This is a genomic window from Bacillus sp. 22190 (assembly GCF_052045575.1).
Taxonomy (GTDB): Bacteria; Bacillota; Bacilli; order Bacillales; family Bacillaceae; genus Bacillus; species Bacillus altitudinis.
Genome location: NZ_JBQEPF010000006.1, coordinates 1 through 230,686, shown reverse-complemented (window position 1 = coordinate 230,686; position 230,686 = coordinate 1). Strand labels below are relative to the sequence as shown.

Genomic DNA, 230,686 nt, shown 5'->3' with positions numbered 1-230,686 from the left:
AAAGTGCCAGATGGATCGGTCCAGCGGTCGCAACCGTTGTGGTCTTATTTATGGCGTTTTTGATTTCTCCTCATTTATTTCAGCCGGCTGCTCAAGATATAAAGAAAGTGAAAATGGACTCGAGTGCTGAAAAAGGACAGGTGAATGCTACATTAGAGGCGGTAAAAAACACAAATGATCCTTCACATGTTGCTTATGCATCTGACAAAGAAAAGTATATGACGATTTCATACATAGATGAATCGACTTCTCAAGTTGTCCCAATCAGTATTCAAAAAGAAAATAAGCATGATGATGTGCAGGCGCTTCTTGATACATACGAAAAACTGGAGCTGCCTGAAATGACAAAACCTCTTCAAGCCTATATGGATATGGTGGATGTGAGTGAAAAAGGAGATACACTGATTTTTCAGCTGAAAAATGATTTGTCTCTTGATACGTTAAAAGAAGCCAACCGTTTTAAAGACATGGTCAAAGAAACGTTAAAATGGAGCCAATATAAACAAGTACAGGTCAAGTCTGTCAATGGCTCGCACCTTCAATTAGGGACGAATGGCCGTCTTGGTACCATTTCAATTAATAAACAAACAAAGCATGCTTACTACGTTTTAGAAAATAAGAGCGGGACATTTTTGGTGCCCTCAAAAGATGATTATCCTTCTTATAAAGATGCAGTAGAGGCGATGAAGCGGGCGAATGATGCAGGACTCGATCCACTCATTAAAGAAGAGCCTATTAAAAAAGTGACATCAAAAGGTAAACATGCAACCATCACGTTTGGAGCATCAGCACAATTAACGGACTCAATTGATCATATTTTACTTATTGAAGGACTGCTGCTCACAGCGAAAGATTTCGGTTTTACAGATGTCACGATACAAAATGCAGGAACAGATCAAGTAGGCCCATATGAATTAAAAGAACCGCTAGAGGTACCGGCACTGCCAAACCCAGTTGTTATCAAAGAACGCTAAAGGACGCAACTTATTGCGTTCTCAGCGTGTAGACAAACCCTCGCATTCTTTGTCAGTCCTGCGCTCCGGTACTCACGAATGTCAAATTCGCTCTGCTCCGGTGCTCGTCCTTCCTAGACTGCAAAGGTTTTCTATCACGCTGAAAAGAAGACAAAGGGCTAAAATCAAGTTCATTTTAGCCCTTTGTCAACAATCTGAGGACGCAACTTATTGCGTTCTTTTTTCATGTATAGAAAAGGGCTTCCTTGAGGTATACTAAGCTGTCATGAAAAGAACTTCAAAGAAGGGAAGTCACTGATGAAAAGGTATTGCTACATATGTGCTAGCTGTTTCTTGTTCTTGACCTTATCACCGTTTGCCCATGCAGAGAAAACAACCGAGTGGGTGGAACCAATCAAAGGTGAAGTCACTGATTTGTTTGGGACAAGAGGTGGTTCGCATAAGGGGTTAGACATTGCTGCACCAGAAGGAGAATCCATTTTTGCTGCTAGCGAAGGTGTGGTTACTCGTTCCTATGTATCTGCTACATATGGTGAAGTTGTATTTATTCGGCATCCAAATGGATATGAAACCGTCTATGCGCATTTAAATGCGCGTTTTGTAAAGAATGGTGACCATGTACAAACAGGGCAGCCGATCGGCATCATAGGCAACACAGGCGCCTCTAGGGGCACTCATTTGCATTTTGAGGTGCACAGGGGTAATTGGTCAGTTAGTAAAGAAGATGCAGTAGATCCGCTCACAATCATTGCAAGAGATCGTTTCCAAGAGCCAGCCCTTCATGTAGATGGATATGAGAAACATACATATGTCATACAACGAGGGGACACGCTCTGGTCCATTGCTAAAGCACATCAAATGACCGTTGATCAATTGAAGAAAATCAATGCACTGACAACGCATCTCATACGGACAGGTGAACGTTTAATCGTTTCAACAAAATAAACCTCATGCTTTTGCATGAGGTTTACCATTTTTTTATAGGTCAATCAGACGTACAGAAAGAATATCGCTCACTTTAGTTAACGTTTGGACAATTTCATCTTCAAGGTGCTTGTCAAAAGAAAGCATCATGATGGCTTCGCCGCCTTTTTCTTTACGGCCTACTTGCATTGTCGCAATGTTCACATCGTGGTCGCCTAAAATCTTTCCAACTTGACCGATCACACCAGGTGCGTCAGTATGCTGAATATAGACAAGGTGTCCATCTGGGTAAAAGTCAATATTGAAACCATTAATAGAAACGACACGTTCACCTAGATGCGGGATATACGTTGCTTTTAATGTAAAGGTGGAAAGGTCACCTTTGACTTCAATGGAAATGCTGTTCTCATAGCCAGATTCGCTTGAAGAAATTTTCTCGCTAAAGCTAATGCCACGTTCTTTTGCCACCATACCTGCATTGACTTCATTTACAGTCGAATCGACACGCTCTTTCAAAAAGCCAGAAAGCAGACTTTTTGTAATAAATGATGTTTCGAGTTTTGCGATAGATCCTTCATATGAAATGCTGACTTCTTTTACAGGTTCTCTCATCGATTGAGAAACAAGACGTCCAAGTTTTCCCGCAAATTGATGATAAGGCTGGATTTTTTTGAACTCGTCTTTTGTCATCGCTGGTAGATTAATAGATGACATAACCGGGAGTCCTTTTGCAAATTGAAGAACTTCTTCAGAGACTTGTGCCGCCACATTTAATTGTGCTTCTTTTGTAGATGCACCAAGATGCGGAGTGGCAATGACGTTTGGATGATCCACAAGTGGATTCTCAGTAGGTGGTTCTACTTCAAATACATCGAGTGCAGCCCCTGCGACATGACCATTTTCAAGTGCTTCAAGAAGGTCTCGTTCGTCAATGATGCCGCCGCGTGCACAGTTCACTAGACGAACACCTTTTTTCGTTTTTGCGATTGTTTCTTTATTGAGAAGTCCTCTAGTTTCTTTTGTTAAAGGTGTATGTACCGTAATAATATCTGATACTTTAAGCACTTCATCAAGTGATTTTGCATTAACACCAATTTTTTCGGCACGTTCTTTTGTGAGGAAAGGGTCAAATACGTTGACCGTCATGCCAAATGCTCTTGCACGCTGGGCGATTTCACTTCCAATTCTGCCTAAGCCAACAATCCCAAGAGATTTTCCGTAAAGCTCAGCACCGACATATGCGCCTCTGTTCCATTCTTTTGATTTCACAGAAATATTGGCTTGAGGAATATGACGCATGAGAGATGAGATCATCGCAAACGTATGCTCTGCCGTTGAAATCGTATTCCCATTTGGTGCATTGATGACAATCACACCGTGTTTTGTCGCTTCATCAATGTCAATGTTGTCGACTCCCACACCGGCACGGCCAACAATTTTTAATGAAGTCATTTTTTCATAAAGTTCTTTTGTCACTTTTGTGGCACTTCTGACAAGTAAGGCATCAAACGTGTGTAATTCATCTTCTGCTTCTGTTACATTTTTTTGAACAATTTCAACAAAATCTGATTCTAATAGTGGTAAAAGACCATCATTGCTCATCTTATCTGAGACTAATACTCGAAACATCGTAAGATTTCCTCCTAAAATAAACGTCATAAATATCTGATAATTTACCATATTCCTTTTCACTGTGTCAATCAAATTAAAGCAGTAAAGCGAAAAAGAAAACACGAACATTTTTTAGTGTCTTGATCAAGAATGGACACCTTTAAACAAAAGATAACCAATTTTTACGCATTTGTCATTATAAATTTTAGGTTTTTTACGATTTCTTAAAACTGATGAATTTGCTCAGGATTTTTATCTGTACAAATGCTCATATATCATATATAATGATGTCGAATTGAATAATGATCAATCTTCGGGGCAGGGTGTAATTCCCTACCGGCGGTGATGAGGCATAGTCTCTAAGCCCGCGAGCCTTTTTTGGCAGGATTCGGTGTGATTCCGAAGCCGACAGTATAGTCTGGATGGGAGAAGATGGAGGTTCGTAAACGTTGAAAACATGTCTGTTTATACGTTTATTTGTGTAGCCTAAATTTCCCGCTCCTGTGTATGTATTCAGAGCGGTTTTTTTGTGGCTAAAATTGAACAATCCTCTTTTCGAAAGATTTGATCGAAAAGGAGAGAGAATATTGAATCAAAGTAAAGTAAAACGTTTAGTTGTCATCAGCATGCTTAGCAGTATCGCATTTGTATTAATGTTATTGAATTTCCCTTTCCCTGGGCTTCCTGGGTATTTAAAAATTGATTTTAGTGACATTCCTGCGATTATTGCGATTTTAATTTATGGGCCAGGTGCTGGGATTGCTGTTGAAGCTTTAAAGAATCTACTGCACTACCTCATTCATGGTAGCATGTCCGGTGTTCCTGTGGATCAAGTAGCGAATTTTACAGCAGGTGTACTATTCATCTTACCGGTGGCTTTTATTTTTAAAAAGATTAAATCAGCAAGAGGGTTAGCGTGGTCCATGATTCTCGGAACATTACTGATGACAGTCATGATGAGCATCTTAAACTATTTCTTGTTCCTTCCTGCTTATACATGGTTTTTGAATGCACCCGTCCTGTCAGATCATGTGCTAAAGGCAACCATTACAGCAGGGATCTTGCCTTTTAACCTGATTAAAGGAATCATCATCACCATCGTCTTTAGTTTCATTTTTGTCAAAATGCGTCCATGGTTTGAAAATAAACGCCGACTTCAAAATAGTTAATATAAAAAAAGCCCCTTTTAAAGGGGCTTTTATCCTATTCATGCTTAAGTGGATCACCATCGAAAGTTTCGTCCGCAACTTTAATTGAGTCAGTTGGGCAACCTTCAAATGCATCAAGCATATCTTCTTCAAGTACTTCTGGAACTTCTACAGTCCCCTGATTGTCATCAAGCGTGACAAATGCAATGCCTTCATCATCATAATCATAAATGTCTGGAGCAGCTGCACCGCATGCGCCGCAAGCAATACATGTGTCTTTGTCTACAATTGTATATTTTGCCATGTTAAAAAAATACCTCCCAGATTGTTCGATGGAACAAATGGTTTAACCTTTTTAGTTTCACCGATAAAAAACCAATTTCCTCAAACCTTATTGTAATGATTTTAAATTCACATTTCAACTGTAAAGTGATTGAGAATGCTTATCACATAAGGGTTTGTTCATAACTTTCCCCCATTAATTGAGTTTAAACATTTCTTCTTCAATGAAATCTGTTAAAATAAAGGGAGAAAATATTCGAATTTTGTCAGGAAGACAGGTGCTTTGGTCAATGACGATTCATTACTTGGATGTCATGTTGATGGACAGCGTACATAAATTGAACGGCGAACGCTCCATTAGTGCTGTCTACCATCTTTTTAAAGGAAAAAAATCATCTCAAACGATACAGGATGCAAGTTTGTTTCAGCTCTCTAGCTACTTCGGCTGCTATCCAGCTTTTACGAGGGATCAGCTGAACCGCTCTGTAAAAAGGCTGCTAGAGCAGCACTTAATCAGCAGAAAGACAGAGGATACATTCATTGCCACAGATGAAGGAATAAGTATGCTAAGTCAGCGTTTTGCTGAAAAACCGATGCCAGTTTATTTTGATGGTGCCAAGTATCATGATAAAGCAAAGGTGTTATGGATGAGGCTGTCTTTACTTGTGCAGGTCCTTTCACATCATGCAGCGAGATCACAACACTATGTGCCGATTCAAAGAGATATATCGGTTCAAAACTGGACGAAATCCTTCTTCTCGCAATATCACCAGAAGAAAAAGCTTTCTGAAGATATCCATCATGAGCTTGAAACACTTCTGGCTCATTTAACTGATCAAGAGGCACTGCTTTTTGTTTATTCATTGACTTCCAATGAAAGAATCGGACGGACGTACCAGCAAATGGCGGAATGGATGAAAGAAGATGTATGGTATGTTTACTTGCTTTTTTGGAATGTGCTCCATTATTTTATTCAATGTGCGCAAAAAGGTGAGGCACCGATCATCCAGCGAATGATAGATGATCTTCAATTCAAACGTGTGCTGACCACCTCTACCCATAAAACGCTTGAGCTTGTACAAAAAGGGTTCAGTATTGATCAGATTGCTCATATTCGTTCATTAAAAAAAGCGACAATTGAAGATCATATTGTGGAGCTCTCGATACATGAGCCGAGCTTCTCGATCGAACCATATGTCAGCAGTGAAGCTCAAAAGGCGATACATGAGGTAGCCGGTCAGCTCCAAACCAACAAGATGAAGCTGATCAAAGAAAGTCTCGAGCATTCATTTACTTATTTTCAAATACGATTGGCATTGACAAGGATGGTGAAAGCAAGTGGATAAGCTTCATCAGACGCTGATGCGATACTTTGGTTATGATGCCTTCAAAACAGGTCAGGAGGACATTATTCGAAGTGTACTTCAACAAAAAGATACGGTTGCCATGCTTCCTACTGGTGGCGGGAAGTCACTTTGTTATCAAATTCCGGGCTATTTGACAGATGGGTTAGTGCTGATCATTTCACCTCTTTTATCACTCATGGAAGATCAAGTGGAACGCATGAAAATGCGCGGTGAAAAGCGAGTGGCTGCGCTTAACAGTACACTGTCTTTTCAAGAAAGAAGACATATTATTCGGCATTTGCCATCATATAAATTTTTATTTGTCGCACCTGAGGCGCTTATGTCAGAGGTATTGTTAGAGCAGCTCAAAGCGATGCATGTGGGTCTATTCGTTGTAGATGAAGCTCACTGTATATCGGAATGGGGACATGATTTCCGCCCGGAATACTCCAAGCTTGGGGAATGGAGGGAAGCGCTCGGCAATCCTGTCGCCTTAGCACTAACGGCAACTGCAACGAAACAAACCTTAAAAGATACTGTGCAAACATTGCGGCTAGAGCATCCAGAAGTTCATATTCATTCAGTCAACCGGCCGAATATTGCACTATTAAAAGAGGCACATGAAACGAAAGAAGCAAAAGAGAAACGAGCACTGGAGCTTGTGGAAACCCTTCAAGGGCCTGGGCTGATTTATTGTCCGACCCGGCAAATGACAGAAGATATTTCACGTTTGGTGAAACAAAAAACGAATCAACGTGTAGAGTTTTATCATGGTGGAATGGAGTCAGGAGACCGCATGCTGATCCAGCAGCAATTTATCAGTGGTCAAATTGATCTCATTTGCTGTACAAGTGCTTTTGGAATGGGAATTGATAAAGCAAATATACGCTTTGTGATTCATATGAGTCCGCCTCAGTCAATTGAAGCATTTATGCAGGAAATTGGAAGAGCTGGACGGGACGGGAAAAATAGTGTGAGCGTTCTTTTATATACAGAAGAGGATGCGGATATTCAAAGTCATTTGATTCAAGCAGAAGGTTTTGATGATCCAGAAATTGATTTTTTCTTAGCCCGATTATCACACATGCCGATAAATGATGAAAAGAAATTACGTGAACAATTGATGGAAGCAGGGCTTCAGGAGACGCGCGCGCGAATGCTCTCGCATTATTACACGATGTACCAAACTGAACAGCCCCGTTTGCTCATGAAGAAGCTGAAAGAAAAGCTGCAGGATAGACAAACAGAAAAGCTAAAAAAAGTGTGGCAGTTTAAAGAGCATATCACTGGCCATCGCTGCTTTAGGCAATCTTTGTTATCATACTTTGATGAGCAGCTTGATCTAACGGAGGACGCTTCCTTTGGGAACTGCTGTTCTTCATGCGGACTTGACCTGTCTGATTACGAAAAAAAAGATCAACCATTGGAGCTGAATGAAATGAAACACTGGAAGACCGAGCTGGATCGTCTATTTCATCTGACAAAAGAGGCGCAGCATTGATTGAACAACATCGCCGTATTATTGAAAAATTAACCGATCGACAAGTAGTAGAACAGTTGTATTTTACACAGCTGCTCATGCTGATTGTCTCTTTTTTACTAGGGATGTTTATGTTTGATCATTGGACTGATTTTACAGCCCTATGGCAGATCCGAGATATGCGTATCCTGACTTACGGAATTGGCGGCGCTTTGCTTGTGATTATTGTTGACGCTATTGTCATGAAGGTGTTTCCAGCTCATATGTACGATGATGGCGGATTAAATGAAAAAATGTTCAAAAACCGCAGCATCCCGCATATTGTTTGGTTAACGCTACTCATTGCCTTTTCAGAAGAAATTTTATTTCGCGGGATCGTTCAGCAGCAATTTGGACTGGAGATTGCAAGCATTGTGTTTGCACTTCTTCACTTTCGCTACTTGTCAAAAATACTCTTGTTTATCCTTGTGGTTTCTATTAGTATTTTTTTAGGACTTTTATACGAGTGGACAGGAAATTTATTCGTTCCTGTCATGACACACTTTGTCATTGACCTAGTCTTTGCATGTCAAATTCGTTTTAAATATTGGGGGAGGGATGAACATGGAAGAAATGTCGAGAATGAAGAGAAAAAAGCAGCAGCTGACAAACATCCATGATGATGTAGAGGAAAATCTTGAAGAAGAAAAAGTGCATCCTTCAGATGACTCTCACTTTCCTACACGAGAAGATTTTCATGAATATAAAAAGCAGCGAACCAAAAAGGTGCGTAATCCATTGTTTACGACACTGGCTATTATCTTTCCTATTATTGTCGTCACGGTTTTCTTCCTGTTGATTTATTACACATCAAAGGAAATTAACGATAACAACAATCAAGGTGTTTATATTGATAAAACATCGAGTGCTGACACAGATCCAGTCCCGTCAGCACTTGTTGAAACAAAAAATGATTCAAGCGCTGACAAAGCGGATGCGTCTGATGATGAGAAGAAAAAGAAAGATGCTGATAAAGAAAAGCAGCGTTCAAAAGAAAAAGCAGAGCAAAAGAAAAAAGAACAAGCCGCTAAAGAGAAGGCTGAGCGTGAAAAGGCCGAAGCTGCAAAAAAGCGTGAGCAGCAACAGCTCGCTCTTCAAAAACAGCAGGAAGAGAAAAAGCGAAAAGAAGCAGAAGAGAAGAAGAAGCAGGAAGAAAAACCTGTTCGTGTCGTGCAGCATACTGTTGGACCAGAGGAAAACTTGTATCGAATTTCCATGAAGTATTATCAAAACCGATCAGGGGAAGAGAAAATTCGAGCTTACAATCATTTAAAAGGAAATAGCGTGTACAGCGGACAAGTATTGAATATCCCATTAGAAAATTAATATTTGACATGAATGAATCGAAAAGCACATACATATGTAGAAAAAAGGGACAAGGGTGTATGTGATGACATTGCACGCAATCAGCCGCTATATGGATCAGCCGACACAGAAAATGATTGAAACATTGATCAAAAGGAAGCGCAAATACGAGGGGTTTGCAAAACAATGCAAAAGGTGGCAATGGACAGCCCTTTTATCACTTGCGATTCTTCTGTTTTATTTTGTGATAACAGCTAATAGCGGGGGCTCCCTGCAGCCGGAAGCGATGATTGCCACATTGCTTGGCCATGAGGTGTTTCTGTTTTGGATCATGGCTGAAGTGTTTGCTTTTTACGCATCGTATTATTATAAGAAAAAAGAAGAAAAGGCTGAGGATGAATATCATAAGCTCAGATGTGAAATTATACAGAAAAGCACAGATTTATGGCCTCAATCAAATCAATGGAAAGAGCGCGAGGCCGTTTTCCACTTCATGCAGACGCAATATGATATCAATCTCTATTATGAAAGTAAATAAATGAGCAAAAGACGTTTAAACAGTTGAAACGTCTTTTTTCATTCAAGCGTCTTATAAAAGAAAGCTGATACAAGGGAGTCATTCATAATGAAATATGCCATCGGATTTACTGCTGCCATAGCGGCTGTGACAACAGGTGTGTGTGTAACAGCGAAAATGGTGAAAACGGCAAAACAAAACAACATCAAAAAGCATTACTTTACAATAGAAGGACTTCAGTCAGATCGACCTGCAGTCATTTTCTTTATTTCTGATACCCATCGCCGTCTAATTAGTGATACTTTATTAGCGGAAGTAAAAGAGCAGCAGCCTGATGTCATTATGATCGGCGGGGACTTAGCTGAAAAGGGAGTCCCTTATGCTAGAGTTGAAGAAAATGTGAAACGTTTAGCAAGGATTGCCCCGGTGTATTTTGTGTGGGGGAATAACGACCATGAGCTGCATCAGCAAAAACTCAAAGACATCCTCCATACCTATCAGGTGACGACATTGCAAAATGAGACGGCTGTGTGGAATTTTGAAGGACAGCCCATTAAAATAGGCGGAATCGATGATATCCGGCTTGAAAAAGCAGATTATGAAGCGATACGGCCGGAGTTTGTCAAAGAAGACGTGAATATCCTTTTATCACACAACCCAGATGTGCATCATTTGATGAGTGAAGAAGAGGGAATTGATCTTGTTTTGAGCGGTCATACCCATGGGGGTCAAATTCGTATTGGGAAATTTGGTCCGTATGAAAAAGGAAGAACAGGCCAAGTCAAAGGTGCTTTCTTTCTGATTAGTAATGGTTACGGAACAACAAAGATTCCGATGCGTCTTGGAGCAGAACCAGAAACCCATCTGATCTATTTAATGCCGCTAAAAACGCGCTAAGTTGATGCCCCATCAATATTTTCCATAAAAGTCACCGTAAGCATAGCTTCATGCTTGTCTTCCGTCTTGACACAGTGTAAACTGAATACAAAATTAAGAACCTATGACTCATCATCTCATATACTACAGTATGATGTGTGTTAGAAGAGGCAGGAGGGAACGTTATGCGGCTAGAGCGTCTGAATTATAATAAAATCAAAATTTTTCTCACACTAGATGATCTGACAGACCGAGGTCTTACGAAAGAAGACCTTTGGAAAGATTCGTTCAAAGTTCATCAGCTGTTTAAAGACATGATGAACGAAGCGAATCAGGAGCTCGGTTTTGAAGCGAATGGACCGATTGCTGTTGAAGTATTTTCTCTTCAGGCGCAGGGGATGGTCGTCATTGTGACAAAGAGTCAGCAGGAAGATGCTGATGATGAGTTTGATGAAGATTACATTGAGATGCAAGTCAAGCTCGACGAGAGCAAGCATGTGCTCTATCAATTTGCCTCGTTTGAAGATGTGATTCAACTGTCCCATAGTTTAAGTCGTATTGGACTTTTAGGGGGTACAGTTTACCACTATGAAGGTCAATATTTTCTCAGCCTAGATGATTTCGAAGAACTGTCTGCAGATACAGTCATTTCTATTTTAGCGGAGTTCGGTTCTCCGACGACATTAACCATTCACCGGTTAAAAGAATACGGAAAAGTGATCATGCAGGAAGATGCAGTGAAAACGATTCAACTGTATTTTTAATCACTTTTTTCTATTATATTTAATACTGTTGTGATGAAACAACAGTATTTTTTTATATCCATTTTTATATTTATAAACGCTGATATTTTATTTTGATAAAAAACGCTTTTTACCTTTGCTTTACCAGTACGAAGGTGTATACTATTGCTTGAAAGGGAGCAGTAGATCATGAAAGATTTCTAGGGGGTTTATTTTAATGGCAGCCGATCAAAACGCCGCTCATAACGCAGAAGATAAGCTAGATGTTTTAAAGTCAACTCAAACCGTCATACATAAAGCGCTTGATAAATTGGGCTATCCGCAAGAAGTGTATGAATTGCTGAAGGAGCCAATTCGCCTATTAACGGTCAAAATTCCAGTACGTATGGATGATGGATCGGTGAAAATTTTCACTGGTTATCGTGCGCAGCATAATGATGCTGTCGGTCCAACAAAAGGCGGAATTCGATTCCACCCGAACGTTACTGAAAAAGAAGTAAAAGCGCTTTCAATTTGGATGAGTTTAAAATGTGGTATTGTGGATCTTCCTTATGGCGGAGGAAAAGGCGGTATTATCTGTGATCCAAGAGAAATGTCATTTAGGGAGCTTGAAAAACTAAGCCGCGGCTATGTTCGCGCAATTAGCCAAATCGTTGGACCAACAAAAGATGTTCCAGCACCAGATGTGTTTACAAACTCTCAAATCATGGCATGGATGATGGATGAGTATTCTAGAATTGATGAATTTAACTCGCCAGGATTTATTACAGGAAAACCAATTGTTCTTGGAGGCTCACATGGACGTGATACTGCAACGGCAAAAGGTGTAACGATCTGTATCAAAGAAGCGGCGAAGAAAAAAGGAATTGACATCAATGGGGCTCGTGTTGTCGTTCAGGGATTCGGAAATGCAGGAAGTTACTTGGCTAAATTTATGTATGATGCCGGAGCGAAAATCGTAGGAATTTCAGATGCTTACGGCGGTTTGTATGATGAAGATGGTCTCGATATTGACTACTTGCTTGACCGACGTGACAGCTTTGGAACCGTCACTAAATTATTTAATGATACAATTACAAACCAAGAGCTGCTTGAGCTAGATTGTGATATCTTAGTACCTGCAGCCATTGAAAATCAAATTACAGAAGATAATGCGGCGAACATTAAAGCCAAAATTGTCGTAGAAGCAGCAAATGGACCAACGACATTGGAAGGGACAAAAATTCTTTCAGATCGTGGTGTACTGCTTGTTCCGGACGTACTTGCAAGTGCGGGTGGAGTGACTGTTTCTTACTTTGAATGGGTTCAGAATAACCAAGGGTTCTACTGGACAGAAGAAGAAGTAGAAACTCGTTTAGAAGATATGATGGTGAAATCATTTAATAATATTTATGAAATGGCGCAAAACCGCCGTATTGATATGCGACTAGCAGCATATATGGTCGGTGTACGTAAAATGGCTGAAGCTTCTCGATTCAGAGGCTGGATTTAAGCGACTTATTTGCATCGCGCCTTAAAATCTCCTATCCTTAAATAGGAGATTTTTTTATGGAATCATGCAAAGAATCAAACAGCCCAGCAATTGTTATTGCAGTGAAACGACAGGAGTGGAACAAATGAAACAAGAAAAAGCGATCATAATAGGAGGAGGCCCGTGCGGTCTATCAGCTGCCATTGCATTCAAGCAAATTGGGATTGATGCACTTGTGATTGAAAAGGGCAATGTGGTCAACAGTATTTATCATTACCCTACACACCAAACCTTCTTCAGTACAAGTGAAAAGCTTGAGATCGGTGACGTCGCTTTTATCACTGAAAATCGGAAACCCGTTCGTATTCAGGCGCTTTCCTATTACCGAGAGGTGGTCAGACGAAAAAGCCTTCGTGTGAATGCTTTTGAAAAGGTAAACGCTGTGACGAAAAAAGATGGCCGTTTTACGGTAAATACATCAAAAGACGTCTATACATGTGACTATGTTGTGATTGCGACTGGGTACTATGATCATCCTAACTATATGAATGTAAAAGGGGAAGACCTTCCTCATGTGTATCATTATTTTAAAGAAGGACACCCCTACTTTGATAAAGATGTGACGGTGATCGGCGGGAAGAACTCTAGTGTTGATGCTGCCCTGGAACTTGTGAAATGCGGAAGCAGGGTGACGGTTTTATATAGAGGAACTGAATATTCATCCAGCATCAAACCTTGGATTTTACCAGAGTTTGAAGCGCTTGTTCGAAATGGCACCATTCGAATGGAGTTCGGTGCAGAGGTGAAAGAAATAACAGAACAGGATATTGTCTTTACAAACCAGCAGGGCCAAACGGATCGAGTGAAAAGTGATTATGTGTTTGCGATGACAGGTTATCATCCTGATCATTCATTTTTAGAAAAAATGGGTGTAACAATCGATCCAGAATCAGGCCGCCCAGCATTTGATGAACAAACAATGGAAACAAATGTAGAAGGTATTTTTATTGCAGGGGTCATTGCAGCTGGTAACAACGCCAACGAAATTTTCATTGAAAATGGAAGATTTCATGGCGGGTTAATTGCAGAAGAAATCAACAAAAGAATCAACGGGTAAAAAAAGAACTGGGTCCTTCTAAGGGATTCAGTTCTTTTTTATGTAAATTGGGATTATATAGAAGATTATTTTTGGGAAAATGGGCTCGAGTCATATAAAAAAGGGGTGATTCGTGGTACGATAATAAAGGATAATGTAGGGAAAGAGGTCTGATTATGATCGCAATCATTTCAGCAGGTTTAGCTCCCGGCATCGCACTTTTAAGTTATTTTTATTTGAAAGATCAATACGACAATGAGCCGGTTCATATGGTCATCAGATCTTTTATGCTAGGTGTCATACTTGTGTTTCCAACCATGTTTATTCAGTATGTCCTCCAAGAGGAAAATATCGCTACGAATCCTATCGTGATTTCATTTGTGACATCGGGTTTTTTAGAAGAATCATTAAAGTGGTTTATTTTAATGGTCAGTGTCTATGCGCACGTACAGTTTGATGAACACTATGACGGGATTGTCTATGGAACAAGTGTCTCGCTTGGATTTGCGACACTTGAAAATATTCTGTACTTAGTGGGTCATGGGGTAGAGTACGCGTTTACACGTGCCTTGCTGCCTGTATCAAGCCACGCTTTATTTGGTGTGGTGATGGGATTTTATATAGGTAAAGCTCGCTTCTCTGATAAAAAAGAGCAGCGAAAATGGCTGATTCTCTCTTTAATACTTCCTATCCTTTTTCATGGCTTATATGATTTCATTCTTCTTGGCATGAAAAATTGGGGATATATTATGTTGCCGTTCATGATTTTTTTATGGTGGTTTGGTCTGCGGAAAGCCAAAAAAGCCCGTGCGGTGAAGATGGTACAAATTTAAATTGGAAAACGTCCTATACGTCTTTAGGGCGTTTTTTGTCTTTTCCATCCAATTCCCTCCTGTGATGAATGTATAAAAATAGGGATCGGAAGAAACATATATTCAAACATCAAAAGTACAGGAGGATCAAATATGGACAAAGCTCGTTTTATGAAACAAATCGTCCTTATCTTCTCAATTGTTCTGCTCGCGTCTTCATTGATGACAGCTGAAAAAAGTGAAGCTTTCACAAATCAAGTGATTCAGCGGGGAGCTACAGGAGAAGATGTCGTCGAGCTCCAGGCAAGGCTCCAATACAATGGTTTTTACAATGGAAAAATAGACGGGGTGTATGGCTGGGGAACTTACTGGGCCGTGCGCAATTTTCAAAGCCAGTTTGGTGTAAAGAAAGTCGATGGACTCGTAGGGGAAAAAACAAAAAGCCTATTAGTTCAAAAGACGAAATACTATAAAGAGTTTGTGCAACAGCAGTTGCAAAAAGGGAATCAGTTTACGCACTACGGCGGGAAACCTCTTGATCAGCAAACAAAGGCTCCTGCGCAAAGAAACACGCAAAAAAAGACAGCACAAGGTGCAAAAGAGAATCAAAAAAGTCAAAGCGGAGGAAACAGCTCGTCTGGGAAGTCTGGAAACCAGTCAGGAAATGGTCAAGCAAATCAAACGCCGAAACAAACAGCAGCCAACATGCCAGGTGGTTTTTCAAGCAATGACATTCAGCTTCTTTCACAAGCTGTGTATAGTGAAGCGAGAGGTGAACCTTATGAAGGACAGGTAGCGATAGCAGCCGTCATCTTAAACCGTTTAAACAACCCGACTTTTCCAAATACGATTGCTGGTGTCATTTTTGAACCGCTTGCGTTTACTGCTGTAGCAGATGGACAATTTTATATGGCGCCAAATGAAACCGCTAAAAAGGCAGTATTTGATGCCATTAATGGCTGGGACCCATCTGAAAGCGCCGTTTATTACTTTAATCCTGATACAGCGACAAGCCCATGGATTTGGGGAAGACCACAAATTAAACGAATCGGGAAACATATTTTCTGTGAATAAAAAGAGGTGTAAATAAATGATCAGAGGAATATTGATTGCTATTTTAGGAATTGCTGTCATCTCAACAGGATACTGGGGCTATAAAGAGCATCAAGAAAAAGATGCAGTACTGCTTCATGCAGAGAACAACTATCAAAGAGCCTTCCATGATTTAACGTATCAAGTCGATCAGCTGCACGATAAACTTGGCGCAACACTTGCGATGAATAGCCAAACATCTATATCTCCAGCACTGGCAGATGTATGGAGAATGTCATCAGAAGCGCATAACAATGTCAGTCAGCTTCCGCTCACATTGATGCCTTTTAACAAAACAGAAGAGTTTCTAGCGAATGTCGGTGACTTTAGCTATAAATCGTCACTTAAATCTTTATCAGATGAACCATTAAACAAAGATACACACAAAACCATTACCACTTTATATGATCAAGCGGCAGATATTCAAAACGAACTTAGACAAGTGCAGCATCTCGTACTCAACAAAAATTTAAAATGGATGGATGTTGAAATGGCACTGGCTGATGGAGATCGAAAAAACGACAATACCATCATTGACGGATTAAAAACCGTTGAGAGAAATGCTGATGCGTTTGCAGATGTTGATCTTGGCCCTACAAATGTGTCAACTGAATCAGAAACACAAGGCTACAATCACTTAAAAGGGCAAAAGATTTCAAAAAAAGAAGCGATCCGTATCGCCCAGCAATTTGCGCCTGACCATAACAAAGATTTTAAGGTGAGAAAAAGTGGGAGTAAAACGAACCGTGATGTCTACAGCCTATCAATGTCTGACCCAGACAATCGGGCAAACTTTTATTTAGACTTGACTGAAAAAGGCGGCCATCCTGTTTATCTTCTTCAGAACCGTGAAGTGAACAAACAAAAAATCAGTTTAAATGATGCCTCAGAAAAAGCACTAAGTTTCTTAAAGAAGCATGGATTCGATACTGAATCATTTCATTTAGATGAGAGTGCGCAATTTGATAATATCGGCGTATTTACCTATGTCCCTTTACAGAATAACGTATTGCTTTATCCAGATAGCATTCGAATGAAAGTCGCTTTAGATGATGGAGAGGTTGTGGGATTCTCAGCGAAAGACTATTTAATGAATCACAGAAAACGTGACATAAAAGCACCAAAGATTTCTCAAAAAGAAGCTGAAAAGACCTTAAATAAACATGTGAAGATTGAGGATACACATGTAGCTCTTGTTCAAAATGATATGTCAGAGGAAGTTCTCTGCTATGAGTTTTTAGGAACCATTAAAAACGACACATACCGAATGTTTATTAATGCAGATACTGGAAAAGAAGAAAGAGTAGATAAGCTAAAAAATGCAGAACCTATATATAAAGACCTATAGAAAAGGAAGCGAGGAAAAGGCGAATAAGCCTTTTCCTTTTGTTTTATACATGGTTTAATATAAGAGAGGATACGATTTCACAGATGAAAAGAGTGATGAGGAATGTTACAAATAGGGGATGCAATCACAATTGAGTATGTCAATGAGAACAAAGAAGTGAAAACTGCAAAATCAAAAGTTTTGGAAAATAATAACGATGATATTTGCATTAATTATCCAGCTGATAAAGAAACGGGGCGCACGATCTATTTAAATCAAGAAACAGAAATCACCGTCTTCTTTTTCGATGAAAATCAAATTCCATACAAATGTACAAGCAAAATCATTGGGAAAAGAAAAGAAGATATCCCGATGATTGTCGTTTCTATTCCGCCAAAAGAAGAAATGATTCGGCTTCAGCGAAGAGAATATCTTCGAGTGGATACGATGGTGAAAGCGTCCATTACGCAAAATGGTGAAGAAACCTTCGACACATTTATTGTCAATATGAGTGCTGGCGGTGTAGCAATTGCTGTTCCAGAAGGTGTCTCACTAAAAGAATATGGCGAGGTCGTCACAGAGTTTGAACTTTCACTGAAAGAACCAGTGAAAATTAAAGCGATTGCAGAAATGAATCGCGTTTATCAAGATGAACAGACCGGGAAAACAAGAGCGATCATGGAATTTACTGAAATCACAAACGACCACCAGCAGCACATCATGAAGTACTGCTTCCAGCAGCAGCTTCTAACACGTGTGAAAAAAGTATAAGAATAAAGGTTGTCAAAAGCTTCCATACTAGAGAGAAAGAATCTAGCGTTGGAGGCTTTTTGTATGAAAACAATGGAAAGATGGCTATTCAAAGCAGTGCTCATTCAGCTCATTCTGCTTTTGGCGGTTCAGGTCACCCTTCACTTGACGAAAGGAGAACTATTTTTGTCAAAAGTCGTACAATACGAGGGTGTAAATAACATGAGCATTGAAGATTGGATTGAGACATTTAAGCAAAAGGATTGATAGAAAATTCCCCCGTTTGAGCGGTGATCGTGTTACAATTCATAAGGGAGATTCAATCAAGGAGAGGTATTATGAAAAAGAAATTATCTATCGCAATTGACGGTCCTGCTGCAGCAGGAAAAAGCACTGTGGCAAAAATTGTCGCAGCGAAAAAATCATATATTTATATCGATACAGGTGCGATGTACCGCGCAATTACACTTGCGGCACTCAATCAAGGCGTAGACCTTGAAGACGAACAGGCACTTGATGCGTTATTGAAAAACACAGTCATTGAACTTGTGTCAACTGACGAAGGTCAAAAAGTACATCTAGACACGATTGATGTCACAGAAGACATCAGAACAGACCGTGTGAGCAATCAAGTCTCTGTTGTTGCAAAGCATCGAGCTGTTAGGGAAGAAATGGTCCGCAGGCAGCAAGAGCTGGGGAACCGAGGCGGTGTCGTCATGGATGGAAGAGACATCGGCACGCATGTTCTTCCAGATGCAGAAGTGAAAATTTTCTTGCTTGCGTCAGTAGAGGAAAGAGCAAAACGCCGTTTTGAAGAAAATCAGAAAAAAGGCTACGATGTCAATTACGATCAACTGATCGAAGAAATTGCAAGACGTGACAAGCTTGATTCTGAGCGGGAGGTATCACCGCTGAAGAAAGCAGATGATGCCATTGAAATTGACACGACTGCCCTTTCTATTCAAGAGGTTGCAGGTAAAATTTTAGATGCAGCAGAGCGTGTAGAAAAACAGTAAGAAATTTTAGAAAACTTTTATAAGTTAGAGGTTTATCTCTTGACAAACAAGGTCTTTTATTAGAAGTTTATACTAATACTATTTTTATTGATCATTCAAGCAATTCTGTTGATTTGAATGTTTCTATAATACATATTCGGCTGGCAATCATCATGCTAAGGACACATATTCACCCAGTCGTTTTAACTAAGCTGTGTAGGTTTGGACCAAGGAGGTTATCGAAATGACAGAGGAAATGAATCAAATCGATGTTCAGGTACCAGAGGTTGGAGATGTAGTGAAAGGGATTGTTTCTAAAGTTGAGGACAAGCATGTCAATGTAGATATCGTCAATGTGAAACAACCTGGGATCATCCCAATCAGTGAATTATCAAGTCTTCACGTTGAAAAAGCATCAGATGTCGTGAAAGATGGCGACGAGTTAGAGCTTAAAGTAACAAAGGTCGAAGACGATGCTTTGATTTTATCGAAACGTGCTGTTGATGCAGACCGCGCTTGGGAAGACCTAGAGAAAAAGTTTGAAACAAAAGAAGTATTTGAAGCAGAAGTAAAAGACGTTGTCAAAGGTGGTCTAGTGGTCGACATTGGTGTTCGCGGATTTATTCCTGCGTCTCTTGTTGAGGCACACTATGTAGAAGACTTCACTGACTACAAAGGAAAAACACTCTCGCTTGTTGTGGTAGAGCTTGACCGCGAAAAAAACCGCGTGATTCTATCGCATCGTGCAGTCGTTGAGCAAGAACAATTAGACAAGAAGCAAGACTTCCTGCAAAAGCTTGCAGTAGGCAGTGTGATTGATGGAAAAGTGCAGCGCCTGACTGACTTTGGTGCATTTGTTGACATTGGCGGCATTGATGGATTAGTTCACATTTCTCAACTATCCCATGCGCATGTCGAAAAGCCATCTGACGTTGTTGAAGAAGGACAGGAAGTAAAAGTCAAAGTTCTTGCTGTTGACCGCGATAACGAACGTATCTCACTATCTATTAAAGAAACATTACCAGGACCTTGGAGCCAAATTGGTGAAAAGGTAAAACAAGGTGATGTTCTTGAAGGAACCGTTCAACGTCTTGTGAGCTTTGGTGCATTTGTTGAAATTCTGCCAGGTGTAGAAGGACTTGTGCATATTTCCCAAATTTCACACAAACATATTGGTACTCCTCAAGAAGTCCTTGAAGAAGGGCAGACTGTGAAAGTGAAAGTGCTTGATGTCAATGAAGATGAAGAGCGCATTTCACTTAGCATTCGTGAATTAGAAGAGAATCCTGAAAAACAAATTGAAGAGGATTACCGTCAATATCAGGCGAAAGAAGAAAATACAAGCGGATTCCAGCTTGGTGACCTGATTGGTGATAAACTCAATAAACTAAAATAATTTGGTGATCAAAATTGACGCGAGCAGAAAGAAAGAAACAGCATATTGAGCATGCTTTGTCGACTGGCCAGCATGCAGCAACAGGTTTACAAGATGTTTCCTTCGTTCACGCCAGTTTACCAGATCTTGCGACATCACAAATTGATACACATACGACAATTGGCGGACTGACTTTCGGTTCGCCAATTTTTATCAATGCAATGACTGGTGGAGGCGGAGAATCGACCTATGAGATTAATCGCTCTTTATCTATCGCAGCGAAGGAAACCAATATTCCAGTAGCAGTCGGATCACAAATGGCTGCACTGAAAGATGCAGACGAACGTCGTACGTATGAAGTGGTTCGAAAGGTGAATCCGGATGGACTCGTTTTTGCCAATTTAGGCAGTGAGGCGACAATTCAGCAAGCACGGGATGCCGTTGACATGCTGGAAGCAAACATGCTTCAAATTCACTTAAACGTGATTCAAGAGATCGTCATGCCTGAAGGAGATCGTGATTTCAGAGGTGCTGTTGAGCGGATCGCAGCCATCACTGAATCAATTGAGGTACCTGTTGTCGTCAAAGAAGTTGGATTTGGGATGAGTAAGGAAACAGCAAAGAAATTATTTGATGCTGGAGTTGCTGCTGTTGATGTAGGTGGATTTGGGGGAACGAATTTTTCTAAAATCGAGAACCTGCGCCGTCAAAAAGCACTTCGCTATTTTGACCAGTGGGGAATTCCAACTGCAGCGAGTCTGGCTGAAGTACATACAGCCTTTCCAGATCAAACCGTCCTAGCTTCTGGAGGCATTCAAGATGCACTTGATGTGACAAAATCAATTGCTCTTGGTGCGTCTGCCGTTGGATTAGCCGGCTTTTTCTTAAAATCCCTGACGAGTGGAGGAGAAAAGGGCCTCATCTCTGATATCATTGATCTACAAGATGATGTGAAGATGTTGATGACAGTACTTGGCATGAAAACAATTGAGGAGCTAAGGCAAGCTCCGATTGTGCTTACAGGGGAAACAAGTCATTGGCTGAAAGAAAGAGACGTGGACACTACGTACTATAGTTTAAGAAATAAGAAGACAAAGGACTAAATGAAATGTAGCCCTTTGTCTTCTTTTCAGCGTGAAAGAAAACTTTTTTGTCTATGAAAGACAGCTACTTTTTGCGGAGCGAATTTGACATTCGTGAGCACCAATGCGCAGGACTGACACTGAATGCGAGGGTTTGTCTGCACGCTGAGACATGTGGTAATCACATGTCTTTTTTTATTGATTTCTTTTGCGAGCGTCTTCCGGGCCTTCTAAAGTTGTTGCCCCTTTGTGATGAATGGATTGATCGCGATCAGATTCAACTCTTCTTGACGCCTTTAGGCGTTTTTCCTGTCTATCCTTACCCATCATACATCCCTCCTCAACTATTAGGGTGTCACCTCTTGTTTATTTCATGCAAATCCCGCACCTTCTCATACGTTTAAAAACTGGAGATTTTCCCATAATGTAATTGAGGTGATGAGGGTTGGAGGCATTGTACTATTATTGGTCAATATGGTTCGTTTGGATTATGGTGACATTTATCATGGAGAAAAGCACGTGGCGCAATGTGCTGGGCGTATGTGTTCTCATTCATATTATATGCAGTCATGTCATGGTTTCTATTTTAGACATTAAGATCAATGCAGGATTTTTGATGACCTTTTTATATGCTTGCATGTCATTCGTGATCTTTCGGCCTGCTCATCGAATCATGCGAATCATGCAATTAGGTTCCATGGTCAGTGCGTATGCCTTTTTTATGATTTTTGCATTATATGATCCAGTTTGGTTCACGATAATAAAGGTGGACTGGGTTGTATTTGCCTTGCTGATCTTGATGTGTTTAACATATGGGCATCGGTTAACAGAACGGATCACTTTATGGATGATGGCTATATGTCTGGGGGAAGCCCTTTATGCGCTTACGATTCATCGCCTCACATCTTCCATTGTCATAGGAGATCTCTCGTTTCTTTCCATGGCTGTTCAAGGAGCTGTCTTTCTATTAGGTGTAGGTCAGCTTGAAAAACTCTTGAACACCCGTTCATCTAGAAAACCAGTAAAAGGGGCTGCAAAATCAACATGACGGATTACACGTTTCCTGTGATTATTGGTGTCATCTTTGGGATGGCGGCTAGGGTTTATATGTTAAGAACTGATTATCGGCAATATCCCACATATATTCATGGACAAGTGATTCACATTGCGCTAGGTTTTATCGCATCAGGGCTTGGTGCTATTATTATGCCTGCGCTGATCCAGGAAGAATTCACTGCCATTACCTTTCTGACGCTTGCAGCCACGCAATTTCGTGATGTGCGTAATATGGAAAGAAATACATTGACCCAAATGGATTCGTATGAGCTTGTCTCACGAGGCAGTACATATATCGAAGGCATTGCGATCGCCTTTGAAAGTCGAAATTATATTGCCATTCTTACTGCCCTTATTACAACGACCGCCTGTATTTTCTTTTCGCTCGTCGTTGGGACCGTGGTCGGTATTCTTTGTTTTTTCATGGCAAAACTATTAATGTCAGGGAGCCAATTAAAGGATATCGTGAATATTCAAAAAGGGGAACTTCGCTTTGACGGCGCAGGACTTTACGTAAATGATATTTACATTATGAATATCGGGCTGCCTGAAAAGCAAAAATTGATTTTAGAGCATGGAATGGGGTTCATCTTGACTCCAAAGAATTTTAACTCGGCCACAACCATCGCAAACCTTGGGCAGCGACAAGCCATCTTATTTGATTTATCCAACGTGCTTGGTGTATACCGAGATTCTGGTGAACCATCGCTTTGTCCGCTCGCAAAACGTGATCTGAATAACGGCACACTTGGCGTATTCATTTTACCGCAATGGCAGCGTGAAGATTTGGCTGTCCGTGTATTAGAAGAGGTGCCTATTTTAGAAAATGCCATTAGAATGCCGACAGATTTCATTAAAAAGAAAGTGAGGTAATAGGGCATGGCGAACACCATTGAACAATTTATATTGGCTGTGGCGACAACAAATAAAGAGCGGGTCATTGGCGGAACAGCCGTTTTTTTCTGTGAAAATAAAGAAGAGCTCGACATGTATGCCATGAATTTAGAGGCCATTTTAGATGGAATTGCACACGGCATTGGAGAAGATCTTTATTTGATTGTCAAACATTTTTAAGTTATTCATTGTGGTCTGATTAAAAATTGATATAATATATAAGTTGAACCCTTCATGTTTGAAGGGTTTATTTCATAAAACTGAATGAAAATTATAAATCCCGGTTGAAACATGATGATGAACATATTGAATCGCGGCTGGATTGAAAGGAAGGGTACTATGGGTAAACCTGTCGTAGCCATTGTTGGAAGGCCCAACGTTGGAAAATCTACAATTTTTAATCGAATCGCAGGCGAAAGAATATCGATTGTAGAAGACACACCTGGTGTAACAAGAGATCGAATCTATAGCTCTGCTGAATGGTTAAATTATGACTTTAATTTAATAGATACTGGTGGAATTGATATTGGAGATGAGCCGTTTTTGGCGCAAATTCGCCATCAGGCTGAAATCGCAATGGATGAAGCGGATGTTATTATCTTTATGGTCAATGGAAGAGATGGCGTCACATCTGCGGATGAAGAAGTCGCAAAAATTTTATATCGCACGAAAAAACCTGTCGTACTTGCTGTCAATAAATTGGACAACCCTGAAATGAGAAGCGACGTGTATGACTTTTATGCACTTGGATTTGGTGAACCGTATCCGATTTCTGGAACGCACGGACTCGGTCTAGGTGATCTGCTTGATGCTGTCGCAGAGCATTTCAAAAACTTACCAGATACACAGTATGATGAAGAAGTGGTACAGTTCTGCTTAATCGGCCGCCCAAATGTAGGGAAATCCTCTTTGGTGAATGCGATGCTCGGTGAAGAACGTGTCATTGTCAGCAACATCGCTGGTACAACAAGAGATGCTGTAGATACAATGTTTACGTACAACCAACGTGACTTTGTCATTGTCGACACAGCAGGTATGAGAAAAAAAGGGAAAGTATATGAAACAACAGAGAAATACAGTGTACTCCGTGCGTTGAAAGCCATTGATCGATCGGATGTTGTCGCTGTTGTTCTTGATGGTGAAGAAGGCATTATTGAACAGGATAAACGTATTGCCGGCTACGCACACGAAGCGGGTAAAGCCGTTGTGATCATTGTGAACAAGTGGGATGCTGTTGAAAAAGACGAGCGTACAATGAAGGAATTTGAGCAAAACATTCGTGAGCATTTTCAATTCCTTGATTATGCACCTGTCTTATTCATGTCTGCTCTTACGAAAAAGAGAATTCACACGTTAATGCCAACAATTATTACCGCTAGTGAAAATCATGCGATGCGCGTTCAAACGAACATTCTAAACGATATTATCATGGATGCTGTAGCGATGAACCCAACGCCGACCCATAACGGACAGCGTCTGAAAATTTACTATGCAACACAAGTGGCGATCAAACCGCCGTCCTTTGTTGTGTTTGTAAATGATCCAGAACTTATGCACTTTTCTTATGAGCGTTTCCTAGAAAACCGAATTCGAGATGCATTTGGTTTTGAAGGAACACCAATTAAAATATTTGCGAGAGCGAGAAAATAAAAAGGGTGAGCAGGATGAAGAAAATTTCAGTACTTGGAGCAGGGAGCTGGGGAACAGCTCTTGCGCTTGTATTAGCTGATAATCATCATGATGTACACATGTGGGGACATAGACAAGAATTAATTGATCAAATCAATGAGAAACATGAAAATCATGATTACTTGCCTAATGTTGCATTGCCAGCGTCTATTCAAGCGACAACAGATATGAAACAGGCACTAGAAGGGACAGATGCGATTATTGTCGCTGTGCCAACAAAGGCCATTCGAGAAGTATTGAAACAGGCAAATGAGTTCATTACGTCAAAGGTGCCATTTGTTCATGTCAGTAAAGGAATTGAACCAGATACACTTCTTAGAATTTCTCAAATGATTGAACAAGAAGTCCCGGAAGCGAAAAGAGAAGCAGTTGTTGTCCTGTCAGGACCAAGCCATGCTGAAGAAGTTGGCTTGCGTCATCCGACAACTGTTACTGTCTCGTCAGAACATATTGAAGCAGCTCAATTTGTTCAAGATTTGTTCATGAACAATCATTTTAGAGTGTACACCAACCCTGATGTGATTGGGGTGGAAATTGGCGGGGCGCTGAAAAACATCATCGCTCTTGCGGCAGGGATCACAGACGGACTCGGATATGGCGATAATGCGAAAGCAGCGCTCATCACAAGGGGTCTTGCTGAAATCGCCCGCCTCGGCACAAAAATGGGAGGAAACCCTCTTACGTTTGCCGGATTAACAGGTGTTGGAGATTTGATTGTCACCTGTACAAGTGTTCATTCACGTAACTGGCGCTGCGGGAATTTACTTGGTAAAGGATATAAACTTGAAGAAGTACTTGAAAAAATGGGCATGGTGGTAGAAGGCGTCCGCACAACAAAAGGCGCATATCAGCTTGCTAAAGAATATAAGGTCAGCATGCCGATTACAGAAGCGCTTTACCACGTCCTATTTGAAGGGAAAAAGGTAGACGATGCTGTAGAGTCATTGATGGCACGTGTCAAAACACATGAAATGGAAGATCTTGTGAACATGTTTGAAAACCAAACAAAGTAATTGGAAGACTGAACTTAGGCGTGTAGAGGATGCAAGAAGGGGAAGACTTGCATAACATAACAATGAAGTTTGAATAGAGCTTTGCCTCTACAGAATGAGGAAAAATAGTCGACCTACTGACTGAAGCAGAGTCCCCCTCTTTGCTTCAGTTTTTTTATGCACTTTTTTCTGAATGATTGGAAAAACGATTGATATTTTAGTTAATTTTGGTTTAGAATGAAATATAAACGCTTACAATTCGTTTGTGTTAAAGGGGGACAGGCACGATGAGTTTTGCTTTAATCAAGATGTGGTTTGCGCTTGGTTCAATGGGGCTCATGTTTTTAGCCGTTGTAACCATTTATTTGAGTAGATTTAAGCTGAAGAGCCGCTTTCTGAAAATAACAGCCTCAACGGTCGCGTACAGCTTAATGCTCATATCAGGTGTCATTGTGTTTTTAGTTGTATTTAGCGGGCCGGTCAATGAATAAAGAAAAAGGAAGAATGTGATGATCAAAGCAAAAATCAGTGTCATGCTGTTAACACTTATTTTACTTACGGGGTGCCTCTATCCAGAGAATCGCAAAGCTGAAAACCGCGTGCCATATAAAGAGCAGCTGCAAAGTGTGCAGACAGCGATTGAAGACTTTCAAAAAGCGACAAATGGCCTTTTGCCCATTGAAACAAAAGAAGGCGACACACCGATTTATCAGAAGTATGTCATTGACTTTAAGCGTCTGTCACCAAGATATTTACACGATGTACCGTCGACATCTTTTGAAGGCGGGGGCGAATATATCTATGTCCTCACAGACGTCGAACAAAATCCAACGGTGAAACTGCTTGATGTCAAAATGACACAAACGATCAGTGAATTACGTCTGAGGATCAAAATATATCAAGATGAACATACATATCCGCCATATGGCAAAGTAGTATCCAAAGATTTATATACGTTAAATGAAAAAAAACTAGGGTTAAAAGCACCGCCTACAGTGACGAGCCCTGTCACGGGTGAATCACTTCCATTACTGATTTCCTCAAATGGCGAAATCTATGTTGACTATCGCAGTGATTTTGCCCAGATTTTGAAAAATACAAAACAAAAGCTGAAACCAGGTGAAAATATTCAAGATGTCTATTGGCAGGAAACCCCGTTTGTACCAGCGTTTTCTGTTCCATATACGATCAACAAAAAAGGTGAGCCGGCTTTTTTAGAAAAAAAGACGTCATAAACAAGAATGAACCTTTCTCCTCTGCATATAAATGAGGAGAAAGGTTTTTTTATGGCTAAACATACTCTCAAAACAAAAAAGGTGTCATATTCAAATAGGACAACGTCATACACATATATTGTCCTGACACCTTTCAAGCACCGTTTGATTGAAGTATAGAGTATTTTATTTGAAAACGAGGATAGCAAGTCCGGGAGGGGATCACTTGGAAAAAGTCGATATTTTCAAGGATATCGCTGAACGAACAGGAGGCGATATATATTTAGGAGTCGTTGGAGCTGTTCGTACAGGGAAATCTACGTTTATTAAAAAGTTTATGGAGCTCGTGGTGCTCCCGAATATCAATAATGAGGCAGACCGTGCAAGAGCACAGGATGAATTGCCGCAAAGCGCAGCAGGAAAAACCATTATGACCACAGAACCAAAATTTGTGCCAAATCAAGCGGCATCCATTCACGTGAGCGACGGCCTGGATGTCAACATTAGGCTTGTCGATTGTGTAGGCTACACCGTGCCTGGTGCACGCGGTTATGAAGATGAAAATGGTCCGAGAATGATTAATACGCCGTGGTATGAAGAACCAATCCCGTTTCATGAAGCAGCGGAAATTGGTACACGCAAGGTCATTCAAGAGCATTCAACCATTGGTGTTGTGATTACAACAGATGGATCAATTGGAGAAATCCCAAGACATGACTATATTGAATCAGAAGAACGTGTCATTGACGAACTCAAAGAAGTTGGAAAGCCGTTTATTATGGTAATCAACTCTGTGAGACCTTATCACCCTGAAACAGAAGCACTGCGGCAGGAACTTAGTCAAAAATATGATATTCCTGTACTCGCGATGAGTGTCGAAAGTATGAGAGAACAAGACGTTCTCAGTGTACTTCGTGAAGCATTATATGAATTCCCAGTGCTTGAGGTGAATGTGAACCTGCCAAGCTGGGTCATGGTACTAAAAGAAGATCATTGGCTAAGAGAGAGTTATCAGGATTCAGTGAAAGAAACCGTCAAGGATATTAAGAGATTAAGAGATGTTGACCGAGTGGTAGGTCAGTTCAGTGAATTCGATTTTATCGAAAGAGCAGGCTTAGCAGGCATTGAAATGGGTCAGGGGATCGCAGAAATTGATCTGTATGCGCCGGATGATCTATATGATCATATCCTAAAAGAAGTGGTTGGTGTGGAAATTAGGGGCAAAGATCACCTTCTTGAGCTCATGCAAGATTTTGCACATGCGAAAACGGAGTATGATCAAGTGTCTGACGCTTTAAAAATGGTGAAGCAGACTGGATACGGAATTGCGGCACCAGCTTTGTCAGATATGAGTTTAGATGAGCCGGAAATCATTAGGCAAGGATCAAGATTTGGCGTCAGATTAAAAGCAGTCGCGCCATCTATTCATATGATTAAGGTAGATGTAGAAAGTGAGTTTGCGCCGATTATCGGAACAGAAAAACAAAGTGAAGAGCTCGTCCGATACTTAATGCAAGATTTTGAAGATGATCCGCTTTCTATCTGGAATTCCGATATATTTGGACGCTCACTCAGCTCGCTTGTCAGAGAAGGCATTCAAGCAAAACTCTCGCTAATGCCGGAAAATGCAAGGTATAAACTAAAGGAAACGCTTGAACGAATTATTAACGAAGGATCAGGCGGTCTGATCGCGATTATTCTATAGGATGTGAGACCTCTCATTGATGGGGGTCTTTTTTTGCGTGCGGGTGAAGTCATAAAAAGACAATTGTATAAAGATTAGTCAGATTCAGGCTGAAATTAGGAATATTCGTTCGCAAAAGTGCCCTTAATCCTTGACGAATAAGGATTCTTCCCTTTAAAATGCTTGATATGGTATTTCATATGTGTTAATCTACTTACAGAAAATCTTCACTTTGTTGGACAAACATTCCTTCAAAGAGAAGTTTTCTAATGAAAAGCCATGTATGACGCTTTCTAGACGCTCTTTTTTTCAAAAAAAGTGTATAGAAAGAAGATGAATTGTGAAGAAATGATAACAATCTATTGAATGCATATTTTTGGGAGGAGGTGAAAGGCATGAACAAGACAGAACTTATTAACGCGGTTGCTGAAGCAAGCGAGTTATCTAAAAAAGACGCGACAAAAGCAGTTGATTCTGTTTTTGATACAATTTTAGATGCACTTAAAAATGGTGACAAAATCCAACTTATTGGTTTTGGTAACTTTGAAGTACGTGAGCGTTCAGCTCGTAAAGGACGTAACCCACAAACTGGTGCAGAGATCGAAATCCCTGCAAGCAAAGTACCTGCTTTCAAACCAGGTAAAGCACTTAAAGACGCGGTGGCAGGTAAATAATCGTTATGTGTAATGATCCTATTGAAGGAGTTATACATATACAGTTTCACACTGGTCTAGAAAAGCCCCTTTGATAAGGGGCTTTTCCTTTTGAATCAAATGGTTTGTTTAGAACGCTCTCCTTTGCTTTTAGGATCTGAAGTGTGCTAGAATCTGAATGAAATGTAATCGCCTTTGGAGGATATAATACATGAGTGAAATAAATAAAGAATTAATCGAACACGCGGTACGCGATATATTAAAAGCAATCGGAGAAGATCCAGATCGTGAAGGACTTCTTGATACCCCAAAACGAGTAGCAAAAATGTATGAAGAAGTGTTCTCGGGATTAAATGAAGATCCAAAAGAACATTTTAAAACCATTTTTGGTGAAGATCATGAAGAACTCGTTCTTGTCAAAGATATTGCTTTTCATTCAATGTGTGAACACCACCTTGTGCCATTCTATGGCAAAGCCCATGTCGCTTATATTCCGCGCGGCGGAAAAGTAACGGGACTCAGCAAGCTGGCAAGAGCAGTAGAGGCCGTGGCAAAGCGCCCGCAGCTTCAGGAACGCATTACATCAACGATTGCAGACAGTATGGTAGAAACCTTAAATCCACATGGTGTGATGATTGTCGTTGAAGCAGAGCATATGTGTATGACGATGCGCGGAGTGAAGAAGCCCGGCGCTAAAACAGTCACTTCAGCCGTACGCGGTACATTTGCAAATGATGCGGCAGCAAGAGCAGAAGTGCTTTCATTTATTAAAAACGACTAATCCATAGATGGAAGGTGAACAGATTGAGTGAAAATAAAGCATCTGATTTTGTGGTGATTAAAGCCATTGATAATGGTGTCAATGTGATCGGCTTAACTAGAGGTTCCGATACAAGATTTCACCATTCCGAAAAGCTCGATAAAGGTGAAGTCATTATCGCACAATTTACTGAGCACACATCAGCCATCAAAGTGCGGGGCGATGCTGTCATTCAAACAAGCTTCGGTGAAATTCAAAGCGAAGCAAAGAAATAACGCACGACTATGCACTTGATAGCATGAAAGTCAGGCCTGATATGGTATAATAAATCTCTATACAATGTAGAGAGCTACATATGAAACTGTAATTTTTGGGACAAGGGTGATATCTTTGCAAGACATCTACGGAATTTTATCTAATCTGAATATAAAATTAAACAAAAAGCTTTCTCATCCTTATTTGGCGAAGCATTTGCGTGCGCCGCTCATCGATGAAGATAAGCTCCTTCTTTTTCATGCAATGTTTGATGAAGCTCAAATCGATGCTGAGAAAAAAGAAAATTATATTTTAACGGCGATGCTTGTGCAAATTGCCCTTGATACCCATGACGAAGTCACAACTGCTGCAGCCATCAAACAAGACGAATTCAAAAATCGTCAGTTGACCATCCTAGCAGGAGACTATTTCAGCGGTCTCTATTACTCTCTTCTCTCTGACATGAAAGATATTTACATGATCCGCACTCTCGCCACGGCGATCAAAGAGATTAATGAACATAAAATTAGACTATATGATCGATCCATTCAAGATGCAGCCCACTTTTATAAAAGTGTTGCTACAGTGGAATCTGCGCTATTCCAAAGAATTTCTGAGCACTTTCAATTGACGCATTGGAATGAAATTGCAAGTCGCTTCCTTGTTTATAAACGTTTTATGAAACAAGCAGAAGACGACAAACATTTAAAACTTTTTTTGAACGATAGCTATACGGACGCCTATACATGTTTTGACAACTTTGAGAATGAAGGCTATGAAAAGGCCAAACGATCAATCAAGGAGCATCTAGTTTCATCTCCGATCGTTCAAAAAGAGCTATTAAATCGCTTGGATCATATGAAAAATGAACCTGCGTACCATCAGAAAGTGGAAGAAGGGTAAGTCATGCAGCAATCAAAAGAACAGCGAGTACACGGTGTATTTGAAAAAATTTATAAAAACTATGACCAAATGAACTCTGTCATTAGCTTTAAACAGCATAAAAAATGGCGCGATAAAACAATGAAGCTCATGAATGTTCAAAAAGGAGCCAAAGCACTAGATGTATGCTGCGGAACTGCCGATTGGACGATTGCGCTTGCAGACGCTGTTGGAGAAACAGGCGAGGTCAAAGGTCTTGACTTCAGTAAAAATATGCTGAGTGTTGGCGAAACGAAGGTGGAAACAGGCGGCTACAATCAAATTGAGCTGCTCCACGGCAATGCAATGGAGCTTCCTTTTGAGGACAACTCATTTGATTATGTCACAATCGGTTTTGGCCTTCGAAATGTCCCTGATTATTTAACAGTGCTAAAGGAAATGACACGAGTGGTAAAACCCGGTGGAATGGTTGTCTGCCTTGAAACATCACAGCCTGAGATGATTGGGTTTAAACAAGGGTATTATGTCTATTTCAAATACATCATGCCGCTCTTTGGCAAACTGTTTGCCAAAAGCTATCAGGAGTATTCATGGCTTCAAGAATCAGCCAAAACGTTCCCTGGCATGAAAGAACTGGCGTCTCTTTTTGAAGAGGCCGGTCTATCTGATGTCTCGTATCATCCATTTACAGGCGGTGTAGCAGCAACACATATCGGAAAGAAGCTTTGAATAAACGATATTTGGGTGAAAATAATGAAACTAAAAGCAATGATTTCTTTTCTAAATCATGATATCGATATAATTGAAAAAGAGCTTGAACAAACCGTTCGCTCTGATTATGCATTATTAAGTGAAGCCGGTCTTCATTTGCTGCAAGCGGGCGGAAAACGAATCCGCCCCGTTTTTGTTCTCCTTTCAGGCATGTTTGGTGACTATGATATTAATAAAATTAAATATGTAGCCGTAGCGCTTGAATTAATTCATATGGCATCACTTGTCCATGACGATGTCATTGATGATGCAGAACTGAGAAGAGGAAAACCGACGATTAAAGCAAAATGGGACAACAGAATTGCGATGTACACGGGGGATTACTTATTTGCAAGGTCACTCGAGTACATGACGAAAATCAATCACCCAATGGCACATGAAATTTTGTCAAAAATGGTCGTCGAGCTCTGTCTTGGGGAAATAGAACAAGTCAAAGATAAATACAACATGGACCAAAACCTTCGTACATATTTAAGAAGAATTAAGCGAAAAACAGCCTTGCTTATTGCAGGCAGCTGCCAATTAGGTGCGATTGCAGCTGGAACAGATGAAAAAACACATAAAGCCCTTTACTGGTTTGGGTACTATGTTGGTATGTCGTACCAAATCATTGATGATGTCCTTGATTTTACATCAACTGAAGAAGAATTAGGCAAGCCTGTTGGTGGGGACCTTTTACAAGGAAATGTCACTCTTCCTGTTTTATATGCGCTTCAGAACCCGACGTTAGAAGGTCAGTTGAAGCTGATCAATAGTGAAACGACGGAAAAGCAGCTGAAACCTGTGATTGAACATCTCAAACAAACAGATGCGATCGACCGTTCCATTCGAGTGAGTGAAATGTATTTGAAAAAAGCATTTGAACAGCTCGATCAACTTCCGCGTGGGCGGGCTAAATCTTCATTAGCGTCGATTGCAAAATATATTGGTAAACGAAAATTCTGATCAACGTTTCGTTGATTGGTTTTTTTGTGAAATTTTTTGTCAAAAATTGATTATTATAAAAAAAAATGATACGATCACTTTGTAACAATGTAAGCCTATACATACATAACGACGGGGTGGAAAACGTATATGGACAAAACATTTCTTATGGTCAAACCTGATGGTGTGGAAAGACAATTAATCGGTGAAATTGTGTCAAGATTCGAAAAAAAGGGGCTTCAGCTTGTTGGAGCAAAGCTCATGAGCATTCCAAAAGAAGTAGCAGAAACACATTACGGAGAGCATAAAGAAAAACCATTTTTCGGTGAATTGGTTGACTTTATTACGTCAGGACCTGTATTTGCGATGGTATGGCAAGGTGAACAAGTCGTAGACGTAACAAGGCAGATAATTGGAAAGACAAATCCGAAGGAAGCGCTTCCGGGAACAATAAGAGGCGACTATGGATTAACTGTTGGCAAAAACATTATCCATGGCTCAGACTCACCAGAAAGTGCCGAAAGAGAAATCAACCTGTTCTTCAAACAAGAAGAACTGACAAACTGGGATCAAACGATCTCAAGCTGGATTTATTAATGTTCAAGCCAAAGTGTTCATCAAACGATCACTTTGGCTTTTTTATATTGAGATTTCTATACGAATTTTCGCATGAGATGATACAAATTTATGATAAAAACAGCTATACTAGGACAAAGATAGATGAGACAGGAGAGGACATTGATGGATCAGTATCAAGTATTTGTTGGAAAATGGAAAAAACTAACTGGGGTAGATCTGAATTTATATAAAGAAGCACAAATGAAACGAAGATTAACATCTCTTTATGATAAAAAAGGATATAAAGATTTTGAGGCATTTGCGTCTGCTCTTGAAAAGGACAAAGCACTATTAGATGAAACGATGGATCGAATGACGATCAATGTGTCAGAATTTTACCGAAACTATCAGCGCTGGGAAGTACTTGATCAAAAAATCCTGCCGCTGCTTTCAAAAAACAGCGGCACCCTAAAAATATGGAGTGCAGCTTGCTCAACTGGAGAAGAGCCGTATACACTCTCAATGCTGCTATCAAGCCATCCGCTTGTGAAAGACTTCCAAATTATTGCAACGGATATTGATGATAAAGTCCTGCAATCCGCGCAAAAAGGAAGATATCATGAACGATCTTTGCAAGAGGTGCCAGATCAAATCAAGCAAAAATATTTCACCAAAGAAGATTCTTCATTTTACACGGTGAAGGATGAGATTCGAAAGCACATTCAATTTAAGAAACACAACCTTTTAGCGGATCCATATGAAAAACAGCTGGATCTCATCGTGTGCCGAAATGTTCTCATCTACTTTACAGAAGAGGCGAAAGAAGAAATTTACTTAAAAATGAGCAGCAGTTTAAAGCAAAACGGCGTATTATTTGTTGGTTCTACAGAACAAATTTTTCACCCAGAAAAGTTTGGACTAACCTCTGCTGATACTTTCTTTTATCAAAAGAAGGGGTAGTAGCTGACTTTTTAGTAGGAAGTGTGTTATTATAGTTTTACTTAAAAGCGTTAATGCGATGAAGGGAGAATAAGTCATGAGGTACTTAACAGCAGGTGAATCACATGGTCCACAACTGACCACAATTATTGAAGGAGTTCCAGCGGGACTTTACATAGAGCAGGATGACATCAATTATGAACTGGCTAGAAGACAAAAAGGTCATGGCCGCGGAAGAAGAATGCAGATTGAAAAAGACCAAGCGAAAGTGTTAAGTGGAGTCCGCCACGGGAAAACATTAGGTTCTCCTATTGCACTTGTTGTTGAAAATAATGATTGGAAGCACTGGACAAAGGTCATGGGTGCAGAGCCAATTACTGAAGAAGAAGAGAGTGAAATGAAGCGTCAAATCTCTCGTCCAAGACCAGGGCATGCGGATTTAAATGGTGCGATTAAATATGGTCACCGTGATATGAGAAACGTATTAGAGCGCTCATCAGCACGCGAGACAACGGTTCGTGTAGCAGCAGGTGCAGTAGCGAAACAAATTTTGGCTCACCTTGGAATCAAAGTGGCTGGTCACGTCCTTGAAATTGGTGGAGTAAAAGCTTCCCATACCACTTATGAATCTATTGAAGATTTGCAAAAAGTAACAGAAGAATCACCTGTTCGCTGCTATGACAGTGAAGCTGGTCAAAAAATGATGGATGCCATTGACGAAGCGAAGCAAAACGGCGATTCAATTGGTGGTATTGTCGAAGTCATCGTTGAAGGGATGCCAGTTGGAGTCGGCAGCTATGTGCACTATGACCGCAAACTGGATAGCAAGCTTGCAGGTGCAGTACTGAGTATCAACGCTTTTAAAGGTGTTGAATTTGGTATTGGCTTTGAGGCAGCTTCTAAAAATGGCAGTGAAGTTCATGATGAAATCATCTGGGATGAAGAAAAAGGCTATACGAGAAAAACAAACCGCTTAGGTGGTCTTGAAGGCGGAATGTCAACTGGCATGCCGATTGTCGTAAGAGGGGTTATGAAACCAATCCCAACCTTATACAAACCATTGCAAAGCGTGGATATTGAGACAAAAGAACCTTTCTCTGCAAGTATTGAGCGTTCTGACAGCTGTGCTGTTCCTGCCGCAAGTGTTGTGGCAGAAGCAGTCGTTGCATGGGAAATCGCCAATGCAGTGGTTGAGCAGTTTGGTCTTGATCAAATTGACCGCATTAAAGAAAATGTGGACAAAATGCGCCAGCTTCAGAGGGAGTTTTAATGAAAACACTGGAAGTGAAGACGTCTTCAGCTACTTATCCTGTATATATCGGTGATGGGATTAGACAAAATATCGTAGACTTGATTACTTCCACTGGGCGATCCTACACGAAGCTCTTTATCGTGACAGATTCAGCCGTCGATGCCCTTTATGGAGATGAAATGGTTCAATTACTGAAACAGAAATGGTCTGTACAAAAAATAGTGGTGCCAAACGGAGAACAATCAAAATCTTTTGCGCAGTTTGAGCAGATTCATACGAAAGCCATCCAATTTCAACTCGACCGCTCCTCATGCATCATTGCATTAGGAGGCGGGGTGATTGGAGACTTGGCTGGCTTTGCTGCTGCCACTTATATGAGAGGCATTGATTTTATTCAAGTACCGACCACGCTGCTTGCACATGATAGTGCAGTCGGCGGAAAAACCGGAATCAATCATCCGCTCGGCAAAAATTTAATTGGTGCGTTTCATCAACCGGCTGCTGTCATCTATGATACAAGTATGCTAGAGACACTCTCACCAATAGAGCTGAGATCAGGCTTTGCTGAGGTGATAAAACATGCACTGATTTCAAGTGAAGTCTTTTTATCAGAACTGATGTCCATTCGTTCGTTGACAGAATTATCAAAGGATGAACTGGCACATATGCTTTATCAAGGGATTCAAGTGAAAGCATCCATTGTTCAAGAAGATGAAAAAGAACAAGGTGTGCGGGCATACTTGAATTTAGGTCATACACTAGGGCATGCCATTGAAGCGGAGTATGGATACGGTGCGATCACGCATGGAGATGCCATTGCAATTGGCATGCAGTTTGCTTTATATGTCAGTGAAAAAGAGCAAGGACTCAGTCTAGATCGCGAGAAACTTAAAGTGTGGATGAAAGAACTAGGGTTCCCAGTACAAGTCACACAAACGATTTCAACCAAAACATTTGTCGATCGCATGATTGGTGATAAGAAGGCAAGAGGCGGGAGTGTTCAGTTTGTTTTGCTAAAACAAGTTGGAGACGTCACCCTGCAATCTTTCACAAAAGATGAGCTGTATCACTGGCTCGAAGAATGGAAACGGGAGGAGGGCTGTCTATGATGTTTCGCGGCATACGCGGGGCTACAACTGTGACAGAAGATACTGAAACAGAAGTGTTAACCAAAACGAAGCAGCTGCTAGAAGCGATCATTTCAAAAAACCAAGTAGATCCAGAGCGTGTCGTGCAGATCTTGATTTCAGCTACACAAGATATTCACTCTGTTTTTCCAGCAAAAGCACTCAGGCAGTTTGAAGGATGGACCTATGTGCCTGTCACTTGTATGCAAGAGCTTGACATTGATGGAGGTCTAAAGAAGTGTATTCGCGTTTTAATGACCGTTCAGACAGATGTCAAGCAGGAAGACATACAGCACGTATACTTGGAAGAGGCTGTCACGCTTCGGCCTGATTTACAGTTGACAAAAAACAAGGAATTATAATACGATATGAACAGCTGAAGTTTACACACAGGTGTGAACGGCATTGCAAGCTTAGAGAAGATGAGAATGAGACTAGGGTAGTTGAGATGAGTAGAGTTGAGCAGAGATACGATACTTCTATTTAATCATACTGCCTAAAAGAGCGAAGCCTCTTTTAGGCTTATTTCGTATACTCAAACAAATCCTCAAGATGTCCCCTCATTCTCCTTAATTCCATTTAAGGAGTGTGCTTATGAAATCCCAATCAAACCTTACCCAATTTTTAAGAGACAGCCAGTTTTACAAAACCATCCCGATTGTTGAAACCATTACAGTTGATACGCTCTCACCCATTCAAATTGTTGAGAAACTGAAACAGGATATTGTGTATTTGCTAGAAAGCAAAGACGAATCTTCTAGCTGGTCGAGATATTCCTTTATCGGATTACATCCTTTTTTAACATTACATGACGAGCAAGACCATTATATTGCTCGTGACGCTGCAGGAAAGTCAGTGATGCAAAAAGCGGAGCTGAAAGAGTTGCTTGACTGGATGAAAGAGCAATATCAAATCAAGACACCTGAAATTGAGATCCCATTTACTGGCGGAGCCGTAGGGTACTTAAGTTACGACCTCATTCCCAACATTGAGCCGTCTGTCAAGCCGCATCCGAATGCATCAACAACAGATAATTGCACATTATTTGTTTGCCAAACAATGATCGCATTTGATCATGAAACAAACCAAGTTCATTTTATTCAGTACACGCAGCTGAACGGTCATGAAACAGACGAAGAAAAAATTCTGGTTTATCGAGAAAATCAAAAGCAGCTTGAACTGATGGTACAGCAGCTTCATACAAAAATTGATATGAAAGAACTGATTATCTCAGGGAATATGAATGAACCCCCTTCGTTTGAACAGGTGACGTCTACCTATGAAAAAGCAAAATTTTTAAAGGATGTCGAAAAAATCAAGGAGTATATTCGAGCGGGTGATATCTTCCAGGGTGTACTTTCTCAGCGTTTTGACATTCCAGTGACAGTGAGCTCATTTGAATTATATCGTGTGCTTCGGATCGTCAATCCATCACCGTATATGTATTTTATGAAATTAAAAGATCGAGACTTAGTGGGAAGCTCGCCAGAACGATTAATCCATGCGAAAAACGGTCACTTAGAAATCCATCCAATTGCTGGTACAAGAAAACGAGGAATGACAAAAGAAGAAGATGATGCACTAGCAAGAGAGTTGCTCGATGATGAAAAAGAAAAAGCAGAACATTACATGCTAGTGGATCTGGCTCGAAATGATGTGGGGCGTGTGGCAGAGTATGGCAGTGTGTCTGTCCCAACTTTTACAAAAGTCGTGAACTTTTCGCACGTCATGCACATTATTTCTATTGTGACAGGGAAGCTGAAGCAGGATACACATCCAGTAGATGCACTTATGTCCGCTTTTCCAGCAGGCACATTGACAGGCGCCCCAAAAATTAGGGCGATGCAATTATTAAACGAAATGGAGCCTGAGCCAAGAGAGACGTATGGCGGCTGTATTGCCTATATTGGTTTCGACGGCAATATCGATTCCTGTATTACCATTCGCACAATGAGCGTCAAACATCAGACTGCTTCAATACAAGCAGGTGCCGGCATTGTCGCTGATTCCGTTCCAGAAAACGAATGGGAAGAGACATGTAATAAGGCAGGAGCACTTCTAAAAGCCATTCAGCTTGCTGAACATATTTTCTCAGAAAAGGAGAGTGTGCCAAATGAATCAACGACTATCAGCTCTTGTTAATGGAGGAAAACTATCAGAAGAAGAAGCGAATGGCCTGATGCATGATATGATGAGCGGCTCGTTAACAGATGCTGAAGTCGCTGCTAGTCTATCTATTTTAGCGCATCGAGGAGAAACCGCCGAAGAAATGACAGGCTTCGTGAAAGCCATGAGGCAGCATGCAGCACCAGTGGAAAGGTCACTTGATGTCGTTGATACGTGCGGGACAGGAGGCGACGGTTTATCAACATTTAATATATCAACAGCCGCTGCCATCGTTGCTTCGGCTGCTGGGGCGAAAATCGCCAAGCACGGAAATCGTTCCGTCTCCTCTAAAAGCGGGAGTGCTGACGTGCTAGAATGTCTTGGTATTCAAATTCAATCCACACCTGAAGAAACAAGACGGCAAATACAGCAGAAAAACATGGGCTTTTTATTTGCACCGCTCTATCATTCTTCTATGAAACAAGTAGCCGCCGTACGCAAGCAGCTCGGATTTCGGACGGTATTTAACTTATTAGGACCGCTTTGCCATCCGATGCAGGCCAAAAAGCAAATCATTGGTGTGTATGCAAAGGAAAAGGCAAAGCTCATGGCGAAAGCTCTTGCTCCTTTAGAGCCAGAACATGTCCTGTTTGTTTGCGGAGATGATGGGCTGGATGAATTAACCATTACAGCAAATTCATACATCATTGAACTCAAAAAAGGTGTCATGACAGAATATACGTTAAACCCAGAAGACTTCGGACTTGAAAAAGGGCATTTATCAGACATTCAGGTCCAATCACCAGAAGAAAGCGCCAAATTGATTCAGAATATATTGAATTATCAAGCGGGTGGAGCACCGCTTCATATTACAGCGCTTAATGCTGGGGCCGCATTATATGTGGCAGGAAAAGCAGAGAGTCTGATGGCAGGGACAATGAAAGCATTAGAAACGATCAAAAACGGATCAGCTAAAGAACAATTAGCCCGTCTAAAACAAAAAACGAAAGAGGAAGAGATCTATGCTTAATCAAATTATCGCCCGTAAAAAAGAACATGTGCAAACCTTGCAATTACCTGAGGAAGGACATTATGAAAGACGATCATTTAAAGAAGCCCTTATAAATCCTCACCGCTCGATAGGACTGATTGCTGAGGTGAAAAAAGCGTCTCCTTCCAGAGGAATCATTCAGCCTCATTTTGATCCTTTACAGACAGCGAAAGCATACGAAACATCAAATGCAGATTGTTTATCTGTCTTAACGGATGAACCGTTTTTCCAAGGGAAAAACGAATATTTGTCTCTTATTAAAGAACACATCACACGTCCTATTTTAAGAAAAGATTTCATTATTGACTCTATACAAGTAGAAGAATCGAAACGGATAGGGGCAGATGCCATTTTATTAATTGGAGAGGTGCTTGAGCCGCAAAAGCTGTATGAGCTCTATACAGAAGCGAAAGAAAAAGGAATGGATGTCCTCGTTGAAGTACATGCAGCACATACACTAGAAAAGATTTTACACCTATTCACTCCTGAGATCATCGGTGTGAACAACCGGAATCTCAATACGTTTACAACAACTGTTGAACAAACAAAAGAGATCGCGCCACTTGTTCCAAAAGACGTATTACTAGTAAGTGAAAGTGGCATAAAGACATTTGATGATCTGACCTTTGTGAAACAGCACGGAGCAAACGCCGTTCTTGTTGGTGAATCTTTAATGAGGGAACGATCACAGGAGAAAGCCGTTCAGGCATTGTTCGGAGAATGAAGAAAATTAAGCCTTACTTAAAATATTGCGGTGCTGTCTCACAAGAGGATGTCGCATGCATCTCGCAATCTCAAGCGGATGCCATCGGTTTTATTTTTGCGCCGAGTAAAAGACGAGTTGATCCAGATCAAGTGAAACACTGGCTGTCACAAGTAAAATGCAAAAAAGAGATAGTGGGGGTATTTGTGAATGAAAAAACACCAAAAGTGTGCGAGATCACAAACAACCTCCCCTTAGATATTGTGCAGCTTCATGGCGATGAGACGCCAGAAGTTGCAAATGACATTAAACAGCATACGAAGGCGCTCGTTTGGAAAGTGTTCCATCACGAGCCCGATGTAAACGACACACTTGAACATATGACGGCATTCGCTCCAAGTGTCGACGGTTTTCTCATTGATGCGAAAGTAAAAGGAATGAGAGGCGGTTCTGGAACAGCTTTTGCATGGGAGGCGGTGCCTTCATATGTTCAGCATGCAAAACAACTGGGAAAAACTTGCGCCATTGCTGGCGGGATCACGCCAGACACCATAATAGATCTGCTTGCTTTTGGTCCAGACGTCATAGACCTTTCAAGCGGTATAGAAGAAAACGGGAAGAAAAGCAGTACAAAGATGAAAGCGCTCGAAGAAAGGATGTTGAACCATGTACGCATATCCAAATGAGATTGGCAGATATGGAGAATTTGGAGGGAAATTCGTTCCTGAAACGCTCATGCAGCCACTAGAAGAGATCGAACAAGCTTTTCGTGAATTAAAAGAAGACCCTGCTTTTCAAAAGGAATATATATCGCTTTTGAAAAACTATTCAGGCAGACCAACCGCACTCACATATGCTGATCAATTATCGGCATATCTCGGCGGTGCTAAAATCTATTTAAAAAGAGAAGATTTAAACCATACAGGCGCTCATAAAATTAACAATGCGCTTGGGCAGGCACTGCTAGCGAAAAAAATGGGGAAATCAAATATTATCGCCGAAACAGGAGCAGGTCAGCACGGTGTAGCTGCTGCAACAGTGGCCGCAAAATTCGGTTTATCCTGCACTGTATTTATGGGAAAAGAAGATGTGGAAAGACAATCACTCAATGTGTTCCGAATGAAACTACTCGGCGCTGAAGTCATACCTGTTACTAGCGGGAACGGAACATTAAAGGATGCAACCAATGAAGCCATCCGCTATTGGGTCCAGCATTGCAGTGACCACTTTTATATGATTGGCTCAGTCGTTGGACCTCATCCGTATCCTCAAATCGTCAGTGAATTTCAGCGGATGATCGGAGATGAGGCAAAAGCACAGATACTTGAAAAGGAAGGGCAGCTTCCTCATAAAGTCGTTGCCTGTGTTGGCGGCGGAAGCAATGCGATAGGAATGTACCGGGCGTTCTTAGATGAAGAGGTCGATATCATTGGTGTAGAAGCTGCTGGGAAAGGAATCGACACTCCGCTTCATGCAGCAACCATCACGAAAGGGACAAAAGGTGTCATACATGGATCTTTGACATACTTGATCCAAGACGAATTTGGTCAAATTATTGAGCCTTATTCGATTTCAGCTGGATTAGACTATCCGGGGATTGGGCCAGAGCATGCGTATTTGCATGCGAGCGGTCGGGTTCAATATGTGAGTGCGACAGATCAAGAAGCACTAGATGCGTTAAAGCTGCTCACAGAAAAAGAAGGAATTCTGCCAGCGATCGAATCTGCACATGCTTTAGCAAAAGCGTTTGAGATGAGCCAGAACATGAGTGAAGACGACATTGTTCTTGTCTGCTTGTCAGGCAGAGGAGATAAGGACGTGCATACATTAATGAATGTGCTTGAAAGTGAGGGTGAAACAAAATGATCACATTTCAATTAGAGCAAGGTCAGAAATTATTTATTCCATTTATTACAGCGGGTGATCCATCAGAAGAGATCACCATTGATTTAGCCCTCGCACTTCAATCAGCAGGGGCACATGCGATTGAACTAGGTGTTCCGTATTCCGATCCGTTAGCGGACGGCCCCGTCATTCAAAGAGCTTCTAAAAGAGCACTTCATCATGGTATGAATATCGTAAAAGCGATAGAATTAGCAGGAAAGATGAAAAAAAACGGCGTAAAAATTCCTGTAATTCTATTTACGTATTATAATCCTGTGTTACAATTAGACACAGAATACTTTTTCGCTTTACTGCGCAAAAATCATATTTCGGGACTCTTAACACCCGACTTGCCTTTTGAAGAGAGCAGCGAGCTACAGAAGAACTGTCAAGCACACGACATTTCATATATATCACTCGTTGCACCAACAAGCAAGGAACGATTAGAAAAAATTGTAGAGCAGGCAGAAGGTTTTGTGTATTGTGTTTCATCTCTCGGCGTCACAGGTGTCAGACAATCTTTCGACGCATCGATTACAGATTTTATTCAACAAGTGAAACAGTTGAGTCAAATACCAGTTGCTGTAGGTTTTGGTATTTCAACAAGAGAACAAGTAGACTCAATGAATAAAATGAGTGATGGTGTCGTTGTCGGCAGTGCGCTTGTCAAAAAAATTGAAGAGCTTCAAGAACAATTAGTAGCAAGTGATACACGCCAAGAGGCTTTAAGAGAATTTGAAACATATGCAAAAACATTTAGTCCCCTCTATTCATTCAAATGAGGTGAAACATTTTGCAAATCAAAGATCAATTAAAACAGCTAAAACCGTATCAACCTGGGAAACCAATTGAAGAGGTCAAAAAAGAATATCAATTAGACAAAATTGTGAAATTGGCTTCAAATGAAAACCCTTTTGGATGTTCCACACATGCAAGAGAGGCTATACAAGCTGAACTTGAACATTTAGCGATTTATCCAGACGGATACAGCGCAAGTTTAAGAACGGAACTGGCTGAGTTTCTTCAAGTAAATGAAAAACAATTAATATTCGGGAATGGCTCAGATGAACTTGTGCAAATTATTGCTAGGGCATTCCTTGATCAACATACAAATACGGTGATCCCATCTCCGTCATTCCCGCAATACCGTCACAATGCAGTAATTGAGCATGCAGAGATTAGAGAAGTACCACTTCTAAATGGTGGAGCTCATGATCTAAAGGGAATGCTGGATGCGATGGATGACAACACAAAAGTCGTTTGGGTGTGTAACCCGAACAATCCGACAGGAAATCATTTGTCAGAATCTGAGCTAGTATCGTTCTTAGATCAAGTGCCTGCTCATGTGCTTGTCGTTCTAGATGAAGCATATTTTGAATATGTCCGCGCAGAAGACTTTCCGAACAGTTTATCTCTATTAAAAGCCTATCAAAATGTCATTGTATTGCGCACATTCTCTAAAGCATATGGACTTGCGGCACTTCGAGTAGGTTATGGGGTTGCTTCAGAGGAATTGATTACCGCCATTGAACCTGCGAGAGAGCCATTTAATACAAGTCGTATCGCTCAGGCAGCTGCACGTGCAGCCATTAAAGATCAAGACTTCATTCAATCGTGCAGACAAAAAAATGAAGCAGGTCTTAAACAATATCAAGAATTTGCAGACCGTTTTGGATTATTTATCTATCCATCTCAAACAAACTTTGTGCTGATTGATTTTAAAAGAGATGCAGATGAGCTGTTCAATGCACTTTTGAAAAAGGGCTATATCGTTCGATCTGGTCAAGCTCTCGGATTCCCAACTTCTTTACGTATTACTGTTGGAACAAAGGAGCAAAATGAAGAAATCCTAACTACACTTGCCGATTTATTACAAGGCATTCGTGCGTAGCATAACAATGAAGTCATATCCTGTTTATGGGATATGGCTTTCGTTGTAACTCATCCAATATACATATAAGCTAGAAACAGCTTGTTTAATTTTCGCGAAAAATCAGGTGATGAACATGAATGAAGCAAACGAAACCATATTAATCGCTGGGCTCGGTTTAATTGGTGGTTCTATTGCACTGTCGATTAAAAAAGAATTTCCACATAAAAAAATTGTAGGCTATGATGTCTCTAAAGAACAAATGATTGCTGCAACAAAACTAGGGATCATCGACGCGACTGCCGAGTCCTTTATGGAAGGCTTAAATGAAGCAGCAACGATTATTTTGGCAACGCCAGTACAACAAACCGTCAAAATGTTAAGTGATATTGCAGCATCTGGAATTGAAAGAGAGCTCACGATTACGGATGTAGGGAGCACAAAGCAAAAGGTCGTTCACTTTGCTGAAAAAACGTTGCCTGATCATTACCAATTTATTGGCGGGCATCCGATGGCAGGGTCTCATAAATCAGGTGTCATTGCAGCGAAAGACTTTTTATTTGAAAATGCATTCTACATTTTAACGCCAGCAAAGGTAACAAGTCGTCAGGCTGTTGACCGTTTGAAGGATCTGCTGAAGGGAACCAATGCTCATTTCATTGAAATGACACCCGAAGAACATGATGCTGTGACAAGTGTGATTAGTCACTTTCCACATATCGTCGCTGCCAGTCTTGTGCATCAAGCGCATCATTTTGAAGAAGAATTTCCTCTTGTAAAACGGTTTGCTGCTGGAGGCTTTCGAGATATTACCCGTATTGCATCAAGTAATCCTGCAATGTGGCGCGATATCCTTTTGCACAATAAAAACAAGATTTTAGACCGATTTCATGAATGGAAAAAAGAGATTGACCGCATTGAATCCTTTGTGCAACAAGAAGATGCTGAGGGGTTATTCTCTTATTTCCAAGAGGCCAAGGAATATCGCGACGGCCTGCCTCTGAGGAAAAAAGGAGCTATCCCTGCTTTTTATGATCTTTATGTCGATGTGCCGGATCATCCTGGTGTTATTTCGGAAATTACAGGATATCTAGCAAATGAAAACATCAGTATTACAAATATCCGTATTATTGAAACGCGAGAAGACATTAACGGGATTTTACGCATTAGTTTTCAAACAGATGACGATCGAAAGCGGGCAGAACTCTGTATAAAAAATAGAGCAAATTACGATACATTTTATGCTGATTGAGGTGAGGAAGATGAAAATTCATAAAAGTGCTCCTATGAATGGAGAAATTCATATTCCAGGAGATAAATCCATTTCTCATAGATCTGTGATGTTTGGCGCTATTGCTGACGGGACTACAGTAGTAAAAAACTTTCTTCCTGGCGCTGATTGTTTAAGCACGATTGATTGTTTTAGAAAAATGGGTGTCGACATCGAACAAAAAGGTACAGATGTTGTCATTCATGGTAAGGGACTAAAAGGACTTAAAGAGCCGAGTGATATTCTCGATGTCGGTAACTCTGGCACGACTATTCGTTTAATGATGGGAATCTTGGCTGGCTGTGAGTTCCACAGTACGCTGATCGGAGACGAAAGTATTGCCAAAAGACCGATGAAACGGGTAACAGGTCCGCTAAGACAATTAGGAGCCAAGATAGATGGCAGAGCAAGTGGCGAGTATACACCGCTTTCTATACGTGGGGGCAATTTAAAAGCTATCTCTTATGAGTCTCCGGTTGCAAGTGCGCAAATTAAATCGGCTGTCCTTTTAGCTGGACTGCAGGCAGAAGGAACAACGACGTTAACTGAACCGCATAAATCAAGAGACCATACCGAAAGAATGTTATCAATGTTTGGTGTCTCGCTACATGAAGATGCACAAAGTGTTTCAATTGAAGGTGGACAAACGTTAAAAGCAACAGATGTATTTGTCCCTGGAGATATTTCTTCAGCTGCATTTTTCTTAGTGGCTGGATCTATCGTTCCAAACAGCCGGATTGTATTGAGAAATGTCGGTTTGAACAAAACGAGAACTGGTATTATAGATGTGCTAAAACAAATGGGTGCAGACCTCGACATTCAAGAAGTGGATGCTAAAGGCGGAGAACCGTACGGTGATTTAACGATCTCTACCTCTTCATTAAAAGGGATCGACATTTCAGGTGATATGATCTCTAGACTGATCGACGAAATTCCTATTATTGCGCTCCTAGCTACTCAAGCAGAAGGAACAACGATCATTAAAGATGCCGCTGAATTAAAAGTGAAAGAAACCAATCGTATTGATACAGTCGTTTCAGAACTTAAAAAACTAGGTGCTCATATTGAAGCAACAGATGATGGAATGAAGATTCATGGTAAAACGAGCCTTAAAGGCGGCGCAGTCGTCTCAAGCTACGGAGATCATCGAATTGGTATGATGTTAGGAATTGCGGCATGTATAACAGAGCAAGCAATCGAGATTGAAGATACAGATGCAGTACGTGTATCTTACCCAAATTTCTTTGAACACATTGAATACTTAACGCAAACAGTCTGAGGATTTCCTCAGGCTTTTTCTTTCCTTTTGCATATTTGAAAGAACTATAGCATAGCTTGTCTCAAGGTGAAACCTTGAAAAAGAGCATTTTGCTGATTCAAAAACAATTTTTTAGTGTATTCGGTTTACAAATCGTCAGTTTAGTAAAGTATTGATTGAAAAAGAGTCTTCAAAACACAAAAATGGCTTCATGTTAAAAGAGCAACATATTTGCTGGATATGCAGCTGTCGATTATGATATGAAGTAACAACAGTTTAGGTTTTTGGAAACAGAAAGGAACGGTTTGATTTGAATAGTTCATTACAAGAAGCCATAAAATTAGTTGAGGCGGGTGAGACTGAAAAGGGACTCCAAACACTTGCTCAAGCAGAGAAGCATCTTCATGATGAAGAAAAAGCGCAGGCAGCTCAGTTATATTATGACTGGGGAGATATTGATAAAGCGCGGAATCTCATTAGTGATTTACATGATTTATATCCAGAAGAAACAGGATTAACCTGTTTTTATGCAGAGTTGTTAATAGACTCTGATGAAGAAGAGAAGGCAATAGCAGTTCTTGAAACGATTCCTGAAGATGACGATGCGTTTCCAGAGAGTTTATTGTTAATGGCAGATTTGTATCAAATGCAAGGACTATTTGAAGTCAGTGAACAAAAGCTTTTAAAAGCGAAAGAGTTACTACCTCATGAAGCCGTCATTGATTTTGCTTTAGGGGAATTGTATTTTTCTCAAGGTCTTTCAAAGAAAGCAGCCGACTATTTCTACAAAGTGGCCGATCAACAAAATGAAATTGGCGGTGTCAATGTATATCAGCGGCTCGCTGAATCATTAAGCACAGCTGGAGAATTTGAAGATGCCCTTGAATGGTATGAAAAGGCTGTAAAGGATCAAGTGGATCCAAATACACTTTTTGGCTACGGATTTACAGCGATGAGGGCTGGCAGAACGAAAACGGCTATTCAGCAGCTCTCTGAACTAAAAGATATTGATCCTTCGTATTCGTCACTTTATATGCCTTTAGCCAAAAGCTATGAGGAAGAAGGACTATATCATGAAGCTTTAGAGATAGTAAAAGAAGGAATTAAAGTGGATGAGTATAACAAAGAGTTATATTTATATGGGGCAAAGATTGATTTGAAAAATGGCCATTCGGAAGATGCGAAAAAATTGCTTCAAGAAGCACTTGCTCTTGATCCAGGATATATTGAAGCGGTTCAAACGCTGCTTGCGATCTATTTAAATGAAGAGCTGTTTGATGAAATTCTGGATGTGATTAAAGAGGTTAAAAGCTTTGGGGAAGAAGATCCAAAATGGAATTGGTATGCTGCTTCTGCTTCTGTCGGACGAGAAGAATACGATGAAGCCGCTGAGTATTTCAAACTTGCTCTGCCTGATTTTGATGAGGAACGTGACTTTTTATATGAATATGCTTCGTTCCTTTTAGAAGAAGGCAGACAAAAAGAAGCCTTGCCGTTATTACGAAAAGTTCTTCAGAAAGATGGCACCAATGAAGAAATTGAAGAAACGATTTTAAGAATTGAAGACGAAATTTCCTTATAGTTTGCAGGAATGAAGAACTGGTTTGTTGAATAATTCATGTATAGCAATTTAATTTACGATAGAGGAGGGAATAACATGCAGACCCCTGTTTCTGTCAATGAAAAGAAGGAATTTATCCGGTGGTTCTTAAACCATTATCAGTTAAAGCGAAGAGAGTGTGTTTGGATATTAAATTATTTAATGAGTCACGACTCTTTGATGGAAAAGGTTCATTTTGTAGAGCAAGCAGAATTTTGCCCAAGGGGAATTATTATGTCAACACACTGTGTGGATGAAGTTCCCTTTAGATTTTATAAAGAAAATATCATGACGACAGATGCAGAAAAATCATTTCATGATATTCGTTTGAATAAACAGCAAGATTTGTTTATTCAATTGAATTTCCGATCTGCATATCGTTCGCCGGAATATGCCGCTGTACTTGAAACAAATCCTCATATTCCTAAAGATCTATATGAAAATGAAAAAGATAAAGATCTTGCTGAGAAAGTGCTAGAGCATTCTATCGCTACTTTCCAAAAAGAACGGCTGATGAAAGAAATCGATGAAGCGCTTGACCGTCATGATCAAGAAACATTTAATAAGTTAGCAAAAGAATTAAGCCTATTATCATAAACCAAGCCAATAAGCCTTGCCCTATACAGGCAGGGCTTATGTGATGAAAGAGGGGAACTAGATGAAGTTTCAGGCGGAGGACGCGGATCTCTTTTTACAATCTAAAGATTACATTGATACCGCTATCATTCCATTAGTTGGGATAGATGCAAGCCATATCAAACAAACCGTGTCTTTAGGTGAGTTTACAATGCTTGTGGCAGAGGATCTTGAAAGGCAACTGAAAGGCAGAGTGTTTCTTTTTCCTCCACATACATATTTAGAAGTAAATCATCGTAAGCAAGAAGACATACTTGCAGTAAAACAATCATTGCAAGAACATTTTCAGCATGTTGTGTTTATCACATCTGATAACAAATGGAAAGAACAGCTAGAAGTGAGCGAATCGGCATTTATATTGCAGTCTGTTCCGCTTGAGCATTTAAAGGTCAATTTAAAGCAAAAAGTCATTCAAGACAGTGTAGAACAAATTTTGAACTTTTTGTTACAAAAATGGAACCCTTCATAAAAACCCTTACATTTGCATTGTACATAGCTTTTTAGGCTGTTGACCTTGTGAATAGATTGATATATTATGAGGGTGTCCTAGTTTTATGAAATTTTTTCTAATTCAGTTATAAAGTAGCTGACGACCTGAGGGGGGGAGAAAAAAATGAGCGAGAAGAGACATGGAGTGTCCAGGCGTCAATTTTTGAATTACACGTTGACCGGCGTGGGGGGATTTATGGCCGCTGGAATGCTCATGCCTATGGTTCGCTTTGCGCTTGACCCTGTGCTAAAAGGAACAGAGGATCAGGATATGGTTCAAGTTGTCAGTGTAGATGAACTGACAAAAGAACCGAAGCGCTTTGACTTTAAAATTGATCAAGTAGATGCATGGTATGAGTCAAAGGAATCTAGGTCTGCATGGGTGTACAAAGAAGGGGATGAAATTGTCGCTTTATCGCCAATCTGTAAACATTTGGGATGTACAGTGAACTGGAACAGTGATCCGAAAAATCCAAACAAATTTTTCTGCCCTTGCCATTATGGGCTGTACGACAAGGATGGTACAAACGTACCCGGAACTCCACCGCTTGCACCGCTTGATCATTATAAGCAGCAAGTGAAGGACGGATACCTCTATCTTGGAAAAGCTGTGCCGAAAGGGGAAGGGTAACGATGCTTAACAAGATTTACGATTGGGTAGATGAGCGGCTGGACATCACACCGATATGGAGAGACATTGCGGATCATGAAGTGCCTGAGCACGTCAATCCAGCACATCATTTCTCTGCTTTTGTGTATTGTTTTGGCGGTTTAACGTTTTTTGTGACGGTCATTCAAGTCCTTTCGGGCATGTTTTTAACGATGTATTATGTACCGGATATTAAAAATGCATGGGAATCTGTCTATTATTTGCAAAATGAAGTGGCATTTGGACAGATTGTAAGAGGGATGCACCACTGGGGTGCGAGTCTAGTCATTGTTATGATGTTTTTACATACGCTGAGGGTCTTTTTCCAAGGGGCGTATAAAAAGCCTAGAGAGCTAAACTGGATTGTCGGTGTGCTCATTTTCTTTGTGATGCTTGGACTTGGTTTTACAGGATATCTTTTACCGTGGGATATGAAGGCGCTATTTGCGACGAAGGTTGGTCTTCAAATTGCAGAGGCGACACCTTTCATTGGGAAAGAGATTAAAACGTTGCTTGCAGGTCATCCTGACATTGTAGGTGCACAAACGCTGACGAGATTTTTCGCTATCCATGTCTTTTTCTTGCCAGCGGCATTATTTGGGCTGATGGCTGCCCACTTTATTATGATTCGTAAGCAAGGAATTTCTGGACCGCTGTAAAATTTTGCGTTTGATGAATGTTCAATGAGGAGGGGATGACTTTGCATAGGGGAAAAGGGATGAAGTTTGTCGGAGATTCCAGAATACCGGCAGAAAGAAAACCTAACATACCTAAAGACTATTCCGAATATCCGGGAAAAACCGAAGCCTTTTGGCCGAACTTTCTTTTAAAGGAATGGCTTGTAGGTGCTGTTTTTTTAATTGGATTTCTTGTCCTAACTGTTGTTCATGCACCTCCGCTTGAGCGGATGGCTGATCCGACAGATACGGGCTATATTCCGCTGCCAGACTGGTATTTCCTATTTTTGTACCAGTTGTTAAAATATGAGTTTGCTGCAGGGAGCTATACGGTAGTTGGCGCAATGATTATGCCTGGAATTGCGTTTGGTGCTCTTTTACTCGCACCATTTCTTGATTCTGGTCCTGAACGCAGGCCATATCGAAGACCAATTGCAGTTGGGATGATGATTCTTGCAGTTGGTGCAGCAACCTATTTAACATGGGAATCTGTTGCTACTCATGACTGGGAAGCAGCTGCGAAGCAAGGTGAAATCAAGAAAGAAGCAGAGATTGATACCTCAGCTGAAGAGTATAAAATCTATCAAGAGCAGACATGTATCTCCTGTCACGGAGATAATATGCAAGGCGGGGCAGCTGGACCGTCACTTGTTGACAATGGTTTAGCACCAGAGGAAATTGCGAAAATCGCTGTAGAAGGTAAAGGCAACATGCCTAAGGGCATTTTTAAAGGCAGCGATGAAGAACTTGAAAAGCTCTCGAAATATTTATCTGAGGTCAAATCTAAATAATTCAGTTGTTTAAATGCAAGTACAAGGATATACTCAAAAGGAGAAAAAAGCTGGCGCTGTCAGCTTTTTTCTGATTTTAACAGATCGTGAGTGAAGAGAAATATGAGATGGATTCAATATTTGCTAGCCACACGCTACATGCTTGTGCTGGTGCTCATTGTCAACTTTCTTGGTACTGTGTACGGCTACTACTGGTATATCCCGCAGCTCGTTGAGACGCCGGCTATCTTTTTACCTTTTGTTCCAGACAGTCCGACGGCAAGCTTTTTCTTTTTATTTGTATTACTAGCCTTTCTAATGAAACGCCATGCTCCTTATTTTGAAGCACTGGCCCTTGTCACCTTGATCAAATATGGATTATGGGCTGTAGGGATGAATCTTTTCGTGCTCGTTTCTGTTGATGATTTTCCTTGGGAAGGATATATGCTAATTGGTTCGCACTTTGCGATGGCGGTACAGGCTGTGTTATTTGCGCCGTATTATCGTTTTCAAATGCGTCATTTGGTTGTAGCAGGCATATGGATTTTACATAATGATGTGATTGATTATGTATTTGGAATGATGCCGCGTTATTCTATGCTTTCTGCCTATTCAAATGAGATCGGCTACGTGACGTTTTGGTTAAGTATTGCCGTTCTTCTTGTTTCGTATTATCTTGTCATCTCGAAAAAATCGGTCAAGCTTGAACTCCCTTAACAATGTTGGTCTAACCTTGTCCTTTTCTTCATACGCTGTATGGAGAAAGGCTAGGAGGGACTTGCATGAAACGAAAGTCAATCGCGATGATTCTATTATTATTTCTTGTCTTGCATCCAGCTGCTGCAAAAGGTGAGGAAACAACAGCTGCTAAAGCGCTGCAAGAATTAACGGAACTATCAGATTCAATCTTTCAATTAACGAGACAAGCTAAATATGATGAGGCATTACAAGTTGCATTGTATGCTGAAAAGACATTTAAAGCTGAGAATTGGCGCGGAACTTTGACGAATACGCAGGTTCGGCAAATTACACTTGGCTATCAAGATATCATTAAAGGACTCCCGCAGGAAGACTTAAATGAGCGCGAAAAACTTCGGTATGCCTCTCAGTTTAGAATGCTTCTCGATGCGATACAATCAAATTCAGAACCTCTTTGGGGATCTCTCGAGAAGCCGATTATGGGGTCTTTTCCGACATTAAAGAAAGAAGTAAAAGATCCAGAATCGACGACGTTCTATGAAACTTGGAATGAGCTGGTTTCATTGTATGATATGATTTATCCGAGTTTAACCATTGATATCTCGCCTGAAAAGCTGCAAACGATTAAGCAGCACATGGAAGTAATTGAACAAGGTGAATTTTTAAAAGCATCGAGTGGGACAAAGCTTGAGCGTCTCACGAAACTCGAAGAGGATTTATCAAGTGTGTTTGCGAACGTTGATCAAGATGAAGCGGATCCATCGCTTTTATGGGTCATTTTAACAACAGGAAGTATGATTTTACTCACTTTAACGTATGTTGGGTTTAGGAAATACCGTGCTGAAAAAGAAAAAAAGCAAAAGAGACAAGCCGATTATCCAAAGTCATAAAAAAAGAAGCACCGTTATCGGGCTTCTTTTTTAATGGGGATTGAGCGGCTTTTTATGTTCATCTAATGTGAAGCCTTCACCAAGTACGTCATGCACGTCACTCACTGATACAAAGGCATGAGGATCGACGGAAGTTACGACGCTCTTGAGGTGGACAAGCTCATTTTTTGGAACGACGCAGTAAAGGACGTTGCGTTCCTGTTTCGTATAGGAGCCGACACCCTTTAAAATGGTCACTCCACGCTCCATTTCCTCTGTGATTTTCTTTTGAATGATGTCATCCTTTTCAGAAATAATCATCGCTCCTTTGGCAGCGTAAGCGCCTTCTTGCATGAAGTCGATGACTTTTGCAGCAACAAATACGGCAACAAGTGTATACATGGCTTCTTTGTAATTTAAATAGGTGAGAGAGATGGTAATGACGCACGCGTCGAAGATAAACATCGTTCTTCCCATTGCGACTTGATAATGTTTGTTGATCAATCTTGCAATAATGTCAACGCCGCCTGTTGTCCCGCCGAATTTAAAGATGATTCCGAGGCCTGTTCCGATAAACACACCTGCAAAAAGTGCGGCTAAGGCTAAATCGTGCTGAAGAGGCATATGTATTTGAAAGCGCTGGAAGATGGCTAGAAAGACAGAAAGACTGACGGTTCCGACAATTGTATATGTAAACATGGTTCTTCCAAGCATTTTCCAGCCGATAAAAAAGATCGGAATGTTTAACACAAGGTTTGAAATAGATGGATCAATGTGAAATAGAAAATATAAAAGCAGTGTGATACCTGTAAATCCGCCTTCCGCCAAGTTGTTCTGCATATTAAAATGAACAAGGCCGAAAGAAAAAATCGCAGATCCTATTAAAATAAATACGATATTTTTAAGACGAATTTCTTTTAGCAAAAGATCACTCCTTTTTTTGCTTAGACAGCGATAATATTATATGGTATGGAAGAGAAACAAGCAAACTGAGTTTTAAACATTTGTCAAATATTTATGATTTCGCTAACATGTAAGAGATGGATAGGAGGATGAGCTTCATGACGAATGAAAAAACGCTGCGTCACGTGCAGCAAGAAGTAGATGATTACATAGGACAATTTAAAGAAGGCTATTTCAGCCCGCTTGCCATGATGGCCCGTCTGACAGAAGAATTAGGTGAGCTGGCAAGAGAGGTTAACCATTACTATGGAGAAAAGCCGAAAAAAACAACTGAAACAGAAAAAAGCATGGAAGAAGAAATTGGCGATGTGCTGTTTGTGTTAACATGCCTTGCCAATTCACTCAATATATCACTTGAAGAAGCCCATGATCGTGTGATGCATAAATTCAATACAAGAGACAAAGATCGCTGGACGAAAAAAGAAGGGAAGTAGAGAAGATGACGAATCAAACCATCAAAGTCGTAATCGCTGGAGCAAGAGGAAGAATGGGGATAGAGGCTGTCAAGCTTGCAGAAGAAACAAGCCATTTTGAACTGGTAGCAGCACTTGATCACACACATGAGGGGAAAAAGCTATCTGATGTGCTTCATACAACATCTGATGCGCCCATTTATACGGATATTGACGTGTGTCTTTCAGAAACAGCACCGGATGTATTAATTGATTTGACGACCCCAGAAATCGGGAAAGTACATACAAAAAAAGCCCTTGAACATGGCGTACGTCCAGTTGTAGGCACAACAGGTTTTTCAGAAGACGACCTAAAAGAACTTCAGCAATTAACAGAAGAAAAAGGGATAGGCTGTATTATTGCGCCTAACTTTGCTGTTGGTGCTGTTTTAATGATGAAGTTTGCCAAAATGGCAGCAAATTATTTTCCTGATGTTGAAATCATTGAGCTTCATCATGATAAAAAATTGGACGCTCCGAGCGGTACAGGACTAAAAACAGCTGAAATGATCGCAGAAGTAAGAGAAAGCAAAAAGCAGGGGCACCCTGAAGAAAAAGAACTAATCGAAGGTGCACGAGGAGCAGATTATGATGGCATCCGCCTTCACAGCGTAAGACTTCCAGGCATGATTGCACATCAAGAAGTGCTGTTTGGAATGGACGGACAGACGCTCACGATCCGTCATGATTCTTATAACCGTGCATCCTTTATGTCAGGTGTGAAGCTTTCTGTTGAACAGGTGATGCATATTGATCAACTCGTTTATGGCTTAGAAAATATTATCGACTAATAAGGAGTGGATCCCTGATGAACATTGCTTTAATCGCTCACGATAAGAAAAAAAGTGACATGATTCAATTCGCCATTGCGTATCGAGATCTTTTGGCAGATCATACACTTTATGCAACAGGAACCACAGGTTTAAGAGTGAAAGAAGCGACTGGGCTTCCCGTTCATCGTTTCCAATCAGGACCACTTGGAGGGGATCAGCAGATTGGTGCCATGATTGCTGATAATGCAATGGATCTTGTGCTCTTTTTTAGAGACCCTCTCACTGCACAGCCGCATGAACCGGATGTATCTGCACTCATCCGGCTTTGCGATGTGTATGCCATCCCATTAGCAACCAATATGGGGACTGCCGAAATTTTAGTCAGGAATTTAAATAAAGGTACGTTTGATTTTCGAGATGTAGCAAAAAACGGAGGAACGCATGAAACCACTTGATATCCTTGCATTCGGTGCCCATAGTGATGATGTAGAGATCGGTATGGGTGGAACGATTGCAAAATACGTAAAAAAAGGGGCACGTGTTGGGATTTGTGACTTGACTCAGGCTGAATTATCTTCAAATGGAACGATTGACAGCCGAAAAGAAGAGGCCAGAGCAGCCGCTGCCATTTTAGGCGTCACGACTCGAATCCAGCTCACGCTGCCAGATAGAGGACTTTATCTGAATGACGAAGCGATAAAAGAAATTGCAGGTGTCATCCGAACATATAAACCAAAACTTATTTTTGCCCCGCACCACCAAGATCGACATCCTGATCATGGTCATGCGGGTTCACTTGTAGAAGAGGCCGCTTTTTCTGCAGGTATACATAAATTTGAAGATTCATACAAGCAGCCAGCGCATAAAATAAGCCAGATGTATTATTACATGATTAATGGCCACCATCGTCCAGATTTTGTGATCGATATCTCAGACGAGATGAACCAAAAAATTGATAGCTTACATGCGTATAAAAGCCAATTTGTCAAAACAGAGAGTTCAGTGGAGACACCGCTTGTAAATGGTTATATTGATTTTGTCAAAATGAGAGAGTCGATGTATGGAAGGGAAGTCAATAAACCTTTTGCAGAAGGGTTTCTGACAAAGAAGCCACTTTTGATGGACGATGACTTACTTGGGGGGTAATTATGAAAAAATTGAAGATCGGAATCACTTGTTATCCGAGTGTTGGCGGTTCGGGCATTATTGCCACAGAGCTTGGAAAACGTTTAGCTGAAAAAGGGCACGATGTTCATTTCATTACCTCAAGTATTCCGTTTAGACTCAATAAAGTGTATCCGAATATTTATTTTCATGAGGTGGATGTCAATCAATATGCTGTGTTTCAATATCCGCCTTATGACCTTGCACTGGCAAGTAAACTCGCAGAAGTGGCAAAACGAGAGAAGCTTGATATTATTCATGCGCATTATGCGGTCCCTCACGCCGTCTGTGCGTTCTTAGCTAAGCAAATGACTGGACAGTCTGTCAAAGTCGTCACCACGCTTCACGGGACGGATATTACGGTTTTAGGCTATGACCCATCTTTAAAGGAAGTCATCCGGTTTGCGATCGAATCATCTGACCGCGTAACGGCTGTATCACATTCATTAGCTGCGCAGACATACGATCTGATTAAACCGAATAAAAAAATTGATACGATCCATAATTTCGTCGATGAGCGCGTATATTTGCGTGAAGATCACGAAGTGCTGAAGACGCATTATGGTCTTCTGCAGGATGAGAAGGTCGTCATCCATGTATCAAATTTCCGTAAAGTGAAGCGGGTGCATGACGTGATCCATGTGTTTAAACAGATTTATGAACAGGTGAATGCAAAACTGCTACTGATTGGGGACGGACCTGAAAAATCGGTTGTTTGCGAGCTTGTGAAAAAGCTTGGATTAACGGACCGCGTGTTATTTTTAGGAAAGCAAGAGAAAGTGGAGGAGCTCTATTCGATTAGTGATTTGAAGCTGCTGCTTTCTGAGAAAGAGAGTTTTGGTCTTGTACTACTTGAAGCAATGGCATGCGGAGTACCTTGTATAGGAACAGACGTTGGAGGAATTCCAGAGGTGATTGCACATGGAGAGACAGGATTCCTTGTTCCGCTTGGTGATGTAGATGGAGCAGCAAAACATGCCATCACTATTCTGAAAGACAATGCGCTCCATCAGCAAATATCGATGGCAGCCCAGTCTAGTGTGGAAGCCAATTTCTCTTCTGACAAAATTGTGAGAGAGTATGAAGAGCTTTACTTAGAATTGATCGAAGGTGATGTTGAAGATGAATGAACCATTCACACATGCGATCCCTATTTTACATACACTGCACGAACATGGGTATCAAGCTTATTTTGTCGGCGGTGCGGTGAGAGATGTCCTTTTAGGCAGGGAAGTTGGGGATATCGATATTGCGACAGATGCCACACCTGATGTGGTGGAGTCTTTATTTGATAAAACAGTAGATGTCGGCAAAGAGCATGGCACTGTTATTGTTTTACTTGACGGGGTCAGCTATGAGGTCACTACGTTTCGGACTGAATCAGGATATGAAGACTTTCGCCGGCCTAAAGAAGTGGCGTTTATTTCATCACTAAAAGAAGATCTTTTAAGAAGAGATTTAACGATCAATGCAGTAGCCATGGATATTCATGGTGACATCATTGACCATGTAGGCGGCAAGCGGGATATTAAGCGAAGACGAATTCAAACGGTTGGAGATCCTGCGTGCCGCTTTCAAGAAGACGCGCTTCGGATGATGAGAGCGGTGCGGTTTTTAAGCCAGCTCGGGTTTGAGCTTTCTAAAGAGACGGAAGAAGCAATGAAAAAAGATAAACATCTGCTTGCCAACATCTCTGTTGAACGCAAAAAAATCGAAATGGAAAAACTTTTAAAAGGCCGCTACTGTGAGCAAGCCATCAAGGTGCTCATCTCCACCAAATTGTATGAAGAATTGCCCGGCCTCAAAAAGGATCAGCTGAATGAAACGTTCCAAGCTTTCCCGTATTATTTATTGGATGGGTTAGATGAGGTGTGGGGAGCCTTTATCCATTTACTTGGTCTAGATGAGGCGGAGGCGGTGTCCTTTTTAAAAGAATGGAAGTTATCAACGAAACTTTTAAAAGAAGCCGTTGCTATTAGCAAATATGTTGATTGTGACTGGGATGCGGAAAAAATGTTTGAAGCTGGTGAACATGTCCTGCTTTCTAGTATGAAAATCACGCAGCTCAAACATGAGCGTCGCATTTTCTTTGATGAGCTGGAGGCGGCGAAACGTTCATATGATGCGCTGCCGATTAAACAGCTTCAAGACCTTGCAGTGTCAGGAAAAGATTTGATGGCCTTTCGGCAAAAGCCAGCTGGTAAATGGATTGCAGAAGAGCTTGCTTCTGTGAAAAAAGCCGTTTTGCAAAACCAGCTTGAAAACCGAAAAGAAGCCATAGAGGAGTGGCTCATAGCGTGCGATCAGCGATTAGAAAACGATTAATTGAACTATTTACAGCATCTGAGCAAGATTTTGTCTCAAGCCAGCAAATATGTGATGAGCTTGGCTGCTCCCGAACGGCGGTATGGAAGCATATAGAGGATTTGCGAAAAGAGGGATATGAGGTCGAAGCGGTCAGAAGAAAAGGATACCGGCTGCTTCGTAAACCGGACAAAATTAGTGAAGACGAAATTCTGTTTGGTTTGGAAACAGAGCTGTTTGGCCGGCATATTTACTTTCAAGAAGAAGTCGCCTCAACTCAGCTCATTGCCCATGACTTCGTCAATAAAGGAGCCCCGCACGGCTCGCTTGTTGTCAGTGATCATCAGACAAACGGAAAAGGCCGCCTTCAAAGAACGTGGCATTCACCAAATGGGACAGGCATTTGGATGAGTTTGATTCTCCGGCCGGAAATACCGCTGCACAAAGCGCCGCAAATGACGCTTTTAGCATCTGTCGCGATCGCTGAAGCCATAGCGCAGCAAACGGGTCTCAGTCCATCAATCAAATGGCCAAACGATATTTTGCTAAACGGAAAAAAGGTCGTTGGTATTTTGACTGAATTAAAAGCAGAAGCTGACCAAGTTCACGCAGTCATTATTGGTCCAGGCATTAACGTGAATCAGACGGCTAATGATTTTCCTGAAGAATTAAAGGATGTTGCGACGAGTTTGCAAATGGAACTGGGTGAAAAGGTAGACAGAGCGGCATTGATTCAAACCATCATGTCCACCTTTGAAAAAAGGTATGATGAATATATGACTTATGGTTTTGCTCCGATCAAACAATTATGGGAATCGTATGCGATGACCATTGGAAAACGTATCATCGCACGCACCGTCAATGGACAATATGCTGGAACGGCGCTTGGGATTAACGATGAAGGCGTTCTCTTACTCGAAACGGAGGGCGGAATCCAAAACATCTACTCCGCTGACATTGAGATCAAGTCAACTTAAGTGGAACACCCGGCACATTTTTGATATACTTCGTGTGGGCAGTATCTGAAAAAGAACTGTACCTGTTAGGAAGAAAAATTCGATAAATTTCTGCCTTGATCCTAAGGGACTTGGACAGAGGGATGATTCGTCTGCACATGAGAGATAAAAGCGTGTGAGATCAGACAAGCCATCTCCTCTCCAGAATGAGGAGGAACAAATGAAGACAAAGTTAGATTTTTTCAAAATGAAAGAACAAAACGAACCTATCGTGATGCTGACAGCATACGACTATCCAGCTGCAAAGCAAGCGGAAAAAGCGGAAGTCGACATGATCTTAGTTGGTGACTCACTTGGGATGGTTGTCCTTGGACTTGATTCCACAGTGCAAGTGACGATGGATGATATGATTCATCACACAAAAGCAGTGAAAAGAGGCGCAAAAGACACATTTGTTGTGACGGATATGCCATTTATGTCTTATCATTATTCATTAGAAGAAACGATGAAAAATGCAGCACGCATTATGCAAGAAAGCGGTGCTGATGCATTAAAGCTTGAAGGTGGAGACGGAGTATTTGAATCCATTCAAGCACTTACAAGAGGCGGCATTCCTGTTGTAAGCCATTTAGGCCTCACCCCTCAATCAGTCGGTGTCCTTGGCGGCTATAAAGTGCAAGGAAAAGACAAAGAGAGTGCACAGAAATTGATTGAAGATAGTCTGAAATGTGAGGAAGCAGGTGCCATCGCCCTTGTGTTAGAGTGTGTACCTGGTGAACTGACAAAACGGATTACTGACATGCTAAAGATTCCTGTGATCGGAATTGGGGCAGGGGCTGAAGCAGATGGACAAGTTCTCGTTTACCATGATGTGGTAGGGTACGGCGTGTCTAGAACACCTAAATTTGTGAAACAATACGCGCAAATCGATGCTGTATTAGAAGAAGCGCTCATACAATATACAAAAGAAGTAAAAGCACGCACATTCCCAGAGGATGCTCATACCTTTCATATGAAAGAAGAAGTCCTTGATGGTTTATATGGGGGGATCAAGGAATGAAGGTTGTCTCCCATATTCATGAATTAAAAGAAATGATCAAGCAGCATCAAAAGAAGCAGCATTCCATTGGATTTGTCCCTACAATGGGTTTCCTTCATGAAGGACATCTTACGCTTGCAAAAGAAGCAAGAGATCAAAATGACATTGTGGTGATGAGCATCTTTGTTAATCCATTGCAATTTGGACCGAATGAAGACTTTGAATCCTATCCAAGAGATATGAAAAGAGACCAGCGTCTTGCCGAAGAAACGGGAGTAGATATATTATTTACACCTGATGTGAAGGAAATGTACAAAGATGAGCCATCGATTACGATGACTGTTCAAAAGCGTACAGACGTCTTATGCGGGAAGAAACGCCCAGGACACTTCGACGGCGTTGTCACGGTGCTGACAAAGCTGTTTCACCTTGTCGCACCAACCAATGTATACTTTGGTCTAAAGGATGCACAGCAAGTCGCTGTTATCGATGCGATGATCAAGGATTTCTTTTTTGATCTTCACCTTGTGTCTGTTCCTACTGTTCGAGAAGAAGACGGTTTAGCGAAAAGCTCAAGGAACGTGTATTTGTCTGAAACAGAAAGGCAAGAAGCACCTGCTTTATACCGGGCATTAAAAAAAGGACAGACAGCTGTAGAAAATGGTGAACATGATGTAAATCGTATTTATCAATTAGTGGAAGAGGAGATTCTTCAAACGAGTGGAGAAATCGATTATATTGACATTTACTCCTACCCAGAGCTTGAACCTCTTCAGCACTTAACGGGCCAAGTGATCATTGCCACTGCTGTGAAGTTCTCCCGGGCAAGACTGATAGATAATGTGATTTTCCATGTTCCTGAAAGCGGTGAAAAACATGTATAGAACTTTTATGACCTCGAAACTTCATAAAGCGACAGTGACTGAAGCAAACTTACACTATGTAGGCAGTATTACTATCGACGAAGATTTGCTTGATGCGGCAGGCATGATGGCAAATGAGAAAGTGCAAATTGTCAATAATCACAATGGTGCTAGACTTGAAACATATATCATCCCTGGAGAAAGAAAGAGCGGTGTCATTTGTTTAAATGGTGCGGCAGCAAGATTGGTTCAGCCAGGAGATGAAGTCATTATTATCGCTTATGGGATGTTGTCAGAGGAAGAAGCGAAATCGCACACACCTAAAGTTGTCGTGTTAAATAAACAAAATCAAATTGAACAAATGATTGGGCAAGAGCCTGCGAGAACGATTTTATAACGCACGCTCACATGGAAACAGAACAGTTTTATCATAAGGAAGCTGTTCTGTTTCAGCTATATTGCCCAGAGTGTGTTTCACTATGAGTGGAACGAGGAATTGAGGTGTCCATTTTATGACCGATCAAAGGTTTGTTGTCGTTGATATTGAAACCACCGGGAATTCACCAAAAAAAGGTGATAAAATCATTCAAATTGCTGCGGTGGTCATTGAAAATGGACAAATTGTCGAACGGTATTCAAAATATGTGAACCCAGGGAAAACGATTCCTGGATTTATTGAACAGCTGACAGGTATTAAGCAGCACATGGTTGATGACGCGGTGTTTTTTGAGGACATTGCCCAAGAGGTGTATGATCTCATACAGGGCGCTTATTTTGTTGCGCACAATGTTCATTTTGATTTGAACTTTTTAAACGATGAACTAAAAGCATGCGGGAAAAATGAGCTGGATGTGCTAGCGATTGATACGGTTGAAATTTCTAGAATTCTTTATCCTGAGCTTGAAGGTTATAAGTTAACTGAATTAAGCGAAGAGCTCATGCTTCCACATGACCACCCGCACAGGGCGGATAGTGATGCGGAAGTTACTGCCATGTTATTTTTAACCTTATTAGATCAATTAAGGAATACACCGCCAAATGTGTTAAAACAGCTTCGCAGGTTATCCTCTTATCTTCTAAGTGATATAGGACTTTTAATTAAGCAGCTTGAAACCAATCACACGAGTCAGGATGATTCGCTTGTAGAAGTAGGATCTTTTGCTGTGAAAGATGTGACCAATCCGATCACTGAATCGACATATGCAGTAGGCGCTGACGACGAGCAGCTGTTTGAGGAGATAAAAGAGAAACTCCCTCAAACATTAGAAGGCTATGAAGTAAGAGAAGGCCAGCTCACGATGATGAACAAAGTAAGAGATGCGTTCCATGAAAGAGCTTATGCGTTAATTGAAGCGGCGCCAGGAATCGGGAAAACACTCGCTTATCTTATACCAGCTGCTTTAGAAGCAAAGAAATCAGGAAAACCTGTCATTATCAGTACATATTCTATTTTACTACAGCAGCAAATGCTTCAGCGCGATGTTCCGCTACTCAAGCAATTGCTCCCATTTGAGCCAGCCGCCTGTGTGTTTAAAGGGCGGGCACATTATATTTGTTTAGATAAGTTTGAGCATGTGCTGCATGAGGAAGATGATAACTATGATGTTGTCTTAACAAAAGCGCAAATTTTAATGTGGCTCCTTGTCACTGAAACAGGTGATTTGTCTGAACTGAATTTACCGTCAGGAGCTGCAAATATAAAAGACCGTATCTCTTGTGTACACATGCCATTTACATCGAAAAAACGCCGTTTTAAAGAACATTGTTTTTATGAACGGGCTAAACGAAAGGCTCAAACCGCTGACTTAATTTTGACGAATCACCGTCTGCTTTTATCCCAAACGGAAGGAGCCTCTATCTTTCAGGATGCAGACGTCTATGTGATTGATGAGGCCCACCAATTTGAAAAAACAGCCAATGAAACGCTAGGTGACAGTGCGTCTTATATCCAGCTTCATGCGAAATTAACGCAGCTTGGCTCTTTGCATGGCGGGCTGCTTAAGAAATTGAAAAAGAGATTTCATGGGGCAGGTTTATCAACTGACACCTTTATTGAAATGGACGAGTATCTTCAGCAGCTGCAGATGGAAAGTGACGCATTTTTTAGTACCGTACATTCTTTTGTCAAAAGGACAAAACCAAAAGCGGACATCAATCGTCTCATTCATAGAGTCCGTCATCATTCAAAACATGCTCAGTGGGTCCGAATTAAAGAATCAGCGAGTAAGCTTTGTTCATTATTGATTGCTTGTGAGAAACTGTATGAGCAGCAAAAAAATGAGTTGCTTCACAAAAGTGATCAGTTCATAGAGCAGTTTGCATTTGAAGCAGAAGAATACGATCAAGTGATGTCATTTATGCAGACATTCTGCAGTACGCTGTACCGGTTTATCTTTGAACCAAACAATGATGAAACCGTTTGGATTGAGATTGATGCAAAGGGTGCCAAGAATGCTGTCTTTATGCACGCGCAACCGCTAGATACAGGGGAGTTGCTAGCTGATCGGTTCTTCATGAACAAAAAAAGCGTCGTCCTCACATCAGGGACGCTTACCATCAATCAACGCTTTGATTATTGCTTGGAACGATTTGGCCTGCAAGATTTTTACCCGCACCTTGTCCAAATTGATTCACCTTTTGAACTTGAAAAACAGCTTAAGGTCGTTGTACCGGCTGACATGCCGCCGATCACAAACCGTGATGAACGCGAATATGTGAAGCAAGCTGCAACATATATTAAGATCATGGAAAAGCAGGATCAAGCGAAAATATTGGTGTTATTTAATTCACATGAGATGTTAAAAGCAGTGTATGAAGAGCTGAAATCAGAAGGTATGCAATCGGCATTGTTTGCTCAAGGTTTGACAGGCGGGAGCCCTGTAAAATTGACAAAAATGTTCAAATTGGCGAAGCAAGCCATCTTGCTAGGAACAGGGAGTTTCTGGGAAGGTGTGGATTTTCCTGGCTCAGAGCTAACGACCGTCATTATGGCAAGGCTTCCTTTCCGACCGCCTGATTCACCGCTCATTGAAGCAAAATGCGAAGCGGCAAAAAAACAGGGGAAGAATCCGTTTAAAGCCGTCGCTCTCCCGGAAGCTGTGTTAACTTTTAAGCAAGGAGCCGGCCGCTTGCTGCGCTCGGAAAAAGACATCGGAACATTGCTGATTTTAGACCGCCGAGTGAAAACCGCTTCGTATGGAAAACTATTTTTAGAATCACTTCATCATGCGCCAGTTCACGAGATGTCCAAAGAGTCGCTTGAGGCGTATATAGAAAAGCTTAACAACGAAAAGCCGCTGTCATAAGCGGCCTTTCACTGGTGTGGGTTTGGAGTTAATTTATCGTAACGGCTTTTTATGTTCCGTTGTAAAAATAGTATCGGTTCTCACATTGAAAAGTATGACTAACAATATTTACGTACTGAGGAGGAATTAGAAGTGGAAAGTAAAATAGAGGTACTTTCAACTGTTCAAATTAAGCATTCAGAAGACCTATACAAAATCGTCGATTTGCTGAACAGAACGCTTAAAAGGGAAGATCTTATGTTTGGATTAGCATTAGATCAAGAAGATCAAAATCAAGCGATATTTACCATATATCGCACATAGGGGAAGCTTGACATGAAAAAAATAGTTTGGATTATTTCATCCGTTGCTGCGCTCGTTTTACTCATTGGCATCATTAGCTTTTCGTGGATTTATCAAATGGCCATGGGACAAAAAGAAGAAGGTCATGAGTCAGCGATTGAACGAGCAAAAAAGCAAGCATCATTAGCACAAGTAGAGCAAGTGGATACCTTTGTTGGGAAAGAAAAGCAATTTATTGTGGAAGGTAAAAACAAACAAAACGAAGCGATCTATGTGTGGGTACCTGCCAGCAAAAAAGAAAAAGTCATTGCTAAAAAAGCAAAAGAAGGCATTACTTCAAACCAAGCAGTACAAGCCGTTCAAAAGGAGAACACCATTTCTAAGCTGAAAAATGTTCAATTAGCAAGAGAAGGTGACGTCCTCCTTTGGGAAGTAACGTACTTAAATGAGAACAGCCAATATAGTTTCAGCTATGTTGATTTTACGACAGGACGAGTGGAAAAAAATTTAACACCGTAGTTTCTTCTGTCTTGCGTTGACCATGCTGATTTAGAACGGTTATAATAAAATGTATGAAAAAAGAATCACACCTATTTAACAAGGTGAGTTTCTTTCTGGCTTTGGAGGGAAATATGTTGAAAACAACTATTAATCAAGTGTTTAAACACGTCGATGAAGAAGTAACAATCGGCGCATGGATTGCCAATAAACGTTCAAGCGGGAAAATTGCATTCTTGCAGCTTCGCGACGGGACAGGCTTTATTCAAGGAGTCGTTGTAAAAGCAGAGGTGGAAGAGGAAGTCTTTAAGCTTGCGAAATCAGTGACACAAGAGACATCGGTCTATGTCACAGGACAAGTAACAAAAGACGAACGTTCACCACTTGGTTTTGAATTACAAGTGAAATCCATTGAAGTGATTCACGAAGCAACAGATTACCCAATTACACCAAAAGAACATGGAACAGAATTCTTAATGGATCACCGTCATTTATGGCTGCGTTCTAAAAAACAGCATGCCATTATGAAAATCCGTAATGAAATTATTCGTGCTACATATGAGTTTTTCCATCAAGAAGGTTTCGTGAAAGTGGATCCGCCAATCTTAACAGGAAGTGCTCCAGAAGGAACAACAGAGCTGTTTGCTACTAAATATTTTGATGAAGATGCATACCTTTCTCAAAGTGGACAGCTTTACATGGAAGCTGCTGCGATGGCACTCGGAAAAGTATTCTCATTTGGTCCAACATTTAGAGCAGAAAAATCGAAAACAAAACGTCATTTAATCGAGTTCTGGATGATCGAGCCTGAGATGGCATTTGTTGAATTCAATGAGAACCTTGAGTACCAAGAAAATTATGTGTCTCACGTTGTTCAAAGTGTACTTGAAAACTGTAAAGTAGAACTGCACACACTTGGCCGTGATACAGCAAAATTAGAAAACATCAAAGCACCATTCCCGCGCATCACATATGATGAAGCGATTAAATTCTTGCAGGATAAAGGATTTGATGACATTGAATGGGGAGATGACTTCGGTGCGCCGCATGAAACAGCGATCGCCGAAAGCTATGATAAACCAGTCTTTATCACTCATTACCCAACCTCATTAAAACCATTTTATATGCAGCCTGCACCAGACCGTGATGATGTCGTCCTTTGTGCAGATTTAATTGCGCCAGAAGGCTATGGAGAGATTATCGGTGGTTCTGAACGTGTTCATGATTTAGATCTGCTTGAAGCAAGACTAAAAGAACATGGGTTAGATCAAGAAACGTACAAATGGTACACAGAATTAAGACAGTATGGTTCTGTACCACATTCAGGTTTTGGTCTTGGACTTGAACGAACAGTTGCTTGGATTAGCGGAGCGCCGCATGTGCGTGAAACAATTCCATTCCCAAGATTATTAAACCGTTTATATCCTTAAGACGTGAAAGCCTCCAACATATGGAGGCTTTTTCAAACGTCTTAAGGACAGCACGTATGAGAAAACGTGATATACTGAAAGTGAAGAGGTGTATCCGATGAAAAGGCAGCAATTTATAGATATGCAGAAAATGGGTTCGACCAGTTTGCCTAATTTGCTGATTGCCCATTATGAGCAATTAGGACTGAATGAATCACAAATGATGGTCATGTTAAAGATTAAAATGAATGAAGAACAAGGCGTCTTTTTTCAGACATTTGAAGAGCTTTCACATGGTATGACCATTTCGGCCGAAGAATGTGCTTATATGGTGCAGTATTTGATTCAAAAAGGGTTTATTTCGATCCAGCCGTTTGAAGACAGGTCTGGTATTCAGCATGACCGGTACTCGGTAGAACCCTTATGGGGTGTGCTGTATGACTTTTTAGAAGCAAAACAGGCGAAAGACCTGCAAAAGAATCATGTGCAGGCTGAAAAATCTTTATATGCGCTATTTGAAGATGAGTTTGGCAGACCACTTTCTCCTCTTGAAGGGGAAACACTCTCGATCTGGATGGACCAAGACCATCATGATGCTGAGATGATTCGTCTTGCTCTAAGAGAAGCCGTTTTATCAGGAAAATTAAATTTTCGCTATATCGATCGAATATTGTTTGAGTGGAAAAAGAAAGGGCTGAAAACAGCGGAAGAAGCGAAAGAGCATAGCCAGCATTTCCGTTCGCAGCAAAAAGCCCCACCTTCAAAAGAAGAAACATCTTCATATAAAAGACAAGTTCCTTTTTATAATTGGCTGGAACAATAACCAATAAAGGAGAAGGCATGTTATCAAAAAAACAAATCAATGAATGTTTAGATATTATAGGAGATATGTTTCCAGAGGCTGAGTGTGAGCTTGTTCATTCCAATCCATTTGAACTAGTGATTGCTGTCGCACTCTCAGCGCAATGTACAGATGTTCTAGTGAACAAAGTGACCAAACATCTATTTCAAAAATATAAAACACCAGAAGACTATTTAAGTGTGCCGCTTGAAGAGTTGCAGCAGGATATTCGTTCGATCGGTCTTTATCGTAATAAGGCAAAAAACATTCAAAAATTAAGCCAAATGCTGATTGAAGATTATGGCGGTGAAGTGCCAAGAGATCGAGATGAGCTAATCAAGCTCCCAGGGGTTGGACGGAAAACAGCAAATGTCGTTGTGTCTGTCGCTTTTGGAATTCCCGCCATTGCAGTAGATACACATGTCGAGCGCGTAAGCAAACGACTTGGGATTTGCCGCTGGAAGGATTCTGTTCTTGAGGTAGAGCAAACCTTAATGAAGAAGGTGCCAAAAGAGGATTGGTCCGTGACCCATCATCGTCTCATCTTTTTCGGCAGATATCACTGTAAGGCGCAGCGGCCACAGTGTGAATCTTGTCCACTTCTTGATATGTGCAGAGAAGGGCAGAAGAGGCTGAAAAAAGGGCTGGTGAAGCTGGCATGAGCGGAGCAGCTGTTTTCACCTCATATGTCGAAAAGCTAAAAGAGAAAAAGGTAGAGATAAGCGGCGAAAAAAAGGATATATTAAGAATCAATCCACTCGCATTTGATCTATCTTCAGAACCTTTACTAGATGAGCAACCGTGGCAGAAAACGGAAGAATTTGTTCCTTTGATGTTTGATCTGTGGAATGAATTAAAAGACAACATGCTTCCTCGCTTTCAAACGAGAAAATCTCGGTGTGAAGAGGATGATATGCTGCAAGGCATTGTCAGTATGATTGCAATGTTTTACTGGATCAAAGGAGAGAAGCTTCAAACCGTTGATTGGGAGGAAATCAAACAACAGACGTTTCCAGTAGCCCCCATTAACTGGACAGAACGATTAGAGTTTATTTTACTTAAACCTACTCAATATCATTGCTTTATTCAATTGGACGAGTTATACACAGAGCTCAAAAAGCAGTATGGAAAATACGAAGCACTCAGAAAGTTAAAACAAAATCGTTAAAAAAGCACTTGCTACATAGGGCAAGTGCTTTTTTGTTATTCGTCTTCTTTGCGAGAAGTAGAATTTGACTGAGTATTTGAGCTTTGAGAATTGGCTTTCTCGTCGTCTTTCTTTTTATCTTTATTGGCATCGCTCTGTGAGTTGCTGTTTCCATTTGTACTGTCTGAGCCATCACTTGAACCACCATTGCCATTTTCGGTATTTCCGCCTTGATCTTGATCTTTTTTATCATCAGGCTTCTGCTCATCAGTGCCTTGGTTTTGATTATCATCTGTTTGATCTGTCTGTTCATCATCAGGTTGCTGTGGCTCTTCTTCTTTGTTCTCATCATCTGCTTTTTCTTCCTCTTCTTCGTCATCTTTAATGGTGAGGAAGGTAGAAGCAGCTTTACTTGTGACATCGTCTACAGTCGCTGTCACTTGGAATTTATAGGTGGATCCTGGCTTTACATCAGAGATGACGGCTTCTTTAGAAGAGCTGTTTTGAATGTCTTTATAGCCGCCATCATCGACCGCTTGCTTCACATTAAATGTTGCATCTGCATCGTCATCATAACCCCAAGTAAGTGTAATCGATTTTTTCTCTTCATCATACACCGCTTTTAAGTCAGATGGTTTGTCAGCTTCTTTCTTTTCATATGTGTCAGAAACTTTTGTTGGGACAGTTCCTTTGACGAAGTATTCCGTTGTCTTCTTATCACTTGGTGTGTTTGGTCCAGCTAACTTCGCTGGATCTGATCCTTTTTCAACCGTTGCTTCAACGACACTGTCTGGCTTTTCAAATGAGCCGCTTCCATCATCAATTTGAGAAATTAATTTCTGGAAAACAACTTTGGCAACACGTTGTTCATAATCCGTAAGCCACATTTTGCCGTCTGCATCTTTTGAGTTGCCGATTCCAGTCCACACAGCTGCTGTGTATTGCGGCGTGTAACCGACAAACCATGAATCTTTCGCACCGCCAGAAGGGATGTTGTATTTATTAATATCATCTTGTGTAAAGTTGGTTGTACCTGTTTTACCAGCTACTTGAACATTCGGTACTTGTGCGAGTGTACCTGTTCCAGATTGTACAGCAGTTTTCAGCATATCTGTGATCATAAATGCAGTGTAATCACTCATGGCTGCTTTAGAGTCTGGCGTTAAGTCAAGCTTCGTCCCGTCATTAAATTCAACAGACGTTACAGCATGCGGTTCATTATAGTATCCGTTGTTACCGAATGCACTAAATGCACCAGCCATTTTAAGAGAAGAGACACCTTCGTCAAATCCGCCGATTGAGTAAGACTCAGGAATGTCAGAAGGTAAGTCCAAACCTAAGTTATTGGCGAATTGAACAGCATTATCTGTACCAGCTTCTTGGAAAGCTTTTAAAGCAGGGATGTTTCGTGATTGTGCCAAAGCACTTCTCATCGACATTTTCCCTAAGTGTCTTCTGTCAAAGTTGTTAATTGGTGTACCGTTAGAGTACGTATAAGGCGCATCATCAATTTGCTGATATGTTGACCATTTTTTGTTTTCAATTACAGGGCCGTAATCTAAAATTGGTTTGATTGTAGATCCCGGCTGGCGTTTTGCATCAGTGGCATAGTTAAAGCCGCCGGCTGGTACATCACGACCACCGCCAATGGCACGAATTTCACCATTTTTTGTATCTAGCAGGGTGACTCCAGCTTGCATACCTTTCGTAAATCCGGCTGAATCCCCATTGATGATGTCATCCAGATGATCCTGTGCTTTTCGATCAAGAGAAGTATAGATTTTTAATCCATCTGTTGATACATCTACTTTGGCTTTTTTCTGTACTTCTTCCATGACTTCTTCAATATAAGCAGAGTACTTACTTGAGTTTTGACTCTTATATTTATCAGCTGAAACAACCGTTTTGCTGACAGGTGTTGCTTTTGCTTCCTCATACTCTTTTTCTGAAATATAGCCTTGTTTTTTCATTAGGCCTAAAACGATATTACGACGTTTTTCCGCTGCCTCTGGATGTTTCACTGGGTTATAGGCAGATGGACTTTGCGGCATACCTGCAAGTGTGGCAGCCTGTGCAACAGTTAGTTTATTTAAATCTGTCACTCCGAAAAATTGTTCAGCCGCTTTCCCAACACCATAAGCATAAGGAGAGAAGAAAATACGGTTTAAATACATTTCTAAAATTTCATCTTTAGAGTATTTTTGCTCAAGCTGAATCGAGAGCCACACTTCCTGTACTTTACGTTTTAACGTCTTTTGATTGTTAAGCAGGGAGTTCTTCACAACCTGCTGTGTAATCGTACTTCCACCTTCTGCTCCAAAACCGTCCTCGACGTTTGCGACAAGAGCACCGCCAATACGGATAGGATCAATCCCGTGGTGTTTATAAAAACGTGCATCTTCAGTTGCAATAAACGCATCTTTTACCACGTCGGGTATATCTTTAATCGAGACATACGTTCTTTTCTCCGCCCCGACTTCTGCAAAGACTTTTTTGTCTTTATCATAAAGTTTTGAAGAATACGGCGTTTTTAGCTTGCTATCATCAATAGAAGGAGCGCTTGATGCAAAAACGGCAAAAGTTGTGATTCCGGCTACTAAACAAAGAAGACCGATCACGAGTAAAGATAAAAATATTTTTTTAAATAGACCTGCTTTCTTTTTGCCTTTTTTGTTCTTTTGCTTCTTATTGTTTTCTTGACTTGCTTTACGTCGCTGTTCACGACTTGTAAATTGATCAGACATCACATCTCAACCTTTCGTGTTAAACCTTTTTCGAACGTAAATGTTGCTTGCTGTCATCCGAAAAATGAAGTGTCTCCACTACTTTAATATAATCAATTCTTGGCGAATATCCAAGTGTCATGAGGTGACCTGCTTCCATTAATTCATCTTTGCTAATGGATTTTCGGCCGTTTTGCTGCTGCCGCTCCCAAAAGAAGAAGAGGTCAGTAGCGGACAAATAATAAACGGAACCAAATGCGGATATAATAACAAAACAAATACCGCCTTGCTTTTCAACCTGTTTCATATGCTCAATTTGATGGTCGTGGAAATTTTTGAGTGGAAACGAGGTGGTGCTTTTGGTTTCCTTTGCTTCAAAATCGATATAACGCCCTTTGTATACCCCGTTGTAGTCTGTTGTGGAGGATTGTTTAAAATAGGCTTCTTTAATGACAGCAGCGCTTCTTTTTGGATAATCCACATTGACAATTTGAACAGGGGTAGGCTTTTTATGAATGACTGCGATCCCGTTGACCAAATAGTACTGGTTCGTTTCATTTAAGTCAGCTTCAAGCGTCATCCCGCGGTTACTATAAGATGATTCGCCGCTGATTCTTTTTTTTGTCCCAATTTGTTGAATGGGCTGATACGATTTTCCGTTAGGATACCGAATCATCAAGTTTCAGCCTCCTTTTAATGCATTTTGTATTGGAGAGATCACCATGTTGTCACAACAAGAGCACATGATTACCCAGCATATTTTACATGAAACGAAAGCGAAAAATAAGGACAACCTGACAAGGACAAATGCGTACAAGCGCTTTTATGACCGTCATCCAGAGATGAAATGGTCTCTGCTTGCTTCTTTTGTCTCCAGAAATGCTGGATGGTCGATGACAGATTTAAAAGGCGAGCTCTTCCATCCGGGTTTAACGGATCAGCAAGGGCATCTGTTCTTTACAGCATATGAAAGAGCGAATTGGCTGATCTTTTCAGATGCTTACCCGCAGCTTCTCTTGTATGAATGGTCAAAAAGGTGCCGTAAACCTTTATTTCATCTGCTGCCCCATTTCGGTGTGTCTCGTTTTATGAGCGCTGAGTGGGAACGATTTTGGCAAACGCGTGACACAGAGCGACTGCTGCATGCACTCATCATAAATGAACAATATACTATACAATCTCCTATTATACAAAATCCTCTCCTGAAAAAGAATGTTTTTCACTCGATTCAATATCTTTTCAGCGAGTGGGCACATTTTCAAACCGTCGTTTTTCCGACAGTAGACGGGCATTTGTATGGGTTAACCATACGAAAGTTTTCCCAAGTAAAAGAGCGCATTACGTTAGGGAAAAAACTAGCAAAACTATTGTTTCGAGCCGATTTGTTTTCGGATTTTTATCATTTTTTGCATACCGTGCCGCATACGGGATCTCGATTTGATTTTGAACCGTTTTTAGGGATTGCGCGAAGGTCAAGCCCTTTCCTCAGAACGGTGTATCCAGTCATGACACATTCATTAGACGATCAAAGGGAAGATTGGTTTCAAAAGAAATTGAGTCCATCCTTGTTTGAAGTAGAGCGCTTACCAAAACAAATTGAGCTGACCGACTGGTATTTTCATAAAAAAAGGCAGCTTCGTTTTCTTTTCTCATTAGAACACTATTTTTTGCATAAATAAAAAGCAGGGGGTACCTGCTTTTTTTACGTGGATGGACGGTTAGGGCCGCCGAGCTTTTTATCAAGCTGATCTGTACTGTTTTCTTTCCCTTTTGTTTTTTGCTCTTTTGGTGCTTGCTGCTTTTTCATGACATCTACCTCCTTTGTCCTTAGAATTTACACAATCGGACGCGATCATACAAAGAAGGACAAGCACGTGTCGAAATGGAAGAAATTGCGCTTATCTTCACTTAGATTGGCGATTTAGTTCTAGTTTTGTCATGTATGAAGGAGGGAGCAAAAGAAAAGAGAATGTAACGAGAGATGATAAAGGAGGAATCTGATGATGAGCGAATTTGTATCAAAAGAATCCATTATGCAGTTGTTAGAGGAAATTGAGCGAAAGATTGATGCGGTGGAAGAAGAACTGTCTTTAGCTGTCAAAAAAACAAAAAACGCTGCCGTAGAGGAGCAAGAACAAATCATTGACCGTCTTGAATCTGAAGTGAAGGAATGTGAATTGAAAATTCATGCAGCAGAGTATAAGCTGGCGGCAAGACCCGCATATCACGCCGGATAGCTTTTCTATTTGAGCAATAAGTAAACGTTTGATAGGATGGTTCATAGAGGTGAACACTTTGGATAATCAAACATTACTTAAACATACACAAGAGTTGATCACATGGATCGAAGAAGCATACGAGCAGTACCTAAAGGGAAAGGCAGAAGAGGAATACCCAGTTTATGATTTTTACAACGATATTCAACCGGCCGTTGTCAAATTTGATCAGCAAATGGAAGAGTGGCTTACTGCTGCTACCTCATTTATTCATCAGGCCAAACCTAGATACTTACATCAAGAACAGCTTGAAGCCGTCCAAGAAAATGGAAAAGAGGTTGTGCTGCAATCTTATTTTGGCAAACAGCATGCACCTCGTGTGAAAAATTTAGTTGAATCAGTGATTTATACACTGAACCTTTTAATAGAAGAAATCAACAAACGCAGCTGATGAAACAGCCTGCGTTTTTCTTATGGCTGCTGTAGGCACATCTTCTGCTACCTGAACATAATATATCATTGACTTCAATATGTTTTCAGAGCGAGAGGAGCGAGATACGTGTTCCCTTATTCAAACCAGCCATCTTATGAAATGAATCAATTTCAGCAACGGCCTTTTCCGTATCCAGATATGCAGCAGCCTCCGCAGCCTCCAGAATATTTCATGCCCCCATATCAAGGTGAAATGAACCAGCCGTCGTCTGCAGGCTATCAGCCGCCTTTTGGATATCAGGAAAACTTCCAGCCTTATCAGCCGCAGCCTGAAGCAATGAATCAGCCGCAAATGCAGCCGCCGGGCATGATGCCTATGCAGCAGCCTATGAATCCTTATCCTTTGCCAAGGCCGCAAAAACAGCAATCATCTCAATTTAAAAGTGTGCTGTCACAATTTAAAAAAACGAATGGGCAATACGATTTTAATAAAATGTTTGATACTGCTGGACAAATGATGAGTACAATGAATCAAGTGGGCTCATTGGCGAAAGGATTTACTAGTATTTTTAAAGCATAGCAAAACCCAATAGATATACATCTATTGGGTTGTTTGTTTTGGCGCAGTCACACGAAGTGATTGATCTTTCCAAACGCTCTTCATATTGGTTTCATCTATTTTTGCAGGCATTAAAATGGTTTTGGTAAAGCTCGAATAGGAGGAAGTCGTGTCTGTTTTGATTTTTTCCTGTACCGATAAGTGTAAATATTGCGCTTTCACTTCTAGTGCGATATCACCTTCGACAAAATGGTCTGGAAATCGAATCTCAATATATACATATTGATCATCTTCTGTCACATCGGTTGTAATGGATGCAAGTGAATGGCTCGTGGTCATCAGCGCCTCTGCACTATTTAAAATGTCATGAAATGGCGATGATGCAAAAAATTGTTCAATCGCTTCATATAGAATGTCTTCATTTGCTAACAACTCGTGTTTCTTTTCACTTTCATGTTTCATTTGAATCACCTCTCATCTACAGCCTATGCAAAAGGGGCTCAGGCGGTTATCAATTGATGAGAGGAAAAAATTATGATTAAATAGTGTTGAATGAAGCAAGGTGTATGGGCGTGAAGATTTATACGCTGAATAGATCTAGAAGCAAAGCTTGAAGGGAGCAAATGAACATTGCTGAAAAAATTATTCGGTTTCGGAAAAAACCAAGATGATGTAAAGGAAGAAGTCATTTATTCTCCAGTGGATGGAGAGTTAATGGATATGACCGATGTACCAGATCCCGTTTTTTCTCAAAAGATGATGGGAGACGGCGTAGCTGTAAAACCAAAAAACGGCACCATTGTGTCACCAGTAGATGGTGAAATTATTCAACTCTTCCATACAAAACATGCAATTGGGATTCGAACACTCTCGGGGCTTGAGCTTCTGATTCATATCGGACTTGAAACGGTTGGATTAAATGGTGAAGGCTTTGAAGCACACATAAAAGAAGGGGATAAAGTGAAAGCAGGTGATCCTCTCATTACGTGTGATTTAGCGCTGATTGAAGAAAAAGCGGCAAGCACAGTGACACCAATTGTCATCATGAATGGTGATTTAGTAGAACATCTTGACAAAGAACCTAAGGGCTCTGTAGAAAAGCAGACGTCCAAGCTTTTTACAGTGAAAATGAAATAATCCAAAAAACTACCCTGAGTTGATAGGGTAGTTTTTTGATTGAGGACATTAATCTTCCATTGGAACCCAGCCTTTACTTGCTTCCATGACAGTCCATAAACCCTCTGGAATCATGTACTTGTCTTTTTGACTGCGTTTAATGACGGTTTCAATCTCGTTTTCTCTGCCTTCTTTAATCTTTACTGCCCAATCGGGATCAACAATGACTTCTCTTGCAACAGCAATGAGTGGAATCCCTTGATTGTATGCATTCAGTGCATCCTCAGCTGTAATGACGCTGCCGACGCCGATGAGTGGAAGCGTGTCACCACAGCGCTCTTTTAATAATTCCATCCGCGTCTTACTTGTATCAGCACCACGTCTTGCTTTAGCGTCAATCTCCATTAAAGAAATATGCAAGTAATCAAGGTTTTTTGTCTTAAGTACGTCCACTAAAGTAAATGTTTCTGTCATGGTTAAACCAGGTGTTTCTGGTTCTTCAGGTGATAATCGATACCCAAAGATAAATGGTTTTGTTACATGCTCTTTGATTGCTTCTTTCACCGCATCTACAACTGCAATTGGAAATGCGAGACGTTTTTCTTCGCTTCCGCCCCATTGATCTGTACGCTGATTACTATGCGGTGAGTAGAATTGCTGTAATAAATATCCGTTCGCTCCATGGATTTCGATCCCATCAAATCCTGCTTGGATTGCGCGCCTTGCTGCTTCTTTAAATGAGTCGATGATGTGAGGAATTTCTTCTTCTGTCAAAGCTCTCGCAATTTGTTTTCCATCTTTAAATACATCACTTGGCGCAACGACATCACCGTTTGGGACTAAATGAGGGAGAGCCTGAGAGCCGCCATGATGAATTTGCATAATGGCTTTTGTTCCTTTCGCTTGAATCGCAGAAGCAAGCTTTTGAAGGCCAGGTATATCTTCATCCCTTGCAATAGAAGGCTGTCCTTCAAACGCCTTACCATCTGGCGTTACGTTTGCACATGCGGTGATGACCATGCCCATTTCGCTTGATCTAACGGTAATAAAATCAATTTCTTCCTTTGAGATCGTGCCATCTTCATGAGAACCGAAGTGTGTCATTGGTGCAACGACTAAACGGCCATCAATAGAGGCACCCCCTGGGAATGTAAAAGGTTCAAATAAAGGCTTAAATTCGTTTTTCAATCTGATCATCTTCTTCCTTGATAAAATCATTTCACTATAGAAGTGTAATAGATATTGTTACAACACATCAAAATATTTGCTCACAAGCGGTGCATCAAAAAATTGCCGCCTAGTCATGCAAACAAATATTCGGTACACTAGAATGAGAGGTGGATACCAGATGAAGAAGAAAACAATGAACGAACTCATAGAAGATTTAAAAAAAGACGAACAGGTCGAGCATTGGCATGAAATTGAAGCGAAGCCTGCACTGACTTCTCCAATTCCTGAAAGAGTCAATGACAGGCTCAAAGTGGCGCTTGAAAAAAGAGGTGTGAGCGAACTGTACATTCATCAAAAGGAAGCCTTTGAACGTGTGATGGATGGTGAGAATGTGGTGACTGTGACACCTACAGCTTCAGGTAAAACGCTTTGCTACAATCTGCCAGTTCTTCAGTCGATCGCAGAAGATCAGACAAGCCGCTCCCTCTATTTATTTCCAACAAAAGCACTTGCGCAAGATCAAAAAAGTGAATTAAACGAAATCATTCATGAGATGGATGTTCCAATTCACAGTGAAACCTATGACGGGGACACCTCCCCAGCGATTCGCCAGCGCGTCAGACAGGCAGGACATATTGTCATCACAAATCCAGATATGCTGCATTCAGCAATTTTGCCTCACCATACGAAATGGGTCAGTTTATTTGAGAACTTAAAGTATATTGTCATTGATGAACTTCATACATACCGAGGCGTGTTTGGCAGTCATGTCGCCAATGTCATTCGAAGACTAAAGCGAATTTGTGCATTTTATGGAAGTGACCCGACCTTTATTTGTACTTCAGCGACCATAGCGAATCCGAAAGAGCTTGCAGAGCAGCTGACCGGAAGCAAGGTGCATCTCATTGAACGAAACGGAGCACCTAGCGGTAAAAAGAATTTTGTCTTTTACAACCCGCCAGTCGTCAATAAGCCATTAAATATTAGACAAAGTGCGGCCACTGTTGTGAATCAGCTCGCTAAAACATTTTTAAAAGAAAAAATTCAAACGATTGTTTTTGCTAGAAGTAGGGTAAGAGTTGAAGTCATCCTAAGTCATATTCAAGAACTAGTGAAAAAAGAAATTGGTCCTAAATCGATCCGTGGTTATCGCGGGGGCTATTTGCCGAAAGAGCGGCGCATGATTGAAAAAGGCTTAAGGGAAGGAGACATTCTCGGTGTTGTCAGCACAAACGCACTAGAATTAGGAGTAGATATTGGACAGCTAAAAGTCTGTATCATGACCGGATATCCTGGCAGTGTAGCGAGTACGTGGCAGCAGGCTGGACGAGCTGGAAGGCGTCATGAGGAAGCACTCATTATCATGGTCGCAAGTTCATCGCCACTTGACCAATATATTGTCAGGCACCCTGAATACTTCTTTAACAGACCACCTGAATCGGCAAGAATCAATCCTGAGAACCTTATCATCCTAGTCGATCATCTAAAATGTGCGTCCTACGAGCTACCGTTTCGAGAAGATGAACAGTTTGGCAGTATGGAAGTAGAAGAAATCTTGCAATACTTACATGAAGAAGGGGTTCTTCATTTCAGCGGGAACCGTTATTATTGGTCAGATCAATCGTTCCCGGCTCATGGCATCAGTCTGAGATCTGCAAGTCAGGAAAATGTCGTCATTGTCGATCAATCCGATGTAGCGAACGTTCGAATTATTGGGGAGATGGATCGATTCAGTGCGATGACCTTACTTCATGATGAAGCGATTTATTTACATGAAGGGGTTCAGTATCAAGTGGAAAAGCTAGATTATGAGCATCTTAAGGCTTATGTGAAACAAGTCGATGTAGAATATTATACAGATGCGAATTTAGCGGTTCAGCTCAAGGTGCTTGAAATTGATCAGACAACAGAGAAGGAAGCGGTATCTGTTCACTACGGTGATGTGACCGTCAATGCAATGCCGACCATTTTCAAAAAAATTCGATTATCAACCGGTGAAAATATTGGTTCCGGCCCGATTCACTTACCTGAAGAAGAGATTCATACGAGTGCTGCTTGGTTTGAATTACATGAAGCAGAGCGGACATTTGAAGAAAAAACACTTGAACAGCTCTTGCTCGGTATTGCCAATGTTCTTCAGCATATTGTTCCGGCGTTTGTCATGTGTGACCGTTCAGACATTCATGTTATTTCTCAAATAAAGGCAGCCCATACGGGGAAACCGACCGTATTTTTATATGATCATTACCCAGGTGGAATCGGTTTAAGTAAAGAGGTGCAGGCTCGCTTTGATGAAATTGCCCGTGCAGCCACTCAGCTGATTGAGCGATGCAGCTGCGAGAACGGCTGTCCATCTTGTATTGGCATGGAAATGAAAGAGATCGATGGAAAAAGCAGTATCATTCAATTGATGGCAGGATTTTAAGGAAAGGGGGAAAAGACCTACTCATGTCATTAAAAGGAAAATTAAACAGAATGAAAAAACACCTGTCGCACAATCAGTCAGATGAAAAGCGTGGGGCAGTAAAAGAGGGACAAACGCCCACTGTGACGGCTGAAAACATTCCATTTCTAAAAGAGTGGGGGGAATTAGGTGCAGCTCCTTACTACTTTGAAGATTCTTTCTGCCTCATTCGGGAAGTGACCTATCCACTTGACCATCAGCATGGGCGATATTCATTTGCAGAACTGCCGGAGATGGTGAGTGCATGGAACAAAAGTGAGATTCAGCATTCTCTTTCTGCAAAAGGCTACAAGCCTCACGAGCTATTTTTCTTCGATACAGAAACAACAGGACTATCTGGCGGAACGGGAAATATGATTTTTCTGCTTGGGCATGCGAGAGTTTATTCAGATAAAGTGGTGGTAAAACAACATCTGCTCACGAATCCAGGAAATGAAGCGGCACTTTACAATAGCTTTCTTAGTGAGGTGGATGTTGAATCACTTGTGACATATAATGGAAAATCATTTGACTGGCCTCAAGTCAAAACGAGGCATACATTATTACGCGATCAAATACCTGCTCTACCTGAATTTGGTCATTTTGACCTTCTGCATGGGTCAAGGAGATTGTGGAAACATAAATATGAGCGTATGGCTCTTTCGGTTGTAGAAAAAGAGGAACTGCACGTCAATCGGGAGGGAGATACACCGGGGTTCCTCGCACCAATGATCTATTTTCACTTTTTAAAGGAACAAAACCCGAAACTGATTGAAGGAATTTTGACTCACAATGAACTTGATGTCTTATCGTTAATCAGTCTCTACATTCATTTGTCTAAAAAAATCTTATCCAAAGATGCGGTGAAGGAAGACGATGAGAAATATGCATTAGCTAAGTGGCATCTTGCTCACCGTGATGTGCAGGAAGCAACAAAGCACCTGCAAGAATTAGCGGGAGCAGCGTTTGAGCATGCGGATCAAGCAGCTTATGATCTATCATTACAGTACAAGCGATTAAAACAATGGGATGAAGCGGCATGCATATGGAGGCGTCTATTTGAATCAAGTGATGTTCATGTAAGATTAAAAGCGGGTGTAGAGCTAGCAAAGTATGAAGAACACCGTCAAAAGGATCCAAAAGCAGCCCTTTCCATTACCCAAACATTGTTATCACAATCGTCTTTAAGTGAACGAGACATTGTGGAACTTGACAAGCGAGAAAACCGGCTCTTAAGAAAAGCTGGGCAATGAAATTATTGCCTGGGAAAGCGCAAAAAATGACAACGTTCGGCTCTCGGCCGAAAATAAAAATTGTTTAGCACTTTTATTGTAGAAAAGTCACGAATCCTGTAAAATAACGTTAGATATTGAATGAGGAGCGTAGAGCATGTATAAGGGTCTTTTCTACTTGTTTTTTCTTGTTGTCATATTGGTCGCGTTTGTGTTTTCAAACTATAAAGATGTTTTTCTTGCAAACTTTTAAAATAGGTTAATGCATTAGTACATGTACACCTCTTGATTCATACATTGTTAATGTAAGAAAATCAAGGAGAGGGGAATGCTACATGTACCATCATCATCATTGCAATCCAAATGTTACACAGCCAATTGTACATCCAACGAATCACTGCTGTACGCATAGTGAGTCAACTACAATTGTGCCGCACATCCACCCGCAGCATGTAACAAATGTTCATCACCAAAATTTCCAACATGTTCACTACTTCCCGCATACGTTTTCTCAGGTGGACCCGGCAACACATCAACACTTTAACTGCGGTGGACCTTGCTGTAACAGATAAAGTGAAATGGGACTTTTATAAGTCCCTTTTTTTAAAAGCAGGTGAAAAAATGAAAATTATTGCTGTCACAGGGTACAAGCCATTTGAGCTTGGGATCTTCAAACAAGACGAGCCTGCACTTCAATACATAAAAGCGGAACTTCGGAAAAGGCTGACGGCACTCATTGAAGACGGGCTGGAATGGGTGCTCATTTCAGGTCAGTTAGGTGCAGAAATATGGACAGCTGAAGTGGTCTTTGAGCTTCAAGAGGAGTTTCCAGATTTAAAACTTGCTGTCATTACACCATTTTATGAACAGGAAGAGCGCTGGAATGAACAAAATAAAGAGCTGTATGAAGGCGTTCTTGCACAAGCTGATTTTGTAGAAAGTGTCACGCATAGACCGTATGAAAGTCCGGCACAATTTAAACAAAAGAACCGCTTTTTTATTGAAAAAACGGACGGCCTTCTCGTCTTATATGATCCCGAGCACGAAGGCTCGCCAAAATATATGATCAAAGAAGCTGAAACCTATACCGACTACCCAATAATGTATATCACAATGGATGATTTAAGAGCACAGGTTGAGGCGGAAGATCCGTTTTTTGACTAAAAGCAAGAGAAAATTTGACAACGTCACGTATTTCTGAAAAAATATACTATGAATTCACGATATGAGGTGAAAAAGATGCTTGCTGATAAAGTAAAGCTTTCTGCGAAAGAAATTTTAGAAAAAGAATTTAAAACAGGTGTCCGAGGGTATAAACAAGAAGAAGTCGATAAATTTCTAGATATGGTCATTAAAGACTATGAGACATTCCATCAAGAAATTGAAAAACTCCAACAAGAAAACCTTCACTTGTCAAAACAGCTTGAAGAAGCGGTTGAGCAAGGGAAAAGACAGCCTGCACAGTCCAATACAACAAACTTTGATATTTTAAAAAGACTATCTAATCTTGAGAAACACGTTTTCGGCAGCAAACTTTATGATTGAGTAATACCAAAAAAGCTTGTGTCAGATGACATTGTCGTTTATAATAACGCATGTTGATTAACGTTCGGGTAATCGCTGTAATGCTTTGACATTGCAGAGGAAAGTCCATGCTCGCACGGTGCTGAGATGCCCGTAGTGTTCGTGCCTGGCGAAAAAATAAGCCAGGGCAGCCTGGGAAAGGCTGACGGCAGGAAAAATGCCTACGTCCTTTTAGGATATGGCAAAGTATCCTTGAAAGTGCCACAGTGACGAAGTCTCACTAGAAATGGTGAGAGTGGAACGCGGTAAACCCCTCGAGCGAGAAACCCAAACTTGGTAGGGGAACTTTCTCAAAGGAACCAAACGGAGAGAAGGACAGAGAATTCTGTAGATAGATGATTACCACCTGAGTACGAGGCTTTTGCCGTTTGTAGTACGATGGAACAAAACATGGCTTACAGAACGTTATATCCGTTATCATAAACATGATGAAATCAAAGCTCTCCTATTTCTACATATGGAGAGCTTTTATCTTGATTAAGAAAAGAACGAGAAAACAGGTGATAAACAAATGAAAACCTATACACTCATCGCAACAGCGCCAATGGGAATTGAAGCGATTGTTGCAAAAGAAGTAAGAGACCTCGGGTATGAGTGCACTGTAGATAACGGAAAAGTTATTTTTCAAGGAGATGCGCTTGCCATCTGCCGTGCGAATCTATGGCTGCGTACAGCAGACCGAATCAAGGTCCAAGTTGCTGAATTTTCGGCTAGAACATTTGACGAGCTTTTTGAGCAGACAAAAGCCATTGACTGGGCTGCTTTTTTACCGAAAAATAGCACATTCCCTGTCATTGGTAAATCTGTTAAATCTCAGCTTGCCAGTGTGCCGGATTGTCAGCGCATCGTCAAAAAGGCTATCGCGCAAAAACTTAGATCGTCTTACAACATACAGTCTGAATGGCTAGAAGAGACAGGCCCTGAATACAAAATCGAGGTAGCGCTTTTAAAAGATAAAGTATTGCTGACGCTTGATACGTCTGGTGTGGGTCTTCATAAACGCGGATACCGTGCAGATCAAGGGGGCGCGCCGATTAAAGAAACCCTTGCAGCGGCGCTTGTCTTATTAACGAACTGGACACCTGACCGTCCGTTTGTCGATCCTTTTTGCGGATCAGGAACAATTGCTATTGAAGCAGCGATGATTGGACAAAACATTGCCCCTGGATTTAACCGTGAGTTCGCATCTGAATCATGGGAATGGATCGGTGAGGACGTTTGGAACAAAGCACGCCTTGAAGTAGAAGAAAAGGCGAATTATGATCAGCCGCTTCACATTATCGCGAGCGATATCGATCATCGTATGGTAGAGATTGCGAAACTGAACGCAGAAGAAGCTGGACTTAGTGAACTGATTCAATTTAAGCAAATGCAAGTGAAGGACTTTCAAACAAAAGAAGAGTATGGTGTAATTGTCGGAAATCCGCCTTACGGTGAACGTCTCAGCGATAAGCCAGCTGTGGAAAAAATGTATCAAGGCATGGGCGAAGCATTGAAAAACCTAGATACGTGGTCCATTTACATTTTAACGTCACATGAAAAATTCGAAGAGTGTTTCGGAAGAAAAGCGACGAAAAAGAGAAAACTGTTTAATGGATTTATTAAAACAGACTATTATCAATACTGGGGAAAACGCAGGCCTAGAAAGCAAACAACTGAATCGTAACAAAAATCCACACCACGAGAAGGTGTGGATTTTTTATGCTAAAAAGGTATAAGTCGTCACGGGACGGAATAAACTGAACTTGATTTTAAAAAAAGAGGTGTCTTCATGATTCATTATGATCAATTTCAGTTAATTCAAAAAGCACTCGCTTCAACAGCCCGAGAAATAGAAGGGATTGAAACAGGACAATCTGCTAAACTTACGGCAGCCATCGAGAACTTAGCAATGGCTCAAAACTACATAGACCATTCAGAGCACGCATTTTTAATGAAGGAAAGCTACCAACATCGCCTGCGCTCTTAAAAAAAGATTGTCATACCCCAGCATAAATGGTACTATTGAATGTCTGAATGATTCAAAAGTTGGGGGTTGAAGCAGGTGACAGCGTCTCGTTTGCCTTTTTCATTAACAAAAGAACATAATTTTTACGAAGAACTGGGCAACTGGATTGGTGATGTGTTTTATGACATTTTGCCAGAAAAGGGCTTTGATCTTCGAGATGAACAAATATTCATGGCTTTTCAGTTAGAAAGAGCCTTTAAAGAAAAAAGTGTGATGTTTGCCGAAGCTGGGGTAGGCACAGGCAAAACAATCGTTTATCTTTTATTTGCGGTCACATATGCAAGATATACAGGGAAACCTGCGATCATTGCATGTGCAGATGAAACGTTAATTGAACAGCTGGTCAAACAAGAAGGTGATATCTATAAAATTGCCAATCACCTTGATATTCAAATAGATGCGAGATTAAGTAAATCGCATGATCAATATTTGTGCTTAAAGAAACTAGAGAAAACGATGCAACGTGAAGATGATGAGAAGTGGCTCGACATTTATGAATCGCTTCCTTCATTTGTTCATGAATCTCATGGGATGCAGACATTTTATCCGTACGGTGATCGAAAAGAGTATCCAGAATTAACAAATGATGAGTGGTCAAGAATTGGTTATGACTCTTTTCAGGACTGCTTAACGTGCGACATGCGGCACCGCTGTGGCTTGAATTTATCAAGAGACCATTACCGAAAAGCCACAGACCTCATCATTTGCTCTCATGACTTTTACATGGAGCATGTATGGACAAAGGAGTCACGTAAACGTGAAGGACAGCTGCCGCTCCTTCCTGAGCATAGCTCTGTTGTATTTGACGAAGGACATCTTCTTGAATTTGCAGCACAAAAAGCGCTAACATACCGAGTGAAGCAATCAACACTAGAGACGTTTTTGGAACGTCTTTTGCAAAATGATATTCGTGAAGAGTTTGCAGAACTTGTTGAAGATGCACTTGCAACAAACGATCAGTTCTTTTACCTCTTAAAAACGAATGCCAAAGAAATCAAAGGATCACACCGTCTTGAAATTGGTCGTGTAGATGAGGTGAAGCGTTCAGCAAGTGAATTATGTGATTTGCTTGAGAAGATTGGAGAAGCGCTCGTATTTGAATCAGAGATGTACACAATTGATCAATATGAATTGTCTGTTGTGGAAGAGTACATTGAACAGATGGCGTATTCTCTGTCGCTTTATCAGAAAAATGCCATTAGCTGGCTGGAGAAGCAAGAATTAGATACAACCTTTGTCGTCATGCCAAAAACGGTAGCAGAAGTGCTTGGTGAAAAGGTATTTTCGCAAAAAATCCCTTATATTTTCTCATCTGCTACGTTGTCTGAAAACCAATCATTTGATTATTTAGCTGAAAGCCTTGGGATCAAAGATTACTTATCTATGAGTGTGGCTTCGCCGTATGATTATGAGGAGCAAATGCAAATGTATTTCCACGGAATTCAGCAGCCAATGACAGAGTCAGATGTAAAAGGTCAGCACGTGCTGGCTCAGGTAAAAGAAAATGGCGGTCGATCTCTTATTTTATTCCCTTCATTTGATGAACTGCATGTATTTAGAAAGCAGCTCGATGCATCAAATGAATCACTGCCTTTCCATGTGTATTTTGAAGGAGACGAGGAGATCAGTACCATTGTTCAAAAGTTCCAAGCGGATGAAACATCTGTGTTATGTTCCGTTCACTTGTGGGAAGGGCTGGATATTCCAGGACAGTCTCTAACAAATGTGGTCATTTGGGGACTTCCATATCCACCGCATGACCCAGTATTTGAAGCAAAACGGAATGAAGCGAAAGATGCATTTACTGAAGTGGACCTTCCATACATGCTGCTTCGTCTAAGGCAGGGCATTGGTAGACTGATTCGGACAAGCCAAGATGCTGGCAGCATTCATATTTACTTTGGCAGTCAGAAAGATATTGAGCTACAAAGTAAAATTGAATCCGTTCTTCCAGTAAAGCCAGTGATCTCTTAATGATAGAAAACCATTCAATAAGAGGAGGATACGATCAGCGTATCCTCCTTTTTCATTGACAAAAGAACATTTATTGAAGTAGCCTTGAAACGTACATACATATTTTATTGATTGGGGGAACGAACGCATGAGTCTTGAATCAAAAGAGAAAGCGTTTTATCAATTACTAGGAAAAATCGCCCATTATACAGAGGCGCTTCATTTACTTTATTGGGACTCTCGAACACAAGCGCCTAAAAAAAGTGCTGATTTCAGAGCAGAAACCATCGGTCAATTATCCAGCGATATCTTTAATATGAAGACTTCTGATGAAATGAGAGATCTTCTTGATGCATTAAATAAAGAGAAAGAAAAGCTGTCAAAAGACACGCAGAAGGCACTCGAATTATCGCAAAAAGAATATGATGAAAACAGTAAAATTCCAAAAGAAGAATTTAAAGAATACTCCATTCTACAATCAAAAGCAGAACATGTTTGGGTAGAAGCAAGGGAGAAATCAGATTTTTCACTCTTTGCACCCTATTTAAAACAGCTGATTGATTTTAACAAGCGTTTCATCCAGTACTGGGGCGTGAAAAAAACACCATATGATGTGCTGCTCAATAATTATGAGCCGGATATGACGGTTGAACAACTCGATCAAAAATTCGGTGCACTTCGAGACGCCATCGTTCCTCTCGTGAAAAAAATTGAAGCTTCACCAAATAAACCGGATACTTCGTTTTTATCGAAAAGCTTCCCGATCGACAAACAAAAAGAGCTGAGTCTCTTTTTCTTAAAAGAGTTAGGGTATGACTTTGACGCAGGACGACTTGATACAACGGTTCATCCATTTGCTGTGACATTAAGCAGAGGGGATGTACGTGTGACGACGCGTTATGATGAGCACGATTTTCGCATGGCGATCTTTGGCACCATTCACGAATGCGGCCATGCCATTTATGAACAAAATATTGATGAGGCACTGAGCGGAACGCTCTTATGTGACGGCACATCAATGGGTATTCATGAATCACAGTCTCTTTTCTTTGAGAACTTTATCGGCAGACATGAAGATTTCTGGAAAACGTATTATCAAAAGCTGCAAGAGGCATCTCCTGAACAATTTAAAGATGTCACTTTAGAAGAATTTGTGCATGCGGTGAATGAATCGAAGCCGACTTACATTCGAATTGAAGCAGATGAACTCACGTATCCGCTTCACATTATTATTCGCTATGAGATTGAAAAAGCCATTTTCAATGAAGATGTAGCCGTTGAAGATCTGCCGGCGTTATGGAATGAAAAATATAAAGCATATCTTGGCATTACGCCGCCTAACGATGCGCTTGGTATTTTGCAGGATGTTCACTGGTCTGATGGTAGTTTTGGTTATTTCCCTTCATATGCACTTGGTTATATGTATGCGGCGCAATTAAAGCAGCAAATGATCAAAGATTTACCGAATTTTGATGAACTGATTCAAAATGGGTCTTTTGCACCGATAAAAGAATGGCTAACTGAATATGTCCATCAGCATGGAAAACGGAAAAAGCCATCTGAAATCATTCAAGACGCAACTGGTGAAGAATTAAATGTTCAATACTTAATTGATTATTTAACAGATAAGTACACGAAACTATATTTATCATAAATGAAAGGCACCCTTTGATCAGAAGGGTGCTTCAGCGTGTAGACAAACCCTCGCATTCGTTGTCAGGGTCTGCGCGCCGGTGCTCACGAATGGTAAATTCGCTCTGCTCCGGTGCTCGTCCTTCCTAGACTGCAAAGGTTTTCTAACACGCTGAAAAGAAGACAAAGGGCTAAAATAAAGTTCATTTTAGCCCTTTGTCAACAATCTGAGGCACCCTTTAATCAAAAGGATGCTTTTTTGCTGGTTGAATATTCTAAAAACGAACGTTTAAAGCTTAATGATTGTTTAAGTTCGGTATTTTTCTAGAAAAGTGCTTTCCAAGCGTCTGAAATCTTGTTATAATTTGAACACTATAACACTCATATAATCGCGTGATAATGGCACGCAAGTTTCTACCGGACACCGATACCGTCCGACTATGAGTGAGCAAAATGAAACAGCTTTTGTATGAGCTGAAGATCCCGTGGATCGTTTTCGCATTGCTTGCTCCTTAATGGACAGCAATGCTTTTTTTATGCAAAAAAATGAAAGTTGCTAATATGCTGGGAGGAAGAATGATGGAATTGTTACGTCAAAAGATCGAGAACGAAGGAATCGTTCTGTCAAATCAAGTGCTAAAGGTAGATGCTTTTTTAAATCATCAAATTGACCCTGTGTTAATGCATGAGATCGGTCAAGAGTTTGCTAGATTATTTAAGCATGATGGAATTACTAAAATTATCACAATCGAATCTTCTGGTATTGCACCTGCTGTAATGGCTGGACTTGCCCTTCATGTGCCAGTTGTTTTTGCCCGAAAGCGGCAATCACTGACTTTAACGGATAACCTTTTGACAGCAAGTGTGTATTCTTTTACCAAAAAAGTAGAAAGTACGATCGCTGTCTCTAACACGCACCTTAGTGAGGATGATTGTGTGTTAATTATCGACGACTTTTTAGCAAATGGAGAAGCCGCTAAGGGACTAGCTGCAATCGCAAAGCAAGCGAAAGTAAAAGTAGCTGGTTTTGGAATTGTTATCGAGAAATCATTCCAGCCTGGAAGGAAAGAACTTGTGCAAATGGGCTATAGAGTCGAGTCACTCGCACGTATCGAATCGCTCGAGGAAGGAAAAGTCACGTTTGTACGCGAGGTACAATCATGAGTGCCGCTAAAAAAGCCAAAACCCTTTCGCTAGGGATACAGCATGTACTGGCGATGTATGCAGGTGCGGTTCTTGTTCCGCTCATTGTTGGAGATGCGCTTGGGCTCACGCCAGCCCAGCTGACGTACTTAATTTCGGCAGATATTTTCATGTGCGGTGCTGCCACACTGCTTCAAGTATGGAAAAACCGCTTTTTTGGCATCGGTTTGCCTGTTGTACTAGGCTGTACATTTACTGCGGTATCTCCTATGATTGCGATTGGCTCTAAATATGGAATTTCGTCTATATATGGAAGTATTATCGCCGCAGGGTGTATTGTCATTGCTCTTTCATTTTTCTTTGGGAAGCTTGTGAAATTTTTCCCGCCCGTTGTCACAGGTTCCGTCGTCACGATCATTGGAATTACCTTAATTCCGGTCGCCATGAACAATATGGCAGGTGGTGAAGGAAGTGCAGACTATGGTTCTTTTGAGAATCTTGGACTTGCTTTTCTTGTATTGTTTATCATTGTCCTTCTCTATCGATTTACAAAGGGATTCATGAAAGCCATTGCCATCTTAATCGGCATTCTACTTGGGACAGCAGTTGCTGCTTTCTTAGGGAAGGTGGAGACAGCAGAAGTGGCGAATGCACAAGTTTTCCGCATCATTGAGCCTTTTTACTTTGGGTTGCCTACTTTTGAATTTGCACCAATCATGACAATGACATTAGTTGCCATTGTGTCATTAGTCGAATCAACGGGTGTATACTTTGCGCTCGGAGATTTAACGAATCGTTCATTAAAAGAGAAGGATTTAGCAAAGGGATATCGTGCAGAGGGAATTGCCGTCTTATTAGGCGGTATCTTCAACGCTTTTCCATACACAGCCTACTCCCAAAACGTTGGATTGATCCAATTAACAGGTGTGAAGAAAAATCAGGTCATTGTGGTGACAGGTGTATTATTAATGGTATTTGGCCTTTTTCCTAAAATCGCGGCATTTACAACGATTATTCCAAAATCCGTTCTAGGCGGTGCAATGGTCGCCATGTTTGGGATGGTCATTGCGTACGGGATTAAAATGCTCTCACGCGTCGATTTTGCCAAACAGGAAAACTTACTCATTGTCGCATGCTCAGTTGGCATCGGGCTCGGAGTAACGGTTGTGCCGCAAATGTTTGAGCATTTGCCAGAATCGATTAAATTGTTAACAAGTAACGGAATTGTCGCCGGAAGCTTTACCGCTATTTTGCTTCATATTATTTATCACATGATTCCTTTTAAAAAAGAAACAGAGAAGGAGCTAATGGAAGAACCTAAGCAATCTGTTATGTAATCACTTCTCTTTGGAGAGCTGAAAGCCCGCATCCTTTGGATACGGGCTTATTGTGATTAGCGCTATTAATGTTGTACCGGCGGCATTGTTTCGTTAATGACTGCAAATGTATAGCCCCTTGCTTTTAGTTGTGTAATCAGGCTATCTAAATAGTTCGTGGTAGAGGGTTGATCATGCATTAAAATAACTTTTGGTTCCCATGGTTTATTTTTCTCAAACATTTGCAGTTGATTCAATACCTCTTGAACATATTGTGAGTTTTTATATCTCCAGTCAAGGCTATCAATCGTCCAATCCCAGTAAATAAAGCCATATTGGTTTAAGCGTACTTTTTGATCATATGTTAAATTTGGAACACTGCCATAAGGTGTTCTCACAAGACGGGTGTAAACGCCTGTAACAGAAGCAAGAATGCGCTGAGCTTCTCTCATTTCATTTGCGGGAGACTCACTGTTTTGATAAAAGCGGTTTATATCATGCGTCATGCCATGAAGCCCTAATTGATGTCCTTCTTGATAAAGTCTTTTCACAGCTGCTTGGTGAGCTTGGATTTGCGGTCCAAGCATGAAGAATGTCGCCTTCACTTGATGTGCTTTTAAGACATTTAACAGCTGATTTGATGTAGCAGAAGGGCCATCATCAAATGTTAAAAAGACCGTTTTATTCGTTGTCTGTTGGTTTGGATTGGTCTTAAATTGTTGATCCAATGTTCTTGTAGAATGATCTTTTGCTTTCAGGCTGATACTTGTGTCTCGGAAGTCACTGCTAGTAACAATTGTTGCTTGCCCATTTGTCGCCTGCAAATGGGGTTTAGACATATCCCAGATAAAAAAGAGAAACAGTGTAAGAAGCACTAAACCAATTATCTTCGAGAGAAATATCGTGTTGTAGGGTGTTTGTTTTTTGGACACCTTTTTCATGACAATCACTCCAGTCAATTAAATTTTGTGCCGAATCATGTAGTAGATTCTGTCTTTTTTCACTGTTTTTCATGGTGTTCATATTGATTAAGTATACAGGAAAAAACCCCCTTTTCATATAAAATCATCAAATAAATTAGCATTTTATGGTTATTTATTTGTGTTGATCAGAAAAAAAGGTGATCCATTCATGTTTAAATGAAAGGTGGGGTTTGTCTACGGTCAGCACTTTTCATTTGAGAGGTGTTTTTTTGCATAAAGCTATGTTAACTAACCCTATTAATAATCATTTTTGTTCTTTAGATATAAAACTAAGATGAGAGTGAATGGTTAAGAAGCGTATTGAATGACATCAACCAAGAAATAGATCTAAACGAATAGGATGATTGTTAAAATCTGTCTGCTCTCTCCATATGGGACTTATGATAAAGTTGGTTTATTAACATTCTCCAAATGGGTGTTAAAAGGTGGGATAAGTAAATGTTAGGATTACCAAGAGGGGAAGTTTTTTTAGTGCCTTGGTCTATGGAGTGGAAAAACGAATATGAAAAAGAAAAGCGCCAGATAATAGCTGATATTGGTCCATACACAATCAATGTACATCATATTGGAAGTACGGCAGTAAAAGGTTTAAGCGCTAAGCCAATTATTGATATTGCAATTGAAATAGAACATTTTTTTGATGGAGAAAAATGTGTAAAAGCGTTGGAAGGACTCGGTTACTCATATAAAGGAACAGACGTATTACCTGAAAGACACTACTTTAATAAAGGAGAACCACGAACACATCAAATCCATATGTACCAAAGACATAATAAGTATTTACTTGAACAGTTAAATTTCAGAGATTACTTGAGAAATAATGAGCAAGCTAGAAGTGAGTACCAACAGCTTAAACTTAAATTATCAAGATTACATGGAAATGACAAACACAAATACGCACATGAAAAAACTGCTTTTATTAAGTCAATCCTCGAAAAGATTTAGGTGAGGGTTTGCTCTTTAGATGTTCATAAGAGAGGTCATTCACAGAGGAACTCCCAATTAACGGAGTTCTTTTTTTTCATTAAATCACCATTATTTTTGAACATAAATTGCATAAAAAAAGCAGGTTCGCTTGGCTTGGAACGAACCTGTGAAGGAGGAAAACTACATCATGTTTTCACCTATATTATCCAATATTTATCAATTGTCGTCAAGACAAAAAGTTAGACGGAGGAAAATATTTTGACTGAATTGTGTCGTTTTGGCATGTATATCCTTTTTTTGATTGGGGATATTAACCGAAAAAAGAGGTGAAGCCGATGGCATACATTCTTTCAGTTGGAACAAGTCTGCCAAAACATCATGTGGATCAGCAAGCAGCTGCTCAATTTGCAAGATCTCAATTTAAACGATCGTTTAAAGATATTGATCGACTATTAAAAGCTTTTAATAATGGCGAAATAGAGAGCAGGCAGTTTGTCCAGCCTATTGATTGGTATCAAGAACATCACTCTTTTGAAGAGAAAAATAATCTCTATGTCGAAAAAGCATTGGCTCATGCGAAAGAAGCCGTTTTTCACTGTCTGCATGAAACAGCGTTCCTTACAAAGCCAGTTCCTTTTGATGAGATTGATGCTTTGTTTTTCATCTCCAGTACAGGGTTATCAACGCCAAGTCTTGATGCAAAGCTGATGAATGTTCTTCCATTTTCTCCTTATACGAAACGAGTGCCGATTTGGGGGTTAGGCTGCGGGGGCGGGGCGGCAGGCTTATCCCGAGCTTATGAATACATCAGGGCGTATCCAGAAGCGAAAGTGCTAGTTGTTGCCTGCGAGCTTTGCAGCCTCACTTTTCAGCCGCAAGATCAATCAAAAAGCAATTTAATTGGAACCTCGCTGTTCGGTGACGGGACTGCGGCCGTTCTTTTAACTGGAAAAAAGGCTGCCTCTAAGTATACGCGGCTAAAAACAGTACCTAAAGTGCTTGGTACGCAGTCAGTGACCATGAAAGATTCTGAGGATGTGATGGGATGGGATTTTACCGCCGACGGATTTCGGGTCATCTTCTCACGTGATATTCCGTCCATCATTTCTGGGTGGTTAAAAGAGCAAGTGGATCAATTTTTACATCAGCTAGGGTTTTCAACAGAGGATGTATCCGTTTTTCTTGCTCACCCTGGAGGAAAAAAAGTGATTGATGCCTATCTTGAAAGCCTATCTTTACAAGATCATCAGCTATTCTCTTCAAAAGAGGTTCTGAAACAGCATGGAAACATGTCCTCTGCCACCGTTTTATATGTTATGAAGCATTTTCTTGAACATCAGTCAATAGATGCAGGACAGGTGGGGCTTTGCGGAGCACTTGGTCCAGGCTTTTCGTCAGAATTATTGCTCATGAAATGGGAGGGGCTCTCGTGATGATTTTCTGGATAGTGATTGGCATTTTCATTTGTCAGCGCCTCATTGAAGTGCTTGTGGCGAAAAGAAATGAAAAGAAGGTGAAGGCGCTCGGAGCGATTGAATTTGGTGCAAGCCATTATCCTTATATGGTCGCTATGCATGCAGCTTTTTTCCTCTCGCTTATTGGAGAGACATGGCTGCTGCATCTTCAACCGTCTCGTTTTTTCCTATTGCTGCTTGTGTTCCTGCTTGCGACCCAGGTGATTCGGTACTGGGCACTATGTTCACTTGGGACGTATTGGAATACAAAAATCTTAGTCGTTCCAAATGCGATGATTGTGAAAAAGGGGCCGTATCGCTGGTTAAAGCATCCTAACTATGTGGTGGTGGCGATTGAACTGATGTTCATTCCGCTGCTATTTAACGCATTTATTACTGCCATTTTGTTTACGTGTTTAAATGGATGGATGATGATGATCAGAATACAAACAGAAGAAAAAGCACTGAATCAGTATTTATTAAATTAATATTGAAAATCATTATCAATTGTGCTACACTTTCATTAATGATAAACATTCTCAATCATGAAGGATGGACGGTGATCACATGACAATGATTTTCTTACTCGGTACGGTCTGTGTATACAGCTTATTGATTGGCTTCGTATTAAAAGGTGTTTCAAAAAAATCTGCTTCCTGATTGCAGTCCATTGTGACTGATCGGGCAGCAGATTTTTTTATTTCCTCAGATCAGAAGAAAAATCTCTTTATTTTGTGTAAAATGGTACACATACATAACTGACTTTTCTAAAAACAAAGGGGTTTATCGTCATGAAAGACTTGTCTATTCGAGATTCGCTCGTTCAAACTACAGGTGCTTTATATCAAAGCCTTCTGAAAAGGGATGATCACGAGCGCGCAGCCAAACTTGCATCTATTATGAAAAAGGAAGCTGAAGAAGAAGTGTATATCGCATTTACCGGCCACTATTCTGCTGGTAAGTCATCACTAGTGAATCATCTTCTTCATGATCACATCCTGCCCACAAGCCCAATTCCAACGAGTGCAAACTTGGTTGTTGTCAGGAAAGGGGTCAGTGAAGTTCAGCTCCATACGTCTGATGGACGTTTTGCAAAAATGAGCGGTTCTTATGATAAAGAAGCGGTGCAGCGTTTTTGTAAAGATGGGGAACAAATTGAGATGGTGGAAATTAGCGGTGATTATAGTGGACTTGAAGAAAAAGTGGCACTCATTGATACGCCGGGAATTGATTCAACGGATCATGCGCATTTTTTATCCGCTGCTTCGATTCTTCATCAAGCAGATGCTCTTTTTTATGTCGTTCATTATAACCATGTCCATTCTGAAGAAAACATTCGCTTCATTCGCTCGATTAAAGAGAAAGTGCCTAATCTTTATTTCATCGTCAATCAAGTGGATCGGCATGATGAACAAGAGACAACTTTTGAAGACTACAAAAAACAAGTCGTTGAGATGCTTTTAAAAGAAGGCATTGAAGAAGAACATCTATATTTTACTTCTGTGACGGATGAGGCACACCCAAAAAATGAAATGATCCGTTTAGTGAAGAAACTACAAGAATTACAAACCATGCCTAAAGCATCGCTTCGAGCCTATACAGAGCAGAAAATCGAACATGTTTTAAAAGAACATATAGACTCGTTAAAAGAAGAACTGCATGAAGAGGACCTTGATAAGCACCTTCAAGAAAAAAGGAATGAAGTGAAAGAACTAGAAGAGAAACGTCGATTTATTGAAAATGGTGCAAAGCAGGTAGAAGATGAAGTGTCTTCTGAAGTAGAGAACATCTTAAAAAATGCAAACCTCACGCCATTTAAGATGCGAGAGCTTGCAAGTGACTATATCGAATCGAAAGCACCTGGCTTTAAAGTGGGTTTACTATTTGCCAAAAATAAAACCGAGCAGGAAAAGGAAAAGCGGGCAAGTGATTTCTTAGCAGATGTAAAAAAGAGAATGAAAGCGGAAGTTGACTGGCACATTGCCGAGCTCCTTAAAAAAGAAATAAAACAGCATCAGCTTGGCGAAGCGTTATTAGACAAAGCCATGGCATTTGAGACACCTATTGAAGAATCCCTGCTTGAAAAGGTCATTCACCAAGGGGCAACTTTTTCTAACGAATACGTTCTTCAATATGCGAAAGATGCTGGTGAAGCATTGAAAAGACAGGCGAAACAGCAAGCGCTTCAATTGATTGAACAGATGATTGAAACCTTGAAAGACCAGCTCAAGAATGAACAGGAGAAGCAAGAGGAAAAATGGGAGCAAGCGAAACAAGAGCTTCAGAGCCTTGAGGGGTATAACGAAAAAAATGAACAAATAAGACAGGATATTCAGCATTTATGGGATATTTGGCAAAACGGAACGGATGAGCATATCCCAGGCGACTGGTTTTATGTGAAAAAGCAATGGATGCAGCACGACCAGCTGGAGAAGAATCACGCATCAATTCATGTTAAAGAGAGCGATCAAGCTGCTGAACAGACAGAGCGCGATCAATACCGTCAATCGCAGCATTTAACAACAGCACAATCAATTGCACAATTTAAAGAGCTTTCCCGCATTTTATCGCCTTTAGATATTCTAAAGTCTCAAAGAGATTCCTTTGAAAAACGAACAGAGCGGCTGCAGGCAAAAGAATTTACACTCGCTTTATTTGGCGCTTTTAGTTCTGGAAAATCTTCTTTTGCCAATGCGCTTGTTGGACGGAAGGTGTTACCCTCATCTCCTACGCCAACAACTGCAACAATTAACAAACTGACACGACCTACGGAAGATCATCCTCATGAAAGTGTTAAAGTGGTGTTTAAAACCAAGCAGGACATTCTAGAGGAACTCGATCAGATTCTTGGATTTTCGATCAAAACAGAAAAAGGAGATTCGTTTAAGGCAAAGCTGGAAAGAGTGCTGAAAAAACGGCAGCTCGAACAGGATCACCGAATCATTGTAGAACATTTTCTACAAGCCTATGCCAAGTTTCATGATGACATTGACAACCAAACCAATTTACATGTCACACTTCAAGAATTAAAGCCTTATGTAGCGGAAGAATCTGTTTCTTGTGTGGTGAAGGAAGTGACGGTGTATTTAAGTACACCTTTGACAGATAAAGGACTGACGATTGTCGATACACCAGGTGCAAGCAGTATGAATAAGCGTCATACAGAAATCGCCTTCCAGTATATGAAGGATGCAGACGCCCTTCTTTATTTAACGTATTATCAGCACTCTTTCTCAAAAGCTGATCGCTCATTTTTACGGAAGCTTGGACTCGTAAAAGATTCCTTTAGCATGGATAAAATGTTCTTTATCATCAATGCAGCTGATTTGGCTAAGGATCAAGCAGAGCTTGAAACCGTATTTGACTATGTACGAAGCGAGCTCACAAAAGAAGGCATCCGCAATCCAAACCTGCATCATGTGTCTAGTAAGGAAGAGATCGAAGGGAAAGAGCCGACATCTTATAATCAATATGCAACACTGAGAAAACAGCTCGACTATTTTATTGAGGAAGAATTAACGAAAGATGCCATTGAACTTTTGCATTTTGAAGCTAATACATTATGTACAACGGTCGATAGACTACGTGCGACCTTGCATCAATCAGAAGATGAGAAAGAAGCTGAAAAGAAAAACATCAAGACATCCTATGAAGCCATTCTCGAAAAAATGCAAGATGTGAAACGGTCTAAACTTGTGACTGAAAGCGTAAAAAAAGACGTGCATGAACAGCTCTATCATATTGTACAGCGGCTTTCATTATTTGCGAATGATCTGTTAAAGTCGGCCTTTTATCCTGGCATATCTCAAGGGAATTTTGGTCAGCAGTTAAAAAAGGCACTTGAGAAAGCGTTAAAGGAGTATGAATTTGAATTTGTGCAGGAGCTCAAGGCGCTTGATATCCGAATGGAATCGTTTATACACCATTATTTCCAAGAGGAGTGGGAAAAAGGGATGCAGGTTGCATGTGCGGAAGATCCTTACTTTTCTCTCAGCCTGTCAGCCCCTGAGGAGAAAAATGCTGAGCTAAAACAAATTGAAGTCGAAGCAGAGATTGCACCATTTGAGCCGCTTTTAAAGAAACAAAAATCAGCGAAAGCCTTCTTTGAACAAAATGAAAAGGCTACGTTTATTGAAGCCATTCGAGATATTCTACATCAAATGACAACACGTTGGGCAGATAACGAAAAAGAAGAGTTGCTGAGCAGATATGAACAGCTAGTGAAGACCTATACGGAAAGGTACGAACAAGATGCTCTCCAACAGCTCAATGAGCAAAAACAGACATTTATGACGAGCCTTACAACAGATGCTGAAAAACAGGCGATCATTGAACAAGTTTATGAACAAACAAATGAATGGAAGAACCAGTTGAAAACGATATGATTCATGATAGACTATATAAAAAAGAAAGCAGTTGATAGACGATGACGAGCGTACACGAAGAAATTTCTGCACATTCACAGAAACAACATGCCCACATCCAATCTTTTCTTGCACTTGAACAAAAAAGAGAGCAGGCGATTGAATCGGCTGTGAAAAAATGTGAACACAATGAACCATTTTCAACAGATGAGATCAATGCCATTACGTCTAAAATGAATGAGCTTGCCCGAGGCGGAATTGTTCCGCTTCGTAAACATGTCACGATTGAGATGGTGGAGGAATACACCCAGCGTAAACAGAAGTAAAGAGTAACTTTCTCATTTTTGGTCATCTTAACAAATGAACCAGAAAGGGGAATGATCATGGCAAAAAAGCAAAACGTAAAGCAGCAGGAGGAGCGCATGCCGAAGGAAAAAGACATGCCATCCTACGCAGAAGCGGAAACGAAAAAAATGCAATATGGTAAAAAGTAATCGGGCTGCCTCTTCTTTATCAAAAAGAAGAAGGCGCCTTTTTTATGTTCGTTTCGATGTTCTATGATAGAATAGGAGTATTGTTTATAAAAAGGGAGATTAGATGAATGAATAAACACGTCTTACTTGTAGATGGCATGGCACTTCTTTTTAGGTCGTTTTATGCGACGGCTGTCCATCGCAATTTTATGATAAATGATCATGGTGTGCCGACAAATGGAGTGAATGGTTATTTGAAGCATTTGTTAACAGCTGTCCAAACATTTGAGCCGACTCATATCGTTTGCTGCTGGGATATGGGAAGCCAGACATACCGGAACGAATTGTTTCAAGATTATAAAGCCAATCGAGGCGAGGCGCCTGTTGAGCTTATCCCGCAGTTTGATTTAGCAAAAGAGGCGACAGAAGAACTGGGGATCATGAACATTGGTGTGAAAGGTTTTGAAGCAGATGATTGTATTGGAACGCTTGCATCAATCTATCAAAACGAAGCACATGTGACTGTCTTAACAGGAGATAAAGATTTGCTGCAGATCTTGAATGAACAAGTGACCGTGGCTTTGATGCAAAAAGGCATAGGGAATTATAAGCATTATACAAAAGCCTTTTTTGAAGAGGAAATGGGCATATCTCCAAAGGCGCTGATTGATATGAAAGCGCTGATGGGTGATGCTAGCGATAATTACCCTGGTGTAAAAGGAATCGGCGAAAAAACAGCATTGAAATTTATTCAAACGTATGAAACGATTGATCGACTGTTAGAAAATGTTCATGCATTAACGGCAGCTCAGCAAAAGAAAATGCAAGCAGGTTTAGAAGATCTGAAGCTTTCTCGTATACTGGCAGAAATTAAATGTGATGTACCACTCAGCTGTCCGATTGACGAAACAAAAATAAAAATGGATCCAGAGCGGGCAGCGGCAATGCTTCGCTTGCATCAAATCAAAGGGATCGAACCAATGGTTAACCGCTTAAGTCAATTAGGAATCAGTTAAGGTTGTTCTTACGCAGAAAAGAAACAAAGGGCTACATGTATTAGCCCTTTGTGTTGCTTTTTTTCGCCTTATTTTCTAATTGCGATATTGGCTGTTTATCTTTTGTTTGCGCATCACCTTGAGGAGTCGTTCCGTTTGTGACACGGCCTCTGTTCTCTTTATCCAATTCGTATCACCTCACACATTAGCATAACCAAAAGAAAAGCGATTCATCCTTTTGAAAGGTGAATCGCTTTTCTAGCTAGCTGATCAGCCACTTGATTTTCCTTGCTCGGAATCCACTTAATGAAAAATAAATCAAATTCGCTTTGAAGCTGCAGCATTTCTTCGATGAAATGACGAAAAGATGGATTTTTAGCAAATCCTGCATTGGCTGCACGATCCACTACTTGTGAATCAGTGCGGAATGAAACGGTCCGTAATCCTTTTTCTACGCAAATTTTCATGCCTTCAATGAGCGCAGAAAACTCTGCTTCATGATTGCTCATGATGCCAAGAGGAATGGAGAAAGACTCAGCTTTTCCGTCATATTTCAAGAAAATGCCGATGCCAGATGGACCTGGGTTTCCGGCACTAGCACCGTCAATATATATTTCAGCTGGCAATTTATTTCCCCCTTTCATCAATCGGAACCATTTTTTTCGCCGCATAGGCATAAGGTGTGCCAATGGCAGCGACGATAAATTTAATCACATAAGTCGTGATGAAAATTTCGATCCATATATGGAATGGGTAGGTCCCAAGAAAGGCAATAGTTGTGAAAACGAGTGTATCAAGCAGTTGGCTAATCATTGTACTCCCCGCATTTCGCAGCCAGAGCGCACCATCTGAAGGAAATATCCGGCGAATAAACGAATATACATAAACATCTAACATTTGACTGATGATATAAGCAGCAAGGCTACCAAGAGCGACCCTTGGCATAAAGCCAAATATCGTTTCTAATGATGATTGGGAAATGTCAGATGGAGCGGGATGGAAAAGCAAAGCCTCCTGCATGACAACAGTTAATGTTAAAAGGGTGGCAAAGCCAATCCAGACAGCTTTTTTCGCTTCGGTTTGTCCATATTTTTCATTTAGGACGTCCGTTGCAAAGAACACACTGCCGTATAAAATGTTGCCAAGTGTTGCCGTTAAGCCAAATAATTCAACGGTTTTGACCACTTGTAAATTGGCAGCAACTGTTGCAAAACCAATCCATACGAAAAGCCCCATCTTGCCAAATCCTTTATAAAATAGAAGAACAATGATAAAATTAATGATCGCGAATAAGATCCAAATACCTTCATTAAACAAGTGACATGAACTTCCTTTCTAAATGTAAAATGTAACTTTTTGATTATAGCATAACGAACGTTTACCTTAAAAGTATGGGAAGGCGATGTGATCAATGAAACTAAGAGCGCACTATACAATGAAAGTGAAATCGATTGGGTCCATTGCTTTTTTCCAAGAAGATTGGATGGAGCTCAAAGAGGCCTTGCTTTTAGCAAAATATATAGACAAAAAAGAACCGCAGTCACTTCTATCATTTGAAGATGAAAAGGGTGCGATGTGGTCGACGAAAGAACTTGAAAAGCTAAACGAAGAACTTAGGCTTGAACCCGATCAGCTTCAGGTCTATTTTGATGCGAGTTTTCGCAAAGAAACAGGTGATGCTGGGCTTGGAATTGTCGTGTATTATCAGCTCGGACAGGATGCATACCGATTAAGGAAGAATCAGCCTTTTCAGAGCACCACGAACAATGAGGCAGAGTATGCGGCTTTATTTGAAGCGGTAAAAGCTTTAAAAGAACTGGGAGCCAGCAGAAACTCTGTAACGATTAGAGGAGATTCTCTTGTTGTGATGAATCAGCTCAAAGGGGAATGGCCTTGTTATGATGATATACATAACAAATGGCTCGACCGAATTGAGGCTGCGATCAAAGAGCTGAAGCTCACGCCAACATATGAAGTCATCGATCGTAAACAAAATGCAGAAGCAGATCAGCTTGCCAGACAGATACTTGCAGACGTCCCTATCGAAAGTAAGTTGAAATTAGAAGTAGACGGAGCTGAATAAAGTGGATAAAAAAACAGCAGTAAAAGAATTAACAGATCTTCAAGACACGTATTGTTCAGATTGTTTGATTAAGAAGCACTTTCGTAAAGAATTTGGTAAAAAATACGCGCACTCCTTTTGTATTCAGCAATGCACGGTAGGAGAGAAGATCAAACAATACGGGAATGAATTACTAAAAAAATAAGCGTACACTCCGGTTTTCCCCTAGATGTATCATACGCTCACGAAAAAAAACGAATAGAATGTGTAAAAAAAGAACATATTCTGAAAAATGAGCCGATATAACTATAGAAAGTTTTGGTTGAGTTACTTTTTGACTAAGTGACGGATAATAGAGGAAAAGGGGAAGGCCGGCATGGATAATAAGGATTTTGAAACGGTATTACATCGGACATTTCAAGAGGTGTACAGTGATCTAGAGCAACTGGTAGATGTTGCAAAGAAGGGAAGACCTTTTCTCGAAAAAGATATCTCTGAAATTGAACAAAGATTAAAGCAAAATATTTTAGCGATTGAAATTCAGCTGAAAATCAAATAAGAGAGGCATACGCCTCTCTTTATTTTGTCGTTTCATCATTGATTGAGTTGATTAGATTTTTGTTACGTTTGCAGCTTGAGGTCCACGATTACCTTCAACGATTTCAAAAGAAACTTCTTGTCCTTCTTCTAGAGATTTGTAACCGTCACCTTCGATAGCTGTGAAGTGAACGAATACGTCGTCTCCGCCTTCAACTTCAATGAAGCCGAAACCTTTTTCATTATTGAACCATTTTACTTTACCGTTTTGCATATTGCTTTTTCCTCCTAGTACTGTAGCACACCTTTTGGCATACTAAAAAAAATTTTTCATCACCTAACGACTTAAGAAGTTGTTAAATGATGGTTCCACTATACACCATCAAAAGTAAAGCGTCAAGCAGGCAAGCCAAATTTTGAGCAGAATGTTTGATTTTTTTGTTTTTTTAGTGAATGACATTTATCTATAAAACGTCCTAATCTCATGAAACCTAACGTATAACTTGTCCGTATATAGTAAAAATACAGAAAGAGGTGCGTCATGAATCGTTACACAATTGAGGAGTTTGTTCAGAATACGCAGCAAGAAGACAAAGGGGAAGGGGTCTTTGAACTTGAAACACCAAGATTGTTAGAAATTAATTTAACGGATACCATTTGGGCAAAAACAGGCTCCATGGTTTCATATCGCGGGAAAATAAAGTTTGAACGTGAAGGTGTGTTTGAACACGGTGTCTCAAAGATGTTCAAAAAAATGTTATCAGGAGAAGGAACTTCTTTGATGAAGGCCACAGGTGATGGGAAATTATATGTAGCAGACCAAGGGAAAAAAATCTCGATTCTTCGATTGGCTCAAGGGGAGTCTATTTTCGTTAATGGAAACGACTTGCTCGCATTTGAACCGTCTGTTCGGTGGGATATTAAATTAATGAAAAAGGTGTCTGGCATGCTTGCAGGCGGATTATTTAATGTCAAACTTGAAGGACCAGGTCTTGTGGCAATCACAAGTCATTACGAACCGCTGACGCTGATTGTTCAGCCAGGTGATTCTGTTTATACAGATCCGAATGCGACGGTCGCATGGTCAGGAGATTTGCAGACTGAATTTGTGACAGATGTATCGTTCAAAACGTTTATTGGCAGGGGAAGCGGAGAGTCCATTCAAATGAAGTTTAGCGGAAGTGGCTTTGTTGTCGTGCAGCCGTTTGAAGAAGTGTATACAACGAATGGGAATCAAGGTTAAAAGAAAAAAGGTGTCCGTCAATGACGGGCACCTTTTTATGATAATGCTTGAGCATACGATTTGTTGCTCATGATCAGATCTGATTGTTCGACGATATCTTCTAAAATGGTTTGAGAAGATTGTTTTAAGTGTAATTTTTTGATGTTTTGTTTCATGGATTCTAATTTTTCTTCGTCTTGTAGCAAGTTGGTGACAGATTCTAAAATGTCTTCGTGTCTGTTGATGACAATGGCAGCGCCGTAATCTTCAAAGAAAAGAGCATTTTCTTTTTCTTGTCCTGGAACAGGTTTGTAAAGAATAACTGGGACACCAATTGCTGTTGCTTCTGTTAATGTAATTCCGCCCGGTTTTGTAATCATACAGTCCGTTACTCTGAACAATTCATCAATTTGTTCCACATATCCAAGCGCCTTCAATTGATTTGGGTGTGCTTGTTCAAGTTCGCTAAGCGATTGCTTCAGCGCTGCATTCTTACCGCACACAACAACAATTTGTACTTCACTGTCAAGAAGTAGTGCTTCACACAGTTCCTTCACATTTTTTAGTACACCATGGGCACCCGCCATAATGAGAAGGACTTTTTTGTCTGATGATAATCCATATTTTTTATAGATGATCGATTTAGGCACGTCTACTTCAAATTGTGGTCTAATCGGAATGCCTGTTACCTTGACATCGCTTGGATGTGTGCCGATTTCTACTAGCTTTTGTTTCACATAATCGGTTGCAACATAGTATCGGTCAATGTTTTCATGTACCCAAATTTTATGAAGACAAAAGTCTGTCATCACATTAAATGTTGGAATGACTTTACCTGTTTTGTTTCGGTATTCAGGTACAACAATCATCGGGAATGTAATGATGATGATATCCGGATTGTGTAATTGAATTAATTCATCAAGACGCTTATTTCCCATCTTTAAATAAATGTTAAATTTGCGTTTATTGTAAATTTTATCTACACCGTAATAAAACAAGCGATAAAATTGTTTCCCAATGGAGAAGCTCTTTAAATATAAATATTGAGTCACTTCAGACACAATGGGATTTGATTCTTGATACAAATTAGAAACTATCACATGTTCAAACCCTTGGGATTTGCATTCATCATACAGTGTTTTTGCAACCTGCATATGTCCATTTCCATAATTTGCGGTCAAGATTAATATTTTTTTATTGGTATTCAAGAATATTCACCTCAAATGTAATCAACAACAACAAAACTTCGTACGAAAACTATAAATCTCATAGGTCTACATATACATAAAGATAACATATAAACAGCGAGAGCATATCATTCGTTACGAAAGAATTAAACTAATTTTAAAAAACAAACAGACTAAATTGATAATGGAAGACAGAGCCATTTGTATTTTAACACATTTTAAGCATTTATCATCAGACTACAGTTTATTTTATTCCCACACATATGGTGTTTCTTGATAAACATAGTAATTAAGCCAATTCATAAACAGCAAAGTAGCATGGGCTTTCCAGCGGTTCACTGGAACTAATGTGTCTCCATCTTCTATGAAATAGTGGACGGGTTTTTTGACTGTATCATGTTTCAACAAATCTCTTTCATATTCCTGCTTCAATGTATCTGTATCGTATTCAGGATGTCCAGTTAAAAATACTTGTTTATCATCATCTGAAACAATTAAACAAACACCAGCTTCCTCAGACGTGCTCAATACTTTTAGATTCGGCGTGTTTTTTAATTGTTCTGTATTAATATCTGTATGCCTAGAATGTGGGACATAGTATACTTCATCGAAACCTCTTACTAATCTTTCTTTTTTCTCTTTGACAAGATGCTCAAAGACACCGAATTTTTTCTCTGGAAGCTTGATTTTTTCAATGCCATAATGATGATACAGACCAGCCTGTGCCCCCCAGCATATATGGAGAGTAGACGTCACATTCGTTTTACTCCAGTCCAAAATGTCCTGCAGTTCTTTCCAATAGGAAACTTCTTCGAAAGCTAAATGCTCAATTGGTGCACCTGTAATGATCATGCCATCAAATTTTTTATGGCGAATCGAGTCAAAGGTCGTATAAAATTCATCTAGATGCTCTCTCGATGTATTCTTCGGTGTATGTGTACTTGGAATCAAAAATGTAAAATACACTTGCAACGGAGAATTTCCGAGCATTCTCAGCAGCTGCGTTTCAGTTTGTATTTTTTTTGGCATTAAGTTTAAGATCACGATATTCAAAGGACGGATATCTTGTTTGAATGCCCTTGTCTCATCCATGACGAAAATGTTTTCGCTCTCTAGTATTTGTTTTGCCGGCAGATGAACTGGTATGTTAATAGGCAACTCGCCACCCCCTGAACCAAAGCTAATTTCACTTCATTATAGGAACTTTCTGGCGATATTTCAATGTTTCAATTATGTTACAATGAAAAATAGAGCAAAAAAGAAAGCTGTTTCTGTCAAAAAAGGAGGCCATTAATCATGATTACAAAGCATTTATCAGATATTGACATTGCCCAAAAGGCAAAGCTGAGACCGATTCAAGACATCGCAGCAAAATTACAAATACATGACGAAGAATTAGAATGCTATGGTTTCACAAAAGCGAAAATATCTTTGACTATTTTTGACCGTTTAAAGGAACAAAAAGAAGGAAATGTGATTCTTGTGACTTCGATCAACCCAACGCCAGCAGGTGAGGGGAAGTCCACCGTAACAGTTGGCCTCGGTCAAGCCTTCGAGAAAATTGGGAAAAAAGCGATCATTGCCATGCGTGAACCTTCACTAGGTCCCACAATGGGTATTAAAGGCGGTGCAACTGGCGGCGGATATTCACAGGTGTTACCTATGGAAGAAATCAATCTTCATTTCACAGGGGATTTTCATGCGATTACATCTGCACATAACGCTTTATCTGCTTTTATTGATAATCATATCCATCACGGAAATGAGCTTGGAATCGACGCACGCCGAATTGTATGGAAACGAGTGTTAGATTTAAACGATCGTGCTCTAAGACAAGTGGTCGTAGGACTTGGCGGTCAATTAAATGGGTACCCTAGAGAAGATGGATTTGATATTACGGTTGCATCCGAAATGATGGCCATCCTCTGTTTAGCAGACGACTTAAACGATCTGAAAAAACGTCTTTCTTCTATTGTTGTTGCCTACAATCAAGTAGGTGAACCGGTCACAGTTGGAAATCTAGGATATGAAGGCGTATTAACCTTGCTTTTAAAAGATGCGCTGAAACCAAACCTTGTTCAAACGATTGAAGGAACTCCAGCCCTTGTTCATGGTGGTCCTTTTGCCAATATTGCACATGGATGCAATAGTTTAATTGCCACAAAAATGGCGGCAAAACTAGCAGATTACGTCGTAACAGAAGCGGGATTTGGTGCAGACCTCGGCGCGGAAAAATTTCTTCACATCAAAACAAGAGCCGGTGATTTTAAACCAGGCGCTGTTGTCATTGTAGCAACTGTCAGGGCGCTAAAAATGCATGGCGGAATGCAGAAAACAGAGCTCAAGGAAGCAAATGCACAGGCTGTATTAGAAGGTATACATAATTTAGAGAAGCATATTGAAACAGTGCAAGCCTTCGGTCTACCATATATCGTTGCAGTGAACCGTTTTATTACCGATACAAAAGAAGAAATTCAAGCAATAGAAAACTGGTGCGAAACGAATGGACATCCAGTCAAAGCGGTCAATGTATGGGAAGAAGGGGGAGCTGGCGGCGTAGCACTTGCCGAAGAGCTCACGACACTCATTGAAAAGAATGAAAACAGCTTTTCTTATTTATATGAGGAGCAAGATTCCATTGAAGAAAAGTTGTCAAAAGTCGCCAAAGTGGTTTATGGTGCAGACGGCGTCAACCTTACATCAAAAGCAAGAAAGCAGCTAGCTGCAATTGAGAAAAATGGCTGGGCCCATTTGCCGGTTTGTATGGCAAAAACGCAATATTCACTATCGGATGATCCGGCTTTAATCGGCAGACCAAAAGGCTTCACCGTTACGATTCGAGAGTTAAAACCATCTGTAGGAGCAGGTTTTATCGTTGCACTAACAGGAAGCATTCTGACCATGCCAGGTCTCCCTAAAAAACCTGCGGCACTTGAGATGGATTTATTAGAAGACGGCAGTGTGACTGGACTCTTTTAGCAGAAAGCATAAAAAGCGATTTTCTAAAAGAAGCATGTTACGATAGGAAAAAGTGAATCCTAGGAGGATATGAGATGTCAATTTATGATATTCAGGTCAAGACCATTAACGGTCAGGAAAAATCAATGGCAGATTACAAAGGGAAAGTACTGATCATCGTGAACACAGCGAGCAAATGTGGACTGACCCCTCAATTTAAACAATTACAAGAGTTATACGATCAATATCATGAAAAGGGCCTTGAAATTTTAGGATTTCCGTGCAATCAATTTATGAATCAAGAGCCAGAAGGGGAAGAAGCAATTCAAGAATTCTGTTCGTTAAACTATGGTGTGACCTTCCCGATGTTTGCAAAAGTAGATGTCAATGGTGACAATGCGCATCCGCTTTTCAAATACTTAACGAGTCATGCGAAAGGTGTGCTTGGTACAAAAACGGTGAAATGGAATTTTACAAAATTTATCGTTGACCAAAACGGAGAAGTGACTGAACGATTTTCTCCTAAAACACCACCGAAAGAATTAGAAAGCTCCATTATCGCTCTTTTGGAGAAATAAGCATGAATTTGAGTAAGCAGCAAGAACAATTGGAGGCAGCTGCCTCCTTTGTTTCAAAACAGCTAAAGAATGAACCGACTGGACACGATGAAGCTCATATCAATCGTGTGCGCCAGCTTGCCGTCCATATTGCACAACAGGAGGGCGGGTCGCTTTTTGTCATTGAAATGGCAGCGATTATCCATGATGTCATTGATGACAAGCTGTCTAGTGAATGGAAGCTTTCACCGCATGATCTCAAGCAGCAGCTCCTTTTGTGGGAAGTGGACACGCAAGATATTCGCTATATCATGGATATTATTACAACGATGTCTTTTCGTCACCGGCATATGCAGCATAAGCCAGTGACATTAGAAGGGGCCATTGTTCAAGATGCAGATCGGCTAGATGCGATAGGTGCAACTGGGATTGCAAGGGTGTTTACATATGCAGGTGCAAAAGGGGAGCCTCACTATACAGAGGGTGCTCACCAAGGCACAGTACTTTTGCATATGCAAGAAAAGCTGCTTCAATTAAAAAACTTGATGAACACACGTGCTGGAAAGCAGCTGGCTCATGAGCGGCATGAGTTTATGTGTCTATTTATTAAGACATGGAAAGAAGAATGCGGCCTTACAGATGAGTAGGGTCTTTATGTGTGTAAGGAGGATGTATAGATGAAAATAACTGCCATAGAACCAACGCCAAGCCCGAATACAATGAAAGTCATTTTGACAGAAGCGCTTGCAGGCGGTAAAAGCAATAACTACAAAAAAGATCAAAAAGACGAAGCGCCAGAGATGATCAAGCGCATTTTAACCATTGAAGGTGTAAAAGGTGTTTACCATGTAGCCGATTTCTTAGCGGTTGAGCGTAATGCGAAATTTGACTGGCAAGGTATTTTACAGCAAGTCAGAGAAGCCTTTGGACAAGAAACAGAAGGTCTTCAGGGAGAATCGCAGTCAGGTGATGACACATTTGGAGAAGTCAAAGTGTTTGTTCAAATGTTTAATGGGATTCCGATGCAGGTGAAGCTGACAGACGGTGAAAGAGAAGAACGATTTGGAATGCCTGAACGTTTCCAGGCAGCGATTTTAAAGCTAAGAAGCAGTTCTGATAATGTTGTATTTGAACGTGTGTGGAAAGAACATGGCGTACGTTTTGGAGAATTTGCTGATATCGGTCAAGAAGTCACAGAAGAGCTGCAAGCTGCATATGACGACGAGCGTTTATCCCGTTTAACAGAGGCAGTGAAGGAAGGTCAAGAGGCTGTAGATAAACAAGTGAACCGAAAAGCATATGATGTGACAGAAGAGATGCTGCGTGATGAAGATTGGAAGAAACGTTTTGCTCATTTAGAGCAAATGCAGCCAGAGAAAAAAGATATACCTGTTTTAATGAAAGCGATGGAGGACCCAAAAACATCGATTCGCAGACAAGCTGTTGTGAATGCTGGCATGATTGAAGATCCAGCCATTTTGCCTATTTTGTATAAAGGGCTTGAAGATAAAACAGTGACAGTTAGAAGAACTGCAGGAGATTGTATTTCGGATCTTGGTGATCCTAGTGCGATTGAAGCGATGATTCAAGCCTTAAAGGACCCAAGTAAGCTTGTCCGCTGGCGTGCGGCCATGTTCCTTTATGAAGAAGGTGACGAAACAGCACTAGAAGCTTTAAAAGAAGCGGAGCAGGACCCTGAATTTGAAGTCAGTCTTCAAGTGAAAATGGCCATCGAACGAATTGAGCACGGAGAAGAAGCAAAAGGCTCTGTGTGGAAGCAAATGACAGAAAGTAGAAAAAATGCATCAGAATCATAAGAAAGACAAGCAGGCTGCCAATAAAAGGCAGCTTGTTTTCTGAAAATGGATTTTTTATTGGCAGAAAAATTTTTTTAGAAAAATTATTTTGAATATTGTTGAAATATGAGAAAAAACTCTATATAGTAGTACCAATATAGAATATTGGAGGTCAGATTTTATGACACAATCCTTGCTGAGCACTTGCTTCAGCAGAGAAATCAGTCACTATCTATTATAGGTGGCTAAATAAACAGAAAATTTGTAAAATAAAATGAACTCAAAATCATACAGTCAACAAGACTAGTAGTATAGGAGGCTTTTTAAACAGATGGCAGAACTTCGCAGTAATATGATTAAACAAGGAATTGACAGAGCACCTCACCGAAGCTTACTAAGAGCAGCTGGGGTAAAAGATGAGGATTTTGGCAAACCGTTTATTGCCGTATGTAATTCCTATATTGATATTGTCCCAGGGCATGTCCATCTTCAGGAATTCGGAAAAATTGTGAAAGAAGCCATTCGTGAAGCTGGCGGTGTTCCATTTGAATTCAATACAATTGGGGTAGATGATGGTATTGCGATGGGGCATATTGGGATGAGATATTCATTGCCAAGCCGTGAAATCATTGCTGATTCAGTAGAGACGGTGGTGTCTGCACACTGGTTTGATGGCATGGTTTGTATTCCAAACTGTGATAAAATCACGCCAGGTATGATGATGGCTGCCATGCGTGTGAATATCCCAACTGTATTTGTCAGTGGTGGACCGATGGAAGCTGGGAGAACAAGTGATGGCAGAAAAATTTCTCTTTCTTCTGTCTTTGAAGGCGTAGGCGCATACCAATCAGGGAAAATTAATGAAGAGGAATTAAACGAATTAGAGCAATTTGGCTGTCCAACATGCGGATCTTGCTCTGGTATGTTTACAGCAAACTCAATGAACTGTTTAGCAGAGGCGCTAGGGATTGCTCTTCCTGGAAATGGAACCATTTTGGCGACTTCACCAGAACGAAGAGAATTTGCGAAGAAATCAGCAAAACAATTGATGGAGCTAATCAAAAAAGACATTAAACCACGTGATATTGTCACCGAAAAAGCGATTGATAACGCATTTGCTTTAGATATGGCACTTGGTGGTTCAACAAATACAGTTCTTCATACATTGGCGATTGCAAATGAAGCAGGCGTTGAATATTCACTTGAGCGTATCAATGAAGTCGCAGAACGAGTGCCGCATTTATCGAAACTTGCTCCAGCTTCAGATGTATATATTGAAGATTTACATGAAGCTGGCGGAGTGACTGCTGCACTAAATGAATTGTCCAAAAAAGAGGGGGCTCTTCATTTAGATACCATGACCGTCACAGCGAAAACGTTAGGCGAGAACATTGCAGGTCATGAGGTAAAAGATTATAACGTCATTTATCCAATTGACAAGCCATTTACTGAAAAGGGCGGCTTAGCCGTTTTATTTGGAAACCTTGCGCCAGATGGAGCAATCATTAAAACAGGCGGTGTACAAGACGGCATCACACGTCATGAAGGACCTGCGATCGTATTTGAATCCCAAGAAGAAGCACTTGAAGGAATCATTAATCGAAAAGTAGAAGCAGGACATGTTGTCATTATTCGTTATGAAGGACCTAAAGGCGGTCCAGGTATGCCTGAAATGCTTGCACCAACTTCACAAATTGTTGGAATGGGACTTGGTCCAAAGGTTGCTTTAATTACAGACGGACGATTCTCCGGTGCTTCTCGCGGATTGTCTATTGGACACGTTTCTCCAGAGGCAGCAGAAGGCGGCCCGCTTGCCTTTGTTGAAAATGGTGATCATGTCGTTGTTGATATCGAAAAACGCATTTTAAGTGTAGATGTCCCGGAAGAAGAATGGGAAAAAAGAAAAGCAAACTGGAAAGGCTTTGAGCCAAAAGTAAAAACAGGTTACCTTGCCAGATACTCAAAACTTGTGACATCAGCCAATACAGGCGGAATCATGAAAATTTAATGTGAAATTGATCATTTGAAAATTGGCTCTCTCTATAGTATCCTTTATTCACAACATAAGGATTATAGAGGGGGCTTTTTTATGTCAATGGCATATGAAGAATATATGCGTCAGCTCGTCGTACCAATGCGCCAAGAACTAACAAGTGCAGGGTTTCAAGAGTTGACGACTGAAGAAGAAGTAGAAAAAACGATGCAGAAAGCAGAAGGAACAACATTTGTTGTCGTCAATTCCGTATGCGGATGTGCTGCTGGTTTAGCACGCCCTGCTGCTACTCAAGCTGTCATGAAAGCAGAAAAAGCACCAGATCGAATGGTGACGGTCTTTGCTGGTCAGGACCGGGAAGCAACGGCTAAAATGAGAGAATACTTCACAGGTGAGGAGCCATCTTCTCCATCTATGGCACTTTTAAAAGAAAATGAACTTGTTCACTTTATCCCGCGTGACGAAATTGAAGGTCATGAAATGGAAGATATTATGAAGAACGTCTTATCTGCATTTGAAAAACATTGCTAATACAAATGTTGAAATGTCCTGTGATCCATCAGGGCATTTTTTCTTGATTATGATGGAGGAACGTCATGCTCATTACAACAAGCTTTAGAGCAAATGAACAAACAATTGAAACGGCAAAGGCCCTCGCAAAGGACTTGCATGGTGAGTATATCGAGCGGCGCAAACAATCTGTCAAACAGCTTGCGATCAAGCGGGGGGATGTACTCGTTGTTGGGAAAGAACGATTTGAATGGTATCAGCCAAATGGTGAAAAGTTCTTTTTCCATCCAAGCTCAGCGATGTTTAGGGTGAAGCGGGTTCTGCGAGGGGAAAAAGATCCATTAATAGAAGCAGCACAATTAAAGCCGGGCGATTCCTTTTTAGATTGTACGCTTGGCTTAGGATCTGATGCGATTACCGCAAGCTGCACTACAGGAACCAATGGAAAAGTGGCCGGTATTGAAAAAAATCCGATGACGGCATTGCTTGTTCGAGAAGGACTCATCACATGGGAAACGGGTGTGAGAGAGGCAGACGAAGCGATGAAACGGATATCTGTTATCAGCGGGGATAGTATTGAGCGGTTAAAGAAGCTCCCTGATCGATCCTATGATATCGTCTATTTTGATCCAATGTTCGAAGAAACCATACAAGAGTCTGCTAGTATGATGCCGCTTCGTCATGCAGCTGAGCATCATTTTGACCATGAAACCGCTGTGAAAGAAGCAATGAGAGTGGCTAGAAAAAGAGTGGTTTTAAAAGATCATTGGAAAAGCACACGATTTACCACTGATTCCTATCAATTTCAGGTGATGAAACGTAAAACCGCCCAATTCCATTACGGATATATCTCAATAGAAGAAGACAAATCAACAAAACTTTAATCACTCTTAACAATTAAAAAAGCCCTATTTCAGGGCTTTTAATCGGTGATCTCCATATAGACAAAATAAAATAACGTCAGCAAGGAAGCTGTGATGAAAAACCCTTCAAGCATATCCATTCCTCCCAAATTTTAGTCGTCGTTACTGTCATTGTAAACGTTTTATCATGAAAAAGAAAGTCTGAACTCAATGACCAAATTGAATGACTGAAAATTCATTATATGCTAGAATAGCAGTATGATAACTTATGGAAGGAATTAGATATCATGAAAATGTGGATGAGAAAACCGCTCGTTGCACTCTTTACGATTGCGACTTTTGGTTTAATCTCTCCTCCATCAGCTTTGATGACAGACAAGCCATCTGAACTTTCTTCATCTGATAAATCACCTTATACAGCAGTTTATGATACATCAGATGCTACGCGCAGCTGGGAATTATCGCAAGAAGACAACAAAGAGCGGGTAGACCCCTTTGAGCAATATAAGCAAGAGGTTCTATTAAGTGCAGAAAACCAATCCTTTCTCAAATTTGGTCGTAAAATCACACCTGTCATTGAGGACGAGTATAGAGAAGAGATTCAACCAAAAATTGAACAAGTGTTAACCGACTTTTTAACAAATTTCAAAGATGACGAAAAATTTCAAGATGTTGTTTTAACTGATCAGCCTTCAAGCGGAAATGGGGAAAAAATCTTCCACATTTATAATAGAAAGACTGGAGAAGATTTGCTTCGTTTTCATGTCAGGAGAGATCAGCCGCCTCACAGCGGATATTGGTTTAACTTTCACTACCATACAGCAGAAGATGGATTCCAGACGCATCATGAACTCGGTAATATTTACTGGGATAAAAACACCCCGCCGAGCTGGATGAGCCACTAGAAGGAGATGTCATGCCAATTGAAAAAGTATACAATGAACGAAATGGTTCGCATTACAAAACAGATGTTAAACGAGCGTGGAGTGAAAATAGAAGATATTGCACACATTGTGCTGAAACTCCAAGAGAAATACAACCCAAATCTTCCACTTAGTGTCTGCATTGAAAATGTTGAAAAAGTGCTGAATAAAAGGGAAATTGTCCACGCAGTTTTGACAGGACTTGCTCTTGATCAGCTGGCAGAAAAAAAGCTTTTGCCAGAACCTTTGCAGCATTTAGTTGAAACAGATGAACCGTTATATGGAATTGATGAGATTATTCCGCTTTCCATTGTCAATGTATATGGATCAATCGGTTTGACCAACTTCGGTTATCTAGACAAAGAGAAATTTGGTATTATTAGAGAATTAGATGAAGGTCGTCCTGGTGAAGTACACACTTTCCTTGATGACCTTGTCGCTGCGCTTGCCGCTGCAGCAGCAAGTCGCATAGCTCACTCTCACCAAGATATTAAGGACGAAGAGCAGGATCGAGTGAATCAAGCATAAAAAGAAAAACATGTCTGCTCATCTTGCAGACATGTTTTTTTGGTTTCAATTGGTTTCAACAAAAGCAGAAATAAGGTAAACTACAACAAGAACATAAATAAAGGATGAAAAAAATGAAACAATACAAAGAGTTATGCCGTCATGTATTACAGCACGGGGATGAAAAAGGTGACAGAACAGGAACAGGCACTATCAGCACGTTCGGTTACCAAATGAGATTTGATTTACAGGAAGGGTTTCCTTTATTAACAACAAAGAAATTACACCTGAAATCAATCATTCATGAGTTACTGTGGTTTTTAAAAGGTGATACAAATGTCAAATATCTTCAAGAAAATGGTGTCCGTATTTGGAATGAATGGGCAGATGAAAATGGAGAGCTAGGGCGTGTGTATGGTGCGCAGTGGAGATCATGGGCGAGTGGAGACGGAGAGACAGTAGATCAGATCAGCAAGCTGATCCATGATATTGAGAATCATCCTAATTCGAGAAGATTGATTGTCAGTGCGTGGAATCCAGGAGAAATTGATCAGATGGCGCTGCCTCCTTGTCATTGCTTGTTTCAATTTTACGTATCAAACGGTAAATTATCGTGCCAGCTCTATCAACGTTCGGCAGATATCTTTTTAGGTGTGCCTTTTAATATTGCTTCGTATGCACTTCTAACGATGATGATTGCCAAAGTGACAAACCTTGAGCCAGGAGAGTTTATTCATACGCTAGGAGATGCTCATATTTATCAAAATCATCTTCCGCAGGTCAAAATGCAGTTAGAGCGTGAGGAGCGCACACTTCCGCAGCTTCGCATCACTAGAGATGTCAAAAGTATTTTTGATTTTACGTTTGATGATTTTGTGCTCGAGAACTATGATCCACATCCGCATATTAAAGGAGAAGTCAGTGTATGATTTCCATGATAGTGGCGACAGGAAAAGACAGAGTCATTGGCAAAGATAATCAAATGCCTTGGCATTTACCCGCTGATTTAGCGTATTTTAAAAAAGTCACAAGTGGCCATACCATTGTCATGGGCAGAAAAACGTTTGAATCAATTGGACGAGCACTGCCTAACCGCCGGAATATCGTGTTAACCACAAGTTCTTCTTTTCAAGCTGAAGGATGCGAGGTAGTTCATTCAATCGATGATATTTTAAACATTGCGAAGACCGAGGAAGAATTATTGATCATTGGCGGGTCTAAGCTGTATGAGGAAATGATGCCATACGCAGATCGTCTATATATCACGCACATCCATCATTCATTTGAAGGCGACCGTTTCTTCCCTTATTACGATGAAGAGAATTGGACGATTGTATCACGTGAAAAAGGCCGTCGTGACGAAAAGAACCCCTACAATTATGAATTTGTCGTCTATGACAGAAAAGAAGGATAAGTGAGTAGGAGGAGTACGGTTGTTTCGTTATTGGTTTTTAACGATTTATGTTGTTGTATCCTTTTTTAAAAGTATAAGGCATTTGTATGATCATGAATTAACGGATCCACGCATTTCCTATACGAAACGAATGCATCTCATCCATGAGCATGCAAAAAGGTTTGCCAGAGGGTGTATTGATCAATCAGGATCGGTCATGACCATTCATCAGCAAAAAAGGCTGCCAGATGGCCCTGTTATTTATGTCACAGAAGCACATCATCCAGTGACGACGACATTGCTGATTGGTCACTTAGAGAAGCCATTTGCTTTTATGGCAAAACCGCATCTGTTTCGCTATCCCATCTTAAAACAATGGTTGAAGAAGATGGCGGTGATCAAGCAGAATCAATCTGATGAGGCGTTATTAGAAGAAGCAAGAGAAAGAGTTCTATCTGGCCAGAGTCTGTTGCTTTCTGAACAGTATCGTGTCATGGCAGAAACGCTTGCTGAAGAATGTAACTGCTCACTTGTTCCGGTTGAAACAAGCGGCACAGACCGTCTTTTAACAGGGAAGATCGTCAAAAGACTTCGTCCAGTTAATGTCGATATCCATATAAAAGCACCGGTCAAGATGAGTGATTACGCACAAAAGCGCGCATAGAAAAAACCAGCATCCGAATGTGGATGCTGGTTTTTTAATCATGCTGGGATGTTGACGCAATAAAATAGAATGCAGAAGAACATGGATGCACTTCCACCGAGAACAAAGCTGTGCCAAATCGCATGATGATAGGGAATTTTCCGCCAAATATAAAAGATCGTTCCGACTGAATACAAAATACCGCCTAATAGTAAGAGGCTGAATCCAGCTCCTGTTAATTGAATGTACAGAGGTTTAATTGCGATGATAATCATCCAGCCCATTAATAAATAAACAAGGGTGGATACAATGATAAACCGTTTGACGAAAAAGATTTTAAAAACGATACCGCCTGCAGCAAGTGCCCATACGATTGCAAGAAGAGTATAGCCAAGTGCGCCTTTTAATGGGCCAAGCAAAAATGGCGTATATGTACCAGCAATCAATACATAAATCGCAGAGTGGTCAAGGATTTCAAATACATCTTTTGTTTTTTTGTGCCGAATGCTATGAAGCAAAGTAGAGCTTAAATAAAGCAGCAGCATCGACGCGCCAAATATCGAAAAGCTAATAATGTCAGTGACAGTGCCGTATTGAACAGCGAATAAAACGAGAAAAACAATGGCGGGAATGGATAAAATGACGCCAATGCCATGTGTAATTGCGTTGGCAATTTCTTCTTTTACAGTAAACAATGGATGTCCTCCTTTATTGAACCGGTATATAACCATCAAGCGACTTCAGAAATGAGAGACCTTCAAGTGTAATCTTCGTTCCAGCTCTGCCTTTCCCTTTCGTCACATAGGCTTTTTTCTCAAGATCATCTAATCGACTCCTGACTTGCTGAGGGGTCAGCGGGATGTCGCCTTGTTTGCTTAACTCAGACAAGATACGTCTGCTGGCTGCTTCTCCTTTTTCATTTAGAGACTTAATGGCTTCGAGTAAGAAAACAAATTCTTGTTTCTCCATAAGCGTGAGCTGGTGTTCTTCTTTTTTTCCTTTACCAGCTGTTTGTTGAGGTAATAATACAAAAGGTGGCAAGTGATGCAAGAAAACCGTTTGCCCTTCGAGAATTGCAGCTGCATAATGAACGATATTTTTGAGCTCCTGGATATTCCCTTCAAACGAATATTGCTGTAAGACTTCCCACACACTTGAGTCGATGTCAGGCGTCATGTTCAGTTCCTGAAAGAAAGCAGCGGTTAAAATAGGAATATCTGTTTTTCGATCTTCTAAGGGCGGGAGAGGGATATGAAGCACATTGAGCCGATAAAACAGCTCAGGTAAAAAACTGGACGAAACGCTCATCGCCTCTAATGATAAAGACGAAGAAGCAATGATTTTTGTTGCAGGAGAATCTTCGAGAAAACGAATGACCTGATGCTGCATAGGAATACTAAATGCGCTGACTTCGTCTAAATAAATCACATGATTTGCCGCATGAGTAAATGCTTCCTTCAAAGTCTCTTCATCTACAATGGGGCAGTAGATATGTTTCATCGAAGCCTGCGCAGCAAATGAATGGGCCATTTCTTGTGCAAAGCGTGATTTGCCTGTTCCAATTTCTCCTGTGATCAACACAGGCTGATCGTTTTTCGTGAATTGTTTTGCCAAATGAATGGCGTGTTTTATATCTTGGTGTTCTCCATATATATTAGCAAACGGATGTGTGGTCATCGAGCGATTCCTTTCTTTTGGTTCTAATTGGTTTTATTATAACACCCAATTAGAACAAATGTATAGAAAAACGAAAAAGTTCATGAAATTTATCTCCGATCCATGATCTATTGGTTTATTTTTTGAATATTCATGTTATAATGACAAATTAAATAAGGTTAAAGAGAAAGGATCTTGTACATGAAACCGTTGCTCAAAGAAAACACGCTAATTCAAGTGAAAGACATCTTAAAAGCCCATCAAAATTTGAAGGATGTAGTGATTCATACACCACTTCAAAAAAATGAGCGACTTTCTGAACGATATGAATGTAATGTCTACTTAAAAAGAGAGGACCTGCAAGTTGTTCGTTCTTTTAAATTAAGAGGCGCTTTTAATAAAATGAGCCAGTTGCCAAAAGAAAAACTAGAAAACGGCATTGTTTGTGCCAGTGCAGGAAATCACGCACAAGGCGTTGCCTATTCTTGCAAATATTTAGGTATCCACGGGAAAATCTTTATGCCTGCTACCACACCAAGGCAAAAAGTATCTCAAGTGGAGCTTTTCGGAAAAGAATATGTTGACATTATCTTAACCGGAGATACCTTTGATGATTCGTATCATGAAGCAGTCAAATGCGGAGATAAGGAAAAGCGGGAATTTATCCATCCATTTGATGATTTAGATGTCATGGCAGGACAAGGAACAACTGCTGTAGAAATATTAAATGATATCGAAGTGGAGCCTCACTTTTTATTTGCAAGTGTTGGGGGCGGAGGTTTGTTATCTGGCGTTGGCACGTATATGAAAAATATCGCACCAGAAACAGAAATTATTGCAGTCGAGCCGCTTGGTGCCGCCTCACTTCATGCTTCCCACGAGAAAGGGGAGGTTGTCACACTTGATTCAATAGATAAGTTTGTAGATGGAGCAGCGGTTCAGCGGATTGGCGAAAAGACGTTTACGTCGCTTCAGTCTGTTGTCGATAAGATTAGTCTTGTACCAGAAGGAAAAGTATGTACAACCATTTTAGAGCTGTATAATCAATGTGCAATTGTAGCTGAGCCAGCGGGTGCGTTACCGATCGCGGCTTTAGATGCACATCGTGAGGAGATTAAAGGGAAAAATGTCGTTTGTATTGTCAGCGGAGGCAATAATGACATTGGCCGAATGCAAGAAATCAAGGAACGCTCCATGATTTATGAAGGACTCCAGCATTATTTCATCGTTAATTTTCCGCAAAGAGCAGGTGCTCTCAGGGAATTTTTAGATGAAGTGTTAGGGCCAAATGATGATATCTCACGCTTTGAATATACGAAAAAGAATAACCGAAGCAAAGGACCTGCGCTTGTTGGGATCGAATTGAAAGAAAGAGATGACTATGCAGCGCTGATTGACCGAATGAATAAAAAAGGCTTCCACTATGTTGAAGTGAATAAAGATCAAGATTTATTCCACCTATTTATTTAGGCTTAACAGATAATTGGAAAAGAGGATTGATCGTTTGTGCTGCTCAAAACAATATGTTTTAGACGGATGGATGGAGCTCAGATCAAGGTAACAGAAGTCCCTGTTTTAAAGGGAGATGAATCCTATGGTTTCATGCTCACCTTTAGACTTGAAGCTTTCTTGAAAAAAGTCTATGTATCTAAGGGAAAGAGGCATGTGTACTCTTTCAGGGAGGATGTGAAACGTAACGTCAAGTGGAGCACATATGAACAGATCTACCAAGAGCCTACACTAAAACACAATGCGTAAATTGGAATCTTTGCCAAAGAGAGTGAGCGGCCATTTTCAAATAGCGGCTACCCATCTTGGCAAGGATTTTTTACATGAAAAGAAGAAAATGTGACAATTTCAAAAACGTTCTGACAGTTGTTTTCAAGTATGCACGAAATAAGGTAATATCATATGTAAAGACTAAGACAGCAAGGATGAGACGATAGTGAAACAAATTAAAATTGTAACAGATTCAACTGTGGACCTTCCGCAAGAAAAAATCAATGATCTTTCCATTCATGTCATTCCGCTCAATATCTCCATTTCTGGGGTTGATTATATTGACCGAGTGAACATACAGCCAGATGAATTTATTGAAAAAATGGAGGCCGCTGAGGAACTGCCGAAAACGTCTCAACCTGCGATCGGTCAATTCGTCGAATTATATGAAAAACTGACGGCAGATGGAAGCGAAGTCATTAGTATCCATTTAACTGGTGGGATGAGTGGTACGGTTCAAACTGCTGAAAGCGCTTCTAAAATGGTAGACGGAAATATCACTGTCATCGATTCGAATTTTATTTCCTATGGTTTAGGGTTTCAAGTCACCAAAGCAGCAGAGCTTGCAAAAAAAGGGGCAAGCCGTGATGACATCCTCAAAGAAATGGACAAAATTCGTCTTAAAACAAAGCTATTTGTCACAATCGATACATTAGAAAATCTCGTGAAAGGTGGACGAATTGGAAGAGGAAAGGCGCTGATCGGTTCACTTCTTCATATTAAACCAATTGCCAGCTTAACAGACGGCATATACACACCAGAAGCGAATGTGAGAAGTTACTCCGCTCTTGTCCGCTATTTGACAAAACAGTATGTACAGGCGGTGAAAGGGAAAACCGTTCAGGCCATTGGGATTGCACATGCAGACGCATTAGAACTTGCAGAAAAGCTTAAAGCAGCACTGCTTGATCATACACCTGATGCACTAGTTGACATCGCTTATACAACACCGATTATTTCCTGTCATACTGGTAAGGGCGCTATAGGCTTTACTTTTTATACCGATTGATTGAAAAGGGGATGTAATGGTCATGTATACAAAAAGGGGAGCCTTATTTGGTGCGCTTACGATTATAAGCGTGCTTCTTTTAGTCTCATGTTCAAATGGACAAATCAAGGATGCATTAAATTATCAAATCCAGCCGTTTGAGTATCAAAACCAGGATGGTCAAAAGGTGTCGCTCGACGATTTAAAGGGGAAAGTCTGGGTGGCAGATTTTATTTTCACAAGCTGTGAAACGATTTGTCCGCCGATGACCGCACATATGACAGAGCTACAAAAACGGTTAAAAGAAGAAAAATTGGATGCGCACATCATTTCATTTAGCGTCGATCCAGAGGTGGATTCACCGAAAAAGCTAAAGGAATTTGCAAAAGCATATCCATTATCCTTTAAAAATTGGGATTTTCTCACTGGTTACTCGCAGTCAGCGATTGAAAAATTTGCAATGAAAAGCTTTAAGACGATTGTGAAAAAACCTGAAGACGAAGACCAAGTGATACATCAATCTCTGTTTTTCCTCGTTGATCAAGAAGGAAAAGTGATGAAAAACTATGATGGTGTTCAAAATACGCCATATGATGAAATCATCAAGGACATCAAAACACTGAATCGAAGCTAGCATAAGGATGTTCAAATGAGTGAAAACATGATACACTTTTTTAATCAGAAAAAGGAGGGACATCATCGTTTGAAGGCTCGTTTGATTTTGATTGTGATGTCTCTAGCTTTTGTTCTTTCTGCATGTTCCGCGCAAGAGGCTGGCATAAAGGATAAACTAGAAGACACACAAAACGTAAAAGAACATATTACAATTGCAGCGGTTGGAGATTCCTTAACAGAAGGAATCGGAGATCAAAATAAAAAAGGGTATGCCGGCATCACCCGTGACAAGATAGAAGCGGTGGACGGTGTACAGTCTGTTACATTAAAAAACTATGCCATTAAAGGCAGTAGAACGGTAGATTTATTAAAAAGATTAAAAGAAAAAAAAGTGCAGGATGGACTGAAAGACGCTGATTATATTTTCTTTACGATCGGCGGAAATGACTTAATGCATGTCGTCCGTCAAAATGTGCTCAACTTGACATTTGCTCCTTTTCAAAAAGAGCAAGGTCCTTTTGAAGAGCGTTTTAAGACCATTCTTGCTCAATTAAGAGAGCATAATGACCATGCAAAGATCATGTATGTCAGTATGTACAATCCTTTTAAATTCAGCTTGTCTGAGCTGAGAGATATTGATGAGGTCGTCAAAGACTGGAATGCTGCTGCCGAAAAAGAACTAAAAAAAGACGGCAATGCTGATATGATCGATGTAGCAGATTTATTTGAAGATGATCAAGATGAAAAATTACTGGCAGATGATGATTTCCACCCAAACCAAAAGGGGTACTCTCTTATGGCAAATCGTTTATTCTCAGAAGTGAAAAAAGAAGGACTGCCGAAGGAATAGGGTGAAAAGATGAAAAAATGGAAGAGTTTATTTTTTATTTTACTGTCAATTAATCTATTGATTGTTCTTGTATGCGGTATTTTTATGCTGCTGCCGAGCGATCAATCCGCTTCGAAAAAAGAAGTGAACAGCGAGTATGCTTTTAACATTTCTAGTTCAAAAGAGTCGCTTACCAGCTTTGTCAATGATTATTTGAAAAACCAAGGATCAAGCGATATGCCCGACTTTCATGTTGCGATTGACCAAGATGTGAAAGTAACAGGTGCAATCAAAGCTTTTTCTTCAACGATTAATGCAAATGTATCATTTACACCATCTGTTGAAGATAATGGGGATGTTCTGCTGAAAGTAGATGACTTTTCAATTGGACAATTAAGCATCCCAATCAGTTTTGTTTTAAGCTACATGGGTCAATTCTATGAACTGCCTGATTTCGTTCATGTGAAACCAGACCAAAAAACGGTGGAAGTGCGCCTTTCAGAAATGCCGCTGACGAATGATATGTATGTCAAAGCGAACAAAATTGATCTTGAGAATGATGAAATTGAATTCTCATATTATCATCCAAAGCAATAGAACGTGTAAGTCAGGAGTGAAACGATGAAGCGAGTCTATCAATATTTTAGTTTACTGTCGCTCTTATTTGCTGCATACTTTGGCATGACAGCTGCCTCTCATTTAAAAGCAGAAAATATCGACCAGTTTTACTTAAATATCGCCTATTGTGCATTATTTTTAGGTACCATGATTCTTGCTTTTGATTTTCAAAAACAAGAAAAAGCTGAAGATGTCTCGTAAATAGCCTTTTCCATTTGGAAAGGCTATTTATCTTATTTTCAGCGTGATTGAAAACCTTTGCATTCTAGGAAGGACGAGTACCGGCGCAGAGTGAATGTGACATTCGTGAGCACCAGCACGCAGGACTGACACCGAATGCGAGGGTTTGTCTACACGCTAAGAGCCTTTTCCATTTGGAAAGGCTCTTTTTACATTTGGTGAGACAAGACGACTTTTGCCATTAGCTCTGGCTCTCCGTTTGCAAATCCATGAAGTAAAATAAGATAGGCCCGCTTTGTTTGCAGGTGAACTTTCGGAATATCTAGCAGTACACTTTGAGTACCGGCAGCTTTTAATTCAAAGTGATACTTATTCGGAGAGAAGTGGTGGGTTTGGGTGCCGTTTACATATCCGAGCTCCTTTGATAACATGCCTTGATCTCGTTCATATATATCAATGAAAGGGAGGTCTGGTGACAGCTGGATAAACGTGAGTGCTGATAGCTCATCTTGCTTAATCAGCGAGTCTTGCTTTTCTGTGAGCAGCGCAAAGCCGGTACGAGCTCCTGTGATACATAGCGTGTAAGTCTCGTTTCCATTAATCATCATACGAGAAGAAAGAATTCTTTCTTTTGTAGCCAGCTTGAATACTTCTATCTCATAAACACCTTCATCCCATTCCATATAAGCAGACAGCTGACCGTATGGCAGCTTTTTTTGGATTTCATGCTGATTCACAAATACAGCAAGCTCACTTAAATCCGGTGCAGCGTGAAATAATCGAATAACAGCTTTGGAAATGGTGTTTCTCGGATGGTATGGGGGGGAGGTAGCTAATGGACGATATAGAAAGTGATTCATCTCGTAGAGCTGCTGCACGTCTTTATCCCTTCTTTCTCTGCAATGTGTTTTTTGTAGCGTATGCAAGAAAGGGACGATCTGTATAGGCAAAAGAAACATAGAAAAAAGCCTGACAAAAAGTGTCAGGCTCTCGTATTAAGAAGGAGATGAATATTGATGATATTCAGCCAGCTTAATGAACGTTTTTTCATCCTCAATTAATCCGCAAACGCCGCACTGGACTTTGATTTTCGGTCCTTGATAGTTCATGTGAAAAGGAGAAAGCTGATCTCCTTCATATGTTTCGACAATCGCTCCAGTTGCTGGATCAAGTTTCACAGGTTCTGAATGCTGCTCGATGAGATTAAAACGCGTTCTGTTGGTTTTGCAGTTCGGACAAAGATATGGACTTGTCATGGTTCATTCCACCTTTTTATCCGTAGCATGTCCTCCACGCTAAAATCTATGCTTAATCCTTTTGACTTTTATCCAGCTTTTTAAATAACTTGATCATCGTTTTCAGTTCTTCATCATCAAATGATTCAAATCGTTCCATGAAGTATTCTGTTTTCTTTTTCTCAAAATGCTCAGTAATTTCCTTACCCTTATCGGTTAAGTGGATTTTGATGATGCGTCGATCCTCTTTTGAACGGATACGAGTGATCCAGCCTTTTTCTACAAGCGTGTCGGTTACAGCTGTAATATGGCTTGCTGATACACCGAGAATTGAGGCGAATTCCGTTACTTTTTTTGCGCCTTGTTCACGCAGCAGATTTAAAATGAGAAATTCATTCCGAGATAATTCGTTTTCAAGCAAGCTGTTAATTTCATAACGTATTTGCTTAAATACGGTTCTCAGTAAAGTATCCATTTCATACATCATTTGTTTTCTTTGTTCCAATCATTAAACCCCCATTATATTTTAAGATACGACAGAATGCTTTCATTTGTTTTTAGGTATACAAGTCGTATCATTTTCATTATTTTTTATCATGTTATAATATGATGATACCATTTTTTAAATGAAGGGGGCACTAATATGTCTGAAAAACAAGAATTAGCCACATTTGCTGGAGGCTGTTTCTGGTGTATGGTTAAACCTTTTGATGAACAGCCAGGCATTATCAAAGTTGAATCAGGGTATACTGGCGGACATACAGTGAATCCAACCTATGAGGAAGTATGTACAAATACGACAGGCCATAGAGAAGCCGTTCAAATTACCTTTGATCCAGACGTTTTTCCGTATGAGAAGCTATTAGAACTATATTGGCAGCAAATAGACCCAACAGATGATGGAGGACAATTTGGTGATAGAGGAGAGTCCTACCGTACAGGGATTTATGTCCACAATGAAAAACAAAGGCAACTTGCAGAAACATCAAAAGAGCAGCTGAGCCAAAGTGGAATTTTCCAAAAGCCAATCGTGACAGAAATTTTAAAGGCTAGTCCTTTTTATCCTGCTGAGGAATATCATCAGCATTATTATAAAAAGAACAAAATGCACTACGAACGATACCATGTCGGTTCGGGCAGAGCAGGTTTTATTCAATCTCATTGGAGTGATAAATAATGGCTAACGAAAAAGAGCAGCGCATCAAAGAATTAAACCGAATGCAGTATGAAGTGACACAAAATAATGGCACTGAGCCGCCATTTCAAAATGAATTTTGGGATCATAAGGAAGAGGGCATTTATGTAGATATCATTTCAGGCAAACCATTGTTTTCTTCTTTAGATAAATTTGATGCCCATTGCGGCTGGCCAAGTTTTACAAAACCGATTGAAGATCAAGAGGTAGAAGAGAAAGTAGATACGAGCCATGGCATGGTACGGACAGAAGTTCGCAGCAAGACGGCCGACTCTCACCTTGGTCATGTATTCCCTGACGGCCCAGGGCCAAACGGTCTTCGGTATTGTATTAATTCTGCCGCTTTAAAGTTTATCCCGAAGGATGATCTTGAAAAAGAAGGCTATGGTCATTTGAAACACATCTTTCAATAATTGATTTAAAAATCGTCACATGGAAGTCAGCTGCTTCCGTGTGACGATTTTTTTATTTTTTATGGTGGGTATGATGTAATTGTTCAATGATGTGAAACAGTTTCTCTTTTGTAATGAGCGGTGCTTCGTTCGATGTGTAATGGGTCAAATGGACTTTTTGAAAATGAGGGTGAAGATGTGGTCTTGGTAAAATGGCGTAAAATTGTTCATGTTCAAACAGTGCATCTGCCTCGTGAGGGAATGTGAGCTCCTCGTGAAGTTTTTCTCCAGGTCTTTTGCCGACAACGAGAATATCAGGAGAAGGAACGTTGATCTGACCGGCATATTCATGAAATGCTTTCAATAGATCAGCCAGCTGTAATGACTCCATCTTGAGGATGAATGTTTCGCCGCCTTTCATCATGATAGCTGCTTCAAGCGTGAGAGATACAGCTTCTTCGATAGACATAAAAAAGCGTGTCATCTTAGGATCAGTTACAGTTAGAGGTTGTTCATTTAACAACTGTTGAAGCATGATGGGGATGACGGAACCCCTTGATCCAAGCACATTGCCAAACCGGACAGAGCAAAACCTCGTTTTCTGATTTGAAATACTTTCATTCGCTTGAAAAAACAATTTTTCCGAAATTAATTTTGTAGCTCCCATGGCATTTGTCGGAGAAACTGCTTTGTCAGTTGAAATGTTGACAACATGACTGACTTCATGTTCAAGTGCTGCTTCAATGACATGCTGTCCGCCGATGATGTTGGTTTGGACAGCTTCAAACGGATTATCTTCGCAGGTGGGTACTTGTTTGAGCGCCGCTGCATGGAAGATGATATCTACTCCTTTGACAAGCTGCCTGACGCGGCTTGCATCCCTCACATCTCCAAGTGCAAATACAACCTCTGGATGCGCCGCATATTCATTTTTCATCATGTATTGTTTACTGTCATCTTTACTGAAGACAATGACCTTTTTAGGAGAGCAGGCTGTTAATTTTTTCACAATCTGCCGGCCAATCGAACCCGTACCGCCTGTGACCAAGATGATTTTGTCACGAAAAAAGGTCTTCAAACTCGTTTCTATTTGTTTGGACATATCTAATCCCCCAACTCTCATTTCTCTACTTTGCATCATATGTGAAAGAGAGGAAGACGTTTGAGGAAAAGAACCACTTCATGCATAAATTAGGTGAACCAATTATAACCATCTGCTTGATGACTTAATAGAATATGTAGAGATAGAAGATTAAGTAGAATAACGAGGCACCTGAAGACTTCAGTACGGCGATCAGTTCAGCTCTCAGAATGTATTCACTGATGCTGAGCTGCGCGAGGGGAGAAGATCATACATGTATAGGGGAAATCGTATTTTAGCCATGATACCAGCTTTTAGCAGCAAGCAGGGGCATCATGCTGAACACATTCGCGTATTGGCGGAGCGGCCGCTAATCTATTGGACCATTCAGCCATTATTACAAATGATTGAATTAGATGAAGTCATCGTATCTTCAGAGGATGTGAATACTCAAATCATTTCGTCCCACTATGGAGCAAATGTGATTGAACTACCAAGCACACATGTGACAGAACAAACACCTTCTTTAGTAGCTGTGAAGCATGCGCTTGCTTATTTAGAACGAGAGGGAAAGACATTTGATATTGTTTTGTATTTGCATCCATCATCACCACTAAGGCAGACGGCAGATATTGAGAACTGCTTGCAGCTTCTAGTAGAGGGGGGATATGATTGTGCGGCTTCTTTTACAGAGGCATTAGAAAATCCAAATGAAACTTGGACACTTCATGACACCAATGAAGCCAGCCTGTATAAGGACAATCATTATTTTTTTGTACCAACTCAGGAGCACCCTTATACGTATGGGCGTTTAAATGGAGCTGTCTATGCGTTTCATGTTCCATATGCAAAAGAATGCATTCATTCCTTTTTAGAAGGTTCTGTTGGTGCATATATGATGGATCATGCGCAATCGCTTGTTGTGAAAAGTGAGGAGGATCGGAAAAAGGCAGAGAAGATTTTATTGGCTCGACAAGATGCAGAAGGAACGGCATAAGATGATGACAATTAGAAAAAGCGCCCGGTCATAGGGCGCTTTTGACTATTTCATAAAGTCTGTAAGGCAGCGTATCAAATGTGTTCCAGCGAACGACTTGCTCGTAATTGTTCTCTGCAACCGATTGTCTTTGTTGAGGATTTTTTACATAGTGCTCGACCTGCTTAATCAAATCGTTTTCGTGTGTGTAAAAAGCGAAGCTTGAAAATGCCTGTGACGGTTGTAGATCTGTCAACTGAAAGCCTCCGCTTGCAGCGATATCAAATGCTCTGTTGTTGAGACTCATATTTTGAACATTGGCTTTGTTTTGATTATAGGCAAATTGCGCGGGCCTGTGCGGATTCAGAACAATGGCTGATGTTTGATAGATGTCTGCCATCTGCTCGGGACTCAGCCAGTGGGTCATCAGTGAGAGATCACGATATCGTCTGCGTGATTTATTCAACACGCGATGCCACTCTTTTCCTGCTACGAGAATGCGCCATTTGTTTTGATGTAAGAGTGTATCGATAGCTTTGATGCGGTTTGGATAAGGGTAGCCAATGAGTGCAATGTCATAAATGCACGATTCATGTGGTGATTCTTTTTTCTGAAATACGTGTGTATTGGTTGGAATGGGAAAGTAGTGCGTGTGATTAGCGCCTAGTTGTTTGTAAAATGACAAAGCACCTTCGTCAATCGTTAAGATCAGCTGTGCATCACTTGCACATGCAGCTGACACATCTATATAAAAAGGGTCTTCTGTCATCCACAGTACAACGGGGATCTTTTCTTGTTTGAATTGATGAAGCAGTTCTGTTGGAATATGGTCACCGATCATCATGAAAACAAAATCCGGAGAAAATGTCCGGATTTTGTGCATATGAGCGGGTAGAGTTTCCCTTTCCACCTTGATGCATGAAAAGGGGGAATCAATGAAGCTATCTTCTATCCATTGATCGAACATCCGATAGATTCCACCGTAGCCAGAGCTGATATAAAGAAGCTTCATGATGGCCCTCTCACATTAAGATGTGAACGTAACACTTTCTACTTTATCTACATCTAATAGAGTCGTTGCAGAGCCTGTAGGTGTCACAGAGCTTTCTTGTGTGACGAAAACAACACCTGTTGAAGCATCGAATGATACGAATTGAACGGGTCCGATTAAGTCACCTGAGTCCATGACAATGCTAATGACTGTTCCAGGTGCAAGTCTTGCAAAAATCCATCTTGCTGGTTGAGATACGTCGAGTGTTGTAGCAGAATCTGAAGGTGATGCTTCAGCTGCTACCTCACTAAATAAATCGTTCAATTTTTCTTCCACTTGAACTCCTCCTTCTTCGAGATTAACTGTTAACGCATGACTAAGCGGTTTGAAAAACAGCTTTAATAGCTCTTTTTTTAATTCGGCACGCTTTTCGCTCATGTTTTCCCCATCCTTTCTTCATCCATTCAAACACACCACTATGTATATGCCGTTCTCTTTTTTTGGTATAAGCAGAATGCTCATTCCTTGTTCTTTTTTCATTTAATGACTTCACACATTTTTGAAAAATGTTTTCAAATGCTGATGCTAAATGAAGTGATCCTCATACTCTAGTAAAGATCAAACGAGAAGAAAGAGGGAATCTGAATGGAATTTGAACAACTATTAAATGGCTGGAACGAAGAATTACTAGAAACAGAAGGAATACTTGAAGTTGTGTTGATAATACTTCTTCTTCATCTTTTAGAGGAAAGTGAGGAAGGGAGTGCGTCAGAGATTAAAGAATTGCTGCGCCCGTGGCTTGAGCTCGGCATTCCGCTGCCGCGTGTTCATTTAGTCAATGGAGATGTGCTGCAAAACGTGGTTGTCGTACAATTGTTTGACTCAGTAGCAGTCTTTAAAAATGCGACAAATCAGCTAAGAGTAAGTGTTCCTTATGTGAACATTGTCAGCTGGGGGGCTTTTTAATCTATTTAAAAAAGGATAATGGTCATGAAAGTATCAGTGATATTAACAAGCTACAACAAACCTGATTTCATTGAACGTGTGCTAAAGAGTGTGGTAGAACAAACGTATCAGCATTGGGAGCTTTTGATCATGGATGATGGCTCTGAACAAGAAACGATCCAAAAGATGCAGCCTTATTTAGTGGATAAGCGCATTCAATTGTATTCTCATCAAATTCATCCTGCAAACCGGCTGAAGACTGTACGTTATGCAACGCTAATTAATGAAGCATTAACACGTATAACAGGTGAGCTGGTTTGTTATGTAACTGATGATACAGTCTACAGAAAAGATCGTTTAGAGAAAATGGTCGAGGTTTTTCAATCGAAGCCTCACATAGATATCGTCTATTCCTCGCAGCGTGTCGTGCATGTGAATCAGCATTTGGTGGAAACGGCGAGCTTCGTTCGAGAAGCAGATCAAGTGTTGGAGCATGCATCCTTTCAAGTCGACCATTGCTCTGTTATGCATAGAAGCCGGCTGCTTTCGCTTATTCATGAAAAATACGGACAATACTGGGCCGACGAACCAAAACATTGGCATCATGCTGACTCTGTGTTTTGGATGAGACTGAATCATTTTGCTGCGTTCTTTCCATTACAAGAAGTACTTGATACCACATATAAAACGCCACAATCATTCCATCATATGTTTGCGAGTATGCCCTACGATTTAATTGACGGAACTGTGATTGAAAGAGATGGCGCTTATTATCAAATCGCTCACGGATGTCTTCATCTAATTGACAAGCGCTGGGTGAATGAAAAGAACAGGCGTGCGATTCGTGTTCCTTCCTTATGTACGATGAAATATGAAATGAACGAGCCGCTGACAGTTCCGAATTATACAGTCGTCACTGCAGATAACGGAAGAACATTTTATTATATTGAACATCAGACAAAAAGAAGGTTTGCTTCAAGACGTGATGTGCAATATTTTCAGTTTCATCAAAAGGAGATTTACACGGTCACAAAACAGCAGCTGGAGACGTTTGAGGAAGGCAGCATCATTCAAGTATCTCCTATATTCAGCCCGCCAAATAGACGGCTGTTTAAATGGAAACAAGATGTCTATTTATTTGTGCATGATACCTTTTGCCGAATTGTCCCTGAGGTAGTGAAAATATTTGCGTTTTACCATCAGCCAATCAAACTACAACCTTCTCAATTTGCATTTTTTCAAGAAGGAAAGCCAATTGTGCCGCTGTATATGGAGTCTCTTCAGGAATTTGACTTGTCTCTTTATCAAACGTCAGGGCGAAAGCACTCCTCCTAAGAGGGGTGCTTTTTTTAGAATTGACGAAAAAAGCAGGAGATCGACAGGAAAAAGCGAAACGTGAAAAGGATAGGGGAACACGTTGAACATCATCAAGCCGCTGAAAATTGGGCAATACAGTGCCGAATTTTCGGCATAGAAAGTGAGGGGGAAATAGTGGGGAAGGTTGTCGAAAGAGCGGATTGGTTTGAATTAATTTTAGAAGCCATCGATGAAGCGATTCACGTTGTAGACGATCAAGGGGTCACCATCTTTTATAATCATAATGCAGCGAAGTTCGACTGTTTAGCGAAAGATGAGGTGATTGGCAAGTACATACTGGATGTGTATCCTTCATTAACTGAAAAGACAAGTACACTCATGCATGTACTTAGAACAGGAAAACCCATTTATCATTCGTTGCAAACCTATTTGAATAAAAATGGAGAAAAAATTGAGACCGTCAACACTACACTGCCCATTATGGAAGGCAGCAAGTTAATTGGGGCGGTAGAAGTAGCGAAGGATGTGTCGAAGCTGTCGGCGCTTTCGAATCGTTTAGATCAAAAAAAACGAACGGATGGTGCCGCGGAGACCACTCAAATGCTCGATTTTTCTTCATTTTTAACAAATGACCCACAATTAAAAGAGATGCTGGAGAAAGCGAAAAAAGCTGCTGCATATCCTTCATCGGTTATGGTCTTCGGGGAAACTGGGACAGGAAAAGAGGTACTCGTACAAGCGATTGTTCATGCATCTGATCGGAAAGATCAAGTCTTTATCCCGCAAAACTGTGCTGCTCTTCCAGAATCGCTGCTTGAAAGTCTTTTATTCGGGTCTGTCAAAGGAAGTTATACGGGCGCAATAGATCGCAAGGGGCTGTTTGAATTAGCAGATGGTGGTACGCTTTTTCTTGATGAGCTGCAAGCGATGCCGCTTACGCTTCAAACAAAATTACTGCGTGTGTTAGAGGATGGTGTTGTCCGCCGGATAGGTGATGCAAAGGCGGTTCAAGTAAATGTCAGAGTGATTACTGCCCTCAATATCGACCCATTTGAAGCCGTTAAAAAACAAATGTTAAGAGAAGACTTATTTTATAGACTGCATGTGTCATCATTTCATATCCCGCCGCTTCGCACAAGGAAGCATGATATCCAGCTGTTATCCAGCCACTTTATTCAAACGTATCATCAGCAATTTTCAAAAAACGTCAACCGCCTTTCTGAAGAAACTGTCCAAGTATTTATGGCCCATCAGTGGCCAGGGAATGTGAGAGAATTAAAACATACGATCGAGCATGCCGTCTTGATGATGCCAAAGGAAGCAGAAGAAATCACCCCAGCATATCTCCCTGTCCATTTGCGGACGCATCAGATAGAAAGTCATCCGCCAGAGTCCTCATTAAAAAGTCAAGTGACGTCATTTGAACAAACGCTGATTCAAGAAGCTTTAAGACAGCACGCAGGGAATATTAAGCAAACAGCAGCCGCTTTAAAGATTCCTCGACAAACATTGCAGTATAAACTAAAAAAATATACAGATGCCGAAAAGTAGGCACTTCAAACAGGTGAATGTGACGGAAAAGCTCCTTTTGTAAAGAATAGGGGCATTTTCCCATGTTGGCACATAACTTGCATAGTATAAAGTGAATGCTGATAGGGGGAATGGATATGAATCAAAAACTGTATCAACCTGCGCGACATTGGAAGGACATTGAACTTTGGAAGGACGTACCCGAGGAAAAGTGGAACGACTGGATTTGGCAGCTGACGCATACGGTCAAAACGCTAGAAGATTTAGAAAAAGTCGTGAACTTAACAGAAGAGGAAAAAGAAGGGGTGAAGATTTCCACGAAAACCATTCCACTCAACATAACACCCTACTATGCCTCACTGATGAATCCAGACGATCCAAGATGCCCAATTCGTATGCAGTCTGTACCGATTGCAGAGGAGCTTCATAAAACAAAATATGACCTCGAAGATCCGCTCCATGAAGATGAGGATTCACCTGTTCCGGGTTTAACGCACCGCTACCCAGATCGTGTGCTGTTTCTTGTCACAAATCAGTGCTCCATGTACTGCCGCTATTGCACGAGAAGGCGCTTTTCCGGTCAGATCGGGATGGGCGTGCCGAAAAAGCAATTAGATGCCGCCATTGGATATATTAGAGAAACCCCTGAAGTGCGGGATGTGTTAATTTCAGGCGGTGACGGGCTGTTAATTAATGATCAAGTGCTTGAATACATTTTGAAAAACTTACGAGACATTCCTCACGTTGAAATCATTCGAATTGGAACACGTGCACCGGTCGTGTTTCCGCAGCGAATTACAGATGAATTGTGTGAGATTTTAAAAAAATATCATCCTGTTTGGCTGAACACTCACTTTAATACAAGCATTGAAATCACAAAAGAAGCAAAAGAAGCGTGTGAGCGACTTGTCAATGCTGGCGTCCCTGTTGGTAATCAGGCGGTGATCCTAGCAGGAATTAACGACAGTGTGCCAATTATGAAGAAGCTGATGCATGATCTCGTCATGATTCGCGTCAGACCTTATTATATTTATCAATGTGATTTATCTGAGGGGATCGGCCACTTTAGAACACCGGTTTCAAAAGGCCTTGAAATCATAGAAGGCTTAAGAGGACATACGAGTGGTTATGCCGTGCCAAGCTTTGTTGTAGATGCACCAGGCGGAGGAGGTAAGATCACCTTACAGCCAAATTATTTATTATCTCAAAGCCCAGAGAAAGTGGTCCTGCGTAACTTTGAAGGTGTGATCACCTCTTATCCGGAGCCAGAACATTACGTCGCAGGCCAAGCAGATGCGTATTTTAATGAAATCTATGAAGAAAAGAAAGAACCCGCCATTGGCATAACTGCTCTATTTGAGGATGAAGCAAGATCCTTTACGCCTGAAAATTTAAGCCGAATGAAACGAAGAGAGTCTTATGAAACGAATCCTGAACATGATACGCTCAAAAACAAACGTGAAAAACGAGATGAATTAAAAGAGAAGAAATATCAAGCCCAGCTCAAAAAAGAACAAACCGTAAAGGAGGAGAAATAACGTTGCTGACATGTGATTGGTGTGAGGAGAAGAAAGCGAACGCAGGACAGACCACAGTCTATTGGGAACTCATCACGGGCACACAATCGATTGAGATTTTGGAAACGCCTTCGATTTCTTGCACGCATTGCGGGATGACGTATCAGAAGGATGAGACAGTAAAAGAGATAGAAGATCAATTAATTTTAGTCGATCAAACAAAACTTCCAGAAAAAATCTTATATGAAGAATTAATGAGCATGGAGCGGTTATTAAAGCGTAATTACTTTGATTTTTCTTCATAAGTTGTACCTCCGCCTATACAAGTCATCAAATTCCTGTATAATATAACAACAAAATAGAGTGTCGCGGAGGGAAAAACAGGTGAAGTCGTTTTACCATTATTTAATGAAGTATAGACATCCAAAACCGAAGGATGACATCAGTCATTTTGCAAATGCTGCTTATGAAGATCACAGCTTTCCTAAAGCATCCACTGATTATCATGAGCTATGTGCCTATTTAGAGTTAAATGGGGACTATTTAAGCTCCATGACGACATTTGATGAGGCTTTTGAGCAATACGAAGTAGAAGTCAAAAAAAAATAACACACACAACCGCTTGTTCCGTATGGAAGAAGCGGTTTTTTCATGAAGAAATAAAATGGCGTTTTGCATGGTGTGGTTGCCCATGCAGAATTCCTTGCGCCGGCATACGATACGTTAAGACCAAAAGTCGGGCAAGGGGGAGACAGAATGAAGGCGAAAGCACCAAAATATAAAGTAGGGGATATTGTCGTCGTTGTCATGTACGGCACAGTTGGAACGATAACAAAAGTCCATCAAATTGACCAACATTATCTATATGAGGTCAATCATAATGAGGTGCTTTATTTTGAAACATCACTCCAGCTTTACGATGAGTACGACGGGGTGATTGTAGATACAGAAAAGCTGGACATTGAATATGAGTTCCTCATTGGCGATGTTGTATATGTAAAGGATTACGGGAAAGAGCTATTTAAAATCATTGGCCATCGGACTGAAATATGGCGCTACCTTGAAGATGGCTGGGAAGATGTCATTTATGAACTGACAAGGTTAAAAGACGGAGAATGGCTGGAAACAGAAGAAGAAGACTTGACGCTTGTCCTAAGAAAATATGAGATGGATCAGTTTGTTCATCAGCTTCTTTTTGTGCATTACGTTGGAGAAACCTCAAAAGAAATAGAGGAAGATATGGTGCAAACCGCTCTATTACAGTTAGAAGAGAAACAAGAAAGCGAAGCATCACTAGAATTTCTCGCTGTATCTATAGTGGATGAGCTTCTTGATATTTACAATGATTATAAAATTCTCTATGAATTTTTCAAAGACCCAGAATATAAGGATATGATGGACTTTATTTTGGAAAGTTTAAACGAGCATTTTGGTTAAAAGAAGACTTGTCCTAACACGAATAAAAAGTAAGGAACACAGAAAAAAGCAATCACATAAAACCATCCCCTCAAGATACGGCCCATCACCTGATCAAAAGTATGTCCATCTAAAATGCTTAACCATTTCATTGCCTCATGCCCCTTTTCTTTTCGTTTACTGCATTTATATGTATGGAATGAGCCATTATGACAAACTGTAATAAAAATAAGGCAGCGTTCATACATCATAAAAAAGGAGGCGGAAAGCAATGAAAGAAGCAGATTTGGTGATTGATACAGAGGAAATTGCAGAATTCTTCTACACGGAGCTGGTCAAAAGAGGGTACATACCATCTGAGCTGGAAACGTTTGAGCTTGCCGATATTACATTTGAATATATGCTGAGGAAAGCAATGATAGTTGAAGAAGAGGCGTGGTAGGCACTATACTTTGAAGAGATTCTGAGTAGAAAGGGAGGGGAATTGGTTCGCGTGTATGTCATCATTTTTTTCCTTTTGTTTGGCGCCATCGCAGCGCTTATGGTGTCTGGCATGTTCCAGGAGTTGGACAACCAGATCATCTTATCGTTTGAAAACATCAGACTTCCTTTTTTAAATGATGTCATGCTGACTTTGACTGACTTTGGTATCAGTGCGCTGCTTGTCCCAATCATGCTCATCTTTAGCGTGGTGCTGTTTATGTATAAACGCTACCACTCTATTATGCTGCTTTTTCTACTATATATAGCAGAAAAAACGGTCAATCATGAACTGAAAGGACTGTTTGCTAGAGAGCGTCCATCCTTTGATCATCTAGTAAATGAGACCTATTACAGCTTTCCGAGCGGACATTCTATGAATGCAGCAACGATCTATCCATTTATCGCCTATCTATTCATTGAAATGGTTCCGTGGCTGAAAAAGAGACAAAAAGCAGTCTACATGGTGACAGGGTGCTATGTGCTGATGATCGGCATCAGCAGGATGTATATCGGTGTGCATTATGTCACTGATGTAGCAGGGGGCTTTGCGATAGGACTAGCTTTATTTCTCATATGTAAAAAGATTGACGAAAAATTGTCTGTCATTCGACAAAAATAGAAGAAGGAAATTCATAGATCCCAGCCAATTTTATATAAAAGGGGAGGGATTTGAATGCAATTGACGTTGAGATTTTTTCAAAAGAAACCTTCAGCTTATCACTTAACCATTTATCAAACACCTGAATATGGTGCAGAAAGTGGACATCAGCCTGTGTACCGGACAAAGATTGGCGGCAGGACACACCTTGATGTACTAGAAAAAGCATTCTCGACATTTAATGTACAAGATACAGTCCCTAATGATTACAATGCACGGTTTATCACAACAGGGGATATCGTTGTGATTGATGACCAGAAAAAAGGGAAGTGCTACTACCAGCTCTTTCCGGCAGGATGGAAACGCAGTGAACGCCTAATGACGATGAGTTAAATATAAACGACGATGCCAGCTTTACTTTCAGCTGGTATTTTCTTTTTTGATCTCAATCGTTTATAATAAATGGGACTAAACACATGTTAAACGTAAGTGGAGGCTAAAAAATGAGTGTACATATTGGAGCAGAAAAAGGACAAATTGCAGAAACGGTATTGCTGCCAGGCGATCCGCTTCGTGCGAAATATATTGCAGATACATATTTAGAAGATGTTGTGTGCTATAACGAAGTGCGCGGCATGTATGGTTATACTGGAACATATAAAGGAAAACGCATTTCTGTACAAGGTACTGGAATGGGCGTACCGTCTATTTCGATCTATGTGAATGAGCTGATCCAAAGCTATGATGTTCAAAACTTAATCCGTGTTGGTTCTTGCGGAGCGATCAAAAAAGATGTCAATGTACGTGACGTCATCTTAGCTCAAACATCATCAACAGATTCTCAAATGAACCGTGTGGCATTTGGACCGATTGATTACGCACCATGTGCTGATTTTGGTTTACTGAAAAAAGCCTACGACACAGCAGAAGCGAAAAATGTAGCTGTGCGTGTTGGGAATGTATTTACAGCAGACCAGTTTTATAATGAAAAACCACTTGAGCTGATGGATCAATATGGAATTCTAGCGATCGAAATGGAGACAACGGCTCTTTATACGCTTGCTGCAAAATTTGGCAGAAAAGCGTTGTCGATTCTGACAGTGAGTGATCATGTGCTAACAGGAGAAGAAACAACTGCTGAAGAGCGTCAAACGACATTTGACGAAATGATCTTAATTGCACTAGATTCTGTTTTATAATAGTATAAAGGGTGTGCTACGATGTAGCGCATCTTTATTTTTTTAGTAGAGCAAAAGGAAGGTATGTCATGAAGAAAAGCTATAAAATACTCTCAATCGCATCGATTCTTGGTTTGACGGCCGCATTATCAGGCTGCCAGTTGCTGGATCAGAAAAGCGGTACCACTGAATCTAACAAAACAAACGAACAAAAGAACGCAGCAAGTTCATCACCCCAGCAAAACTCAAACGATACGGCAGATTCATCTAATCAAGAGCTGACGTTAAAGAGTGAATATTTCAATGACATCAAGGTAGTGAGCGGACTGAAGACCATTCAAAACCCTGAAAATGTGCTTGCTTTAGTGAACAAAGAATATGCACTGCCAGGAACCTATAAACCTTCTGATCTCGTTGTACCAAAAGTGGAATTCTCTTTTTCAGAGGATATTGAAAAACGATATATTCGAAAAGAAGCAGCGGAGGCACTTGCGAAATTATTCAAAGGTGCTAAAAAGGAAAACTTTGAGCTTGCTGCAGTATCTGGCTATCGTTCCTATGATCGTCAAAAAGTCATTTTTGATAGTGAAGTGAAACTAAAAGGGAAAGAAAAAGCCCAAGAAGCCGTAGCCTTACCAGGCGAAAGTGAACATCAAACAGGTTTAGCTATGGATATTTCCTCAAAAAGTGCCGGCTTTGAAATCTCTGAAAAATTTGGTGAAACACCTGATGGTAAATGGGTAGCCAAAAACGCTTATAAATATGGCTTTATCATCCGTTATCCAAAAGGGAAAGAAGACATCACGAAATATGAATATGAGCCGTGGCACTTGCGCTATGTAGGGAAAGAAGCTGCAAAAGCGATGCACGATCATGATTTAACATTCGAAGAGTATATGAACAAAGTGAAGAAAATATAAACAAATAAAAGGCCTCCCGAAGCTAGGAGGCCTTCTTTTATACGCCGTTTTAAAAAAAGAGCAAACCTGCTAATGCGAAGCCGGTAATAAAACCGAGACCGATGCCATAAGCTGGACCCCAGCCATAATAGCCTCCGTAATAACCTCCGTAATAGCCAAAGCCTAAGCCCCTGCGGGACCCGCCGACTGGACGGATATAAACTTTGCGGTTTGACACCCGCTCAATACGTCCAACATGTACTCTGCCATTTCGATCAGTAATTCTAGCTACTTTCCCCATATGCTGCTGACAAAGTTTATAGTAGCGCTCCATGTTTTTCCTCCTTATGACAAACTCTTTTCACTCTTATCCTATGCGAAAGACTTCATAGAGTTTGGACAAAACATATAGGAGATTCGCTCATTTTATACTGTACATTCAAATACAAGGTGACTCAGATGTTCTCGGTGTGTTTGAATCAGGTCATAGTGTGTCTGTAATGTATCATAAAGAGAAGGTGGTATTTGATCTGATAATTCCATTTCGGTCGGCTCTTCCTGCACCATGTGTTCATCAAATGAGAGAATCTGAATGTCACGGAATCCTGCGGACGCTAACTGCCTTTTCCATTCAGGAAATGAAAAGAGGGAGTGAAACCCATAAAACTCCCGAATGGTTGCCTGTTCTTTTGAGGGGAGCGGCACTTTTAACACAGCCTCATTTGCGATCAATTGTTTTCCAGGAGCAAGCACCCGTTTGATCTCAGCAAGCGCAGCAGGTAAATGGGTAAAGCTTAAAACAGATTCACTGATCAGTAGAGAGAACGAGTCATCCGCAAATGGCAGGTGTTCGATCGATGCTTGCTGTGCACGGAAAGGTAGTTGTTCCCGCTCGAATCGCAGATTGGCTTTTTCAATCATCAAAGGGTGTGTATCAATCGCCTCTACTTCATAACCTAAATGTCCTAGATAGGCGGCTGTTTGTCCTGTGCCGCATCCAACATCCAGTATACGATCGTCAGACGCCAAGTGAAGATGCTCAATCATCGTTTTTGTTAGCTCAATTCCGCCAGGATGGGCACCTGATACACCAAAATAGGCAAGCATTTCTACATAGTCACTCATGGAATCCCTTCTTTCCTTATCATGTTTCTCTCTAAAGATTATGCATTGCAAGGCGAAATGGCTTATCTTTTCAAATAGAAGTTTGATCCTTTGGTTGACGGATGAAGAATCGTCCTTGATAATAATGAAAGGAGATAAAGGTGGTGTTTTTTTGAAAAAACAATTAAAGTTCGTGATAGCCATTCTGGTGACAGCAGCGCTTTCCTCAGCGATTACATTTGTGATCACAAAACAAGGTGCTGTCAGCGTTTCAGGAGATGAGAAGTTTAGTAAACTCATGGCTGCATATACGAAGGTAAAAAACGAGTATTACGAAAAAACGGATGATCAAAAACTAGTAGACGGTGCGATTCAAGGAATGATTGCATCACTTGATGATCCATACTCTACATATATGGATCAGGAGGAAGCCGAAGGATTTAACAACACGATTTCATCTTCATTTGAAGGAATTGGTGCACAAGTAGAAGAGAAGGATGGACAAATTTTAATTGTCGCACCGATTAAAGGCTCTCCTGCTGAAAAAGCTGGTTTGAAACCTCATGATCGTATTTTAAAAGTGGATGGTAAAAGTACAAAAGGTATGTCAGTGAATAAAGCCGTTTCTCTTATCAGAGGGAAAAAAGGAACGGATGTCAAACTGCATTTGAACCGACAAGGTGTTGGAAATGTGGATGTCACGATCACAAGAGATACGATTCCACTTGAAACGGTGTATGCAAAACTAACAAAAGATAAAATAGGCGAAATCCAAATCACGTCTTTTGCTGAAACCACGTCTAAAGAGTTAGATAAAGCGATTGATGACCTCGAGAAAAAAGGGGCAAAAGGTTTTGTCATTGATCTGAGAGATAATCCAGGCGGCATTATGACAGAAGCAATTGAAATGAGCAATGACTTTATCGATAAAGGAAAAGTCATTATGCAGGTTGAGGAAAAAGGAAAGAAACAAGTGTACAAAGCAGAAAAAGAACGCAAAGTTCATCAGCCGACAGTTGTTCTTGTAAACGGCGGTTCAGCGAGTGCTGCTGAAATCATGGCGGCAGCTCTGCACCAATCCTCTAGCATTCAACTGGTTGGAGAAAAGACATTTGGTAAAGGGACTGTTCAGAATGCGCAAAGCTACAATGATGGTTCTAGTGTGAAATTAACCATTGCCAAGTGGCTGACACCAGACGGGTCTTGGATTCACAAAAAAGGAATTGAGCCACAGGTGAAAGCATCTCTGCCGAGTTATGCGAAGCTGCCATACTTAAGTCCGAAAAAGACGTATCAACTGAATGATGATGGAGATGAAGTCAAAGCGGCTCAAAAAATGTTCCAAGCGCTTGGCTACAAAGCAAAAGCCAATGGAGATTATGATCAAGCATTCCAGTCGATCGTGAAAAGTTTCCAATCAGATCACGATCTAAAGGCTGATGGTATTCTGACAGGGGACACAACGACGGTACTGATGACAAACATCCAAGATAAGCTCAAGAAAAATGACACGCAAATGAAAAAAGCCATTGAAGTGTTGAAAAAAGAAATGAAATAGAAAAAGCAGTCCTCATCAGGGGACTGCTTTTTCTTGTATTACGCTTTGTTAGCCACAGGTTCCGTTGTTTTCCCATTCTTTTCAAACAAATCACTTGTCACAGCATTAGATGTGACATTCTTTTGGAAGAATGGATTCAAAATCAGGATGACCACAACGTTTGCTAGTAAACCAAGAAATCCTTCATAAAGACCAAACGTGACTTGTAAGATATTGGCTGTAAAGGTGACGATGATGCCAACAACTAAACCCGCAATCGTTGCTTCTCTTGATTGTTTTTTCCAGAACAAGCTGATCGCAATGGCAGGGAAGATTTGAACCATTCCTGAAACACCAATGAGTTGAAGCGTTACAAGTGCTGTTGGGAAGAGCATTCCGAATAGTAGAGCCAGCCCGATCACGATAAATACCATCGAACGTGTAATGATCGTTAACCGTTTAGGTGACACAGTTGGATGGATTAAATCACGGTACAAATTATTGGCAAATAAATTCGATGCCCCAATGGCCATGATCGAACATGGAATGAGAGAAGCTAGTGCAATCGTTGAATACGCAAGCCCCTGCATCACGCCGCCATATGACGTCTGAATTAAATGAAGAAGAGCAAATCTTGGATTTGTATCTTCCGGTAAGACTAAAAAGGCAATGAAGCCAAGGAAGATGACCAAAATCAATACAATGTTGTAAAGAGGTAAAAACATACTGTTTTTACGGATGGCATCTGCGCTTTTTGCTGTGAAAACGCCAGTTGCTGCATGTGCCCACATAAATAATGCGAGTGCAGAAACACCTGATGCGGTAATAAACCACAAAATGCCTTTAGGCCCGCCTTCAGGAATCGTCAGAAGCTGTGGGGCTTCCTTAGCTAACGTATTCATCATTGGAGTCCAGCCGTTAAAATGAATAATCGGGAGGGAAACGACCATAAAGAGCATGATCACCCAAACAAGAATATCTTTAATAATGGCTGTATATGTAGGACCTTTAATACCACTGAAAAATGTATAAAGTGCAACTAAAATAAATGAAATTATAACAACTGCATTCACATTAATATAACTCGTTCCAGCGACAGTTAACGTATCTTGAATCCCGCTGAGCTGAAGACAAATGTATGGAATGAGCATGAGTACACCAACAATGGCAATCAAACTGGATAACAGTTTACTGTCAAATCGCTCACGTGCATAATCAGCAAGTGTTGTCAGCTTATGATTTTTTGCAACCGTCCAAAGTTTTGGTAAGAAGAAATACGCAATAAAATAAGCAAGAACTGAATAGGGGATAGCGAAAAAAGCAACACTTCCCGCTGTATAAGCTGTACTTGTGAGCCCTAAAAAGGTATAAGCAGTATATAAGTCTGCGCCAACAAGGAACCAGACGAGAAGCCCGCCAAATTTTCTCCCGCCAACAGACCATTCTTCGACTGATTGTCTTGATGATTTATCACGACCAGCGGCAAAACCGATGACCACGACGATGAAAATAATACTTGCAGTAATCAATAAAGCTGTTAAGTTTCCTTGCATTCGTCAGTTCCTCCATTTGAATGTTGCATCCTGTAAATGATAAATGTGCAAACGGGTGTGAGTACAATCCATAGTAAGAGCCAGAAGTGGAAAAAGGGCAGCCCGATGACAAATGGATGAATACGATTCACAAAGGGGAGCAGTGCAAGCTGTCCAATGAATGGAATCGCGATGAGTAGCGCCAGTATCAGTTTTTTGTTCATGTTTTCCTCCTCTAATATTTTGTAATTTCATAATAATAGCAGTTGTCAGATTAGATCACAAGACCATTTTCAGAAAAAACAATCATTTTTATGAATATCATACTAATATAACGCTTTCATTTTTAAAAAGAGGTAAATAGTGAAGAATGAGAAAGGAAGACTTAAAAATAAGTATGGAAAAATAATATTTAGAGCAAATAAAAAAGCCCCAGCATGACGCTGAGACTGTGCCGTTTTTTATAGGAAATCAGATACTTCTTCGATGTCAAAACGATTGCTTTTGTGAGCTTCTTTTGCTGCTTTCCCGACAGAAATCAACATCACTGGTTCGTATCGACCGCTCACATTGAATTCTTTCACGTACGCTTCTTTGCTGAAACCGCCCATTGCGCATGTATCATATCCCATTGCTTTCGCCGCAATCATTAATTGCATAGCAGCTAACGAAGCGTTAGAATACGCAGCTTCACGTGCATATTGCTCGCTTTGATAAGCACCATTAATTTGCGTCATCAATGTTTCTTTAATATCTTCTGTGATGAAGCCTTGTTCTGCTAGCTCACTGTAGATTTTTTCACCCTTTAGATTGGCTTCAAGGTCACCTAGCACAGCAATCACAGCTGATGCTTGAGAGACTTGTTTTTGGTTGTAAGCAATTGGAAGAAGTTTTGCTTTTGATTCAGCACTATGGAAAACAGTGAAATGCCAATGCTGAAGGTTCCAAGCAGATGGTGCTTTTGTTGTGATATCAAGAAGCTCTGTTAACTCTTCTTTTGTCATTTCATGAGTTGTATCATACTCTTTTACTGAAGCTCTTTCTTTTAAAATGTCAATCGTTTTTTGATCAGTCGCCATATGGATATTTCCTCCCGTTTTTGCAAATAGTATGGTACAATAAATAAAAAAGTGAGAAACTTACTTATTGTAACTAGAGATATATTTTAAATTGTACACCGTTAGTTTGTCAAACGATTATGAAAAGAAAGGCTGAAATATATGGAATTTCAATTATGTCCAAACATTCAGCAAGCTTTTTTGCTTCTTGGCAAAAGGTGGAATGGTCTCATCATTCATGTATTGCTTGATGGTCCGAAGCGGTTTAAAGACCTGACGGACATTATTCCATCCATCAGTCAAAAAATGCTCGCAGAACGCTTAAAAGAGCTTGAGCAAGAAGGAATCATAAAGCGCACTGTACTTCCTGAAACGCCAGTCAAAGTCATCTATTGTCTAACCGAAAAAGGGAGTGCATTACATGGTGTGTTCGGAGAAGTATCGCGCTGGGCAGGGGAGTATGCTGGATCTCATGAAAAAAAGGAGCAAGCTTAGTTTTAGGTTTGCCCAAACGTTTTGTCTTCTAATGAATATGCTGATGTTAGGCACATGACAAAGGAGGAGAAAAGCATGTACCCTCATACTCCGTATTTTCGAGGCGGTGCCCCTGGCATTCCGCCATATGAATCTAGAGTCCCTTTGTTTTTTGGTTTTGGCGCTCCTTTAGTCGGCGGACTGCTTGGCGGATTTCTAGGAAGTGCGATTTTTAATTATCCTCGTCCATATTACCCGCCTCCACCACCGCCTGTTCCACCACCTTATGGCGGCGGATATCCACCATATTATTAAGAAAAAAGAGTAAGCCTGCTTCCATTTCAAAGCAGGCTTTTTATAATGGAATATCAATTTCAGAAATGCCTGGATCATCATGCTTTAAAAACATAATTTCTAAAATACCATCTTGATACGAAGCCTTCGTTCCTTTTCTTTTCACAGCAGCAGGCAGGACAACCTTCTTTTGTTTATTCTCTTCAGGAAAATGATCAATAAACAGCAGATTGGCTGTATGTTTGATTTTTACTTTTTCCGTGTTCGGACGATCGAGCTCTATTTTGACAAACACGTGATCTGTCGTCTCAAATACTTCAACATTCGGCTCTTTCTTTTTTTTATCGTCTGTCTCTCTTTCTTTCTGCTTCTGAGACAGCGGATCCTGAAAGGGGAATTGAGCAGAATAATTGGAGCCGAAAACACTTTCCATGACTTGATTGACATATTGCTCAACGTCTTTAGGATCTGAATTTTTTAACGCTTCTTTTGAAAATTGCTTTTGAAAAGGGAATAATCGGTTCCAGTCAAACATGCAAATCATCCTTTCTAAATGCCCTGAATTAGTATATGCCCATAATGTGATGTGCGTGCTATAATATACGATAGGTTTAGAAAGGAATGGTTAGATTGAACGAACAACAATCAAAAGGTGTCTTATATACGGCTGCATCTTTTACATTATGGGGATTGTTCCCATTATATTGGAAACTGATGGAGCATATTTCGTCAGGCGAAATTTTAGCGCACAGAATCATATGGTCCTTTGTTTTTATGTGCGGTATTCTTTTATATTTAAAGCAAGTCCGTCCAGCGATGCAGACTGTGAAAGGTCTGATGATAGATGGAAAAGCACTTTTTTCATTACTTTTATCGGCTATTTTAATTTCGGTCAACTGGTATGTATACATTTGGGCTGTAAATCACGATCTGATGCTGGAAGCGAGTTTAGGGTATTATATTAATCCGCTTGTATCAGTTTTACTAGGCATCATTTTCTTAAAAGAACGACTGAATAAAATGCAAACCACCGCCATTCTCATTGCTGCAGCTGGTGTCATCATCTCAACTGTTCAGTACGGCTCATTTCCTGTCGTGGCTTTCGTATTGGCTTTTAGTTTTGGGTTTTATGGACTGATTAAAAAAAGAATGAGTTTTACGAGTGCCATTGGATTAACCATTGAAACACTGCTTCTTGCACCAGCTGCGCTTGTTTACTTATTCTTCTTCTTAAAAGAACCTGTTGTCACGATGAATCCGAGCAGCTTCGGCTCTCTTGGGCTATTATTTTTTGCAGGTGTCTTTACAGCTGTACCGCTTCTTTTATTTTCTGAAGGGGCCAAAAGAATTCCTTTATACCAAGTTGGTATTTTGCAGTATATTGCACCGACCATTACACTCTTTTTGGGGCTGTTTGTGTATCACGAACACTTATCTGCAGCAAAAATCGTGACATTCCTCTGTATTTGGGTGGCGATTTTACTATTTACAACCTCTCAACTGCGAATGAAAAAAACAGCGAATTCTCATTAAAGAGACGAAGCAGTTTGCTTTTTTTTGCAGGCGGATCATGTCATAATAAGTTGTTACCAAAACTGTAGAGGTGATCACATGTCATCAGTCGATGAGCTTGCACACGCTTATCAATCTTTATGGAAAAATCGGCAGCTTGATGTAGTGGATATGACTTCATTACACGAGGCGATACGAGATGATTTGCTTGATGCACGCACCCATCCTCGCGCAAGAAAGTCATTACATCAAAAGTATGTACTCGCTGTGGAAAGAATTTTAGAAAGCACGATTGAACAGGGTCATCAACTACAGCTGATCAGCTTACATACGAAAAAGCTGCGAGAACTAATTCAAAATGAAGGAAGGAACCACTCATGAAACCAATTCAAACGGAAGATGTCACAGCACATCTTGAATCGTTTTTAAATCGGCCAGTCTTCGTTCATCTTGAAACGACAACTGGTTCTTATTCAGCGCATGTGAATGAGCAAAATATGACGGTCGTGGCGTATATCCGCAACGCAAAAGTCGTCTATTCACAGGCAAAAATAAAAGGACAAGGTCCATACCGTGTCGGGATGAAAACAGAAGATGGCTGGATTTACGCAGAAGGTTTAACCGATTACGTGTTTGATGAACAAGGTCGCCTGCTGTTAGCAGGACACCTGCCAGACGGAAAACTAGCGATCTCATTACAAATTAGTGAAACACCATTTCAGGTGTAGGAGAGAGGGGAACAGTGATGAACGAACATGTACTTGTGATGCTGCCTCACCCCGACGATGAATCCTTCGGGGTCGCAGGGCTCATCGCGCAAAGCAGAAAACGTGGAATTCCAGTGACGTATGCATGCGGGACACTTGGAGAAATGGGAAGAAATATGGGAAGTCCAACTTATGCTAACCGTGAGACACTTCCTGAATTAAGAAAACAGGAATTAATCAATGCATGTAAAGAAATGGATGTCACAGACTTGCGAATGCTTGGTCTTCGAGATAAAACGTTGGAATTTGAAGATGATGAGTATTTAGCGGATGTGATGGAACGCATAATTGATGAAGTGAAACCAACTCTTATTGTCACGTTTTATCCAGGTCATGGCGTACACCCTGATCATGATGCAACAGGTGAAGCGGTCATTCGTGCTCTATACCGCAAGAAAAAAGAAGACCGTCCCGTCACATACTGCATGGCCATTACGAAAAATCGAGAAGAAGTGCTAGGAAATGCCGATATTGTGATTGATATTACGGATGTAGCCGATATCAAATTAAATGCACTAAGAGCGCATAGAACACAAACAGAAGGCATGCTAAGAGAGCTTGAACAAAAGTTGAAAAACAAAGAACCAGTCGTCCAAAAATGGTTTGATGAAGAAATTTTCTGGACGTATCAATGGAATGACTAAATGAAAGGCAGCTGACTTCAGTCAGCTGCCTTTTCCTGTTGTATCAGAATGCATACGTCTCTCAATCAACCTGAGACGAACAAATAGGACGATGGCACCTGCGGCAAGCCCAGTAATCAGCCCAACCCAATAACCAAACGCTCCAAATGAGGTATACGTGCCAATCAAGTAGCCTGCTGGAAGGCCGATGACCCAGTAAGAGACAAACGCAGCAATCAGTGTGTAATTCACATCTTTATAGCCGCGCAGAGCCCCTTGAATGGGTGCAGCGATCGCATCAGACAGCTGGAAAAAGATCGCATACATCAAAAAGTGCTGTGTCATTTGTAAAACAGCTGATTCAGTTGTATATAAACCAGCGATCTCAGGTCTAAATAACAAGATGAGTGCTGCAGTACATAATGAGAACAAAACAGCTGTTGCAATGCCAATATAGCTGTAGCTTTTTGCGTCTTTATACCGCATGGCACCGGCTTCAAAACCTACAACAATCGTTAAAGCCATTGAGATACTAAGCGGCAGGATATATAAAATAGAAGCAAAGTTCATCGCTGCTTGGTGACTGGCGATTGTCACGGTATCAAAGTGACCCATTAAGAGCGTGACAGCTGCAAAAATACTTGTTTCAAAAAAGATCGCAAACCCAATAGGGATACCGATTTTCAGTATTTGACCCATTCGGGAGACGTTAAAACGAGGTAATGTCTGAAACAACCGAAAGGATGCAAACGGTTCGGCTTTGATGACAATACAAATACTCATGATGAAAATCGCCCAATACGTCAGCGCAGATGCAAGACCAGCCCCTGCACCGCCAAGCTTTGGAAACCCAAAGTTTCCAAAAATAAAGAGATAATTTAAAACAAAATTAATAGGAAGTGCGGTTAACGTAATGAACATCGTCACACGTGTTTTTCCTAATGCATCAATGAACGATCTCATGACTGAATAACCAAAAAGCGGGATGATCCCAATAGCAAGGAAGCTGAGAAAATGACGGGCAATAGTTTCTACGGATGGTTCAAGCCCAAGTCTCCCTAAAATAAAAGGAACACACAACGATCCAATAACAATCACCACGATACTTAAAAGAAAAGATAAATAAATGGCCTGGAAGACTGCACGAGGAACGTCTTCCCTGCGGCCGCCACCCATCAGCTGAGCCACAATAGGGGTAACAGCCATTAAAATACCAGCGAGGCCAGTATAAACAGGTGTCCAAATGCTCGAACCGATCGCAACACCTGCTAGGTCTTCTGCACTCACTTTTCCAGACATCACCGTGTCTAAAAATGTGATGAGCGAAAGACCTGCTTGTGTAATTAAAATCGGAATCAATATGGTTAAAAATTGTGACAGCTTTGCTCGAATACTATTCGTTTCTCTCATCATAAGTTCCTCTCTGAACAGAAATAACGAGAGGAATTATATCACGCTATGTAAAAAAATCAATTCTCCGTCGGATTATTTTTCTTTGAGGGCTTCGTTTTTTTGAACATTTGGGCATAAATAAAAGAAAGACTGACAACACCTAAAATGCTGCAAGCATATTGAATCACTTTTTGAATGGTCATATTGAATTCACCTCCATACAAATAGAATGTGCACAATTTGTTATTTTATGACACAAGCGAAAGAAGGAGGGACATGGTGAGATGATCAATCGCACAAATGAAGAAGCGATGTTTAAGTTAGAAATGAAATCTCATTTAACGCAAATTATGATGGATGCAAGGAAAATCGTCGAATCGCTTGACCAGACGGAACAATGCCTTCTTTGTGAACTCGAATCATTGCATGATCAGTTTAATGAAATGCATGCAGAGGCTTCCTCGTTTTATTTACAAGCATATATGGAAGAATTCACACCAGGTTTTGCTCAATTTTCTTTAGCCATTGAGAACTTATCAAAACAAAAGCATGGCGCACTGATTGTGATTCAAAGGAGAGATGAGGTGGAGGATTATATACAAAAAGGGACAAACCTCCATGCGAAAATTAGTGCATCGTTAATAGAGAGTATATTCTACCCAGGAAATCCGCTGCATGATGGTGCTCTTTTAGTCAAAGAAAATACACTTGTCTCCGCTGCAAATGTCCTACCGCTCACCTCAAAAAAAGTCAGCCCTTCTCTTGGCACAAGACACAGGGCAGCGATCGGACTTTCTGGTATGACCGATGCACTTGTTCTTGTCGTATCAGAAGAAACAGGGAAAATGTCGTTTGCGAAAGAAGGAGTGCTTTATCCGCTCACCGTAAAAGATCCAGAAATAAGAAAATAAAAACGAACTGCTGCATTCTTCATTTGGAAGGATGCTTTTTTCATTTGAGGAGAAAACAACCACTTGAGCAAAAAGTCATTTGATAAAGAAAAATTTGTCATGTAGAATAGAACTATGAAACTAACAGTGTGCATGTTTTGACAAATTTCTAAACGTCAATTTAAAATTTCCTTAAAAAAGGTTTATAAATACAGCAAGCAGCCGATAGAAACGATATGGTTTTGTTTTAGCATTTTGAGTTGGCTGCTTTAACCTATTTGTTATTGCCCAACGTCTTCATGTCGAGTAATATAATAGAAATGAAGATAAAATAGTGCAAGAGAAGCAGAACCATTAAATGCTAAACTCAAAACCAGTACATAAGTCTTGTTAGACGAAATCATGAAAGGCGGAGATTCCTCTATGAAGAAAAAAGTAGTAACCGGCCTCACAGTTTCAGCGATCGCTGGCTCAGCTGTTATTGCTGCACCGGCAGAAGCACAGACGATTAAGGTGAAAAGCGGTGACTCACTTTGGAAGATTGCCGAACAGTACAATACAAGTATTTCGGAGCTTCAATCTCTTAATCAATTAAAAACAACGATGATTTTTGCAGGACAAAGCTTAAAGATTCCTGGTGCAAAAAGTTCAAAATCCAGCTCATCAACAAGTTCAAAAGCAACGAAATCAAGTGCTTCAACAACATCTAGCTATACAGTCAAGCTTGGGGATTCATTATGGCTGATTGCGAAGAATCACAAAATGTCAGTTGCAAGTTTGAAAAGTTTGAACAGCTTAAACAGTGACCTCATTCGTCCTGGACAAAAGCTGAAAGTGTCTGGAACAGCGAAAACGAGCGGCAGCCAGTCAACAAATTCAAACTCAACATCTAATTCTAGCTCAAGTAACAAATCAACGAATTCTAATAGTTCGTCGTCAGCATCTAGTACATATAAAGTGAAATTAGGCGATTCACTTTGGAAAATTGCCAATTCGTTAAATATGTCAATTGGTGAAATTAAAACATTGAACTCGCTAAAATCTGATACGATTTATCCAAATCAAGTATTGAAGGTAAAAGGAACGGTGACGTCAAAACCAAGTCAGCCGAAAGCACCTGCTCAACCTAGCACGCCTTCAAACAGCAATCAGTCTTCAAGTAGTAAAACCACATCTTATACGGTTAAATCAGGTGATTCATTATGGAAAATTGCGAATCAGTTTAAGGTGCAGGTTCAATCAATCCGCACAGCAAACAGCTTGAAAAGTGATGTGCTTAGAATTGGACAAGTATTAAAAATCAACGGAACAGCTTCCGGTTCAACTGGATCTAATGGTTCTACGTCAAACGGTTCAACAACACCGGTCAACAATAATAAAAATGACGTTCCAATGAATGCAAAAATCACGACAATGATTCAAGAAGGTAAAAAACTCACAGGCATTCCTTACAGATGGGGCGGCAATACACCAGCTGGATTTGATTGCAGCGGCTTTGTTTACTATCTCATTAATAAGGTTTCATCAGTATCTAGATTGAGTACAGCAGGATACTGGAATATGATGACGCCTGTCAGCACACCACAAGTTGGAGATTTTGTTTATTTCACAACGTACAAAGCAGGTCCTTCTCATATGGGACTATACCTAGGTGGAGGAGATTTCCTTCATGCAAGTGACAGCGGAGTAGGGATTTCAAACTTAAGCAATCCTTATTGGAAAAAAGCCTACCTAGGCGCAAAACGTTTCTTCTAAAAAAGCCGATTTTCGGCTTTTTTTGTTTGCCCGTTGCTGTGATTGTCCATACTGATAACAAAAGGGGGCAGTCATAAATGAAAAAGTCAGTGTGGATGATCATGATATGTTTGATCTTTACCGCATCAGCATGTCATGCACCGCCGAAAAAAGAAACGACAGAAGAAACAAGAGAAGTTGCCGCACCTAAACAAGCACCAGTCACAACGTCACTCATAAACGAAAGCGGGCAAAAAATAGGGAGCATTGAAATAAGAGAGTCCTCAGAAAATGGGCTGGATCTGCATGTGAAAGCGAAAGGACTGCCGCCAGGTCCTCACGGCTTTCATATTCATGAAACAGGAATATGTGAAACGCCAGATTTTGAAACGGCGGGGGCTCACTTTAATCCGACCCATAGAGAGCATGGCTTCGACAACCCAAAGGGGCACCATGCTGGAGATATGCCTAATTTAGAGGTAGGGGCAGATGGACAAATTGATGTTGTCGTGAATGTACCAGATGTGACGTTAAAGGGAGGCCCAAATCAATTAATCGATCAAAACGGGCGAAGTTTCATCATCCATGCAGAAGCAGATGATTACTTAAGCAACCCTTCTGGTAACTCGGGGAAACGCATTGCTTGCGGAGACATCACAAAAGAAATGGTAAAATAACAGAAGACGAACCTTTATGTATTGAGTGCATAAAGGTTTTTTTAGTATACTTGGTGAGGAAAATGATCGAAGAGAGGAATTAATCATATATGTTTAACCAACCATCACTCCCAGAAGAAATTCAAGCAATGATCGAAGCAAAAGGAAAAGTTCTCGAAGAAGAATTTCGTCCGCTCATCGGAACAGGCGGCTATGAATCACAAGATACGTCTATTATTCAAGATGCCATGATTGCACTTGCCCTAGGAAAAAATGTTCTGTTAAAAGGACCGACGGGCTCAGGTAAAACAAAACTAGCAGAAACTTTATCCGCGTTTTTTCAACAGCCGATGCACAGTGTAAACTGCTCAGTTGACCTTGATGCAGAAAGTCTTATTGGCTATAAAACCATCCATAATGATGGACAAGTTGCTTCTATAGAATTCATTGAAGGACCCGTTACAAAAGCAATGAAAAAAGGACACCTTTTATATATTGATGAAATCAACATGGCAAAACCAGAAACACTGCCTATTTTAAACGGTGTGCTTGATTACAGAAAAATGATGACAAACCCATTTACAGGTGAAGTCGTTAGAGCAGAAGAAGGTTTTGGCGTGATTGCAGCAATCAATGAGGGGTATGTGGGGACAGTGCCGCTCAATGAAGCGCTGAAAAACCGTTTTGTTGTCATTGAAGTTCCTTACATTGGCGGTGGCATTTTAAAAGAAGTACTGCACACTCAATCCGTATTAAAGGATGAGCGGTTAATCGATCAATTCGTACAGCTCTCATCAGATCTCATCGTCCAAGCACACAATGGACAGGTCAGTGAAGAAGCCGCATCCATTCGCGCACTGTTAGATACATGTGATCTTGCGCAATATATCCCGCCGCTTCGTGCAATTGAACGAGGAATTGTAGAGAAGCTAGAAGATGACCGGGAAAAAGCAGCGGTAAGAAATATCGCTCAAACATTATTCGAGTGAGGTTCTGACTTTTGAAATTCATCAAATTTAATGACAGCAGAATCGATTCATTTCTATTTATGGAATTAACGGATTTAGCCAAAACACTTGCCAAAAGTGATGATGTGGAGCTTGAATACGGTGTTCAATCGTACTATGAACCGTTTGAAAAGAAAATTTTCATCAGCCATTTTTGGGATGATCGTCATCAAGAGGATATGATGGCTGGCCTAAAAAGTGATGTGTTTCTGCGAGCAGTAGGGACAGTGTATAGCGATCTTACAGTATTTGAAGACATCATTCGCTATGCCCACACATTATCCATTCCTGATGTGTGCAAACAATTGTTTATGCTGTTTGAAGATATCCGCATTGAAGAGCGGATTAAACGTGACCGCCCAGGAACAAAAAAGGTATTTAAACGAAGAAGAGAGCTTTACAGACGTCACTTTAAAACACAATTAACGATTAACCAAGAGCGCAGTATTTTAACAGATGCACTCTTTTGTGCGATATACGTGAAGCTGACAGCCGAATCTCCGCTTGAAGAAATTCCACCCCTTCATGAGCGGATAGATCCAATGATTCCGTTTATTGAGTCAAGTCTTGAACGTGTATATGACGCACGCTCGACATCTGATATCGCCATCATTGTCAAGGAATTGACAGAAGGCTTCGATGAGCTCCTTGAAAAGGATATGCTGAATACATACTTTTTCTTCCCAGAATTGGACTATGAAAAAGCGGCAAAAGAACCGCTTTTCCATGACCTCAAAAGAAAGCCTAAATTAAGTGAGGATATAAAAGTCGATCGGGAAAAAGAGGGGGATGAAGACATCCATAATGAATATATGGAAGTATGGCATAGAGAAACAGAAGCACCATCTAAAAGTTTCCTTCAATTTGATTTAGAACACGGTGGTAAAAGCGATCTCGGTAAAGATGCGGCAAGAGAAGGTGACGATGGAGATCAGGCGCTTGGAACGGTTCAAGGTTCAGCCAAACAAACCCATCGAAAAGACTATTCAAAGCTTGAAGCACTAGAAGAGGCAGAAGGAGAAGAAAGCGGGGCAGATGCGCATGAGAATGGAAAAGAAAACAAATATGCATTTCCAGTCATGATTTCACCAGAACCTCCTGCACCAGACCAAATAGATGTGTACAAGCAGCACGCAAAGGCAATCGAGCCTTATCAGAAACGCTTAAAACAAATGATTCAAAAAACACTTGAGCATAAAAAATCATGGCCAAAAACAGATCTTCATGCAGGACGTCTCAGCAAAAAGCTCATTCGTTATTTTACAGAGTCCAATCCTCGACTATTTTATAAAAAACAAGCGCCATCTTCTCAAATTGATGCTGTGTTCACTTTATTAGTTGACTGCTCTGCGAGTATGTTTGACAAGATGGATGAGACAAAAAAAGGGATTGTTCTGTTTCATGAAGCATTAAAATCAGTTCAGGTACCTCATCAAATTGTAGGGTTCTGGGAAGATACAAATGACGCAACTGAAACAAGTCAACCGAACTACTTTAACACCGTCGTATCGTTCAAAGATTCCTTATTTGACGCAGGACCATCCATTATGTCACTTGAGCCAGAAGAGGATAACCGGGATGGATATGCGATTCGCCAAATGACAAAAATGATTTTAAAACGAAGAGAAGAGCAAAAATTCCTCATTGTTTTCTCAGACGGAGAGCCGGCTGCATTCAGCTACGAACAAAATGGGATCGTGGATACACATGAAGCGGTTCTCGAAGCGAGAAAAAAGGGAATTGAAGTGATCAATGTGTTTTTATCCAATTCTCCGATTGAAGAGGCGCAGATGAAAACGATCCAAGATATGTATGGCAAGTTCAGCATTTTTGTACCGGATGTCGATACATTGCCAGATGTGCTCTATCCATTACTCAAGAAATTGCTGCATAAAAGCATTGGGGCATAAGGTTTTGCCCCTTTCTTTAAAATATTTTTCGGAATGATTTAAATTTTTTGTTTTTCTTTGAATTTTTTATCTTTAATTGAACAAAGAATGTAGAAAGTAATCCGAAACAGTGGTAGAATATGATTGGAAGCGTTTTATTACATAAATTTGGTCATTGTGTTCTGGAAGTTATATCGAGATAGTGTTCAATCACTTGATGATCAAAGTTGGGGGTAGTGTTCAAAATGTTTCAAAATGATGTGAAACAACCGTTGAGTTGGGAAGAATTTCATGGTCCGAACCTCGGCTACGTGCTCGAGCTCTACGATCAATATGTCCAAGATCCTACTAGTGTTGATGAAGACATAAGAGGCATATTTGATGAACTTGGTGCACCACCGAGTGAAATGAAGGAGGAAATTGGGAAAAAAGAAAATAGCGTAGTTACTTCTGAACAAATCCAAAAGATAGCATCAGTCGTTAAACTGGCAGAAGACATCAGAACGTATGGCCATTTAAATGCTTCCGTCAATCCTCTTCGCAAAGAAAAGGAATTACAAGAGCTGTTTCCATTAAAGGAATACGGTTTAACTGAAGAAGACGTTAAGAATATTCCAATATCAATTATTAGTCCAGATGCACCTAAACACATTTCAAACGGCATAGAAGCCATTAACCATTTGAGAAATACGTATAAGCGTACCATTTCATTTGAGTTTGATCATGTACATGACTTCGAAGAGCGAAACTGGCTCTCTAAATCTATTGAGTCTGGCGAATTATTTAAGAAAAAACCAGCAGATAAACTAGTTTCTGTACTCAAAAGATTAACAGAAGTCGAGCAATTTGAGCAGTTCCTTCATAAAACATTTGTTGGACAAAAGCGTTTTTCTATAGAAGGATTAGACGCACTTGTTCCAGTACTTGATGAAATTATATCCGAGTCTGTTACACAAGGGACTTCAAATATTAACATTGGAATGGCACATAGAGGCCGTTTAAATGTATTAGCACATGTGTTAGGAAAGCCATATGAGATCATTTTCTCAGAATTCCAGCATGCACCTAATAAAGAGCTTGTACCATCAGAAGGCTCTATTGGCATCAGCTACGGATGGACAGGGGATGTAAAATACCATCTCGGTGCTGACCGCCAAATCAAAGATGAAGATACAAAGAGTGCAAGAGTCACACTTGCCAATAACCCAAGTCACTTGGAATTTATTGACCCGATTATTGAAGGAAGCACTCGTGCAGCGCAAGAATCGCGTACTCAAAAAGGCTATCCAGTTCAAGACGTTGAAAAAGCGTTAGCCATCTTAATTCATGGGGATGCTGCATTTCCTGGAGAGGGAATTGTCGCAGAAACATTAAATTTAAGTCAATTAGTCGGCTATCAAGTGGGGGGAACGATCCATATCATTGCCAACAATATGATTGGATTTACCACAGAAAGCAATGAATCTCGTTCAACGAAATACGCTAGTGACCTTGCAAAAGGTTTCGAGATTCCAATTGTTCACGTCAATGCAGACGATCCAGAAGCCTGTTTAGCAGCTGTTCAGCTGGCGGTAGAATACCGTAAACGGTTTAAAAAGGATTTCTTAATTGATTTGATTGGCTACCGCAGATATGGCCATAACGAAATGGATGAGCCTTCTACTACTCAGCCAATGCTGTACGATGCGGTCAGAAAGCACAAAACGGTCAAGAATATCTTCGCAGATAAGCTTGTCACTGAGGGCCTTCTGTCAAAAGAACAAAGAGAAGAAATTGAGCAGGCTGTCACGGCAAAAATTGAAGAAGCTTATAAAAAAGTGCCTTCAAAGAAAGAACATACGATTCAAGAAATCGAACTGCCAGAGCCTGTATCTAACGGTTTCCCTGCAGTTGATACATCTGTAGAGTTTGATGTATTAAGAAAGCTGAATGAAGAATTGATTAGCTGGCCGAAAGACTTCCAAGTATTCGGTAAGCTAAAGCGGATCCTTGAAAAACGTGCAAAAGTGTTTACAGATGATCGCAAAGTGGAATGGTCACTTGGTGAAGCACTTGCATTTGCATCTATATTAAAAGACGGTACGCCGATTCGAATGACCGGACAGGATTCTGAGCGAGGTACATTTGCTCAAAGAAACCTTGTTCTTCACGACAGTCAAACGGGTGATGAATTCATTGCTCTTCATGAACTGAGTGATGCAAATGCATCATTTACAGTCCATAATAGTCCACTGTCAGAAGGCTCTGTCATCGGGTTTGAATATGGTTATAATGTCTATTCTCCTGAAACATTAGTGATTTGGGAAGCTCAATTTGGAGACTTCGCAAATGCGGCTCAAGTGTATTTTGATCAATTTATTTCAGCAGGCCGCGCCAAGTGGGGACAAAAGTCAGGGCTTGTGATGCTCTTGCCACATGGATATGAAGGACAAGGTCCAGAACATTCTAGTGGAAGAACAGAACGCTTCTTGCAATCAGCTGCTGAGAATAACTGGACAGTTGCGAACCTGACAAGTGCAGCTCAATACTTCCATATTCTTAGAAGACAGGCGAAAATGTTGCTTCGTGAAGAGATTCGTCCTCTTGTCATCATGACACCGAAGAGTCTGCTTCGTAACCCGAACACATTATCCGAAGTCCAAGAACTAACAGATGGACAGTTCCGTCCAGTTCTTGAACAGCCGGGCCTTGTGCATGATCATGAAAAAGTAACACGCCTTGTGCTATCGAGCGGGAAGGTATCGATCGATATTAGTGATCGTTTTACTCAAATGGAAGACCCAAAAGATTGGCTTCATATTGCGAGAGTGGAACAATTATATCCATTCCCAGCCAAAGATATTAAAGCCATTTTATCAAAACTGACGAACTTAGAAGAAATCGTATGGGTGCAAGAAGAACCGCAAAATATGGGCGCTTGGGGATATATTGAGCCATATTTACGTGAAATTGCATCTGAAAAAGTGAAAGTACGTTACATCGGCCGCAGAAGACGTTCAAGTACGGCTGAGGGTGATCCAACTGTTCATAAAAAAGAACAAGAACGAATTGTATCTGATAGCTTGACTCGCAAAAACTAAGGGGGAAATGAAAAATGGCGGAAATTAAAGTACCTGAACTAGCGGAATCAATCTCGGAAGGAACAATTGCTCAGTGGCTAAAACAGCCGGGCGATTATGTTGAGCAGGGGGAATACCTGTTAGAACTTGAAACAGATAAAGTCAATGTCGAATTGACAGCTGAAGAATCTGGTGTTCTAAAAGAAGTACTGAAAGATTCTGGTGACACTGTCCAAGTTGGAGAAGTCATCGGAACGATTGCAGCAGGTGAAGCTGGCGGAAGCGAGTCCGCAGCTCCAGCACCTGAGCAAGATTCTGCACCAGCTTCGAAAGAAGAACCAGCAGCTGAACAAAAAGAAGAGGCAGCAAAAGAAGAGCCGAAATCTGGTAATGGCAGAACGATCGCTTCTCCAGCAGCTAGAAAACTAGCAAGAGAGAAGGGGTTAGACTTATCTGAGATTCCAACCGCAGATCCGCTGGGCAGGGTACGAAAGCAGGATGTAGCTTCTTACCAAAAGAATGAAGCTCCTGCAAGTGCACCGAAAGCCGCGCCAAAAGCAAATGCTGCGGTGCAAAATGATCAAGCAGGGAAACCAGTTGAGCGTGAAAAAATGTCACGCCGCAGACAAACCATTGCAAAACGTTTAGTTGAAGTTCAACAAACGGCAGCGATGCTGACAACATTTAATGAAGTCGATATGACAGCTGTCATGGATCTAAGAAAGCGTCGGAAAGATGCCTTCCTTGAACAAAACGATGTGAAACTGGGCTTCATGTCCTTCTTCACAAAAGCAGTGGTAGCAGCACTTAAAAAATATCCACTTCTCAACGCAGAAATTCAAGGTGATGAGCTTGTCATTAAAAAATTCTATGACATCGGTATTGCTGTAGCCGCCAATGAAGGGCTTGTGGTACCAGTTGTCCGTGATGCAGACAGACTATCATTTGCTGGAATTGAAAAAGAAATCGGTCATCTTGCGAAAAAAGCAAGAGATAACAAATTATCGCTCAATGAATTACAAGGTGGATCATTCACGATCACAAACGGAGGAACATTTGGTTCTCTGCTTTCAACACCAATTTTAAACAGTCCTCAAGTTGGAATTTTAGGTATGCATAAAATTCAACTTCGTCCTGTTGCAATTGATGAAGAACGCTTTGAAAACCGTCCAATGATGTATTTAGCTCTTTCATACGACCACCGTATTGTCGATGGTAAAGAAGCTGTTGGGTTCCTTGTCACGATTAAAAATCTACTTGAAGATCCTGAACAGCTATTGCTTGAAGGATAATCGAAAGAAAAAGCTAGTACCGATGAGGGTACTAGCTTTTTTGGTCTTTATTTTCTGAGTAGCCTCTTTTTGACCAAAATGTTGCCAGCCAAGAGCCAGATAAATTATGCCATACGCTAAAAATGGCACTGGGAACGGCGGCAAGTGGAGAAAAATGTGCGGTTGCAAGGGCTGCGCCAAGTCCAGAATTTTGCATCCCTACTTCTATTGAAATTGCTCGTTGAGAAGGAATGTCCATTTTACACCATTTTGCAATGAGGTAACCCAATAATAGACCAAGAGCATTATGTAAAACAACAACGGCAAAAATAAGCAGTCCAGATTGCAGAATCTGTTCTTTATTTGCGCTGACAACAGCTGCAATGATGGCGACAATGCCAGTAACAGATACAAGTGGAAGTGCTTGTACAGCATACGTCACTTGTTTTTTAAAAAACAATTTGACGATGACACCTAAAATAATCGGAATTAAGACAACTTGGACAATCGACAAAAACAAAGCACCCGGTGATACAGATAACCAAGATTTTGCAAAAATATAAATAAAAACAGGGGTCAAAATGGGAGCAAGTAGTGTCGAGATCGTTGTCACGGCAAGGGATAAGGCCGTATTTCCTTTCGCCAAAAAGGTCATTACATTGGATGCAGTCCCGCCTGGACAGCAGCCGACGAGAATGACACCAACAGCGATTTCAGAAGGCAAATGTAACCCATAGGCCAATAAAAATGCTATGAGTGGCATCAGTGTATACTGCGCTAAAACCCCGATCAATACATAAAGAGGCTTTCTAAAAAGCTCTTTAAAATCTTCAGAAGACAGCGTCAGCCCCATGCCAAACATAATAATGCCCAGTAAAAAAGGGATATAAGGTCCAATCAAAGAAAATGCCGCAGGAAAAGTAAAACCTAGACAAGCAAAGACAATGACCCATATAGCGAATGTTCTTCCTGCAAAGTGACTAATGTGTAAAAGGGTGTTCATACTATCGTTCAACTCTCTTTCTTTTCATATCTTTTCTATTTTAAATGAATTTTCTGAAAAAACAACCTATGATTTTGCAAGGGGTGTTCATAATATTATTATGTAAACTAATAAAAACCCACATAGTAAATGAACTATGTGGAGTATGCGATCAAAAAGGTGTCCATTTTACTTGTTGAGCCTGTTTTAGTCTTGCTTCTGGCTCACGCCAGTCAACGACATTCCACCACCGGTCTACATATTGCGCCTTTTCATTTCGATATTGGAGGTAATAGGCATGCTCCCACACATCAAGAGCAAGAAGGGGGATGATGTCCCATTGCGAGAGGAACTGATGGCGCTCTGCTTGTAAAATGTCTAAACGCTGAGATCGCGGGGACCATACAAGAATCGCCCATCCGACACCTTCTACTTGTTTGGCAGCAGCTGAAAAATGTGACTTGAACGCCTCATAGCTGCCAAATGATTGATCAATGAGACGAAGCATTTGACCAGTAGGTTTTCTTTTCCCTGAAGGACTCATGGAAAACCAAAAGATACAATGTAAATAATGTCCTGCCCCATGAAAGGCAAGCTCACGTTCCCAATGCTTGATCATGGTAAAGTCGTTGGTTCTTCTTGCTTTTTTTAGTGCAAGTTCAGCTTGATTTAGCCCATCAACATAAGTTTGATGATGCTTTTGATGGTGCAAGTACATAATTTCTTTTGAAATATAAGGTTCGAGCGCGTCATACCGATAAGGCAGTGGTGGTAACTGATGATTTCCAGCTGCTACATCGCGCACTTCTTCGTGTGGCTGCATGTCTTCTGCAATACTTTCGGCTAGTTCGTACCATTCTTGTTCACTCGAATGGTCATCCTCCATTTTGAGTCGTAAATGTTCCACTTTTCGATGAATTTTATCATCTTGCCACACATGTTGAATCGTGCTAAGCCACTCTTTGAGCTGTGAGCGATATTCTTCTTTATTCATGTATACGCCTCATTTCCTCTAAAAATGTAGAACAAGCCATCATCGGAAACACAAATGGGTAGCTATGATAGGTGATGTAAAATTGTTTTGGCAGTCCAATGCCGACTGGATAGTACATGGCTTCTTCAGTATGGTGATGGTTCACTAAAAAGGAGACAGCTTTCAAAATGCCTGCGTTATTTGCTTTCTCATATTGGAGGAGCGCCTCTGTCGCCCATGCGGTTTGAACCACTGTGCCAAAGGGAAGCGGGACATAGGTTTTCAGTTCTGCACTTTTACACGATTCTCCGAAACTGCCATCTTCAAGCTGAATCTGCTTTAGGAAACGGCACGCTTTTTGCACAGCAGGGTGTGAGGAGGGAATGCCAGCCGCTTTCAGTCCTGTTAACGCTGCCCAAGTTCCATAAATATAACAAACACCCCATCTGCCAAACCATGATCCGTTTTTCTCTTGGTGGTCAATGAGCCATTTTACACATCGATCTTTTTTCCTGAGAATCGAGGGTGAAGCAGTATCTTTTTCTTCTAAACCAATCAAATGGAGCACACGGCCAGTAATATCAGGAGTTGACGGGTCAATCGCCGCATCCTCCGCAGATTCAAGCGGAAGGTGACGAAGCAGAAAGTGATCTTGATTTTTTTCGAAAGCAGAAAAGCCGCCATCACGGTTTTGCATGGAGAGAAGCCAGTCATATCCTCGTTTCCACTGAAGTGGAGCGTATTCTTTTGGGATCGCTTTTAACACAATTTGCGTGTCATCACAATCAGGATTATTCGTATTGATATGTGAGAAACCAAAGCCACCAGGAGCAGCATGCCGGTTATGAACTGCCCAATCCGCTTTCTTCATTTGCTGGCGGTCCAGCAAATAGGTGAAGGAATTCATGATCATGGGATCTTCTCGTTTTCTTCCTGCTCTTTGAGAAGCGTAACTGACAAGCGCTGTATCCCACACAGTCGAGGTGGAATTCTCAGCATATATCTTGCCTTGACAGGAGGTGACGAGATTTTTCATACCCCTGACTGCTTTTTGAATGAGATGATGTCCAGGGGAGTACCCAAGGCTCATGAGGGCATAGACCATAAAGATGGTTGCACTTAAGTAACTGTACAGCGTCCCATCTTTTTCAAGACGGTCAAACATGTATCGCTTTGCCGCTTCATATCCGAAAAAGTCGAGCCGGCTGTCGAGGGCTGTATATGACCGCATATACATGAGGAAGTGATCAGTCGAACGTTCTTCTCTTGCCATAAACCAGTCAAATGGATTTTTAGACATGTTTTCATCAAGATGGGCTAATGATGGAAACGCACCATGAGAGGTATACCGTTTGTTCAGTGCGATCATCATGGGGACAAAATGAATCCTTGCATAGGCACTAAGGTGGTAGAAGTGCAGCGGAAAAGACGTAGGGATGAGTAAAAGGGAAAGAGGTGCATAGAAGTAGGGCCAAGGGTGCATGCCATTTACGGCAAGCATCCACTTTGTCATAAAATGAACGCTCTTTAGTCCACCTTTTGAGCGAATATATTGTGCTGCTTTTTCCATATGGGGCTCGTCTTTTTGAAATCTGCCAGATGCGAGCATGCCGCAATAACCTTGTACTGTAGCTGTGAGATGTCCCGACTGGTCATGATACAAAGAAAAGGAACCATCTTCATTTTGTTTGGCATGTATTGCTTCGGCCAATTGATGGATCAATTGCTGATCGGGGTCACCAACGGCTTTTAACAGCATAATGAAAAAAGCATTTGTCATCATAGGTCCTTCAAAGCAGAAAATAAATGCGCCATCTTCTCTTTGTCTACGTTCTACCTGCATGTGCAGTTCATCGATATATTCGTTGACTCTCGTTTTTAAATCTTGCATTCGGCCATGCTCCTTTCCTTTATCACTATATTCAGGAGTCGGCCTGTCACATGACAGCTCAAAAAAAGCCGATGACATCGTCACCGGCTCAGCGTGTCGACAAACCCTCGCATTCTTTGTCAGTCCTGCGTTCCGGTGCTCACGAATGTCAAATTCGCTCCGCTCCAGTACTCGTCCTTCCTAGACTGCAAAGGTTTTCTATCACACTGAAAAAAAGACAAAAGGCTAAAATCAAGTTCATTTTAGCCCTTTGTCAACAATCTGAGCCGATGACATCGTCATCGGTTTTCTTAAATGATTAGTCTTGCAGATTAATCCACACGCTTTTGACTTCTGTATAGTTGTTAAGGGCATATGATCCCATTTCTCTGCCAAGGCCTGACTGTTTATATCCGCCAAACGGGGAGGCGGCATCAAAGACATTATAGCAGTTGACCCAAATGGTTCCTGCTTCTAGGCGTGCAGCGATATCGTGGGCATGCTTTAAGTTTTCTGTCCAAAGTCCTGCCGCTAACCCATAGTCAGATTGATTGGCCCGTTCGACCACTTCATCAATGGAATCGTAAGGAATCGCAGATAGAACTGGACCGAAGATCTCTTCTTTTGCGATTGTCATTTCATCTTCTACATCTCTAAAGACAGTAGGGGAGACGAAATAGCCTGCTTCATAAGGGCAGTCACCACCGACTACGGCTGTTGCACCTTCTGACTTCCCTTTTTCGATATAACCTAACACACGTTCATGCTGCTCTTTACTCACTAGAGGCCCAATCTGGGTATCATGATGAAGACCAGCTCCTTGTTTTAAGGATGTCGCATATTTAGCCATTTGATCGACAACTTCATCATATTGGCTCCGGTGCACAAAGACCCTTGATCCTGCACAGCACACTTGGCCTTGGTTAAACATCACGCCGTTTAATGCACCTGGAATGGCTTTCTTTAAATCGGCGTCTGGTAAAATAATATTCGGCGATTTTCCGCCAAGCTCTAAAGTAACACGCTTGATGGATTTGGCTGCTTTTTCCATGATCAATTTCCCAACACTTGTTGATCCAGTGAAAGCCAGCTTATTGACATCAGGGTGATCGGTTAATGCTTCACCGGCTGTTTCACCAAATCCAGGAACGATGTTAATCACGCCTTCTGGGAATCCGGCTTTATCCACTAATTCAGCTAAATATAAAGCAGATAGCGGTGTTTGTTCAGCTGGCTTTAAAACGATGGTGCAGCCTGTTGCTAGTGCAGCACCCATTTTCCACATGGCCATGAGGAGCGGGAAGTTCCAAGGAATGATTTGTCCCACAACGCCAACAGGCTCATGGCGGGTATAATTAAAATATCCCTGGCTGACAGGAAGGGTTTGTCCAGTCATTTTTGTGGTCCACCCTGCATAATAGCGCATGTGCTCAATGGCAAGAGGGATATCCGCATTGGTTGTTTCATTAATTGGTTTTCCATTATCAAGTGTTTCCAGCTGAGCTAGTTCTTCTTGGTGTTCTTCCATTAAATCTGCCAGCTTAAACATCAAGCGGGCACGTTCGGCTGCAGACATAGAACGCCAAGGTCCATGGAACGCCTTTTTAGCAGCTTTTACTGCCTCATCAATGTCGGCTGCACCTGCTTCATATACATCAATAAGGGTTTCTCCTGTGGCAGGGTTAGGTGTAGAGAATGTTTTGTTATCATGACTTGTGACAAACTGACCGTTAATGTAGAGTTTTTTCGTCCCTTGGAGAAAAGATTCGAGTTTTGAACTGATTTGAAGTGTTGTAGAGCTCATAAATAAACAAACCTCCTTAAAGATATGGGTTGTTCTGCGAGTTCTAGGTGGAAAAAGTGGACATGAAGCAATTTGTATACGCACACAGATGTAAACGTATACATTTATCATATTACACGACATGTTTGAAAGCAATCGATAACACTCATTGCATTTCATGAAAAATTGGCTACAATAAATGTATAGATGAAAAAAGGAGTTTTTAAATCATGATCCATCAAAATTGGCAAACGGCTGAAACGGTAAAACAAGTAAAATGTGTACATACAAATGCGAAAAAATATATGGTTGACCGGGCATTAACGGTTGGACACACATATGATGTGAAAAATGAAACTGAGGAATTTCTCTTTGTCGTTGATAATACGGGTAAAGTAGGCGGGTACTACAAAGAGTATTTCGAAGACAATTCTGCTGAATGATTTTGATGGTCATCACTCATACTAAGAAAAACAGTAAAGGGTGATGATGATGAAAAAGCAGCAGCAAGAAGAGCAGAAACATCAAAATGCTTGGCATGACAATGAAGATGCTGATATGGCGATTACACTTGAGCAAATTTCTGATGTGTATGCCGAAGGAACGATTGATACCCCGAAAGATGAATAGTCATTTAAAACAGTGGTTTTACATAATCACTGTTCAGATTGTTGACAAAGGGCTAAAATGAACTTTATTTTAGCCCTTTGTCTTCTTTTCAGCGTGATAGAAAACCTTTGCAGTCTAGGAAGGACAGCTACTTTTGCGGAGCGAATTTGCCATTCGTGAGCACCAGAGCGCAGGACTGACAAAGAATGCGAGGGTTTGTCTACACGCTGAACAGTGATTTTACATAATCACTGTTTTTTTATGGTCTCATAACGAATGATTTCTTGAAAAAAAATGAAACTTTTTTCCTGCTTTAACAGTCTAAATAAGTAGAGGAAAGAGCATCGGATCAAAAAGAAAAAGTTAAATGAAATTTAATCTATTCGTAATGGAATAACGACGATTTATAGCGTATTCTATAAGTGAGAATAAAACGTACCCACAGAGCCGTGTGGCCGTTTTGTCATAAAGGAATTTGATGCAGGAAGAGGGGGTTTACGTGGGTATTTTTTCTGTCAGTAAACAAAATGATCATAAAAAATTCGAATCCTTATTAATTGAAGGAGAAAGAATTGAGGCTGTTTACAGACTGCGTCACGACCAAATTTGTTTCACCAATAAACGACTGATCTTTGGCGATAACCGCGTATTTTCTAAAAAGAAAGTCAGGGTCTCCTTGCCGTATCGATCAATTGAAAGTTTTGCCATTCAAGAAGCTGGCGTGTTTGATCAGGACACTGGTATGCTGCTTGTTACAAGCTCAAAAGTATTTGAACTCGATTTTTCTAAAGATACAGATTTGAGTGACGTGCAGGCCATTTTAACAAAACATCTTTGCTGATCAACGATGCGATTACATAGATCACATGCACTTTTCTCATTCTTTGTTCTTATTTTTATCTATCGCATATCCCTTAAGCTTTTCCCATTACAGTGGGAAAGGCTTTTTTCTATTCGTGTGTTTGAATCACATCAAAAAAGGATAAAGATGAAACAGATACAGAAAGGAGAATGAACAATGAAAGTATTGGTTGCTGGAGCAAACGGACATACAGGGAGACTTGTCATTCGATATTTAAAAGAAAAAGGACATGAGCCACTTGCTCTCATTCGAGATGAAAAACAAGCAGATGCGCTAAAAGAACTTGGGGCAGAGCCTGTCATCGGTGATCTTGAAAAGGATGTGACAGATGCTGTGAAGCAAGCAGAAGCTGTCATCTTTGCAGCTGGTTCAGGCTCAAAAACAGGTGCAGATAAAACCATCGCTGTTGATCAAGAGGGGGCAAAACGCCTCGTTGATACAGCCAAAAAAGAAAATATTCAGCATTTTGTGATGCTGAGTTCTTATAATGCCGACGATCCTCATCAAGGAAAAGGACAAGGCAGTATGGAAATTTATTATGAAGCGAAAAGAAAAGCCGATGAACATTTAAAACAGTCTGGTCTTTCTTACACCATTGTGCGGCCAGGAGCACTGCTGCATGAGGAAAAGACAGGGAAAATAGAAGCGGCGGCTCATGTTCCAGACGATCGTGACATTGAGATTTCAAGAGAAGATGTAGCCACTGTCTTAGTGGAAAGCTTAACGGAATCCAATGTGAAAAATAAAGCCTTTGACTTAATCAAAGGTGATACACCAGTAGAAGAAGCACTTCGCAATCTTTAAATGAAGAAAGCTGCTGCCAAAGGCGGCGGCTTTTTTGATGTTTTCATTTCGCATGGAGCGGGAAGGTAAAGAGAAAGGAGTGATTGACCGTGAGCTTAACGAAAGAGCAAAAAACTGATTTATATGAAAGACTTATTCAATTAAAAGAAGATGTGAAAGGATCAAAAAAGAAAGAAGAATCCATGCTGGTCGAATCGAATGAGATTTCAAATGGTGTTGGAAACCATATCGCAGATCACGGAAGCATCTATTTAGATCGCATGACCGAACAGACGCTGGATCAAGTCGACGATCAGCTCGAAGGTGAAATTGATGCGGCGTTTAAGCGGATGGAAGACGGAACATATGGAATTTGTGAAAAAACAGGAAAAGACATTCCATATGAACGTTTGAAAGCAGTACCCTATACTCGTTATTCAATTGATGCAAAGAAAAATGAAGAAACCAATCAAGATCCAAATGAATTTGACCGTTCGTTCTCTGAGCAAATGCGTGATTTAACAAATAGAGAAACAATGGATCAATTACATTCAGATACGTATGAAAGGCTAGAAGAAGAGCAAGATGTTGATGTAGATGAGGAAAAATAACATGATGAGAGGAATTTATGTTTTCTCAACATAATGTTTTTCCCCGTCTACATGGACAAATATCTTGTATACATGAGTATTTTTTTAGAAAAAACATATCTTGAAATTTAATAAACTTTCGTGTAGTATAGTTTAAAGGCTGCGATGCGCGTAATGTTAATTAAGTTTTAACCTTTAAGCTGTAATAGGGAGTTTTATATTGAAGCCGGAATGTCACGCCTCCTTCGAGAGGAAGACAGGAACGTTTCTGCAAACACCCACTTTGAGGAGTGGTGGTTTAAAACTTTCTTACTTAGATTACGGCATCCGCAGCTTTTCCTAGGATGATTCAAGCCATTTTCCATTTTTGGAAAATGGCTTTTTATTTTGGACAAAATACGATTTTGAACAGACCGAATGTGCATGTACAAATGTATGTTAAAATAGACAAAACAAACGACGGAGAGGGAATTGGATGTTACAACAAGCAGAAGCACTTCTTAAACAATATTATGGCTTTGATGCTTTTAGGCAAGGACAAAAACAAGCCATTGAATCGATTGTGAATAAACGGAAGGATACGGTCTGCATTATGCCGACAGGCGGAGGGAAATCGGTTTGCTACCAGATTCCTGCCCTTATGATGGAAGGAACGACAATCGTTGTATCTCCGCTTATTTCTTTAATGAAAGATCAGGTTGATGCATTAAATGAGATGGGAATACGATCGTCCTTTTTAAATAGTACACTTTCAGCAGGTGAAATGAATACAAGGCTGAAAAAATGTGAACAGGGGGAGTATGATTTGCTTTATATCACCCCTGAACGCTTACAAAATGAACGTTTTTTTCAGCTGCTTGATCGATTGACGATTCCTTTAATGGCTATAGATGAAGCGCACTGTATATCTGAGTGGGGACATGATTTTAGACCGAGCTATCGCTTTATACAAGAATGTGTAAACAAGCTTTCAAAAAGGCCTGTTATTGTAGCATTAACAGCCACTGCTACAAAGAAAGTCCAACAGGATATATGTGAGCAGCTTGGCATGGACGAAGAAGAAACAATCTTTACTGGTTTTGCTAGAGAAAATTTGTCTTTTCAAGTGGTGAAAGGGCAAAACAGCGACCAATTCATCACACAATATATGAAGAAAAACAGTCTTGAGTCAGGCATTATCTATACAGCCACACGAAAAGAAGCAGATCAAATTTATCATCGTCTAAAAAAGCAAAAGATCAAAGCGGGTGTTTATCACGGAGGATTAGATGATGAAGTCAGAGAAGAACAGCAAAATCTTTTTTTAAATGATGATATTCAAGTAATGGTAGCTACATCTGCATTTGGTATGGGGATTAATAAGTCTAATGTACGTTTTGTCATTCATCATCAAATTCCAAGAGATATTGAAAGTTACTACCAAGAAGCAGGACGTGCCGGGAGAGACGGGCTTGAAAGTGAATGCATTTTGCTGTTTTCACCGCAAGGCGTACGCGTGCAGCGCTTTCTCATTGAACAATCAACAGAAGATGAATTGCGGTATCAGCATGAATTGCTCAAGCTGAGACAAATGGTAGACTACTGTCATACGGAACAGTGCCTTCAGCAATTTGTGATGGATTACTTTGACCAATCATCAAGTGCCCCTTGTCAAAAATGTAGCAACTGTCTAGACGAGAGAGAGCGTGAAGACGTCACGAGAGAAGCACAAATGGTTTTGTCGTGTACCGTTAGAATGAACGAACGATTTGGAAAAATGATGATAGCTCAAGTATTAGCCGGCTCTAAAAACAAAAAAGTGCTTGATTTTGGTTTCGACCGGCTCCCTACTTATGCTTTAATGAAACAGCATTCAGCCCAACATATCAGTGATTTCATTGAATTTTTAATTACAGAAGAGTATTTACACATGTCTGAAGGAGCTTTTCCAACACTAAAAGTGACACAAAAAGGAAAGAAAGTGCTAGTGGGGCAGGAGACCGTCTATAAAAAGCAGGCGATAAAGGCAGAGGCTATTCAAGAAAATGATGCATTATTTGAGCAGTTAAGAATGGTCAGAATGAAGTTGGCAAGAGAGCAGGGCGTTCCGCCATTTGTTGTCTTTTCTGATCAAACATTGAAGGAAATGTCAGCAGTAGAGCCTAAAACAGAAGAAGAACTTTTAAATATTAAAGGTGTCGGTGCACAAAAAAGAGAGAAATATGGAGATGTTTTTTTAGAAGAAATTCGTTTATTTATAGAAAAAGAGAAAAAATAAAGAGTTTGAAGAAGGAAAATAAATTTTTTTCGTTTCACTTGGACGCGTTTTCATCATGATGATTTCCATCCCTACAAAACCTTGATATGATGCGGAATTGAGCCATTTAGTGGGCTGATTTACCAATGGAGAGAGATGTTTCATGTAAAGGAACTGTAATCTAAAACATATCGTTTTGTTATTGAAATGACATTTACATATGTTACGATAGCACTCGTTAGCCGCCATAAAAAGCTAACAAGGGAGGATTTACTTTATGAAGAAGACTATTATGTCCTTGGTTGCTGTTGCAGCAATCTCAACAACAGCATTAGGAGCACAGCAAGCTTCTGCAAAGGAAATCACTGTACAGAAAGGTGATACACTTTGGGGAATCTCTCAAAAAAATGATGTGTCTCTAAAGGACCTAAAGGGTTGGAACAATTTATCTACAGACATGATCTATGTAGGAGATAAATTGACAATCTCTTCAAAAGAGAAAACTCAGGAGCAGTACAAAGTCCAGAAGGGGGACAGCCTCTGGAAAATCGCTCAAAAATTCAATGTGTCAATTAGCGATATTAAGTCTTGGAATAACTTAAACTCAGATATAATTATGATTGGTTCAACACTAAGTGTTGCTGGTCAAAGCTCAGCTCCGGTAAGCTCAGAACCTGTTCAAAAACAGGCACCTGTCCAAAAAGAGCAAACAACGAAAAAAGCTGCTCCTAAAAAGGAAACAGCTAAAGCAGAATCATCTTCTGCTAGTCAAAGTGTTCAAAAAGAAATGACTGTAACGGCTACGGCTTATACAGCAAATGATGGTGGCATCTCAGGTATCACTGCAACAGGGGTAAACTTAAACAAAAACCCAAATGCAAAAGTAATCGCAGTAGATCCTAATGTCATTCCATTAGGAAGTAAGGTTTATGTTGAAGGCTACGGTGAAGCCATCGCAGCAGATACTGGCGGCGCAATTAAAGGTAACAAAATTGATGTACACGTACCAAGCAAATCCCAAGCTAAAAATTGGGGCGTAAAATCAGTCAAAGTGAAAGTACTTAACTAGTAGTCTATTGTTTTTGGAAGAAAGCATCAGGTGGCGGCCTGATGCTTTTATTATACCTTTTTTTGGCCGGAAATACACATATTTTTCTGAAAAATTCGCATTTTCGACAAAAACCAGCGTATAAGCCCATCTCAACGCTGGTTTTTGTGTCGTTAGCTGTCCACCCAATAAATTTCTCCGCTTTGCTCTTTCCAATTAATTTGGACATCAAAATGGTGTTTTTCATAAAAATGAATCAGGCGGTCCACATGGTTCCAATCTCTTTTGACGAGATCCCCAGTAATGACTGGAATGTTTTGCTCTCTTGCGATTTCTTTTAAATGCTTCATACAGATGGATCCATAGCCATTATCAGGCGGGCCTTTAATATCGGCAATGTGAATCTTTCCTTCTTCAGGATATTCCGCGATCAAGGAAAAATCAGATTGTCCGCGAAAAGCTTTTTCACAATCGCTTAACATGATTTTGCACGTATCTGCATTCTCAATTGCAGAGACGATCATCCATTCATCTTCCTTCGCTTGATCAATGCCAATAATCTTTGCTTTTTTTGAAATATCTTTTATATTTTCTTGCATTCGATACATTTGGAACTGCAACTGCTGTAATTCTTGCTCTAATGTCTTCACATCTTTTGTTGTTTCCTGTAAGATTGACAAGTCTATTGCTCCTTTCATAGAAGAGTTGATAAAAACCACACAAATTCCCATTCTAAAGGAAGTGAGTGGATCTTTCAAGCCGCTAGAAGGCAGGCAATCGGCAAGTTTGTCTAAAATTCGACGAAGACAGCGAATTCATTGACTTTAGAGAGAAAGTTAAATAACATACTCTTAGTCGGAACTAATAAAGAGAGGTTTTCAAACATGAACGAACAGAATCAAAAACCGAAAAATTTCACCGGCATTGTTGTCTTTTTAACAATTGCCATAAACGGCTTAATTGCTTTATTATTTTTCATGCCAAAAACAGATAAATTTAGTCATCTGGATATTACATTTCTGCCGTTACTGAATGCCGTGATGAACAGTTTTACGTTTATCTTTTTACTTTCAGCGCTCATTATGATTAAACAAAAGAACATTAAAGCCCATAGACGATTTATCTTTGCGGCTTTTTCAACAACACTTGTCTTTTTAATTTCGTATGTGACGTATCATTCAATGGCAGCTGATACACACTTCGGGGGAGAAGGAATCATTCGTCCGATTTACTTCTTTATTCTCATCACACATATCGTCTTATCTGCCGTCATTGTACCGCTTGCACTGATCACTCTCTTTAGAGGCGCACAAATGCAAGTCGAACGTCATCGTAAAATTGCCAGATGGACCATGCCTCTTTGGCTCTATGTCAGTCTAACAGGTGTCATCGTATATATTATGATTTCTCCATACTACAGCTAACGTATGTCCATCTGGACATACGTTCTTTTATTTACAAGATGAAGTGCTTTGGATAAAATGGGAATTGGGTATCCGACTTGCACGGTATCTTCCCACCTATAGAATCACATCATGTCTGGCCGTTTGCTCGTTTGGAGAACACAATTGAACGAAACGGGGGTTATATGATGACTGAACAATTGCAGTACAAACCGGGGCTTGAAGACATTGTGGCAAGCGAAACGTCAATTTCGTTCCTAGATGTCCAGCAAGAAGAAATTGTGATTCGCGGTTATGACCTCATCGAGCTGGCACAAAACAAGACGTACTTAGAAACAGCCTATCTGCTCATTTATGGAAGATTACCAGATGCAATGGAATATCACCAATTTCAGCAAGATATTTCCTCACAAACAAGCTTACATCCAACCATTCAAACCATTTTGACAAAACTGCCAAAAACCACTCACCCAATGGATGCCATGAGAACGTGTTTATCTGCTCTTGCAGGGTACGATGAACAACTGAATGATCGATCAGAAGCATGCCAACAAGCGCGTGCCGTTCGATTACTTGGCCAGCTGCCAGCGATTGTTGCGGGAAGCTATCATATTCTCACACAAGACACCACACCTACTCCAGACCAGACCAAATCCTACACTGAAAACTTTCTAGCGATGTTAACAGGCCGCACTCCGGCACAAGACGAAATCAAAGCATTTGACCAAACACTCACGCTTTATAGTGAGCATGAGCTGCCGAATTCAACATTTGCAGCAAGAGTCATTGCATCTACTCATTCTGACATGTATGGTGCTTTTACTGGAGCGATTTCTTCATTAAAAGGTGACTTACACGGAGGCGCAAACGAAGCAGTGATGCACATGCTGCTCGAAGGCAAAACAACAGAAGGTTTCCTTGCGCTCATCGAACGTAAATTAGCCGCAAAAGAAAAAATGATGGGCTTTGGACACCGGGTATACATGAGAAAAATGGACCCAAGAGCGGCACTTTTAAAACGATCGTTGAAAACGCTTACCGAATCAAAAGGAGACACGACGCTTTATGACATGTGCGTCGCAGGCGAGGCATACATGAAAGAAAAGAAAAACCTCTATCCAAACCTTGATTATTACGCAGCACCTATTTATTACGTGCTCGGTATTCCTATTTCACTTTATACACCGATTTTTTTTGCTGCGAGAGCAAGCGGATTAGCAGCGCATGTCATCGAGCAGCATTCACACAATCGGATTTTTAGACCGAGAGTACGGTATTTAGGACCAAGAGGATTAAAAGTCTCAAATGATGAAGGAAAAACGGGGGAATGAATATGAATAAAACAGCAGTAGCCAATCAAACAGATCAACTATTAGAAGACATCGCAGCCTATGCCGTGGATGGAGAAATTACGAGCAAAGAGGCCATTGAAACAGCTCGGTATGTACTCATGGATACACTCGGCTGCGGAATGCTGGCGCTCAACTTTCCAGAATGTACGAAGCATCTTGGACCAATCGTACCTGGAACTGTTGTCCCTAACGGAGCAAGAGTGCCCGGCACTTCATTTGTATTAGATCCTGTTCAAGCGGCGTTTAATATTGGATGTATGATCCGCTGGTTAGATTATAATGACACGTGGCTTGCACAGGAGTGGGGCCATCCATCAGATAACCTGGGCGGGATATTGGCTATAAGCGATTATATCAGCAGAACGAGGCTTGCAAACGGAGAAGAACCGCTTTCGATGAATGACGTACTGCATGCGATTGTAAAGGCACATGAAATACAAGGTGTGCTTGCTTTAGAAAATTGTTTGAATCGAAATGGCTTGGATCATGTTCTTTTTGTCAAGGTGGCATCAAGTGCAGTCGTTTGTGCAATGCTTGGCGGAACGAAAGAAGATGTGCAGCATGTGTTATCACAAGCATTTGTGGATAATTCACCGCTTAGAACGTACCGGCATGCCCCGAACACAGGATCAAGGAAATCGTGGGCAGCAGGGGATGCCACAAGCCGTGCGGTGAGACTGGCGATGATGACATTGAAAGGAGAAATGGGCTATCAAACGCCCCTCAGTGCAGAAAAGTGGGGATTTGAAGATGTGTTAATGAAAGGAAAACCACTCACACTTGCCCAGCCGCTCGGGTCATATGTGATCGAAAATGTACTCTTTAAAATTGCTTATCCAGCAGAATTTCATGCGCAAACTGCCGCTGAGGCCGCTGTCATTCTACATGACGCGGTAAAAGACCGTTTAGATGAGATTGACAGGATTGAGATTACGACACATGAATCAGCCATTCGAATTATTGATAAAAAAGGACCACTTTACAACCCGGCAGACCGTGACCATTGCTTGCAGTATATTACGGCCATTGGGTTGATCTATGGTGAGCTGACCGCTGATCATTATGAAGAAGAAACGGCGCAGAATCCGCTCATTGACCGTTTGCGTGATCAAATGATCGTGAAAGAAGATAAACGGTATACAGAAGACTATTTAGATCCAAAAAAGAGATCAATTGCAAACTGTGTTCAAATCTTCTTTAAAGACGGAACGATGACAGATCGAATCGAAATTGAATATCCGCTTGGTCATCGCAGAAGAAGGCAGGAAGGGATCCCGCTGCTTGAAAAGAAATGGGAATATCATTTGAAAACGAGATTTCCACAAAAACAAGTCGATCAAATTGTTTCACTTTGTCAAAATCCAAATCAATTAAAAACAACGACAGTACCAGCATTTATGGATTTATTTATCATATAAGGGGGGGACTAGTGTGTGGATCGTGAATGATGAAGTAAATCAAGTTGACTTAGCCGCAGCTTTTAAAGAGCAAATGCACAAATCCGCTTTATTTCAAATTCCAGGCGTTCACGATGGAATGTCTGCGCTCTATGCGAGGAAAATGGGATTTCAAGGGCTTTATTTATCGGGTGCCGCTTTTTGCGCAAGCAAAGGGCTTCCTGACCTTGGTATGATTCATTCCACTGAAATGGCGGAAAAGGCAAAGGAAATCATTCGAGCTTGTCAGCTGCCTCTTTTAGTTGATATGGATACTGGCTATGGCGGTGTATTAAATGCAGCCAGGGCAGCAAAAGAAATGGTGGAGAGCAAGGTAGCGGCTGTTCAAATTGAAGATCAGCAAATGCCGAAGAAATGCGGACATTTAAACGGGAAATCACTCGTTTCTGTAGAAGACATGATGGCGAAAATCAAAGCGATCAAACAAGCGGCACCTACACTTCTCGTCATCGCAAGAACGGATGCGAAGTCAGTAAACGGGATGGAGGATGTCATTCACCGGGCGAATCTCTATCTAGAAGCAGGAGCAGATGCCATTTTTCCTGAAGCGCTGATCACAGCAGAAGATTTCACGTATGCTTCAAACAATATAAAAGGGCCGCTCCTTGCAAACATGACGGAGTTTGGAAAAACACCTTATTATCATACAGACGAATTTTCTATGTTTGGCTTTCAAATGGTGATTTATCCTGTGTCATCCCTGAGAGTTGCTGCAAAAGCGTATGAGCGTTTATTTACAGAGATTAAAGAAAAGGGGACGCAGCAGGGAATGCTGGAGGACATGCAAACGAGAAAAGAGCTATATGAAACGATTCATTATGATGAATATGAAGAAATGGATCAGCATTTAGCCAAAACGATCCTGCCGGAAATCGGGAAAGAGCATTCATAAAATGAAAAGCACTTCCGTTTAGGAAGTGCTTTTTTTTTACGATGATGGTGTGGATGATGAAGCCAATTTCATCTTTTCTTCAACTGTTTTCGTTTTTTCTTTTACTTTTTCAGCATAAGTGAAATCACCGTAGCAATACGGATAGCGGAAGTTATCTTTGTCGCCCCCGCATGTATAGACTTCAGGGTTTCGCTTCACTTGCTTTTTGGAGTATTGCTTTGCCAATTTTTCGGAATGTTTTCCCCCGTTTTTTGCAACAAAATCAATATAGCCGATTCCCATGTTATAGCTTTGAATAATGGTTTCCAAATCAACGCCTTTTTTCTTCCCATGCTTGTACATGGTTGAAAAATGATGGACTCCTTGTTTAATGCTTTTCTGAGGGTCATTGATTTCATTTCGTTTCAAACCAAGAGATTCAGAGGACTGCATTGGATCTCCGCCTCTGCCTTTTGATTCTTGATACATCATACCGAGAATTAACGCGGTATATTGATCTAAATCTTGATCTCTTAACTCTGTTTCTACAAGCGGTTTGTAATCATCCAATCTCGACAAAACAATTGATTCCGTATCAATCGGCAGCTTTTTTAACTCCTTTTGATTAAAGGAAATGACAATGGCCGCTAATACGCAAACAAACAGAAAAATCGTGAAACAGCCTGAAATGGCAAAACATCCTGTTTTTTTCTTTTTCAAGGTCAGTTCACCCCTGTTTTGCCCCGCTTTTAAAAGGGAAGTACAGCCTTTATATTATGCCATATCCTGCACAGGATACCAAGTGAAAACCTTATATTCAATCATAGCCAAACGTAAATTCTGTTCTTGTTTTCAGTCTATAGCAGAAATAAACAAAACCGATCATGAGCCACACCATGCCGATGATTAATGCATTTGTACTGATGCTTGTTAAGAGCCAAATACAAAAAGCCGTTCCGCAAAGAGGGATGATGGCATACCTCAGTGTGTTTAATACACCTCTTTGTTTTTGTTTGATGAAATAGTAAGCGAAAACAGACAAGTTAACAAACGTAAATCCAATTAATGCCCCGAAGCTGATAAACGAGTAAATGACCTCAAGCTCACCAACAACTGCGGTTAACGAGAAAACACCAATTAATAAAATATTAAATACAGGCGTTTTCAATGTTGGGTGAATATAACCGAAGAAACGCTTTGGTAATGATTGATCTCTTCCCATCGCATACAAGAGTCTTGCGGCACTCGCATGTGATGATAGGGAGGAAGAGATGACAGCGACCATGGTGCCGGCTAAAAAGAATGAGTGGAGAAACGCGCCGCCCACAAATTCCGCAATTTCAAGTGATGCCGCATCTGGATGCTTGAACTGTTGAAAATTTGGAAACACCTGCTGTAAAAAATAAGAGGTGAGGGTAAACAGCACACCTCCAATGGCGACCGTTAAAAATATGGCGAGAGGAATCGTTCTTTTTGGCTTAATTGTTTCCTCAGACATAGTCGAAATCGCATCAAATCCTAGAAAAGAAAAACATAAAATCGTCGCGCCGGAAAAAATAAGGGCGGGATCTAAGCTTGCTGAATAAAACGGGCGGGTTGACAGTATCTCTCCCGTGCCTGCATGCTGCGTGAGCCCATAAATAATAAACCCAACAAATGTAACAGCGACAATCACCTGAAAGGTCACAAATAGCGCTGTAATGTTGGCTGTAAGACGTATACCGATTACATTGACAGTCGTTATGGCGATAGCAAGTATGATGATCCAAATGTAATGAGGTACATCAGGAAAGGCTGCGGTTAAATATGCACTTCCGATTGCAAAATTCACCATAGGCAAAAATAAATAGTCCAGCAATAGTGTCCAGCCTACAAGGAAGCCGACGTGAGGATGAATACTTTTTTGCGCGTATGTATATGCAGATCCTGCTTTTGGAAAAGCCTTCACCATATTCCCATAGCTAAGCGCTGTCAATAGTAATGCCAGTAAAGTAAAGATATAAGCTGCAGCAACGTGTCCTTTCGTCAGCTGAGCAACAATGCCGTATGAATCAAATACGACAAGTGGGTCCATATAAGCAAGCCCGATCACAACAAGCGGAAAAACAGTCAGGCTGCGTTTTAGTCTTGGCTCTTCAGTCAATTTGCCTATCAGCTCCTCTAAAAAAATGTATAAATAATGCTCATTTTAAAAAGAATGCTACCACGTGTCAATGCTATTTGAATAAATCTTTTTTCAAAAGGTGTGGAAGCTTTGCATGCTACACGTTTTGGTATATGATGATACATAGAATAAGTCGTGAGTTGACTGACAAGAAAGGTGAAGCGAAATGAAGGAAGAACTGAATACAAATCAAGAACAGGAACGGATGGAGCTGGACGAAGAAAGTCTATTTCTTGTCTCCCAAACATTTAAAGCCTTATCTGATCCGACGCGTATTCGTATTCTGCATTTGCTGTCTCAAGGTGAACATTCAGTAAATGATATAGCAGAAACACTAAACCTTATGCAATCAACCGTATCTCATCAGCTGCGCTTTTTAAAAAATCTTCGTCTCGTGAAATCTAGACGAGCAGGGACCTCGATTTTTTACAGTCCTGAAGATCAGCATGTGATGGAAGTGCTTGAACAAATGATACACCATGCACAGCATGATTGAGAAAAAACCTTCCTACTTTTATATAGGAAGGTTTTTTATGCATGATGTACTTGGGTTGATCGTTTATTTGCTTTCATCATTTGATAAGAAAACACAATATAGTAAGCCGCTAGAAGGAAAAAGCTGAGTATTGTCAGCGCATCATCGCTGACAATATGCTGATACAATTCAACGATATCCATTTTGGTGATCGCATGTGTTGTCAGATTGACCGATTTAAATGCAAGCCTAGATAAAAACAAACATAAAATAAAGCTTTCAATCCATTTACTTGTTTTCATATACAGCCGGCCATTTTCTAATTTCATCTGAATCGTCTGATAGGCGTGGATGGCGAGACTGCTCCCGAAGATCATGCCAATGACGGCATAGATAAAAATACTGTGATTTTGCCATCCTTCTGATAAGAGAATAAGGGCAGTCAGACTAAATACATACATTCTCATGAAAAGATTTACCGGGCGCACAAGCTGATAGCGTCTCATTCGATTCATTCGAATGATGATCCAGACGAGCATGACGATCCCGATCATGAACAACTGCCATACGTGATGTGTCATGATGCAACCTCCTCCTGCACAGGCAGGGATGTAAACGAATGCTGGCTGTTACTTATCATTACCATTCTTTCTTTTTTTATCAAATCAAAACCTATATTTATGAAAAAGAGGAAAAGTCATGAAAATCGATCGCATTTTGTCCATTGTGATGATACTGATTAGCAAACGGCAAGTACAGGCGAAAGACCTCGCTGAACTACATGAAGTGAGCGTAAGAACCATATACCGTGACATTGATACGATTAATCAAGCGGGGATTCCAGTTGTCACAAAACAAGGCGCAGGGGGTGGAATTTCACTCGTTGACGACTATCGTCTAGAGAAAAAATTATTCACTGATGATGATATTGAACTGATTTTAACAGCTCTTGAAAGCATTACGAGTGCATACACCTTTAAAGAAAGTGAACATGTACTAAAGAAAATGAAATCCCTGATCCCGCCTCAAAATGAGAAACAGCAACATGTCTTTATTGATTTAAGCTCTTGGGGGAAAGACAGCTACTTAGAAAAGAAGCTCCAGCTCATTCATACCGCTGCCTCAGCGCATCAATATATCCAGTTCACCTATCGCAATGCAAAAGGCGAAACACTTCCTAGAAAAGTAGAGCCTTATACACTTGTCTTAAAAGGAAGACACTGGTATTTGTATGCGTATTGCTGCGTGAAAAAAGCGTTTCGTCTGTTTAAACTCAAAAGAATGTCAGACCTTATCACGCATTCAGTATCTTTTCTTCCTAAACGAATAAAAAATGAAGACAAGCCTTGGAATGATTCTTGGCATGAAGAACCTTCCGTCAGTACACTAACGCTCAGGTTGACTCAAGATTTTGTTGGTAAAGTGAAGGAATGGATAGATGAAAATGAATTCACCGTATGTGCAGATGGTACGTATCTTGCCACAATCACTTTGCCTCAGGATGATTGGTTATATAGCTTTCTTTTTTATTTAGGGCCAGATGTCGAGATTGTCTCTCCGCTATCCGTTCGGGAAGCATTTGATCTAAAGTTGAAACAATTTCAAAAACCAAAAGGAACTTGACACAATGTTGTCAGGTTTCTTTTTATATGATGGAAAAAAAGGAGATGAGAATGTATGTACGATATCGTGATTTTACAGAAACAATGGATCAAGGGATTATCTGTTCGAACAACAAATGAAATGGAGCAAACAAACGAGCGGAAGATTGCACCGCTTTGGCAGCAATTTTTCACGCAGCAGCTCGACGGAGGCCATGCGCCAGTCATAGGGCTGTATTCAGATTATGAAAAGGATGAAAATGGCGCTTATTTGTTCACAGCGGGGCAATTGGTTGACCAGCAGCTAGCACAAGATGCAAAAGAGATTCCAGGCTCTACCTACGCAAGATTTCAAACGAGAAAGGGCCCGATTGAAGAGGTTGTGTTTGAAACATGGCAGCAGATTTGGAGTTGGGATCAGCGTTATTTGCGAACATATACTGGCGATTTTGAATGGTACGACGAACGATCAATTGATCCAAAAGAAGCGCAAGTTGATATTTATATTGCAGTCGATGAAAAAATAGTTGCTAAAACTAATACTATTAGTTAATATAAAACTAACGACATTAGTTTTAGGGGGAAACAAGATGAGATTGACAACATTTGACCGTTTGCACCAGCTTACACTCATGCCACGTATTTTTCCGGTAAATTGTTATGTATTTGAGGAAGAGAATGAACTCATCTTAATTGATGCAGCTTTGAAAATGGCAGCAAGCTCGATAATTGAATTTGCACATCAATTAAACAAACCCATTAACAAAATTATTCTGACTCATAGTCATATGGATCATATTGGTGCACTAGATGAAATGAAAAAGGCTTTTCCAGAGGCAGTTGTTTATTTATCGAAACGAGATGCTCGCCTGTTTGCTGGCGATTTCTCTTTACTTCCTGGTGAACCGAAGAAAAAAGTCAAAGGCAGTTTTTCAAAAGACATTCTCACAAAACCAGACGTGCTTGTTGAAGAAGGGGACGAGATTGGGTCACTTAAAGTCATTGCCACACCAGGACATACACCAGGAAGCATCTCTTTATACGATGAAAAGTCAGGGGTTGTCATTGCGGGTGATGCAGTTGTGACAAAAGGCGGTTTATTTGTAACGGGTGAGTTTCGCTTCACCTTCCCATTCCCGGCTTTTGCCACTTGGGATGCAGAAACAGCACTAAAAAGCGCTGAAAAATTACTGGCACTTCGCTTGTCTTGTCTCGCAGCAGGACATGGTGATCTTATCATAGAGCCTGAGGCAAAGCTCAGAGCTGCTATCGAAAAAAGGAAGCATCAGCTACAAAAGGGAGGACAGTAAGCCATGTCTCCAAGAATGGGTATCACACAAGAAAAAATTGTTGAATCTGCCATCGAATTTGTCGATGAGGAGGGCTTTTCCGCTTTGACCATTGCTACATTGTCCAAACGGCTTAACATCAGACCACCATCTCTTTACAACCATATATCCGGTCTTCATGAAATACAGGCAGCTCTTGCTGTTAAGGGGCTGACAATGCTTTGTGAGGCCGGCAAACAAGTTACAGCGGGGCTGGAAAAAGAAGACGCTGTTTTAGCATTTGCAAGACAATATGTTCAATTTGTTCGTCAGCATCCCGGCCTTTATGAGGCTGCTTTTTCACATATGAATGAAAAAGAAGTCAGTGTGGCTGCAGAGAATCTTGCTGATTTTGTCCAATCCATCATGTCTCGTTTTGGTGTAAAAGAAGAGGACATGACGCATGTCGTCAGAGGGCTTAGAAGCTTACTGCACGGCTTTGGAGATATTTCAAACAAAAAAGGATTTCAACGGAAAGAGCAGCTTGAAGATAGTGTGAGCTATGCGGTCCGTCTTTATATTGCAGGCATCAAAGAGCAAGAAGATCTGTCTCATTGACAGGTCTTTTTTATGTATCGAACCGACATGATGAAGGAGATGTAAACAAATCAAAACATTTTTTGGGCAAAAAACCAATAAAGATTTGACAGTTTTGTGAAACATGGTATGCTTATTATGTGAAATAATTCACATAGAGGAGTAGAGGCAGATGAAAAGAAAGCCTGTTTATGTGGAAACAACCATTCAAGCACCTATTGAAAAAGTATGGGAGTATACGCAAAATCCAAAGCTTCATGAACAATGGGATTTGCGATTTTCGACCATTTCATTAAATGGACCTAGTGATGAACAGCCCCAATCCTTTTTGTATGAGAAACACCTTGGATTTGGCATTAGTGTAACTGGGACAGGAGCGTATCGAACGAGCGTGAAGGATGAGCGTCATGAAAGAGCATCCTCACTTCAATTTAAATCATCACACCCTTTGTCTTTCATCAAAGAAGGCGGAGGGTATTGGAAATACATGAAAACGAATGATCACATTGTGTTTCAAACGCAATTTGATTATGAAACAAAGGAAGGAAAAGGGTGGAAATGGGCAGACCGTTTGTTTTTTCGACCAATGATGGGGTTTATGACTGCCTTTAGCTTTGGCGCATTAAAGACGTGGCTTGAAAAGGGCACGCATCCCCGGTTGCTGCTAGAGAGAACACTTGCCCATTATGGCATTTGTTTGTTGTTTGCTATCGTCTGGTTATGTCAAGCGATCATTCCTTTTTCACCTTCTGCTTTTGATCATAGCACCGGATTTCGATTGTTTTATGCGCTATTAGGTGTATCATGGCTTATGCCTAAGCTTCCAAAGAAATATGTATTCATCCTTCAAAGCATCTTTCTGCTACTGATGCTTGGTATAGGGATTTTATCGCCAGAAACGACTCTGCACGAGCCGCTGGTGCTGAGTGCATTTTTCATTTTATCCGTTGCAGGAATGATTAATTTAAAAGATTGTGTAGATGTGTTTTCGATCAAACGAAAAAGGGGAGGTAGACATGGTCGTTCATCATCATCAAGTAAAGGACTACGATAAGCTGCATCCAACATTAAAAGAACGTTATAACCGCGCGTTTACGGCCGAAGGCATCATGGAGGAAATAGGAGGCGGGACAAAGCTCATCCGATTGTTATTCAAAATCGGTCCATTGTTTCGCTGTTTTTTTCCTGAAAGAGGGCGAAATATTCCCTTCCAAATTGTGAACAAGCCTTTTACGACAAGTAAGGGAGAAGAAGGGATGCACTGGTTTCGAACGTTCTATTTTCCTGACAAGGAAAGACATTTTGATGCAGATATGATCATTGATCTGAAGAGCCATCAAGTACTAGACTACTTTGGAAAACCTAGGCTTCTTGTGTCAGAGCTTCATTTTACAGTCACGGAAAAAGGGTTCTTGCACATTCAATCAGGTAAGCAAAAGTTTTTGCTGTTTGGGCGGGAGTGGCCGCTCCCTTCTTGGCTTTATGGTGAATCTGATGTAACAGAAGGGTACGATGAGCGTGCAGGTGAGTATACGATTGATGTTCAAGTGAAAAATCGCCTTTTTGGCACTCTTTTTACGTATAAGGGCCGGTTTACGGAAAGGGTGTCATCTCATGAATAAATGGCATTTGATGTGTAGCATCGTGTTGATGGCTTGCTTTCTCCTTACACGTTTGACGACAGCTCCCATACCAGAATTTTTTGTTTTGATTGCGATGTTATTTTTTCTTCCCGCTTTCTTACACTTTTTTTATCAGGAAGAGAAGAAACGGCAGCAGAAGGGGCTGATCGGCTTCATAATGAAAGCCTTTCCAGTAGCAGCTCTATGTGCAACAGGCGCATTCATCTTTCACTCTCTTTGGCTTGCATTGGGATGGCTTTTCTTTACAATGATTCTGGCTTTATTTGGTTTCACCCGTTTGCTGAAAAGAGGGGCCCATCCGCTTCATGAGCTGATGATCGATGGCGCATGTATGTATATCGCTCTAGGTGGACTTTGGTTCTGGCTGTACATAGCAGATATACAAGTGATGACATTTTCACCGATGATTGTACTTTTGACCGCTATTCATTTTCATTATTCGGCTTTTTTTATCCCTATCTTTTATGGATTATTGGGGAGGCAGCGGAAAAAAGAGACGACGCTATACAAAGTGGGTGGCTGGGTTATTTTACTGTCGCCAGTGATGATTGCTGTGGGAATCAGCTATTCTCGCCTGTTTGATACGTTCAGCGTCGTTCTTTATGTGATCGCACTTTATTTGTATGGAATTTTGTGTATGAAAACTTCTTTTCGTTCAACTGTCGCAAAAGGGTTCGTTGTGTTTTCTAGCATCATGTTAATGGGAACCATCGTCCTATCATTCCTTTATTCTGCCGGAATGCTTTTACATGTTACCTTCATCAGCATGGATCAAATGATTTGGTTTCATGGCAGTATCAATGCAAGTTTGGTTATTTTACCAGGTCTCATTGGGTGGTTGATTGAAAGACCAGCTGATCGATTGAAACAGAAGGATTTTCCGGTATCGAGAGTTCACGGTCGTTTTCAGGTCATGTCTTTTCAACATGACCACATGCAGCATGATGAGAAGATTGGTTTAGTCGATTCTCTTGACCAATTAAATGGAAAGGCATTTTCAGCAGAGAGTGTGTCACCTGTTATTCGCAGATTTTATGAGGACCCGATGTCCTTTACGTTAAAAGCAGCCGTCTGTTTTCATTGGTGGGTAAGGCCGTTTGTCTTTTTGCTTCAACCTGTTTTTAGACAAATAGGACAGCTCTATTTAGGGTCATCACGAATGCCATATGAAATGCCGGGGAGTCTTTCAAGATTTCAACATCCTCTTGAAGAAAGGAAGAATGTACGTGTGTGGATCAGGCGCAATGAGAAAGGCGAGCAAGTCTTTTATGCGCTCTATGCCCAGCACCATGATGAAGAGACAGTCTATATGAATATTGCTTTGCCGCTTCCTTTTTCACAGCTTACGGCTATTTTAAAACCTTTGAATGAAAAGGAAGATTTTCTATTAAAAAGTAAAAGTCCAAATGGCAGTACGGGTGATGAAGGATTGTATTTGCATACGTCTTTCATCACCATGAAACTGCCAATGGAAGAAAGCTTTCATATGAAACCGGAGACGGAAAAAAGTCTCACAGCAATTCATCAAATGAAGCTATTCGGTATTCCTTTTTTAACGATTCAGTATCAAATCGACAGTGAAAGCCACTCATCTTAATCAATGATGTCGCATGGTTCACCGTGACGAATGATGTTCACAATCGCTTGCCCATCACTCGGATGATGATCTGCATACTGTACTGGCAGTAAAGCAAAAAATACATAGTAGACTGAGAAGTAAGCAAATTGATAGAAAAATTGATGTTCTGGCAGGAAATCGTTGGCGATCATTGTGTTCAATATAAGAACACTGAGCAGGTTGCATAATGATCCGCCTAAGTAGACAAGAATGTGTGAGAAACGGTTATTTCTCCTCATTTCTTCATAGTGGCAAAATGCATCAAGAAAATAGATTCTTCTAATTTCAACGACGCCTATTTTCAATACTTTTTTGCCTCGGCCAAGCGCAAACGAAACCTTTGCTCCAAACAGCCAGGCGACTACAATATGGCCCAGCTGATGCAAGATGGCAACGATAGGAAGAATGACGAAAAACGACCAGCAAAACGTCCACATATCTGATAATGTAAACAAGTGTTAACCCTCCCTGAAATATTCGAGAGGAAGCAGTAGGATTATTTGCCATTTTACCGAATTCATTTTCATGATGCAAACATTTAATAGACTACTATAAAATGATTATGTAAACTAAAAAGGATTTTCAATCAATAGGCTTTTTAACCCTTTCTTTTAGAAGAGTAGGGTGTGCTACAATTAAGAAATTAGTGGAAAACAAGTGGTCATCTAGCAGAAGAAAAATGTGACCTTTTTTATGAAAGATTGAAAGGGAGAGAGATTCTAATGGCAGATATTGAACAGTTTTTAGCGTTAGACATTCGTGTTGGGACGATAGTAGAAGCAGAGTTCTTTGCAGAAGCGAGAGTGCCTGCTTTCAAGCTGAAGATTGACTTTGGGGATGAGATTGGCATAAAACAATCTAGTGCACAGCTGACAAAACGATATCAGGCTGAGAATCTCACTGGGAAACAAATTATTGCAGTGGTCAATTTCCCGCCAAGAAGAATTGCCGGGTTTAAATCAGAGGTGCTTGTCTTAGGAGGCATGCCGTCAAAAGAAGACGTTGTCCTGCTTGCCACCGATGAGCCGGTTGAAAATGGCACCAAAATAGGGTAAGAAAAAAGACATCTTCATCAGAAGATGTCTTTTGCGTATTGAGGCGGAATAACCACACGCCACATTCGTGTGTGTCTCAAAGAGACGTGTTACCCGACTTACACAATTCAGCTCATCGCTTGATTAATATAGCATGGGATTGGTATGAATGCAACCATTATTTGAGTTCTCTTTGTTTTTGGAAGATAAAAAGAAGGTTCATCTCCTCATATCATAGAAAAAATGACAAGAAATCAATTATTTGGATTATTTTTTCAAAAAATATTGAAAAGTCAGATCATATTTTATAAAATGAATTCATCTTAGTTTGTTTAATCGATAAACTAAGATGGCGATCATCTATTGTTTAAAGCACATGATTTGCTGCTATGTGGGCTAAGCTGAAAGAAAGAGCTGTTCAGCTTCATTTTTACAACGAATTGAAAGCGCTTTATTTTTGACCTATTGATTGCTGCTGCCCTGCACCATCTGTCCGTTAGAAGAGGCTAAGTGAAGAAGGGAGAAAACTCATGGTGAGTGAGAATTTAAAGAAGATTCGTATGTCTGAAAAAGTGGGGTATGCTTCAGGAGATTTCGCATGTAATTTAATTTATGCAACTGTCTCTACGTATCTATTATTTTTTTATACGGATGTGTATGGATTATCAGCAGCAGCAGCAGGGACGATGTTTTTGGTGGTTCGGGCCATCGATGCGCTTGCAGATCCGTTTATTGGGGCGATGGTTGACCGAACGAACAGCCGTTTTGGCCGGTTTAGACCTTATTTGTTATTTGGTGCGTTACCTTTTGCCGTTCTTGCTATTCTTTGTTTTACGACACCGGATTTTTCCGAAATGGGAAAACTCATTTATGCGTACATCACGTATGTTGGTTTATCGCTTACATACACGTTCATCAATGTTCCTTATGGTGCTTTAACTTCCGCAATGACAAGAAATAACCAAGAGGTCGTCAGTATTACGTCTGTTCGTATGCTTTTTGCAAATCTCGGTGGTTTAGTTGTTGCTTTTTTTGTTCCGTTTCTTGCGACGTTTTTGAGTGATACAACAGGAAATACAGCACTTGGCTGGCAGATCACGATGGCATTTCTCGGTGTACTTGGGGGCGGATTACTGATTTTCTGTTTTAAAAGTACGAATGAGCGCGTCACACTTCAAAAGCCAGAGGAAAAGATCAAGTTCAGTGATCTCTTTGTCCAGTTACGAGTGAATCGTCCGCTTGTTGTGTTAAGCATTTTCTTTATCATTATCTTTGGTGTGAACTCGATCAGCAACTCAGTCGGGATCTATTATGTGACGTATAACCTCGGCAGAGAAGATTTAGTGAAGTGGTACGGCCTGATTGGCAGTCTGCCAGCTTTAATGGTGCTGCCGTTTATTCCAAAATTGCACAAACTATTAGGAAAGAAAAAGCTGCTGAATTATTCACTTTTGCTGAATATCGTTGGTCTTCTTGCTTTACTTGTGATACCGCCGAGTCAAATTGTGCTCATTCTTCTTTTCAGGCTAGTCGCTGCAGCTGGGAGTATTACGGCTGGCGCTTACATGTGGGCGCTTATTCCTGAAACTGTAGAATACGGTGAATATAAAACAGGAAAAAGAATGGGTGGACTGATCTACGCAGTGATTGGCTTCTTCTTTAAATTTGGGATGGCCTTAGGCGGCATCGTTCCAGGGCTGGTCCTTGACCGATTTGGTTATATTGCAAATCAAGTGCAAACACCAGAAGCTTTACTGGGCATTTTAATCACGACAACGGTGATTCCTGTATGCTTACTCATTTTAGCGATGGTTGATATTAATTTTTATAACCTAGATGAAGAAAAACATAAAAAAGTCATACGAGAGCTTGAGAATAGAGACAAGGTGTATATCGATCATATGGACGACTTTAAAATGTAGCTCTCTGAAAGAGGAGGAAATTCAATGAACATTACCAATCCAGTGCTCAAAGGGTTTAACCCTGACCCAAGTATTTGCCGTGCGGGAGAGGACTATTACATGGCGGTTTCTACATTTGAATGGTTCCCGGGGGTGCAAATTTATCACTCAAAGGATCTCGTCCACTGGCGGCTCGCCGCGCGTCCCTTGCAAAAAATTTCTCAACTCGATATGAAAGGAAATCCTGATTCCGGCGGGGTTTGGGCGCCGTGTTTAAGTTATGCGGATGGTCAGTTTTGGCTCATCTATTCAGATATTAAAGTAGTAGATGGTCCGTTTAAGGATGGTCATAATTATTTGGTCACAGCTGATGCAGTAGATGGCGAGTGGAGCGATCCGGTTCGACTCAATAGTTCTGGGTTTGATCCTTCCTTGTTCCATGATCCAAGCGGAAAGAAATACGTGTTGAATATGCTGTGGGACCATCGAGAAAAACATCATTCTTTTGCAGGTATAGCCTTACAGGAATATAGTGTATCTGAAAAAAAACTGGTCGGTGAACGGAAGGTCATTTTTAAAGGCACGCCAATCAAACTGACAGAAGCCCCGCATCTTTATTACATCAATGATGTCTATTATTTATTAACAGCTGAAGGGGGAACACGTTACGAACATGCAGCCACAATCGCCCGTTCCTCGCGTATTGATGGGCCGTACGAGGTTCATCCTGACAACCCAATTTTAACGGCTTTTCATGCGCCTAGCCATCCACTACAAAAATGCGGGCATGCTTCCATTGTACAAACGCATACAAATGAATGGTATTTGGCTCATCTGACTGGCCGCCCAATTCATTCAAGTAAGGAATCCATTTTTCAGCAAAGAGGCTGGTGTCCTTTAGGAAGAGAGACAGCCATACAAAAGCTTGAATGGAAAGATGGCTGGCCGTATGTGGTAGGCGGAAAAGAGGGGCTTCTAGAGGTTGAAGCGCCTGCGATGAGCGTAAAAGAGTTCTCTCCAACCTATCACATAGTCGATGAATTTAAAGATTCATCGTTAAATAGACATTTCCAAACATTAAGAATCCCATTTACGGATCAGATTGGTTCAGTGACGGAAAATCCTCATCATTTAAGGCTGTATGGGCAGGAATCTTTAACGTCTAAATTTACCCAAGCGTTTGTTGCGAGGCGCTGGCAAAGCTTTTATTTTGAAGCAGAGACAGCGGTTTCCTTCTTTCCGAAAAACTTTCAGCAAGCGGCAGGTCTTGTGAATTATTATAATACGGAAAATTGGACTGCACTTCAGGTGACTTATGACGAGGCGCTTGGCCGTATCCTTGAATTATCTGCGTGTGAAAATCTGGCCTTTTCTCAGCCGCTAATCAAAAAAATCATCATCCCAGACGAGATTCCGTATGTGTATTTAAAAGTGACCGTTAAGAGAGAGACGTACGCGTATTCTTATTCTTTTGATCAACAAGAGTGGGAAAAAATAGATGTACCGCTTGAATCGACCCATTTGTCAGATGATTTTATTCGAGGAGGGGGGTTCTTTACAGGGGCTTTTGTCGGAATGCAGTGCCAAGACACAAGCGGCGAACATCTGCCTGCCGATTTTAAGTATTTTCGATACGAAGAAACAACTGAATAAAAAAAAGACAACACTCTAAAGGCTGTCTCTCTTTAACATGTATTCCATTATGGTGAAGGCGTGACATCACGCAAAAAAGCTTCAGTGACAAGAGATGTCATCCCTAAGGCTGGTGCGTTTTGTCCTAATGACGAAGGGAGCAGCTCCACCCGTGAGCTGAATTGTGCATCCATTCTAGAGGATACTTCATCTTGAATGACACTTAGAACGGTCTGCTCAGATTCAATGACCTTGTTTCGTAAAATAACGGCTTGTGGGTTGAAGGTATGCAGAACGTTTGTGAGACCTACCCCAATGTAAAAGCCAAAGTTACGCAAGGCATTGAGTGTTTTCATATCATTTAACTTCGCCAGCCGCTCAATATCTTGATAGGTGAATGGCTGACCATCTGTTTGGAGCGATTGGAACAGTACCTTCTCAGATGCATACAGTTCCCAGCAACCACGATTTCCGCAGCTACATGTCGGTCCATTAAAGTCAATCGTCATATGTCCCATTTCACCAGAAAAACCGTTTGTGCCTCTATATAAATGATGATTGATAATGATTCCTATTCCAATACCAGTGCCGATACTTGCATAGATCAGATGGTCATAATGTTTAGCAGCACCGAAGATTTTTTCACCGTACGCACCGGCATTTGCTTCATTCTCGATAAAAACCGGTACTTGGAATGTGTCTTGGAGACTTGTTTTCAGATCGACATTTTTCCATTTTGAATGAGGCGTAAACACAATTTGTTCATCTGCATCGACCAGACCTGGTATACAAATCCCTATACCAATCAGCCCGTATGGAGAAGAAGGAATGTGTGAACGTAACTGCTGAATCAATTCAATTAAAATACGGACGGTCACATCAGGTGTGCTGGATGGGAGCTTGAGCTGCTCATCATGAATAATCGACCCTTCAAGGTCTGTTAAAATGCCGTTGATATAATCAACACCGACATCAATGCCGATAGAGTAACCTGCACGTTTATTAAACATGAGAAGCACGGGTCTTCTTCCGCCGCTAGATTCGCCTTGACCGATTTCATAAACAAGATGTTCTTTCATTAATGTACTCACTTGAGAAGAAACGGTCGATTTATTTAACCCAGTGCGTTCAGATAATTTTGCTCTGGAAATTGGTGCATGGTGCAGAATTTCGTTTAGCAATAGCTTTTGATTTATTTTTTTCACAAAGTTCTGATCCGCAATATCCATTGTATCCACTCCATTTGTTTCGTCTTTAGATTAAGTGAAGAAAAGCCGTTTTTTGTCGAGTTCATTCTCTATAAAACATGCTTTTTATTTTATTATAACGAAAATATTTCTAAAAAACTAAAAAATATGGAAAATTCAAAGAGATTAGTTGGTAAACTCGTTTGTTCGTTTGTTGAATCAACTTACTAAGTGAATATATAGGGGGAATCACTTATGGTCAAATCAAATATGACTTCGTTAAGTAGTTTACAGGGGATTGGCAACATTCAATATGAAGGAAAACATTCAAAGAACCCATTCGCATTTAAATATTATAATCCGAGCGAAATGATTGGCGGAAAGACAATGAAAGACCACCTGCGATTTTCCGTCGCTTATTGGCATACACTGACTGCTGATGGAACAGACATGTTTGGAACTGGCACGATGAAAAGAGCTTGGGATTCTTATAGTGGAATGGATTTGGCGAAAGCTAGATTGGAAGTGGCCTTTCAGCTCTTTGATCTATTGGATGTTCCGTATTTTTCATTCCATGACCGTGATATTGCACCAGAGGGCGACACGCTTCAAGAGACCAATCAGCAGTTAGACATCATCATAGAAAGAATGAAAGATTACATGCAGCAAAGCGGGGTTCGGCTTCTATGGAACACGGCTAATATGTTTAAGCATCCAAGATTTGTTCACGGTGCAGCGACATCCTGTCATGCAGATGTATTTGCCTATGCAGCTGCACAAGTGAAAAAGGGCATCGAAACAGCAAAGGAACTCGGCGCAGAAAATTATGTTTTCTGGGGAGGACGAGAAGGTTACGACACACTGCTGAATACAGATATGAAAAGAGAGCTTGACCATTTGGCGACCTTTTTGCATATGGCGGTCGATTATGCAAAAGAAATTGGATTTACAGGTCAATTTTTAATTGAGCCAAAGCCGAAGGAACCGACAACTCATCAATATGATACGGATGCAGCGACATCAATCGCCTTTTTAAAACAATATGGATTGGATACACACTTTAAATTAAATATCGAGGCCAATCATGCGACATTAGCGGGTCATACGTTTGAGCATGAGCTGCGTGTAGCAAGAATTCATGGACTGCTCGGTTCCGTTGATGCCAACCAAGGAAACTCCCTTCTAGGATGGGACACAGATGAATTCCCAACGGATTTATATGCCACAACACTCGCCATGTATGAAATTTTGCAAAATGGCGGACTTGGAACAGGCGGTCTCAATTTTGATGCAAAAGTCAGAAGAGCCTCCTTTGAACTGGAAGATCTTCTGTATGCCCATATTGCGGGGATGGATGCATTCGCAAAAGGGCTGCGGGTGGCTCATAGACTCATAGAAGACCGTGTGTTTGAAGATGTGATCAAGCACCGGTACCGCAGTTTTTCTGAAGGAATTGGACGGGAGATTTCAGAAGGAACGGCAAACTTTCATACATTAGAAGAATATGCACTGAAACATCCGCTCATCAGAAACGAATCTGGCAGAGAGGAACAGCTGAAAGCCAGATTAAATCAATATTTGTTAGAAGATTAATGGAGCGGGCGGATGTTTTGAAGGAGTGAACACATGAAGTATGTGATGGGAATTGATCTTGGAACGAGCGGAGTCAAAGCGATATTAGTAGATGAGAGCGGGAAGGTATGCTGTGAGACGACTAAATCTTACCGCCTCATTCAAAGCAAACCAGGTTATTGTGAGCAAAATCCTGAAGACTGGGTAGAGCAGACGATGGCCGCGATGACAGAACTTATGGAGAGAAAGCCTGTTCAGTCAAGGCAAGTAGAAGGCATCAGTTTTTCTGGACAAATGCACGGACTTGTTTTATTGGATGAATCCCTTCAGGTGCTCAGGCCTGCCATCTTGTGGAATGACACAAGAACAACACCGCAATGCGTGCGCATGACAGAAAAGCTAGGAGGCAGGCTGCAAGCGATCACAAAAAATCAGGTGTTAGAAGGATTTACACTGCCAAAGTTGTTATGGGTAAAGGAACACGAACCAGAAATTGATCAACGAATCCATTTGTTTTTACTTCCAAAAGATTATGTCAGATATCGATTAACCGGCGCTATTCATATGGACTATTCTGATGCGGCTGGTACGTTACTGTTGGATATGGGAGAACAAACATGGAGTGAGGAGATTTGTCAAACCTTTGATATTCCGCTTCGTATTTGCCCGCCACTCGTTTCATCGGAGGCGGAGGTTGGAACACTCTTGCCGCAGATCGCAAAGGAAACCGGGATGACAGAAGAGGTGAAGGTTTTTGCGGGTGGAGCAGATAATGCTTGCGGTGCCATTGGCGCCGGCATTTTATCATCAGGTCACACATTATGCAGCATTGGCACATCAGGTGTCATTCTTTCCTATGAAGAAAATCATAACAGAGAGCTGAATGGAAACTTGCATTTATTCCATCATGCAAAAAAAGACGCTTTTTATACAATGGGAGTCACTTTATCAGCAGGTTATAGCCTCGATTGGATTAAATCTTTACTTGCTCCAAATGATTCGTTTAAAGACCTTTTAGCCGGAGTAAAGGATATAGCGCCTGGCGCAAATGGATTGCTATTTACGCCATATTTAGTTGGGGAAAGAACGCCTCATGCAGATTCAGTCATTCGTGGAAGCTTCATTGGATTAGACAGCAGGCATGAAAAAGCGCATATGGTTAGAGCTGTGCTTGAAGGAATCACTTTTTCATTAAATGAATCGATCGCTTTATTCAGGCACGCGGGAAAAAGCATTGATTCCATCGTGTCTATTGGTGGAGGTGCGAGAAGTCATACATGGCTTCAAATGCAGGCAGACATTTTTCAAGCTGAGGTGATACAGCTTGAAAATGAGCAAGGGCCCGCGTTAGGTGCAGCGATGCTTGCAGCAGTTGGATGCGGCTGGTACGAGTCACTTGAGGCGTGCGCGGATCAGTTTATCCATCAAGCAGCCGTATTGACACCAAATCAACAGCATGTCGATGTATATGATCATCTCTTTCGTTTGTATCAAAGCATTTATACAAACACAAGAGACATTCATGCGGGTCTAGCACAGTATCGATAATCTAGTAGTGAGTAGGGGCATGAAAGGAGGTGATGAATTCATTTCATCTTAGAGATGACAGAATTAAAAGGATGAAAAAGGAGAGGAATGGACGATGAATTTGAGAAAATTAAGACTGTTGTTTGTGATGTGTATTGGACTGACGCTTATTCTGACGGCTGTACCAGCCCATGCGAGAACCATTACGAATAATGAAATGGGTAACCATAGCGGGTACGATTATGAATTATGGAAGGATTATGGAAACACCTCGATGACACTCAATAACGGCGGGGCATTTAGTGCAGGCTGGAACAATATCGGAAATGCTTTATTTAGAAAAGGGAAAAAGTTTGATTCCACTAGAACTCACCATCAGCTTGGCAACATCTCCATCAATTACAACGCAAGTTTTAACCCAGGCGGGAATTCCTATCTATGTGTCTATGGCTGGACACAATCTCCATTAGCAGAATACTACATTGTTGATTCATGGGGCACATATCGTCCAACAGGAGCGTATAAAGGATCATTTTATGCTGATGGAGGCACATATGACATTTATGAAACAACCCGTGTCAATCAGCCTTCCATTATCGGGATCGCAACCTTCAAGCAATATTGGAGTGTACGTCAAACGAAACGTACAAGTGGAACGGTCTCCGTCAGTGCGCATTTTAGAAAATGGGAAAGTTTAGGGATGCCAATGGGGAAGATGTATGAAACGGCATTTACTGTAGAAGGCTACCAAAGCAGCGGAAGTGCAAATGTGATGACCAATCAGCTGTTTATTGGCAACTAAAAAAGTCAAAGAAAAGAGCCGGGAGCAAAACTCCTGGCTCTTTCTATCATAATTTTTCAACTTCGACTCTGCCGGAAAAGAACGTCGCACCACCGCCCATATCTGCCAAACGATCAGGTGTGAGGCCATTCACCAAATGTTTTTTGCCTTTTTGGTCTGCCCATAATCCCTGGCTGACAACAACACCAGATAACACATTTTGTCCGACTGACACGATCAGCTCGCATTCTCCTCGATCATTCAGCACACGAACCATGTCCCCATCTTCAATCTGTCTTTCTTTTGCATCTTGTTCATTCATATGAAGCTTCGGAAATTTCTCTAGCTTTTGATGCTTCTCATGAAGAGAGAAGGTGGAATTAAGAAAATTATGGTTTGGTCCCGGTATAAACGTTAGTGGATAATCACTTTCCTTGAATAAAGGTACATAGGTTGGAAGGGCTGGATATCCATCTTTTTTCATTTGTTCAGAGTAAAGCTCAATTTTCCCGCTTGGGGTAGGGAGCTTTAAATCTTCGAAAGGCCCTCGTTTTGCTTTGATCCACTTTTTCTCTTTTAACGCTTGATATGAAATGTTTTCATAATGCGGATTTTCAGGATGATGAAGAGCTTGTTCCATTAGTTCCGCATCTGTGTCTTTAAAGGCTTCATCTTCAAAGCCCATCGCATGAGCCAAAAGACGAAACACTTCTGTGTTTGATTTGCTTTCTCCATAACGTTCTATAACAGGTTCTTGAATTTGAATGTAATGATGCCAGTAAGAAGTATAAAAATCCTCGTTTTCAAAGGCAGATGTAGCTGGCAGAACAATATCCGCATAAGTGGCTGTCTCTGTCATGAACAAGTCATGGACAACCGTAAATAAGTCTTCCCGCATTAAACCGTCTCTTACTTTATTTGCTTCAGGTGTCACAACAGCCGGGTTGCAAGAGTAGACAAAAAGAGAATCAATAGAAGGTTCTGCGTTCGTTAGCACGCTGCCCAGCTGATTCATATTAAATGTTCTAGGTTCGCGTTCCTTTAATAATTCCGGTCGCTGAAGAGCGGTTTCATTATAACTAAGAAAAGAAGAGTTCGATTTCATCGCACCGCCGCCTTTGTGCAGCCATTGACCGGTGAGGGCAGGGAGACAGGAGATGGTTCGAATACTCATGCCGCCATTATCGTGATGCTGTAGCCCATTGCCAATACGAATGAGAGATGGCGATGTCTCTGCGTACATTCTCGCAAGTGTGATGATGTCTTCTTTTGGGACACCCGTGATCTGTTCGACTGTTTCTGGATCGTACTGCTTCACATGCTCGCGAAGTTCATTGTGACCGACCGTGTAAGTCTCTAAAAATGACGCATCTGTGCGGTCTTCTTTAAAAAGGACATGCATGATCCCAAGAGCTAGCGCACTGTCAGTGCCAGGGCGAAGCGGAATGAACCAATCTGCCATCCGGCCCGTTTGGTTTTTGTGTACATCAATGACGACAATTTTAGCCCCTTGCTTTCGAGCTTTTTGTGCCAACGTGATTTGATGCATATTGGTTGAAACCGCATTGATGCCCCAAAAGATAAATAGTTTCGTATGAATGGTTTCTTCTGGGTCTGTCCCGATGCTTGCGCCCATTGTATATTTATAGCCTGTTGTTCCGGCTGACTGACAAATGGTTCGGTCTAGCTGACTTGAGCCAAGTCGATAGAAAAAGCGGCGGTCCATTCCTTCTGCATTAAGATTCCCCATATTCCCATAGAAGCTGTAAGGCAAAATGCTTTCTGGTCCTTTTTCTTCGATCAGCTTTGTCCATTTTTGACGAATGGTTTCAATCGCTTCTTCCCACGTAATTGGTGCAAACTGCCGGTCACCTTTTTGACCTACACGTTTTAATGGTGTTGTCAGACGTTTTTCATCATATAAACGAGCTGTGACATTCCGCACTTTATTGCAAATGTTTCCTTGAGTGACTGGATGATCTGGATCTCCTTGAACTTTAACGATCTTTCCGTTCTCTTTATGTATTAAAAGACCGCACTGATCAGGGCAATCTAACGAACAAACTGATTTGAATATTCCGTCTTTCATTGCTGTGTAATCGGTCATACGTTTAGCTTCCTTTCCGAATTCCGTGATCACTGTACATATGGATTTTATTTTAGCATGTTCAGACGAGGAAGGTAAGGATAAGCATATGAAAAAAAGCCCCTAATGAAAGGGACTTTTAAAAACGGGTGACCTGCACAGGGAATTCTTTGACCCCAAACACAAACGTGCTTTGAATCGGTTTCAGCTGATCTGCCGCACAGGTGATTTCTCGAAACGTACGGAGTAAAATCTCAAGTGCTAGATGAGCCTCAAGCCGGGCGAGAGGAGCACCAAGACAAAAATGGATGCCGAAGCCAAAGCTCAAATGCGGATTTGATTTTCTGTCAAGACGAAACGTATCTGGATCGTCAAACTTCCGTTCATCACGATTCGCAGATGCCACCCAGCTGATGAGATAGTCTCCTTTTTCAATGTGAGAACCGGCAATCTGAACATCCTCTGCTGCAACTCGCCCAATCGCTTGAACAGGCGGATAATAGCGCAGCGTTTCCTCCGTCAATTGAGGAATGAGAGACAGGTCTTGCCGCACTGATTCGGCGATATGCGGCTGCTCTGTTAAAAGTCGTACGGCATTTGTAATTAAATTCGTCGTTGTTTCATTACCAGCAACGAGTAAGAGTATACAAAAGCCAAGCAGTTCATTTTCTGATAAACGCTCACCGTCAATTTCCGCTTGGATGAGAAGGGAGATTAAATCATCGGCTGGCGTTTCTTTTCGTTTTTGGATCAAATGAGCAAAGTACGCTGACAGCTCTTTTTCTGCTTGTTTTTGCATGTCGACAACGGCTTGAACAGCTTCTTTTGAATCATCTTTGGCTCCTGCAACTAGAGCATCTGAATGTTTTTTGATCAGCTCTCTGTCTTTCACTTCTGCCCCGAGAAGCTCGGCGATGATCATGACAGGTAGGGGAGCGGCAAGATCTTGGACAATATCGAAGGTCCGTTGATCCTTTACTTGATGTAATAGATCATGGGTCAAGTCTTTGATCTTTTCTTCTATTTGTTTGATCGCTTTTGGCGTGAAGGCTTTATTGACGAGTGCTCTCATTTTGGTATGTTTTGGAGGGTCCATTGTTAAAATACTCGTTTTAGATGTACTTCTTCCTCGCTGTGATGAAAATACTTTTGGCTGCTTCAGAACGGACTGAATATCAGCATATCGAAAGAGATCCCAGCACTTTCTCGTTTCATCGTATCGAATATCACCCTGCGATCTTAATTCATTGTAGATAGGGAATGGGAAAAGAAGGTCATCTGTAGATCGGATTTCTTTCATTGGGATGACATTGACGTAATTTTCTTTTACTTTCATTATGAACGCTCCTTTTTCTCTTGATTCCCTTTCACGGTATCACCACGAAAAACGCATTTCAACGGACATGTTTTCTAAAATATGTCAATAGTCTAATCGAAAGATTCAAACACATTCATCCTATAGGAAAATAGAAAGTCATCAAAATGATAGCGCTTTCTAAAAACTAGAATTGAAGTCACCGAAACCAAAAATAAAATGGTGAATTCAGTCGAACGAAAGGGTACTATGATTCAAATTTGTATAGTTCTTTTGATCTAAATTGATGATTTTAAAAAACACGGCTAACATACATACCGCAAGCTGTTCAGCGTGTATTCGGGACTTTTGAAAAGCGCTGGCTCTTTCTTGACACGATTTCTCATCATGTTACGATAACTAACGTGCGAAAAACACGAACAAAAAGCGAACAAGGGAGAGGATCAATATCATTGATCAAAAGAAAGTTGCTTTCATTGGAGCAGGTTCTATGGCGGAAGGAATGATTGCAGGTATTGTGCGATCAGGTCAGATGCCTCTCAGCCAAATTTACGCAACAAACAAGCAAAATAAGCAGCGATTAAACGAACTAACGAAACGCTACGGAATCCAAACAGCCACAATGGATTCATTTCCTTTTGAAGAAATGGATATGTTGATCCTGGCAATGAAGCCAAAGGATGCTGAAACAGCACTTGAATCATTAAAACCTCATATTCAGAAAGATCAGCTCATCCTGTCTGTACTTGCAGGTGTGAAATCATCGTATATTGAAGACATGCTGCATGAAGGGCAGCCTGTTATGCGAGTAATGCCAAATACGTCAAGTACGATTGGGGCGTCGGCGACCGCTTTATCTGCTGGACGTGATGTGAAAAATGAACATGTAAGCATGAGTCGGGCTCTTTTATCTGAAATGGGAGAAGTGTATACCATTCAGGAAGAGCAAATGGATATTTTCACAGGAATTGCCGGAAGTGGTCCAGCTTATTTTTATTTCTTAATGGAAAGAATCGAAGAGGCTGGAGAAGAAGCTGGCTTATCAAAAGAAATGTCCCGTCAAATCGGTACACAGACACTTCTCGGTGCAGCGAAGATGCTGCAAGAAACAGCTGAAAATCCTTCTGTCCTCAGAGAAAAAATTACGTCACCTAATGGAACAACTGCTGCAGGACTAGATGCATTAGATGATTTTGGCGGAGGAGAAGCCATCAAACAGGCCGTCAAACATGCCGCCAATCGATCAAAAGAAATAAGTGAACAGCAAAAACAAAAAGTAACGATATAAATAGAGCCTCAATACAGGAGTGATAAGGTGTACGCAGATAAAGAGAGAAAACGAATTGTTGTGAAAATCGGAAGCAGCTCTCTTACTAGCTTTCAAGGTGAGATTAGTTTAAAAAAACTAGAAAACCTCGTCAATCAAATTGTAAAACTCAAAGATGAAGGACACGAAGTCATTTTGGTCTCATCTGGTGCGGTTGCAGCTGGTTACCGAAAATTAGGATTTATTGATAGACCGAAAACACTGCCAGAAAAACAGGCGTCTGCCTCAATAGGGCAAGGGCTTTTAATGGAGTCATATTCTACTTTATTTTTATCGCACGGTTATATTGCTTCACAGCTATTAATTACAAGAAGCGATTTTTCAGATGAAACGCGCTATCAAAATGTGCGAAATACAATGAATGTGTTATTAGATCGAGGGATCATCCCGATTATTAATGAAAATGATACAGTGACGATCAATCGTTTGAAGTTTGGAGATAATGATACATTGTCTGCAAAAGTAGCTGGACTGATTGATGCGAATTTCCTCGCTATTTTATCTGATATTGACGGCTTGTATGAAGATAACCCTCATACAAACCCGAATGCGAAGAGAATTCTAGAAGTCACAGAAATCACAGAAGACATCGAAGCAGCCGCTGGAGATGCGGGAAGCAGCGTTGGCACAGGCGGAATGAAATCAAAACTCGATGCTTTTAAAATTTCAATGGCCGCAGGCATCAATGGCTTTTTGGGAAAAGCCGATACGCCTCACATTTTAGACAAAGCCATTAATGGGACAGAGGACGGCACTTATTTTACAGCTGACGAAAATTTAGCGCCGCTGAATTATAAAAAACAGTGGATTGCTTTTCATTCTGGCCCAAAAGGCGAAATCGTTGTTCAAGAGAAAACACAGGAGCTTCTCATGCATCGTGAGAAAAGTCTGGATTCTGACGGCATAGTCGATGTAAAGGGTTCGTTTAAAAAAGGCGATGTTGTCCGTATTTTAGATCAAGATGAAAGAGAAATAGGGCTTGGCATTGTCAATTATGCGTCCGACGAACTCGCACTGAACGGTGACTTGCTACAGGATGAAGTGGTGCATGTCGTAGATCTTGAAGCATTTGTTTGTCATTTAGATTTATCAATACCAGTTTGCTAATTATAAGGGAGGAATTTCATGACACTGACAGCTGAAGTTGTCACAACGGTCAAAGAAAAAGCGAAAAAAGCAAAGCACGTATCAAAAAAACTAGGTTTACTTCAAACAGAGGAAAAAAATGAGGCGCTGCTGAAAATAGCAGAAACACTCGAACAGCAAAGTGATTTTATTTTACAGGAAAATCAAAAGGATTTAGAGGCAGGAAAAGAAAAGGGCTTCTCTGAAGCATTAATGGATCGATTAATGTTAAATGAAGAGAGAATTCATGAGTTTGCGGAAAGTTTGCGGCTTGTGACGAGATTAACAGATCCTGTTGGAGAAATATTGGATGAATGGACTCTTGAGAACGGCTTACATGTGAAAAGCCGAAGAGTACCGCTCGGCGTGATCGGGATGATCTATGAAGCGAGACCGAATGTCACTGTCGATGCAGCAGGGCTTGCCCTTAAGGCAGGCAACTCAGTGATTTTAAAAGGCGGTTCCTCCGCTATTTCTTCCAACAAAGCCATCGTCCGCGTCATTCATGAAGCATTGGATCAAACAAAGATCCCTCGTGATGCGGTACAGTTTATTGAACAAACAGACCGTTCATCGGTTCAAGCGATGTTTCATCTAAAAGAGTGGATTGATGTTTTAATTCCGAGAGGCGGGGCTTCTTTAATCAAAACAGTTGTAGAAGAATCGACCATTCCAGTTCTTGAAACAGGGACAGGGAACTGCCATATCTTTATTGATCAAACAGCGAATGTAGAAAAAGCCATTCAGATTGTCATCAATGCGAAAACAAATCGTCCGGCCGTTTGTAATGCGCTTGAGACTCTGATCGTTCATCGCGATTGGCTGAAAGAAAATGGTGCAGCATTGAATGAAGCACTGCTTCAGCACCAAGTCACTGTGCATGGAGATCAAGACGCTCAATCCTTCTTTTCCGAAGCGGTTCCTGCGGAGGAAGTGGATTGGACAGATGAGTATTTAAGTCTTGATCTTGCGGTGAAAGTCGTTGACTCAATTGAGGACGCCATTCACCACATTGATCAGTACGGAACGAAACATTCAGAAGCCATCGTAACAGAGGATGAAAAAAACGCACAAATCTTTCTAAACGAAGTCGATGCGGCCGCTGTTTATCATAACGCATCTACACGTTTTACAGATGGCGGTGCACTAGGATATGGCGCTGAAATTGGCATTTCTACTCAAAAACTGCACGCAAGAGGGCCAATGGGACTTCCTGCACTGACAACAACAAAGCTGCTTCTATCTGGTGATGGTCAGATTAGAAGCTAGAATGAATGTAACGAACACTACCTTTCTAACTTGGGGTAGTGTTTTTTTAGTGTATGAGAAAAGAAGAGAGAAAAAAGGGGAACGACATGGAAACGATGCTGAAGCACTGACAACTCTTGAAAAAGAAGACAAAGGGCTAAAATGAAGTCCATTTTAGCCCTTTGTCAACAATCTGAAATTCCCCATAAGAGGGAGTTTTTTTATGAACTTGAACAATCTTTTTTCATGACTTTCTCAAATTTGAAAAATTCAAATGTCTCAGGCGCTAAAGGGTCATTTTCTTGATCGTTCTCATGAGGCAAGCTCGGATCTGGATGGTGCAAGTGATAAAACTCAACAATCTGAAACCCGCATTTGTTCACATAAAAATGAATGTTGCGCTTTTCAAAATAAGGAGTGACAACTTCCCACACCTTCGTTTCTGGATATTGCGCCTCAATGGCTTTCCATGCTGCCTGACCAATGCCGCGGCTGTGAGATGATGAAGAAATGTATAATAGGTCCACCGAATTGCGGTGTGTGAGAGGGTTGATTTTTAAAACAACGCCTCCTGCCTTTTGACCGTTTAGTAAAATATGATAGACAAGGTTCTCAGTCGAATAAAAAGATTCATCAATCGACTCATCAGGAGGAATTGGTCCACCTTCTGCATCGCCAAATGCATCAATGATGCCAGCTGTGAAAGCATCTTGCAGTTCTTTTTTCATCAAAGGGAAGTCTTCTTGATTTGCAAGTGATAATGTGACTTGATCTTGTGCGATTTTGTTCATGTGTAAATCCTTTCTCCACATATGTGGTGTTTCTGCATGTTATCATAAAGGATGGAGTAACTCCATAGTCAAGAAAGGAGCCCTAAAAATGATGAACGATGTTCAAAAAACATTTTTAACTGGAGAATTTGCGGCATTATTTGAAGTGAAAAAAGATACACTGCTTTATTATGATAAGATCGATTTGTTTAAGCCGGCAGGTGTTCAGGAAAATGGGTACCGTTATTATACATTTGAACAGTTTGATCATTTCATGGCCATTCAATCTCTTCGTGCTGTTCAATTTCCGATCAAGCAATTAAAACAATACTTTACTGAGCCTTCTCAGGAAAAATTGCAAAGCCTGGCGGTTGAGCAAGCAGAAAAGGTCGGGGAGGAGATCCAAAAACTACAGGATATTCAATCTTTTCTTTTTCGTGTGATCGAGACAACGAATGAATTATCATCAGTGAAAACAGGGGAGGTCTTGTTTCAAGAACTGCCAGAAGAACCGATCGTCCTCAGTACATCAAACCCGATTGATTCAAACACACCTATAGAAGAAATTTCTCGAATTGTAGGAGAATTTCTGAAAGGGATTGGTATTAAAGGTGCCGCGGCAAATGGTTCTGTTTTAAACAAGGAGCAGTTTTTGCAGCGTCATTATCATCAGTCTGATAGGCTGTTTTGCCGAATGGAAGGGCCGGATGCAGTCAAAAAGCCTGCGGGTCTATATGCAGTCATGTATCAACAAGGAACATATGAAGAGATGGAGACTGCCTATTCACGTTTATTAGATCGAATCGAAGCAGAGGATATGATACTGGATGGAGATGTCTTTGAGGAGTATTTACTTCATTCTCTGATGTCTAAAAATGAAGCGGATTACATGACGAAACTTAGTGTGAAAGTCAGAAAACGGGAAGCTTAAGGCATCACAAAAAGGATAGACAGGCATTTTTACATGCTGTCTATCCTTTTTGGTGCTGTTTAACCGACTTGGTTTTCGGCAAATTGACTCATATAGAGGTCTGCATAAAAGCCTTTTTCTTTCAAAAGCTCACGATGAGTTCCTTTTTCAATGATCGTGCCATCTTTCATAACTAAAATGAGATCGGCATCTTTAATCGTTGAAAGTCGATGTGCAATAACGAAGCTTGTTCTGCCGTTCATTAATTCATTCATCGCTTTTTGAATATGCATCTCTGTCCGTGTATCGACACTGCTTGTTGCTTCATCTAAGATTAATATCTTCGGATCAGATAAGATGGCACGGGCGATGGTTAACAGTTGACGCTGACCTTGTGAGAGGTTGCCTGCATCTTCCGTTAAGAGTGTGTCATATCCATCTGGAAGGGTGCGGATGAAATCGTCTGCATAGGCATGTTTAGCGGCCTTCAACACATCCTCTTTTGAAACATTTGGTCTGCCATATGCGATGTTGTCATAAATTGTGCCTTCAAAGAGCCATGTATCCTGAAGAACCATCGCAAATAAGTCACGTACTTGCTCTCGGCTGAGGTCGGTGGTTTTTACGCCGCCAATGCGAATAGAGCCTTGATCTAGCTCGTAAAAGCGCATTAACAGATTAATAATCGTTGTTTTTCCAGCGCCTGTTGGCCCAACAATGGCCACCGTTTGTCCTTCTTGGACATGTAAATTCAAATCTTTAATAATGGATTGATCTTTCTCATAACCGAAGTGAACTTGCTCAAAGGCCACATCTCCGGTAAGAGATTCAAGATCAATCGCTGCATCTTCTTCCGCATGTTCTTCTTCCTCATCCAAAATCTCAAACACCCGTTCAGCAGAAGCGATAGCAGATTGAACTAAGTTTGCAACACTGGATGCTTGCACAAGCGGCTGCGACATTTGCTGAGTGTATTGGATAAATGCCTGCACATCCCCAACACGAATATTCCCGTTAATGACAAGAATTCCGCCAGCAACACTTACCGCCACATAGCCAAGGTTCCCAATAAAGGTCATCATCGGCATCATTAAGCCGGAGATAAATTGTGCTTTTCTTGAGGATTCATACAGCTTTTCGTTTAATTGATCAAATGTATCAATGGCTTTCTTTTCATAGCCATACGCGCGCACTGTCTGATGTCCTGTAAACATTTCATTAATATGTCCATTGATCATCCCTAGTTCTTTTTGCTGTGCTTTAAAATGCTTTTGCGAAAATGATGTAATGCCTCGAATCGCAAACAAACTAAGAGGTAGCGTCAAACAAACAAGCAGCGTCAGCAGCGGACTGATGAAAAGCATCATGACGACAATCCCAATGACTGTAATAACAGATGTAATCACTTGCGTGAGTGCCTGCTGTAAAGAAGTATTAATATTATCAATGTCGTTCATCACCCGGCTCAGCGTGTCTCCGTGTGTTGTTTTATCAAAATAACGAAGGGGGAGACGTGTGAGCTTGTCATTTGCTTCTTGCCTTAATTCAGCAATGGTCTGCTGCGAGACACCCGCCATTACATATTGCTGCACGAATGAGAAGAGAGAAGCCACGACATATAATAGAACAAGCAACAATAAAATGCGTGAAATGACATCGAATTGAACGCCAGTTCCTTGTGTAAAACTTTCAAATAGGGAAGAGGTGGCATCCCCAAGTAATTTTGGACTGACGACATTAAAAACGGTTGAACCGATCGCTGCAATCAGGACAATGATCAGCTGAAATTTTCTCGGTTTTAAATAGCCCGTTAAACGAAGAAGTGTTTTTTTAAATTCCTTTGGTTTTTGTACTGGGCCCCTTGGGTGACCGCCTTTATGTCCCATTCCAGAAGACATTTTTTTACTCATCCTTGCTCCACCTCCTGACCTTCCTGTGATGCGACGATCTCTTGATAGACAAGGTTATCTTTCAGTAACTGTTCATGTGTACCGATACCTGCTATTTTTCCATCATCTAACACAATGATTTTATCGCTATGCTTCACTGTGCTGATTCTTTGAGCCACAATAATCAAAGCAGCATGCTCTTTTTCAGCTTCTAGCGCTGACCGAAGTTTTGCATCCGTTTTGTAATCAAGGGCAGAGAAGCTATCGTCAAACAGGTAGAATGCAGGTTTTCTTACGAGTGCTCTTGCGATCGAAAGACGTTGTTTTTGACCGCCAGAGAGATTCGAACCCCCTTGGTCTATCTCTGCGTGAATTCCGCCATCTTTTTGCAAAACAAATTCTTCGGCCTGTGCTGTCCGCAGTGCCTGCCAAATCTCGTCATCTGTAGCATCTCGTTTGCCAAAGCGCACATTATCAGCAATGGTTCCGCTAAATAAAATGGCTTTTTGAGAAACATAACCCATCTGACTTCTCAGTTTCTCTTGAGGCAATTCTCTAATATCGACACCATCTAATGTAATTTTTCCTTCTGTTGCTTCATAAAAACGTGTCATCAGCTGAAGAAGGGTCGTTTTCCCGGAACCTGTACTGCCAATGATCGCCGTCGTTTCACCCTTTTTGGCTTCAAACGTCATGTCTTGAACGGCTGGTTTTTCAGCATTTGAATAATAAAATGACACATTCTCAAAGCGAATGGACTGGGCTGGCTGATCAAATTTAGTGACAGTCTCTTTTTTGTCTTTAATTTTTGGTTCTAGATTTAACACTTCATTCATCCGTTTAGCTGATGCCTGAGCTCTAGGCACCATAATAAAACTCATAGACAGCATAATGAGTGCCATTAAAATCATCATCGCATATTGAATGAAGGCGATCAGATTCCCGACTTCCATCTGTCCGGCATCAATCCGATTAGCGCCAATCCAGACAATGCCGATATTCGTGAAGTTCATGATAATGAGCATAAAAGGGAACAAGTACGCCATTAATCGATTGACCTTAAGGCCAGTATCCTTATACGATGTATTGGCTTTTTGAAAACGTTCCTTTTCGTCATCTACTCGGTTAAACGCACGAATGACTCGAATGCCTGAAAGCGACTCTCTCATAATCAAGTTCAGCCGGTCCGTTTTTTTCTGAAGCTGTCCAAAGAGGGGGATCGCTTTTCTTGACACCAAATAAATGAACCCGCCAAGAAGGGGGAGAGCTGCTAAAAAGATGAGAGATAACACAGCATCTCTAGATATAGCCAAAATAATTCCACCAACGAGCATAAGAGGCGCCCGTGTCATCATTTGTAAGATCATGATCGTGACATCTTGAACTTGTTTCACATCATTTGTGGATCTTGTAATAAAGGAAGATGTCCCGATTTTTTGAAATTCTTCTAATGAAAATTGTTCGACATGCACAAATAGCTGTCTTCTCATATCACGCCCGAAGCCTAGAGCCGTCTTAGATGACAAGTAGGACTTCCAAATTGTGAGTAAGATGGCAAGTAAAGAACAAGCCACCATCCAGCCCCCAACCTTCCATATATAAGCGACATCTCCTTGGACGATCCCGACATCAACGATATCTGCTGTCAAAGTTGGTAAATACAGCTGGAGCATACTGCTTAAAAAGGTGAGAATCACAATGGACACAACGGATAGCCGATAGGGCTTTAAAAACGATAAAATTGATTTCATACGATTACCTTTCTTCCATATAGTCTGTTGTTCTGTAACTCATCATATACAAAGAGGGATTATTTCTACAAATGAAATGTCTTGTTTTAGTGAATTATTTATATTGTTCAATTTTAGAAAAGAAATCCTTCACAAACACATAAAAATCATGGGCAGAAGGAGACATTTCTCGCGTTTTAGATGCAATAATGCCAACCGTTCTTCTCACTTGAGGAAAATCGATCGGAATTTTCACTGTAAATCGCGGTGTTGTTTCATAAAAGGCACTTTCGGGTAATAAGGTAACACCCATACCTGCCGATACGAGACCTTTAATCGCATCCAAATCTTCTCCTTCAGATGAAATGGTAGGCTCATAGCCTGCCTGCTTGCAAGCATCAACCGCAATTTGTCTCAGCACATACCCTTCGGGAAATAACACGAAATGATCCTTTCTTAAATCACTTAAATGAATGCTCCTTTGTCCGCTAAAGGGGTGGCTAACCGGTAAAAGGGCATAAATGCTTTCAGAAAACAAAATATTTCCTTCTATTTGAGAATCGTTTGTCGGTACAGGTCCTAAAAAGGCAAGATCGATATCACGATTTTTAACGGCTTCAATGAGAAACTTATAGGATCCTTGACGAAGTAAAAAATCGACCTCTGGATATTCCAGCTTAAATGCGGAAATGACAGAAGGGAGCACTTGGCTTGCTAGACTTGTAGGAAATCCAATGTTCACTGTCCCTTTGTGGGGGTCTAAGTATTCATCAATTTGTTCTTTGGCGTAATCTATCGCTTTTAGGGCGGTTCTGACATGGTCTAAAAATTGTCTGCCGATTTTCGTTAATTTGATATTTCGTCCTTCTCGTTCGAATAAAGCCACTCCAAGTTCTTCTTCTAAATTGGCAATCTGCCGGCTGATGGCAGATTGGGCAACGTGTAAGTTTTCAGCCGCTTCTGACACGTGTTCACGGTCAGCAACTTCTACAAAATAACGTAATTGACGAAGCTCCATTTTTGCACTTCACACCCATCTATCTCAAAAAGAGATTGTTTTGATCTAAATTATATATTGTTTATATTAATTTGAAAACTTAAAATAAGTTACAGAGTTTGTGAGATTTTATTACTGTGAAAAAACGGATCTTTTAAACGGGGGAGAGAAACGATGACTTATAATCAACTACCACAACCACAAGGTCTCTACCGTCCTGAATTTGAACATGATGCATGTGGAATCGGACTGTACGCCCATTTAAAAGGGGAGGCGACACATAGCATCGTCAAAAAGGGATTGCAAATGCTGTGCCAGCTTGATCACCGCGGCGGGCAAGGCAGTGATCCGTATACAGGTGATGGTGCCGGTTTAATGGTACAACTGCCAGACGCTTTTTTTAGAAAGAACTGTCAAGACTTTGCACTTCCTGAAAAGGGCCGTTACGGGGTAGGAATGGTGTTCTTTTCAAAAGATGATGATGCCAAAACGCGTCAAGCGATCGAACAAAAGATCAACGGCTTCATTAAACAAGAAGGGCAAACATTAATTGGCTGGAGAACGGTTCCTGTTGATGCTGGGAAAATTGGAACGGTTGCAGCGAAGAGCTGTCCGGTTGTCCGGCAGGTGTTCATCGGAGCAAACGACAACGTAACAGACCGTTTGTCATTTGAACGAAAATTATATGTCATCCGTAAGCAGGCTGAAAATTGGGGAACAGCAGAGGAAAAACAATTTTACTTTGTCAGCCTGTCGAGTCAAACCATTGTATATAAGGGGCTTTTAACATCAGATCAAGTTGATGCTTTTTATCTTGATCTACAGGATGAAACATTTGTTTCTGCATTTTCACTCGTTCATTCAAGATTTAGTACAAATACATTCCCGACATGGGAACGAGCGCATCCAAACCGTTACTTAATTCATAACGGAGAAATTAACACATTAAGAGGAAACATCAATTGGATGAGAGCAAGAGAACAACAATTCGTGTCTGAAGCCTTCGGAGAAGATCTAGACAAGATTTTGCCAGTGCTGAATGCAGACGGAAGTGATTCATCCATTTTAGACAATGCCTTTGAATTTTTCGTCCTTGCAGGGCGTACTCCTGCTCATACAGCGATGATGCTGATTCCTGAGCCGTGGACGGAGAATACGCACATGTCAAAAGAGAAACGGGCATTTTATGAATACCATAGTTCGTTAATGGAGCCATGGGATGGCCCAACAGCGATTTCGTTTACGGATGGTAAACAAATCGGCGCCATCTTAGACCGTAACGGATTAAGACCTGCGAGATACTATGTGACAAATGACGATCATATCATTTTCTCATCTGAAGTCGGCGTCATCGACACGAATGAAGAAGATGTGAAGTATAAAGACCGTCTTGAACCAGGTAAAATGCTGTTAATCGATTTAGAAGAAGGACGCATTATTTCTGATGAAGAAGTGAAATCTTCGATTGCGAATGAACTTCCTTATCAAAAATGGCTCGATGAAGAAATGGTTCACGTCAATCGCTCTGAAGAAAATTCAGAAAATTCTAGTATAATGAGTGATTTGTTAACGCGTCAGCGTGCTTTCCATTATACGTACGAAGACATTCAAAAGTATTTAATTCCTTTACTCGAAGAAGGAAAGGACCCAATTGGCTCAATGGGAAGTGATACACCGCTTGCTGTGTTATCAGATCGTGCACAGTCGCTGTTTTCTTATTTCAAACAGCTGTTTGCTCAAGTTACGAATCCGCCGATTGATGCCATTCGTGAGCAGCTTGTTACATCGACCATGACTTGGTTAGGTGCAGAAGGAGATATTTTACATCCAAATGAATATTCATGCCGAAGAATTAAACTTTATACACCTGTTTTAACAAGCGGGCAGTTCAACGGCTTGAAAACAATTGTTCATAACGCCTTTAAAAGCAAAACGATTCATACACTTTTCACTGATGACCTAAAACGAGGTCTTGATGCGATGTTTGAAGAGGCAGAAAAAGCCATTCGTGAAGGGGTATCTTTATTAATTCTTTCCGATCGTGACATGACGGAAGAAAAAGTGCCGATTCCACCACTTCTTGCATTGAGTGCACTTCATCAGCATCTTGTGCGTCAAGGCTTACGAACAAAGGTGAGCTTAATCGTCGAATCTGGAGAAGTAAGAGAGGTTCATCATTTTGCCGCACTGATTGGCTACGGTGCAGATGCGATCCATCCGTACCTCGTTTACGAAACATACAAACAGCTTATTGCTGAAGAAGCGATTGCGATTAGCTTTGATGAAGCTGTCACAAAGTTTGGGAAAAGTGTGACTGAGGGCGTAGTTAAAGTAATGTCTAAAGTGGGAATTTCCACTGTCCAAAGCTATCGAGGCGCACAAATTTTTGAAGCAGTCGGCATTAGTGAAGATGTCATCCAGGCGTATTTCACAGGAACAGCTTCTCAGCTAGGCGGTATTGATCTTGACACCATTGCAAGTGAAGCAAAGCTTCGTCATGAGGCTGGGTATCAGGCATCAACTGATCAAACGCTAGAATCAGGCAGTGAATTCCAGTGGAGAAAAAATGGAGAGCATCATGCCTTTAACCCAAAAACCATTCATACCCTTCAGTGGGCATGCCGCAACGAAGATTATGATTTATTTAAGCAATATACGAAGGCGGCGGATGAAGAACGAATTGGTTTCCTTAGAAATCTATTTGCTTTTCGTTCAAAACAAAAGCCAGTTCGTCTAGAAGAAGTTGAATCTGCTGAATCCATTGTACGGCGCTTTAAGACAGGTGCGATGTCATTTGGTTCACTAAGTAAAGAAGCGCATGAAGCACTGGCGATTGCGATGAACCGAATTGGCGGCAAAAGCAACAGCGGAGAAGGCGGGGAAGACCCTGCACGCTTCACAGTAGATGAGCACGGGGATGATCGCAGAAGTGCAATTAAACAGATTGCTTCTGGCCGCTTTGGCGTGAAAAGTCATTATTTAGTCAATGCAGATGAACTGCAAATTAAAATGGCGCAAGGTGCAAAGCCGGGAGAAGGCGGACAACTGCCAGGGAATAAAGTATATCCTTGGGTCGCAGACGTACGTGGTTCTACGCCAGGTGTTGGCCTAATCTCACCACCGCCTCACCATGATATCTACTCAATCGAGGATTTGGCTCAATTGATCCATGATTTGAAAAATGCAAACCGTGATGCACGCATCAGTGTCAAGTTAGTTTCTAAAGCTGGCGTTGGTACGATTGCAGCAGGTGTAGCAAAAGGGACAGCGGATGTCATCGTAATTAGTGGATATGATGGCGGTACTGGAGCTTCTCCGAAAACAAGTATTAAACATACAGGACTTCCTTGGGAGCTTGGATTGGCAGAAGCGCATCAAACCCTTGTCTTAAACGGCCTTCGAGAGCGAGTCGTTCTTGAAACGGATGGCAAATTAATGACAGGACGCGACGTTGTCATGGCTGCGATTTTAGGAGCAGAAGAATACGGCTTTGCGACAGCTCCACTTGTCGTATTAGGATGCGTCATGATGAGAGCATGTCATTTAGATACTTGCCCAGTCGGAGTCGCTACTCAAAACCCAGAACTTCGCAAAAAATTCATGGGTGACCCTGATCACATTGTCAACTTCATGATGTTTATTGCAGAGGAAGTAAGAGAAATTTTAGCTGAACTTGGCTTTACATCAATGGATGAATTGATTGGGCGTACGGATGTCTTATCAGTAAGTGAAAGAGCAAAAGCACACTGGAAAGCAGGACAGCTGAACCTTGAAACCCTGCTATATCAGCCAGAGGGACCACGCACATTCAGAACGCCGCAAAATCATAAAATTGATGAATCACTGGATATGAATGAGATTCTCCCTTATGTACAGGAAGCGCTCGATCATCAAACACCGGTTGATCTGTCACTAAACATTCGCAACATTCACCGTGTAGCTGGAACGATTACGGGCAGTGAAGTGTCTAAGCGCTACGGAGAAGAAGGTCTGCCAGAGGATACGATCACACTTCGGTTCACTGGTTCAGCTGGACAAAGCTTCGGCGCATTTGTTCCAAAGGGGATGTCTTTATATTTAACAGGTGACTCAAATGACTATATCGGCAAAGGACTCTCTGGAGGCAAAATTGCTGTCAAAACATCTGATCACTTTGTACAAAATGGACATGAGAACGTGATTGTCGGTAACGTTGCATTTTACGGCGCGACAAGCGGAAAAGCGTATATTAACGGTCGTGCAGGTGAACGATTTGCCGTTCGTAATTCAGGTGTCAATGTGGTCGTTGAAGGAATCGGTGATCACGGCTGTGAATACATGACTGGCGGACGTGTTGTCATTTTAGGTGACGTTGGGAAGAACTTTGGCGCAGGGATGTCTGGCGGTATCGCTTATGTGCATACATCCGATGCAAAACAGTTCAAAAGAATGTGTAACATGGAAATGATCATGTTTGAAAAACTCACAGATCACGAAGAAGAACAAGAAGTGAAGCAAATGATTCAGGAACACCTTGATTATACAAACAGCTCAAAAGCAGCAGCGCTTCTAGAGAACTGGGCACAAGAAAAGAATCAATTCATTAAGATCATTCCGAGAAATTACAAAATGATGCTTCAAAGCATTGAGGAACAAAAACAAGCAGGCCTCAGCCACGAGGAAGCTGTTATGTTCGCATTTGAAGCAAACACAAAACCGAAAAATAAAGAAACGGCAAACGGGCAAAAAGCAGCCGTCGCTCATTAAGAAAGGGGAGAGGACAATGGGCAAAGCAACAGGTTTTATGGATTATAAAAGAGAAAAGCCAAATGAACGTGACCCTCTCACTCGTCAAAATGACTGGAAAGAATATTCAGCTCCTTATACAGATGAGGTATTGAAACAGCAGGGTGCTAGATGTATGGATTGCGGAACACCGTTTTGTCAAATTGGGATGGAGATCAGGGGCGGCGTTTCTGGCTGCCCGATCTACAATTTAATTCCAGAATGGAATGACCTTGTCTACCGGGGCAGATGGAAAGAAGCGCTTGAAAGACTACAAAAAACGAACAATTTCCCTGAATTTACTGGAAGAGTATGTCCAGCACCTTGTGAAGGCTCATGTACCGTCGCGATCAATGATCCAGCAGTATCGATTAAAAATATCGAACGGACGATCATTGATAAAGGTTTTGAAAATGGCTGGATTACACCAAGAATTCCTTCAAGCCGTACAGGGAAAAAGGTTGCCATTGTCGGATCAGGACCAGCAGGACTGGCAAGTGCAGACCAACTAAACCAAGCAGGACACGCTGTAACCGTGTTTGAACGATCTGATCGTCTAGGCGGACTGCTCACTTATGGTATTCCGAATATGAAGCTCGACAAAGAAGTCGTTGAGCGTAGAGTCAAACTTTTAAGACAAGAAGGCATTGACTTTGTGACCAATACAGAAATTGGTGTGGATATCACGGCTGATGAACTGAAAGAGCAATTTGATGCGGTCATCCTTTGTACAGGTGCACAAAAGCAGCGTGACCTGTTAATTGAAGGCAGGGAAGCAAAAGGGATTCACCTGGCAATGGATTATTTAACACTCGCAACAAAAAGCATGCTTGATTCAGGATTCAAAGATAAAAACTTTATTGACGCAAAAGGGAAAGACGTCATTGTGATTGGCGGAGGAGATACAGGGGCTGACTGCGTCGCAACTGCACTTCGCCAAAAAGCAAAAAGTGTTGTTCAATTCGGAAAGCATCCAAAGCTTCCAGATACACGTGTAGGGGATAACATGTGGCCAGAACAACCTTATGTCTTCTCTCTAGATTATGCTTACGAAGAAGCACAAGCAAAATTTGGAGAAGACCCGCGCCAATATTCGATTCAAACCACAAAGATTGTGGCTGATAAAAATGGGAAGTTAAAAGAGCTTCATACCATTCAAATGGAAAAGGTGAAAAACGAACAAGGGAAGTTTGAATTTCATGAGATTCCAGGAACAGAGAAGGTATGGCCAGCTCAGCTAGTCTTTATTGCGATTGGTTTTGAGGGAACTGAACAGCCACTAGTGAAACACTTTGGCGTGGACAGCAAAAACAATCGGATTGACGCAAAATATGGGGAATATACAACGAATGTAGAAGGCGTATTTGCAGCGGGAGATGCAAGACGCGGTCAAAGCTTGATTGTCTGGGCAATTAACGAAGGCAGACAAGTGGCGCATGAGGTAGACCGTTATTTAATGGGGAGTTCGGTTCTGCCAAAATAGGTCAAACAAAGGGTGTTTACCATATATAGAGAAAAGCCATGACCAAAGAGTGGTCATGGCTTTTTATGATTCAGATATGGTTGGCTGGATAATGACTTTTTTACGTTTGAACTGGGAGACAACCAAACAGAGGAAGACAGCAAGAACAAAAAGAGAAATGGTCAAAAAGCCAAACGTATAGGAGCCCGTCATTTCTTTTAAACTGCCAAGAACGTTTGGTAAAAAGAATCCCCCAATGCCTCCTGCAGCCCCTACAATTCCAGTCACAATCCCAATTTCCTTATGAAACACTTGCGGCACAAGCTGGAACACCGCCCCATTCCCCATACCAAGACACATCATTCCGACAAATAAAAGCGCAATGACCACTGGTAAAGCAGGTAGACTACTCACTGCCCCTAAACAGATACCAATCAAAGCAAATAAACCGAGCAGTACTTTCATCCCGCCAATTTTATCGGCAATCAAACCGCCAACTGGCCGAAAGAAGCTGCCTGCCGCCACACAAAGCGTCACAAAATCACCGGCATGAATTTTTGAAATAGCATATTGGTCCACAAAGAAAATACTCAAGAAACTTGAAAGTCCGACAAAACCACCGAATGTAATTGCATAAAGAAGACAGAAAAACCACGTTGTCTTTACTTTAAAGACTGAAAAATAGGACCGAAGCGGCTGAGGGGCCGGCTGGTTTGGTGCATCTTTTGCTGTGAAAATAAAAAACAAAAAGACGAAACTTAAAGGAATAAGAGCGAGCCCCATCACTGTATGCCAGCCATACATCTCCGCAAGCCTTGGTCCAAAGAGTGTCGAGATCAGTGTTCCGCTGTTTCCGGCGCCGGCAATTCCCATCGCTACCCCTTGTAAATGAGGAGGGTACCAGCGGCTTGCCATCGGTAAAGCGACCGCAAAACTCGCACCTGCAACCCCTAATAAAATCCCGATCAGTACTAGCTCTGAAAGGGTTGTACCACCGAAAAACCCCCATATAAGCGGAATGGTGGTCAAAATCATGCCCATCATCGCTGTTTTTTTAGGTCCCATTCGGTCTGTTAATAGGCCTAGCACAATTCGAAAAAAAGATCCGGATAAAATCGGAATGGCTACAATCATGCCTTTTTCTATTGTCGATAAGGCAAAATCTTGTGCAATAAAAGCACCGAGTGCCCCCAGCAAAACCCAAATCATGAAACTCACGTCAAAATATAAAAATGAACCAAACAATGTCTTAGGATGACCACTAGAAGTCAATTCTGAGAGTTTCACAAAACCCCTCCTTTATTTTGAATTTTCTGACTTAAAGATAGCGAGTTGATAGAAGGAATGGAAGTGTTGTGTTAGAAAAAATGACATGGATAAACACTTTTTTACAAATGTGTGCCATAATCTATGGCAAACATTGCTTTGGCGCAAAAAGCTAGAAAGGTTGATCTCACATGGCAAAACGTAAACTCGTGTTTATCGGAAACGGCATGGCGAGTATGAAATGTATCGAACATATCGTAAAGAAACAGCCAGAACGCTATTCCATCACGATCATTGGAAAAGAGAAGCACCCGGCCTACAACCGAATAAAACTTTCGTCAGTTTTACAAAAAAGTGAATCGTTGTCTCAAATTGAACTAAAGCCAAAAGAATGGTACACCAAACATGACATCACCATCCAAACAGGCGAAGCAGTTGTCCACATCGATACAAAGCGTCAATTGCTCATGACAGAAGCACGCCGGAATATCCCGTATGACAAACTGGTTATCGCCACAGGCTCATCGCCTCATTTTCTGCCTATACAAGGCGTATCCAAAAAAGGGGTCTATGCTTTTCGTACGATTGACGATTATGAGGCCATTTACGCTGATTCTTTACGTTATGAGCGTGCAGCAGTCATTGGAGGTGGTGTACTTGGTGTGGAAGTGGCCGCTGGTTTACAGATCGCTGGACTGAAGACAACCTTGATTCATCACACGGATTGGCTTATGCAACGCCAATTAGATGAAACAGCTGCAGGGCTTTTGTCTCAACAATTAAGTCGCAAGGGGATTCAGGTAAAAACAAATGCTCATACGATTGCATGTTTAGGAAACGAGAGAGTAGAAGGCGTTCTGTTAAAAAGTGGAGACATCGTGGATGCTGATCTCGTGGTTTTCACAACAGGGGTCCGTCCGAATATAGAGCTTGCAAAACAGCACGGCATTCATACAAGAAAAGCCATTGTTGTAAATGATGTCATGCAGACAAACGTTGAGAATATTTATGCTATTGGAGAATGTGCAGAGCATAAGGGGATGGTGCACGGTCTTGTGCAGCCTATTTATGAACAAGCAAACGTGCTTGCGAATCATTTATTAGATGAACTGGTCACGAATTTACCTCCTGCCATTTATTCAACAAAATTGAAAGCAAATGACATATCTATTTATTCTGCTGGCAGTATTGTAAACCGATCCCCCTCCGCTTCAGTGGTGACTTACTTAGATGAAGAACAAGAAGTATATAAAAAACTAGTGTTTGAACATGATGTGCTCACAGGCGTTGTATTAGTTGGTCAACTTGAGAGAGCTGAGCAGCTTTTGCAGGATGTAAAAGTGGGGCGTGATAAAAGCGTAGTCATGAAATCGCTGAATGAAGAGCAGATATCCCCTTTAGATTCATTAAAAGCAGAGGATCTCATCTGCCAATGCCACACGGTGACGAAGGGAGCGATATTCAAAAGCATATCGGTCCATCACCTGACAAATTTAGAAGAGATAAAAAAACAGACAGGGGCCGCAACGGGCTGCGGAGGCTGTCAAGAGCTTGTTCGTGCCTGCTGCCATGTCTCATCAAATCAGCTAACGGAAGCACTGGACACGTTTTGCTCGTGCACAAATGTAGAGAAACAGACCATTTTTTCGTATATAAAAAATCAGCATCCGCTGAATGAAGAGCAAGTAAGAAGACAATTTAATTGGATGACAGATAACGGCTGTGACAAGTGCCGAGCAGGCATTCCATACTATCTTGAGCAGTTTCAAGATCTTTTCGTAAAAGACAGCCCATCAGATCATGAGCACATACTAATGCCTCAGTTATATGGTGGCCGTCTTGATCTGACATTTTTACAGATGATAACCGGATTGTTAGAGCAAAAGCAAATTCAGCACGTAGAACTAACGGAGAATAAACGAATTCGGCTGATCGGTATTTCACAAGAGGCCGCCCATATTGTAAAAGAACATGGACACATCATGCCACAAGAAAGCAAGAGACTTTCTCATGTTCTATCATGTGATTGTCGTCACGATCCATCTGTCACAACACTTGTCATGGAGATCGAAAGACAACTAGAAAACACGCTTTTACCTGCAGTCACATCGATTCATATCGCTGGTCCTTCCTGCGTATGTCATTTCAGCCCCATCTATGACATCTGCATCAAGAAGCAGCTGGATGAATGGGACATTTATATAGGAGGCAGCATACGTCAACCTAAGGCAGGTCAGCTTTTTTATTCTGTGAGCCGAACGGATGAGCTGATTCCTTTTTTAAAAGCACTGCTTGAAGACTATAGAAAACGTGCATATTTTCAAGAATCTATTGGAGACTGGATCCAAAAAAACGGCATCATTTCCATCCGAGAAAAATTGCTCGATGAGGAAATGAGAGAAGAGCTCTGCGAGCAATTTGAGCAAAGTAGACAAAAGGGTGTGAATGTATGAATCAATCTTTTTTACAATATGTGCAGCAAACATCAGAGCAGCAAGAGCGAAAAAGGGTGTTCCCATCTCAATGTCCGTTTTGCAGTATGCAGTGCAAAATGCAATTAGTCGAGCAGCACGCAGAAGGGCGAACACGCTACCAGACGATAGGTATTCATAATCCAACCACGTTCGGCAGGATCTGTATGAAAGGGCAGCATGCCCACCAGCACGCACTGCACAAGGAACGATTGAATCACCCCCTCATCAAAAGAAACGGTCAATTTGTCAAAGTGACTTGGCAAGAGGCACTTGACGAAATCAAAGCACGCACTCAAACCCTTCAGACGGAACATGGGAACGATGCTATCAGTGTGTATGGTAGTGCATCGATTACAAATGAAGAAGCTTATTTACTCGGAAAATTTGCAAGGGTCGCCCTTAAAACGAAATACATTGATTACAATGGAAGACTGTGTATGTCTTCAGCAGCAACAGCAGCTAACCAAACATTTGGACTTGATCGGGGTCTAACCTTTCCGCTTCGTGACATCAAGCATGCCCGGGTTTTACTATTGGTTGGAACCAATATAGCGGAATGTCAGCCGACCCTCATACCGTATTTGGAAGAAGCTAAAAAGAACGGGGCATTTCTCATCGTGATCGATCCGCGAAAAACAGCAACAGCCAAACTAGCTGACTTACATGTCAGCTTAAGGCCTGGGTCAGATGCTGCACTCGCAAATGGAATCTTACACGTCATGCTTCATGAACAGTTACTAGACGAAGAATTTATTAAAAAACGAACATCAGGTTTTCAAGAAATGAAACAGCATATTTCACACATGTCCCTGCAAGACATTACGCAGCAAACCGGTGTATCGATGAAAGTCATTCAAAAAATAGCGAGAAAATTCGCCCGCGAAAAAACAGGCATGATTCTGACTGCAAGAGGCATTGAGCAGCAAATAGACGGGACAGCATCCGTTCGTAATTTCCTGAATATTCTGCTTGTTACTGGGAAGATTGGCCGGATTGGGTGTGGCTATGGTGCCATTACTGGGCAAGGAAATGGACAGGGTGCAAGAGAGCATGGACAAAAAGCAGATCAGCTTCCTGGTTACCGTGATATCACAAACCCAGTACATAGAAAAGAAATGGCCGAAATATGGAAGATCGATGAAAAAGAACTGCCTGGAAAAGGTGTATCTGCTTTTGAAATGTTTGAAAAAATGCAGAAAGGAGAGATAAAAGCGCTCTTTTTAATGTGTTCTAATCCTGTTCAATCAGGTCCGCATGCAAGCTTTATCAAAAAAGCCATCGAGCAGCTGTCCTTTTTTGTCGCAATTGATTTATTTATCTCTGAGACGGCTGCACTCGCAGATGTTATTTTACCAGCTTCGTCATATTTAGAGGACGAAGGGACCATGACGAACATAGAAGGACGCGTTACGCTGAGAGAAGCAACCTATCCACTCAAACACCAAAGAAAGCACGATTGGCAAATCATTTGTGAAATAGCAGCAGTATTAGGCAAAGGCGGCTCTTTTTCTTTTTCATCTGCAGAAGACATCTTTGAGGAATTGAGAACAGCAACGAAAGGAGCCAAAGCCGATTATTCCGGTATGACCTATGACAGGTTAAGGAAGACGCAAGGCATATTATGGCCCTGCTCTCATTTGGAAGACCGAGGAACAGAAAGACTATTTGAGCATCAATTCTCACATCCTGATAAATTAGCAAAATTTGCAGTCGTTGCACATGGACAACAGGGTGCAAAAGAACCAGTCAGTCCAGAATATCCACTCTATTTAACGACCGGCAGGGTGATGGCTCATTACCAAACGGGCGTTCAAACAAGAAAAAGCACCTCTCTTGTTGCCCGGCAGTTTGAAGCTTATGTAGGGCTTCATCCTGACACAGCCGAAGCTTATGGACTTCAGCACGGGGAGCTCGTCACCATCCAGTCAAAACGAGGTAGTGTCATCATGAGGTGCCACATAACAGATAGCATCCGAAAAGATACTGTGTTTGTTCCGTTTCACTGGAATAAACATCAATCAATTAACCTATTAATTGGTAAACAGTTAGATCCACACAGTAAAATGCCAGGTTTTAAATATTGTCCTGTACAGCTGTCAGCCTACAAGAATTGAAAACTATGTGAGAAATTTTAACATGTATTTTCCATCTTTGTTTAGATTATGGTACTTTCTAAAAAACGATCACATGAGGGGTGTTTTTCATGAAAGAAAAACTCGTATTAGTAGGGAATGGTATGGCTGGTATCCGAACGCTCGAAAACATTTTAAAAACAGACAATGAACGATTCGACATGACTGTATTTGGAACTGAGCCGTATCCTAACTATAATCGGATTCTTTTATCGAAAGTTCTCCAAGGGGATACAAAGACAGAGGATATTACGTTAAACGATTGGAATTGGTACAAGGAACATCATATTCAGCTGTTTACAAATGAGACCATTGTGAAGATCGATCCAGACAATCAAACCGTTATGAGTGATCAAGGACGGACCGTGCATTATGACCGTTTAATTTTAGCGACAGGGTCCCTCCCGTTCATCCCGCCCATTCCAGGGAGCGATAAAAAAGGGGTAACAGCTTTTCGTACATTACAAGACACAGAGGAAATGGTCAAAGCATCTACGATGTACAAAAAAGCAGCCGTTATTGGAGGCGGGCTCCTTGGACTTGAAGCAGCACGTGGTCTATTAAACTTAGGTATGGAAGTGACCGTCATTCATCTTGGCTCTCATCTAATGGACCGGCAGCTCGATCCGGTGGCAGGTCAACTTCTGCAAACAGCATTAGAAAAACAAGGCATGAGCTTTTTATTAGGAAAACAGACAAATGAAATTTTAGGAGATACAAGAGTAGAAGGGCTAACATTTTCAGATGGTTCTACATTAGAGACAGATATGGTGGTCATGGCAGCAGGAATTAAACCGAATCACAAGCTTGCCGAAACGAGCGGCATTGAAGTGAACCGGGGAATTATCGTCAATGATTTCATGGAAACAAGTGTCCCGCGGATTTACGCAGTCGGAGAATGTGTTGAACATAGAGGACAAACGTACGGTCTTGTTGCGCCATTATACGATCAAGCAATCGTGCTTGCGAAGCATGTTTGTGATATGGCCCCGACGCCTTATGAAGGATCTGTTCTATCGACACAGCTGAAAGTATCAGGGGTTGATGTATTTTCAGCTGGAGATTTTATAGAAAACGATGAGAAACAAGCGATTAAGATTTTTGACGAACAGCAAGGCATTTATCAAAAACTAGTCTTCCAGCAAAACCGATTAGTCGGCGCCGTCATGTTTGGAGAAACAAGCGATGGACCACGTTTATTCTCGTACATTAGAGAAGGTGTTGATATGTCAGATATGGAAAAAGTATCTGTCTTAACATCAAATGAGCTGGCGCAAGAAAACACGATTGAACAAATGGCAAACGACCATATCGTTTGTGGCTGTAATGGTGTCTCAAAAGGTCAAATAGTGGCAGCTATTCAAAAAGAAGGCCTAACGACTATACAAGAGGTCAAGCAATGTACAAGTGCTACTCGGTCATGCGGAGGCTGTCAATCTGTTGTGGAAGAGATTTTATGGCACACTTTAGGCGATGATGCAAACCGCACTGCGCAAAAAGAAACCATCTGCGCCTGCACCACCTTATCAAGAGATGAAGTGATTCATGAAATAAAAGAGAAAGGTTTGCAGCATGTCAAAGAAGTGATGAATGTACTTGACTGGGAAACAGAAGAAGGCTGTTCAAAGTGCCGGCCTGCACTGAATTACTATTTAGGGATGATGTATCCGCTTGACTACAAAGATGAAAAAAGCTCGCGATTTGTGAATGAACGAATGCATGCCAACATCCAAAACGATGGTACCTATTCGGTCGTTCCACGTATGTACGGGGGCGTGACAAATGCTAATGACCTGAGAAAAATAGCGGATGTCGTTGACAAATATGAGATACCGCTTGTGAAAATGACTGGAGGGCAGCGAATCGACCTTTTAGGTGTCAAAAAAGAAGATTTACCAAAAGTATGGGCTGATTTAGATATGCCGTCTGGTTATGCTTACGGAAAATCATTAAGAACCGTCAAAACTTGTGTTGGAGAACAATTTTGCAGATTCGGAACGCAAGATTCCATTTCTCTTGGGATCGCACTTGAAAAGAAATTTGAAGGACTTGCCACACCGCACAAAGTCAAAATGGCCGTATCAGCCTGTCCAAGAAACTGTGCTGAATCTGGGATTAAAGATCTTGGCATCGTAGGTATCGATGGGGGATTTGAATTGTATGCTGGCGGGAATGGAGGGACACATTTACGAGCTGGAGACTTATTAATGAAAGTAAGTACAGCAGAAGAAGTAGAACAAATGGCCGCAGCCTACCTTCAATATTACAGAGAAACCGCAAATTATTTAGAGAGAACATCCGCTTGGGTTGAACGGCTTGGATTGAATCATATCCAAACGGTACTGCTAGATGACCAGAGGCGTGCAGCATTAATCGAAAGAATGGACATCGCACTTTCAACTTATGAAGAGCCGTGGCAAGAGATTCGAGAGAACGAAACAGAAACAAGACAATTATTTCAAAAGGCAACTGCTTCCGTCTAAATCAATTGAAGGGATGAGATCAGATGACAGTTTCAATTGTAAAAGTTCATATTGGTACAATATCAGATTTCCCGTTGCAGCTAGGGAAAACAGTCGCAGCCGGTCCACTTGAATTAGCTGTTTTTCAAACCTCTAACAAGCAGTTCAAAGCCATTGAAAATCGCTGTCCTCATAAAGGCGGTGTACTAGCTGAAGGAATGGTGAGCGGAGATCATGTCTTCTGTCCAATGCATGATTGGAAAATCAATCTTTCATCAGGAAATGTTCAAGAACCAGATCATGGATGCGTGAAAACATATGAAGCATTGGTTGAGGAAGACGACGTCTTTATTTTACTGCCTTCATAAATGGTTTAGAACCTTCCTTTCCTGTACATGCTGTAAGTACATGCAGTGAGAAAGGAAGGTATATGTGTGCCATTTTTTAATATTTTGATTGAACTCTTTATCGGATTTTTCGCTTTATTTTCCATTACAAAGCTATTAGGGAAAACACAATTTGCACAAATCACGCCGTTTGATTTTATTTCTGCACTGATTTTAGGGGAGATGGTTGGTAACGCCATTTTTGATCCAGAAGTCAGCGTGCTACATATCCTTTTTGCAGTTGCAGTCTGGGGCGTTTTAATCTACACAGTTGAATGGCTTTCACAAAAATTCAAATCCATTCGCGCTTTTTTAGAGGGAAGACCGACTCTTGTGATTGATAAAGGAAAGATTCACTACAATCGATTAAAGAAAAATATGCTTGATTTAAATCAGCTGCAGACGCTGATTCGAGCGAAAGGGCATTTTGCTCTTAATGAAATTGAATTTGCCATTTTGGAAACGGATGGGTCTGTGAGTGTGCTTCCGAAAATGAAATATGCACCAGCTACAGCCGAAGATGTGAACGTGAAAGGAAAAGAAGTCACATTGCCTAGAACGTTTATTATCGACGGAGAGATTTTAAAAAAAGATTTAAAGGAAGCTGGATTTGATGAAGCGTGGCTGAGAGAGCAATTGAAAAAACAGCACATATCCTCCTATAAAGACGTCCTATTTTGTGAATGGATTGAAAATGAAGGAATTTATGCGATGAAATATGAAAAAACATCCACAACCTAACACAGTGGATGTTTTTTTGTGTTTTTTTGTTTTATAACTGAATAGGATCAAAAAGAATACGTCAATGAAAACGTTCACAATATTAGGGGGAGATGTGTGATGAAGTATGGAAAACGACTGCTGATGATGGTATTGGCCTTACTGCTTTTTGACTCAGCTTATGCGCAAGCAGCTGGACACAACCATCAAACAAACCGCGTGCTTATTGTCGACCAAAAAGGAAATGGGACATTTCGAACGGTTCAATCTGCCATTGATGCGATACCAGTGAACAATCAACAGCAAACGACGATATATATTAAAAATGGTGTGTATAAAGAAAAGATTCTCCTTCCGCAAAATAAGCCGTATGTGTCCTTTATTGGAGAAAATCAGTATCAGACGATTCTGACGTATGATGATACAAATGCAAGCAGCGGGAGCACAACCAATAGCTCTAGTACAATGATTCGGGCAAATCATTTTTACGCAGAAAATATCACGTTTCAAAATACAGCTGGCCGAAACGCAGGGCAGGCGGTTGCCCTTTATGTGTCCGGGGACCGGGCTGTGTTTAAACACGTACGTGTTCTCGGGTATCAAGATACACTATATGCCACAGGCACAGGAAGACAGTATTATGAAGATTGCTATATCGAGGGCACGGTTGACTTCATCTTTGGTTCAGCAACGGCTGTATTTAAAAGAGCTGAAATAAAAAGTCTTGGAAACGGGTATATTACAGCGGCATCCACAACAGAAGCGCAAAAGTATGGCTACGTTTTTATTGATTCCACATTAAATAAAGGAACGGTTGCGTCTCAATCTGTGTACTTAGGCCGTCCGTGGAGACCTCATTCGGCTGTCACGTTCCTCCAAACAAAAATGGATGAACATATTAAAGCTGAGGGATGGCATAACTGGGATAACAAAGACAATGAAAGAACGGCTAGATATCAAGAATATGGTTCAACGGGCGCAGGGAGTCATGTGGCAAACCGGGTGAAGTGGTCAACGATATTAACAAAAAACGAAGCAAGTCAAATCACCGTTCAAGCCGTGCTTAGCGGAAGCGATGGCTGGAATCCTGAAAAAAGGTAAAAGAGGCTTGTCAGTTTTCGTCAAAGAAAGCTGACTTTTCTGTTTAAAAAACCTTTGAGAACAAACGTTCTTTTGTGTATAATGAACATAATCTGCTAAAATTGGCTGCTTTTCTAAAAAGGAGGGATTGCGTGAAACGTTTCTCACAGGTCATGTTTTTACAACTATGTATTTTGTCGATGTTATTTCTCCCTTTTTCAGTGAAAGATGAACAACTAACAGCTCATGATGATCAATCAAAATGGATCACTTCCTTAGACGAATTCATTCGAACAGCACCTGATCTAGAGGGCGCGATTGCTGGCATCAGCGTACGCGATACTTCTGACACTTCCCTTCTTTATGAACATCAAGCGGACATCCGTCTGACTCCTGCTTCTAATATGAAACTACTCACATCTGCTATCGCACTCGATCTACTGGGTGAGACACACACTTTTCCAACAGACGTTTGGATGGATGGTTCAATCCAAAAGAAAACATTGCACGGCAATCTTTATCTCCGAGGCACTGGAGACCCGACATTGTTAGAAAGCGATTTTGCCGCATTAGCCAAACAAGTCAAAAAGGCCGGAATACATACGATTCGTGGACAGCTTGCGGCTGATGATACTTGGTTTGATGACACAAGGTATTCCATCGATCTGCCGTGGAGTGATGAAGATCAATATTACGGCGCTCAAATATCTGCTCTTACTGCTTCACCGAATGAGGATTATGATGCAGGAACGATCATTCTCGAAGTTAAGCCGGGAAAGAAAGCAGGGCAGAAGGCCAGCTATGAGATGATCCCGAAGACTGACGTCGCTCAAGTTATCAATCAAGTGAAAACTGTGCCAGAAGGCGGAAAGAAGAAAATATCTTTTAAACGCTCTCACGGTACAAACAAAATTACACTGACTGGGACGATTCCGCTAAAAGCATCATCGTCTAAACAATGGGTCGCATTATGGGAACCGACAACGTATGCTTTAGACTTAATGAAACGAGCATTAAAGGCTGAGGGGATTCAGCTGAAAGGACCACTCAAAACAAAACAAGTTCCTAAAAAAGCGAAAAAAATCGCTTCCCATACATCAATGCCTTTATCCGATCTTCTTGTTCCGATGATGAAATTAAGCAACAATACACATGCAGAAATTCTGTTAAAAGAACTTGGGAAGCGGGTAAAGAACAAAGGGAGTTTTGACAAAGGGCTTGACGTGCTGAATGAACGTCTTCCTGCCTATGGCATAGATGCATCTATGACTGTGTTGAGAGACGGATCAGGCATATCACCGATTAACCTTGTTTCTGCAAATCAATTCACGTTATTTTTGACAAACATTCAAAAGGAAAAATGGTTTAACACCTATGTCCATGCACTTCCGTTAGCTGGGGCAAGTGAGCGTATGGTGGGAGGTACATTAAGAAATAGATTGAAAGAACCAGCTACACTAGAAAAAGTGCGTGCAAAAACAGGTACGCTATCAACGGTCAGCACACTATCTGGATATATTGAAACGCAGAGTGGAAAAACACTTGCTTTTTCCATCTTATTGAATCATCTCGTTGATGACGAAAAAGGAAAAGAGATAGAAGACCGCATTGTCAGCATGTTAGCTGAGGATCTTTAGACAGAGAAGGAGAACCATCATGACGTTAGATAATAATCAATCTTTAGTAAAAACCATGTCGATCTTTCTAATTCCACTTTTATTAAGCAATATTTTGCAATCAATTGGACAGCTTGTTTCCATTGTGCTTGTCGGTAGATGGATTGGAGAGGATGCAGTAGCTGCGATTTCTGCATTCTTTCCACTTTTCTTTTTACTTGTTTCTTTTTCCATTGGGATTGGATCAGGGAGCTCGATCCTTATTGGACAAGCATACGGAGCAAAAAATGAGCAGAGGTTAAAGGAAATTATCGGTACAACGCTTTCGTTCACCTTTTTAATCGGACTTTCTTTAGCTGTCATTGGAGGTTTTTTTGCCACAGATATTTTACATCTGATGGGGACACCTGCAAATATTGTGGAGGAAAGTGCGGCATATGCCAGAATCCTATTCATCTCCATGCCCATCTTATTTCTTTATTTTGTCTATACAACTTTTTTACGAGGAACAGGAGATTCAAAAACACCATTTTATTTCTTAATGATTAGTACAGGAACCAATATTTTATTGCTGCCAATTTTATTATTCGGCTGGCTTGGTTTACCGGCATTTGGTTTATATGGTGCTGCGTATTCTTCTGTGATTTCTACAATCGTTACGTTTATCATTCTTCATATCTATCTTTATAAAACAAAGCACCCGCTGCGCATTGATGCGTCGGTTAGAAAGCATCTATTGATGAAAGGGGATTTATTAAAAACGCTATTAAAGTTAAGTATCCCTTCTAGTATTAATATGATTCTCATTTCTTTATCAGAAATTGCTGTCATTTCTTTTGTCAACGATTATGGATCACAGGCGACCGCAGCTTATGGCGTTGTTAACCAAGTCGTAAGTTATGTACAGATGCCCGCAGTGAGCCTTGGTATTGCTGTTTCTATCTTCGCCGCACAATTCATTGGCGCAGGAAACATGAATCGTTTGAAAGATGTCATTAAAATTGGGCTGGGGCTAAACTTTGCGATAGGCGGATTGATTATTATTTTCGTCTATATTTTCGCACCACAAATTTTATCTATCTTTTTAACAGATCCTGCAACAATTGATGTTGCATATAGTTTGGTCGTGATCACCCTATGGAGCTATCTCATTTTTGGAACAGCACAAATCGTTGCAGCCACAATGAGAGCAAGTGGCACAGTTCTATGGCCGACCATCTTTAGTATTTGTTCCATTTGGCTTGTTGAAGTACCAGTGGCTTATGTGCTATCACACCATACATCGCTTGGGATCAAAGGAATATGGATAGGATATCCTGCAGCCTTTTTTGTAAACTTATTGCTCCAATACGGCTATTATCGACTGGTATGGAAGAAAAAGCAGATCGTTGCACTTGTCCAATCATAATGTGAGCCTATCATCTGGCATATACATACGAAGATCGATTACTTTGTAGGGGGTCTGATCTTCTATGTTTTTAAATCAAAGAAGTGAGCTCAGTTCGTATGATATCGGTGACTTCACTTATGCCGGACCAGATTTTCAAGTCTTGACGTGGGGAGAAGGAACAACGCTGAATGTAGGGAAGTTTTGTTCCATCGCAAACGAAGTAAAAGTTTTTCTTGGTGGTGAACACCGAACAGATTGGGTCACCACATATCCCTTCAATCAAATTTTCACAGATGCTGCCCATATTAAAGGACATCCACGATCAAAAGGGGATGTGTGTATAGGGCACGATGTTTGGATTGGATATGGAGCAACAATCATGTCAGGAGTACAGATAGGAAACGGGGCAGTCATTGGAGCAAATAGTCTGATTACAAAAGATGTGCCTCCATATGCGATTGTCGCAGGGAACCCGCAGCGGCTCATGAAATATCGGTTTTCTTCGGATATCATTGAAAAACTTCAGTTATTAGAATGGTGGAATTTAGAGTTTTCTTTCATACAGTCTATTTTTCACCTTTTGCAATCTCCTGATATTGACCATTGTATAAGCGTAATTGAAGATAGAAAAAAGAAAGGCTGACAGAGCCTTTCTTTTTTTATCTTCGTCTCACTTAGCTGAGTCTAATGATGGTAAGCGATGCACCGGTTGCACCACCACCTATTAGAATGGCTGTTACAACCGCTCCGAAAAATTGTAATGAAATTGTATTTCCTGCTGTTAAATTGACAATAACTGTATTGCTCATAAAAGTTGTGGATACGGCAGAGGACTGAATTGAACCTGGAATAGCAGTTGATCCATTCAACCATAGCCTTGTGCTCACTAAAAGTGCAGTAGTGGTATTTACTTGATATGTGATATAGTATTTACCTGTTTGCTGGACTGTGAATGTATCATTTGAACCATTCGGCGTAAATCCATTAATATTTTGATTACTTGGTAAAGCAATGTTCGTACCACCAGCAATAGTAATGATTGTAGGACCTGTTGTATTTCCAGCATAAAGTGCCGTATCAGTTGGACCGCTAGCTCCAGTGGCACCAGTGATTCCGGTAGCTCCAGTTGGACCGGTGCCTCCAGTGGCACCAGTGATTCCGGTAGCTCCAGTTGGACCGGTGCCTCCAGTGGCACCAGTGATTCC

The 230,686-nt window shown here is 40.9% G+C and carries 239 protein-coding genes, 2 other RNA genes and 2 riboswitches (1 of these 243 cut by a window edge); of the genes, 190 read left to right on the top strand and 51 right to left on the bottom strand.

All coding sequences use genetic code 11. From position 1 onward, the window contains the following. On the top strand, window positions 1–974 hold the 3' portion of the coding sequence (locus ACTJKA_RS11055) for a hypothetical protein (RefSeq protein WP_017359775.1). It extends 133 nt beyond the left edge of the window; only the last 974 of its 1,107 coding nucleotides appear in the window; its start codon lies beyond the left edge, outside the window; its stop codon occupies window positions 972–974. A gap of 297 nt (window positions 975–1,271) precedes the next feature. Next, a complete protein-coding gene (locus ACTJKA_RS11050) occupies window positions 1,272–1,919 on the top strand; it encodes a M23 family metallopeptidase (protein ID WP_035391628.1) in 648 nt (215 codons plus the stop codon). A 33-nt stretch (window positions 1,920–1,952) separates the two neighbouring features. On the opposite strand, the gene serA is transcribed toward ACTJKA_RS11050, so the two are convergent. After that, entirely contained in the window at window positions 1,953–3,527 is a 1,575-nt protein-coding gene (serA, locus tag ACTJKA_RS11045; RefSeq protein ID WP_052321033.1) for a phosphoglycerate dehydrogenase, read from the bottom strand. Window positions 3,528–3,814: 287 nt separating this feature from the next. After that, a riboswitch (FMN riboswitch) is annotated at window positions 3,815–3,947 on the top strand. A gap of 149 nt (window positions 3,948–4,096) precedes the next feature. Here serA and ACTJKA_RS11040 point away from each other — a divergent pair. Continuing rightward, on the top strand, window positions 4,097–4,678 hold the full coding sequence (locus ACTJKA_RS11040) for an ECF transporter S component (protein WP_008344490.1): 582 nt from the start codon (window positions 4,097–4,099) through the stop codon (window positions 4,676–4,678). Window positions 4,679–4,712: 34 nt separating this feature from the next. Here the strand turns inward: ACTJKA_RS11040 and ACTJKA_RS11035 are convergent, their stop codons facing one another. After that, window positions 4,713–4,961, bottom strand: coding sequence for a ferredoxin (locus tag ACTJKA_RS11035; protein WP_008344492.1), 249 nt, complete (start codon window positions 4,959–4,961; stop codon window positions 4,713–4,715). 268 nt (window positions 4,962–5,229) lie between these two features. On the opposite strand from ACTJKA_RS11035, the gene ACTJKA_RS11030 reads away from it, so the two are divergent. The 17 genes from ACTJKA_RS11030 to fni all read left to right on the top strand — a co-directional run bounded on the left by ACTJKA_RS11030 (window position 5,230) and on the right by fni (window position 21,266). Next, the gene (locus ACTJKA_RS11030) at window positions 5,230–6,285 is read left to right on the top strand and encodes a helix-turn-helix domain-containing protein (protein ID WP_017359772.1); all 1,056 of its coding nucleotides are present in this window, start codon (window positions 5,230–5,232) and stop codon (window positions 6,283–6,285) included. Beyond that, window positions 6,278–7,786 (top strand): RecQ family ATP-dependent DNA helicase, encoded by a 1,509-nt coding sequence (locus tag ACTJKA_RS11025; RefSeq protein ID WP_440607763.1) that lies wholly within the window; start codon window positions 6,278–6,280, stop codon window positions 7,784–7,786. The genes ACTJKA_RS11030 and ACTJKA_RS11025 overlap by 8 nt, the downstream gene beginning before the upstream one ends. Further along, a complete protein-coding gene (locus ACTJKA_RS11020) occupies window positions 7,783–8,424 on the top strand; it encodes a CPBP family intramembrane glutamic endopeptidase (protein ID WP_008344498.1) in 642 nt (213 codons plus the stop codon). The genes ACTJKA_RS11025 and ACTJKA_RS11020 overlap by 4 nt, the downstream gene beginning before the upstream one ends. Further along, window positions 8,369–9,130 carry a LysM peptidoglycan-binding domain-containing protein gene (locus ACTJKA_RS11015; RefSeq protein WP_017367515.1) on the top strand — a complete coding sequence of 254 codons (762 nt, stop codon included), beginning with the start codon at window positions 8,369–8,371 and terminating at the stop codon, window positions 9,128–9,130. Before ACTJKA_RS11020 ends, ACTJKA_RS11015 begins: the two co-directional genes overlap by 56 nt. Before the next feature lie 64 nt (window positions 9,131–9,194). Then, window positions 9,195–9,647 (top strand): DUF2663 family protein, encoded by a 453-nt coding sequence (locus ACTJKA_RS11010; protein WP_007500988.1) that lies wholly within the window; start codon window positions 9,195–9,197, stop codon window positions 9,645–9,647. A gap of 87 nt (window positions 9,648–9,734) precedes the next feature. Further along, complete coding sequence (locus tag ACTJKA_RS11005) at window positions 9,735–10,523, top strand: metallophosphoesterase (protein ID WP_017367513.1); 789 nt, start codon at window positions 9,735–9,737, stop codon at window positions 10,521–10,523. A gap of 164 nt (window positions 10,524–10,687) precedes the next feature. Then, window positions 10,688–11,266, top strand: a complete 579-nt coding sequence (locus tag ACTJKA_RS11000) for a genetic competence negative regulator (protein ID WP_007500984.1) — start codon at window positions 10,688–10,690, stop codon at window positions 11,264–11,266. Window positions 11,267–11,462: 196 nt separating this feature from the next. Continuing rightward, window positions 11,463–12,737 carry a Glu/Leu/Phe/Val family dehydrogenase gene (locus ACTJKA_RS10995; protein ID WP_007500982.1) on the top strand — a complete coding sequence of 425 codons (1,275 nt, stop codon included), beginning with the start codon at window positions 11,463–11,465 and terminating at the stop codon, window positions 12,735–12,737. Window positions 12,738–12,861: 124 nt separating this feature from the next. After that, the gene (locus ACTJKA_RS10990) at window positions 12,862–13,833 is read left to right on the top strand and encodes a YpdA family putative bacillithiol disulfide reductase (protein WP_035702895.1); all 972 of its coding nucleotides are present in this window, start codon (window positions 12,862–12,864) and stop codon (window positions 13,831–13,833) included. 155 nt (window positions 13,834–13,988) lie between these two features. After that, window positions 13,989–14,645, top strand: a complete 657-nt coding sequence (gene prsW / locus ACTJKA_RS10985) for a glutamic-type intramembrane protease PrsW (protein WP_008344507.1) — start codon at window positions 13,989–13,991, stop codon at window positions 14,643–14,645. 132 nt (window positions 14,646–14,777) lie between these two features. Continuing rightward, window positions 14,778–15,698, top strand: coding sequence for a spore cortex-lytic enzyme (gene sleB / locus ACTJKA_RS10980; protein WP_045034327.1), 921 nt, complete (start codon window positions 14,778–14,780; stop codon window positions 15,696–15,698). A 16-nt stretch (window positions 15,699–15,714) separates the two neighbouring features. Next, window positions 15,715–17,064: a germination protein YpeB gene (gene ypeB, locus ACTJKA_RS10975; protein WP_072368264.1), complete on the top strand. Its 1,350-nt coding sequence runs from the start codon at window positions 15,715–15,717 to the stop codon at window positions 17,062–17,064. A gap of 102 nt (window positions 17,065–17,166) precedes the next feature. Then, on the top strand, window positions 17,167–17,814 hold the full coding sequence (locus ACTJKA_RS10970; protein WP_440607762.1) for a flagellar brake protein: 648 nt from the start codon (window positions 17,167–17,169) through the stop codon (window positions 17,812–17,814). 63 nt (window positions 17,815–17,877) lie between these two features. Next, on the top strand, window positions 17,878–18,060 hold the full coding sequence (locus tag ACTJKA_RS10965; RefSeq protein ID WP_008344514.1) for a YpfB family protein: 183 nt from the start codon (window positions 17,878–17,880) through the stop codon (window positions 18,058–18,060). Between the two features lie 71 nt (window positions 18,061–18,131). Beyond that, the gene (gene cmk / locus ACTJKA_RS10960) at window positions 18,132–18,809 is read left to right on the top strand and encodes a (d)CMP kinase (protein WP_035702901.1); all 678 of its coding nucleotides are present in this window, start codon (window positions 18,132–18,134) and stop codon (window positions 18,807–18,809) included. A 223-nt stretch (window positions 18,810–19,032) separates the two neighbouring features. Next, a complete protein-coding gene (rpsA, locus tag ACTJKA_RS10955) occupies window positions 19,033–20,184 on the top strand; it encodes a 30S ribosomal protein S1 (protein WP_008344519.1) in 1,152 nt (383 codons plus the stop codon). Window positions 20,185–20,198: 14 nt separating this feature from the next. Beyond that, complete coding sequence (fni, locus tag ACTJKA_RS10950) at window positions 20,199–21,266, top strand: type 2 isopentenyl-diphosphate Delta-isomerase (RefSeq protein ID WP_250026356.1); 1,068 nt, start codon at window positions 20,199–20,201, stop codon at window positions 21,264–21,266. A gap of 174 nt (window positions 21,267–21,440) precedes the next feature. Here fni and ACTJKA_RS10945 read toward each other — a convergent pair whose 3' ends face one another. Further along, window positions 21,441–21,572, bottom strand: a complete 132-nt coding sequence (locus tag ACTJKA_RS10945) for a YpzI family protein (RefSeq protein WP_008344525.1) — start codon at window positions 21,570–21,572, stop codon at window positions 21,441–21,443. A gap of 118 nt (window positions 21,573–21,690) precedes the next feature. Here ACTJKA_RS10945 and ACTJKA_RS10940 point away from each other — a divergent pair, with 118 nt between their 5' ends. The 36 genes from ACTJKA_RS10940 (at window position 21,691) to ypjB (ending at window position 53,447) form a co-directional block, all read left to right on the top strand. Continuing rightward, window positions 21,691–22,293 carry a YphA family membrane protein gene (locus tag ACTJKA_RS10940; RefSeq protein WP_435051516.1) on the top strand — a complete coding sequence of 201 codons (603 nt, stop codon included), beginning with the start codon at window positions 21,691–21,693 and terminating at the stop codon, window positions 22,291–22,293. Next, complete coding sequence (locus tag ACTJKA_RS10935; protein WP_440607761.1) at window positions 22,290–23,174, top strand: YIEGIA family protein; 885 nt, start codon at window positions 22,290–22,292, stop codon at window positions 23,172–23,174. The genes ACTJKA_RS10940 and ACTJKA_RS10935 overlap by 4 nt, the downstream gene beginning before the upstream one ends. A gap of 6 nt (window positions 23,175–23,180) precedes the next feature. Further along, window positions 23,181–23,375, top strand: a complete 195-nt coding sequence (locus ACTJKA_RS10930; protein WP_008344527.1) for a capping complex subunit for YIEGIA — start codon at window positions 23,181–23,183, stop codon at window positions 23,373–23,375. Between the two features lie 159 nt (window positions 23,376–23,534). Beyond that, a complete protein-coding gene (gene der, locus ACTJKA_RS10925; RefSeq protein ID WP_008344528.1) occupies window positions 23,535–24,845 on the top strand; it encodes a ribosome biogenesis GTPase Der in 1,311 nt (436 codons plus the stop codon). Window positions 24,846–24,859: 14 nt separating this feature from the next. After that, window positions 24,860–25,897 carry an NAD(P)H-dependent glycerol-3-phosphate dehydrogenase gene (locus tag ACTJKA_RS10920; protein WP_202734373.1) on the top strand — a complete coding sequence of 346 codons (1,038 nt, stop codon included), beginning with the start codon at window positions 24,860–24,862 and terminating at the stop codon, window positions 25,895–25,897. A 266-nt stretch (window positions 25,898–26,163) separates the two neighbouring features. Further along, window positions 26,164–26,367: a DUF2768 domain-containing protein gene (locus ACTJKA_RS10915; protein ID WP_017367508.1), complete on the top strand. Its 204-nt coding sequence runs from the start codon at window positions 26,164–26,166 to the stop codon at window positions 26,365–26,367. An 18-nt stretch (window positions 26,368–26,385) separates the two neighbouring features. Next, the gene (locus ACTJKA_RS10910) at window positions 26,386–27,111 is read left to right on the top strand and encodes a hypothetical protein (RefSeq protein ID WP_007500961.1); all 726 of its coding nucleotides are present in this window, start codon (window positions 26,386–26,388) and stop codon (window positions 27,109–27,111) included. Window positions 27,112–27,316: 205 nt separating this feature from the next. Continuing rightward, window positions 27,317–28,795, top strand: a complete 1,479-nt coding sequence (spoIVA, locus tag ACTJKA_RS10905; RefSeq protein WP_008344534.1) for a stage IV sporulation protein A — start codon at window positions 27,317–27,319, stop codon at window positions 28,793–28,795. Window positions 28,796–29,169: 374 nt separating this feature from the next. Beyond that, complete coding sequence (gene hbs, locus ACTJKA_RS10900; RefSeq protein WP_003215863.1) at window positions 29,170–29,448, top strand: non-specific DNA-binding protein Hbs; 279 nt, start codon at window positions 29,170–29,172, stop codon at window positions 29,446–29,448. 190 nt (window positions 29,449–29,638) lie between these two features. Then, the gene (folE, locus tag ACTJKA_RS10895) at window positions 29,639–30,208 is read left to right on the top strand and encodes a GTP cyclohydrolase I FolE (protein ID WP_003215789.1); all 570 of its coding nucleotides are present in this window, start codon (window positions 29,639–29,641) and stop codon (window positions 30,206–30,208) included. Between the two features lie 23 nt (window positions 30,209–30,231). Beyond that, complete coding sequence (mtrB, locus tag ACTJKA_RS10890; protein ID WP_008344541.1) at window positions 30,232–30,462, top strand: trp RNA-binding attenuation protein MtrB; 231 nt, start codon at window positions 30,232–30,234, stop codon at window positions 30,460–30,462. 115 nt (window positions 30,463–30,577) lie between these two features. Further along, window positions 30,578–31,345 carry a heptaprenyl diphosphate synthase component 1 gene (locus ACTJKA_RS10885; protein ID WP_007500958.1) on the top strand — a complete coding sequence of 256 codons (768 nt, stop codon included), beginning with the start codon at window positions 30,578–30,580 and terminating at the stop codon, window positions 31,343–31,345. Window positions 31,346–31,348: 3 nt separating this feature from the next. After that, window positions 31,349–32,053: a demethylmenaquinone methyltransferase gene (locus ACTJKA_RS10880; protein ID WP_035391650.1), complete on the top strand. Its 705-nt coding sequence runs from the start codon at window positions 31,349–31,351 to the stop codon at window positions 32,051–32,053. Window positions 32,054–32,077: 24 nt separating this feature from the next. After that, window positions 32,078–33,040, top strand: a complete 963-nt coding sequence (hepT, locus tag ACTJKA_RS10875) for a heptaprenyl diphosphate synthase component II (protein ID WP_007500951.1) — start codon at window positions 32,078–32,080, stop codon at window positions 33,038–33,040. A gap of 129 nt (window positions 33,041–33,169) precedes the next feature. Next, complete coding sequence (gene ndk / locus ACTJKA_RS10870; protein ID WP_003216015.1) at window positions 33,170–33,616, top strand: nucleoside-diphosphate kinase; 447 nt, start codon at window positions 33,170–33,172, stop codon at window positions 33,614–33,616. 144 nt (window positions 33,617–33,760) lie between these two features. Further along, window positions 33,761–34,537, top strand: coding sequence for a CheR family methyltransferase (locus tag ACTJKA_RS10865; RefSeq protein ID WP_008344547.1), 777 nt, complete (start codon window positions 33,761–33,763; stop codon window positions 34,535–34,537). 76 nt (window positions 34,538–34,613) lie between these two features. Next, complete coding sequence (gene aroC, locus ACTJKA_RS10860; RefSeq protein WP_046343851.1) at window positions 34,614–35,786, top strand: chorismate synthase; 1,173 nt, start codon at window positions 34,614–34,616, stop codon at window positions 35,784–35,786. After that, window positions 35,786–36,877: a 3-dehydroquinate synthase gene (gene aroB / locus ACTJKA_RS10855; RefSeq protein ID WP_017359757.1), complete on the top strand. Its 1,092-nt coding sequence runs from the start codon at window positions 35,786–35,788 to the stop codon at window positions 36,875–36,877. The genes aroC and aroB overlap by 1 nt, the downstream gene beginning before the upstream one ends. Beyond that, a complete protein-coding gene (aroH, locus tag ACTJKA_RS10850; RefSeq protein WP_008344549.1) occupies window positions 36,874–37,257 on the top strand; it encodes a chorismate mutase in 384 nt (127 codons plus the stop codon). The genes aroB and aroH overlap by 4 nt, the downstream gene beginning before the upstream one ends. A gap of 232 nt (window positions 37,258–37,489) precedes the next feature. After that, a complete protein-coding gene (gene trpE / locus ACTJKA_RS10845; RefSeq protein WP_048003159.1) occupies window positions 37,490–39,037 on the top strand; it encodes an anthranilate synthase component I in 1,548 nt (515 codons plus the stop codon). Next, window positions 39,009–40,031 carry an anthranilate phosphoribosyltransferase gene (gene trpD / locus ACTJKA_RS10840; protein ID WP_048003158.1) on the top strand — a complete coding sequence of 341 codons (1,023 nt, stop codon included), beginning with the start codon at window positions 39,009–39,011 and terminating at the stop codon, window positions 40,029–40,031. Before trpE ends, trpD begins: the two co-directional genes overlap by 29 nt. After that, complete coding sequence (gene trpC / locus ACTJKA_RS10835) at window positions 40,024–40,776, top strand: indole-3-glycerol phosphate synthase TrpC (protein ID WP_440607760.1); 753 nt, start codon at window positions 40,024–40,026, stop codon at window positions 40,774–40,776. Before trpD ends, trpC begins: the two co-directional genes overlap by 8 nt. Next, a complete protein-coding gene (locus ACTJKA_RS10830) occupies window positions 40,773–41,441 on the top strand; it encodes a phosphoribosylanthranilate isomerase (protein ID WP_017359753.1) in 669 nt (222 codons plus the stop codon). The genes trpC and ACTJKA_RS10830 overlap by 4 nt, the downstream gene beginning before the upstream one ends. Beyond that, entirely contained in the window at window positions 41,422–42,621 is a 1,200-nt protein-coding gene (trpB, locus tag ACTJKA_RS10825) for a tryptophan synthase subunit beta (RefSeq protein WP_007500937.1), read from the top strand. Before ACTJKA_RS10830 ends, trpB begins: the two co-directional genes overlap by 20 nt. After that, window positions 42,618–43,421, top strand: a complete 804-nt coding sequence (gene trpA / locus ACTJKA_RS10820; protein WP_007500934.1) for a tryptophan synthase subunit alpha — start codon at window positions 42,618–42,620, stop codon at window positions 43,419–43,421. The genes trpB and trpA overlap by 4 nt, the downstream gene beginning before the upstream one ends. Window positions 43,422–43,432: 11 nt before the next feature. Then, the gene (gene hisC, locus ACTJKA_RS10815; protein WP_017359751.1) at window positions 43,433–44,530 is read left to right on the top strand and encodes a histidinol-phosphate transaminase; all 1,098 of its coding nucleotides are present in this window, start codon (window positions 43,433–43,435) and stop codon (window positions 44,528–44,530) included. A 115-nt stretch (window positions 44,531–44,645) separates the two neighbouring features. Further along, on the top strand, window positions 44,646–45,761 hold the full coding sequence (locus ACTJKA_RS10810) for a prephenate dehydrogenase (protein ID WP_017359750.1): 1,116 nt from the start codon (window positions 44,646–44,648) through the stop codon (window positions 45,759–45,761). Between the two features lie 10 nt (window positions 45,762–45,771). Further along, complete coding sequence (gene aroA, locus ACTJKA_RS10805) at window positions 45,772–47,058, top strand: 3-phosphoshikimate 1-carboxyvinyltransferase (RefSeq protein ID WP_017359749.1); 1,287 nt, start codon at window positions 45,772–45,774, stop codon at window positions 47,056–47,058. Between the two features lie 289 nt (window positions 47,059–47,347). Continuing rightward, entirely contained in the window at window positions 47,348–48,619 is a 1,272-nt protein-coding gene (locus tag ACTJKA_RS10800; protein ID WP_035391664.1) for a tetratricopeptide repeat protein, read from the top strand. 75 nt (window positions 48,620–48,694) lie between these two features. After that, window positions 48,695–49,234, top strand: a complete 540-nt coding sequence (locus tag ACTJKA_RS10795; RefSeq protein ID WP_008344562.1) for a ReoY family proteolytic degradation factor — start codon at window positions 48,695–48,697, stop codon at window positions 49,232–49,234. 61 nt (window positions 49,235–49,295) lie between these two features. Beyond that, window positions 49,296–49,742: a YpiF family protein gene (locus tag ACTJKA_RS10790; RefSeq protein ID WP_007500913.1), complete on the top strand. Its 447-nt coding sequence runs from the start codon at window positions 49,296–49,298 to the stop codon at window positions 49,740–49,742. A gap of 144 nt (window positions 49,743–49,886) precedes the next feature. Next, window positions 49,887–50,393: a ubiquinol-cytochrome c reductase iron-sulfur subunit gene (locus tag ACTJKA_RS10785; protein WP_007500911.1), complete on the top strand. Its 507-nt coding sequence runs from the start codon at window positions 49,887–49,889 to the stop codon at window positions 50,391–50,393. A 2-nt stretch (window positions 50,394–50,395) separates the two neighbouring features. Then, window positions 50,396–51,070, top strand: a complete 675-nt coding sequence (gene qcrB / locus ACTJKA_RS10780) for a menaquinol-cytochrome c reductase cytochrome b subunit (RefSeq protein ID WP_003215804.1) — start codon at window positions 50,396–50,398, stop codon at window positions 51,068–51,070. 41 nt (window positions 51,071–51,111) lie between these two features. Further along, window positions 51,112–51,879 carry a menaquinol-cytochrome c reductase cytochrome b/c subunit gene (locus tag ACTJKA_RS10775; protein ID WP_008344567.1) on the top strand — a complete coding sequence of 256 codons (768 nt, stop codon included), beginning with the start codon at window positions 51,112–51,114 and terminating at the stop codon, window positions 51,877–51,879. Window positions 51,880–51,981: 102 nt separating this feature from the next. Continuing rightward, entirely contained in the window at window positions 51,982–52,575 is a 594-nt protein-coding gene (locus ACTJKA_RS10770) for a DUF1405 domain-containing protein (protein WP_017359746.1), read from the top strand. 65 nt (window positions 52,576–52,640) lie between these two features. Next, complete coding sequence (gene ypjB / locus ACTJKA_RS10765; RefSeq protein WP_008344572.1) at window positions 52,641–53,447, top strand: sporulation protein YpjB; 807 nt, start codon at window positions 52,641–52,643, stop codon at window positions 53,445–53,447. Between the two features lie 30 nt (window positions 53,448–53,477). Here ypjB and ACTJKA_RS10760 read toward each other — a convergent pair whose 3' ends face one another. Beyond that, the gene (locus ACTJKA_RS10760) at window positions 53,478–54,350 is read right to left on the bottom strand and encodes a YitT family protein (RefSeq protein WP_003215598.1); all 873 of its coding nucleotides are present in this window, start codon (window positions 54,348–54,350) and stop codon (window positions 53,478–53,480) included. Between the two features lie 137 nt (window positions 54,351–54,487). Between ACTJKA_RS10760 and ACTJKA_RS10755 the strand changes: the two genes are divergently transcribed. From ACTJKA_RS10755 to ACTJKA_RS10675, 17 genes are all read left to right on the top strand, one after another. Beyond that, the gene (locus tag ACTJKA_RS10755) at window positions 54,488–54,823 is read left to right on the top strand and encodes a nucleotide pyrophosphohydrolase (RefSeq protein ID WP_008344575.1); all 336 of its coding nucleotides are present in this window, start codon (window positions 54,488–54,490) and stop codon (window positions 54,821–54,823) included. 5 nt (window positions 54,824–54,828) lie between these two features. Further along, on the top strand, window positions 54,829–55,632 hold the full coding sequence (gene dapB / locus ACTJKA_RS10750) for a 4-hydroxy-tetrahydrodipicolinate reductase (protein ID WP_017359745.1): 804 nt from the start codon (window positions 54,829–54,831) through the stop codon (window positions 55,630–55,632). Window positions 55,633–55,649: 17 nt separating this feature from the next. Then, a complete protein-coding gene (mgsA, locus tag ACTJKA_RS10745; protein WP_008344580.1) occupies window positions 55,650–56,069 on the top strand; it encodes a methylglyoxal synthase in 420 nt (139 codons plus the stop codon). After that, entirely contained in the window at window positions 56,056–56,760 is a 705-nt protein-coding gene (gene bshB1, locus ACTJKA_RS10740) for a bacillithiol biosynthesis deacetylase BshB1 (RefSeq protein ID WP_017367496.1), read from the top strand. Before mgsA ends, bshB1 begins: the two co-directional genes overlap by 14 nt. Before the next feature lie 2 nt (window positions 56,761–56,762). Further along, window positions 56,763–57,908, top strand: a complete 1,146-nt coding sequence (gene bshA / locus ACTJKA_RS10735) for an N-acetyl-alpha-D-glucosaminyl L-malate synthase BshA (protein WP_440607759.1) — start codon at window positions 56,763–56,765, stop codon at window positions 57,906–57,908. Continuing rightward, window positions 57,901–59,103 (top strand): CCA tRNA nucleotidyltransferase, encoded by a 1,203-nt coding sequence (locus ACTJKA_RS10730; protein ID WP_440607758.1) that lies wholly within the window; start codon window positions 57,901–57,903, stop codon window positions 59,101–59,103. Before bshA ends, ACTJKA_RS10730 begins: the two co-directional genes overlap by 8 nt. Continuing rightward, window positions 59,076–60,059 carry a bifunctional biotin--[acetyl-CoA-carboxylase] synthetase/biotin operon repressor gene (locus ACTJKA_RS10725; protein ID WP_025207537.1) on the top strand — a complete coding sequence of 328 codons (984 nt, stop codon included), beginning with the start codon at window positions 59,076–59,078 and terminating at the stop codon, window positions 60,057–60,059. Before ACTJKA_RS10730 ends, ACTJKA_RS10725 begins: the two co-directional genes overlap by 28 nt. A gap of 199 nt (window positions 60,060–60,258) precedes the next feature. Then, entirely contained in the window at window positions 60,259–61,098 is an 840-nt protein-coding gene (panB, locus tag ACTJKA_RS10720) for a 3-methyl-2-oxobutanoate hydroxymethyltransferase (protein WP_008344587.1), read from the top strand. Further along, window positions 61,095–61,961: a pantoate--beta-alanine ligase gene (gene panC, locus ACTJKA_RS10715; protein ID WP_039165690.1), complete on the top strand. Its 867-nt coding sequence runs from the start codon at window positions 61,095–61,097 to the stop codon at window positions 61,959–61,961. The genes panB and panC overlap by 4 nt, the downstream gene beginning before the upstream one ends. Further along, on the top strand, window positions 61,954–62,337 hold the full coding sequence (panD, locus tag ACTJKA_RS10710; protein ID WP_017359738.1) for an aspartate 1-decarboxylase: 384 nt from the start codon (window positions 61,954–61,956) through the stop codon (window positions 62,335–62,337). The genes panC and panD overlap by 8 nt, the downstream gene beginning before the upstream one ends. A 115-nt stretch (window positions 62,338–62,452) precedes the next feature. After that, a complete protein-coding gene (dinG, locus tag ACTJKA_RS10705) occupies window positions 62,453–65,245 on the top strand; it encodes an ATP-dependent DNA helicase DinG (RefSeq protein WP_148779978.1) in 2,793 nt (930 codons plus the stop codon). A 132-nt stretch (window positions 65,246–65,377) separates the two neighbouring features. Next, window positions 65,378–65,548, top strand: a complete 171-nt coding sequence (locus ACTJKA_RS10700) for a YpmA family protein (protein WP_008344594.1) — start codon at window positions 65,378–65,380, stop codon at window positions 65,546–65,548. Between the two features lie 12 nt (window positions 65,549–65,560). Beyond that, the gene (gene tseB / locus ACTJKA_RS10695) at window positions 65,561–66,046 is read left to right on the top strand and encodes a cell wall elongation/penicillin-binding protein regulator TseB (RefSeq protein WP_035702939.1); all 486 of its coding nucleotides are present in this window, start codon (window positions 65,561–65,563) and stop codon (window positions 66,044–66,046) included. Window positions 66,047–66,162: 116 nt separating this feature from the next. Beyond that, on the top strand, window positions 66,163–67,455 hold the full coding sequence (gene asnS, locus ACTJKA_RS10690) for an asparagine--tRNA ligase (protein ID WP_024718525.1): 1,293 nt from the start codon (window positions 66,163–66,165) through the stop codon (window positions 67,453–67,455). 97 nt (window positions 67,456–67,552) lie between these two features. Further along, window positions 67,553–68,257, top strand: a complete 705-nt coding sequence (locus tag ACTJKA_RS10685) for a DnaD domain-containing protein (RefSeq protein ID WP_007500879.1) — start codon at window positions 67,553–67,555, stop codon at window positions 68,255–68,257. 17 nt (window positions 68,258–68,274) lie between these two features. Continuing rightward, window positions 68,275–68,937, top strand: a complete 663-nt coding sequence (gene nth, locus ACTJKA_RS10680; protein WP_008344602.1) for an endonuclease III — start codon at window positions 68,275–68,277, stop codon at window positions 68,935–68,937. After that, complete coding sequence (locus ACTJKA_RS10675; protein ID WP_019744018.1) at window positions 68,934–69,443, top strand: YpoC family protein; 510 nt, start codon at window positions 68,934–68,936, stop codon at window positions 69,441–69,443. The genes nth and ACTJKA_RS10675 overlap by 4 nt, the downstream gene beginning before the upstream one ends. Before the next feature lie 35 nt (window positions 69,444–69,478). On the opposite strand, the gene ACTJKA_RS10670 is transcribed toward ACTJKA_RS10675, so the two are convergent. Both ACTJKA_RS10670 and recU read right to left on the bottom strand, forming a co-directional pair. Further along, window positions 69,479–72,166 (bottom strand): PBP1A family penicillin-binding protein, encoded by a 2,688-nt coding sequence (locus ACTJKA_RS10670; RefSeq protein WP_019744017.1) that lies wholly within the window; start codon window positions 72,164–72,166, stop codon window positions 69,479–69,481. Window positions 72,167–72,185: 19 nt separating this feature from the next. Then, complete coding sequence (gene recU, locus ACTJKA_RS10665) at window positions 72,186–72,821, bottom strand: Holliday junction resolvase RecU (RefSeq protein WP_017359733.1); 636 nt, start codon at window positions 72,819–72,821, stop codon at window positions 72,186–72,188. A 46-nt stretch (window positions 72,822–72,867) separates the two neighbouring features. Here recU and ACTJKA_RS10660 point away from each other — a divergent pair, with 46 nt between their 5' ends. Continuing rightward, on the top strand, window positions 72,868–73,824 hold the full coding sequence (locus ACTJKA_RS10660) for a DUF2515 domain-containing protein (RefSeq protein WP_041507037.1): 957 nt from the start codon (window positions 72,868–72,870) through the stop codon (window positions 73,822–73,824). Between the two features lie 23 nt (window positions 73,825–73,847). Here the strand turns inward: ACTJKA_RS10660 and sspM are convergent, their stop codons facing one another. Further along, window positions 73,848–73,952, bottom strand: a complete 105-nt coding sequence (sspM, locus tag ACTJKA_RS10655; protein ID WP_017359731.1) for an acid-soluble spore protein SspM — start codon at window positions 73,950–73,952, stop codon at window positions 73,848–73,850. A 196-nt stretch (window positions 73,953–74,148) separates the two neighbouring features. On the opposite strand from sspM, the gene ACTJKA_RS10650 reads away from it, so the two are divergent. From ACTJKA_RS10650 to ACTJKA_RS10640, 3 genes are all read left to right on the top strand, one after another. Continuing rightward, window positions 74,149–74,382 carry a DUF5446 family protein gene (locus tag ACTJKA_RS10650; RefSeq protein WP_231131595.1) on the top strand — a complete coding sequence of 78 codons (234 nt, stop codon included), beginning with the start codon at window positions 74,149–74,151 and terminating at the stop codon, window positions 74,380–74,382. A gap of 49 nt (window positions 74,383–74,431) precedes the next feature. Then, window positions 74,432–74,812 (top strand): YppE family protein, encoded by a 381-nt coding sequence (locus ACTJKA_RS10645; protein WP_225310452.1) that lies wholly within the window; start codon window positions 74,432–74,434, stop codon window positions 74,810–74,812. A gap of 108 nt (window positions 74,813–74,920) precedes the next feature. Further along, a complete protein-coding gene (locus ACTJKA_RS10640; protein WP_100325379.1) occupies window positions 74,921–75,373 on the top strand; it encodes a YppG family protein in 453 nt (150 codons plus the stop codon). A gap of 21 nt (window positions 75,374–75,394) precedes the next feature. On the opposite strand, the gene ACTJKA_RS10635 is transcribed toward ACTJKA_RS10640, so the two are convergent. Continuing rightward, entirely contained in the window at window positions 75,395–75,814 is a 420-nt protein-coding gene (locus ACTJKA_RS10635; protein ID WP_007500867.1) for an Hsp20/alpha crystallin family protein, read from the bottom strand. 168 nt (window positions 75,815–75,982) lie between these two features. Here ACTJKA_RS10635 and ACTJKA_RS10630 point away from each other — a divergent pair, with 168 nt between their 5' ends. Beyond that, complete coding sequence (locus ACTJKA_RS10630; protein WP_008344623.1) at window positions 75,983–76,489, top strand: PTS sugar transporter subunit IIA; 507 nt, start codon at window positions 75,983–75,985, stop codon at window positions 76,487–76,489. Between the two features lie 48 nt (window positions 76,490–76,537). On the opposite strand, the gene ACTJKA_RS10625 is transcribed toward ACTJKA_RS10630, so the two are convergent. After that, window positions 76,538–77,656: an NADH-dependent flavin oxidoreductase gene (locus ACTJKA_RS10625; protein WP_234823400.1), complete on the bottom strand. Its 1,119-nt coding sequence runs from the start codon at window positions 77,654–77,656 to the stop codon at window positions 76,538–76,540. A gap of 160 nt (window positions 77,657–77,816) precedes the next feature. Between ACTJKA_RS10625 and ACTJKA_RS10620 the strand changes: the two genes are divergently transcribed. The 12 genes from ACTJKA_RS10620 to pbuX all read left to right on the top strand — a co-directional run bounded on the left by ACTJKA_RS10620 (window position 77,817) and on the right by pbuX (window position 90,970). Further along, a complete protein-coding gene (locus tag ACTJKA_RS10620) occupies window positions 77,817–80,063 on the top strand; it encodes a DEAD/DEAH box helicase (protein ID WP_265786117.1) in 2,247 nt (748 codons plus the stop codon). 23 nt (window positions 80,064–80,086) lie between these two features. Then, window positions 80,087–81,334, top strand: a complete 1,248-nt coding sequence (locus tag ACTJKA_RS10615; RefSeq protein WP_322535788.1) for a ribonuclease H-like domain-containing protein — start codon at window positions 80,087–80,089, stop codon at window positions 81,332–81,334. A 314-nt stretch (window positions 81,335–81,648) separates the two neighbouring features. Beyond that, window positions 81,649–81,885 carry a spore coat protein CotD gene (gene cotD, locus ACTJKA_RS10610; RefSeq protein ID WP_072368252.1) on the top strand — a complete coding sequence of 79 codons (237 nt, stop codon included), beginning with the start codon at window positions 81,649–81,651 and terminating at the stop codon, window positions 81,883–81,885. A 49-nt stretch (window positions 81,886–81,934) separates the two neighbouring features. Next, window positions 81,935–82,477: a DUF1273 domain-containing protein gene (locus tag ACTJKA_RS10605; RefSeq protein ID WP_202394241.1), complete on the top strand. Its 543-nt coding sequence runs from the start codon at window positions 81,935–81,937 to the stop codon at window positions 82,475–82,477. Between the two features lie 75 nt (window positions 82,478–82,552). Continuing rightward, on the top strand, window positions 82,553–82,858 hold the full coding sequence (gene gpsB, locus ACTJKA_RS10600; protein WP_008344631.1) for a cell division regulator GpsB: 306 nt from the start codon (window positions 82,553–82,555) through the stop codon (window positions 82,856–82,858). A gap of 60 nt (window positions 82,859–82,918) precedes the next feature. Next, an RNA gene (gene rnpB, locus ACTJKA_RS10595) (RNase P RNA component class B) lies at window positions 82,919–83,300 on the top strand. Between the two features lie 108 nt (window positions 83,301–83,408). Beyond that, window positions 83,409–84,563 carry a THUMP domain-containing class I SAM-dependent RNA methyltransferase gene (locus ACTJKA_RS10590; RefSeq protein ID WP_048003152.1) on the top strand — a complete coding sequence of 385 codons (1,155 nt, stop codon included), beginning with the start codon at window positions 83,409–83,411 and terminating at the stop codon, window positions 84,561–84,563. A gap of 105 nt (window positions 84,564–84,668) precedes the next feature. Next, on the top strand, window positions 84,669–84,866 hold the full coding sequence (locus ACTJKA_RS10585) for a hypothetical protein (RefSeq protein WP_017359721.1): 198 nt from the start codon (window positions 84,669–84,671) through the stop codon (window positions 84,864–84,866). 75 nt (window positions 84,867–84,941) lie between these two features. Then, window positions 84,942–86,879: an ATP-dependent DNA helicase gene (locus ACTJKA_RS10580; protein WP_017367482.1), complete on the top strand. Its 1,938-nt coding sequence runs from the start codon at window positions 84,942–84,944 to the stop codon at window positions 86,877–86,879. Between the two features lie 127 nt (window positions 86,880–87,006). Further along, window positions 87,007–88,512, top strand: coding sequence for a carboxypeptidase M32 (locus ACTJKA_RS10575; RefSeq protein WP_216099369.1), 1,506 nt, complete (start codon window positions 87,007–87,009; stop codon window positions 88,510–88,512). A gap of 339 nt (window positions 88,513–88,851) precedes the next feature. After that, window positions 88,852–88,951, top strand: a riboswitch (purine riboswitch). Between the two features lie 118 nt (window positions 88,952–89,069). Further along, complete coding sequence (gene xpt, locus ACTJKA_RS10570; RefSeq protein WP_268373064.1) at window positions 89,070–89,654, top strand: xanthine phosphoribosyltransferase; 585 nt, start codon at window positions 89,070–89,072, stop codon at window positions 89,652–89,654. Beyond that, window positions 89,651–90,970 carry a xanthine permease PbuX gene (gene pbuX, locus ACTJKA_RS10565; RefSeq protein ID WP_048002270.1) on the top strand — a complete coding sequence of 440 codons (1,320 nt, stop codon included), beginning with the start codon at window positions 89,651–89,653 and terminating at the stop codon, window positions 90,968–90,970. Before xpt ends, pbuX begins: the two co-directional genes overlap by 4 nt. A gap of 65 nt (window positions 90,971–91,035) precedes the next feature. Here the strand turns inward: pbuX and ACTJKA_RS10560 are convergent, their stop codons facing one another. Further along, window positions 91,036–91,890, bottom strand: coding sequence for a polysaccharide deacetylase family protein (locus ACTJKA_RS10560; protein WP_241511230.1), 855 nt, complete (start codon window positions 91,888–91,890; stop codon window positions 91,036–91,038). Between the two features lie 480 nt (window positions 91,891–92,370). Here ACTJKA_RS10560 and ACTJKA_RS10555 point away from each other — a divergent pair, with 480 nt between their 5' ends. The 7 genes from ACTJKA_RS10555 (at window position 92,371) to ACTJKA_RS10525 (ending at window position 100,166) form a co-directional block, all read left to right on the top strand. Further along, window positions 92,371–92,877: a GrpB family protein gene (locus ACTJKA_RS10555; protein ID WP_216099366.1), complete on the top strand. Its 507-nt coding sequence runs from the start codon at window positions 92,371–92,373 to the stop codon at window positions 92,875–92,877. Window positions 92,878–93,194: 317 nt separating this feature from the next. Beyond that, window positions 93,195–94,292, top strand: coding sequence for a type III polyketide synthase (locus ACTJKA_RS10550; protein ID WP_216099365.1), 1,098 nt, complete (start codon window positions 93,195–93,197; stop codon window positions 94,290–94,292). After that, window positions 94,292–94,801, top strand: coding sequence for an isoprenylcysteine carboxyl methyltransferase family protein (locus ACTJKA_RS10545; protein WP_322535786.1), 510 nt, complete (start codon window positions 94,292–94,294; stop codon window positions 94,799–94,801). The genes ACTJKA_RS10550 and ACTJKA_RS10545 overlap by 1 nt, the downstream gene beginning before the upstream one ends. A 64-nt stretch (window positions 94,802–94,865) precedes the next feature. Then, window positions 94,866–94,973 (top strand): Fur-regulated basic protein FbpC, encoded by a 108-nt coding sequence (fbpC, locus tag ACTJKA_RS10540; protein WP_306172627.1) that lies wholly within the window; start codon window positions 94,866–94,868, stop codon window positions 94,971–94,973. A 131-nt stretch (window positions 94,974–95,104) separates the two neighbouring features. Further along, window positions 95,105–98,698: a dynamin family protein gene (locus ACTJKA_RS10535; RefSeq protein WP_336750008.1), complete on the top strand. Its 3,594-nt coding sequence runs from the start codon at window positions 95,105–95,107 to the stop codon at window positions 98,696–98,698. A 41-nt stretch (window positions 98,699–98,739) separates the two neighbouring features. Beyond that, window positions 98,740–99,003 (top strand): YpbS family protein, encoded by a 264-nt coding sequence (locus ACTJKA_RS10530; protein WP_008346351.1) that lies wholly within the window; start codon window positions 98,740–98,742, stop codon window positions 99,001–99,003. Between the two features lie 275 nt (window positions 99,004–99,278). Beyond that, window positions 99,279–100,166, top strand: a complete 888-nt coding sequence (locus tag ACTJKA_RS10525; RefSeq protein WP_216099363.1) for a 5'-3' exonuclease — start codon at window positions 99,279–99,281, stop codon at window positions 100,164–100,166. Window positions 100,167–100,206: 40 nt separating this feature from the next. Here the strand turns inward: ACTJKA_RS10525 and ACTJKA_RS10520 are convergent, their stop codons facing one another. Genes ACTJKA_RS10520 through ACTJKA_RS10510 form a run of 3 tightly spaced genes read right to left on the bottom strand, consistent with a single transcriptional unit; the run spans window position 100,207 to window position 101,462 of the window. Then, the gene (locus ACTJKA_RS10520; protein WP_008346357.1) at window positions 100,207–100,332 is read right to left on the bottom strand and encodes a hypothetical protein; all 126 of its coding nucleotides are present in this window, start codon (window positions 100,330–100,332) and stop codon (window positions 100,207–100,209) included. 43 nt (window positions 100,333–100,375) lie between these two features. Next, window positions 100,376–100,771 (bottom strand): reverse transcriptase-like protein, encoded by a 396-nt coding sequence (locus ACTJKA_RS10515; protein ID WP_017359712.1) that lies wholly within the window; start codon window positions 100,769–100,771, stop codon window positions 100,376–100,378. A gap of 1 nt (window position 100,772) precedes the next feature. Beyond that, window positions 100,773–101,462, bottom strand: coding sequence for a queuosine precursor transporter (locus ACTJKA_RS10510; RefSeq protein ID WP_007500834.1), 690 nt, complete (start codon window positions 101,460–101,462; stop codon window positions 100,773–100,775). A gap of 94 nt (window positions 101,463–101,556) precedes the next feature. Here ACTJKA_RS10510 and ACTJKA_RS10505 point away from each other — a divergent pair, with 94 nt between their 5' ends. The 3 genes from ACTJKA_RS10505 to ACTJKA_RS10495 all read left to right on the top strand — a co-directional run bounded on the left by ACTJKA_RS10505 (window position 101,557) and on the right by ACTJKA_RS10495 (window position 102,766). Further along, window positions 101,557–102,228 carry a ribonuclease H family protein gene (locus ACTJKA_RS10505; protein WP_322535784.1) on the top strand — a complete coding sequence of 224 codons (672 nt, stop codon included), beginning with the start codon at window positions 101,557–101,559 and terminating at the stop codon, window positions 102,226–102,228. 1 nt (window position 102,229) lies between these two features. Then, window positions 102,230–102,412 carry a zinc-finger domain-containing protein gene (locus tag ACTJKA_RS10500; RefSeq protein ID WP_008346366.1) on the top strand — a complete coding sequence of 61 codons (183 nt, stop codon included), beginning with the start codon at window positions 102,230–102,232 and terminating at the stop codon, window positions 102,410–102,412. Between the two features lie 171 nt (window positions 102,413–102,583). Next, complete coding sequence (locus ACTJKA_RS10495; protein WP_008346368.1) at window positions 102,584–102,766, top strand: hypothetical protein; 183 nt, start codon at window positions 102,584–102,586, stop codon at window positions 102,764–102,766. Window positions 102,767–102,817: 51 nt separating this feature from the next. On the opposite strand, the gene cspD is transcribed toward ACTJKA_RS10495, so the two are convergent. Continuing rightward, window positions 102,818–103,018 (bottom strand): cold-shock protein CspD, encoded by a 201-nt coding sequence (gene cspD / locus ACTJKA_RS10490; protein ID WP_003215784.1) that lies wholly within the window; start codon window positions 103,016–103,018, stop codon window positions 102,818–102,820. Window positions 103,019–103,285: 267 nt separating this feature from the next. Between cspD and ACTJKA_RS10485 the strand changes: the two genes are divergently transcribed. Beyond that, window positions 103,286–103,987 carry an AIM24 family protein gene (locus ACTJKA_RS10485; RefSeq protein WP_007500832.1) on the top strand — a complete coding sequence of 234 codons (702 nt, stop codon included), beginning with the start codon at window positions 103,286–103,288 and terminating at the stop codon, window positions 103,985–103,987. Between the two features lie 35 nt (window positions 103,988–104,022). Here ACTJKA_RS10485 and ACTJKA_RS10480 read toward each other — a convergent pair whose 3' ends face one another. Together ACTJKA_RS10480 and metA are read right to left on the bottom strand one after the other, a co-directional pair. Further along, window positions 104,023–105,174: a diglucosyl diacylglycerol synthase gene (locus ACTJKA_RS10480; protein ID WP_007500831.1), complete on the bottom strand. Its 1,152-nt coding sequence runs from the start codon at window positions 105,172–105,174 to the stop codon at window positions 104,023–104,025. A gap of 228 nt (window positions 105,175–105,402) precedes the next feature. After that, window positions 105,403–106,311: a homoserine O-acetyltransferase MetA gene (metA, locus tag ACTJKA_RS10475; RefSeq protein WP_008346374.1), complete on the bottom strand. Its 909-nt coding sequence runs from the start codon at window positions 106,309–106,311 to the stop codon at window positions 105,403–105,405. Window positions 106,312–106,449: 138 nt separating this feature from the next. On the opposite strand from metA, the gene ACTJKA_RS10470 reads away from it, so the two are divergent. The 12 genes from ACTJKA_RS10470 to ACTJKA_RS10415 all read left to right on the top strand — a co-directional run bounded on the left by ACTJKA_RS10470 (window position 106,450) and on the right by ACTJKA_RS10415 (window position 117,317). Continuing rightward, entirely contained in the window at window positions 106,450–108,132 is a 1,683-nt protein-coding gene (locus ACTJKA_RS10470; RefSeq protein WP_440607757.1) for a formate--tetrahydrofolate ligase, read from the top strand. Window positions 108,133–108,206: 74 nt separating this feature from the next. Then, window positions 108,207–108,689 (top strand): glutathione peroxidase, encoded by a 483-nt coding sequence (locus ACTJKA_RS10465; RefSeq protein WP_007500827.1) that lies wholly within the window; start codon window positions 108,207–108,209, stop codon window positions 108,687–108,689. A 2-nt stretch (window positions 108,690–108,691) separates the two neighbouring features. Then, window positions 108,692–109,315, top strand: a complete 624-nt coding sequence (locus ACTJKA_RS10460) for an HD domain-containing protein (protein WP_025207517.1) — start codon at window positions 108,692–108,694, stop codon at window positions 109,313–109,315. A gap of 30 nt (window positions 109,316–109,345) precedes the next feature. Then, window positions 109,346–110,485, top strand: a complete 1,140-nt coding sequence (locus ACTJKA_RS10455; RefSeq protein ID WP_017367471.1) for a conserved virulence factor C family protein — start codon at window positions 109,346–109,348, stop codon at window positions 110,483–110,485. Between the two features lie 310 nt (window positions 110,486–110,795). After that, entirely contained in the window at window positions 110,796–112,472 is a 1,677-nt protein-coding gene (gene ilvD, locus ACTJKA_RS10450; protein ID WP_007500822.1) for a dihydroxy-acid dehydratase, read from the top strand. A gap of 81 nt (window positions 112,473–112,553) precedes the next feature. Continuing rightward, on the top strand, window positions 112,554–112,988 hold the full coding sequence (locus tag ACTJKA_RS10445; protein ID WP_216099358.1) for a BrxA/BrxB family bacilliredoxin: 435 nt from the start codon (window positions 112,554–112,556) through the stop codon (window positions 112,986–112,988). A 65-nt stretch (window positions 112,989–113,053) separates the two neighbouring features. Next, the gene (locus ACTJKA_RS10440) at window positions 113,054–113,851 is read left to right on the top strand and encodes a class I SAM-dependent methyltransferase (RefSeq protein WP_440607756.1); all 798 of its coding nucleotides are present in this window, start codon (window positions 113,054–113,056) and stop codon (window positions 113,849–113,851) included. Window positions 113,852–114,117: 266 nt separating this feature from the next. Continuing rightward, a complete protein-coding gene (locus ACTJKA_RS10435; protein ID WP_440607755.1) occupies window positions 114,118–114,735 on the top strand; it encodes a YpjP family protein in 618 nt (205 codons plus the stop codon). A gap of 18 nt (window positions 114,736–114,753) precedes the next feature. Beyond that, the gene (locus tag ACTJKA_RS10430; RefSeq protein WP_008346387.1) at window positions 114,754–115,281 is read left to right on the top strand and encodes a phosphatidylglycerophosphatase A family protein; all 528 of its coding nucleotides are present in this window, start codon (window positions 114,754–114,756) and stop codon (window positions 115,279–115,281) included. Between the two features lie 113 nt (window positions 115,282–115,394). After that, window positions 115,395–116,189, top strand: a complete 795-nt coding sequence (locus ACTJKA_RS10425; protein WP_017367468.1) for a thymidylate synthase — start codon at window positions 115,395–115,397, stop codon at window positions 116,187–116,189. Continuing rightward, the gene (gene folA, locus ACTJKA_RS10420; RefSeq protein ID WP_046526877.1) at window positions 116,186–116,674 is read left to right on the top strand and encodes a type 3 dihydrofolate reductase; all 489 of its coding nucleotides are present in this window, start codon (window positions 116,186–116,188) and stop codon (window positions 116,672–116,674) included. Before ACTJKA_RS10425 ends, folA begins: the two co-directional genes overlap by 4 nt. 19 nt (window positions 116,675–116,693) lie before the next feature. Next, window positions 116,694–117,317, top strand: a complete 624-nt coding sequence (locus ACTJKA_RS10415; RefSeq protein WP_017359699.1) for a lysophospholipid acyltransferase family protein — start codon at window positions 116,694–116,696, stop codon at window positions 117,315–117,317. A gap of 38 nt (window positions 117,318–117,355) precedes the next feature. Here ACTJKA_RS10415 and trhA read toward each other — a convergent pair whose 3' ends face one another. Then, window positions 117,356–117,991: a PAQR family membrane homeostasis protein TrhA gene (gene trhA / locus ACTJKA_RS10410; RefSeq protein WP_008346394.1), complete on the bottom strand. Its 636-nt coding sequence runs from the start codon at window positions 117,989–117,991 to the stop codon at window positions 117,356–117,358. Window positions 117,992–118,004: 13 nt separating this feature from the next. Further along, window positions 118,005–118,973 carry a sigma 54-interacting transcriptional regulator gene (locus tag ACTJKA_RS10405; RefSeq protein ID WP_216099357.1) on the bottom strand — a complete coding sequence of 323 codons (969 nt, stop codon included), beginning with the start codon at window positions 118,971–118,973 and terminating at the stop codon, window positions 118,005–118,007. Between the two features lie 180 nt (window positions 118,974–119,153). On the opposite strand from ACTJKA_RS10405, the gene ilvA reads away from it, so the two are divergent. From ilvA to ypmT, 7 genes are all read left to right on the top strand, one after another. After that, the gene (gene ilvA, locus ACTJKA_RS10400; RefSeq protein WP_008346398.1) at window positions 119,154–120,422 is read left to right on the top strand and encodes a threonine ammonia-lyase IlvA; all 1,269 of its coding nucleotides are present in this window, start codon (window positions 119,154–119,156) and stop codon (window positions 120,420–120,422) included. A 36-nt stretch (window positions 120,423–120,458) separates the two neighbouring features. Continuing rightward, window positions 120,459–120,710 (top strand): YpmP family protein, encoded by a 252-nt coding sequence (locus tag ACTJKA_RS10395; RefSeq protein ID WP_008346400.1) that lies wholly within the window; start codon window positions 120,459–120,461, stop codon window positions 120,708–120,710. A gap of 187 nt (window positions 120,711–120,897) precedes the next feature. After that, complete coding sequence (locus ACTJKA_RS10390; RefSeq protein ID WP_017359697.1) at window positions 120,898–121,740, top strand: DegV family protein; 843 nt, start codon at window positions 120,898–120,900, stop codon at window positions 121,738–121,740. A gap of 22 nt (window positions 121,741–121,762) precedes the next feature. Beyond that, on the top strand, window positions 121,763–122,353 hold the full coding sequence (locus ACTJKA_RS10385) for a cytochrome c oxidase assembly protein (protein ID WP_007500791.1): 591 nt from the start codon (window positions 121,763–121,765) through the stop codon (window positions 122,351–122,353). A 69-nt stretch (window positions 122,354–122,422) separates the two neighbouring features. Further along, on the top strand, window positions 122,423–123,184 hold the full coding sequence (locus tag ACTJKA_RS10380; RefSeq protein ID WP_025207511.1) for an SGNH/GDSL hydrolase family protein: 762 nt from the start codon (window positions 122,423–122,425) through the stop codon (window positions 123,182–123,184). Between the two features lie 9 nt (window positions 123,185–123,193). Beyond that, the gene (locus ACTJKA_RS10375; RefSeq protein WP_024718556.1) at window positions 123,194–123,760 is read left to right on the top strand and encodes a YpmS family protein; all 567 of its coding nucleotides are present in this window, start codon (window positions 123,194–123,196) and stop codon (window positions 123,758–123,760) included. Between the two features lie 24 nt (window positions 123,761–123,784). Then, the gene (gene ypmT, locus ACTJKA_RS10370; RefSeq protein ID WP_008346409.1) at window positions 123,785–123,982 is read left to right on the top strand and encodes a protein YpmT; all 198 of its coding nucleotides are present in this window, start codon (window positions 123,785–123,787) and stop codon (window positions 123,980–123,982) included. A 188-nt stretch (window positions 123,983–124,170) separates the two neighbouring features. Here ypmT and ACTJKA_RS10365 read toward each other — a convergent pair whose 3' ends face one another. The 3 genes from ACTJKA_RS10365 to ACTJKA_RS10355 form a co-directional block, all read right to left on the bottom strand. Beyond that, window positions 124,171–124,839: a DUF4397 domain-containing protein gene (locus ACTJKA_RS10365; RefSeq protein ID WP_144610222.1), complete on the bottom strand. Its 669-nt coding sequence runs from the start codon at window positions 124,837–124,839 to the stop codon at window positions 124,171–124,173. 117 nt (window positions 124,840–124,956) lie between these two features. Next, window positions 124,957–125,217 (bottom strand): hypothetical protein, encoded by a 261-nt coding sequence (locus tag ACTJKA_RS10360; protein ID WP_008346413.1) that lies wholly within the window; start codon window positions 125,215–125,217, stop codon window positions 124,957–124,959. A 52-nt stretch (window positions 125,218–125,269) separates the two neighbouring features. Next, window positions 125,270–125,701: a MarR family transcriptional regulator gene (locus tag ACTJKA_RS10355; RefSeq protein WP_007500780.1), complete on the bottom strand. Its 432-nt coding sequence runs from the start codon at window positions 125,699–125,701 to the stop codon at window positions 125,270–125,272. A 138-nt stretch (window positions 125,702–125,839) separates the two neighbouring features. Here ACTJKA_RS10355 and msrA point away from each other — a divergent pair, with 138 nt between their 5' ends. After that, window positions 125,840–126,373, top strand: a complete 534-nt coding sequence (msrA, locus tag ACTJKA_RS10350; protein WP_007500778.1) for a peptide-methionine (S)-S-oxide reductase MsrA — start codon at window positions 125,840–125,842, stop codon at window positions 126,371–126,373. Beyond that, on the top strand, window positions 126,373–126,804 hold the full coding sequence (gene msrB, locus ACTJKA_RS10345) for a peptide-methionine (R)-S-oxide reductase MsrB (protein WP_007500777.1): 432 nt from the start codon (window positions 126,373–126,375) through the stop codon (window positions 126,802–126,804). The genes msrA and msrB overlap by 1 nt, the downstream gene beginning before the upstream one ends. A gap of 52 nt (window positions 126,805–126,856) precedes the next feature. Here msrB and ACTJKA_RS10340 read toward each other — a convergent pair whose 3' ends face one another. After that, window positions 126,857–127,885 (bottom strand): SDR family NAD(P)-dependent oxidoreductase, encoded by a 1,029-nt coding sequence (locus tag ACTJKA_RS10340; protein ID WP_017359692.1) that lies wholly within the window; start codon window positions 127,883–127,885, stop codon window positions 126,857–126,859. Between the two features lie 253 nt (window positions 127,886–128,138). On the opposite strand from ACTJKA_RS10340, the gene ACTJKA_RS10335 reads away from it, so the two are divergent. Then, complete coding sequence (locus tag ACTJKA_RS10335; protein WP_048002264.1) at window positions 128,139–128,861, top strand: acylneuraminate cytidylyltransferase family protein; 723 nt, start codon at window positions 128,139–128,141, stop codon at window positions 128,859–128,861. Window positions 128,862–128,889: 28 nt separating this feature from the next. On the opposite strand, the gene ACTJKA_RS10330 is transcribed toward ACTJKA_RS10335, so the two are convergent. Further along, the gene (locus ACTJKA_RS10330) at window positions 128,890–129,852 is read right to left on the bottom strand and encodes a CgeB family protein (RefSeq protein WP_440607754.1); all 963 of its coding nucleotides are present in this window, start codon (window positions 129,850–129,852) and stop codon (window positions 128,890–128,892) included. Window positions 129,853–129,867: 15 nt separating this feature from the next. Then, window positions 129,868–130,269 carry a hypothetical protein gene (locus ACTJKA_RS10325; RefSeq protein ID WP_007500770.1) on the bottom strand — a complete coding sequence of 134 codons (402 nt, stop codon included), beginning with the start codon at window positions 130,267–130,269 and terminating at the stop codon, window positions 129,868–129,870. A 207-nt stretch (window positions 130,270–130,476) separates the two neighbouring features. Here ACTJKA_RS10325 and cgeC point away from each other — a divergent pair, with 207 nt between their 5' ends. From cgeC to ACTJKA_RS10290, 7 genes are all read left to right on the top strand, one after another. Further along, on the top strand, window positions 130,477–130,797 hold the full coding sequence (cgeC, locus tag ACTJKA_RS10320) for a spore maturation protein CgeC (RefSeq protein ID WP_007500768.1): 321 nt from the start codon (window positions 130,477–130,479) through the stop codon (window positions 130,795–130,797). Window positions 130,798–130,815: 18 nt separating this feature from the next. Then, complete coding sequence (locus ACTJKA_RS10315; protein ID WP_171465497.1) at window positions 130,816–132,111, top strand: glycosyltransferase; 1,296 nt, start codon at window positions 130,816–130,818, stop codon at window positions 132,109–132,111. Window positions 132,112–132,267: 156 nt separating this feature from the next. Beyond that, window positions 132,268–133,644 carry a sigma 54-interacting transcriptional regulator gene (locus tag ACTJKA_RS10310; protein WP_171465496.1) on the top strand — a complete coding sequence of 459 codons (1,377 nt, stop codon included), beginning with the start codon at window positions 132,268–132,270 and terminating at the stop codon, window positions 133,642–133,644. A 116-nt stretch (window positions 133,645–133,760) separates the two neighbouring features. Then, a complete protein-coding gene (gene ablA / locus ACTJKA_RS10305; RefSeq protein WP_008346434.1) occupies window positions 133,761–135,161 on the top strand; it encodes a lysine 2,3-aminomutase in 1,401 nt (466 codons plus the stop codon). 2 nt (window positions 135,162–135,163) lie between these two features. Beyond that, window positions 135,164–135,445 (top strand): YokU family protein, encoded by a 282-nt coding sequence (locus ACTJKA_RS10300; RefSeq protein WP_008346437.1) that lies wholly within the window; start codon window positions 135,164–135,166, stop codon window positions 135,443–135,445. A 79-nt stretch (window positions 135,446–135,524) separates the two neighbouring features. Then, complete coding sequence (locus tag ACTJKA_RS10295; protein ID WP_008346438.1) at window positions 135,525–135,749, top strand: YozE family protein; 225 nt, start codon at window positions 135,525–135,527, stop codon at window positions 135,747–135,749. A gap of 147 nt (window positions 135,750–135,896) precedes the next feature. Then, the gene (locus tag ACTJKA_RS10290) at window positions 135,897–136,577 is read left to right on the top strand and encodes a hypothetical protein (protein WP_008346441.1); all 681 of its coding nucleotides are present in this window, start codon (window positions 135,897–135,899) and stop codon (window positions 136,575–136,577) included. Here the strand turns inward: ACTJKA_RS10290 and ACTJKA_RS10285 are convergent. Next, entirely contained in the window at window positions 136,574–136,708 is a 135-nt protein-coding gene (locus tag ACTJKA_RS10285) for a hypothetical protein (RefSeq protein ID WP_017359686.1), read from the bottom strand. The genes ACTJKA_RS10290 and ACTJKA_RS10285 overlap by 4 nt on opposite strands. Before the next feature lie 119 nt (window positions 136,709–136,827). Between ACTJKA_RS10285 and ACTJKA_RS10280 the strand changes: the two genes are divergently transcribed. The 5 genes from ACTJKA_RS10280 to ACTJKA_RS10260 all read left to right on the top strand — a co-directional run bounded on the left by ACTJKA_RS10280 (window position 136,828) and on the right by ACTJKA_RS10260 (window position 139,735). Continuing rightward, complete coding sequence (locus ACTJKA_RS10280; RefSeq protein ID WP_017359685.1) at window positions 136,828–136,998, top strand: YozD family protein; 171 nt, start codon at window positions 136,828–136,830, stop codon at window positions 136,996–136,998. Window positions 136,999–137,049: 51 nt separating this feature from the next. Then, complete coding sequence (locus ACTJKA_RS10275) at window positions 137,050–137,658, top strand: phosphatase PAP2 family protein (RefSeq protein ID WP_440607753.1); 609 nt, start codon at window positions 137,050–137,052, stop codon at window positions 137,656–137,658. Window positions 137,659–137,712: 54 nt separating this feature from the next. Then, window positions 137,713–138,030 carry a YodL domain-containing protein gene (locus ACTJKA_RS10270; protein ID WP_007500756.1) on the top strand — a complete coding sequence of 106 codons (318 nt, stop codon included), beginning with the start codon at window positions 137,713–137,715 and terminating at the stop codon, window positions 138,028–138,030. Window positions 138,031–138,140: 110 nt separating this feature from the next. Beyond that, the gene (gene deoD / locus ACTJKA_RS10265; protein WP_007500754.1) at window positions 138,141–138,836 is read left to right on the top strand and encodes a purine-nucleoside phosphorylase; all 696 of its coding nucleotides are present in this window, start codon (window positions 138,141–138,143) and stop codon (window positions 138,834–138,836) included. A gap of 68 nt (window positions 138,837–138,904) precedes the next feature. Further along, entirely contained in the window at window positions 138,905–139,735 is an 831-nt protein-coding gene (locus ACTJKA_RS10260; RefSeq protein ID WP_017367458.1) for a M15 family metallopeptidase, read from the top strand. A gap of 49 nt (window positions 139,736–139,784) precedes the next feature. Here ACTJKA_RS10260 and ACTJKA_RS10255 read toward each other — a convergent pair whose 3' ends face one another. After that, a complete protein-coding gene (locus ACTJKA_RS10255) occupies window positions 139,785–140,048 on the bottom strand; it encodes a hypothetical protein (RefSeq protein ID WP_017359682.1) in 264 nt (87 codons plus the stop codon). 92 nt (window positions 140,049–140,140) lie between these two features. Beyond that, entirely contained in the window at window positions 140,141–140,839 is a 699-nt protein-coding gene (locus ACTJKA_RS10250) for a class I SAM-dependent methyltransferase (protein WP_148779957.1), read from the bottom strand. Window positions 140,840–140,990: 151 nt separating this feature from the next. Here ACTJKA_RS10250 and ACTJKA_RS10245 point away from each other — a divergent pair, with 151 nt between their 5' ends. Next, window positions 140,991–142,376 (top strand): S41 family peptidase, encoded by a 1,386-nt coding sequence (locus ACTJKA_RS10245; protein WP_440607752.1) that lies wholly within the window; start codon window positions 140,991–140,993, stop codon window positions 142,374–142,376. Between the two features lie 38 nt (window positions 142,377–142,414). On the opposite strand, the gene ACTJKA_RS10240 is transcribed toward ACTJKA_RS10245, so the two are convergent. The 3 genes from ACTJKA_RS10240 to ACTJKA_RS10230 all read right to left on the bottom strand — a co-directional run bounded on the left by ACTJKA_RS10240 (window position 142,415) and on the right by ACTJKA_RS10230 (window position 144,966). Continuing rightward, complete coding sequence (locus ACTJKA_RS10240; RefSeq protein ID WP_440607751.1) at window positions 142,415–143,908, bottom strand: sodium:solute symporter family protein; 1,494 nt, start codon at window positions 143,906–143,908, stop codon at window positions 142,415–142,417. Then, window positions 143,893–144,111 carry a DUF3311 domain-containing protein gene (locus ACTJKA_RS10235; protein WP_017359680.1) on the bottom strand — a complete coding sequence of 73 codons (219 nt, stop codon included), beginning with the start codon at window positions 144,109–144,111 and terminating at the stop codon, window positions 143,893–143,895. The genes ACTJKA_RS10240 and ACTJKA_RS10235 overlap by 16 nt, the downstream gene beginning before the upstream one ends. Before the next feature lie 237 nt (window positions 144,112–144,348). Beyond that, a complete protein-coding gene (locus tag ACTJKA_RS10230) occupies window positions 144,349–144,966 on the bottom strand; it encodes a nitroreductase family protein (RefSeq protein ID WP_243824228.1) in 618 nt (205 codons plus the stop codon). A 141-nt stretch (window positions 144,967–145,107) separates the two neighbouring features. On the opposite strand from ACTJKA_RS10230, the gene ACTJKA_RS10225 reads away from it, so the two are divergent. Both ACTJKA_RS10225 and ACTJKA_RS10220 read left to right on the top strand, forming a co-directional pair. Then, on the top strand, window positions 145,108–145,440 hold the full coding sequence (locus ACTJKA_RS10225; protein ID WP_017359678.1) for a winged helix-turn-helix transcriptional regulator: 333 nt from the start codon (window positions 145,108–145,110) through the stop codon (window positions 145,438–145,440). Window positions 145,441–145,515: 75 nt separating this feature from the next. Further along, window positions 145,516–145,734 carry a hypothetical protein gene (locus ACTJKA_RS10220; protein ID WP_003215921.1) on the top strand — a complete coding sequence of 73 codons (219 nt, stop codon included), beginning with the start codon at window positions 145,516–145,518 and terminating at the stop codon, window positions 145,732–145,734. 40 nt (window positions 145,735–145,774) lie between these two features. Here ACTJKA_RS10220 and ACTJKA_RS10215 read toward each other — a convergent pair whose 3' ends face one another. Further along, the gene (locus ACTJKA_RS10215; protein ID WP_008346468.1) at window positions 145,775–146,248 is read right to left on the bottom strand and encodes a germination protein GerT; all 474 of its coding nucleotides are present in this window, start codon (window positions 146,246–146,248) and stop codon (window positions 145,775–145,777) included. A gap of 86 nt (window positions 146,249–146,334) precedes the next feature. Between ACTJKA_RS10215 and rarD the strand changes: the two genes are divergently transcribed. The 4 genes from rarD to bshB2 all read left to right on the top strand — a co-directional run bounded on the left by rarD (window position 146,335) and on the right by bshB2 (window position 148,636). Next, entirely contained in the window at window positions 146,335–147,246 is a 912-nt protein-coding gene (rarD, locus tag ACTJKA_RS10210; protein ID WP_034646492.1) for an EamA family transporter RarD, read from the top strand. Between the two features lie 78 nt (window positions 147,247–147,324). Further along, a complete protein-coding gene (locus tag ACTJKA_RS10205; RefSeq protein WP_008346472.1) occupies window positions 147,325–147,606 on the top strand; it encodes a hypothetical protein in 282 nt (93 codons plus the stop codon). Next, window positions 147,603–147,953 carry a YojF family protein gene (locus ACTJKA_RS10200; protein ID WP_008346474.1) on the top strand — a complete coding sequence of 117 codons (351 nt, stop codon included), beginning with the start codon at window positions 147,603–147,605 and terminating at the stop codon, window positions 147,951–147,953. The genes ACTJKA_RS10205 and ACTJKA_RS10200 overlap by 4 nt, the downstream gene beginning before the upstream one ends. A 17-nt stretch (window positions 147,954–147,970) precedes the next feature. Further along, window positions 147,971–148,636: a bacillithiol biosynthesis deacetylase BshB2 gene (gene bshB2, locus ACTJKA_RS10195; RefSeq protein WP_007500738.1), complete on the top strand. Its 666-nt coding sequence runs from the start codon at window positions 147,971–147,973 to the stop codon at window positions 148,634–148,636. 21 nt (window positions 148,637–148,657) lie between these two features. On the opposite strand, the gene ACTJKA_RS10190 is transcribed toward bshB2, so the two are convergent. After that, the gene (locus ACTJKA_RS10190) at window positions 148,658–150,025 is read right to left on the bottom strand and encodes an MATE family efflux transporter (protein WP_017359498.1); all 1,368 of its coding nucleotides are present in this window, start codon (window positions 150,023–150,025) and stop codon (window positions 148,658–148,660) included. 59 nt (window positions 150,026–150,084) lie between these two features. Continuing rightward, window positions 150,085–150,210, bottom strand: coding sequence for a hypothetical protein (locus tag ACTJKA_RS10185; protein WP_003215647.1), 126 nt, complete (start codon window positions 150,208–150,210; stop codon window positions 150,085–150,087). An 81-nt stretch (window positions 150,211–150,291) separates the two neighbouring features. On the opposite strand from ACTJKA_RS10185, the gene cdaS reads away from it, so the two are divergent. From cdaS to odhB, 7 genes are all read left to right on the top strand, one after another. Further along, on the top strand, window positions 150,292–150,918 hold the full coding sequence (cdaS, locus tag ACTJKA_RS10180) for a sporulation-specific diadenylate cyclase CdaS (protein ID WP_171465493.1): 627 nt from the start codon (window positions 150,292–150,294) through the stop codon (window positions 150,916–150,918). 402 nt (window positions 150,919–151,320) lie between these two features. Continuing rightward, window positions 151,321–152,652, top strand: a complete 1,332-nt coding sequence (locus ACTJKA_RS10175; protein WP_171465492.1) for a C40 family peptidase — start codon at window positions 151,321–151,323, stop codon at window positions 152,650–152,652. A gap of 77 nt (window positions 152,653–152,729) precedes the next feature. After that, the gene (locus ACTJKA_RS10170; RefSeq protein ID WP_322535766.1) at window positions 152,730–153,308 is read left to right on the top strand and encodes a superoxide dismutase family protein; all 579 of its coding nucleotides are present in this window, start codon (window positions 152,730–152,732) and stop codon (window positions 153,306–153,308) included. A gap of 89 nt (window positions 153,309–153,397) precedes the next feature. Continuing rightward, entirely contained in the window at window positions 153,398–154,276 is an 879-nt protein-coding gene (locus ACTJKA_RS10165) for an ATP-binding protein (RefSeq protein ID WP_017367449.1), read from the top strand. A gap of 11 nt (window positions 154,277–154,287) precedes the next feature. Beyond that, on the top strand, window positions 154,288–156,204 hold the full coding sequence (locus ACTJKA_RS10160; protein WP_336750035.1) for a vWA domain-containing protein: 1,917 nt from the start codon (window positions 154,288–154,290) through the stop codon (window positions 156,202–156,204). A gap of 224 nt (window positions 156,205–156,428) precedes the next feature. After that, a complete protein-coding gene (gene sucA / locus ACTJKA_RS10155) occupies window positions 156,429–159,263 on the top strand; it encodes a 2-oxoglutarate dehydrogenase E1 component (RefSeq protein ID WP_019743271.1) in 2,835 nt (944 codons plus the stop codon). Window positions 159,264–159,277: 14 nt separating this feature from the next. Beyond that, complete coding sequence (gene odhB, locus ACTJKA_RS10150) at window positions 159,278–160,534, top strand: 2-oxoglutarate dehydrogenase complex dihydrolipoyllysine-residue succinyltransferase (RefSeq protein WP_007500721.1); 1,257 nt, start codon at window positions 159,278–159,280, stop codon at window positions 160,532–160,534. 31 nt (window positions 160,535–160,565) lie between these two features. Here the strand turns inward: odhB and ACTJKA_RS10145 are convergent, their stop codons facing one another. From ACTJKA_RS10145 to ACTJKA_RS10130, 4 genes are all read right to left on the bottom strand, one after another. Beyond that, a complete protein-coding gene (locus tag ACTJKA_RS10145) occupies window positions 160,566–161,516 on the bottom strand; it encodes a bile acid:sodium symporter family protein (protein ID WP_035391745.1) in 951 nt (316 codons plus the stop codon). A gap of 151 nt (window positions 161,517–161,667) precedes the next feature. Then, window positions 161,668–162,489: a superoxide dismutase gene (locus ACTJKA_RS10140; protein WP_322535763.1), complete on the bottom strand. Its 822-nt coding sequence runs from the start codon at window positions 162,487–162,489 to the stop codon at window positions 161,668–161,670. Continuing rightward, window positions 162,482–164,359, bottom strand: a complete 1,878-nt coding sequence (locus ACTJKA_RS10135) for a terpene cyclase/mutase family protein (RefSeq protein WP_081114311.1) — start codon at window positions 164,357–164,359, stop codon at window positions 162,482–162,484. The genes ACTJKA_RS10140 and ACTJKA_RS10135 overlap by 8 nt, the downstream gene beginning before the upstream one ends. A 298-nt stretch (window positions 164,360–164,657) precedes the next feature. Then, entirely contained in the window at window positions 164,658–166,142 is a 1,485-nt protein-coding gene (locus tag ACTJKA_RS10130) for an aldehyde dehydrogenase family protein (RefSeq protein WP_017359492.1), read from the bottom strand. A gap of 209 nt (window positions 166,143–166,351) precedes the next feature. Between ACTJKA_RS10130 and ACTJKA_RS10125 the strand changes: the two genes are divergently transcribed. From ACTJKA_RS10125 to ACTJKA_RS10090, 8 genes are all read left to right on the top strand, one after another. Continuing rightward, on the top strand, window positions 166,352–166,564 hold the full coding sequence (locus tag ACTJKA_RS10125) for a DUF6501 family protein (protein ID WP_017367443.1): 213 nt from the start codon (window positions 166,352–166,354) through the stop codon (window positions 166,562–166,564). Window positions 166,565–166,613: 49 nt separating this feature from the next. Next, the gene (locus tag ACTJKA_RS10120; protein WP_017359491.1) at window positions 166,614–166,751 is read left to right on the top strand and encodes a YozQ family protein; all 138 of its coding nucleotides are present in this window, start codon (window positions 166,614–166,616) and stop codon (window positions 166,749–166,751) included. Window positions 166,752–167,229: 478 nt separating this feature from the next. Beyond that, window positions 167,230–167,571, top strand: a complete 342-nt coding sequence (locus ACTJKA_RS10115; RefSeq protein ID WP_008346505.1) for a PH domain-containing protein — start codon at window positions 167,230–167,232, stop codon at window positions 167,569–167,571. Between the two features lie 177 nt (window positions 167,572–167,748). Beyond that, window positions 167,749–168,396 (top strand): SDR family oxidoreductase, encoded by a 648-nt coding sequence (locus ACTJKA_RS10110; protein WP_429638645.1) that lies wholly within the window; start codon window positions 167,749–167,751, stop codon window positions 168,394–168,396. An 89-nt stretch (window positions 168,397–168,485) separates the two neighbouring features. Further along, entirely contained in the window at window positions 168,486–168,986 is a 501-nt protein-coding gene (locus ACTJKA_RS10105) for a TraR/DksA family transcriptional regulator (protein ID WP_017359489.1), read from the top strand. 133 nt (window positions 168,987–169,119) lie between these two features. Then, window positions 169,120–169,305: non-coding RNA, 6S RNA (ssrS, locus tag ACTJKA_RS10100), on the top strand. Between the two features lie 135 nt (window positions 169,306–169,440). Further along, complete coding sequence (recQ, locus tag ACTJKA_RS10095) at window positions 169,441–171,222, top strand: DNA helicase RecQ (protein ID WP_024718583.1); 1,782 nt, start codon at window positions 169,441–169,443, stop codon at window positions 171,220–171,222. Between the two features lie 256 nt (window positions 171,223–171,478). Beyond that, window positions 171,479–172,270 (top strand): LysM peptidoglycan-binding and 3D domain-containing protein, encoded by a 792-nt coding sequence (locus ACTJKA_RS10090; protein ID WP_007500712.1) that lies wholly within the window; start codon window positions 171,479–171,481, stop codon window positions 172,268–172,270. A 152-nt stretch (window positions 172,271–172,422) separates the two neighbouring features. Here ACTJKA_RS10090 and ACTJKA_RS10085 read toward each other — a convergent pair whose 3' ends face one another. Continuing rightward, window positions 172,423–172,929, bottom strand: a complete 507-nt coding sequence (locus ACTJKA_RS10085) for a GNAT family N-acetyltransferase (protein WP_008346514.1) — start codon at window positions 172,927–172,929, stop codon at window positions 172,423–172,425. A 204-nt stretch (window positions 172,930–173,133) separates the two neighbouring features. On the opposite strand from ACTJKA_RS10085, the gene ACTJKA_RS10080 reads away from it, so the two are divergent. From ACTJKA_RS10080 to prpB, 4 genes are all read left to right on the top strand, one after another. Further along, window positions 173,134–173,673: a DUF420 domain-containing protein gene (locus ACTJKA_RS10080; protein WP_008346516.1), complete on the top strand. Its 540-nt coding sequence runs from the start codon at window positions 173,134–173,136 to the stop codon at window positions 173,671–173,673. Window positions 173,674–173,840: 167 nt separating this feature from the next. Further along, window positions 173,841–174,983, top strand: a complete 1,143-nt coding sequence (gene mmgD, locus ACTJKA_RS10075) for a citrate synthase (protein WP_144610214.1) — start codon at window positions 173,841–173,843, stop codon at window positions 174,981–174,983. 2 nt (window positions 174,984–174,985) lie between these two features. Beyond that, window positions 174,986–176,422, top strand: coding sequence for a bifunctional 2-methylcitrate dehydratase/aconitate hydratase (locus ACTJKA_RS10070; RefSeq protein WP_046526863.1), 1,437 nt, complete (start codon window positions 174,986–174,988; stop codon window positions 176,420–176,422). A gap of 13 nt (window positions 176,423–176,435) precedes the next feature. Next, a complete protein-coding gene (gene prpB / locus ACTJKA_RS10065) occupies window positions 176,436–177,353 on the top strand; it encodes a methylisocitrate lyase (RefSeq protein ID WP_440607750.1) in 918 nt (305 codons plus the stop codon). Window positions 177,354–177,389: 36 nt separating this feature from the next. Here the strand turns inward: prpB and ACTJKA_RS10060 are convergent, their stop codons facing one another. Further along, window positions 177,390–178,052 (bottom strand): lysozyme family protein, encoded by a 663-nt coding sequence (locus ACTJKA_RS10060; RefSeq protein WP_017359484.1) that lies wholly within the window; start codon window positions 178,050–178,052, stop codon window positions 177,390–177,392. Window positions 178,053–178,149: 97 nt separating this feature from the next. Next, window positions 178,150–179,475, bottom strand: coding sequence for an APC family permease (locus ACTJKA_RS10055; protein ID WP_017359483.1), 1,326 nt, complete (start codon window positions 179,473–179,475; stop codon window positions 178,150–178,152). Between the two features lie 187 nt (window positions 179,476–179,662). Between ACTJKA_RS10055 and czrA the strand changes: the two genes are divergently transcribed. After that, window positions 179,663–179,992: a Zn(II)-responsive metalloregulatory transcriptional repressor CzrA gene (gene czrA, locus ACTJKA_RS10050; protein WP_007500691.1), complete on the top strand. Its 330-nt coding sequence runs from the start codon at window positions 179,663–179,665 to the stop codon at window positions 179,990–179,992. A gap of 35 nt (window positions 179,993–180,027) precedes the next feature. On the opposite strand, the gene ACTJKA_RS10045 is transcribed toward czrA, so the two are convergent. Continuing rightward, complete coding sequence (locus ACTJKA_RS10045) at window positions 180,028–180,552, bottom strand: hypothetical protein (RefSeq protein ID WP_025207492.1); 525 nt, start codon at window positions 180,550–180,552, stop codon at window positions 180,028–180,030. A gap of 118 nt (window positions 180,553–180,670) precedes the next feature. Between ACTJKA_RS10045 and ACTJKA_RS10040 the strand changes: the two genes are divergently transcribed. The 7 genes from ACTJKA_RS10040 to ACTJKA_RS10010 all read left to right on the top strand — a co-directional run bounded on the left by ACTJKA_RS10040 (window position 180,671) and on the right by ACTJKA_RS10010 (window position 186,677). After that, window positions 180,671–181,594, top strand: a complete 924-nt coding sequence (locus tag ACTJKA_RS10040) for a helix-turn-helix transcriptional regulator (RefSeq protein WP_046526861.1) — start codon at window positions 180,671–180,673, stop codon at window positions 181,592–181,594. A 54-nt stretch (window positions 181,595–181,648) separates the two neighbouring features. Then, complete coding sequence (locus tag ACTJKA_RS10035; protein ID WP_056704336.1) at window positions 181,649–182,125, top strand: GyrI-like domain-containing protein; 477 nt, start codon at window positions 181,649–181,651, stop codon at window positions 182,123–182,125. 37 nt (window positions 182,126–182,162) lie between these two features. Further along, window positions 182,163–182,882 carry an MBL fold metallo-hydrolase gene (locus ACTJKA_RS10030; RefSeq protein ID WP_052320504.1) on the top strand — a complete coding sequence of 240 codons (720 nt, stop codon included), beginning with the start codon at window positions 182,163–182,165 and terminating at the stop codon, window positions 182,880–182,882. A 3-nt stretch (window positions 182,883–182,885) separates the two neighbouring features. Further along, window positions 182,886–183,458 carry a TetR/AcrR family transcriptional regulator gene (locus ACTJKA_RS10025; protein ID WP_008346533.1) on the top strand — a complete coding sequence of 191 codons (573 nt, stop codon included), beginning with the start codon at window positions 182,886–182,888 and terminating at the stop codon, window positions 183,456–183,458. Between the two features lie 151 nt (window positions 183,459–183,609). Further along, window positions 183,610–184,491 carry a hypothetical protein gene (locus tag ACTJKA_RS10020; RefSeq protein ID WP_099496560.1) on the top strand — a complete coding sequence of 294 codons (882 nt, stop codon included), beginning with the start codon at window positions 183,610–183,612 and terminating at the stop codon, window positions 184,489–184,491. Then, the gene (locus ACTJKA_RS10015) at window positions 184,454–185,059 is read left to right on the top strand and encodes a DUF4166 domain-containing protein (protein WP_099496559.1); all 606 of its coding nucleotides are present in this window, start codon (window positions 184,454–184,456) and stop codon (window positions 185,057–185,059) included. The genes ACTJKA_RS10020 and ACTJKA_RS10015 overlap by 38 nt, the downstream gene beginning before the upstream one ends. Beyond that, window positions 185,052–186,677, top strand: coding sequence for a YndJ family protein (locus ACTJKA_RS10010; protein ID WP_099496558.1), 1,626 nt, complete (start codon window positions 185,052–185,054; stop codon window positions 186,675–186,677). Before ACTJKA_RS10015 ends, ACTJKA_RS10010 begins: the two co-directional genes overlap by 8 nt. On the opposite strand, the gene ACTJKA_RS10005 is transcribed toward ACTJKA_RS10010, so the two are convergent. After that, window positions 186,674–187,153, bottom strand: a complete 480-nt coding sequence (locus ACTJKA_RS10005) for a hypothetical protein (protein WP_007500681.1) — start codon at window positions 187,151–187,153, stop codon at window positions 186,674–186,676. The genes ACTJKA_RS10010 and ACTJKA_RS10005 overlap by 4 nt on opposite strands. A 267-nt stretch (window positions 187,154–187,420) precedes the next feature. On the opposite strand from ACTJKA_RS10005, the gene csaA reads away from it, so the two are divergent. The 3 genes from csaA (at window position 187,421) to ACTJKA_RS09990 (ending at window position 191,286) form a co-directional block, all read left to right on the top strand. Then, complete coding sequence (gene csaA, locus ACTJKA_RS10000) at window positions 187,421–187,753, top strand: chaperone CsaA (protein WP_017367427.1); 333 nt, start codon at window positions 187,421–187,423, stop codon at window positions 187,751–187,753. Between the two features lie 509 nt (window positions 187,754–188,262). Then, complete coding sequence (locus tag ACTJKA_RS09995; protein WP_336750041.1) at window positions 188,263–189,654, top strand: MFS transporter; 1,392 nt, start codon at window positions 188,263–188,265, stop codon at window positions 189,652–189,654. Window positions 189,655–189,678: 24 nt separating this feature from the next. Beyond that, a complete protein-coding gene (locus tag ACTJKA_RS09990; protein WP_440607749.1) occupies window positions 189,679–191,286 on the top strand; it encodes a glycoside hydrolase family 43 protein in 1,608 nt (535 codons plus the stop codon). Window positions 191,287–191,333: 47 nt separating this feature from the next. Here the strand turns inward: ACTJKA_RS09990 and xylR are convergent, their stop codons facing one another. Then, entirely contained in the window at window positions 191,334–192,494 is a 1,161-nt protein-coding gene (gene xylR / locus ACTJKA_RS09985; RefSeq protein ID WP_171465480.1) for a transcriptional repressor XylR, read from the bottom strand. Window positions 192,495–192,707: 213 nt separating this feature from the next. Between xylR and xylA the strand changes: the two genes are divergently transcribed. From xylA to ACTJKA_RS09970, 3 genes are all read left to right on the top strand, one after another. Then, complete coding sequence (xylA, locus tag ACTJKA_RS09980; protein WP_024718319.1) at window positions 192,708–194,045, top strand: xylose isomerase; 1,338 nt, start codon at window positions 192,708–192,710, stop codon at window positions 194,043–194,045. A 33-nt stretch (window positions 194,046–194,078) separates the two neighbouring features. Continuing rightward, a complete protein-coding gene (gene xylB / locus ACTJKA_RS09975) occupies window positions 194,079–195,572 on the top strand; it encodes a xylulokinase (protein ID WP_440607748.1) in 1,494 nt (497 codons plus the stop codon). Between the two features lie 94 nt (window positions 195,573–195,666). After that, window positions 195,667–196,353, top strand: a complete 687-nt coding sequence (locus ACTJKA_RS09970) for a glycoside hydrolase family 11 protein (protein ID WP_007500674.1) — start codon at window positions 195,667–195,669, stop codon at window positions 196,351–196,353. Between the two features lie 46 nt (window positions 196,354–196,399). Here ACTJKA_RS09970 and ACTJKA_RS09965 read toward each other — a convergent pair whose 3' ends face one another. Both ACTJKA_RS09965 and ACTJKA_RS09960 read right to left on the bottom strand, forming a co-directional pair. Next, window positions 196,400–198,439: a molybdopterin oxidoreductase family protein gene (locus tag ACTJKA_RS09965; protein ID WP_202734397.1), complete on the bottom strand. Its 2,040-nt coding sequence runs from the start codon at window positions 198,437–198,439 to the stop codon at window positions 196,400–196,402. Window positions 198,440–198,557: 118 nt separating this feature from the next. Continuing rightward, on the bottom strand, window positions 198,558–199,754 hold the full coding sequence (locus ACTJKA_RS09960; RefSeq protein WP_041507098.1) for a cytochrome P450: 1,197 nt from the start codon (window positions 199,752–199,754) through the stop codon (window positions 198,558–198,560). A gap of 469 nt (window positions 199,755–200,223) precedes the next feature. Between ACTJKA_RS09960 and proC the strand changes: the two genes are divergently transcribed. Genes proC through ACTJKA_RS09945 form a run of 3 tightly spaced genes read left to right on the top strand, consistent with a single transcriptional unit; the run spans window position 200,224 to window position 203,454 of the window. After that, window positions 200,224–201,021, top strand: a complete 798-nt coding sequence (gene proC / locus ACTJKA_RS09955; RefSeq protein WP_019743319.1) for a pyrroline-5-carboxylate reductase — start codon at window positions 200,224–200,226, stop codon at window positions 201,019–201,021. Between the two features lie 27 nt (window positions 201,022–201,048). Continuing rightward, entirely contained in the window at window positions 201,049–202,167 is a 1,119-nt protein-coding gene (proB, locus tag ACTJKA_RS09950; protein WP_017367420.1) for a glutamate 5-kinase, read from the top strand. Between the two features lie 18 nt (window positions 202,168–202,185). Further along, window positions 202,186–203,454 (top strand): glutamate-5-semialdehyde dehydrogenase, encoded by a 1,269-nt coding sequence (locus ACTJKA_RS09945; protein ID WP_017367419.1) that lies wholly within the window; start codon window positions 202,186–202,188, stop codon window positions 203,452–203,454. Window positions 203,455–203,654: 200 nt separating this feature from the next. Here ACTJKA_RS09945 and ACTJKA_RS09940 read toward each other — a convergent pair whose 3' ends face one another. After that, complete coding sequence (locus ACTJKA_RS09940) at window positions 203,655–204,224, bottom strand: GNAT family N-acetyltransferase (RefSeq protein ID WP_052320493.1); 570 nt, start codon at window positions 204,222–204,224, stop codon at window positions 203,655–203,657. Between the two features lie 88 nt (window positions 204,225–204,312). On the opposite strand from ACTJKA_RS09940, the gene ACTJKA_RS09935 reads away from it, so the two are divergent. Beyond that, window positions 204,313–205,134, top strand: a complete 822-nt coding sequence (locus ACTJKA_RS09935) for a MerR family transcriptional regulator (protein ID WP_129548335.1) — start codon at window positions 204,313–204,315, stop codon at window positions 205,132–205,134. A gap of 59 nt (window positions 205,135–205,193) precedes the next feature. On the opposite strand, the gene ACTJKA_RS09930 is transcribed toward ACTJKA_RS09935, so the two are convergent. The 3 genes from ACTJKA_RS09930 to ACTJKA_RS09920 all read right to left on the bottom strand — a co-directional run bounded on the left by ACTJKA_RS09930 (window position 205,194) and on the right by ACTJKA_RS09920 (window position 209,750). After that, window positions 205,194–207,023 carry an ABC transporter ATP-binding protein gene (locus ACTJKA_RS09930; RefSeq protein WP_212337989.1) on the bottom strand — a complete coding sequence of 610 codons (1,830 nt, stop codon included), beginning with the start codon at window positions 207,021–207,023 and terminating at the stop codon, window positions 205,194–205,196. Then, the gene (locus ACTJKA_RS09925) at window positions 207,020–208,753 is read right to left on the bottom strand and encodes an ABC transporter ATP-binding protein (RefSeq protein ID WP_268390215.1); all 1,734 of its coding nucleotides are present in this window, start codon (window positions 208,751–208,753) and stop codon (window positions 207,020–207,022) included. The genes ACTJKA_RS09930 and ACTJKA_RS09925 overlap by 4 nt, the downstream gene beginning before the upstream one ends. 94 nt (window positions 208,754–208,847) lie before the next feature. Then, window positions 208,848–209,750: a LysR family transcriptional regulator gene (locus tag ACTJKA_RS09920; RefSeq protein WP_065460521.1), complete on the bottom strand. Its 903-nt coding sequence runs from the start codon at window positions 209,748–209,750 to the stop codon at window positions 208,848–208,850. A gap of 153 nt (window positions 209,751–209,903) precedes the next feature. Between ACTJKA_RS09920 and gltB the strand changes: the two genes are divergently transcribed. Together gltB and gltD are read left to right on the top strand one after the other, a co-directional pair. Continuing rightward, entirely contained in the window at window positions 209,904–214,475 is a 4,572-nt protein-coding gene (gene gltB, locus ACTJKA_RS09915; RefSeq protein WP_138825896.1) for a glutamate synthase large subunit, read from the top strand. Window positions 214,476–214,491: 16 nt separating this feature from the next. Then, window positions 214,492–215,976: a glutamate synthase small subunit gene (gene gltD / locus ACTJKA_RS09910; RefSeq protein ID WP_008346585.1), complete on the top strand. Its 1,485-nt coding sequence runs from the start codon at window positions 214,492–214,494 to the stop codon at window positions 215,974–215,976. Between the two features lie 63 nt (window positions 215,977–216,039). On the opposite strand, the gene ACTJKA_RS09905 is transcribed toward gltD, so the two are convergent. Further along, window positions 216,040–217,242, bottom strand: a complete 1,203-nt coding sequence (locus ACTJKA_RS09905) for a nitrate/nitrite transporter (protein ID WP_048002875.1) — start codon at window positions 217,240–217,242, stop codon at window positions 216,040–216,042. 170 nt (window positions 217,243–217,412) lie between these two features. Between ACTJKA_RS09905 and nirB (ACTJKA_RS09900) the strand changes: the two genes are divergently transcribed. The 9 genes from nirB (ACTJKA_RS09900) to ACTJKA_RS09860 all read left to right on the top strand — a co-directional run bounded on the left by nirB (ACTJKA_RS09900) (window position 217,413) and on the right by ACTJKA_RS09860 (window position 230,124). Then, the gene (gene nirB, locus ACTJKA_RS09900; protein WP_108611634.1) at window positions 217,413–219,674 is read left to right on the top strand and encodes a nitrite reductase large subunit NirB; all 2,262 of its coding nucleotides are present in this window, start codon (window positions 217,413–217,415) and stop codon (window positions 219,672–219,674) included. Next, complete coding sequence (gene nasC, locus ACTJKA_RS09895; RefSeq protein WP_025207473.1) at window positions 219,671–221,809, top strand: assimilatory nitrate reductase catalytic subunit NasC; 2,139 nt, start codon at window positions 219,671–219,673, stop codon at window positions 221,807–221,809. The genes nirB (ACTJKA_RS09900) and nasC overlap by 4 nt, the downstream gene beginning before the upstream one ends. Before the next feature lie 89 nt (window positions 221,810–221,898). Continuing rightward, window positions 221,899–224,310 (top strand): nitrite reductase large subunit NirB, encoded by a 2,412-nt coding sequence (gene nirB, locus ACTJKA_RS09890; RefSeq protein ID WP_440607747.1) that lies wholly within the window; start codon window positions 221,899–221,901, stop codon window positions 224,308–224,310. A gap of 23 nt (window positions 224,311–224,333) precedes the next feature. Continuing rightward, complete coding sequence (gene nirD, locus ACTJKA_RS09885) at window positions 224,334–224,657, top strand: nitrite reductase small subunit NirD (RefSeq protein ID WP_048002871.1); 324 nt, start codon at window positions 224,334–224,336, stop codon at window positions 224,655–224,657. Window positions 224,658–224,723: 66 nt separating this feature from the next. After that, a complete protein-coding gene (locus tag ACTJKA_RS09880) occupies window positions 224,724–225,416 on the top strand; it encodes a DUF421 domain-containing protein (protein WP_008346595.1) in 693 nt (230 codons plus the stop codon). A gap of 99 nt (window positions 225,417–225,515) precedes the next feature. After that, window positions 225,516–226,496: a pectinesterase family protein gene (locus tag ACTJKA_RS09875; RefSeq protein ID WP_440607746.1), complete on the top strand. Its 981-nt coding sequence runs from the start codon at window positions 225,516–225,518 to the stop codon at window positions 226,494–226,496. Window positions 226,497–226,627: 131 nt separating this feature from the next. Beyond that, window positions 226,628–228,112: a D-alanyl-D-alanine carboxypeptidase/D-alanyl-D-alanine endopeptidase gene (gene dacB / locus ACTJKA_RS09870; protein ID WP_440607745.1), complete on the top strand. Its 1,485-nt coding sequence runs from the start codon at window positions 226,628–226,630 to the stop codon at window positions 228,110–228,112. Window positions 228,113–228,131: 19 nt separating this feature from the next. Next, window positions 228,132–229,499, top strand: a complete 1,368-nt coding sequence (locus ACTJKA_RS09865; RefSeq protein WP_017358860.1) for an MATE family efflux transporter — start codon at window positions 228,132–228,134, stop codon at window positions 229,497–229,499. Window positions 229,500–229,563: 64 nt separating this feature from the next. Beyond that, window positions 229,564–230,124, top strand: a complete 561-nt coding sequence (locus ACTJKA_RS09860; RefSeq protein WP_008346603.1) for a CatB-related O-acetyltransferase — start codon at window positions 229,564–229,566, stop codon at window positions 230,122–230,124. Window positions 230,125–230,155: 31 nt separating this feature from the next. Here the strand turns inward: ACTJKA_RS09860 and ACTJKA_RS09855 are convergent. Continuing rightward, window positions 230,156–230,686 (bottom strand): BclA C-terminal domain-containing protein (locus ACTJKA_RS09855; protein WP_440607744.1); only part of this gene is annotated, 531 nt, incomplete at its 5' end.

Bases quoted from the DNA above. Each gene is read 5' to 3' on its own strand.
- ACTJKA_RS11050 (WP_035391628.1), top strand. From the start codon at position 1,272: ATGAAAAGGTATTGCTACATATGTGCTAGCTGTTTCTTGTTCTTGACC.
- serA (WP_052321033.1), bottom strand. From the start codon at position 3,527: ATGTTTCGAGTATTAGTCTCAGATAAGATGAGCAATGATGGTCTTTTA.
- ACTJKA_RS11035 (WP_008344492.1), bottom strand. From the start codon at position 4,961: ATGGCAAAATATACAATTGTAGACAAAGACACATGTATTGCTTGCGGC.
- ACTJKA_RS11030 (WP_017359772.1), top strand. From the start codon at position 5,230: ATGACGATTCATTACTTGGATGTCATGTTGATGGACAGCGTACATAAA.
- ACTJKA_RS11015 (WP_017367515.1), top strand. From the start codon at position 8,369: ATGGAAGAAATGTCGAGAATGAAGAGAAAAAAGCAGCAGCTGACAAAC.
- ACTJKA_RS11010 (WP_007500988.1), top strand. From the start codon at position 9,195: ATGACATTGCACGCAATCAGCCGCTATATGGATCAGCCGACACAGAAA.
- ACTJKA_RS11005 (WP_017367513.1), top strand. From the start codon at position 9,735: ATGAAATATGCCATCGGATTTACTGCTGCCATAGCGGCTGTGACAACA.
- ACTJKA_RS11000 (WP_007500984.1), top strand. From the start codon at position 10,688: ATGCGGCTAGAGCGTCTGAATTATAATAAAATCAAAATTTTTCTCACA.
- ACTJKA_RS10995 (WP_007500982.1), top strand. From the start codon at position 11,463: ATGGCAGCCGATCAAAACGCCGCTCATAACGCAGAAGATAAGCTAGAT.
- ACTJKA_RS10990 (WP_035702895.1), top strand. From the start codon at position 12,862: ATGAAACAAGAAAAAGCGATCATAATAGGAGGAGGCCCGTGCGGTCTA.
- prsW (WP_008344507.1), top strand. From the start codon at position 13,989: ATGATCGCAATCATTTCAGCAGGTTTAGCTCCCGGCATCGCACTTTTA.
- sleB (WP_045034327.1), top strand. From the start codon at position 14,778: ATGGACAAAGCTCGTTTTATGAAACAAATCGTCCTTATCTTCTCAATT.
- ypeB (WP_072368264.1), top strand. From the start codon at position 15,715: ATGATCAGAGGAATATTGATTGCTATTTTAGGAATTGCTGTCATCTCA.
- ACTJKA_RS10970 (WP_440607762.1), top strand. From the start codon at position 17,167: ATGTTACAAATAGGGGATGCAATCACAATTGAGTATGTCAATGAGAAC.
- ACTJKA_RS10965 (WP_008344514.1), top strand. From the start codon at position 17,878: ATGAAAACAATGGAAAGATGGCTATTCAAAGCAGTGCTCATTCAGCTC.
- cmk (WP_035702901.1), top strand. From the start codon at position 18,132: ATGAAAAAGAAATTATCTATCGCAATTGACGGTCCTGCTGCAGCAGGA.
- rpsA (WP_008344519.1), top strand. From the start codon at position 19,033: ATGACAGAGGAAATGAATCAAATCGATGTTCAGGTACCAGAGGTTGGA.
- ACTJKA_RS10945 (WP_008344525.1), bottom strand. From the start codon at position 21,572: ATGGGTAAGGATAGACAGGAAAAACGCCTAAAGGCGTCAAGAAGAGTT.
- ACTJKA_RS10935 (WP_440607761.1), top strand. From the start codon at position 22,290: ATGACGGATTACACGTTTCCTGTGATTATTGGTGTCATCTTTGGGATG.
- ACTJKA_RS10930 (WP_008344527.1), top strand. From the start codon at position 23,181: ATGGCGAACACCATTGAACAATTTATATTGGCTGTGGCGACAACAAAT.
- der (WP_008344528.1), top strand. From the start codon at position 23,535: ATGGGTAAACCTGTCGTAGCCATTGTTGGAAGGCCCAACGTTGGAAAA.
- ACTJKA_RS10920 (WP_202734373.1), top strand. From the start codon at position 24,860: ATGAAGAAAATTTCAGTACTTGGAGCAGGGAGCTGGGGAACAGCTCTT.
- ACTJKA_RS10915 (WP_017367508.1), top strand. From the start codon at position 26,164: ATGAGTTTTGCTTTAATCAAGATGTGGTTTGCGCTTGGTTCAATGGGG.
- ACTJKA_RS10910 (WP_007500961.1), top strand. From the start codon at position 26,386: ATGATCAAAGCAAAAATCAGTGTCATGCTGTTAACACTTATTTTACTT.
- hbs (WP_003215863.1), top strand. From the start codon at position 29,170: ATGAACAAGACAGAACTTATTAACGCGGTTGCTGAAGCAAGCGAGTTA.
- folE (WP_003215789.1), top strand. From the start codon at position 29,639: ATGAGTGAAATAAATAAAGAATTAATCGAACACGCGGTACGCGATATA.
- ACTJKA_RS10880 (WP_035391650.1), top strand. From the start codon at position 31,349: ATGCAGCAATCAAAAGAACAGCGAGTACACGGTGTATTTGAAAAAATT.
- hepT (WP_007500951.1), top strand. From the start codon at position 32,078: ATGAAACTAAAAGCAATGATTTCTTTTCTAAATCATGATATCGATATA.
- ndk (WP_003216015.1), top strand. From the start codon at position 33,170: ATGGACAAAACATTTCTTATGGTCAAACCTGATGGTGTGGAAAGACAA.
- ACTJKA_RS10865 (WP_008344547.1), top strand. From the start codon at position 33,761: ATGGATCAGTATCAAGTATTTGTTGGAAAATGGAAAAAACTAACTGGG.
- aroC (WP_046343851.1), top strand. From the start codon at position 34,614: ATGAGGTACTTAACAGCAGGTGAATCACATGGTCCACAACTGACCACA.
- aroB (WP_017359757.1), top strand. From the start codon at position 35,786: ATGAAAACACTGGAAGTGAAGACGTCTTCAGCTACTTATCCTGTATAT.
- aroH (WP_008344549.1), top strand. From the start codon at position 36,874: ATGATGTTTCGCGGCATACGCGGGGCTACAACTGTGACAGAAGATACT.
- trpE (WP_048003159.1), top strand. From the start codon at position 37,490: ATGAAATCCCAATCAAACCTTACCCAATTTTTAAGAGACAGCCAGTTT.
- trpD (WP_048003158.1), top strand. From the start codon at position 39,009: ATGAATCAACGACTATCAGCTCTTGTTAATGGAGGAAAACTATCAGAA.
- trpC (WP_440607760.1), top strand. From the start codon at position 40,024: ATGCTTAATCAAATTATCGCCCGTAAAAAAGAACATGTGCAAACCTTG.
- ACTJKA_RS10830 (WP_017359753.1), top strand. From the start codon at position 40,773: ATGAAGAAAATTAAGCCTTACTTAAAATATTGCGGTGCTGTCTCACAA.
- trpB (WP_007500937.1), top strand. From the start codon at position 41,422: ATGTACGCATATCCAAATGAGATTGGCAGATATGGAGAATTTGGAGGG.
- trpA (WP_007500934.1), top strand. From the start codon at position 42,618: ATGATCACATTTCAATTAGAGCAAGGTCAGAAATTATTTATTCCATTT.
- ACTJKA_RS10810 (WP_017359750.1), top strand. From the start codon at position 44,646: ATGAATGAAGCAAACGAAACCATATTAATCGCTGGGCTCGGTTTAATT.
- aroA (WP_017359749.1), top strand. From the start codon at position 45,772: ATGAAAATTCATAAAAGTGCTCCTATGAATGGAGAAATTCATATTCCA.
- ACTJKA_RS10795 (WP_008344562.1), top strand. From the start codon at position 48,695: ATGCAGACCCCTGTTTCTGTCAATGAAAAGAAGGAATTTATCCGGTGG.
- ACTJKA_RS10790 (WP_007500913.1), top strand. From the start codon at position 49,296: ATGAAGTTTCAGGCGGAGGACGCGGATCTCTTTTTACAATCTAAAGAT.
- ACTJKA_RS10785 (WP_007500911.1), top strand. From the start codon at position 49,887: ATGAGCGAGAAGAGACATGGAGTGTCCAGGCGTCAATTTTTGAATTAC.
- qcrB (WP_003215804.1), top strand. From the start codon at position 50,396: ATGCTTAACAAGATTTACGATTGGGTAGATGAGCGGCTGGACATCACA.
- ACTJKA_RS10770 (WP_017359746.1), top strand. From the start codon at position 51,982: ATGAGATGGATTCAATATTTGCTAGCCACACGCTACATGCTTGTGCTG.
- ypjB (WP_008344572.1), top strand. From the start codon at position 52,641: ATGAAACGAAAGTCAATCGCGATGATTCTATTATTATTTCTTGTCTTG.
- ACTJKA_RS10755 (WP_008344575.1), top strand. From the start codon at position 54,488: ATGACGAATGAAAAAACGCTGCGTCACGTGCAGCAAGAAGTAGATGAT.
- dapB (WP_017359745.1), top strand. From the start codon at position 54,829: ATGACGAATCAAACCATCAAAGTCGTAATCGCTGGAGCAAGAGGAAGA.
- mgsA (WP_008344580.1), top strand. From the start codon at position 55,650: ATGAACATTGCTTTAATCGCTCACGATAAGAAAAAAAGTGACATGATT.
- bshB1 (WP_017367496.1), top strand. From the start codon at position 56,056: ATGAAACCACTTGATATCCTTGCATTCGGTGCCCATAGTGATGATGTA.
- bshA (WP_440607759.1), top strand. From the start codon at position 56,763: ATGAAAAAATTGAAGATCGGAATCACTTGTTATCCGAGTGTTGGCGGT.
- ACTJKA_RS10730 (WP_440607758.1), top strand. From the start codon at position 57,901: ATGAATGAACCATTCACACATGCGATCCCTATTTTACATACACTGCAC.
- panB (WP_008344587.1), top strand. From the start codon at position 60,259: ATGAAGACAAAGTTAGATTTTTTCAAAATGAAAGAACAAAACGAACCT.
- panC (WP_039165690.1), top strand. From the start codon at position 61,095: ATGAAGGTTGTCTCCCATATTCATGAATTAAAAGAAATGATCAAGCAG.
- panD (WP_017359738.1), top strand. From the start codon at position 61,954: ATGTATAGAACTTTTATGACCTCGAAACTTCATAAAGCGACAGTGACT.
- dinG (WP_148779978.1), top strand. From the start codon at position 62,453: ATGACCGATCAAAGGTTTGTTGTCGTTGATATTGAAACCACCGGGAAT.
- tseB (WP_035702939.1), top strand. From the start codon at position 65,561: ATGAAAAAAATAGTTTGGATTATTTCATCCGTTGCTGCGCTCGTTTTA.
- ACTJKA_RS10685 (WP_007500879.1), top strand. From the start codon at position 67,553: ATGAAAAGGCAGCAATTTATAGATATGCAGAAAATGGGTTCGACCAGT.
- nth (WP_008344602.1), top strand. From the start codon at position 68,275: ATGTTATCAAAAAAACAAATCAATGAATGTTTAGATATTATAGGAGAT.
- ACTJKA_RS10675 (WP_019744018.1), top strand. From the start codon at position 68,934: ATGAGCGGAGCAGCTGTTTTCACCTCATATGTCGAAAAGCTAAAAGAG.
- ACTJKA_RS10670 (WP_019744017.1), bottom strand. From the start codon at position 72,166: ATGTCTGATCAATTTACAAGTCGTGAACAGCGACGTAAAGCAAGTCAA.
- recU (WP_017359733.1), bottom strand. From the start codon at position 72,821: ATGATTCGGTATCCTAACGGAAAATCGTATCAGCCCATTCAACAAATT.
- ACTJKA_RS10660 (WP_041507037.1), top strand. From the start codon at position 72,868: ATGTTGTCACAACAAGAGCACATGATTACCCAGCATATTTTACATGAA.
- sspM (WP_017359731.1), bottom strand. From the start codon at position 73,952: ATGAAAAAGCAGCAAGCACCAAAAGAGCAAAAAACAAAAGGGAAAGAA.
- ACTJKA_RS10650 (WP_231131595.1), top strand. From the start codon at position 74,149: ATGAGCGAATTTGTATCAAAAGAATCCATTATGCAGTTGTTAGAGGAA.
- ACTJKA_RS10635 (WP_007500867.1), bottom strand. From the start codon at position 75,814: ATGAAACATGAAAGTGAAAAGAAACACGAGTTGTTAGCAAATGAAGAC.
- ACTJKA_RS10620 (WP_265786117.1), top strand. From the start codon at position 77,817: ATGAAGAAGAAAACAATGAACGAACTCATAGAAGATTTAAAAAAAGAC.
- ACTJKA_RS10615 (WP_322535788.1), top strand. From the start codon at position 80,087: ATGTCATTAAAAGGAAAATTAAACAGAATGAAAAAACACCTGTCGCAC.
- cotD (WP_072368252.1), top strand. From the start codon at position 81,649: ATGTACCATCATCATCATTGCAATCCAAATGTTACACAGCCAATTGTA.
- ACTJKA_RS10605 (WP_202394241.1), top strand. From the start codon at position 81,935: ATGAAAATTATTGCTGTCACAGGGTACAAGCCATTTGAGCTTGGGATC.
- gpsB (WP_008344631.1), top strand. From the start codon at position 82,553: ATGCTTGCTGATAAAGTAAAGCTTTCTGCGAAAGAAATTTTAGAAAAA.
- ACTJKA_RS10590 (WP_048003152.1), top strand. From the start codon at position 83,409: ATGAAAACCTATACACTCATCGCAACAGCGCCAATGGGAATTGAAGCG.
- ACTJKA_RS10585 (WP_017359721.1), top strand. From the start codon at position 84,669: ATGATTCATTATGATCAATTTCAGTTAATTCAAAAAGCACTCGCTTCA.
- ACTJKA_RS10575 (WP_216099369.1), top strand. From the start codon at position 87,007: ATGAGTCTTGAATCAAAAGAGAAAGCGTTTTATCAATTACTAGGAAAA.
- xpt (WP_268373064.1), top strand. From the start codon at position 89,070: ATGGAATTGTTACGTCAAAAGATCGAGAACGAAGGAATCGTTCTGTCA.
- pbuX (WP_048002270.1), top strand. From the start codon at position 89,651: ATGAGTGCCGCTAAAAAAGCCAAAACCCTTTCGCTAGGGATACAGCAT.
- ACTJKA_RS10560 (WP_241511230.1), bottom strand. From the start codon at position 91,890: ATGAAAAAGGTGTCCAAAAAACAAACACCCTACAACACGATATTTCTC.
- ACTJKA_RS10555 (WP_216099366.1), top strand. From the start codon at position 92,371: ATGTTAGGATTACCAAGAGGGGAAGTTTTTTTAGTGCCTTGGTCTATG.
- ACTJKA_RS10550 (WP_216099365.1), top strand. From the start codon at position 93,195: ATGGCATACATTCTTTCAGTTGGAACAAGTCTGCCAAAACATCATGTG.
- ACTJKA_RS10545 (WP_322535786.1), top strand. From the start codon at position 94,292: ATGATTTTCTGGATAGTGATTGGCATTTTCATTTGTCAGCGCCTCATT.
- fbpC (WP_306172627.1), top strand. From the start codon at position 94,866: ATGGACGGTGATCACATGACAATGATTTTCTTACTCGGTACGGTCTGT.
- ACTJKA_RS10535 (WP_336750008.1), top strand. From the start codon at position 95,105: ATGAAAGACTTGTCTATTCGAGATTCGCTCGTTCAAACTACAGGTGCT.
- ACTJKA_RS10530 (WP_008346351.1), top strand. From the start codon at position 98,740: ATGACGAGCGTACACGAAGAAATTTCTGCACATTCACAGAAACAACAT.
- ACTJKA_RS10525 (WP_216099363.1), top strand. From the start codon at position 99,279: ATGAATAAACACGTCTTACTTGTAGATGGCATGGCACTTCTTTTTAGG.
- ACTJKA_RS10505 (WP_322535784.1), top strand. From the start codon at position 101,557: ATGAAACTAAGAGCGCACTATACAATGAAAGTGAAATCGATTGGGTCC.
- ACTJKA_RS10495 (WP_008346368.1), top strand. From the start codon at position 102,584: ATGGATAATAAGGATTTTGAAACGGTATTACATCGGACATTTCAAGAG.
- cspD (WP_003215784.1), bottom strand. From the start codon at position 103,018: ATGCAAAACGGTAAAGTAAAATGGTTCAATAATGAAAAAGGTTTCGGC.
- ACTJKA_RS10485 (WP_007500832.1), top strand. From the start codon at position 103,286: ATGAATCGTTACACAATTGAGGAGTTTGTTCAGAATACGCAGCAAGAA.
- ACTJKA_RS10470 (WP_440607757.1), top strand. From the start codon at position 106,450: ATGATTACAAAGCATTTATCAGATATTGACATTGCCCAAAAGGCAAAG.
- ACTJKA_RS10465 (WP_007500827.1), top strand. From the start codon at position 108,207: ATGTCAATTTATGATATTCAGGTCAAGACCATTAACGGTCAGGAAAAA.
- ACTJKA_RS10460 (WP_025207517.1), top strand. From the start codon at position 108,692: ATGAATTTGAGTAAGCAGCAAGAACAATTGGAGGCAGCTGCCTCCTTT.
- ACTJKA_RS10455 (WP_017367471.1), top strand. From the start codon at position 109,346: ATGAAAATAACTGCCATAGAACCAACGCCAAGCCCGAATACAATGAAA.
- ilvD (WP_007500822.1), top strand. From the start codon at position 110,796: ATGGCAGAACTTCGCAGTAATATGATTAAACAAGGAATTGACAGAGCA.
- ACTJKA_RS10445 (WP_216099358.1), top strand. From the start codon at position 112,554: ATGTCAATGGCATATGAAGAATATATGCGTCAGCTCGTCGTACCAATG.
- ACTJKA_RS10440 (WP_440607756.1), top strand. From the start codon at position 113,054: ATGCTCATTACAACAAGCTTTAGAGCAAATGAACAAACAATTGAAACG.
- ACTJKA_RS10435 (WP_440607755.1), top strand. From the start codon at position 114,118: ATGAAAATGTGGATGAGAAAACCGCTCGTTGCACTCTTTACGATTGCG.
- ACTJKA_RS10425 (WP_017367468.1), top strand. From the start codon at position 115,395: ATGAAACAATACAAAGAGTTATGCCGTCATGTATTACAGCACGGGGAT.
- folA (WP_046526877.1), top strand. From the start codon at position 116,186: ATGATTTCCATGATAGTGGCGACAGGAAAAGACAGAGTCATTGGCAAA.
- ACTJKA_RS10405 (WP_216099357.1), bottom strand. From the start codon at position 118,973: ATGACCACACATCCGTTTGCTAATATATATGGAGAACACCAAGATATA.
- ilvA (WP_008346398.1), top strand. From the start codon at position 119,154: ATGAAACCGTTGCTCAAAGAAAACACGCTAATTCAAGTGAAAGACATC.
- ACTJKA_RS10385 (WP_007500791.1), top strand. From the start codon at position 121,763: ATGTATACAAAAAGGGGAGCCTTATTTGGTGCGCTTACGATTATAAGC.
- ACTJKA_RS10375 (WP_024718556.1), top strand. From the start codon at position 123,194: ATGAAAAAATGGAAGAGTTTATTTTTTATTTTACTGTCAATTAATCTA.
- ypmT (WP_008346409.1), top strand. From the start codon at position 123,785: ATGAAGCGAGTCTATCAATATTTTAGTTTACTGTCGCTCTTATTTGCT.
- ACTJKA_RS10360 (WP_008346413.1), bottom strand. From the start codon at position 125,217: ATGACAAGTCCATATCTTTGTCCGAACTGCAAAACCAACAGAACGCGT.
- msrA (WP_007500778.1), top strand. From the start codon at position 125,840: ATGTCTGAAAAACAAGAATTAGCCACATTTGCTGGAGGCTGTTTCTGG.
- msrB (WP_007500777.1), top strand. From the start codon at position 126,373: ATGGCTAACGAAAAAGAGCAGCGCATCAAAGAATTAAACCGAATGCAG.
- ACTJKA_RS10340 (WP_017359692.1), bottom strand. From the start codon at position 127,885: ATGTCCAAACAAATAGAAACGAGTTTGAAGACCTTTTTTCGTGACAAA.
- ACTJKA_RS10335 (WP_048002264.1), top strand. From the start codon at position 128,139: ATGTATAGGGGAAATCGTATTTTAGCCATGATACCAGCTTTTAGCAGC.
- ACTJKA_RS10330 (WP_440607754.1), bottom strand. From the start codon at position 129,852: ATGAAGCTTCTTTATATCAGCTCTGGCTACGGTGGAATCTATCGGATG.
- ACTJKA_RS10325 (WP_007500770.1), bottom strand. From the start codon at position 130,269: ATGAGCGAAAAGCGTGCCGAATTAAAAAAAGAGCTATTAAAGCTGTTT.
- cgeC (WP_007500768.1), top strand. From the start codon at position 130,477: ATGGAATTTGAACAACTATTAAATGGCTGGAACGAAGAATTACTAGAA.
- ACTJKA_RS10315 (WP_171465497.1), top strand. From the start codon at position 130,816: ATGGTCATGAAAGTATCAGTGATATTAACAAGCTACAACAAACCTGAT.
- ablA (WP_008346434.1), top strand. From the start codon at position 133,761: ATGAATCAAAAACTGTATCAACCTGCGCGACATTGGAAGGACATTGAA.
- ACTJKA_RS10290 (WP_008346441.1), top strand. From the start codon at position 135,897: ATGAAGGCGAAAGCACCAAAATATAAAGTAGGGGATATTGTCGTCGTT.
- ACTJKA_RS10285 (WP_017359686.1), bottom strand. From the start codon at position 136,708: ATGAAATGGTTAAGCATTTTAGATGGACATACTTTTGATCAGGTGATG.
- ACTJKA_RS10280 (WP_017359685.1), top strand. From the start codon at position 136,828: ATGAAAGAAGCAGATTTGGTGATTGATACAGAGGAAATTGCAGAATTC.
- ACTJKA_RS10270 (WP_007500756.1), top strand. From the start codon at position 137,713: ATGCAATTGACGTTGAGATTTTTTCAAAAGAAACCTTCAGCTTATCAC.
- deoD (WP_007500754.1), top strand. From the start codon at position 138,141: ATGAGTGTACATATTGGAGCAGAAAAAGGACAAATTGCAGAAACGGTA.
- ACTJKA_RS10260 (WP_017367458.1), top strand. From the start codon at position 138,905: ATGAAGAAAAGCTATAAAATACTCTCAATCGCATCGATTCTTGGTTTG.
- ACTJKA_RS10255 (WP_017359682.1), bottom strand. From the start codon at position 140,048: ATGGAGCGCTACTATAAACTTTGTCAGCAGCATATGGGGAAAGTAGCT.
- ACTJKA_RS10250 (WP_148779957.1), bottom strand. From the start codon at position 140,839: ATGAGTGACTATGTAGAAATGCTTGCCTATTTTGGTGTATCAGGTGCC.
- ACTJKA_RS10240 (WP_440607751.1), bottom strand. From the start codon at position 143,908: ATGCAAGGAAACTTAACAGCTTTATTGATTACTGCAAGTATTATTTTC.
- ACTJKA_RS10235 (WP_017359680.1), bottom strand. From the start codon at position 144,111: ATGAACAAAAAACTGATACTGGCGCTACTCATCGCGATTCCATTCATT.
- ACTJKA_RS10230 (WP_243824228.1), bottom strand. From the start codon at position 144,966: ATGGCGACTGATCAAAAAACGATTGACATTTTAAAAGAAAGAGCTTCA.
- ACTJKA_RS10225 (WP_017359678.1), top strand. From the start codon at position 145,108: ATGGAATTTCAATTATGTCCAAACATTCAGCAAGCTTTTTTGCTTCTT.
- ACTJKA_RS10220 (WP_003215921.1), top strand. From the start codon at position 145,516: ATGTACCCTCATACTCCGTATTTTCGAGGCGGTGCCCCTGGCATTCCG.
- ACTJKA_RS10215 (WP_008346468.1), bottom strand. From the start codon at position 146,248: ATGTTTGACTGGAACCGATTATTCCCTTTTCAAAAGCAATTTTCAAAA.
- rarD (WP_034646492.1), top strand. From the start codon at position 146,335: ATGGTTAGATTGAACGAACAACAATCAAAAGGTGTCTTATATACGGCT.
- ACTJKA_RS10205 (WP_008346472.1), top strand. From the start codon at position 147,325: ATGTCATCAGTCGATGAGCTTGCACACGCTTATCAATCTTTATGGAAA.
- ACTJKA_RS10200 (WP_008346474.1), top strand. From the start codon at position 147,603: ATGAAACCAATTCAAACGGAAGATGTCACAGCACATCTTGAATCGTTT.
- bshB2 (WP_007500738.1), top strand. From the start codon at position 147,971: ATGAACGAACATGTACTTGTGATGCTGCCTCACCCCGACGATGAATCC.
- ACTJKA_RS10190 (WP_017359498.1), bottom strand. From the start codon at position 150,025: ATGAGAGAAACGAATAGTATTCGAGCAAAGCTGTCACAATTTTTAACC.
- ACTJKA_RS10185 (WP_003215647.1), bottom strand. From the start codon at position 150,210: ATGACCATTCAAAAAGTGATTCAATATGCTTGCAGCATTTTAGGTGTT.
- cdaS (WP_171465493.1), top strand. From the start codon at position 150,292: ATGATCAATCGCACAAATGAAGAAGCGATGTTTAAGTTAGAAATGAAA.
- ACTJKA_RS10175 (WP_171465492.1), top strand. From the start codon at position 151,321: ATGAAGAAAAAAGTAGTAACCGGCCTCACAGTTTCAGCGATCGCTGGC.
- ACTJKA_RS10170 (WP_322535766.1), top strand. From the start codon at position 152,730: ATGAAAAAGTCAGTGTGGATGATCATGATATGTTTGATCTTTACCGCA.
- ACTJKA_RS10165 (WP_017367449.1), top strand. From the start codon at position 153,398: ATGTTTAACCAACCATCACTCCCAGAAGAAATTCAAGCAATGATCGAA.
- sucA (WP_019743271.1), top strand. From the start codon at position 156,429: ATGTTTCAAAATGATGTGAAACAACCGTTGAGTTGGGAAGAATTTCAT.
- odhB (WP_007500721.1), top strand. From the start codon at position 159,278: ATGGCGGAAATTAAAGTACCTGAACTAGCGGAATCAATCTCGGAAGGA.
- ACTJKA_RS10145 (WP_035391745.1), bottom strand. From the start codon at position 161,516: ATGAACACCCTTTTACACATTAGTCACTTTGCAGGAAGAACATTCGCT.
- ACTJKA_RS10140 (WP_322535763.1), bottom strand. From the start codon at position 162,489: ATGAATAAAGAAGAATATCGCTCACAGCTCAAAGAGTGGCTTAGCACG.
- ACTJKA_RS10135 (WP_081114311.1), bottom strand. From the start codon at position 164,359: ATGCAAGATTTAAAAACGAGAGTCAACGAATATATCGATGAACTGCAC.
- ACTJKA_RS10130 (WP_017359492.1), bottom strand. From the start codon at position 166,142: ATGAGCTCTACAACACTTCAAATCAGTTCAAAACTCGAATCTTTTCTC.
- ACTJKA_RS10125 (WP_017367443.1), top strand. From the start codon at position 166,352: ATGATCCATCAAAATTGGCAAACGGCTGAAACGGTAAAACAAGTAAAA.
- ACTJKA_RS10120 (WP_017359491.1), top strand. From the start codon at position 166,614: ATGAAAAAGCAGCAGCAAGAAGAGCAGAAACATCAAAATGCTTGGCAT.
- ACTJKA_RS10110 (WP_429638645.1), top strand. From the start codon at position 167,749: ATGAAAGTATTGGTTGCTGGAGCAAACGGACATACAGGGAGACTTGTC.
- recQ (WP_024718583.1), top strand. From the start codon at position 169,441: ATGTTACAACAAGCAGAAGCACTTCTTAAACAATATTATGGCTTTGAT.
- ACTJKA_RS10090 (WP_007500712.1), top strand. From the start codon at position 171,479: ATGAAGAAGACTATTATGTCCTTGGTTGCTGTTGCAGCAATCTCAACA.
- ACTJKA_RS10080 (WP_008346516.1), top strand. From the start codon at position 173,134: ATGAACGAACAGAATCAAAAACCGAAAAATTTCACCGGCATTGTTGTC.
- mmgD (WP_144610214.1), top strand. From the start codon at position 173,841: ATGACTGAACAATTGCAGTACAAACCGGGGCTTGAAGACATTGTGGCA.
- ACTJKA_RS10070 (WP_046526863.1), top strand. From the start codon at position 174,986: ATGAATAAAACAGCAGTAGCCAATCAAACAGATCAACTATTAGAAGAC.
- czrA (WP_007500691.1), top strand. From the start codon at position 179,663: ATGAAGGAAGAACTGAATACAAATCAAGAACAGGAACGGATGGAGCTG.
- ACTJKA_RS10045 (WP_025207492.1), bottom strand. From the start codon at position 180,552: ATGACACATCACGTATGGCAGTTGTTCATGATCGGGATCGTCATGCTC.
- ACTJKA_RS10040 (WP_046526861.1), top strand. From the start codon at position 180,671: ATGAAAATCGATCGCATTTTGTCCATTGTGATGATACTGATTAGCAAA.
- ACTJKA_RS10035 (WP_056704336.1), top strand. From the start codon at position 181,649: ATGTACGATATCGTGATTTTACAGAAACAATGGATCAAGGGATTATCT.
- ACTJKA_RS10030 (WP_052320504.1), top strand. From the start codon at position 182,163: ATGAGATTGACAACATTTGACCGTTTGCACCAGCTTACACTCATGCCA.
- ACTJKA_RS10025 (WP_008346533.1), top strand. From the start codon at position 182,886: ATGTCTCCAAGAATGGGTATCACACAAGAAAAAATTGTTGAATCTGCC.
- ACTJKA_RS10020 (WP_099496560.1), top strand. From the start codon at position 183,610: ATGAAAAGAAAGCCTGTTTATGTGGAAACAACCATTCAAGCACCTATT.
- ACTJKA_RS10015 (WP_099496559.1), top strand. From the start codon at position 184,454: ATGGTCGTTCATCATCATCAAGTAAAGGACTACGATAAGCTGCATCCA.
- ACTJKA_RS10010 (WP_099496558.1), top strand. From the start codon at position 185,052: ATGAATAAATGGCATTTGATGTGTAGCATCGTGTTGATGGCTTGCTTT.
- csaA (WP_017367427.1), top strand. From the start codon at position 187,421: ATGGCAGATATTGAACAGTTTTTAGCGTTAGACATTCGTGTTGGGACG.
- ACTJKA_RS09995 (WP_336750041.1), top strand. From the start codon at position 188,263: ATGGTGAGTGAGAATTTAAAGAAGATTCGTATGTCTGAAAAAGTGGGG.
- ACTJKA_RS09990 (WP_440607749.1), top strand. From the start codon at position 189,679: ATGAACATTACCAATCCAGTGCTCAAAGGGTTTAACCCTGACCCAAGT.
- xylR (WP_171465480.1), bottom strand. From the start codon at position 192,494: ATGGATATTGCGGATCAGAACTTTGTGAAAAAAATAAATCAAAAGCTA.
- xylA (WP_024718319.1), top strand. From the start codon at position 192,708: ATGGTCAAATCAAATATGACTTCGTTAAGTAGTTTACAGGGGATTGGC.
- xylB (WP_440607748.1), top strand. From the start codon at position 194,079: ATGAAGTATGTGATGGGAATTGATCTTGGAACGAGCGGAGTCAAAGCG.
- ACTJKA_RS09970 (WP_007500674.1), top strand. From the start codon at position 195,667: ATGAATTTGAGAAAATTAAGACTGTTGTTTGTGATGTGTATTGGACTG.
- ACTJKA_RS09965 (WP_202734397.1), bottom strand. From the start codon at position 198,439: ATGACCGATTACACAGCAATGAAAGACGGAATATTCAAATCAGTTTGT.
- ACTJKA_RS09960 (WP_041507098.1), bottom strand. From the start codon at position 199,754: ATGAAAGTAAAAGAAAATTACGTCAATGTCATCCCAATGAAAGAAATC.
- proC (WP_019743319.1), top strand. From the start codon at position 200,224: ATGGCGGAAGGAATGATTGCAGGTATTGTGCGATCAGGTCAGATGCCT.
- ACTJKA_RS09945 (WP_017367419.1), top strand. From the start codon at position 202,186: ATGACACTGACAGCTGAAGTTGTCACAACGGTCAAAGAAAAAGCGAAA.
- ACTJKA_RS09940 (WP_052320493.1), bottom strand. From the start codon at position 204,224: ATGAACAAAATCGCACAAGATCAAGTCACATTATCACTTGCAAATCAA.
- ACTJKA_RS09935 (WP_129548335.1), top strand. From the start codon at position 204,313: ATGATGAACGATGTTCAAAAAACATTTTTAACTGGAGAATTTGCGGCA.
- ACTJKA_RS09930 (WP_212337989.1), bottom strand. From the start codon at position 207,023: ATGAGTAAAAAAATGTCTTCTGGAATGGGACATAAAGGCGGTCACCCA.
- ACTJKA_RS09925 (WP_268390215.1), bottom strand. From the start codon at position 208,753: ATGAAATCAATTTTATCGTTTTTAAAGCCCTATCGGCTATCCGTTGTG.
- ACTJKA_RS09920 (WP_065460521.1), bottom strand. From the start codon at position 209,750: ATGGAGCTTCGTCAATTACGTTATTTTGTAGAAGTTGCTGACCGTGAA.
- gltB (WP_138825896.1), top strand. From the start codon at position 209,904: ATGACTTATAATCAACTACCACAACCACAAGGTCTCTACCGTCCTGAA.
- gltD (WP_008346585.1), top strand. From the start codon at position 214,492: ATGGGCAAAGCAACAGGTTTTATGGATTATAAAAGAGAAAAGCCAAAT.
- nirB (WP_108611634.1), top strand. From the start codon at position 217,413: ATGGCAAAACGTAAACTCGTGTTTATCGGAAACGGCATGGCGAGTATG.
- nasC (WP_025207473.1), top strand. From the start codon at position 219,671: ATGAATCAATCTTTTTTACAATATGTGCAGCAAACATCAGAGCAGCAA.
- nirB (WP_440607747.1), top strand. From the start codon at position 221,899: ATGAAAGAAAAACTCGTATTAGTAGGGAATGGTATGGCTGGTATCCGA.
- nirD (WP_048002871.1), top strand. From the start codon at position 224,334: ATGACAGTTTCAATTGTAAAAGTTCATATTGGTACAATATCAGATTTC.
- ACTJKA_RS09875 (WP_440607746.1), top strand. From the start codon at position 225,516: ATGAAGTATGGAAAACGACTGCTGATGATGGTATTGGCCTTACTGCTT.
- ACTJKA_RS09865 (WP_017358860.1), top strand. From the start codon at position 228,132: ATGACGTTAGATAATAATCAATCTTTAGTAAAAACCATGTCGATCTTT.
- ACTJKA_RS09860 (WP_008346603.1), top strand. From the start codon at position 229,564: ATGTTTTTAAATCAAAGAAGTGAGCTCAGTTCGTATGATATCGGTGAC.